The sequence below is a fragment of the Ligilactobacillus sp. JN-6 (Y).1 genome (assembly GCF_058111525.1).
In genome coordinates, this window is the sequence record NZ_CM176599.1 from 1,787,816 (window position 1) to 2,018,501 (window position 230,686).

Here is a 230,686-nt window from a genome sequence, read left to right on the forward strand (position 1 = left end):
AATGCCGCTGTTGTTAAGTCGATTGTTTCCAGTGAATTTGCAACGAAGATCGCTAAAAAACATCACGCTAAAATGATCAATGTGTTGACTGGGTTCAAATTTATCGCAGAACAGATCAAAGATTTTCAGGTAAATAATAACCATACATTTATGTTTGGCTTTGAAGAAAGTTATGGTTATTTGATCAAGCCTTTTGTCCGTGACAAGGATGCTATTCAGTCTTTGGTTATGTTAGCTGAGGTAGCAGCCTTTTATCGTGAACAAGGCAAGAATCTCTACGATGGTTTGCAAGACCTATTTAAAGAATATGGCTACTTTGCGGAAAAAACTATTTCACATACGTTCAACGGGATCGAAGGTGCCACTCAGATCGAAAATTTAATGGCTAAGTTTCGTAATGAATCACCAACTTCCTTTGCTGGGTATTCTGTCACTGCTATGGAAGATTTTGATAAGTCAGAAAAAACATTTGCTGATCAGACTATGGAAACGATCGACCTTCCAAAAGCTAACGTATTGAAGTACCTGTTGGAAGATGGAACTTGGATCGCTATCCGTCCTTCGGGTACAGAACCAAAAATTAAATTTTACATTGGTACTCAAGCTGATACAAATAAAAGGGCACAACAAAAACGAGACGCATTCGAACAAGCGATCGATCAATTTGTCAATGAATAAGTAGATAGTTAAAAAATGTGGTGGTTGACAACCTGAAGGAAAAATAATTTTAGAGGTGAAGTGACTGCTTCATCTCTATTTTTTTGAACATTAAAGATAATCAAAAAAATCGCGAAAACATGTTCGGTATGCTACAATATACATTGCTGGCTTCGGCCTGAAACGGATAATGATCGGGGGGATCTATGGTGATCGAAAGACAAGATGGGCGTGAATTTGAACTTGTTTCGAATTATCAGCCAACTGGTGATCAACCTCAAGCAATCGACGAATTGACCACTGGGATCGAAGATGGTGAAAAAGCTCAAATTTTGTTGGGTGCTACAGGGACAGGTAAAACTTTCACCATCTCGAATGTAATTAAAAATGTTAATAAGCCTACATTGGTATTAGCTCATAATAAAACGTTGGCTGGGCAATTATATGGAGAGTTTAAAGAGTTTTTCCCTAATAATGCTGTTGAATACTTTGTTAGTTACTATGATTATTATCAACCGGAGGCGTATGTGCCATCTAGTGATACCTATATCGAAAAAGATTCGAGTATCAACGATGAGATCGATAAATTGCGCCATTCAGCGACAAGTTCACTGTTAGAGCGAAATGATGTGATCGTTGTCGCTTCTGTTTCTTCTATTTTTGGGTTAGGTGATCCATCAGAATATAAGGCGCACACTATTTCTTTACGTGTTGGCCAAGAGATAGAACGTGACCGTTTATTGGGAGAACTAGTAGACATTCAATTTGAACGCAATGATATCGATTTTCAACGGGGGCGCTTCCGTGTACGTGGAGATGTGGTGGAGATCTTTCCTGCTTCTCACGACGAACGCGCCTTGAGAGTCGAGTTTTTTGGTGATGAGATCGATCGGATCCGTGAAGTTGATCCCTTGACTGGTGAAATATTAGGTGATCGTGACCATGTCGCGATTTTTCCGGCAACTCACTTTATGACAAACGAAGAACGGATGGAAGAAGCCGTCAATGGTATCGAGGAAGAGTTAAAAGATCGGACTAATGAGTTAAAAGCAGACAATAAGTTGTTGGAAGAGCAACGCTTGGAACAGCGGACGACTTATGACGTTGAAATGCTAAAAGAAATGGGCTATTGTTCAGGTATTGAAAATTATTCTCGCCATATGGATGGAAGAAAGCCTGGAGAGCCGCCGTTTACGTTACTTGATTTCTTCCCTAAAGATTTTTTGATAGTGGTTGATGAATCACACGTTACCATGCCTCAAGTACGCGGTATGTATAATGGGGATCGCTCAAGGAAACAGATGTTGGTTAATTATGGATTTAGATTGCCAAGCGCGCTTGACAATCGACCATTAAGATTGGCAGAATTTGAGAAACATGTCAATCAGATCGTATATATGTCTGCTACTCCTGGCCCGTACGAACGTGAGCAGACTGATCATGTCGTAGAACAGATCATCCGACCGACTGGGCTGCTTGATCCTGAAGTTGAAGTTAGAAAAACTGAGGGGCAAATGGAAGATTTGGTCAGTGAGATCAATAAACGAGTTGAAAAAAAAGAGCGTGTTTTTGTTACAACTTTGACTAAAAAAATGGCTGAGGACCTGACTGATTACTTCAAAGAATTAGGGATCAAGGTCAAGTACCTGCATTCAGATATTAAGACTTTAGAAAGAACGGAGATCATACGTGATTTGCGTTTAGGCAAGTTTGATGTTTTGGTAGGAATAAACTTGTTACGTGAAGGGATCGATGTACCTGAAGTTTCCTTGATCGCTATTTTAGATGCGGATAAAGAAGGTTTTTTGCGTAATGAAAGATCTCTAGTCCAAACGATCGGACGTGCTGCTAGAAATGAGCATGGTCATGTTATTTTGTATGCAGACGCGGTCACGGATTCAATGCAAAAAGCGATGGATGAAACGCAAAGACGGCGTGCGATCCAACAAGAATATAATAAAGAGCATGGTATTGTACCGCAAACGATCAAAAAAGATATTCGTGCTTCCATTTCCGGTGTTTTACCTGTTTCTGACAAAAAGAACGATTCTGAAGGTGTTGATTTCTCAAACATGAAGAAGTCAGAACAAAAAGAAATGATCGCAAGCTTAGAAGAGCAAATGAAACAAGCTTCAAAACGACTTGACTTTGAAGATGCGGCAACTTTACGTGATACGATTTTAGAGTTGAAAGCACAGATCAGTTAGCGGTCTATACTGCCTGTAGTTGAATTGACAAATGTTTGAAAGAGGGAAAGAAGTTGGCACAAGACAAAATTGTGATCCATGGTGCGCGTGCGCATAATCTGAAAAATATTGATGTTGCTATCCCTAAAAATAAGTTAGTGGTAATGACGGGGCTTTCCGGGTCGGGTAAAAGTTCATTAGCTTTTGATACTTTATACGCGGAGGGACAGCGCCGTTATGTTGAAAGTCTTTCGGCCTATGCTAGGCAATTTTTAGGGCAAATGGATAAACCGGATGTCGATTCGATCGATGGTTTGTCACCTGCAATTTCGATCGATCAAAAAACCACTTCCAAAAACCCGCGGTCGACGGTCGGTACTGTGACCGAGATCAATGATTATTTGCGTTTGCTGTGGGGACGCGTAGGAACACCGATCTGTCCTAATGATGGGCACAAGATCACCAGTCAAGCACCTGAGCAAATGGTGGATCGTGTTTTATCTTTACCTGAAAGAACTAAGCTCCAGATCTTGGCACCGGTCGTCCGGGCTAAAAAAGGACAACACAAAAAGATTTTTGAAAAAATAAAGCGTGAAGGTTTTGTCAGATTGATAGTTGACGGTGAGACTCATGATGTTGAAGAAACATTCGATTTGGATAAAAACATCAAACATTCGATCTCAGTCGTTGTTGATAGGATCGTTGTCAAGCCAAGTGTTAGGTCACGTCTTTTTGATTCTTTTGAATCAGCTTTACGTTTATCTGGCGGTTACGCCTACGCTGATGTGATCGATGGTGAGACTATTCAATTTTCGGAGAACTTCGCTTGTCCTTACTGTGGATTTACGATCGGCGAATTGGAACCGCGGTTGTTTTCTTTTAATGCTCCGTTTGGTGCATGTCCTGACTGTGATGGTTTAGGAGTTAAGCTTGAAGTAGATGTGGACTTGGTAGTTCCAGATAAAGATAAAACTTTAAGAGAAGGGGCATTAGCACCCTGGAATCCGATCAGTTCCCAGTACTACCCGACCTTGTTAACTGAAGCGTGTGAAACATTTGGGATCGACTTGGACACTCCGTTTAAAAAACTTTCAAAAAAGCAGCAAAACATTGTTTTATATGGTGCAGGGGATAAAACTTTCCACTTTGTATTTGAAAATGATTTTGGTGGTAAACGTGACCTAGATATGCAGTTCGAAGGTGTAGTCAATAATGTTTCACGTCGTTATCGGGAAACAAACAGCGATTTTACCCGTGATGTTATGAGAAAATATATGACGAGCCTGACTTGTCAAACCTGTCATGGCTATCGTTTAAACCGCAAGGCTTTGGCAGTCAAGATAAACGGAAAGCACATTGGAGAAGTCTCTGATTATGCGATCGGTGACTCATTAGGTTTTTTTGCTGGTTTAACATTTTCTGAGCAAGATCAACAGATCGCAAAGCCAATTTTAAAAGAGATCAAAGACAGGCTTTCGTTTTTACAGAATGTTGGTTTGGATTATTTAACATTGAGTCGCTCCGCCCGGACACTTTCTGGTGGTGAGGCTCAGCGGATCCGATTGGCGACCCAGATCGGTTCTAATCTTTCAGGAGTCATGTATATTTTAGACGAACCCTCGATCGGTCTGCATCAAAGAGATAATGATCGGTTGATAGCATCATTGAAGAAGATGCGTGACTTGGGAAACACCTTAATAGTGGTCGAACACGATGAAGATACCATGCGTGCCGCGGACTACATTGTAGATATCGGCCCTGGGGCAGGAGTCAATGGTGGTCAGGTCATGGCTAGTGGGACACCTAAGCAAGTTGAGCGTACTGCTAAATCAATTACCGGACAGTATTTGGCGGGCAAGCGTTATATCCCTGTTCCTAAAAAGAGACGTCCTGGCAATGGAAAGGCTGTTAGAGTCACCGGTGCCAGTGAAAATAATTTAAAAGATATTACAGTCGACTTTCCGTTAGGCAAGTTCATTACGGTTACTGGAGTGTCTGGTTCAGGAAAATCAACTTTGGTTAACATGATCTTAAAGCGTGCCTTAGCTCAGAAGTTAACGCATAATTCTGAAAAGCCAGGTAAATACAAAAAGATTTCTGGTTTTGATTCACTAGAAAAAGTGATCGATATCGACCAATCACCGATCGGTAGGACTCCGCGGAGTAATCCAGCTACTTATACTGGTGTTTTTGACGATGTGCGGTCTTTATTTGCTCAAACAAATGAAGCGAAAATGCGTGGTTATTCTAAGGGAAGGTTTAGTTTTAATGTTAAAGGTGGACGTTGTGAGGCATGTAAGGGGGATGGGATCATCAAAATCGCCATGAATTTCTTGCCAGATGTCTATGTTCCTTGCGAAGTTTGCCACGGTAGCCGCTTTAATTCAGAAACTTTAGAGATCGAATATAAAGGTAAAAATATTTCTCAGGTCTTGGACATGACTGTAGAAGAAGCACTAGACTTCTTCGATCCTATTCCAAAGATCAAGCGTAAGTTGCAAACTATTATGGATGTTGGTTTAGGGTATGTGAAATTAGGACAGCCTGCCACGACCTTATCTGGTGGGGAAGCCCAAAGAATGAAGTTGGCTTCTGAATTACACCGCAAGTCAAATGGCAAAACTTTTTATATTTTAGATGAACCGACAACAGGTTTGCATAATGAGGATGTCAAGAATTTATTAACCGTTTTACAACGGCTGGTCGATAACGGCAATACAGTTTTAGTGATCGAACACAATTTAGATGTTATCAAAACTTCCGACCATCTGATTGACCTGGGGCCAGAAGGCGGTGAAGGCGGCGGTCAAGTCGTCGTCACTGGTACTCCCGAAGAGATAGCTGATTGCTCGCAAAGTTATACGGGACAGTATTTGAAAGAAGCTTTAAAAAGATAACGGGGCAAAGAAAGACGGAAGCCAATGAGCATTATCGGACTTGGGACTTATAGTGTGGTTTTTGCACTGTGAGTCTCAAGTTGGATAAGCGGAGTTGTCTGGGTTTTGAAGCTCGACTAAAAACACAGGGCGGAGTGTGGCGTTTAGAAGGTGAGCACTAGCAGATTTCCCCGCCATATTGCGTTTTTGGCAATGTGGCGGGGAAATTAGCTAGGCGGAACCTTCTGCTACACGTAGCCTGACTATGAAAACAAGATGAAGTAAGATAGATGGAACTTCTTACTTGCTGTAACCCGACTAACAAGTAGATGACTTGCATTTTATAGTGAAACTGCTACAGTTAAGCTATACTTAATTTGAAGATTGGAGAGATCATTTTGGCAAAAGTTGAAAGTTTTACATTGGATCACACAGCCGTTAAAGCTCCCTATGTTCGTTTGATCGCTAGTGAAGAGGGCGCTAAAGGAGATAAAATCGCAAATTACGATCTACGTTTGGTTCAACCTAATGAAAATGCGATTCCTACCGCAGGCTTGCATACTATCGAGCATATGTTGGCTGGTTATTTGCGTGATTACATGGATGGTGTGATCGACTGCTCTCCGTTTGGTTGCCGGACAGGGTTCCACTTGATCACTTGGGGTGAACATGACACTGTTGAAGTAGCTAAGGCTTTAAAAAAATCATTAGAAGATATTACCAAAGCATCATGGGATGACGTTCAGGGAACTGATATCAAGAGCTGTGGTAATTATCGGGATCATTCTTTGTTCTCAGCTCAAGAGTGGGCTAAAAAGATTTTGTCCGAAGGCATTTCTTCAGAACCATATGAACGCAAAGTTGTTGAATAGATGAAACCTGACTCAGGAAATTTCCTGAGTCTTTTTTTATTGGATATTTATTCTTGAAGAATGGTTTTCTAATAAGACTAAAAAATATATAATTAAGAGAGATATTGAGTGATGTACATGGCTCACTTTATGGTCAACTTGTTCATTCATTCTGGTGAATATACAATATGAGTTTCCCTAATGTTAGAGGTGGAAAACATGCATGAAAAATACCGCAGCATTTTTGATATAGTGGGTCCAGTAATGGTTGGGCCATCAAGTTCACATACTGCTGGAGCTGCTCAGATCGGCAGGAAAGCCGGCCAGCTTTTAAGGACAAGTCCGGAGAAAATAAAAATTGATTATTATGAGTCTTTTGCCAAAACACATTTGGGCCATGGTACGGATCTTGCTATAGTTGGGGGAACCTTGGGAATGGGACCCGAAGACCCATCACTTGCCTGTTCATTAGAAATAATCAAGAAGCAAGGTATTCCTTTACAAATTAATGAATCACCAAAGCCAAGTCCAAGCGGGCACCCTAATACAGCCATGGTCACACTGTGGAGCGGTAAATACAAAGTTGCTCTTTGTGGCTGTTCTATTGGTGGCGGAAAGATCGAGATCAAACAGGTACAGATCAATGGACATAGCGTTGAATTACCTGGTCCGCTTCCGGTAGTTTTGTTGACTAGTACACCTGAAGCGTTCGTTAAGATCTTAGAGGAGTTTGCTCGATCTGAATCAGTCATAACGGCTCAAAACTTTTGTCCTTTGGATAGCGGTGAAAATTTATATGCTCTTAATTTAAAGAAAGTACCTGTCAAAGGTTGGGAAGATAATATTTTAAAATATTGTCGCAATTTGATTTGTTTATAAGGAGAAATAAGAATGTATCAAAGTATCGCTGAAATGGTTCAAACTGCTCACCAGCGACAGATCACGATCTCAGAGTTGATGCTCGAGCAGGAAAGTACATATTCTGGACAAACTGATGAGGAAATAATCACACAGATGAACAAACAATTAGTGGTCATGCATTCTGCAGCCACTAAAGGCTTAGCTACTGATAGATCGACTTCGAAGACTGGTTTGACAGGAGACCAGGCAGCAAAATTAGCGGCTTATCATCGTCAAGGTAAGTCTCTTTCAGGAGACATCGTAATGACAGCAATGGAAAATGCGGTAGCCACTAATGAAGTTAATGCTGCGATGGGGGTCATTTGTGCAGCGCCTACTGCGGGTTCTTCAGGAACTTTACCTGGTGTTTTACTTGCTTTAGAAAAAAAGTTGCATTTGCGAACGAGAGATGAAGTTAATTTTTTGTTGTGCGCTAGTGGTTTTGGATTGATCGTAGCTAATAATGCAACAATTGCAGGAGCCGCAGGAGGATGTCAGGCTGAAGTTGGCAGTGCATCTGCAATGGCTGCTGCCGCGGCCGTTGAAGTGAGCGGGGGAACACCTCAGCAATCAGCTGAGGCATTTGCTTTTTCATTAAGTAATTTGTTGGGGTTAGTATGTGATCCGGTCGCAGGTTTAGTGGAAGTACCTTGTGTAGATAGAAATGTTGTTGGTACAGTGAATGCTTTAGCTGCTGCAGATATGGCTCTGGCGGGTTTGACTAACAAGATCCCAGCTGATGAAGTGATAATGGCAATGAAAGATGTTGGAAAAAGGATGCCGCGTGAATTACGTGAAACTGGGCTTGGAGGTCTCGCCGCAACCCCTACCGGTAATAAGATCAAGTTCAACATTTTTGGCAAAGAGTCCTAGCTGGGCGAGGCAAACGTTTGACTGGAAAATCAGACATTACTAAGAGTTTAAGAAGTGGTTATGTCTAATGACACGCCCGGGCTGTTGTGGTATATTTATTGATGGCGTTTAAAATTGGAGGGTCGATAATGAGTGAACAACTTGAACTTGTAATTTTAACTGGGATGAGCGGGGCAGGTAAAACTGTCGCTATGCAAAGCTTTGAAGACTTAGGCTATTTTTGTATCGATAACATGCCACCGACATTGATCCCTAAATTTTATGAATTATTGCAAGATACCGGTAAGATTCAAAAAGTTGCTTTAGGGATCGATTTACGTTCACGGGCCTTTTATGATCAGATCATTGAGATCTTGCATAATGTTGAAGATCAAAGAGCAGTCAATGTGAAAATTGTTTTTCTTGATGCGTCTAACAGTGAACTAGTTTCTCGGTATAAAGAAACAAGAAGAGCGCATCCGTTGGCGCGTGAAGGCCGTTTATTAGATGGAATCATAAAAGAACGAGAACTGTTGGCGGAAATCAGGACACAAGCGCAGTTGGTCATCGACACAACTAACTTATCGCCACGTCAGTTGCGGGAAGAAATATTTCATACGTTTGAAAGTGGCAAAGACACTCCCTTTCATATTGAAGTTTTGTCATTCGGATTTAAGTATGGGCTGCCGATCGATGCAGATATCGTAATGGATGTTCGTTTCTTGCCTAATCCTTATTATGTTTCGGAGTTGAAAGACAAGACTGGTCTGGATAAACCCGTTGAAGATTATGTTATGAATTCAAGTGGAGCCCAAAGCTTTTATGAACAGTTTGCTCATTTGCTTGAATCGATCATCCCTGGTTATGTGAAAGAAGGAAAATCAAGTGTGGTTATTGCGATCGGCTGTACTGGCGGTCAGCACCGGTCAGTGGCTTTGACTAATTTGATCGGTCAAAGATTAAAGAAAAAATATCCGGTGCGTATCTCACACCGCGACATGAATAAGCGGAAGGAGACTGTTAACCGATCATGAGTAATTGCAATAGAAACAGTCAAAGTCCCAAAATAGTTGTGATCGGTGGAGGGACAGGCTTACCTGTGGTCTTACGCGGATTACGTAAAAGAAATGCTGATATTACCGCAGTTGTTACAGTAGCAGATGACGGAGGTTCTTCCGGTCAGATAAGGGACTACATCAATGTCGTGCCTCCTGGTGACATTAGAAACGTTCTAGTGTCTTTATCTGACATCCCTCAGATCTATAAAGATATTTTTCAGTATCGCTTTGATACTAAGGATCAGTTTTTCTCTGGTCATGCGATCGGGAATTTGATCATCGCGGCGCTATCTGAGATGAATGACAATGATATTTTTTCTGCGGTTCAAAAACTTTCAGAGATAATGAGGATCGATGGCAATGTCTATCCCGCAGCTAGTGTTCCTTTGGTGCTCAATGCGGAGTTTTATGATGGGACCCAGTTGTCCGGAGAAGCAGAGATCACAGCTGCTGAGAAACATGTCAAAAAAGTTTGGGTCACTAGCAATGATGGTACTAAACCTGAAGCTCGTTCGGAAGTGATCAATGCTATTATGCAGGCAGATCAGATCGTGTTAGGCCCAGGGAGCTTATTCACTAGTATTTTGCCCAATTTAATGATTGAAAATGTAGGGCGAGCTGTTTGCGACACTAAAGCAGAAGTTGTATACATCTGCAATATCATGACACAAAAAGGTGAGACCGAAAAGTTTACGGATGCTGATCATGTGAGAGTATTAAATCATCATTTGCATAAAAATTTTATTGACACTGTATTGGTAAACACGGAAAAAGTTCCCCAGAATTATCTGGATTATCAAAAGTATAATGAAATTTTAGATCAAGTTAGCTATGATTTTAACGGTTTGCGTGAACAAAATTGTCGTGTGATCTCTGATGATTTTTTGGAATTAAGAGATCGTGGCGTTTTTCATAATGAAAGAAAAGTCGTTGATGAATTGATACGACTAACAGGACGTCCAAATTCCTGGGCAGTCGACGGGTTTAATTGAGTTAAATAAAAGTAGAAGTTAGATGGTTCGCTTTTAATTTTGACGAAAGGAGGTTCCAAGGTATTGTCTTATGCCAGTGATGTAAAAAAAGAGTTGACCACCTTAGAAGTCAACCGTGATAAAAACGGGAAGGCTGAGTTGACTGCTTTGATCCGGATGAACGGTGCTTTAAGTTTGATCGATCACCAATTTGTATTGAGTATTCAAACAGAAAACCCTGCAACAGCTCGTAGGATATATTGGTTGTTAGAAAGATTTTATGGGATCAAAAGTGAATTGATAGTCAGACGTAAAATGAAATTAAAGAAAAATAACCTTTATATCGTTCGTCTGCGTTCTGGAAGCAGTGAAGTTTTACATGATTTGGATATTATTGATGGTTTGCAGATCAAGCAGACTGTGAATAAAGACTTCTTAACAACTGATGGGCCAGTTCGTTCTTATTTACGGGGAGCCTTTTTAGCAACAGGTTCGGTGAACAATCCTGAAAAGAGTCGTTACCACCTAGAAATTTATTCATTGTATGAGGAGCATAACGATTCTATTTGCGAAATGATGAACCATTATCATTTGAATGCACGCAAAACAGAGCGTCGAAGTGGCTACATCACCTATTTGAAGGAGGGTGAAAAGATTGCTGATTTCTTGTCCTTGATAGGCGCCACAAGTTCAATGTTGAAGTTTGAAGATATTCGTATCATGCGTGATATGCGTAACTCGGTCAATCGGATCGTGAACTGTGAGAATGCAAATTTAAACAAAGTTGCCGATGCAGCGACTAGGCAGATCGAAAATATTAAACTGATCGATGACATAGTTGGTTTAAATAAATTGCCGGTAAAATTACAACAGGTTGCCATTACACGGGTCGCCCATCCTGAAGTAAGTTTAAAAGAGTTGGGTGACTTGGTAGAAGGTGGCCCGATATCTAAGTCCGGTGTAAATCATCGTTTGCGCAAAATAAATGAGTATGCTGGTAAAATAAAAGACGGGACTTACGCTGATCAGAATGTTTGATGGTACAAAAAAGAGGTATGACTCAATGTGAGCTATACCTCTTTTTTGTATGAACTTATTCAGCTTTCTTTTTATTTGTCATAATGCCATCGATCAAACCATAGTCAACAGCCTCTTGAGCTGTCATAAAGTTATCCCGTTCGGTATCACGATTGATAGTTTCGATATCTTGACCAGTTCTTTCTGCTAAAATCTTGTTGATCAATTTACGTGTCTTCAAGATATGCTCAGCAGCGATCTGAATTTCAGTTGATTGACCTTGAGCACCGCCTAATGGCTGATGGATCAAGATCTCAGAATTTGGCAATGCAAAACGTTTGCCATCGGCGCCTGCAGTTGACAGCATCGATGCCATTGAAGCAGCCATCCCTAGCACGATAGTTTGAACATCGGAATTTACGAAGTTCATTGTATCATAGATAGCCAGCCCAGCTGAAACAGAACCACCAGGTGAATTGATGTACATGTAGATATCTTTTTCAGAATCTTGTGCATCTAAGAAAAGTAATTGCGCGATAACGGCATTAGCCATATCATCGGTAACTTCACCTGAAACCATAATGATCCTATCTTTTAAAAGACGTGAATAAATGTCATAAGCACGTTCCCCTTGTGGAGACTGTTCAATAACTGTGGGTACTAAATTCATAGTAATAAATACCTCCTGCTTCTTATATTGATTGCATGGAATTCTCTCCCATGACCTTGATTTACAGTTTACCTTATAGGTCAAAAAAGGTCAAACTTTAAGCATTATTTTTTTGACCGGTCTAATATGCTACAATGTAGAATAATGAAATAAAAGGCTTTTGTTAGTCTTTTTATTTGGTTACTGGTGTGTTTTGTGGCTCACATATGGCTCACTTTTTTTAAAAACACGTGATATTCAGTAAAAATGCAAAAAGAAAAAGCCTTTGAAATCAAGGCTTACAATGTTCAATGATATATTATGTATAGTATATATGCGCCAGCAGGGAGTCGAACCCTGATTACAAGAACCGGAATCTTGTGTGCGATCCATTACACTACCGGCGCGTACTTATATATATTAACTTAAATGGTGTTAAATTACAAGATGAATTTATGGAAAACAATTTAATAAATTTTAAAAGGAGAAGTTACCATGGCACTGCGACAAGATCTGGGTCAACAACAAAATCAAATTCAAAAATTGGCAATGACTCAAAAAATGCAGCAGTCGATCCGAATGCTTAAGTTTAGCGCAGACGAGCTGCAAAACTTTTTAAAGCAGCAAGAATTAGAAAACCCATTTATGATAGTGAATCCGAGAAAAGGCAACGTTAGTTCTAGTGTGATCAGCGCGTCTCAAGCGGCAAACAGTGAAACTGACTGGACAGAATATACTGCTTCCAGACAAGGGCAGTCTTTGTTTGATTACTTATTAGATCAAATACACCTGACAATGAGAAAAACTCCTCTGCGGGGTTGGGTCATCTTTCTGGTGGATCATTTAGATTCTAACGGTTATTTGGACTTAGACCTCGATCATCTTTTGCAAAGTGAACTGCTAGATAAGATCACATTGATCGATGCCTTGACGCTTTTGCAAAGTTTGGATCCTCCTGGTGTGGGAGCGAGAAATTTGCAGGAATGTTTGATACTGCAAACTAGAAATGACGATTTCGCCCCAGAGTTCACCGAAGAGATTTTACAAAATGACTTTCATGAATTTGTCGATCGCAAATGGAAAGAGTTGGCAAAAAAATATGAAATCAGCTTGGCGCAGGTCCAGGCAATTCTGGATTATGTCCAAACCCTCTCGCCGGCTCCAGGATCGGAATATAATCAAGATGAGATCGGTTATATTCAACCAGACTTAATTTTGAAAAAGATTAGTGCCACTGAGATGGACGTCAAAGCTACTAAGCAAACATTGCCTAAAGTTATTTTCAGAGATGGTTATTTTAATGAAATGATAAGCTCTGATGATCCGCAAGTGAAAAAATATGCAGAAAATAAGAAAAGGGAATTTGCGACAATTTACCGCGATGTTGAACAAAGAGGTTCGACCTTATTAAGGGTAGGGCGTGAGATAATAAAACGACAGAAGGAGTTTTTGCTTGACCCTACACAGCCTATGGTTCCCTTACTTTTGCGTGATGTAGCTAATTCCTTACAATTACATGAGTCAACGATCAGTCGGACCGTAAACGGTAAATATCTGCAAACGGATCATGGTGTTTATGAATTGAAGTACTTCTTTACACAGGCTGTAAATTATAGCACAGAGGGCGCTGTCTTGACCGCAAATGATGTGAAAGCCAGGATCAAAGCAGAAATAATGACTGAAAATAAGTTAAAACCACTGTCGGACCAAAAGATCAGTCGGCTGTTGTCGGATGAGGGACTGGAATTGTCCCGCAGGACGGTGGCAAAGTATCGTGAGCAATTAAATATTCCGAGCTCTTCAAAAAGAAAAAAATATTAGAAAAGAAGTAAAGTTCACAAATTTCATAAATGTATGACCTTTTTCACAATAATAATTCGCCTTTTCACAAACATCCCTACTATGCTTGTCGTAATTGAATGCAAAAGCAACAATTTCATGAAAAGTTTCCTAAGGTAGTTTCAAAAAGTTGCTTTTCAAAACTTGCAATAGCTTTATTTTGTTGTTATAATTCACTTGTAAATAAGGAAATGATTTAGCCGATTTTCAGGTTAACTTTCTTCTTTATTTAAATAGATTGTTGGACATTATCAGTCCCAAGGGAGAGACGACCGATGAACCGTGAGCTTGAGTGGATTCAAACTGTCGTTCCCGATATGATCGATGTCTTAAGTCGTAGGTTTTTGATCTTGAAGAATATTAAGACTGATAGGCCAGTAGGACGTAGAACTCTAGCTGCTCAACTTAGGTTAGGTGAAAGGGCTCTTCGTACCGATACAGACTTTCTGAAAGAGCATGGTTTGATTGATTCTAGTAAGTCAGGCATGACTTTAACAGAAAGTGGGTCGTTGGCCGTTCGTGGTCTTAGTGAGTTTATGGATCAGATGCTTAGCTTGCGAGCAACTGAAAAGAAGCTGACTGACTTGTTCGGTGGCATTCGTTGCTTGGTAGTACCTGGTGATAGTGATGAAGACAACACAGTAACGTGTTTGATGGGGCAGACTGTAAATGAAATTTTGCAGAGTTTATTACCGCAAGGAAACAATATCATTGCGGTAATGGGGGGCACCACAATGGCTGCTGTCGCTCAGTCACTTGATTCAGAGCTAACGGCTGGACGTGATCTGATGTTCGTTCCTGCCAGAGGTGGGATCGGAGAAAGAGTTGATGTTCAGGCTAACAATATTTGTGCTCAGATGGCTGAACGAACCAATGGCCAACATAGGGCACTCTATGTGCCTGAACATGTTAGCGAGAAAACTTATGAACCGTTATTACGTGAACCTGCTGTTAAGAGGGTCATTGAGATGATCAAGCAGAGTAATGCGGTGATCCATAGCGTCGGTGAAGCGATCCCGATGGCAAAGAGAAGATCGATGTCTCAGAGTGCCATTGATTCACTTACACGAAAAGGTGCTGTCGGTGAAGCATTCGGTTATTTCTTCAATGAAAAAGGAGAGGTGATCCAGAAACTTTCCCGAATTGGGTTGCAACTAGAGGATCTCGCTTCGATGAAGTGTGTTGTTGCCGTGGCTGGCGGAGCATCTAAAGGCCGCGCGATCGCAGCATACATGAAACTTGCTCCTAGGCAGACATATTTGATTACTGACCAGGGAGCTGCTAACATGATTTTAAAAGGGTAGTGTTTAGCCGCATTACTTTTTAAAATAATTTTTTTATTTCCTAAAGGAGGGAAATTTTAATATGACTACTAAAGTAGGTATTAATGGCTTTGGCCGTATCGGCCGTTTGGCTTTCCGTCGTATTGCTGCAACATCAAAGGACTTGGAAGTTGTTGCGATCAATGATTTAACTTCACCAGCAATGCTCGCTCATTTGTTGAAGTACGATACAGCTCATGGTCAATTTGACGCTGAAGTTTCTGCAACAGATAATGCACTTGTTGTTGATGGCAAGACTATCCCTGTATATGCTGAAGCAGATGCACACAACATTCCTTGGGTTAAGAATGACGGCGTAGAATTAGTGCTTGAATCAACAGGTTTCTATACTTCTACAGAAAAAGCAACTGCTCATTTGGATGCAGGCGCAAAACGTGTTCTTGTTTCAGCACCAGCTGGCGACATGAAGACGATCGTTTATGGCGTTAACGATGACACCATGACACCTGAAGATAAGATGGTTTCAGCTGCATCATGTACAACGAACTGCTTGGCACCTCTTGCAAAGGCTGTTAACGATGCATTTGGTATCAAAGCAGGTACGATGACAACTGTTCATGCTTACACAGCTACACAGTTATTACAAGATGGTCCTGACAAGAAGGGCAACGTTCGTAACGCACGTGCTGCTGCTGAAAATACAATTCCTCATTCAACTGGTGCCGCTAAAGCTCTTGGTTTGGTTGTTCCTGATTTGAATGGTAAATTGGATGGTCATGCACAGCGTGTTCCAGTTATTACAGGTTCATTGACAGAATTGGTAACAACTTTGGATAAAGAAGTTTCTGCTGACGAAGTTAACGAAGCTGTTAAGAAGGTTACTGACGGCAACGAATCATTTGGTTATAACAATGATAGCATCGTTTCTTCAGACGTTATCGGTACAACATTTGGTTCAATCTTTGACCCAACACAAACACAGGTTGTTGGTAGTGGTGAAGGACAAGTTGTTAAGACAGTTGCTTGGTATGACAACGAATCTGGCTTTACAGCTCAAATGATCCGTACACTTGAAAAATTTGCTAGCATGCTTTAATATTCGATTTTAAATCGAATATTACGCCTGTGTGGCGCTAATTAAGGCGGGGGGAGGCAAAACTCCTTCCGCTTTTTCTTTGAATAAGCAAGGGTTGTTAGAAGTTGGGTGTTATTTTGTAAAACTTAATTTTTAAACCTGGAAAAAATCAATGGAGGGTTTTCAATGGCTAAATTAACAGTTTCAGATCTTAAAGATCTTAAAGGGAAAAAAGTCTTGATCCGTGTTGACTTTAATGTTCCTTTGAAAGACGGCAAAATCGGTGATGATAATCGGATGGTCGCTGCACTTCCAACCATTAAATATGTTACTGAAAATGGTGGTAAGGCTATCTTGTTCTCACATCTCGGCCGTGTTAAAAAGGAAGAAGATAAGAAGGAATTAACATTGCGTCCAGTTGCTCAGCACTTGGCTGAATTGCTCGACAAACCTGTTACTTTCGTTCCCGTAACACGTGGACCTCAATTAGAAGAAGCAATCGACAAATTATCTGATGGCGATGTATTGTTAGTTGAAAATACTCGTTTTGAAGATCTTGACGGCAAAAAAGAATCAGGTAATGACCCTGAGCTCGGCAAATACTGGGCTTCATTAGGTGACGTTTATGTCAACGACGCCTTCGGTACTGCTCACCGTTCACATGCTTCAAACGTTGGTATTGCAAGTAATATGGATCAAGCTGCTGCTGGTTTCTTATTAAGCAAAGAAATCGAGTTCTTGGGCAATGCTGTGGATGATCCTAAGCATCCTTTCGTTGCTATCCTTGGTGGCGCAAAGGTTTCTGACAAGATCGGCGTTATTGATTATTTATTATCTAAAGCTGATAAAGTTATTATCGGCGGTGGAATGACATATACATTCTATGCTGCAAAAGGGATCAAAATCGGTAATTCGTTGGTTGAAGAAGACAAGGTCGACCTTGCAAAGCAAATTATCGACAAAGCTGGAGATAAGTTAGTTCTGCCAGTTGATAATGTTGTTGCTCCTGAATTCAAGAACGATGCTCCTAGTGAGGTTGTTGAAGGAGATATTCCTGAAGGAGAAATGGCTTTGGATATTGGTCCTAAATCGGTCGACTTGTTCAAGGATACATTGAAGGATGCTCAGACAGTTGTTTGGAATGGACCAATGGGTGTCTTTGAAATGAGCAACTTTGCTAAAGGTACTCTTGAAATAGGTAAATTCTTAGGTACTTTGACTGATGCATCAACTATTGTTGGTGGTGGCGATTCAACTGCTGCTGTCAAGGAACTTGGTGTGGGTGACAAACTTAGCCATATTTCTACTGGTGGCGGTGCTTCACTTGAATATCTTGAAGGGAAAGAATTACCTGGGATCGCTGCAGTTTCCGATAAATAGTTTAGGGAAATAAAAAATTTATTATAATTGCGAGTATCAGTTTTACCCGCAATTATTTTTTTGAAGGAGAGGTATATTTTATGCGTACACCAATTATTGCAGGTAACTGGAAATTAAACATGAATCCAGAACAAACTGCAGAATTTGTTAAAGCTGTTAAGGATCAATTACCAACTGACGGCAGTGTTGAAGCTGTGGTCGGTGCCCCAGCCGTTGACTTACCTGCATTGCTTGAAAATGCTAAGGGTTCAAGTCTCAAAGTAGCTGCGGAAAACAGTTACTTTGAAGATGAAGGTGCCTTTACCGGTGAAACTTCACCTAAAGTTTTGGCTGAAATGGGCGTTGATTATGTGATCATTGGTCACTCCGAACGCCGCAAATATTTCCATGAAACAGATGAAGATATCAACAAAAAAGCACATGCGATCTTCAGAAATGGTATCACACCGATCATTTGCTGTGGTGAAACTCTTGAAACTCGTGAAGCCGGCAAAGCACAAGAATGGGTAGAAGGGCAAGTTACTGCTGCTTTGAAGGATTTGACAGCTGACCAAGTTTCTTCACTTGTGATTGCGTATGAACCAATTTGGGCAATTGGGACTGGTAAGACAGCTACGTCTGATCAAGCGCAAGAAATTTGTGCGATAGTTCGCCAAACAGTTGCTAAATTGTATGATCAAACAGTTGCTGATAAGGTTCGCATTCAATATGGCGGATCAGTTAAGCCTGCAAATGTTAAGGAGTTAATGTCTAAAGACGACATCGATGGCGGTTTGGTCGGTGGAGCTTCCTTAGTTCCAGAATCATACTTGCAATTGGTAAACTTTAACAAATAATCAGTACTCTAGTACTCTCTTTAAAAGATCTGTACCTAAAAATCGTTGTTGGTTTAAGACCGACCGTTTTGTGGGTACGGTCTTTTTTATTACCATGATTGACATTAAAACGTGCTGATTGGTGGTATCTGGTTGTTTTATCGGGCATTTTATGCTAAATTAGAGTGGATATAGGTTATAACTAGATAGGTAAGGAGGAAACTTATTTGTACAATACATTATTGACCCTATTGCTGATCGTTTCAGTTTTGATCATTATTGCTGTTTTGATGCAACCAGCAAAAAATGATAATGCTGCGTCGGCATTGTCTGGTGGAGCAACAGACCTATTTAGTAAACAAAAGCCGCGTGGTTTTGAAGCTTTTATGCAGAAAGTTACAGTCGTTCTCGGGGCATTATTTTTTGCCCTAGCGCTGGCTTTAGTATATATTTCTTCACACTAACTTTGAAGTAAACCTCCTGCTCAATATAAAACAGGAGGGTTTTTGTTTGTTAAAAGTAAAAATTGTTATGATACGGGGATTTAAATGAATAAAGAAAAGATTATTGAAAAACTAACAGAGTTTTTTCAAGCTGAACCAACAAAAAGGTTTACGGTTGGTGAGATGGACAAAAAGCTTGATATGGAAGGTGCAGGACAATTTAAGTTTGTTGTTCAGGCACTGACACAGATGGAACATGATAAAAAAATAACATTAGATAATGATGGGAATTTTTCCTGGGCGCAAAATGCTGCTGAAGAAAATCTAACGGGGATTTTTCATGCCAATGACCGGGGTTACGGTTTTGTAACGGTCGATCCTGAACAGCCTGATTTTTTTATCAATCCAACTGCAACATTGTCGGCTTTAAATGGCGATGAAGTTAAGATCGAAAAAACCGGTGATGGAGATCCTGCGACTAATAAGGGCCCTGAAGGAAAAATTGTTGAGATTTTAAATCATTCCTTGTCTCAGGTCGTAGGTGAGTTTCAAGTAGATGAAGATGAAAACTTGCCATCAGGTATTATTGGGACAGTGCGCCTAAAGGATAAAAAACTATCAAACTTTAAGTTTCTGGTAGAAGATAGTGGACTGCATCCGGTTGCTGGTGAAGTTATTTTAGCTGATATTTCGGCTTACCCTAGTGCAGCCTTACCAGGTTTGCTAAAGGGTGTTGCCGTTAAGATCCTGGGAAATGTCAATGATCCCGGAATGGATATTTTACAAGTTGTTTATGAGCATGACATTCCACATGAATTTCCAGATGATGTGATGGCTCAGGCGCAAAGTATTCCAGACCATGTCACAGAAGAAGAAAAAGTGGGACGAGAAGACTTGACTGACCAAAACTTGGTCACGATCGATAGCATTGAGTCAAAAGATTTGGATGACGCGGTCAACGTTTGGAAGTTAGATAATGGTAATTTTCATTTAGGGGTTCATATCGCTGATGTTTCTCATTATGTTGTTCCTCAGACACCCTTAGATCGTGAAGCTTTTGAACGTGGGACATCTGTTTATTTAACGGATAGGGTGATCCCGATGTTACCGCCAAAACTTTCCAATGGTATTTGCTCGTTAAATCCACACGTTGAAAGATGTGCAATGTCTTGTGAGATGGAGATCGATCCTGAAGGTCAAGTTGTTAACCATCGGATCTTTCCGAGTGTTATCAAGTCCACTGAACGGATGACTTATGTTGCGATCAATAAGATCGTAGAATCGCGTGACGAGAAAACAATGGAACGCTATTCTGACTTGGTACCAATGTTTGAGGATATGGCTCAGTTGCATAAGATCTTATTGAAAATGCGTAAACGTCGTGGCGCAATTGAATTTGACGATACTGAAGCAAAAATTATCGTTGATGAACAAGGCCACCCGACAGACATCCAGTTACGTGAACGTGGGACAAGTGAAAGAATGGTCGAATCCTTTATGTTGGCAGCTAACGAGACTGTTGCTGCGCATTTTCATAAGTTAAAGGTCCCATTTGTCTACCGGATCCACGAGAGTCCAAAACCCGAAAAAATCGATACGTTTTTCGAGATGCTTGGTGGCTTAGGCATTGAAGTTACTGGTAAAAAGACAGAGATCAAGCCTAAAATGCTGCAGAATATTTTGAAAAAAGTAGCCGGAAAACCGGAAGAAGCCATGGTCTCGACAATGCTGCTTCGTTCAATGCAACAAGCTAAGTATTCACCACAACCGTTAGGACACTTTGGGATCGCCGCACAAGACTATACGCATTTCACTTCTCCGATCCGTCGTTACCCTGATTTGATGGTTCACCGGTTGATCCATTTTTATTTGGAAAACGGGATCGGTAACGAGGCTTCCGAAAAATATGCGGGTCAATTAGATGAGATCACTACCCATAGTTCTGATGCCGAAAGACGCGGTATTTCTGCGGAACGGGATACAGATGCGATGAAGAAGGCTGAATTCATGTCAGATCGAGTAGGCGAGACATTTGATGCTGTAGTTAGTTCAGTTACCAAATTTGGTATGTTTATAGCTTTGCCTAACACTGTTGAAGGTTTGATCCACATCAGTCAGATCAAAGACGATTATTATGAATATTTAGAAAAGCAGATGGCTTTGGTTGGACGACGGACTAAACAGACTTATCGAATCGGTCAGCCTGTTAAAGTTAAGTTGATCAATGTTAATGTCGAACAAAAAGAAGTCGATTTCACCTTGGCAGATCCAGGACGAGCACCAAAAACAGATTTGCTAGATGGAGTTGAATTGCCTGATCGCCGCCCGCAGCGAGACAACGATCATCGGAAGCGAAATAATAATTTCCATAAAAAAGGTACGAATAAGTACCAAGGTAAGAGACATCATGGAAATAACGGATCACGGAATAACAACAGTCATGGCCAACATTCCCATGGGTCGCGACAAAACTTTAAAGGAAATAAGCAACGTAATCGAAATAGATGATCAATGATGTTTGTCTTGACAATTATGAGCAGGAAAACTAGGATAATTGCTATGTTTGTACAAAACGGAGGATGATTTGAATGGCAAAACAAAAACAACATTCACGTCCCTTGGCTCAGAATCGTAAAGCCAGTCATGATTATTATATTTTGGATACCATTGAGGCAGGCATGTCGTTGACTGGGACTGAGATCAAATCGGTTCGTGCTGCTCGGATCAATCTAAAGGATGGTTTTGCTCAAGTCAGAAATGGTGAAGCATGGCTGCAAAATGTCCATATTTCACCTTATGATCAAGGAAATCAATTTAATCATGATCCATTGCGGAACCGGAAGCTTTTGTTGCATAAAAAAGAAATTAAACGTTTAGAACAGGAGACTTCCAAAAAAGGCGTGACTCTAGTCCCTCTGAAGGTATATATCAAGCATGGTGTTGCCAAAGTCTTGATCGGTATTGCCCAAGGTAAGCATGATTATGATAAACGTGAATCTATCAAGCGCCGAGATCAGGAACGTGAGTTCTCGCGGGCACTTAAGAATTATTAAGTTGCGGGATACGATTTTTGCTAAAGAAAAGGAAAAGCATCATTCATTTCACTACTGTAAAAGCAGTAGAAAATGGATGATGCTTTTTTAATCAAAAGTGGGCCGAGTATGAGTCTGCAGGTTGAAATTACGCTGTTTATTTTTAGCTTTTTTTGTAGTAGAAGCCCAATAGTCTAAAATTGCTGCAATACATAAACAAAGTGCTTCGTCTTTTTTATGACGAAACTCAAATTTGATAGAAGGTTGGCCATTTTTTTGGACGGTTCCCGTTTTCATGACCCACTCGTGACCGGAATAGATCTTGTAACGAAAGTTAGCTAAATTACCTATTAAAAACCAATTAACTCCCTTTACAAAAAGCATCTCAGTGCTAACACCATAATAGCGACGGAGTGAACCAACTTTCTTGCGTTTGGAATATAGGTCAAATTTTGGAAACACACCAAGGCTACTTTGTTTGATCTCGGCTAAGAGGTTACCCGCAACATCATAGACGGATATGGCATCGTGTACGAGTCCAAAACGGCCCGTGATAAAATATACGATATTGTCTGCTTCATCTTTGATCGTTGTGATCCCTTTTTTCGTAAAACCGATCCTTTGAGCGTATAATGCCCGCATTTCTGGTTCACTTCCTATCTAGTAAATAGTTCGTGATAGTTAAATCATAGTCCTAATTCCTCAAGTTGTTCTTCAATAGCTTTTCCTGCTCCATTGGCGGTATTTTTGTCAGTTAAGTGATTAGCAGCCATTTTAATTTCTTTAGTTGCGTTTTCCATGGCATAGCTGACACCAGTGATTTTGATCATCGAAAGGTCGTTATTATTATCTCCCATTGACATGACATTATCCATGGGGACATTTAACCGATCGGCATATGTTTGGAGTGCTAATCCTTTTTGAGCCTTGATATGGTTGATCTCAATATTTGCAGAACCTGAGGAGGTTACGACCAAGGAATCATATTTGGAGATCTCTTGCCTGACATTTTTGAGGCCCGCTTGGCGATCAGGACTGAAAGCAACTATTTTGAAAATTTGGATGTGTGGATCTTTTATTAGTTGATAATAGTCATCAACGTAATTGATGTCCATTAATTCCATTCTTGCAGAAGCTAAGCTAACTGCTAGTTTAAATGGTGTAGTTGCGTCAATACTAGATAGTAGTTCAGCAAAGTTTTCGATCCGTGCTGCTTTATCATCGGAACAGACACCTTTTGAAGTGATGACCTCAAAATATAAACCCGCTTTTTTAAGCAGAATGATAAGTTTTTGAGCAAGTTGGTCCGGAATTGAGGCTGAGCTTAGAGTTTTTCCAGCTTCGTCTAAGACCAATGCACCATTCATGGTGATCAGTGGACAGGAAACACCTGCCTGGTCGAGCAATGGTTTAACCTCTTTAAAAGCTCGTCCTGTTGAAACAATGAAATATATTCCCTTTTCTTGGGCATGTTTGATCGCTGCCACATTGTAATCGGGGATGACCATGTGATCATTGAGCATCGTTCCATCCATATCAGAAGCAATTAATTGTAGCATATCCGTATGACCTCACTTTTCTTTTTCTCCTATATATTCTAGCATGAATCGAGATGTTAGTCAGAAAGTTTTAATTTGCTGGAGTTAGCTAAAGTTTCGTTTAGCCAAATAAAAGAAGGATCGGCCAGATCAATTTAATGTTTTTTTATTCTTACTTAATTAAAGCGTTTCACTATGGTAGAATAAGAAAGAGGTGTTTTTATGAAAACGTTGATCAATAATGATTGGCAAGAAATATTAGGTCCAGAGTTTGAAAAAGCATACTACCTTGAATTACATAATTTTCTAAAAGAAGAATATCGAAATTATACGATTCACCCTGATATGTATCACATTTTTCAAGCATTTGAATGGACTTCTTTTTCAGATGTAAAAGTTGTGATCTTGGGTCAGGATCCCTACCATGGGTATCGCCAAGCACACGGTTGCAGTTTTTCAGTTTTACCTGGAGTCGCGATCCCGCCTTCGCTTAAAAATATTTATCAAGAATTGCAGAGTGATCTCGGAATTAAACCTGTTGACCATGGTTATTTGGAAAAATGGGCCAAGCAAGGTGTCTTGTTGCTGAATTCTGTCTTGACGGTCCGCGATGGTCAAGCATATTCCCATCGAGGCAAAGGATGGGAACGACTGACTGATGTTGCGATCGAAAAATTATCTGAGCGTGAAAAACCAGTAATTTTTATTTTATGGGGCAAGGCTGCGCAGGATAAAAGTAAACTGATCGATCAGAGTAAAAACGTGATCATTAAATCACCACATCCAAGTCCTTTATCAGCGCATCGTGGTTTTTTTGGTTCAAAGCCTTTCTCTAAAACTAATGCTGCGCTTGAGGCAATGGGGGAAAAACCAATTGACTGGCAATTACCTGAAACGGTTGAAAATGTTCCTTCATAAAAGAGCTTTGGCTTTTTGGTCAACCTTCCAGGATAAGAATGTATAACAACAGAGAGGAGTTTTATTATGGATCTATTTACAAGTTTAAAAGGGAAAATTAAAGGAAAAGATAAGGCGATCGTATTTCCTGAAGGAGAAGACGGCAGAGTCTTGGGTGCGGCACTACGTTTGGCACAAGAAGGTATCTTACGTCCGATCGTTTTGGGAAATGAAAGCAAAATTAAGGAATTGGCACATGATTTAGGTAAAGATGTGCTAGCCAATGTTACGCTGATCGACCCAGAAAAATACCCACAAAGTAATTTTGATGAAATGGTCGCTAAGTTTGTTGAGCGTCGAAATGGAAAAAACACTGAAGATCAAGCACGTGAATGGTTGAAAGACGTTAACTATTTTGGTACTATGCTGGTTTATATGAATAAAGCGGATGGTCTGGTATCTGGTGCAATGCATGCGACCAGTGACACTGTTCGTCCTGCCTTACAGATCATTAAGACTAAGCCGGGCTTGAAACGAACAAGCGGTGCGTTTATTATGACTCGTGATGATGGTGCGGAAACTTATGTTTTTGCCGATTGTGCGATCAACATTGACCCATCTGCAGAGGATCTAGCTGAGATCGCTGTTACTAGTGCGTCGACTGCGCGGTTGTTTGACATTGACCCTAAAGTTGCCATGCTGAGTTTTTCATCTAAAGGTTCGGCTAAAGGTGAACAAGTGGATAAAATGGTTCAGGCGACTGAATTAGCACATAAAAAAGCACCTTCCTTACCCCTTGATGGTGAATTGCAATTTGATGCTTCTTTCGTCCCAACAGTTGCTAAGCAAAAAGCACCAGGTTCTTCTGTAGCTGGACATGCTAATGTTTTTGTGTTCCCAGAACTGCAATCTGGTAATATTGGCTATAAGATCGCACAACGTTTTGGTGGGTTTGAAGCAATTGGTCCTATTTTGCAAGGCTTGAATGAACCTGTATCAGATTTGTCGCGTGGTTGCAATGAACAAGATGTATACAATGTTGCTGTCATGACAGCCGCTCAAGCTGTGATGGAATAATAAGCAACACAGGAAGAAGAATAAGATGGACTTTATTGCTCATAACGCAGATGATACACAAAAAATTGCTTTAAAAGTCGCACAGCAGTTGCAACCTGGAGATGTGATATTATTGCAAGGAGAGCTTGGTGCAGGTAAAACGACCTTTACCAAAGGACTTGCTTTAGGTTTAGGGATCCAGCGCAACATTAAGAGCCCAACTTTTACGTTGATCAGAGAGTATACCGAAGGATGTTTACCTTTATATCATATGGATGTGTATCGATTAGAAAACACAGGTGCTGCAGATCTTGGATTGGAAGAGTATTTCGACGGTAACGGAGTGTCAGTTGTTGAATGGCCGCAATTTGCAGCTGCCGATCTGCCGGCAGAGTATTTGACGATCATTTTTACCAAAAACAAAATCAACGACAATGAGCGGATTTTGACCTTTGAAGCGCATGGTTCAAGATATGATGAATTGTTAAGTGGTCTTAACGAAAATGAATAAATAAAAGCAGCAATTGAAAGTCGCGAGGTTCTTAGCACGTGGCGTTCAAATTGCTGCTTCTTTGTATTTAAGGATCAGTAAGATCTGACCAGTGGTTTTAAAACATCTGAGCCGAATTGTTGTGCTTCAGAAAGTAAGATCTGTGCACACGCTTGGCTATCAGCTAAGGCATTATGGTGATGCTCTAAAGAAATTGACAAGAAATCACAGACAGTGTTTAACTTGTAATTTGGTAGGTCATTTAAAAGTTGGCGGCTTGTTTTCAAAGTATCTAAGACCATAAAATTAGGAACGGGCAGTTGATAAAAAGTTAGTGTCTTTCTTAGAACGCTCACATCAAAGGAAGCGTTATGTGCAACTACCAATTTTTGCGGGCTGAAGAAAGATGAAATATGCGGCCAAAGTTGCGGAAAAGTCGGCGAATCTACCACATCTTGTGGAGTGATCCCGTGGACACGGATGTTATTAGGCGAAAATTCTGTTGCCGGTTTTATCAAAGAATACATTTCATCGATCACTTGATCATTGCGTACCACTGTAAGCGCAAGTGAACAAGCACTATAACGCTTGGGACTAGCTGTTTCAAAATCAAATGCTATAAAATCCATAAAAAACTCCTTAATCATAATACAGAGCGGGGACGAGCGGGTAGAAGCTCGCTAGACGAAACTTCTTGCTTGTTGTGACTCGACGATAAAAACAGAGCACAACATGGCGTCCAGAATATGTGCACTAACTTGCATACGATAATAATGTGTCCTTGAGCAGTATAGTGTGCAAGTTGGTTAGACACGGCCTTCTGTTATGTTTAGCTCGACTAGCATAATGAAAAAATAAAAATAATTATTTGGAACGCACATTTATTATATGCTGTAAAAAGAAAAACTTTTATAATGCACCTATTATAGCAGAAAAATGTTAAAATAAACGATAGTATAATCATTAAGTGAGGAAAAATAAATGTTTGCAACAAACAAAATAACAGAGAAGGAACCGCAAAACGTCGAAATTTTAAGGCAAGAGTCGTTATCACACTATACCAATACTTGTACTGGTGGTCCTGCCGATCTTTTGGCTTTCCCTGAAAAGCTGGAAGAATTACAATTTTTATGTCGTTGGGCAAAAAATCAAGGTATTCCGGTTACTATTTTAGGTAATGCTAGTAATTTGATAGTTAAAGATGGTGGTATTCGTGGTTTGGTGATCATCTTGACTAGTATGTCTAACATAACCGTTGATGGTGATCAGGTTATCGCGCAAGCAGGGGTGCCAATGATCAAAACAACACAAACAGCATGTAAGGCGGGATTAAGCGGACTTGAATTTGCCGCTGGTATACCGGGCAGTGTCGGTGGCGCAATTTTTATGAATGCAGGTGCATATGGCGGTGAGATCAAAGACGCGGTTAAAGAAGTTTTAATAGTTGATTATGATGGTAATGAAAAGAAGTATTCCAACGAAGAAATGGATTTTAGCTATCGTCATAGTCGGATCCAGGAAGAAAAGTCGATCGTGGTTCAAGCAACTTTTGCTTTGGAGGCAAAAGATAAAGACCAGATCCAAGAACAAATGTATCAGTTGAATTTTTTGCGCGCCTCTAAGCAGCCGTTGGAATATCCATCATGTGGGAGTGTTTTCAAACGTCCGCGAGGCTATTATACGGGCAAGTTGATCCATGATGCAGGTTTACAAGGGTATAGCGCTGGTGGAGCCCAGATCTCTACTAAACATGCAGGCTTCATCGTCAATAAGGGTGGAGCCACGGCTACAGACTATCTACAAGTCATTCATCATGTTCAAGCGGTGATCAAACAGGAATTTGGGGTCAATTTAGAAACTGAGGTCAGGATCTTAGGTGAAGAACAATAGTTGATATTTGTTTAAAAAAAACAGACAAAAAGGAGCTTTTCGGAGAAGAGCTCCTTTTTGTCTACACTTGGCTTTTATTATTTTCAATTTTTTTAGCGGGCTGTTCTTCTATTTTTGAGTTTGCCTTTAAATAGCAACGTAATGTGATCCAGACGACCATCTGGATGATGGTCATGAAAACGACAAAAATCAACATACGTGGGCTCCACATTTTTACTAATTCGTTAATGACCCAATCAGGGATGAAAAATAGATAGGCGGTGTGGAGACGCAAGAATCGGCCAACATAAACCCCTACGGAAGAAGCTAAGATAAAAATAACAACTAGAACGTTTCGTAACCACGTCACGTGTAATTTAGCTTTCAACATAATTTGATCTGCCACGTATTCTAAGCTCCATGTCCCTAAAATCGTACAGGATAATGCACTGACTATCAGATTAGTAAATGTTAACCACATGTGTAAATTAAATGCCATCAGTCCTGTCGTATGGTTATATGGATCTATACTTGATAAATGAAACAGATCGGTCAGTAAATAAGGGGCATTTGGGAAGAATAGCAACCACAGAATTATCAATATCAAAAAAATGATCGTCGGTTGTTTGTGGTCAATATGCATTGCTGCTTCTATGGTCAAATAGCCTAAAAATGTGTTCAAGAGAAGAAAACTAAAGTATCCTCCCTGACGAAAAACAGTTAGATAGATGTATATCATATAAGCTAAAAAAGAAAGCCTGATCAACCATTTAATTTTTCGTGACATAATGTGCACCTTATTTCCAAAGTTATTAAGATATAGAAATATCTTACCAGCTATTAGATGAAAAAGTTGGAAAATAAGAAGATATTTAGATGATTTTAAAAAATGACAGTTAAAATAAGGTATAACGCAAAGCAATCTAAACAGAAGAAGACAGGTATTTTTTAGAGAAAATTTGTTAGATTTGGTTTTATTCGATACTGGCCGTTGGCTGTGCTATAATAAAAAGGTAAATTTTTTCAAAGGAGGGAATTCTGAGTGTCCTTTGACTGGAGCAATTTAATTACATGGCGTAACTTAACCGATCTATTGGATATATTAGTTGTTTGGTATGTTTTGTACAAACTTTTGATGTTGATCCGCGGGACTAAGGCTGTTCAGTTGTTTAAGGGTGTCGTGATCATTATCTTGATTAAAGTTCTCAGTGCTTGGCTAGGACTGCATACTGTTTCATGGATCATGGATCAGATCATTAACTGGGGAGTTATTGGGGCGATCGTTGTTTTTCAGCCAGAGATCCGTCGCGGATTAGAACATCTGGGGCGCGGCTGGCTTTTTGCGCCGAATCGTGGACAAAATGAGAATGAGAAGAATTTAGTGGCAGCTTTAGACAAAGCCATCCAGTATATGTCCAAAAGAAGGATCGGGGCGTTGATCTCAATTCAAATGAATACAGGGTTGGAAGACTACATTGAAACGGGGATCGATTTAGATGCCGAAGTCACCGGTGAGCTATTGATCAATATTTTCATTCCTAACACACCTTTACATGATGGGGCTGTTATTATCAGAAACAATAAGGTCGCTGTTGCGGCGGCTTATCTGCCACTATCTGAAAGTAACTTGATCCCCAAAGAGTTAGGCACGAGGCATCGTGCTGCGGTCGGGATCAGTGAAGTTACGGATGCTTTAACTATTGTTGTATCGGAAGAAACTGGTGGAGTTACGATCACTAAGAATAGTGAATTGATCCGTGACTTGTCACGAGAAGATTATTTGAAATTTTTGAAGAATGAACTGATCCCTAAAGAAGATGAGAAAAAGAGTAACCCCATTGCTCAGTTCTTTGAAGGTTTGTTCAAGGGGGGAGCTAAACATTGAAAATAGCTCAAATTTTTACTTCTAAAATTGCGTATAGTTTGATTGCTTTATTGCTGACTGTCTTTTTGTTTGTATATGTTAATTCTGAGCATCTAAATGGCGATGACAATCAATCACAGGTCAGTACTTCATTAATGAAGAATACTAGAGCGACTGTCAAGAAAGAACCGAATTTAAGGTATAACAGTAACAAGTATTATGTATCGGGTGTTCCAGAAAATGTGAAGGTTTCTTTGATCGGTCCGAGTGGCTTGGTGAAGGCAGCTAAAAACACGGGAAACTTTCAGTTAGTTGCAGATTTAAGCGACCTAAAACCAGGAACACATATGGTCAAATTAAAAACTTCAGGTTTAAGTTCTGAGGTCAGTGCGCGGACTGACCCTGAAAAAATCAAGGTGAAGATCAGTAAAAAAGGCCAGGATTCTTTTCCTGTTCAAGTCCGCTATAATTCAAGCAAGATCGCTAAAGGCTATGCGGCGGGTGTAGCTAATTCAAATCGGCAGTCTGTAAAAGTCACTGGTGCTAGCAGCGACATTAAAAAAATCGAAAGCATCGTCGCAGATGTTAACCTAAGCGCTAACGTAAAAAGTTCAGTTTCACGTAACGTATTGTTGCGTGCGATCGATCGGAGCGGCAAGCAGCTTGATGTCACGATCTCTCCGCAAACTGCAAGGGTAAATGTTCCGATCTATTTAGCTTCTTCACACAAGAGCGTCCCAATTAGTTTAGTTTCCGGGGGGCAAGGCGCAGATGGGAAGGACTATGACTTTACAACTGATACCAAACATGTCACTTTAACTGGGACCAAAGATGCCTTAAAAAAGATCGACAGGCTCAAAGTCCCTGTGTCCATAGCTGGGGTAAGTTCTGATGAAGATCGTACCATATCTTTAGTTTCAAATCGTTCGGGGGTCACTGCAGTTTCTCCGGAGACGATCCAGGTGCATATTAATGTGAAAGATAATGAAGAAAAAGCAAGCGGCTCTAGCTCTTCATCGGCAGATACTACAAGCAGTAGTAGCACTAGCAGCACAAGCAGCAATGTTGGTGGCAGTAGCAATGGCAGCAGTACTAGCTATGAGCCAAACGCAGATTATGGTGAAAGTGAGTCCGAGCCTGAAGAGAGTTCTGATCAGCAAAATGACAGTTCTGCGCAAAAGCCAAGTGAAGAGAGCAGTTCATCGATGGATTCCATTTCTACAAGTAGTTCTGTGCAGTCTGCTGCTGGAGTCTAGTTTTTAAAAACAGATATTATTATAAGCATAAGGAGAAATTAAAGATGAAATATTTTGGAACAGATGGTGTTAGAGGTATAGCAAATGAGACATTAAGTCCTGAACTAGCATTTAAGCTGGGTCGTTGTGGTGGATATATTTTAACTAAGCACAAAAAGGATCCGGATAAGCCGGCCCGTGTATTAGTGGCACGAGACACACGGATCTCTGGTGAAATGTTGCAAGAGGCTTTGATCGCTGGCTTGCTTTCTGTTGGGATCGAAGTTTTCCCATTAGGTGTTATTACTACTCCTGGGGTGGCATATTTAGTTAGGTTGCAAGACGCTGATGCTGGTGTCATGATATCTGCTTCTCATAATCCGGTACCAGACAATGGGATCAAATTCTTCGGTGGAGATGGGTATAAACTCTCTGATGGTAAGGAAGAGGAAATCGAAGAGTTGTTAGTTAAAGAGACTGATGATCTTCCTCGCCCGTCTGCACAAGGTTTGGGAATGGTCAGTGAGTATCATGAAGGTGCCCTGAAATACATTCAATTTTTGGAACAAACGATCCCGGATGATTTAGAAGACATGCATGTCGCCATTGATGGAGCAAATGGTGCAACAAGTTCGATCGTTTCAAACTTATTTGCTGATTTGGGTGCTGACTTTGAAACAATGGCAACTAGCCCTGACGGTTTGAATATTAACGATAATGTTGGTTCAACGCATCCTGATGCCTTGAGTAAATTTGTAGTTGATCAAGGAGCCGAGGTCGGTGTGGCTTTTGATGGTGACGGAGACCGGTGTATTGCTGTCGATGAAAATGGTCAAATCGTTGATGGTGACAAGATCATGTATATTTGCGGTAAATACATGGATGAACGTGGACGTTTAAAAAAAGATACGATCGTCACAACTGTTATGAGTAATCTTGGTTTGTATAAGGCAATAGAAAAAAATGGTTTGGTTTCAGTAAAAACCAAAGTTGGAGACCGTTATGTTGTCGAAGAAATGCTCAAAAATGGGTATAATGTTGGTGGAGAACAGTCTGGTCACGTTGTTTTCTTAGATTTTAATACCACTGGAGATGGTATGTTAACGTCTTTACAATTACTAAATGTTATGAAACAGACTGGCAAAAAACTGTCTGAGTTAGCAGCCGAAGTGCAAACATATCCACAGGAATTAGTTAATGTCCGTGTGCAGGACAAAAAAGAAGCTTTAAGCAACCAAAAGATCAAAGACAAAATTGAAGAAGTCGAAACTAAGATGGGTGGAGAAGGTCGCATACTCGTTCGCCCAAGTGGTACAGAAGACTTGCTGCGTGTGATGGCTGAAGCAGCGACACCTGAATTAGTTCATGATTATGTCATGGAGATCGTTAATGTCGTTAAAGCTGAAGTTGGAGTAGAGGAATAAATTTTATATAAGAGAGCTCTGAACACAAAATGTTCAGAGCTCTCTTTAAGTTAACAGAAGCAAGAATAGTAATTTTGTTAAGATAATATATTGTTGTCCGCATCTAATTTATGAATTGAATGTACAAGAATATAATATAACGAAGCGAGCCATTAGCGATAGAGTAAATTGAAAGTATAGTTTAAAATGCGGAAACCAAGATAGAAAATACTGGTCAATAATAGATGGTAAAGACATACACCTAATAGGATCAGCAAAAGCGTCCACAAATGAAATATGGCAAATAAAGTGCTGATCCCTGCTAACAATGATGAGAAGTGTATCAGCTCAAGAACAAAGTGAACAAGAATGAATGCCAGTGCGAGTTTTTGGCTAATAACCAATTGTTTTTTGTTGATCATATGTATCCTCCTAGCACCTGTCAATTTGATACATTCATTATATTATGAGATAGTTGGAGAATTCAAAGAAAATGAGGGGATTTTTCCAATAAAAAAATTTAAAGCATGCAGTTTTTAGCGCATAAAAATATTTTTTTATTTTTATTGACAACGTTTTCATCATGGTCTATACTTTGATAGTAAGGTATTTAGTAATTTACCTTCTAATCAATTCTCTTTCTCTCTTATGCCGCCCCCGACAGATTTTCTGCCGGTGGTTTTTTTGACAGTATAGAGAAGCCCCGTATATAATTTAACGGAGGGAAAGGATGTCAATATATTGAGTAATGAAGTTTTAACGCTGATCGAAGAGATCACAAGAAATGATGGTTCTCGTTATTATGAAATTTCCAATATGGTTCAAAATGGGAGAGCTGAATTAGCGGTAACTAGAAATTTTATCAAGAGTGTTAGGATCGTGCAGTTAAACATCCCACGCTCTTCAAACGTTATTAAGTACGAAAAATATATCAACGATAATTTTACAATGCCAACTGAGCAAATGGATCACTTTGAAGAATGGACTAAGACTCCCGAAATGGAAGAAGTAGTCCAGGCTATTTTACATGAAAATCATATTGCATAAAGCTATGATAGAGAGTCATAAAATAAAAACAAATACGAAAATTGTGCTGTAACGAGGTATTTTATCTCAAGTTATGGCACAATTTTTATTTTGTCTTTTTTTAAAACATAATCTTTACACGTTCTTTACATAAAACAGGAATGGTCTTTACATAAGGTAGATAAAATAATCATGAAAGGAAAGAATAGCTATGAAAAAAATTTATTTACTTTGGGCTTTTGTAGCCATGTTCTTCGTTTTAACAGGTTGTTCTTCTGGAAAGTCAACTCAATCATCTCCTATGATCCAAGTAGTTGGTTCTAGTGCAATGCAACCCATTGTTGAAATGGGTGCACACGAATATCAGAAAGAAAACCTTGAACAAAAAATCACTGTACAAGGAGGAGGCTCAGGGACTGGACTTAGTCAAGTACAAAGTGGGGCTGTTGATATTGGGAACTCTGATATTTTCGCTGCACAACAAAAGGGGATCAATGAAAAGAAATTGAAAGATCATAAATTAGCCGTCATTGGTGTGGCCCCGATAGTTAATAAAGACGTCGGTGTTACAAATATAACTATGGCGCAGTTGCAGAAAATTTTTACGGGTCAATATACTAACTGGAAACAACTTGGCGGCAAAAATATGGAGATCGTGGTGATTGATCGAGCTAGTGGGAGTGGAACACGTGCAATTTTTGATGAAGGAGTCATCAAAGAAAGTAAAAAAATGAAAGCACAGGAACAAGATTCTAACGGGTCTGTGCAGCATATGGTAGCTGATACCCCAGGAGCAATCAGCTATGTATCGTTTCCTTATCTAAAAAATACATTTGTTGCTTTAAAGATAGATGGTGTGGCTCCGACAGCAAAAAATGTCACCACCAATAAATGGAAGCTGTGGGGATATGAACATATGTATACTAAAAAGGATCCTTCAAAACAAACGAGTGCTTTCATCAAATATTTAGTTACTTCTGATCGCATCCAAGAAAAATTACTTTCAAGGTTAGATTATATTTCGATCAGAGACATGACGGTAACTAAAAATCAAAACGGGCATGTTATGCCTAAGTAAAAAAGGGGGGCTGAATATGGATCCTATCAAAAAGAAGATTCAGAATCGATCAAAAGAAACTAGACAAGAGTTAACAGGAAAAATTTTAACTTATTCGGCGATGACGCTGATCGTAGCAGTGGTTTTATCGATCTTTGTTTTCGTTGCTTCAAAGGGGGTCGCAACTTTTAGCCAGAACCACGCTAGTTTAAAAGACTTTCTCTTTACGACTGATTGGTCGCCGACTGCAAAAGGAAGTGACGGTCGTCCTTTAGTCGGAGCTTTGCCAATGATAGTAGGCTCATTTGGAGTAACTTTCTTGGCCGTTTTATTTGCAACTCCGTTTGCAGTTGGTACTGCCTTATACATGACAGAAATTGCTAGCAAAAAAGGACGCAGCTTCTTGCAGATCGTCACAGAGCTGCTGGTCGGGATCCCATCGGTCGTTTACGGCTTTATTGGTTTAAATGTTGTGGTACCATTTGTCAGGAGCCATCTTGGTGGTTCAGGATACGGTATTTTGTCGGGCGCCTTTGTTTTGTTTGTGATGGTTTTACCGACAGTTACTTCTTTAACGGTCGATAGTCTTCGGGCAGTACCTGCGTACTATAAGTCTGCGTCTCTGGCTTTGGGGGCAACTGAGTGGCAAACTATTTATAAAGTAATTCTACGTGCTGCGTTGCCTGGTATCTTAACGGCTGTAATTTTTGGCATGGCGCGGGCGTTTGGTGAAGCCTTAGCTGTTCAAATGGTTATTGGTAATGCTACTTTAATGCCAAAGGGATTGTTGTCTGCCTCTTCAACTTTAACGAGTGTCTTGACGATGGGGATCGGCAACACGGTTATGGGTACCGTTGGAAACAATGCTTTGTGGTCATTAGCGTTAGTCTTGTTACTAATGTCGCTAGTTTTCAATTTGTTAGTCAAATGGATCGGTAGAAAGGGGCGCTTTTAATGGATCCTAAAACAATGAATAAGGTAGCTTTGACTACTATTAAAATTATTGCTGGCTTAGTTGTTTTGATCTTAGCGTTTCTGCTAGGTCGGATCTTGCTTCAAGGTGTCCCACATATTTCTTGGCACTTTTTGACTTCACCTTCGCAAGAATTTGTTTCAGGCGGGGGGATCTCTTATCAACTGTTTAATTCGTTTTATCTATTAGTTTTGACTCTTTTGATTTCTTTTCCGATCTCATTGGGTGCAGGCATCTTTTTATCAGAGTATGCTCCAAAAAACTGGTTGACTGAAGTTTTGAGAATGTCGATCGAAATATTGAGTTCGCTTCCTTCAGTTGTTGTTGGACTATTTGGTTTTCTGTTATTTGTGGTTCAATTTAAAATGGGCTTTTCGATCATTGCCGGGGCTATCGCCTTAACATTTTTCAATTTACCCTTGCTGACTAGTAATGTCGAGCAAGCACTTAACAGTGTCTCTGATCTGCAAAGAGAAGAGGGGATGGCTTTAGGCCTTTCCAAGTGGAAGACGGTTATTAAAGTGATCATTCCTGAAGCATTGCCAGGGATCGTAACAGGGATCGTTTTGGGTGCTGGTCGGGTCTTTGGTGAAGCTGCTGCTTTGATCTATACTGCTGGCCAAAGCGCATCTACGATCGACTTTACAAACTGGAATCCGTTTAACGCTGCTAGTCCGTTAAATTGGTCGCGTCCTGCAGAGACACTAGCAGTTCATATTTGGAAAATTAATTCCGAAGGTATTATGCCGGATGCCGCAGCAGTTTCGGCGGGTACCTCAGCCGTACTGATCATTGTAGTTTTGATTTTCAACTTGTCGGCGAGGTATCTGGGAAATAAAATATATCGTAGATATACGGCGAGTGAAAAATAAAGAAAGCGAAACAAGCCGGTTAAGCCTCGAGCATTATCGGAGACCGACTATAAAACGGAATGGTTCGGGCCAACTTGTCTTGTGTAGTTCAACTAAAACTAAGTAAATAAGTTGGCTAGGCTTTGATAAAGGTCAGGTTCGCTAAAAATGATTTAAGAAAGTGGAGGGTCAAAATGGACGTTGGAAAATATGATTTAAATGATACTGCTATCATGCAGTTTGACCCACAAGAAAAAGAAATGGCATTAACCACCAAAAATTTACAAGTTTATTATGGTGATAACCATGCGTTTTACGATGGTTCACTACAATTTGAAAGATATAAGATCACGGCCTTGATCGGTGCTTCAGGTTCTGGAAAATCGACATTTTTGCGTTCATTGAATCGGATGAATGATGGGATCGCTAGGGTCGATGGTAATATCTGGTATAGAAACTTGGATATTAATTCTTCAGCGATCAATGTCTATGAAATGAGAAAACATATTGGGATGGTTTTTCAGAGGCCTAATCCGTTTTCCAAATCTATCAGAGAAAATATCACCTTTGCAGTTAAAGAAAACGGGGTCAAGGGTAAGAAAAAGTTAGAAGAAATAGTTGAAAGCAGCTTAAAACGAGCAGCTTTATGGGATGAGGTCAAAGATCAGCTTGATTCTAGTGCATTAGCATTATCCGGCGGGCAGCAACAGCGTTTGTGTATTGCCCGAGCGATCGCAATGCAACCGGATATTTTATTAATGGATGAACCTGCTAGTGCGCTTGATCCGATCTCGACTTTAAAGGTTGAGGAAACGATGACGGAATTGAAGAAACATTATACGATCATCATCGTGACTCATAATATGCAACAGGCTTCCCGGGTTAGTGATTATACAGCTTTTTTCCATCTGGGACATATTATTGAGTATGATAAAACGAAAAATATCTTTACATTTCCGCAAAAAAGGGCAACTGACGATTATGTTTCTGGCAATTTTGGTTAATGATACGAGGGGGTAATGTGGTGAATGATTATATTGCCACACACAATGTTCACTTATATTACGGTGAAAATGAAGCGTTGAAAGGAATTGACTTGGTTTTTCCTGATAATGGGATCCATGCTTTGATCGGGCCATCAGGTTGTGGGAAGTCAACGTATTTACGATGTTTAAATAGGATGAATGATTTGATACCGAATGTTAAAATTACTGGTAATGTAGAAATTGGCGGTTCAAATATTTATAGTCCAAAAACTGACACAGTTGAATTAAGACGCCAAGTCGGTATGGTTTTTCAACAACCAAACCCATTCCCGTTTTCGATCTATGATAATGTTTCTTATGGGCTAAAGTTAAGTGGGAAAAAGGATAAAGAGTTGATCGATGAACGTGTTGAAACTGCTTTAAAACAAGCCGCGGTGTGGGATGAAGTCAAAGATGACTTAGGTAAAAGCGCTCTGTCCTTATCTGGTGGGCAACAGCAACGTGTTTGTATCGCAAGAGTTTTAGCGGTTCAGCCGTCAGTAATTTTGCTGGATGAACCCACAAGTGCGCTTGACCCGGTTTCTAGTAATTTGATCGAAGAAATGTTACTGACACTCCGGGAAGATTATACGTGTATTATGGTAACTCATAATTTGCAACAGGCGTCGCGTATTTCAGATACCACTTCTTTTTTTCTGACGGGTGATTTAATTGAAACTGGTCGTACCAAAGATATTTTTGTTGAGCCGAAAAAACAACAAACAGATGATTATCTGAGCGGTAGGTTCGGATAGGAGGAGTGAAATCAATGAGTAGACTACTTGATGAACAGATCAAAAATCTCAAGCTCAGTTTTATCACAATGGGCCTAAATGTTTCGACGGCCTTGAGCGATGCAGTAGATGCTTGGTCCGATCATGATGCTGTATTGGCACAAACTGTGATCGATGGAGATGAAAAAATCAATGAACAAGAGATACATTTAGAAGGAAAATCTGCCCAAATAATTGCTTTACAGCAACCCGTGGCCGGCGATCTGTGGAAGATCGTTGCTATCTTAAAAGCAAGTTCAGACTTAGAACGTCTCGCTGACCATGCGATCCACGTTGCGAAAAAAGCAGCAAGACAACAACTGGGGCCGAGTGATACTGAGTTAAACGAATTATTGATAAAGATGGCCGAAAATGACAAACAAATGTTAACTGAGATCTTACAGGCTTATTCTGATCTTGATGATGACACGGCTGTGAAAATTTCTGAAAAAGATCACTTAACTGACGGATATTTGCAGCAAGTTAATCAAATTATTATTCAGCGAATCAAAGACGAACCCAACTTTGCGATCGAGGCTATCGACTATATAAAATTAGGCAATCACTTTGAAAGGATCGGAGACTATGTCACAAACATTGCCGAATGGATAGTCTATACTAAGCGTGGGAGGATCACCGAGCTGGGGAGCAGCGATTATTAGCCTGGAAAAAAGATTGAACGTGTTTATTTTCGTGTTGTTTGCATAGAGTTATGTAAATAACGTGAAAAAAACCACAAAATGAGTTCGCTTTTTGCTAAAAATGTGGTAGAATTACTGTGTGCTCACGAAGAGTAATTTTAAACGTAAACTTTTATAGGAGGCTATTTTATGTCATTCGTTAATGGTAATAAAATCTTTGCAGACGCTCGTAAGGGACATTATGCTGTAGGTGCTTTTAACACTAACAACCTTGAATGGACACGCGCTATTTTGAAGGGTGCTCAGGAGAAAAATGTGCCAGTATTGATCCAATCATCAATGGGTGCTGCTAAGTACATGGGCGACTACGAATTAGTTAGAAATTTGGTTGAACAAGAAATGCGTGTTATGGGTATTACAGTTCCTGTTATCATGCACTTGGATCATGGTAACTATGAAGCAGCCAAGGAAGCTATTGCTGCTGGTTATACTTCAGTTATGTTTGACGGACATGACTTACCATTTGATGAAAACTACGCTAAGACTAAGGAAATCGTTGAATTAGCACACTCAAAGAACATCTCTGTTGAAGCAGAAGTTGGTTCGATCGGTGGCGAAGAAGATGGAATTATCGGCGAAGGCGAATTAGCTGATGTTGAAGAAGCCAAGAAAATCGCTGACTTAGGTGTTGATTATCTTGCTTGTGGTATTGGTAATATTCATGGTCAGTATCCCGCAAACTGGAAAGGCTTGAACTTCGATCGTTTGCAAGAATTAGCTGACATTATCAAGACACCACTTGTTTTGCATGGTGGTTCTGGTATTCCTCAAGAACAAGTTGTTAAAGCTATCAAGATGGGTGTTGCTAAACTTAACATCAACACTGAATGTCAATTGGCATTTGCTGCTGCAACACGTAAATACATCCAAGCAGGTAAAGATCAAGAAGGCAAGGGCTTTGACCCACGTAAACTTCTTGCTCCTGGGACAGATGCTATTACTGATACAGTTGAAGAAATTATTGACTGGATGGGTACACCATCGATCAAATAGTTTGTTGAATAAAATAAGGTTGAGACAAAATGTCGTAGCCTGACAAAGAGAGCGTCAAATTTTCAAGTTTTTGGAAATTTGACGCTCTCTTTGTTAACCAGTGATAATTTATACTTTGCTGCTCAAAAGTGAAAGCGATCTTTCAGAAAGTATAAACTAAGAGGAAATTTCAAAAGCGTGTATTTAAGGTGCTCGCTTTCTCACTCAAAAAGGAGTAAGGGATGTTCACGAAATACTGTCGCACAATCATGTTTTTCCTTGTAATTTTGACGATCAATGGTCTGTTTCTTTTCTGCTGCTTTTGACAAATGGATCCAAGAAAACTGTTTTCTAAAGTCTACAGATACTTATTATTTTTTTGTTCCTTCGTCGCTCAGCGGGGTTTGTTTTAATATTTCTCTTTGTCCAAGCATTTGGTAAATCGAAGCTCTGATCGTATACTCTTCAATTTTTTTGAGCAACGGTTCAGTATTGGCAACTTTTGTTACGTCAGGAATATCTTGACCATCGAGCAAACGTAGATCGTAGTTAAAAAGATCAGCAAAGGTATCGTAGGCACTTTGGGCATCTTCATTATCGAAAATCTTGCGGATCACTTGTTTAACTACGTCTAAAGAATAAATGGATTTAAAAAGAGAAACCATGATCAGTTCGGCAAGATGCTGTCTTTGGTATTTCTTTTTAACCGGTCGAGTGATCAAACCTTTTTTGACATAACTGTTGACCATTGAGGGTGTAACTTGATTGGCAGATAATTCTGTTAAATAGCGGTTACTTAGGCTGACTAGTTGATCCATGTATAAATCAATGTCAGGAAAATTATCCCACAGTGGTAATTCCAGCTTTTTTGTAGTTTTCATTTTTAAGCACCTCAAATTTGGGTTTTAACCGATGGATCTTAGTTTCTTTTATTTATTTTAACATTTATTAACTAGATTTAAAGTCTAGATTTCATTGAAAAAGAATACTGATATGCTATACTATTAAATGATAAAGGAGCTGACCAAGATGGATAAAAGAAGTCAGGTAATTAATGAGATTTGGAGTGCGGTCACGCATGGTGTGGGCATCTTGTTGAGTGTTATTGCTTTAGTGGCCTTGATCATTAAAGGAGTATCTGAAGAAAACACATTAAATTTTTTTGCTTACTTGATCTATTGTGTTTCCTTGCTGACTCTTTACTTGTTTTCAACTTTGTTTCATTGTTTTTATTTCACCAAAGCGAGTCGTGTCTTTCAAATATTTGATCATTGTGGTATTTACTTTCTGATCGCTGGTACATATACTCCATATTGTTTATTAGTGATCAATGGAAAATTTGGCCTGTTAATTTTGTCTGTGATCTGGGGTGCTGCGATATTTGGAACTTTGTATCATGTTTTAGCCAAAAATCGTCGGCAAAATGTTGAGACATTGGTGTATGTTTTAATGGGTTGGACCTGTCTTTTAGGACTTAAGCAACTTTTAGTCGGCTTGGGTGATATCGGAATGGGATTACTTTTTTGCGGAGGATTGGCATTTACATTCGGTGCGTTGCTTTATAGTATTAAGGGGTTAAAATACACACATATTTATTGGCATTTAACAGTTATGTTAGGTACCTTTTTGATGTTCTTATCGATTTATTTCTATATTTAAATAAATGATTTATTTGTACAGCACCAATGAAAACGCTTGCTAAAAATCTTCATTCATGTTATTCTATATGCGTAGTCAGATATATAGTCCGTGGAAGGAGAGTGAAAGTGATGCCAACAGTTCAACTAACCTCATCACAAAACAGGGCAATTGAAAATTTTGTTGATGATTTTGAAGTCGTTAATGCTCTTGCAGACCGAAATAGACAGAAGATCATTGTTTTACTATGTGACCACTTAACTGAAGGATTGACTGTAACTGATATGACAGAAAAAATGTCTATCACACAGCCTGCGGTTTCTCATCATTTGAAGATCCTACGTGAGGCAGGTTTAGTGGCGTTTCGTAAAAATGGTTTACAAAGCTTATATTATTTGACCCTTTCTGAACCGTTAATTCACTTAGAAGGTGTGATCCATGATCTGCGGGTCGAAGTGGGGGATAATAAGTGATGATAACTAGTTAGGACCATTCGTTTTATGTAAAAAATAAAATGAATGGTTTTTTTCTTTTCTTTATTTTTTAGATAGTTTAAAATTAATAAATCGACCCTGCAAATTAAGGAGATGACTATTATTTCGACTAAGTATTATGCGGTCAAAAAGGGAAGAAAAACAGGGGTATTTAATTCCTGGCGTGAATGCGAACAGCAGGTCTCAGGTTTTTCAGGTGCCAAATACAAAAGTTTTAAAACGTTGGCAGATGCCAAAATCTGGCTGAGCGAGGGCGAGACCAGTAATTTTGTTCCGGCAAAAAAAAACACAGCAAAAAATGAATCATCTTCGTTAAAATCAGCTCCCATCAAACTTTGGACAGATGGCGGCTCTAGAAATCATGGTAATAAAAAAGGACAGCACGTTATGAAAAATGATCCAGCTGCCTGGGCTTTTTGCGTCATCAAGGACGGTAAAAAGTATACAGCTAGTGATGGAGAGTATGGTAGTACTAATAACCGGATGGAAGTTATGGCTTTAGTCAAAGCTTTGAAATTTTTGGGACGTCAGGGTTGGCAAAATGAGCAGATCGTTGCTACACTTGATTCGAAGTATGTATTGGACGCAATAACTAAAAAGTGGATCAGTGGGTGGCAAAGACGAGGCTGGCGCACCTCTGCTGAAACTCCAGTGGCCAACAAAGAATTATGGCAAGAAGTAAGTACATTACTTCCTTATTTTTCTCATTTAGATTTTCAGTGGACAAAGGGACACGCTAAGAATGCCGGCAATATTTTAGTTGACCAGCTTTTGAATAATACAATGGATACGATGTAATATGAGAGGAGGGTCTTAGTGGGAACATTAATTTTAGTAGCACATCCAGAAGAACAAGATTCTGGGACACAAGCCTTTTTGACACAGGCTCTACGTTTTGCGAGTCAAGAAATCACACGGCGCGTGTTGCCGGAAGGTCAGTTTTCGCCACAAAAGGAAATGAAAGATGTTTTGAGTGCAAACCGGATCATTTTTCAGTTTCCTCTTTATTGGTATAGTGCACCGGCAATCTTGCACCAGTGGTTAGCAGATTGTTTGATCACACCATACAAAGAAAAATTAAAGGGAAAAGAACTAGGATTGGTGGTATCAACTGGAAGGCCTGAAAGCGAGTTTGGTTTAGGCAAAAAACAAGGGTACTCTTTGAGCGAACTTTTGCGGCCGTTTGTGGCTGTAGCTGATACGTTAGGAATGCAGATGCTCCCATATTTTTTAATTGCCCAATTTGAATATATGACGGACCAACAACGCCAAAAATTATTGATCGATTACATTCAGTACTTGGAATTGTCCCGTGATAGTTCATTTTCGGAACGTGAACATTGGTTTGTCCAAAGATTGGCGGATATGACAGAAAATGCGACTGATACTAAATCACAGCAAACTTTAGCTGCCCTTGATCAGCAGATAACTGATCGCAGCGATCGTCTAGCTGAATTAAAAGATGAGATCGCTATGATCAAAAATATTGAGGAGGGAGATTTATGACACAGGATAGTCAATGGCTACTTGAACGTTGCGATGAGCTGATCTCGAATTCTGTGAGGTATGAGGAACGTGCTTTTTTTCAACGACTAAAAGCAATGATCAGTGAGCAGGATACCCGATTGGCCCAAGCAGAGGGAGAATTAGACGGACGGATCTGGAATCCGGGAAAATGGTGAGCTCAATTCAGTAGATTGGATTTTGTCGATTTTTCTTTTCAAACATGAAATTTTACGCCTGCGTTCCATTATGCTATACTGTATACGTATTTGGGGATGTTATGGATTCGACAGGTATAGGTCGAGCTTAGATTGCGTTTGGTAGGTTGCGGCTACCATAAAACGCTCAGTTAAAATATAACTGCAAAAAATAACAATAACTCTTACGCTTTAGCTGCCTAGTCAGCTTTAACGTAGATCCGGCCGGTATCGCCTATGTACCGATATCCGGGTCTTATAATCAGTAGGCTACGTCTTATGTTTCCACCTGTAATGTAAGAAAGAGATCATCAGGCTGGCCGTTAGTGCTTTGCCCTGACATGCGGCGTGACTAACAGCGAGAATCAAATAGCATGAATATGAACGTAGATATCTAAGCGGCGATATGCTTGGACGCGGGTTCGACCCCCGCCATCTCCATAATTGTGAGTTTCGAATTATTCGGAGCTCATTTTTTTTACAAAAAATTGGTCCAAATGTTGATATTTTTCTAATTTGACCAAGCTAAATTGACGGTCGACTTGAAAATAGTATAGACTGTTAAAGTACATAGAGACTTTGAAAGGATTTCGATCTGATTTGAACTTAAAAAAAATTCGTGAGTTTATCAATACTAGGATAGGTTTTTTGAGCCTACTAGTTGTTTTGTTTTGGATAAAAACTGTCCTTGTTTATTTGATCGACTTTCATCTGGGGGTCAAAGGATTTTATCAGTACCTTGTGATGCTGGTCAACCCTTTTGCGACTACTCTTTTATTATTTAGTATCGGCTTGTATGTGAAGCGTACTTTGCCTTCATATATCACGATGTTTTTGATCTATATTGCAAATACCGCCTTACTATTATTTAGTGTAATATATTACCGTGAATTTACTGATTTTATGACGATCAACGTCATTTTCGGTTATTCAGCCGTGTCCCAAGGGTTAAGTGGGAGTTCATTTGCACTTCTAAAACCACAAGATATCATCATTATTGGTGATGTAGTCTTGGTTTTACTTAGTTTATTGACTAGATTTATTAAATTGGATCAACGATCTATAAAAAAGAAATCTGCAGCTGCAGTCAGCTCTTTTGCTGTTTTCGCATTGATGTTCAATATAGTTTTGGGTGAGATAGATCGTCCGCAATTGTTGACAAGGACGTTTGACAGGAATTACCTTGTTAAGTACTTGGGGATCGATACTTTTACTGTCTACGACGGTTTGAAGACTGCAAAGAACAATCAAGCCCGTAATCGTGCAGATGGTGCTGATTTGAACAAGATCTTGCAGTATACTTCAAATCATTATGCTAAACCTGATCCGAAAATGTTTGGTGCTGGGAAAGGCAAAAATATCATCGTTGTGCATTTAGAGAGTTTTCAACAGTTTTTGATCAATTATAAATTGGACGGTAAAGAAGTTACTCCATTTTTAAATAGTTTATATAGAAGCAAGGATATGTATAGCTTTGAAAATTTCTTTCATCAGGTCGGTCAAGGAAAGACTTCCGACGCCGAAAATATGTTGGAAACTGGTACGTTTGGTCTGCCGCAAGGCTCACTATTTTCCGCTTTAGGGACCGATAATACTTTTGAAGGCGCACCTGCTATCTTAAATCAGGAAGGTGGTTATTCATCAGCCGTTTTCCATGGTAACAATGGCTCATTTTGGAATCGGAATAGTGTTTACCCTAATTTAGGTTATCAGAATTTCTTCGACGCCAGTTATTATAATCAAAATTCTAACAATTTAAGTGAATATGGCCTAAAGGATAAACTATTGTTCCATGATTCGGTCAAGTATCTTGAACGGATGCAACAACCGTTTTATGCTAAGTTTATTACAGTCTCTAACCACTTCCCTTATAATTTGGACAAGGACAATACTGATTTTCCTAAGGCAGATACTTCTGATAATTCAATAAATAATTACTTTGTGACTGCTCATTATTTAGATCAAGCTGTACAAGAGTTTTTCAATTATTTGAAGAAATCTGGTCTATACGATAATTCTGTGATCGTATTGTATGGCGATCACTATGGCATTTCTGATACGAGAAACGTTAAATTAGCTAAATTGTTAGGCAAATCTTCCGCAACTTGGAGCGACTATGATAATGCTTCGCTTCAACGTGTGCCTTTCATGGTCCATGTCCCTGGCAAACATGATGGCGGTGTGCAAAAACAGTACGGCGGAGAAATCGATGTCTTACCAACTTTATTACACTTAGTTGGGATAGATTCGAAGAAATATCTGCAGTTCGGAACAGATCTGTTTTCACCTGATCACGACCAAACTGTTGCCTTTAGGAATGACAATTTTGTAACACCAAATTATACGGTGGTCGGCAATACGATCTATGAAAATAGTTCGGGAGACGTTGTTACGCATCCTTCTGCGGCTGTGAAAAAAGAATTAAAAGAAAAATCCAGTCAAGTTACCCACGAATTGAGTTTGTCGGATTCGCTAAATAACAAAAATTTGCTGCGATTTTATGTACCAAATGGTTTTACACCTGTGAATCCAAAAGAATATGATTATAAAAATGATTTTGACAAATTGATTCAAACTGAGAAGAAGTTACAACAACGTTCAACTAGTTTGTGGTCAAAAAATCATGACCAGTCGACTATCGGTGATTATGACTCTGACGCACCAGAATTGAAGCGAACTGATGATGATGCGGCTAATGTTTCAAGTGCAAAGAAGAGGATCGAAAAAAATAAGGATAAAGATCTTGAAAAAGCTAAGGGTTCAAGTCAAGTAAAATCGTCCGCAAGTGAGATTGATGCTTCGGAATGATGCTCTTGTTATCTTTAAGTGATTTCAATGACAAATCTTAATTTATCGTTTTTTCACTTTAAATTATGTGAAAGTGTTGTATAATGAAAAAGTAAACAATATCAAAAGTTAGGAGATTTCATAATGGCTCATATTACATTTGACAGCTCTAATTTAGACAAGTTTGTTCATGAAAACGAATTGGAAGAAATGCAAGCACTAGTTACCGCCGCTGATCAAACATTACGTGAAGGTACAGGTGCAGGTAATGATTTCCGAGGTTTCTTAGACCTGCCTAAAGATTTTGACAAAGAGGAATTTGAACGTATCAAAAAGGCAGCTCGGAAGATCCAATCAGATTCTGAAGTTTTGATCGTGATCGGTATCGGGGGGTCATATTTGGGTGCGCGTGCAGCAATCGAATTTTTGCATAATTCATTCTTCAATTTACTTCCCGCTGAAAAAAGAAATGCACCGCAGATCTTTTTCGCTGGTAATTCTATTTCAGGCTCCTATCTTAAACAATTGGTAGAGTTTATCGGAGACCGTGATTTTTCTGTGAATGTTATTTCTAAGTCAGGAACTACGACCGAACCTTCGATCGCTTTCCGTGTCTTTAAAGAAAAATTGATCAAAAAATATGGCGCAAAAGCAGCCAGTGAACGTATTTATGCAACAACAGATCGTGCTCGCGGAGCTTTGAAAACCGAAGCCGACGCAGCTGGTTATGAATCTTTTGTTATTCCAGATGATGTTGGTGGTCGTTTCTCTGTCTTGAGTGCTGTAGGTCTATTACCAATTGCGGTCTCTGGCGCAGATATCGATAAATTGATGCAGGGTGCTGCAGATGCACGTGAAGAATATTCAAACGCTGATCTGAACCAGAATGAAGCTTATCAGTATGCAGCTTTACGTAACATTTTGTATCGTAAGGGCTATACAACTGAGATCCTTGAAAACTATGAACCATCCTTGCAATATTTCTCAGAATGGTGGAAGCAATTAATGGGTGAATCAGAAGGAAAAAATGAGAAGGGAATCTATCCTTCATCGGCTAACTTTTCAACTGATCTTCATTCATTAGGTCAATATATTCAAGAAGGCCGTCGTAACCTGATGGAAACGATCATTAGCGTTGCTTCTCCTCAGGATGATACAAAGGTCCCGGAAGATGAAGAAAACCTAGATGGTTTAGAATATCTGAGCGGCAAGTCAATGAACTATGTAAATGGCAAGGCCATGGAAGGCGTTGTTTTAGCTCATACTGACGGCAATGTTCCTGACATGATCGTTAATATTCCTGACCAAACTGAATATACTTTGGGATATTTAATTTATTTCTTCGAAGCTGCTGTTGCAGTTTCTGGATATTTGAATGGTATCAATCCGTTCAACCAGCCGGGTGTTGAGGCATATAAGAAGAACATGTTTGCTTTATTGGGTCGTCCTGGATATGAAGAACTTACAAAAGAATTAAATGCTCGTTTGAAATAGTAAATGAGTTTAAGCTTCGGTTTTAATTGTGTTAAGACCGGGGCTTTTTTATTGGTTATTTTTTGAAGTTTTACTCAAATTAACTCAAAATTTATTGTAATTTTTTTTGGATCTAATAAAATATACGTAGCGATCGTAGTTCAAGGAGGTAATTTGAATGATAGCGAAAGCTGTTGAACAATTAATGGAACAGCGCAAGGAAAAATTTATGATCCCTGCTGAATTGGTTGCTAATGTACAGGAAAATAATAATTTAGAACATGCTTTTCTTGTTTTGACTAAGGTTCAATACGCTAAGATCCCGGTGTTAGATAGTAAGCAACGTTTTAAAGGATTATTGTCGCTTTCAATGATAACTGAGACGATGCTAGGTTTAAATGGTATCGACCCTAGTAATTTAGCTAAACGTACAGTTGCTGATGTCATGGAAAAAGACGCACAGACTATTCAAATCCCCTTCAAACTAGAAGACGTTTTGCATATTTTAGTGGATGAGAATTTTGTTGTAGTAGTCGACTCGACAGGAGTTTTTACAGGGATAGTTACTCGGCGTGAGTTACTAAAAAGTGTTAACCATATGGCACATGAAATTAGTAATGAGTATGAGATCAAACCGCTCCCGGAAAAATTGAATAGTCCACGATCGAACTAAAGAAACGTGTTTTCACAATGTTGGTCGGCCACAATGATTGCTAGATCAGTAAATAGGCAGTATATTAGTTTCAACACGAAACTGTGTAGTTCGGAATTGAAATGAGTTGGACAAAATAATAGTTAGTTGTTTTCTATTAGCAGATATAGTTTTAATTGGAGGAAATTTGATGGCAAAATTAGACGCACAAGAAATCATTGCAACAATTGCTAATTCGAAAAAAAAGACACCAGTCAAGGCATATATTAAAGGAAATTTAACTGATTTGGATTTTCCTAGTGATATCGATGCTTATGTAGGAGATAAAGCGGGTGTTATTTTTGGAGACTGGAATGACGTAAAAAGATTTTTAGATGGTAAGTCTGTGATCACTAACACACGAATAGAAACTATTGGAAGAAATACTGGCGTCCCACTGGCGGATGAGAAGAAATACAATGCTCGGATCGAGCCAGGTGCTATCATTCGTGATCAAGTCGAGATCGGTGACCAGGCAGTAATAATGATGGGAGCAGTGATCAATATCGGAGCGGAGATCGGTGCTGGGACAATGATCGATATGGGTGCTATTTTAGGCGGGCGTGCTTTAGTCGGAAAGAATTGCCATATTGGTGCTGGAACAGTGCTAGCTGGGGTCGTAGAACCCGCTTCCGCAAAGCCCGTTACGATCGAAGATGGTGTTTTGATCGGAGCGAATGCCGTTATTTTGGAAGGCGTGACTGTTGGCAAAGGAGCCGTTGTAGGAGCCGGATCAGTTGTTACCAAAGACGTTGCAGCGGGCAGTGTTGTCACCGGAGTTCCGGCAAAGAAGATCAAAGACGTTGGAGATATACAGAATTCCAAGGTCGATTTGGTTGATGATTTGAGAAAACTTTAGGAAAAACTGATACTTTGTCGAATTTTGCAAGCTAAAATTCGACTTTTTTCTTTTTGTTAGACATGATAATGATTTTTTAGGCAGGGGGATATGAGCGATATGGATAGTGAAAAATTAGTACAGATCTATCGTGAGTTACACCAAATTCCGGAGATCGGAATGGAAGAATTTGAAACACAACAAAAATTGTTAGCGATCATTCAGAAAATGCCACAAGATTTTTTGGAGGTCAGAACTTGGAAAACAGGGATCTTGATCCATGTGATAGGCAGAGATACGAAGCATACGTTAGGGTATCGGACAGATATCGATGGGTTACCGGTCGAAGAACAAACAGGTTTGCCTTTTGCCTCAAAACATCCAGGTAAAATGCATGCTTGCGGACATGATATACATATGGCCGTTGCTTTAGGCGTTTTAAGTGAATTTGCCAAGGACCAGCCTCCAGTTTCACTGACCTTTGTTTTTCAACCGGCAGAGGAGAACGCTAGCGGGGGAAAGCAGATGTTCGAGAATGATGCCTTTGGTAATTGGTTACCTGAGGAAATTTATGCTATCCATGATGATCCAAGTTTGCCGGTTGGAGCTATCGGGTGCCGACAAGGGACGTTATTTGCAGGAACATGTGAGATCCACATCAAGTTCTATGGGAAAAGCGGGCATGCGGCTTTTCCCCACCAGGCTAACGATATGGTAGTTTGTGGAGCAAATTTTGTTTCTCAGATCCAGACGATCGTCAGCCGCAAAATAGACCCGATCAAATCTGGGGTAGTAACCTTGGGACATTTGAATGCTGGGACGACAGGTAATGTTATTGCTGGTAAATGTCAGGTCGATGGAACGATCCGTGCTTTAACACAAGATATTAATCTGGAGATCCAACAACAAGTAGAAAGGATCGCTAAAGGTGTGGCTTATTCATTTGATTGTGATGTAGATATCGACTTGCACCAAGGCGGGTATTTCCCGGTAGAAAACAATGCTGAAACTACGTCCGATTTGATCAAATATTTCCAAAAAAGTTCATTACAGTTTATCCAGACAGCTCCTGCGATGACAGGTGAAGATTTTGGTTTCTTATTGTCACAGATGCCTGGAACGATGTGTTGGTTGGGAGTGGGATCGCCTTATTCCTTACACTCTGATAAAATGGCCCCTAATACTGATGCTATCAAAGCTGGGGTGACTGGTTTTAGCGGCTTTTTGAAACATCGGGCGCTTGAATTATCGAAGTAAAAAAGACTCCTCGCTCAAAAGTGGGGAGCCTTTTTATCAGCAGTATAAAAAATAATAGACTAAGTATCTGTTAAGTTGTGTTACGAAGTGTATTGGCCGTATAAAACAAGCCGTTACGTTCCGCAAAGCCAAGGACACAAATTTGATAAATTGTTAGTTGAATGGTGATAACTTATTCTAGATTGATCGGCGCAGTTGGGATCTCAAACCCGGCATTGCTGAGAGCCTCTAAGTAAGCTGATAAGAAATCACGCTGGATGGCACCTTGTGCACCGTTTTTAGTGTAGAGCGTAACTCTCACAACTAATGTTCCGTTGCCTAGATCCACAGTGCCTAAGACTTGTGGCTGTACTGTGATCTCACTATATTTTGGTGTTAGTTTTTCGTTGACTTGTTCAATGATTTTTTCCATTTGGCTGATATCTTTATTAGGATCAACACGGATATCTATCAAAGCTCGCATATCGTTTCTGGAAAAATTGCTGACAATAGTAATACTGCGATTAGGAACGAAATGAAGTGTACCATCATCACCTAAGATCTGTGTCGTTCTTAGGCCGATCGCATGGATCGTCCCTTGAACATCTCCCAGTTTAACGTATTCCCCTACAGAAAACTGCTCTTCAAGCAAAATGAAGAAACCTGTGACAATATCGGTCACGAAGCCCTGAGCACCTAGTCCTAGAGCAACACTTAGTATCCCGGCACCTGTGATCAGGGTACCTACAGGAATACCCAAAATAGAAAGTACTGCATAAAGGTAAAAGAACAACATAGCATAATGGAAAATATTTTGAGATAAAGTAAAGATCGTTGCTTTACGATTTTCTGAAAGATGCTGTTTACCAGATTTTTTTTGTGATTCAAAGCCTCGTCTGATCAATCTTTTCCCTACAAAATTTACGATAAAGAATAAGATGGTCACCAGAATTAATGAGCTTACAGACTGTAAGAGGGAACTGATTGCCTTGTCCCAATCAAAATTTTCAATATAGTGTTGAAAAACATTGAGTTTAAGAGCTTTTTTACTATTAGCAGCGAATAAAAGATTACTTTGAACGAAATGCAAATGTGCCACTTCCTTTTTTGACTTATACATGTATGATAACAAAAAATACGCAGTGTTTTAAAATAATTTAGAGTTAAAATCACTTTAAGTGTAATAAAGAGGAATTTTAATTTAGAAAAGAACAAATGCGGGATAAAAGAGACTTTGGAAAAGTTTGCTTGAAGTTTTATTGTTGTAATGATATTCTTATAAATAATAAGAATCATTTAAAAGAATAGTTTTTTGTTGAACAAGCTTTTAAAAGGTCAGTTTTGACCTGAAAGGTTGGATGATCTGGCTATTGTTTTATGACTTGTTTTTATTTAGGAGGAAATGAACATGGAGATAACTTTTGGACAAATCGCAGGCCTGATCGCTGCGGTAGCTTTTTTGGTTTTGGTGATTTATCTTTGTCGCGTCTTGGTCCGTTTAGTTCAAACTTTGAATGAAGTTAATGAGACGGTCAACACCTTGACTAAAGATGCAGATTCGATGTTGGGGCAGGTCAATGATTTATTGGATAAGAGCAATGACCTACTTGAAGACGTGAATGGCAAAGTCAAGACTATTGATCCTTTATTTACCGCTGTGGCTGATTTAAGTCAAAGTATCTCTGACTTGAATAGTGCTGGTCAGGGAGCAGCTAAAAAGGTTGCTGACTCGAGGCGTAAAATAAGCAATGCCTCGAAACTTTCTTCAATTGCTGCTGCTGGTTCGAAGGTGTTCAGTAAAATTAAAAACAGGAAGGGTAAAACTTCTAAGGAGGAAATCTAATTATGAAAAAAGCATTTCTAATTGGATTTGGTGTTGGAGTATCTGCTTTAGCTGGTGTTTATATCTACTGGCAAAGGCTTACAGCTTCTCAGCAAGATCAATTGGCCGTTAAATTCGACGATACATTGGCTAGTGGCCGTAATAAGGCAGCAGACATTCAAGAAAAAGCAGTTGATTTTGCTGGTTCTAATGTTCAATCTGCTTTATCGTCTTTGAAAGATTCAACATCAAAATTAAAAGGACATTTAGATTCAGCCCGTCAAAAAGTTACTGACGGCTCTGAAGTTATGCAAGATGATATCGTGATCGACCATAGTTCGGCATTCAGTAAAGCAAAACAAACTGCCGAACAAGAAGATCGTCCGACAGAAAAATTTTACCCACATAATAATTAAACTTGAATAGTTTGGTAACTAGGCTTCCGTTCATTTAAGAGCGGGAGTTTTTTTGCGAAGAGAGTTCAGTGAGAGCCAGAAAGTGGTCACTGGACCGTCCGCTTTTTCAAGTTCGACTATACAATTGTATCGGGGGTAGGCTTTGCTAACTAGATTCATCATTTATGTACTAGTTCACAAGCTAACTGGGAAATTTCTGTCGCGAACTGGGTAGAACTTTAGTGATTTTCTCTCGGGTCTGCAGGTCACTGGAGAAAGCTTCTCTGGTCTCTGGGTAATTGGATAGAACTTCTATGAACTTCTTCCTGGTTAGCTTCAAATAATAGACAACTTCCGATTTTTCCTCCGCTTTGAGTGCAATAAAAAAATGAGATGCATTTTCGCACCTCATTTTGCTTCAATATATTTTACAGTGTTATTTAAGCGGTAATACCTGTAGTTCTTTAGGTGTATGTGTGAAGGGTTTTGCGCCATCTTCTGTAATGTGAACACAATCTTCGATACGTACACCAACGTCTCCAGGAATGTAGATGCCAGGTTCGATAGAGAAGCACATTCCCGGCTGTAGTTCTAAGTCGTTTCCGGCCATGATCGAAGGGAATTCATGTTCACTTTGCCCGATCCCATGACCAAGACGATGATTAAAGTACTCACCATAACCAGCTTTTTCAATAATGTCACGAGCAATTTTGTCTAATTCTGCTGCAGTAATTCCAGGTTTGGCAGCTTCTTGAGCTGTTAATTGAGCCTCTAAGCAGACTTTATAGACATCCTGGGCATGTTGGCTAACATCACCAAAGGCAACGGTCCTTGTGGCATCGGAGATATAGCCATTATATACTACACCAAGGTCAAAAAGACAAAGTTCATTAGGGCCAATGTTGACCTTTCGTGGCGCACCATGAGCTTCAGCGGCATTTGCACCACTTTGGATCAATGTGTCAAAACTCATGTGCATGATGCCTTGCAGTTTAAGTTGATATTCGATCTCAGCAACAATATCTTGTTCGGTCTTTCCTTTAGCAAGTGCATTAAAACCAATTTCAAAGGCTTTGTCAGCCCATTTCCCGGCGATTTCTAAGTCTTTTAACTCTTCTGGTGTTTTAAAGAGTTTTAATTGTTCAACAAATGGAGTCAAATTACCAGTAAATTCGGCCTGCGGAAATTGTTTCTTCAGGGCAGCGTATTTTTCCACTGTCAAATTGTTCTTTTCGATTGCCCATTTTTGTGGTGAGCCTACTAATTCAGTGATGTGATCATGTATTTTTTCGAAAGGATCTTCGTGGTCTAAATAACCGTAGACTGGGTATTTCCATCCGGTTTCCTTAACGGCTTCGACCTCTAAAGCCGGCGCAAAGATAAATGGGTCTTTATCGGGAAAGATAAAGAGAGCAAGGATGCGCTCGATCGGGTCGCTTGAAAAGCCTGTAAAATATTGAATGTTCATAAAATCGCTCACGTAGGCAATATCATAATCATTGTCAGCTAACCATTTTTGAACAGAACTGATATGAGACATATAATCGCTCCTTTTTTAAAATTAACAGTGCCATTATAACACAAAGGTTTTTAACTCTTTGAAAAAAAGTGATGAAAACTTTTTGAAAATATTTGGCGGTTTTTCTTGAAACGCTTGCATTTTTAATGAAACTCTGGTAAATTAGATAATGTTGATTGAAAGTGAAATGAAAATTTAAAAATGACGAGTAAGAAAGGGATAACAATTATGGATTCAAGAGAAGACAAAACGGTTACTATTTCCACGGTTGCTAAGGAAGCGGGAGTTTCTATGGCGACAGTTTCTCGTGTGGTAAATGGTAACCCAAATGTTAAACCAGCTACACGCAATAAAGTTTTAGAGGTTATCGATCGTTTGGATTATCGCCCAAATGCGGTTGCGCAGGGCCTGGCAAGTAAAAAAACTACAACGGTTGGGGTTATTATCCCAGATGTAACTAATGTTTACTTTTCGTCTTTGGCACGTGGTATCGATGATGTGGCTACTATGTACAAATACAACATTATTTTAGCTAATTCAGATGGCAACCCTCAAAAAGAGATTCAGGTCTTAAATACTTTATTAGCTAAACAAGTAGATGGGATTATTTTCATGGGACATAACTTGACGGATGAATTGCGGGCTCAGTTCAAACGAGCTAAAACGCCGATTGTCTTGGCAGGTTCTGTTGATCAAAAAGACGAGGTTGAAAGTGTACACATAGACTACGTTGAAGCAGTTGAAAGTGCGATCACTAATCTGATCAATCATGGTAATAAGCGGCTCGCTTTTGTTTCGGGACCTTTATCTGATCCGATCAATGGTGAATACCGTTTGAAGGGCTATAAGAACGTTTTAGCTAAAAATGGAATAGATTATGATCCTAATTTAGTTTTTGAGACAGACTATCGTTATCGCTCTGGTGAGGTATTGTGGCCAGCATTGGCTTCGGCAAATGCTACAGCAGCGTTTGTTGCCGATGATGAATTGGCTGCTGGGGTATTGAATGGTGCTCGTGATGCTGGAGCTGAAGTCCCAGATGACTTTGAAGTTATTACAAGCAATAATTCAAAACTAACGGAGATCGTTCGTCCGCAACTTTCTTCGATCACTCAACCATTGTATGATATCGGTGCAGTTTCAATGCGTTTCTTGACTAAGATGATGAATAAAGAAGAGTCTACAGAAAAGACCATCAATTTACCATATGGTTTTATCAAGCGTGGATCAAGTAAATAATTTATTGGACGTTTGCACTAGTTTGAAATGAGCTATTATTTCAACTAAGTCCAAGCGTCTTTATTTTGCAAAAAGTTTGCGTTACCACCCATGATTTGGTAATATTTAATATGGCTATTGACACAATAGAAATAAATTTTCGGAAAGAGGTATATGAAATGTCAGGACATTCAAAATGGCATAACATCCAAGGGCGTAAAAACGCTCAGGATGCAAAACGTGGGAAAATTTTCCAAAAAATATCACGAGAACTTTATATGGCTGCAAAGAGTGGCGGTCCTGACCCAGACTCGAACCCACAATTGCGCCTAATGATGGATAAAGCTCGTTCTGCTAACATGCCAAAAGATAATATTAAACGTGCACTCGATAAAGCTAGCGGTGACAATGGAGCGGATTATGAAGAAATCACTTATGAGGGTTATGGACCTGCTGGTGTTGCCTTCTTGATCCACACATTGACTGATAACCGTAATCGGACTGCTTCAGCGGTTCGTGCAGATTTTAACCATAACGGTGGGAGTATGGGTGAATCTGGCTCGGTCAGTTTCATGTTTGATCGTAAGGGGTATATCGCGATTGCTCGCGAAGACCTTGATGCTGACGAGGACCAGATGTTTGAAGATGTGATCGACGCAGGTGCGGATGATCTACAAACAGACGACGATGTTTTTGAAATCTATACAGATCCAAAGGCATTTCCAGAAGTTCGTGATGCATTACAAAAGAAGTATGAATTGGCAAACGCTGAACTAACGATGGTCCCAAAGACGACTATCGATGTCCCAGATGACAAGATGGAAAAAGTTCAACGGTTGATCGATCATTTGGAAGACGAAGATGACGTTTCTGAAGTTTACACGTCTGCTGAATTTTAAAGTAAATCAATTAATAGGTCAAGTTTTTATAACTGGGTCTGAAGTCCAGGATCACCTTATTATTAGGGTGGTCCTGGGCTTTTTTGTGTCTTTTTTTCAGAAAAGTCGCCTAAGATAATTTATTCTGGATATAAAAACTTGCAGAGAAATTAAGAGCGCTTGATCCCGACTCACATAAATTTAATTTGATAAACATAGAATTGCACTTTTTGCGTATATGTTTATGATTCAAAAATAAAGGAGGTCAAAAATGAATGAAGAAATAGTAGAAATTTTTGAAAAAGCAATTAGTCAGCATGTTAGTGGTGTCTATATTTTACCTAAAGCAGATGGCTATGAGATCAGTTTTGGTAATGCAATAAGGTTCATATTGTATAAAAAGATCTCGCAAGTTCAGGCAAATCGACTGATCAATTTTTTTAAGTTTAAAGCAGACATGAGTTTAAGTGAACGACGCAGACCGCAATTAGGAGCATGGACTTACGAAACAAAAGGTCAGAAAATATTTTGTCGTTTTTCCAGCGTTGGGACTTTCTTGGATAAAGAATCGTTGGTCATTAGATTCATTTATCCAAATGACCTTAAGAATAGTAGTTATTTTCAGCGAAAACAGTTTGATCAGATATTGCAGACTTGTCAGAAAAGGGGGTTGATTTTGTTTTCTGGCCCAATGGGTTCGGGAAAAACAACTGCGATGTACACCTTCGCCCGCTGTTTACGATCAAAGCTCATTATGACGATCGAAGATCCTGTCGAAATATATGAGCCCAGTTTTTTACAACTTCAAGTTAACGATAAAGCACAAATGACTTATGAGAGATTATTGACGGCTGCTTTGAGATTACATCCGGATGTTTTCGTGATCGGTGAGATAAGAAACGAACAAACAGCTGCAATAGCTATTAAAGCAGCTTTAAGTGGTCATTTGGTGCTAAGTACTGTCCATGCGCAAAATGTTTATGGAGTTTTTTCACGTTTACTAAATTTAGGTATTTCTAAATATGATCTGGAACAGACTGTTCAATTAGTTTCCTATCAACGACTGATAGAAACTACTAGTGGGTCGGCTAAAGTTTTATTTGATCTTTTATCGTTAGAACAAACTTCATGGGGCGAGATCAGAAGCAAAAAACGGGGTGTTATGACTGATGAATGGAGTAAGAATCTTAACTCGTGTGTCCAAAAGGGAGAAATCACAGCTGATACAAAAGAAAAGTATTCATTTGGATAAGAAAATGACCTTAAAAGAACAAGCGGACTTTTTCACTTCTTTAGCAGATATGCTTCGAGCCGGTTTTTCTCTCAAGAAAAGTTTGCTTAACGTTAAATTGCTTGATCGCAAATGGCAGATCGAGATAGATGAAATGATCCTGCAATTAAATCTAGGTGCTACTTTTAGTCAAGCGGTCGAGCCGTGGATCTCAAAACAGTCTTACTTTCAGCTTAAAATGTCAGAGCAGCATGGTAATTTGGAACGGGCAATCCAAGAATTAGGAAAATTTTTGTACAGTTTTAATGAACAGGTACAGAAATTAAGAGGTCTATTATTGTATCCAGTTATGTTATTTATTTTACTTGCTGGCTTATGCGTTTCGATCAAAGTCTGGCTATTGCCTAAATTGGCAACTTTTTCTGATCCGGTAGGTGGCGCTAAGCAAGTTCCATTTTTTGAGGATCCGGTACGAGTAGTTAAAGGGATAGTATTCATTTTTCTAATAGTAATCCTTATTTATTTCAGCAGGGTACTCCACTGGTGGTTCAACGCCATGTATGGTATGCACAATTACCTGTAGTTGGTAAACTTTATCGTTTGTATTGTGCGTATTTGATAACGTTTGATCTTTCACTGTTGTTTCAATGCGGACTTGATATTCAACAAATATGTGTGTATTTGCAAGATTTTAAGAAGAATTCTATCTATCATCAACTAGGACACGAATTGAATATTGTGTTAAATGAAGGGCAAGAGGTCAATGATTTTATCCTGCGCTATTCGTTTATTCCACAAGAATTGCTTTTTTTCTTAAACAATGGAGATACTAAAGAAGAGATGAGTAGGGAACTAGCATTGTTTGCTGAGAATGCCTACCGGAACTTGATCAGAGGATCTGAGCGCGTACTGACTTGGGTCCAACCATTGTTGTTTCTAATAATCGCGGCAATAATTATTGGCACATACTTGGCAATTTTGCTGCCTTTGTATTCAAGTATTGGGGGGATCTACGAATGAAGAAAAAAACTACACAAGGCTTTACTCTAGTAGAAATGGCAGTTGTTTTATTCATTATCAGCTTGCTGATCTTAATAGTAATTCCAAATGTTGGTAAGCAAAGAGGGCGGGCGGTCAGCATTAATAATAGCGCCTTACAAACGGAGCTGAATTCACAAGTTGAACTATACAAAGATGAACATAATTTAAGTAATTCTAGTTCGATCACATTAAGTGATTTGAAAAAAGGGGGCTATCTCAGTAATGCTCAGATCAAGCAGATCCAAAAAGAAGGATTGCAAATAGGAAAAACCGATGAATAAGTATTTGCATGCAAGTAAAACTGGCTTTTCGTTACTTGAAATGAGTATTGTTTTATTCTTATTTGCATTAATTTGTATATCGCAATTTACTCCAAGTTCATACACTACAAAGAAGATGGCAGAAGAAGGATTCTGGCTTAGTTTCAGACAAAATTGGACAAGTCTGGTTGTTACAAGCCATCGCCAAAAGACAGCCGGGTTAGTGATTTTTCTTAATAATTCTATTCAATTTACAAATCATAATTCTACTGAAAAAAAGCAAATACAATTACCAAAAACAATGCATGTTCAAGGTGGTAAGAAAGAAGAAAAATTGTATAGCAATGGAGGCACACAACCACAAACCGTCAGGTTGTATTCAGACCTAAATGGGGCATCTTATGATATTGTTTTTGAGTTAGGTTTTGGAGGACAGTATCGTGTGCAAAAAAATAAAAATTGACCAGGGGTTTATATTAGCAGATGCATTAGTGACTCTTTGGATCGTGTCGTTATTTATTATAATGTATTGTTCAATCGATTCACGAGTCATTCGTCAAGAAAATAGCTTGATTCAGAAAGTGGAATTGTCAAGCCGCTTGCTGAGTAAAAGTAACGAGCTTATCACAGCAGAAGAGAACATTAATAAAAAAAGTATTGAGGCCAAAAATGGAGAGCAAACACTGTCTGTCGAAATCAAAAAGTAAAATACCAGCTTTTACACTGGTAGAAACGATTATCTCATTGAGCGTTAGTTTGGTGGCTGTTTTTTTGTTGACCGGTTTTCTAGAAAACAGGCACAAAGAAAATTCCTTCAGCCACAGGACTGACCATTTTCAAGTGATCGCTGCAGTTGTCGGCTTGCAATCTGATCAGTTAAATTTGCAATACCGTAAAACAAAAGATGATCAAGTAGTTTTTTATAGTCCAGACAAACAAATGGAGTATTCCTTAAAAATCACTGGAGATCGGTTGGTGATGCGTGGAAAAAAAGAGGGCTATATGCCATTGTTATTTGGATTGGATGACGGAAAAATTTCTTTTCGCGAACCGTATCTGACCTTGGATCTTAGTTTAAATGGGGTAAAATACCATGAAAAAATTTCTTTTCCGCCGGCAAAAAATCAAAAGCAACCTTAATAAAAAAGTACCAGGAGATATCTTTTTTCTGCCTTGGTTTTTTTAATGTTCGCCGCTTCTATGATCACAGGAAAAATTGTTTACTATCATACTAGTGCAATGGCATATACTGAGCTTATTCAGCAAAATGAAGCGCAGGCTATGAAAAATATGGCTGTTGCGAATGAATTGCATGATAAACAAGAACTTAAATTTAATATAGGTGAGGCTAAGCGTAGCAAAGATAAATGTATTGTTTGGCTCAATAATCAGAAAAAATTTGAATTTTCTATTGCTAGTTGGAAAGATGAGGACAATTAGCAAGAAAATTGTGAGTCGTTGCTACGAAAGATAGTGAAAGCTTGAAATTATTACCCCCTGTCTGTACACTGAAGTATTAGAAGATAATTGAGGTGAACGTGTTGGAATTAGAAGATATAAAGAAGACATATGATCTGCTGGAACAAGCGATCGACTTGATGCAAAAAAACGAAGATCTTTCGTATTTAGATGCTTTCATCCAGGTCGCTGATGATCTGCTTGAGGGTGGAGAGGTTTATAATGAAAACGATGAATTGGATAAAGATGTAGTCACAGAGTTAGAAGGAATCTATCGAAAACTTGATTTTAAATATTTTAAATCAGAAGAGATCCGTCAGGTGATCCAGCTTGTTTTATTGCGCTCCTATAGACAAGAAAGAATCCAAGCTAATCACCAAATGACACCTGATTCGATCGGCGTTTTGATTGAATATTTCATCGAAAAATTAAGTCGTCCTGACCAAGAACTCGAATTACTTGACTTAGTCGTTGGTACAGGTAATTTGCTTGGGGCGGTCATGAACCGTTTGCAGTCGAGTGGATGGAAAAAGTTACACGGCGTAGGCGTCGATAATGATGATACCTTATTGGCCATTGCAAGTATTGCAGCTCAACTCGAAGAACAAAATATTGACTTGATCCACCAAGACGCGATCGGGGATCTTCCGCTTAAGCCTGCAAATGTAGTTTTGAGTGATCTGCCTGTGGGCTATTATCCTCTGGACGATAGAGTGCAAAGATTTGAAACACACGCAAAAACTGGTCATTCATACGTGCATCATATTTTGATCGAGCGTTCGTTAGAAATCTTGCAACCAGGAGGAGTCGGTATTTTTGCGATCCCGCGGGGTCTGTTCGAAACAAAAGAAGCTCAGACCTTGCTAAAATATATTCAAAAAACTGGTTATTTGCAGGCGCTATTAAACTTACCTGCTGAGTTGTTTGCTTCAGAAAAATCACAAAAATCTTTATTGCTGTTACAAAAAAAGGGTAATGGTGCTCATCAGGCACAACAAGTATTATTGGGAGATTTTCCTTCATTCAAAGAAAAGAAAGAATTTAGTGATTTTCTTGTGCAGATCGATCAGTGGATCTCGAATGAAAAATTGAGTATCGCGAACTAATGATATTTTAAATAGCTGATAGACAGGGGGCGACCTCGCGTTTATTAGCTGTTTTTAGTTTGGGCTTGAGAGCAGAATCTTTTTTTGTAGCAAAATTCAGTGTAAAATTGACAGTGAGAGAGCGACGAGGGGCGAGATAATGATTTTTTTTACAGCAGATACACATTTTTTTGACGAACATTTAAAGCATGACCAACATTTTGCTGCACGTGATTTTTTAACTGTGGCCGAAATGAACCAAACGATTATCGACCATTGGAATGATGTTGTCGGGCCTGAGGATACGGTTTATCACTTAGGAGATGTGGCACAGACGAGATCCAATCAGGCAGGTCATGAAAAGGTACTGGATGTATTGTCTCAACTTAACGGACAGATCGTTTTTATTAAAGGAAATCATGATCCGCGCTCGCAGATCAAATATTTAAGTCGCAATCAATTGCAAACGCCTGGAGGTAAGGATAAGTTCCTTTTTTATGATGTGGGACTAATACTAAAATTTGACCATTATCAGTTCTTTTTGACACATTATCCATTGATTATTGGTGTCTCAGTCAATAGTATCAATTTGCACGGACATATTCATCACTTTTCTGTTAATTCGGATTCTAACATTAATGTTGGTGTTGATACTCCAGAAGTAGATTATTTGGCGCAAAGCAAGCGACCGTTTGGCCGACCATTCTCTCAAAAAGAAGTGGTTGAAATAGTTAAAAATAAAAAGATGGATTTTCAGAAAAGGAAATAGGTTTAATGCGATGAATGAAAAAATTACGATTTTACACACCAATGATTTTCATTCTCATTTTGAAAATTGGCCAAAAGTGAGAAGATATCTCCAAAGAACAAAAAAGTCTTTGGAAGATCAGGGCCAAACAGTAATCACAGTTGACTTAGGGGATGCGATGGACCGAGTTCATCCGTTGACTGAAGCTACAGATGGCAAGTTCAATGTTGAGTTGTTAAACACAGTTGACTATGATGCACTAACGATTGGAAATAATGAAGGTATCGGTAATTCGCATGAACAACTGGCAGCTCTCTACACAAAAAGCAAAGCACCAGTTGTTTTAGATAATTTGATCGATCTGCGTACAAAAAAAAGACCTTCTTGGGTCAAAGTTTCGAAAATAATCAAAACTAAAAATAATACTAAAGTTGGTTTGTTGGCTTGTACTGCTCCTTTTGGTCCAACTTATGCGATGAATGATTGGTTAGCCCTAGATGTCGATCAGGTTTTGCCGGACATGGTAAAGATGTTGCGGCCGCGGGTGGATGTTTTAGTCTTACTGTCTCATCTTGGAATTGATATGGATCGTTATATTTCCGAGAAATATCCGGAGTTTGATGTGATCTTGGGTAGCCACACGCATCACTTACTGGAAAACGGTGAGTTTGACGGTGATACCTTAGTCTGTGCCGCCGGTAAATGGGGCCAGTATATCGGTCGAGTTTCTTTGAGTTACTCTAGTGACAAGCAGCAAGTTATCAGTAAAAAAGCTCAAACGATCGCTACCTCAGATTTACCAGAGGCAATGGGTGATGAAAATGAAGTCTCGAATTATACTAAAAGAGGAAAACATATCTTAAACATGCAAAAGGTAGCTGTTTTGCCTCATGATTATCTTGGGTCGCGCGTTCGTGATTCTTCATTGATGCATGAAGGCTTGCAAGCGGTAGAAGAAATTACAGGTACTTCCACATCTATTTTAAACGCGGGTTTATTTTTGGGAGATCTGAAACAAGGCACATTGACTAAAAACAACTTGCACCAGCTATTGCCTCATCCAATGAGAATGGTGCGTGCAAACTTATCAGGCTATAATATCTGGCGTTTGATCCGTGAAATGGAAAAAAATCGTAAGCATTTGCGTCGCTCTATCGTTAAGGGAAATGGTTTCCGTGGGACGGTTTTTGGAGAACTCGTATACGATGGTATTGAGTATAAGGCTGCTGACAAACAAGTTTTATGGCATGGGCATCCGCTTGATCCGGAAAAAACGTACACGTTTGGTACGGTGGATAATTTTATCTATGGACCTTTTTTCCCGACACTTGAAATTGCAGGAGATATTTCATATATTGGTGATCGCTTTTTGCGCGATGCCCTAGGAGATCACTTTGCGCAGAAATATCCGGTATAGTATAATTATTCGTGTTTTAAATTTTGGAGGAAACTTTAGTGAATACTGAAAAGAAAGAACGAAGGGAAGCTCAGCTTGCAAAAAAAGCAGAAGCTATCAAGGCATATGCGAGTGAAGTGGTAATGACTGACAAAATTCATTTAACGATAGATGGGCGCCCTTATGAGCTTTTAGTTGATTTTCATGAGGGGTTTGACGTTGAAAAATTAGAAGAACGTTTTAGTGAGATCTTGACTAAATATGATTATATCGTTGGTGATATGGGCTTTGATCAGTTGCGTCTGCATGGCTTTTACAAGAATGGCAGCAAGAAAGGGCTTCCTTCACAAAATATTGACCGTTTGCAAGATTATTTATTTGAATATTGTAATTTTGGCTGTCCCTATTTTGTATTGCGTAATATAGAGGTCCAAAAGCAAAAGCCAAGGTCCACATTGGATAAAGAGCTTTATGATAATGAGCGACCAAATAAAGGACATAAGACAGGAAATAACAAGAATCGAAAACGGCGTCAAAAAAAGAGAAGAGCAAAAAATAACCCTTATACTTCGGAGAAAAGTTATGCTGTTCATGAAAGAAAGAAAAAACAGCCTGCCAAGACGGCGAAACAAAATAAACATGCAAATAAGAGGCATTTTGTGATCCGACAGAAATAGGTTTTTTTGAAAATGGTTGTTTAAATTTAGTGCAGAAAGAGAGAATTTTGATGAAAAATTACCAGGGCTATATGATCGACTTAGATGGGACAATATATCGGGGTAAAGAAAAAATACCAGCAGCTAAGAGGTTTATTGAACGGTTACAGGCTGAGAATGTTCCCTTTTTGTTTGTGACCAATAATAGTACTCAAGAACCTGAAAAGGTAGTACAAAACTTAGCAAACAATTTCGACATCCATGTTGGAGTGAACAATGTTTTTACGTCCGCTTTAGCAACGGCGGACTATTTGGCTGATTTGGATATTAACCAACGCTCTGTCTATGCGATTGGCGAGATCGGCTTAAAGAAAGCTTTATTAGGTCGAGGATTTGCGTTTGAGGAAGATGATCCTGCTTCTGTGGTAGTGGGCCTGGATTATGATGTCACGTATCACAAATTTGAATTAGCGACTTTAGCGATCAAAAACGGAGCACGTTTTATAGGAACAAATGCAGATACAAACTTGCCGAATGAACGAGGGTTAGTTCCTGGTGCTGGTTCATTGATCGCTTTAGTGGAAAAAGCGACTCAGCAAAAAGCTACTTTTATAGGAAAACCTGAAACTATCATTATGGAAAAGGCCTTGGCACAGATGGGGCTAGAGAAAAAACAAGTTGTCATGGTCGGTGATAATTATATGACTGACATTACTGCTGGGATCAACTTTGGAGTAGACACCTTGTTAGTTTATACTGGTGTTTCTACCAAAGCCCAGGTACAACGAAAAGAGATCAAACCGACCTATGAGCTCGATTCACTTGATGATTGGGAGATAATCCATGGTAAATAGAATAAAGAACCAATGGTTATTGAATATCGTCTTATTTTTGACGATATTTTCTTTATGTATTGCATTGGTCATTAATTTTCGGCCTTTGTATTATCTATTTGTGGATCAGCAGCATCTTGCTGATACGGTTAGCTTAACAAGAAATGGCCTGATCAAGGATTATCAGCACTTGCTGAACTATTTAAATTTTCCGTGGGTGACTTCTTTAAACATGACTTTACCCAGTTCGGCAAATGGTTTGCAGCATTTTGCGGATGTTAAGCGTTTATTTTTGTTGGACTATGTTGTATTGATCATTGGTACACCGATCAGTATTTATTATTTAAGGAACTTAAAGAAGCGTCAAATGCTTTGGAGTTTGATTGCGCCCGCGCAGATCACGCTAATGGGCCTGGCTGTTTTGGTGTTCATGCTGATCGTCTCATTTCAGCAATTTTTTGTGGCATTTCACAAGATCTTGTTTAGAAATAACGACTGGATCTTTGACCCAACTAAAGATCCGATCATAGAGGCGTTGCCGGATGAATTTTTCTTGGCTTGCTTTGTCTTATTCTTTATCTTATTTATATTTATCATGGTAGTGTTGATCATTATTGGTAAAAAAAGCTTGAAGGCCAAATAAAAAGATCTTGCGATTAGGGATCACCCTAACAACGAGATCTTTTTTGTTATTCGTCGGTTTTTGTATTTGAGCTTTCGGAGCTGCCTTTGATAACACCAACTATAGCAGGAATCAACGAGACAATGACGATCCCAATGATTATCATCGAAAAATGCTCTTTAACGAAAGATAAGTTGCCAAAAAAGTAACCTGCTCCACAGCACAACGCTACCCAAATTGTTGCTCCGATAACATTGTGTTTAATGAAGCTATTATACTTGAGTCCTGATCCGGCTGCGATAAAAGGTGCAAATGTTCGAATAATGGGCATGAAGCGTGCCAGTGTAATCGACATCGCACCATGCTTTTCAAAGAACTTTTCTGTTCGCTCTAAGTATTCCGGTTTGACTGCCTTTTGAAACCATTTTGCAGACTTTAACTTATTGCCAAGAAAATGGCCGATCATAAAGTTGGTACTATCTCCAAGAATAGGGGCTAGCAAGAATAATGCTAAGAAGATCCAGATGTTTAAATCATAATCTGGGTTTGCTGCTAGAGCAGCCGCGGCAAATAATAAAGAATCGCCGGGTAGAAAGGGTAAGATCACCGCACCGGTCTCCACGAATATGATAAGAAACAAGATCAAATATGTCCAACCGCCGAAGTTGTTCACAATATTAATTAGGTGACCGTCGATGTGTAATACGAAATCGATTAAATTTGCCAAATCTTTTTTCTCCTTATGTTATTGATTAGATCATTATACTTTTTTGAAGCTAACAGTTCAAAGCTTTTCGCTGGCTTTAAGCAAATTTTACTTGTTGTATTTAAGCATTAATTCTGTACTGTGAGCTGGCTGTCGCCGGTCAGGAAAGACGTAAAGTAAAGCATTATTTATTGCCGTAGGGGCTTCTCCCATGCCGGATGCGATCAAAGCAGGGCGTCCTTCTTTATAAGCAATATCTCCGATCGCATAAATGCCCGGGACAGAGGTTTCTTGTTTTTCGCTGACTTTAATGGCATGACGTTGCATTTCTAGACCCCAGGATTCTATGATCGTGTTGCTGGAAGAAAAACCGTAATTGACGATCAAGTCATCGAAGATAACACTTTTTCTTTCTTTATCACGCGCTTTTTGCAAAATAATATCCAGCCGCATTTTTGAGGTTTCTTTAAGGCCTTTGATCGTGTAGGGAGTCAAGAAACTGACATTTTCTCTTTGCTGTAAGGTATTTATACTACTTTCTAATGCTCTGAACTTATCTCGACGGTGGATCACCGTGACGGATTCAGCAATAGGTGCTAATTCAAGAGCCCAGTCGATTGCTGAATCTCCTCCGCCGGCTAGAGCAATGTTTTTATTTTTAAATTTCGAAGGATCAGAAATAAAATAGTGTAATTGGCGGCCTTCGAAATCCGCTGCATTATCAACTCTTAGCTTACGTGGTTCAAACGACCCTATACCGGCTGCGATAATGATCGCTCTACTATAGGTAGTACGCTTGGTAGTTTTGATTTCAAAGCCCTTATCTGTCTTCGTAAAGGATTCAACCGTTTCTTTTAAGAAAACGTCAGGCTCAAACGCATGAGTTTGCTCGTTCAAATTTTTGATCAAGTCTTTACCGGATGTTTGATAATAAGCTGGGATATCATATAAAGTTTTTGCAGGGAATAAGGCAGTTACCTGACCGCCTAGATTATCAAGGCTTTCAATTATTTGAGTTTTGGCCATGTGCATACGTGCATACGTAGCTGCGAACATGCCAACTGGACCGCCACCGATGATGGTCAAGTCATAGTATTCATTGTTATCATTCATTATGAGAAAAATGCTCCCTTCGATGCTGGGCAAAGGATAGACTTGATTTTGGCTCTCTTTGATCAATAAGGATCTTGAGGATCCTTTTTACCATCACTAAACCCAAGTTAAATAAAACATTCATTTTATAGACTAGCATTAATAAGTAGTAAAATAAATTGGTAAATTTAGCGGATTTTTTGTATTATTGATGGAGTATAAAAAACCTAAGGAGCTTATTATGAATTATCCACAATCAGATTTAAAGAACGTTAACGGACCACATGCAAAAATTTCCACTACGATGGGTGAAATAAAAGTTCAGTTGTTTCCAGAGCAGGCACCTAAAACAGTTAAGAATTTTGTCAGCTTAGCACAAAATCATTATTATGATGGCACTATTTTTCATCGCGTAATCCCTGAATTTATGGTACAAGGCGGCGATCCGACTGGTACAGGAATGGGCGGTCAAAGTGTTTATGGCTCTCCCTTCGAGGACGAATTTTCGCTGGAGTTGTTTAACATTCGTGGCGCATTATCTATGGCGAATGCTGGTCCAAATACTAACGGTAGCCAATTTTTCATTGTGCAAAGCACTCAAGTTCCCGCAGATTTGGTCGAACAAATGAAAGCTGCTAATTATCCGCAAGAGGTCATTGATATGTATCAAAATGGAGGAACACCTTGGTTGGATCATAGACATACTGTTTTCGGGCAGGTGATCACTGGACTTGATGTTGTTGATCAGATGGCGGCAGTTCAAACTGGTGCCCAGGATAAGCCGGTCGATGATATAAAAATTAAAAGTGTGGTTATTGAATAAAGTCCAATATTACATTGTAAGGGGGTAAGACATAATGGCGGAATATCGTATAGGACAAGTTATTACTGGACATGTCACCGGCATTCAGCCATATGGTGCTTTTGTTGCTTTAGATGAACATACGCAAGGATTGATCCATATATCAGAATGTCATCACGGTTTTGTTGATGATGTTTCTAAGTTTTTAAAGGTAGGGCAAGAGGTTTCTGTAATGATAATAGATATTGATTTGTATACGGAAAAAATCTCTTTGTCAATTCGTTGTTTGGAAAAGCCGTTTGATTTTTCTCGATCGCGTAAACGTGCTAGATTTCAGCATAAGAATTACTGGACAGATCGTGGTGTTTCTACTGGCTTTAAACCAATTCGCGATAGGCTTGAAGGTTGGATCTCTCAAGCATTGGATGATATTGATGCAGGTAAATAAAAAAAGTACTTGACCGCTGGCAGTATATGCTGGTATTATATTTCTTGTCGCTTGCGGCGATATAGAATAATTTAAATAAGAATTTTTTAAGTTTCTTTTGACATTTAATTATTTTAATGATATTCTATTTTTGGTTGATGTTGTTGGCTTTTAGCTTTAAAAAAAACTTCATCAGTTATAAAAAAGTTCTTTACAACTAATTCTGTTATTGATATAATAAATGTCGTTGTGATTGAACTTTTAATAGTTTGAATCATGCGAGTAGATCTTTGAAAACTGAACAAAGTTTCGACAAATCAAATGTGTGAGGTCGCTTATCCTAGTGATAAGTGCAAACAACATTTGCGAAGTCAATTCGCTAGTAAAATTTATGAGTCACAAACTTTAAAATGAGAGTTTGATCCTGGCTCAGGACGAACGCTGGCGGCGTGCCTAATACATGCAAGTCGAACGCAAACTGTCGACACTGAATGCTTGCATTCAGCGTTGGCAGGGCGAGTGGCGAACGGGTGAGTAACACGTGGGCAATCTGCCCAAAAGTGGGGGATAACACTTGGAAACAGGTGCTAATACCGCATCGACCGGCTGACCGCATGGTCGGCCGGGTAAAGACGGCTTTTAGCTGTCGCTTTTGGATGAGCCCGCGGCGTATTAACTAGTTGGTAAGGTAACGGCTTACCAAGGTGATGATACGTAGCCGAACTGAGAGGTTGATCGGCCACATTGGGACTGAGACACGGCCCAAACTCCTACGGGAGGCAGCAGTAGGGAATCTTCCACAATGGACGCAAGTCTGATGGAGCAACGCCGCGTGTATGAAGAAGGTCTTCGGATCGTAAAATACTGTTGTCAGAGAAGAACACGGGATAAAGTAACTGTTGTCCCGCTGACGGTATCTGACCAGCAAGTCACGGCTAACTACGTGCCAGCAGCCGCGGTAATACGTAGGTGGCAAGCGTTGTCCGGATTTATTGGGCGTAAAGGGAACGCAGGCGGTCTTTTAAGTCTGATGTGAAAGCCTTCGGCTTAACCGGAGAAGTGCATTGGAAACTGGGAGACTTGAGTGCAGAAGAGGAGAGTGGAACTCCATGTGTAGCGGTGAAATGCGTAGATATATGGAAGAACACCAGTGGCGAAAGCGGCTCTCTGGTCTGTAACTGACGCTGAGGTTCGAAAGCGTGGGGAGCGAACAGGATTAGATACCCTGGTAGTCCACGCTGTAAACGCTGAATGCTAGGTGTTGGAGGGTTTCCGCCCTTCGGTGCCGCAGCTAACGCACTAAGCATTCCGCCTGGGGAGTACGATCGCAAGATTGAAACTCAAAGGAATTGACGGGGGCCCGCACAAGCGGTGGAGCATGTGGTTTAATTCGAAGCAACGCGAAGAACCTTACCAGGTCTTGACATCTTTTGACCATCTGAGAGATCAGCATTTCCCTTCGGGGACAAAATGACAGGTGGTGCATGGCTGTCGTCAGCTCGTGTCGTGAGATGTTGGGTTAAGTCCCGCAACGAGCGCAACCCTTATTGTCAGTTGCCAGCATTCAGTTGGGCACTCTGGCGAGACTGCCGGTGACAAACCGGAGGAAGGTGGGGATGACGTCAAGTCATCATGCCCCTTATGACCTGGGCTACACACGTGCTACAATGGACGATACAACGAGTCGCGAGACCGCGAGGTTCAGCTAATCTCTGAAAGTCGTTCTCAGTTCGGATCGTAGGCTGCAACTCGCCTACGTGAAGTCGGAATCGCTAGTAATCGCGGATCAGCATGCCGCGGTGAATACGTTCCCGGGCCTTGTACACACCGCCCGTCACACCATGAGAGTTTGTAACACCCAAAGCCGGTGCGGTAACCAGTTGGAGCCAGCCGTCTAAGGTGGGACAGATGATTGGGGTGAAGTCGTAACAAGGTAGCCGTAGGAGAACCTGCGGCTGGATCACCTCCTTTCTAAGGAAAAATTACGGAAACTCACACGATTTGTACAGAAACTTTGTTTGGTTTTGAGAGGTCTACTCTCAGATCCGTTCTTTGAAAACTGAATAACATTTATTTCTTGATCAATAATTTTATTAAACCGAGAACACCGCGTTTGAAAGAGTTTCAAACAAGAATTCAAAATGAAGTAGTAAACGCAAACTCATGACCCATTTATCTACGATAAATGTCAGGTCAAGTTAGGAAGGGCGCATGGTGGATGCCTTGGCACTAGGAGTCGATGAAGGACGTGACTAACTGCGATATGCTTCGGGAAGCTGTAAGTAAGCAATGACCCGGAGATCTCCGAATGGGGCAACCCGATGACTGTAACGAGTCATGATCGCTGGCTGAATACATAGGTCAGGCGAGGACAGACGCAGGGAACTGAAACATCTAAGTACCTGCAGGAACAGAAAGAAAGATCGATCCCCTTAGTAGCGGCGAGCGAACGGGGGACAGCCCAAACCAAGAAGCTTGCTTCTTGGGGTTGTAGGACTGGACATTTGAGTTAGCAAGAAGCACTGTAGCTGAACGGCTTGGGAAAGCCGGCGAGACAGGGTGACAGCCCCGTAAGCGAAACAGTCCTTCCTCAGTCCAGGATCCTGAGTACGGCGGAGCACGTGAAACTCCGTCGGAATCCGGGAGGACCATCTCCCAAGGCTAAATACTGCCTAGTGACCGATAGTGGACCAGTACCGTGAGGGAAAGGTGAAAAGTACCCCGGGAGGGGAGTGAAACAGTTCCTGAAACCATGTGCCTACAATTAGTCAGAGCCCGTTAAGGGGTGATGGCGTGCCTTTTGTAGAATGAACCGGCGAGTTACGTTAACGTGCCAGGTTAAGGTGGAAAGACCGGAGCCGCAGCGAAAGCGAGTCTGAACAGGGCGACTGAGTACGTTGACGTAGACCCGAAACCAAGTGACCTACCCATGTCCAGGTTGAAAGTGCGGTAAAACGCACCGGAGGACCGAACCCGTGTATGTTGAAAAATGCTGGGATGAGGTGTGGGTAGCGGTGAAATTCCAAACGAACTTGGAGATAGCTGGTTCTCTCCGAAATAGCTTTAGGGCTAGCCTCGGGAGTTAAGGATCGTGGAGGTAGAGCACTGTTTGGACTAGGGGCCCGTCTGGGGTTACTGAATTCAGATAAACTCCGAATGCCACTGATCTTGTCCCGGGAGTCAGACTGCGAGTGATAAGATCCGTAGTCGAAAGGGAAACAGCCCAGACCACCAATCAAGGTCCCTAAATATGTGTTAAGTGGAAAAGGATGTGGGATCGCACAGACAACTAGGATGTTGGCTCAGAAGCAGCCACCATTCAAAGAGTGCGTAATAGCTCACTAGTCGAGTGATCCTGCGCCGAAAATGTAACGGGGCTAAACACATTACCGAAATTGTGGATCCGACCGTCAGGTCGGGTGATAGGAGAGCGTTCTAAGGGCGCAGAAGCCGGACCGTGAGGACCGGTGGAGCGCTTAGAAGTGAGAATGCCGGTATGAGTAGCGCAAGGTCAGTGAGAATCTGACCCACCGTAAGACTAAGGTTTCCTGGAGAAGGCTCGTCCTCCCAGGGTCAGTCGGGACCTAAGCCGAGGCCGCAAGGCGTAGGCGATGGGCAACAGGTGGAGATTCCTGTACTGGACCGGTCTGTTTGAGCGATGGAGGGACGCAGGAGGCTAACGGAGCGTGCAGCTGGAAGTGCACGTCCAAGCAGCGAGTTGCAGGACGAGTCAAATGCTTTTCCTGGCGGAAGATGAGCTGTGATGGGGAGCGAAATTTAAGTAGCGAAGGAAGTCAGGTCACACTGCCGAGAAAAGCTCCTAGCAAGGATCGGTCCACCCGTACCGCAAACCGACACAGGTAGTCGAGGAGAGTATCCTCAGGTGAGCGAGTGAACTCTCGTTAAGGAACTCGGCAAAATGACCCCGTAACTTCGGGAGAAGGGGTGCTGGTCTGACGACCAGCCGCAGTGAATAGGCCCAGGCGACTGTTTATCAAAAACACAGGTTTCTGCAAAATCGTAAGATGATGTATAGGGGCTGACGCCTGCCCGGTGCTGGAAGGTTAAGAGGATGAGTCAGCGTGAGCGAAGCTCAGAATCGAAGCCCCAGTAAACGGCGGCCGTAACTATAACGGTCCTAAGGTAGCGAAATTCCTTGTCGGGTAAGTTCCGACCCGCACGAAAGGCGTAACGATCTGGGCACTGTCTCAACGAGAGACTCGGTGAAATTATAATACCCGTGAAGATGCGGGTTACCCGCGACAGGACGGAAAGACCCCATGGAGCTTTACTGTAGCTTGATATTGGGTGTTGGTGCAACTTGTACAGGATAGGTAGGAGCCGTAGAACACGGGACGCTAGTCTCGTGGGAGGCAGTGGTGGGATACTACCCTCGTTGTATGAACACTCTAACCCGCGCCGGTTGATCCCGGCGGGAGACAGTGTCTGGTAGGCAGTTTGACTGGGGCGGTCGCCTCCCAAAAGGTAACGGAGGCGCCCAAAGGTTCCCTCAGAATGGTTGGAAATCATTCGCAGAGTGTAAAGGCAGAAGGGAGCTTGACTGTGAGACTGACAAGTCGAGCAGGGACGAAAGTCGGGCTTAGTGATCCGGTGGTCCCGCATGGAAGGGCCATCGCTCAACGGATAAAAGCTACCCTGGGGATAACAGGCTTATCTCCCCCAAGAGTCCACATCGACGGGGAGGTTTGGCACCTCGATGTCGGCTCATCGCATCCTGGGGCTGTAGTCGGTCCCAAGGGTTGGGCTGTTCGCCCATTAAAGCGGTACGCGAGCTGGGTTCAGAACGTCGTGAGACAGTTCGGTCCCTATCCGTCGCGGGCGTAGGAAATTTGCGAGGATCTGTCCTTAGTACGAGAGGACCGGGATGGACACACCGCTGGTGTACCAGTTGTCTTGCCCAAGGCAGCGCTGGGTAGCTAAGTGTGGTCGAGATAAACGCTGAAAGCATCTAAGTGCGAAACTCACCTCAAGATCAGATTTCCCATTCCTTTCTGGAAGTAAGACCCCTGAGAGATGATCAGGTAGATAGGATGGCAGTGGAAGTGCCGCGAGGCATGGAGCGGACCATTACTAATCGGTCGAGGACTTGACCACAGAGTGGCGCAGGACTCGGTGAAAGCAGCGAGCAAGGATGAATGTTAGTCAGTTTTGAGGGAGCGGATCTCTCAAAGAAAGAAATACGAGTGCGGTGGTGAGGGCACGAAGGCTACACCTGTTCCCATGCCGAACACAGCAGTTAAGCTTCGTTACGCCGAGAGTAGTTGGGGGATCGCCCCCTGTGAGGGTAGGTAGCTGCCGCGCTTGTTTTTTGGAGGATTAGCTCAGTTGGGAGAGCGTCTGCCTTACAAGCAGAGGGTCACAGGTTCGAGCCCTGTATCCTCCATTTTCTTGAGTCGTTAGCTCAGTTGGTAGAGCATCTGACTTTTAATCAGAGGGTCGACAGTTCGAGCCTGTCACGACTCATTATTATCCCATGATAATCTTGACAAGCGGTTATCTGTTTGGTAAACTGATAAAGTTGTCTTTACAAGTTTGCCGACTTAGCTCAGTTGGTAGAGCATCTGATTTGTAATCAGAGGGTCGGGCGTTCGAATCGTCTAGTCGGCATATGCGGAAGTAGTTCAGTGGTAGAACATCACCTTGCCATGGTGGGGGTCGCGGGTTCGAATCCCGTCTTCCGCTTGTCAAAATACTGCCGGGGTGGCGGAACAGGCAGACGCACAGGACTTAAAATCCTGCGGTGAGTGATCACCGTACCGGTTCGATTCCGGTCCTCGGCATTTTGATTATATGCACCCATAGCGCAATTGGATAGAGTGTCTGACTACGAATCAGAAGGTTGTAGGTTCGACTCCTACTGGGTGCATTGATCGGGAAGTAGCTCAGCTTGGTAGAGCACCTGGTTTGGGACCAGGGGGTCGCAGGTTCGAATCCTGTCTTCCCGATTAATATGTTTTTTTATCGCGGTGTAGCTCAGCTGGCTAGAGCGTCCGGTTCATACCCGGGAGGTCGAGGGTTCGATCCCCCCTGCCGCGATTTTTCATACCAGAGCTTGGACCTTTAGCTCAGTTGGTTAGAGCAGACGGCTCATAACCGTCCTGTCGTAGGTTCGAGTCCTACAAGGTCCATAGTTTCAATGGATTTTTATCGTATGAAACTATTTATGGAGGATTACCCAAGTCTGGCTGAAGGGAACGGTCTTGAAAACCGTCAGGTGGGTCATACCACGCAAGAGTTCGAATCTCTTATCCTCCTTTTATATTATCGCGGGATGGAGCAGTCTGGTAGCTCGTCGGGCTCATAACCCGAAGGTCGCAAGTTCAAATCTTGCTCCCGCAATTCGGTCCTATGGTGTAGGGGTTTATCACGCCTGCCTGTCACGCAGGAGATCACCGGTTCAAATCCGGTTAGGACCGCTTAATTTTGAGTCCTATTGACTCAGGTTAAACATTGATGGCTCGGTAGCTCAGTCGGTAGAGCAACGGATTGAAGCTCCGTGTGTCGGCGGTTCGATTCCGTCCCGCGCCATTCATTCTAAAATGCGGGTATAGTTTAGTGGTAAAACCACAGCCTTCCAAGCTGTTGTCGCGAGTTCGATTCTCGTTACCCGCTTACGACTACATGTCGTTATGGGCCTATAGCTCAGCTGGTTTAGAGCGCACGCCTGATAAGCGTGAGGTCGATGGTTCGAGTCCATTTAGGCCCATTTGGAGAAGTACTCAAGTGGCTGAAGAGGCGCCCCTGCTAAGGGTGTAGGTCGGTAAAACGGCGCGAGAGTTCGAATCTCTCCTTCTCCGTATTTGTTATGACCCGTTGGTCAAGTGGTTAAGACACCGCCCTTTCACGGCGGTAACACGGGTTCAAATCCCGTACGGGTCACTTTAATATTTATATTATCGCGGGATGGAGCAGTCTGGTAGCTCGTCGGGCTCATAACCCGAAGGTCGCAAGTTCAAATCTTGCTCCCGCAATTTTTTGGTCCTATGGTGTAGGGGTTTATCACGCCTGCCTGTCACGCAGGAGATCACCGGTTCAAATCCGGTTAGGACCGTTGTGACTATATAAATTTGCCATTCCTTCTGGGAATGGTTTTTTTGTGTAGGAATTGAAAACTACATAGTTGCCTCATCGAATTCGAGTGAATTGACTCTGTCCGTAAAATAGTTTGGTAAGCGTAATAAAGTATACGCCTCAATTTTTTTGTGTTAAGATATTAACGTTACAACTCATTCCCGAAAGGATTCATGTTTTATGAAGATGCCTTGTAACCAATTATTAAAAAGATAGTGGGGGAATTACATTGTCAGAAAGACATTTATTTACTTCAGAGTCAGTCTCTGAAGGACATCCAGATAAGATCGCTGATCAGATCAGTGACGGCATTTTAGATGCCATGCTTGAACAAGATCCAAATGCTCGTGTCGCAGTCGAGACTACTGTTACGACGGGGTTGGTTGTAGTTGTTGGTGAAGTATCGACTTCAGCTTATGTCGATATTCAAAAAGTTACCCGTCAGACGATCAAAGACATTGGTTATGTTGACAATGAATTTGGTTTCGACGGTGATAATTGTGCAGTCATGACAGCTATTGATGAACAGTCACCTGATATTGCTCTCGGTGTAGATACATCGCTCGAGAGCAAAGAAGGGAATTCTGATGCACTTGATTCGATCGGCGCTGGTGACCAAGGAATGATGTTTGGCTATGCAAACAGCGAAACATCAGAATTAATGCCACTGCCTATCATCTTAAGTCATAAGCTCATGCGTAAGATCGCCGATGTGCGGAAGTCTGGTCAGTTAACATATTTAGGGCCGGATGCAAAGGCTCAAGTAACTGTCGAATATGACGACGAAAATCACCCGTATAGGGTCGATACGATCGTTATCTCAACACAACACAAGCCTGATGTTACTCTAGACCAGATCCGTGCTGATGTGTTAGAACACGTGATCAAACAAGTAATCCCAGCTGAATTATTGGATGACGAGACTAAGTATTTTGTTAATCCAACAGGCCGCTTTGTTATTGGTGGACCACAAGGTGATGCTGGTTTGACTGGTAGAAAGATCATCGTAGATACATACGGTGGCTATGCTCATCACGGTGGTGGTGCATTTTCAGGTAAGGATGCTACGAAAGTTGACCGTTCTGCAAGTTATGCAGCACGCTACATCGCTAAAAATATCGTTGCCGCTGGGTTGGCAACTGAGATCGAAGTCCAGTTGGCTTATGCAATCGGTGTTGCTCAGCCCGTATCTGTGTCGGTCAATACATTTGACACAGGCAAAGTTAAGAGCCAAGAATTAGTCGATGCGATTCGTGATGTGTTTGATCTTCGCCCAGAAGGTATCATACAAATGCTTGATCTTCGTCGCCCAATTTACAAACAGACTGCTGCTTATGGTCACTTTGGACGGACAGATATTGACCTGCCTTGGGAACAGACTGATAAAGTTGCAGATCTACAGGCGAAATTTGGTAAGTAATGTTAAAAGAGTAAGTTCAAACAGTCCTTTATGGGCTGTTTTTTAGTGCGAACAATTTTAGTGCATTTTTAACTGGTTCAATGATATAATGTAAGCTGACATAATCATTTTAGAGGGTTGTAATGCATATTAAGAACTTTTTTAGGGAGTTCAGGTTGTGTGGATTTAGGGGGTTAAAAAATTGAAAAAGAGAAAAGACAGAATTGAACAGGAAAAGACACTTCAACTGACCGAAAATTTTAGGTCGGTCAAGAAAGCTACTACATATCTTGGCACCACTGTCATAATGGGGACGGCTGGCATCGGTTTAAGTCGTACCAAAGCTTTGGCTGATTCAACGGTCCAGGTTACAAACGATCAAGCTAATAACAACAATAATAATTCGCAAGAAATAGCGAATAGCTCGGCGTCAACTCAAGGGTCAGCAGCGACCCCACAAAATAATGATCGTAATTCGTCATCTGCCACTACAAATAATACAGCACAGGCAAATCCTACTTATGGTCAAAATAGTGAAAGTGAGAAGTCAAATCAGACTCAGGATACTACTCAAGAGCAGCCTAAAAAGCAGACTGTGTCTGCCCAGGATGCACCAGTTATTTCAGGAAACAATAATGATCTTTTGCGCAGCTCTGTGACGGTTTATCGAAGTCCACAATCTTTTATTTCTGAAATTGCGCCTTCGGCAATGCGAGTAGCACGTCAACGCGGTCTTTATGCTTCAATGATGATCGCGCAGGCGGGTTTAGAAAGTGGTTGGGGTAGCAGTACTTTAGCGACTCAAGCGCATAATTTATTTGGTGTAAAGTGGACTGGAGCCGGCTCTTATGTCCAAATGAAGACTAATGAATTTTATGGCGGTAAAAATCATACGGTTTTGGCTAAATTTCAGAAGTATGGTAGTTACGCCGAAAGTATGAATACTTACGCTAATTTGATAGTAGGGCGTTTTCCTAACTCAACAGCAAAGGCCGCTACTGTAGAACAAGCAGCCGTAAATTTGGCAAATGGCCGTTATGGTACATATGCAACTGATCCAAATTATGCTGCGACATTGAAGAGGATCATCAATACGTACGGCCTTAAACAATATGATAGTAAGTCCAGCTCAGCAGGAAATAATCCATCAACACTGCCTAATTCTAATTCAGGCCAGGATCATCGCCCAAGTAATACAAGTACAGGACAAACCAGTGGACAATATACGGTTAAAGCTGGCGATAATTTATACCGGATCGCTAAAGCTCACGGTATGAGTGTTGCAACTTTGAAGCGGATAAATAACTTGAGCAGTGATAATATTTCTGTTGGCCAAAAGTTGAAACTTAGTGGTTCAGCTTCAAATAATAATGGTAATTCAGGTTCGCAACCTACGAAGCCGAAGCCAACGAAACCCGCACCGTCTAAACCGTCGGCTTCAAACTCGAAGACACATAAGGTTCAAAAACGAGATAGTTTGTGGTCGATCGCACAAAAATATCAAACTAGTGTTGCCAATTTAAGAAGTTGGAATAAATTAAAATCAGATATTATTTACGTTGGCCAAACGCTAAAAGTCGCAGCTCCTGGGAAAAGCAAGCAGTCAAGCCACAGTTCAAAGCCGACTTCCACTAATAAGCCAACTAATAATTCTAACAAGTCCCAAAAGGGCAGTTATACTGTCAAGGCACATGATTCTTTGTGGTCGATCGCTCATTCTCACGGTTTGAGTGTCGCTCAGATCAAAGCGATCAATAAAATGAGTTCTGATCTGATCTATGTTGGCCAAAAGTTAAACTTGAGTAAGCCACAGACAAGTAAGACAAACGCAAATCATGCTTCATCGACTAACAAAGGCAATAAAGGGCAACAACAAACAAACAAGAATAACTCTCGGGGCAGTTATACCGTCAAATCTGGTGATTCCCTATGGTCGATTGCACAGAAACATAATATGTCAATTACGGCCTTAAAGGCGGCAAACAAGTTAACTAGTGACTTGATCAGAGTTGGTCAGAAATTACAAGTCAAAGGTGGCCAGTCTAATGCTGGCAAAAACAAACAGAGTTCTAAGCCAGCATCTACTAGCAAACAAAACAGTGGCACTTACGTCGTAAAGAGCAATGATAGTTTGTGGTCGATCGCTAATGCGCATAATATTACGATTTCTAAGTTACGGCAGTTGAATCATTTGACAGGCAGCGTGATCTATATCGGCCAAACTTTGAAAGTCCAAGGACGTTCTTCGGTCAATAAGACACATTCTACAAAAAATGCTACTACGAAAAAGAGCGCATATATAGTACAGTCCCATGATTCTTTGTGGCGGATCGCAACCAGAAATAAGATGACAGTTAACCAGCTGAAGTCCTTGAACCATCTCGTTTCTGATACGATCTATGTGGGACAGAAATTAAAATTAAAATAACACAAGTTGATTCGGCTATTGCATTAAAAAATTTGATTTGCTATAGTTATAGTTAATATTAACGTTGAGAAGGATCAGTAAAGCTGAGCGGTGTAACAGAGAGTGTGCGGTTGGTGTGAGCACAATGCTTATCAGTTTGAACTCACCTTTGAGTTTCTTGTTGAATGAAGTAAACAAGGACGGTATTTCCCGTTATGAAATCGAGTGTCGGCAATTTGTCGAAAATTAGGTGGTACCGCGAGTGATTCGTCCTATACATTTCTCCTTTGGAGAAGTATGTATAGGACTTTTTTTATTTTAACAAATAGGAAAGGAAGTCTTTGATCAATGGCTTACGATCATAAACAAATTGAAAAAAAGTGGCAGAATTATTGGGCTGAACACGAGACCTTCAAAACAACAGAAGATCCGAAAAAGAAAAACTATTATGCATTGGATATGTTTCCCTATCCATCTGGGCAAGGTTTGCATGTGGGTCATCCGGAAGGTTATACAGCAACAGATATCGTTGCTCGGATGAAACGGATGCAAGGTTACAATGTTTTGCACCCAATGGGCTGGGATGCTTTTGGTTTACCAGCAGAACAGTATGCTTTGAATACTGGTCATTCTCCACGTGAATTTACTAAAGCTAATATCGAGAATTTTCGGCGACAGATCAAGTCGCTTGGACTTTCTTATGATTGGAGCCGTGAGATCAACACAACAGATCCTAGTTATTATAAGTGGACGCAGTGGATCTTTGAACAATTGTATAAAAAGGGCTTGGCTTACGAAGCAGAAGTTCCCGTGAACTGGAGTCCAGATCTGGGTACAGTTGTCGCTAACGAAGAAGTTATCGACGGCAAGACAGAACGTGGGGGCTTTCCTGTCGTTCATAAGCCAATGCGTCAGTGGGTCTTGAAGATCACTGCTTATGCAGACCGGCTGATCGATGATCTTGATGACCTTGACTGGCCAGAAGCGATCAAGGAACAGCAACGCAACTGGATCGGTCGTTCGATCGGAGCTTCGATCCGTTTCAGGGTTGCTGGTCATGAGGATGAGATCGAAGTTTTCACTACCCGTCCCGATACGATTTTTGGTGCAGCATGTATGGTCTTGGCACCGGAACATGAACTTGTCAAAAAGTTGACGACTCCAGAACAAAAAGAAGCCGTTGAGAGTTATGTGGCCGAAGTTTCACATAAGTCTGATTTGGAACGGACTGACTTAGCTAAGAATAAAACTGGTGTCTTTACCGGGAGTTACGTGATCAATCCTGCTAACGGGCAGAAGGTCCAGATCTGGATCGCCGACTATGTTTTGGCTTCTTACGGAACTGGTGCTATCATGGTCGTACCAGCACACGACGAACGTGATTACGAATTCGCAAAGAAGTTTGACTTACCGATCACGCCAGTCATCGAAGGCGGAGACATTACTAAAGAAGCATATGTAGGCGACGGGAAACATATTAACTCAGATTTTTTGAATGGTCTGGGTAAACAAGAAGCTATCGATAAAATGATCGATTGGCTCAATGAAAAGAAGATCGGTGAGAAGAAGGTCAATTATCGTTTACGTGACTGGTTGTTTTCTCGTCAAAGATACTGGGGTGAGCCTATTCCTGTGATCCATTGGGAAGATGGGGAAACTTCCTTAGTGCCAGAAGATCAATTACCATTGCTTTTGCCAAGAACTAAAGATATCAAACCTTCCGGTACGGGTGAAAGCCCGTTGGCTAACTTGACTGATTGGGTCAATGTCGTTGAAAATGGGCGTAGAGGTAAACGTGAAACTAACACTATGCCGCAATGGGCTGGCAGTTCATGGTACTTCTTACGTTATGTTGATCCAACCAACGAAGATGCCTTGGCAGATTATGACAAATTAAAGCAGTGGATGTCGGTCGACCTCTACGTTGGTGGCGCTGAACACGCAGTTTTGCATCTGCTTTATGCTCGCTTCTGGCATAAATTCTTGTATGATATCGGAGTCGTTCCAACCAAGGAACCATTCCAGAAGCTGGTCAACCAGGGAATGATCTTGGGAAATAACCATGAAAAGATGTCCAAGTCCAAAGGTAATGTCGTCAATCCAGATGATATCGTTGATCAGTATGGTGCCGATACTTTACGTTTGTATGAAATGTTCATGGGCCCGCTTGACGCCTCGATCGCATGGAGTGAAGATGGCTTGAATGGGGCACATAAGTTTATCAAACGTGTCTGGAACTTATTGATCGATGACGAAGGTGAACTGCGTGATCGTGTAACTACGATCAATGATCATAAGCTAGACAAGGTCTATAATCAGACTGTTAAGAAAGTTACTGAAGACTTTACGGAATTGCATTTCAACACTGCAATTTCTTCTCTGATGGTGTTTGTTAATGAATGCTATAAGCAAGATTCTTTGCCATTGGAATATATGGAAGGCTTTGTCAAAATGATGGCGCCGGTCACACCGCATATTGCTGAAGAGTTGTGGTCCAGACTGGGACGTGTCGGAACTATCACTTATGCTCAATGGCCAACATATGATGACAGCCTGTTAGTTGATAATTCAGTGCAGATCGTGGTTCAGGTCAACGGAAAGATCCGCCAGCATCTTGAAATTGAACGTGATACTTCAAGGGATAAAATGCAAGAACTGGCTTTGGCTGACGACAAGGTCAAGGAAGAATTGGCTGATAAAGAGGTCAAGAAAGTTATCGCTGTACCAAACAAACTTGTTAATATCGTAATTGGAAAATAGAAAGTTTGCACAAAAATAAGCATGAAATGGAAGTACTTGCGGGTGCTTCCATTTTTTTGGACGAATTTTCTTTATTATTTCATAATCTTTGCCGGAAACAATTGCTAATGACCGGCAATTTCTATAAAATGGTTGTGAATATAAATTTAATGTTATTTATAAAAAGTCAGCATTGCTTTTGTGAAGGTAATGTCAAAATACCAAAAAGAAAGCAGGTTTATTTTGATGAGTGAACGCAAGGTCCAGTCAAGTGAAGAGCAGCTCAAACCAGCTGGATCTGAACCTACTGCTAAAGAAAAGATGTTAAAAGGGTCCGCGTGGATGACGGCGGGCAGTATTTTTTCAAGAATTTTAGGAGCAATTTATATCATTCCTTGGTATGGTTGGTTTGGCAGTGACAAACTGCAAGCCAACGCTTTGTATACAAAAGGATATACTGTTTATAGTTTGTTTATTATGATCGCTACGGCTGGGATCCCATCCGCAGTGGCAAAGCAAGTTTCGCATTACAATTCGTTAAATGAATATCAAGTCGGTCGTCGCCTGTTTAAAAAGACGTTGCTCTTGATGCTAGGTCTAGGTGTTTTTTCGGCGGGGCTTTTATGGATCATTTCCCCCTGGATCTCACAGGGAGATCCGAGAATGGTACCGATCTATCGCTCGTTGTCTTTGGCATTGATCTTGATACCAGTCATGAGCTTGGCACGGGGATTCTTTCAAGGTTACCAAGACATGGCCCCTTCAGCGATCTCCCAGCTGATCGAACAAGTCGTACGCATTGTTTATATGTTAGCCGCTACATATTTGATCATGAAGGTTTTAAATGGTCATTATGAATTAGGTGTTGTTCATTCAACTCTCGGTGCCTTTTTCGGGGCGATCGGCGGGATCGTCTTGCTAGTTTTTTACTATTTAAAACAGCGGACAAAGTTTGATAACTTAGCAAATAGTAGTGCGAATGTGATCGATGTTTCGGATGGTGAATTGATCAAAGAGATCATCTATCAATCCATCCCGTTTATTTTTATCAGTATTTCAATGACTTTGTATAATTTGTTTGACCAGTATACTTTCCAGCCGATCATGCAGAAGGTCACGAATTTTACCCTAGATAGTATCAATGCTCAGTATGCCTTGTTCGCAGGGAATGCTAATAAGCTGGTAATGATCATCGTTTCACTGGCGATCGCGATGGCGTCCACTGCGATCCCACTTTTATCAGAGTTTGTCACAAAAGGCGACCAACAAGGTACTCGCGATCAGGTTACCGATACTTTAGAGCTGTTTTTCTTTATTATGTTACCAGCATCACTGGGAATGGCCGCTGTTGCCCGTCCGCTATATGTTTTGTTTTATTCCTACGAGCATATGGGAGTTTACATCATGAGCGTTTCGGCCTACACTGCATTAGCGCTTGGCTTGTTTTCATTGATGGCCTCTGTTTTGCAAGGGGTCTATCGCAATAAAATAGCGATCAAATATACGATCGTGGGTCTGGTGATCAAGTTGATCTTGCAAGTGCCGATGACAGTCTGGCTGCATGGTTATGGTCCGGTGCTCGCTACGGGGATCGGGACTGCTGTTTCAGGTATTTTGATGATTCGGTATCTTTACTATGAATTTGGTTTAGATCTCGAGCGTTTAATGAAGAGATTCAATCAGGTCATGACCTTTTCCTTGATCATGTTTGTGGTCGTTTTAGCGATCGTCTTTGGTTTAGGGTTATTTCTCAGTAAGTATAGCCGTTTCATGGCCGTGGTTGTACTGATCTTCGCCGTCGGTGGCGGTGCTTATGTTTATGCCTGGTTAACTTTGAAGACAAGAGTTGCTGACAAGGTGCTAGGTTCAAAAGCTGGGTCACTGAGAAGATTGTTGCATGTTAAATAATATGATAATAGAAATAAAGCGAGTCTTGCTGATGAAGTGAGACTCGCTTTTTTAGTAGTATCCAACGTTTTATATGTAAATAAAGTAAAGGCAACCCTTTTTTTGTCGCAAAATAATGAGCAGAATACTTAGAAAAAGTTAATCATGTTAACAAAAGGGAGGATGAAAAGATTTCGTTATGCAAACGGATTATTTCTTATAACCACCCTAGTTAATGGCTTTGAAACTAAAAAATCATTTCGCTAGAAAATAAATATCTAATTAAAATAATTAAAAAAACGTAAAAATATAGATTGACTTATTTAATTTACTGTGTAGAATTTTATAAAAAAGGGGGGAGTTTTATGTTAAAAAGAACAAAATTAGCCGCATCTATTTTTACCCTTGCTTCATTAGCTTTATTGATCAGCGGTTGTGGTTCTAAAAAGAATGATTCACAAGGAAAAACACTTAATGTTGCCACTAACGCCGAACTTTCTACGATCGACATGTCACTTGCGATGGATAATACTTCTTCGGACGTCGCGGAACAGGTCGGTGAAGGGTTGTATGATTTTACATCTAAGGGCGATATCAAGCCAGCACTAGCCACCAACCAGCCAAAAGCTACTGACAACGGGAAAAAATATGTCTTTAACTTACGTAAAAATGCAAAATGGAGTAATGGTAAGCCGGTTACAGCCAAAGACTTTGTGTATTCTTGGCGAAGAACGGTCGATCCAAAAACCAAATCTCCCCAAAGTTATTATTTTGATGGGGTCAAAAACTATCAAAAGATCTCTAACGGCAAACTTGCGCCTTCTACGTTAGGGATCAAGGCTGTTGGTAGATATAAACTAGTCGTGACCTTAGACAGGGCTATGCCATATTTTCCATCAATTTTAGCTGTTTCTGCTTCATTTCCACTGTATCAACCGTATGTTGAAAAACAAGGGAAAAAATACGGAACAGATGCAAAGCATACCCTTTATAATGGCGCATTTACTTTGAAGGGTTGGACAGGATCTAACGACACATGGTCTTATGTTAAAAACAAGCATTATTGGAATGCCAAAAATGTTAAGTTGAATAAGGTCAACGTGAAAGTATATAAGACTGAGCAGACGGCGATCCAGCAATACCAAGCTAAAAAGATCCAATTTGCACAGATATCCGGTTCGACAGTTAAGAATATGAAGAAAAATAAGGATCTATTTGTCCGTAAAATTCCAGGCACACAATATTTAGAGTTTAATACCAAGAATAAATTATTTGCTAATCAAAAAATTCGCCAGGCCCTAGCCATGGCAGTTGATTCACCAAGGCTGACTAACCACGTTTTACAAGATAAGTCGTTACCGGCAACAGGCTACGTTCCCTTTGGCTTCAAGAATGAAAAAACTGGCCAGGACTTCGCTAAAAAAGCAGGGCAACTTGTGAAAAATGACAAGAAACAAGCACAAAAGCTGTGGGCGGAAGGACTGCAGGAGCTTGGTATGACTTCTGCCAAATTTACTATACTGTCAAGCAACACAGAAACCGGTAAACAAGTCGATGAATATCTGCAGTCGCAGTATGAAACAACTTTTAAGAATTTATCCGTTTCTATTTCCGCTGTTCCATTTAACAGTCGTTTAAGTAAGCAAAAGAGCGGTGACTTTGATGTTGTTCAGAGCGGTTGGACTCCAGTTTATGCAGACCCAACTGATTTCTTAAACCTCTTTACCACTCATAATAATAACAATGATGGTAAATGGTCCAATAGTCGATACGATCAGTTGATCAAAGATGCTAATGATAAATATGCTTTAAAACCGCAAGAACGGTGGAACAACTTACAAGAAGCAAATAAGATCGTAGTTCAAGAGGCACCTGTGGCTCCTCTAAATTATCTTTCACAAGTGTATTTGATCGATCCACATGTCAAAGGCATGATGATGGGCCCATTGGGACAACCGTATTATAAAGATGTTTCATATCAGTAAGGGTACGGTTTGAAAGCAGAAACTTAGTTTTATGAATGGAGGATCTATTTAATGAAAATTTTTATTTCAACAGATATTGAGGGTATTGCAGGTATTGTAGATTTCGATATGGAACATGACGACTCTGAAATTTTCCGTGATCTCTATAACCAACAAGTAGAATGGGTCTTAGAAGGGATCCAACAGTCTAGTAAAAATGATGAAATTGATGAAATAGTCATTGCAGACTCGCATGCCAAAGGCAATAACCTTTCCTATAACCGTTTGTCTAACTGTGATGAACGCATCAGTTTAATTAATGGTTGGCCTCGTCCAGAGTATATGATGAGCACACTGGACAAAAGTTTTGATCAGATCTTTTTTGTAGGCTATCACTCTGGGATCGGCAAACAAGCAGGTAATATGGACCACGGTTATAGCGCTAGAGTAGCGTATAAAATTTGGATCAATGAATTGTACCAAAACGAAACTACGATCAATGCCGCTTATGCAGCTGAGATCGGTGTTCCCGTTACTTTAATAGTCGGCGACTCTGGCTTGCGTGAACAATTGATCGAAGAGAAAATGTTCCCTCAGGTCAAATTCGTAGAAACTAAAAAGTCTCTTTCACGTTATGCTGCATGGAGTTATTCAAGAAAAAAAGTTAGAGAGGATACAATTTCAGCTGTAAAAGAAGTATTAGCTGATACTGAAGAAGAAACTAAACTGTTGAAATACAAAACTCCAACTGAACTAAAAATGCAAGTTTACACTACTGCTCAGGCAGATACGATTGCCCAATTACCTGCCGTTAAAAGGTTAGATGGGCGGACGATCTCGGCTCACGTAGATAGTATGCACGATGCGCTTAATACCATTTTAGCCATGGTTGCCTTAGGTGGGACTCAGAATTGATCTGCTAACTTGTAAATATAATTTATATAAAGTTTTGACCTTTACAAATATATAAAACGAAGGAAGAAGCATATGATCGAACCTGAAGTTAAAATATTGACCCTCAACAATGGATATCACTTGTGGACGCAGAAGTTAGGACAAGGCAAGCACAAGATACTTTGTTTGCATGGTGGACCTGGCTCAGATCACGAGTTATTTGACGGTTTCGGCCAAGGCTTGGCTGATTATGATGTCGAAGTTTATATGTACGATCAGCTAGGCTCCTATTATTCTGAACACCCGGATTTTTCACAGCAAGACAACGTAGAAAAATATGCGAACATAGGCTATTTTGTCGATGAAGTCGAGGAAGTTCGCAAGTTACTCGGATTAGAAAACTTTTTCTTGTTAGGTCATTCCTGGGGCGGGGTCCTTGTTCAAGAGTATGCTCTGAAGTACGGAGAAGCTTTGCAAGGAATAATTATTAGTGACATGACTGATGACATTGGGAGTTATGTAAAAAATATCAATCGTGAACGTGAAGAACTACTAGGCTCGAAGGAAGTTGCCTTCATGGGAGATTGCGAGGCTCGTCAAGATTACACTGACCCTCGTTATCGTAATAATATAGAGTTGCTTAACCGAAAATATATTATGAAACGCCCAGAGAATGCATCTAAACATGTGATCAGTACAAAAAATAATTTTCTCTACAACTATTTCCAAGGAGATAACGAGTTTGTTGTAAAAGGTGCTCTTTTTGGTTGGAGTGTTCAAGACAGGATCAAAGACATCACGGTCCCTTGTTGTTTGATTTTTGGAGATGACGATTCAATGGATCTTGGAGAAGTAGCTCGCATGGAAGAACGTATCCCTGACAGCAAATTGCACATTATTTCTGATGCTGCGCATTGTTCAATGATCGACAACCCAGATGAATATTTTGCTGTGCTGGGAGAGTTTCTTAGATCACATTAATTTCAATTTAGACATAAAATGTTACTGTTTTGAAATTGTAGACAATTACAACCTATAGAAATATTATAAAAACTTGATTTACATACTGTGTGGAAATCAAGTTTTTATTTGAATTTTTGCTAGAAATGCTAGAATAGAAAATAGTTACATTACATAAAAATGTTTTCAAACTAACTATTGGAGGAACTACAGTGATAACTTCAGAAGAAATAAAACGCCGTTTATGGAATGGGGCCAATGATCTCCGAGGCTCGATGGATGCTAGCCGTTACAAGGATTACATGTTAGGACTAATGTTTTACAAGTTTTTAAGTGATAAAACTTTGGAAACCTTTCGAACATCAGCGGGTTTATCTAAAGATGTCGATCTTGTTAAAGAATATGAACAGAATTATGAACAATTAGGCGATACTTTAACTGGTATGATCCAAGACGTGCTAGGCTACTATGTTTTACCTGATCACTTGTATCAATCATGGGTCAAAGATATTCGCAATGGTGATTTTGAGCTACAAAAGGTGATGGATAGTCTTAATTCATTTGAACGCAATATTGCTATTAAAGGCGATGCAGATGACTTTAAGGGTCTTTTTTCGACCTCTATCATTGATTTAACTGATTCTGCTTTAGGTAGTGACCTTAACAAACGTAGTAGAAATATTAAAGACTTGATCCTTCTTTTTGCTGACCTCAATATGGTCGATCTGCAAGATGGCGATGTTTTAGGTGACGCCTATGAATACTTGATCGGTCAATTTGCATCCAACGCTGGTAAAAAGGCGGGAGAATTTTATACGCCAAGCCAGGTCAGCGAAGTTTTGGCACAGATCGTGACCAAGTCATCTAAAATCAAGTCGATCTATGACCCAACTGTTGGTTCTGGTTCTTTACTATTAACAGTCGGCAAACATTTATCTAAGAATGAGCAACGTGATCTGCACTATTATGGTCAAGAATACATCACAGAAACATATAATTTAACAAGAATGAACCTCTTACTGCACGGCGTTCGTCCTGAAAAAATGGATATTAGAAACGCCAATACTTTAGCGCAAGATTGGCCTGAAGATCCGGAACGGCCTGATGAAGGCGTGCAGTTTGATGCTGTAGTTATGAATCCACCGTATTCTGATCAAAAGTGGAATAAACGGGAAGATAAACCTTTAAAAGTCAGCGATCCTCGTTTTGCTGATTTTGGGGTCTTGCCACCGGATTCTAAAGGTGATTTTGCATATTTGATGCATGGTTTATATCATTTGGGGCAAAAAGGAACGATGGGGATCGTTTTACCTCATGGCGTTTTGTTTCGTGGCGGAACTGAAGGAGAGATCCGAAAACGCTTGCTAGATAAAAATTACATCGATGCAGTAATTGGCCTACCAAGTAACATGTTTACTAATAAGGGTATCCCTGTTTGTGTCATGATCTTGAAGAAGGACCGCGATTTATCAGCACCCGTATTGCTGATCGATTCTTCAGAAAATTTTGTCAAAATGAACAAGCAAAACGTTTTGCGTGAAAAAGATATTGCTCAGATAGTTGATACTTTCGTGAATAAGACTGAAACTAAAGGCTATAGTCATTTAGCCAGTCGTGACGAAATCATTGCTAATGAATATAATTTGAATATTCCCCGCTATGTGGAAACGTTAGATACTGAGATCCCACAGGATGTTGATGCTCATCTATTGGGTGGCATTCCGACTAAAAATATTGCTGATTTAAAAGTCCTAAACTCAATTGTGAAAGACGTTTTGGATGAAGCATTAACGCCGATTAGAGACGGATACGTCAAATTAAATAAATCAGTGGCGGATTTAACTGATGATGTTTTGGCAGATCAACGTGTCAAAAACAAATCAGCTGAACTTGAAGCTAAAGTTAAAGAATATTTGGATGAATATTGGCAAAAGTTGACCACGGTAGATAGTGAAACGGAATTGGAAGACCTTCGCGAAGCAATGTTAGCCGATATGAAACGTATTTTAACTGAGTTTGATAGTCTGGACATTTACAGTGGTTACCAAATTATTGCGGAAATATGGAAGGATACTCTGTCGCATGATTTAGAATTGATTGCTGGACTTGGTTTTTATAACGCCGGCAGGACTCGTGAGCCTAATATGGTGACCAGGGGTTCCGGAGCAAACAAACATGAAGAACAATCTGGCTGGGTCGGTGCGATCGTTCCTAATGATTTAATTGCACAGAATTTATATACAGACCAAGTTCAGGCAATCGAAGACCATAAAAACCAATTAACTGAAACTGAAGGAAACTTAAGTGAGTTAGTCGAAGCTGCCAAAGTAGAAGACAGCGACGAAAACAATATATTGTATGAATCGGTCAAGAAAAATAAAGATGATGAACCACAAGATTCCTTTGATAACAAGAAAATAAAGGCTGAACTTAAAGCAGCAGCTAAAGGTTCAACAGAATATGACTTACTACACAAAGTTTCTGATTTGATCAGTCAAAAGTCCAAATTTAACACTGCAATCAAAAAAGAGCAGAAAGAACTTGATGAGGCAGTTTACGAGCGTATCGAACAGTTAACTGATGAAGAGGTCGATAGTTTGGTTTATGAAAAATGGTTTGGTGGACTAAAAGAATCAATGGTCAACCTAGTGCAGGAACCTTTGAAAGCTGACTTGCAAACTTTAGACACCTTAAATTCACGATACGCTACGACTTTGTCTGACTTGGAAGATGAAACCAAGAAGGTTGAAAATGAATTTGAGAGCTTGTTAAGTGAATTGGTGGTGAAATAATGACCGATAAACAAAAAAATGTACCATATCGACGCTTTAAAGAGTTCGAAAATGCGGATGCTTGGGAACGGCGAAAGCTTGGAGAACTTGGTTCAGTTGCAATGAACAAACGTATTTTCAAAAATCAAACTTCTAAATTTGGGGAGGTTCCATTTTACAAAATTGGTACATTTGGTAAAAAAGCAGATTCATATATTACTCAAAAATTATTTAAAGAGTACAAGCAAAAATATCCTTTTCCTGAAGTAGGTGATGTTTTAATTTCGGCTTCGGGAAGTATAGGGCGAACTATAACTTATAAAGGACAAGACGAATATTTTCAAGATAGCAACATCGTATGGCTTAATCATGACGGAAAATTGAATAATAAGTTTTTAAAGCAATTCTATTTAATTGTCAAATGGCAAGGACTTGAAGGGAGTACAATAAAACGACTATATAACAAAAATATTTTAAATACTAAAATCCGTGTTCCCACTCCCAAAGAACAGCAAGCAATTGGAGATTTTTTTGATCAATTAGACCACCTTATCGCCCTTCATCAACGTAAGTATGATAAGTTAAAAAAATTAAAGTCGGCTTATTTGTCAGAAATGTTTCCTGCTAAAGGAGAGCGTAAGCCTAAACGAAGATTTCCTGGATTTGCTGATGCTTGGGAACAGCGAAAGTTCTCTGAAATATTTGATTACAATGTCTCTAATAATACAATTTCACGTAGTGGGTTAAATTATGAAACAGGTAAAGTTAAAAATATTCATTATGGTGATATTTTAGTCAAATTTGGACCAATCTTAAATATCAGCAACAACGATATTCCGTTTCTAACAAATGTTGAACCTGAAGAATACAAGTCTCAATTGCTACGTAACGGTGACATAGTAATAGCAGATACTGCCGAAGATGAAACTGCTGGTAAAGCACTTGAGCTGACAGGAATTCAAGAAGATTATGTAGTTTCAGGACTTCACACAATAGTAGCCAGACCAAATAAAAAGTTCGCCAGAAATTATTTGGGTTATTACTTAAATTCACCTAGCTATCATAAAAAGTTGCTTCCCTTAATGCAGGGAATAAAGGTATTATCATTAAATAAAGCAAATATTGCTAAAACGAAGGTTATATTCCCCAAAGAATTAGAAGAACAAAAAAGAATAGGATACTTTTTCGACCAACTAGACCACTTTATCACTCTTCATCAGCAACAGTTAGAAAAATTGAAAAGTTTGAAGCAAGCATACTTAAATGAGATGTTCGTCTAAATTTAGCGTACGTATTTTTGAAGATGTAACGTTCAATATTTGTAAAAGGGGGCAATTTAAGTGAGTGGTGTAGCTAAAGATGCTTCGGAAAGGTCGTTTCAACAAAATTTTTGTTGATGCACTTGCCAGCTATAAATGGGATGCTGCTGAAGAATTGAATGGTAATACACATAGTGTGACGGTTGATGATTTGATCAACAATTGGAGGCAACAATTAAATCGTATTAATGCGGATCAGTTGGAAGGAATTCCATTGACCGATGATGAATTCGACCAGATACTGGCTAAAGTTAGTCAGATCAGTAATAGTTATGAGGCTGCCAAATTACTTTCCATTGAGGAATCGACAGGAAAAATCGATGGGATTTATCGTGATGAAAACTTAGATGTTACTCGAAGGCAAATTACGGTGACTATTTTCAAAAAGGCAGAGGTGCGTGGTGGGGATTCTTCTTATCAAATCGCACGTGAGGTTCAAACTCCAAATAATAATCGCTTTGATATTATCCTTTTGATCAATGGTTTGCCGCTGATCAATATTGAGCAGAAAAGAACAGATAAGCCTTTGGACGAGGCCTTTGGTCAGTTTAAACGTTATTATCGTGACGGTGAGTACAGCAATAATTTCATGGCGTTTTCTCAAATGATGGTCATTACTTCTGAGATCGAAACTCGTTATTTTGCTACGCCGAAATCGATCGCTGATTTTAACCCTAGCTTTGTTTTTCACTGGGCGGATGAAGACAATAGGCCAATCAATGATTGGAAAGAGATCACTAAGACGCTGTTGAAGATCCCGATGGCTCATCAGATGGTCGGCGATTACTTGGTGATCGACGAAGCACGCGAACCCGAAAATCAAAGGCATATGTTGATGCGTCCTTATCAGGTCTATGCTTTACGTGCAATCGAGGGAGCTGCATTTGGCTGGGATAATGATCAAAAGACTCCACATGGTGGGTTTGTTTGGCATACTACTGGTTCTGGTAAGACCATTACTAGTTTTAAAACGGCACTGTTTCTTTCAACACGTGCCGGATTCGATAAGGTAGTTTTCTTAGTGGATCGTAGGGAACTTGATAGTAATACCTCTGAAAGTTTTAGGGCTTATTCAGCTTATGAATCCGTTGATGTTGACGACACGAATTCTACTTATCAGTTGAAGAAGCAATTAAGGTCCGTTAAGTCGGGGATCGTGGTTACGACTACCTTTAAACTAAACTCGTTAGTAAAAGAGTTGAATGAAAACCATGATCAAAGTTTAGCTGATAAAAAAATGGTATTTATTATTGACGAGGCTCACAGAACGACAATGGGGCAAATGATGGGCGACATCAAATACTACTTTAGAAAGTATGGCTTATTCTATGGTTTTACTGGGACACCTTTATTTGAAGAAAATGGGGTAAAGGGGAAGGTCAATAAGAAAAGCGAAGTCATCAATACAACGACTAAGCTTTTTGGACCGGAACTCCACCGCTATACCATCGAAGAGGCGATTGCTGACGGTAATGTTTTAGGATTTCATGTGGACTATATTAATACGGGCGAGTTCGATAGTTATGATGATTTACGAGATCAGATCATTGAACACCAGAAATTGAAGCATCCTGAAGTAGGAGACCGTGAGATCGAACGGTCCGTTCAAGGTTTGTCTGATTTGGAAGTTGAACAGGAAGCACTTGAAGAGGGGATATTAGTCTACCAAGATGAAACGCATATTCCTAGAGTTGTTACCGAGATACTGGACGGCTGGGAGAGTCAATCTCAAGCCAGGCAATTCAATGGTATTTTAACGGTCGCCTATAAAGAAGAGTTATTGCTTACTATAAGGAATTTAAAAAACAGCTAGCTAAGTGCGATGAAAAAATCAATGTTGCGATGACCTTTAGTTTTGGAAATGAAAATGATCCTGATAATCTCGCTTCTCAAACAATTGATGAAATGTTTTCTGATTATGGTGCATATACAGGCCTTCATTTTGAAGCTGGTAATCAAATGCACGGTGAAGATGCTTATTTTGAGGACCTAACAGAACGTGCAAAGCGGGGCGGTAGTGGCAGAAATCAAAAGAACATTGACCTTATTATCGTTGCAGATCAACTATTGACGGGGTACGATTCAAAACGTTTAAACACACTCTATGTTGATCGTTTTCTGGCATTACAGGGACTGATCCAAGCATATTCAAGGACCAACCGAGTTTTTGGTTCTACCAAAGAATTTGGTACGATCATCAACTTCCAATTTCCTAAAATGACTGAAAAAATAGTAAACACCGCTTTGGAATTGTATGGAAGTGGGGGAACTAGTACTAAAGCGATCGTTGATGTGTATGAAAATGCTGTTAAAAAGCTTAAGTTAGCAATCGAGCAAATGAGACCGACCTTGGAAGACCCGACAGGATGGCAAGATTTAGTAGATGATAAAGCGGCAAAGCAAGCATTTGGAGTAAGTTTTAAAGATGCAGCTGACCAAGCTAATACGGTCAAACAGTATTACGAGTTTAAGTGGGACGATGATGCCTTTGGAATTTCTGAACATGAATGGCTGCAATATGTCGGTGCTTATAAAAATATTTTTGGAACTGGGCCTGATCCAGTCGACCCATCGCCGGAGATCAAAGCTCCTGCGGGGAAAACCAAGTTGACAGGCACACAGGTGATCGACGCAGCTCACATTTTGAATTTGATCGGGGAAAGAGTCAAAACAAAAGATGGGGTCCAAACAGTAGACGATGAAACATTGCGGATCATCTCTGAACAGATCCAAGAGTTAAGTAATATGGGACAAGATGTTCAGTCGCGTTTGTTGAGAGCTTTTGTAGATCAGGAATTGATTCCAGGAAACTTATCAAGTGATGTTAATTTTGACGATGCCTACGAAGAGTGGAAAAAAGGATTAGAACAAGATCAAGTCCACGAATTTGCGGAAGAAAAGGGCATTGATTTTGCTTTGCTTGATAGGTCTGTATCTGCCTTTTCAATCTCTGAGCCTGAAATTGTGCCATACATTGATGAAATTACCAAAAATGTAAATTTTGAGAAAGCGACAGATAAATCTGCGGGGAATAAGTTGCTGCACAATGTGAAATTGACGAAAGATCTACCGCAATGGATGTTAGAGCTTAAAAACAAATTTAACTAAGTAATTGAGTTGAGGCTAAGGGTCTCGGCTCTTTTTGTTTATATAACAATTTAAAAGAATTTGTTTGTAGTGGGCCGTAGTTGCTAAAATCAAAGTAGTACCTTTAGTTTCTCTATCATCCTTTACCAGCGTCAGCCAATACACTAGGAGGATAATATCATGGCAGATCCAGTTGGAAAAAATGAACTATTTCATGTTTATTATGAGCGATGGATTACTGTGTATAAGGAAGGGGCAATACGTAAAGTTACTATGGCGAAATATTTGATGACTCATCAATGGTTGGTCAAGCTAGTACCGGAACTTGAAATCGCTGAACTGACGCGTATTAATTATCAAAGGTTACTCAATAAATACGCAGAACAGCACGAAAGACAAACAACGATGGATTTTCACCACCAATTAAAGGGGGCAATACTAGATGCTGTTGATGAAGGGTTGATCGAACGTGACCCCACACGTAAAGCAATTATCAAAGGGAAGACTCCCAGACCTAAAAAGCAAAAATATCTGAACCAATACGAATTGCATACATTGCTTGTGAATTTAAAGTTGGGAAACGAATTAGATTGGAACTGGTTCATTTTGTTGGTCGCAAAAACCGGCATGCGTTTTTCAGAAGCTTTAGCGCTAACTCCGGCAGATTTTGAATTTTCTCGCCAAGTGGTCGTTGTTGATAAAACTTGGGATTATAAAGGGGAGGGCGGCTTTTTACCAACGAAAAATAGATCTTCTGCTAGAAAAGTCGAACTTGATTGGCAAACAGTCATTCAGTTTTCACAGTTGATCAAAGGACTACCAGAAAATAAACCAATATTTGTGCATGAAAACGGCAAGGTATATAATTCAACGGTCAATGGGATATTAGAAAGGACTTGTAAGAAGGCCAGAGTTCCTGTTATCACAATTCATGGATTGAGACATACACATGCATCATTATTATTGTTCGCAGGGGTGTCTATCGCTAGTGTTGCCCGAAGGTTAGGACATGCAAGTATGACCACTACTCAGAAAACATACTTGCATATTATTCAAGAGTTAGAAAATCAAGATGTTGATTTAGTAATGAGATCACTTTCCGGTTTAAGTTAACTATTCAGCGAAAATGGCTGACGCTGATGAAGGGCGATAAGGTGGTCTAACTGTTGTAAAAATGCACCTAATTTTACTTGTTCCTCTTTTTTGGGGACAATAACCCGCCATTGTTTGATTTCAGACATTGGAACAAGATTTACCATCGCGGATCCTGGATTAGATTGGGTTAATTTATTTTGCATATCTTCTGATCTGATCCATTGTAGAAAAAATTGTGGATCTGTGAACATTGGATTTATTTTTATACGAATCAAAGCTTGGTTAAAAACGCCTTTTTTTATTCCTGTAGGAACCCTTGAAATGCGCCCAATGGTTCCCGCACCACTCATAATAAAATCACCAGGACACACTTCAAAACGTTTTAGTTCAGTAAACTTGTCCTCAGTAATGTTGTATCTAGTTGTATATTTATCATAAATGGCATTGTATTGTTCATAGACTACGTACTTACTTTTTGGAACAAAGAATTCTTTTTTTAAAGCACTTCCAAAAGGACCACGTCTAATGCCGTCTGAGCTATCAAGTAGGTCACTAAACTTTCGCTGTTCCCAAGCGTTAGTTTTTTCTCTAAACATAAAGCATTTTAAGGATGTTATACTTACTTTACATATAAAACAAGTGTTTAAAAAGGAGGATGATCAATTTGGAATTTTACACTTATAAAGCTTTTACCGAAAACTCAAATGCTTTGACATTTGAAGCAGCAGGAAAAATCTATGAAGAGATCACTGGATTGGTGGAAGTAGCTGACAAAGATACAAAAAAATTATGGCAGGATTTTATCAAATGTTCTGTGGTCTATAGCTCCACCAGGTCACAATGGCTGCTTCTGTCGTCTGAAGAAAGGGCAGCTGTTGATAGAAAGCGGACTGCGCAACATGATGAAGTTATTAATACTTTAACCAAAGTTGCACAGCGTTTTGAAAAGCAAGATCTTCCAACTGACTGGTATGATGAAATTTCTTTTAATCGTGTTCAAGCTCGTAAAAGATTTGGAGATTTTGCATGTTATGTTTCTTATGTATACTCAGTTAATGCAAGATGATGAGATAAGTTATTTTTTAAAAAGAACTCGTTCGGTACTTAAAATATTAGAGCAAAAATAAATTAAAAAACGTGGTCGAGAAACCAAATTTGATTTCCCGACCGCGTCTTTTGTATTCTCTACACAATTAATGTTTTACCGAGCTTGCTTTTTCATAAATTCCTGCATCTGGCCAATGATATCTGTTGGTAAAACGACATAAGAGTTCTCCGCTAATTCATCGGCGATAGCGCTGTGAATGTAAAGAGCAGCAGCCAGAGCTTTTTGTGGGTCTTGGGTGGCAAATTGTCCCATAAATCCTGCGATGATCCCTGTCAGCGTATCTCCCATGCCGCCAGTAGACATGTAAGGGCCGCCGATCGGCAAACGTAGAGTTTCTTTATTAGGCGCATAAATTTCTGTATGGTGCTTCTTTAAGACGACCGTTGCACCTAACTTTTCTTGGGCTTGGCGGTTGTTTTCTTCGGTTTGGTCTGCGATTTTGATACCTGAAAGTCTTTGCCATTCCATTTCATGCGGCGTGAAAATAATGTGAGCGTCAGGTAAGTTGTCTTGCAGTTCCTTTTCTTGAGAAAGCAAAGTGACCGCTGAACCATCAATGATCAAATACTGTTCAGGTGTGACATTTGCAAAAACATTCTTGATGATCGCCAATGATGTTTTATCTGTGCCTAAGCCAGGACCGACTACGATCGCATTCGCTCCTGAGAGGACAGAGTTGACCGTTTCTTCGTCCGTGAAGTCAACAAACATGGCTTCAGGTACAACAGCGTGTAAGGCGGTCAAATTTTCCGGAGACGTGGTACAGGTCACTAAGCCTGCTCCTGCATGTACCGCGGCTGAAGTTGACATTAAGATGGCACCGCCATATTGTTTGGCTCCGCCGACTGTGACGATTCGCCCATAATTACCCTTGTGACTATTGGCTGGACGTTTTTCAATTACTGTGAGTATTTCGTTAGTTAAGTCTTTCAAAATATTACCTCCAATTTTAACTTAACAAAAATTTCTTCACTGTGGTGATCGTTTCTTGTTGGATCTGCTGCCTGTCCACTCCAGGAGCGTCTTGATACCAAAATGAATCAGCTGCAGCGTATTTTTTCTTAGCTGGTAAGAAGATAAAGTGTCCCACACTTGCCGGGAGTTCTTGATAGATGGCTTGGGGCAAAAAATGATGGTACACGCGACCGTTTTGCTCGATTGGGGCGATCTTGTCCCCGCCTGGAGCGATGATCAAGGCAGGAATATCAACATTCTTAGTTTGCAGCATGGAATTGATGCCTGTTCCCAATGCAGGGGAGAGGGCCACAACTTTTTTAAAACGTTCATCTTTTAGGTCGGCCGGTACTTCAGATGGTTCAGCTTCGACAACTTTTTTGGTAAGTTTGCCAAATTCCGGCATCTGTGCAACCACATCAGTTGGTAAAGTTTCGTCTTCTTGTTGTTTGATCAAATTTTGATCGACATTGACTCCGGCGATCGCCATTACCGAGTAGGCCCCGAGTGAAAAGCCAATACCGTAAATCTTTTCTTGGTCGATCAGTGGATTATACTCTTGCAATAGTTGTGACAAGAGATAAGATAAATCCCGTGGTCGTTCCCAATAACGTTTGAATTGTTCAGGAAGCGGCTCACTAAATGTATTGCCATAGTGATCTGGTGATGCCACGATATAGCCTTCCTGCGCAAGCGGGATCGCCAACCACGCAAGACTGATCCGATTACTGCCGGAACCATGTGACATCAAGATCAAGGGGTGTTTTTTACCAGTATAGGTAGATGCATGATCTAAATCAAGGTTTTCTGGATACCAGATCGTTGTTTTTAGCGGACGATCATCACGTGAATGGTCAATATATGTGATAGTTTGTGCAGTGACTTTAGACATATTTTCTCTTCTTTCTGATAATACTTCAATTTCAGTATATCAAAAATAACGATTTCAAACACGTACAAACGCCTAAGTAGATCCCGTTGAAAATTTGATGCGGCAGATTTGGCCCATGCTAGTGGCAGTGAATATCACTTTTAAAGCGCTGATATAACAACATTCCTAAAATACCATTGCAACAAAATTGCAACAACTTTGGCTTTTGTTGGTCGTTAACTAGAAACTTGATAAAAGCTCTTTTATTTTGAAACAAATTATTGTATGATAGTTAGGTACTGATTTATAGGTATTTGCCACTGTGGCGGAATTGGCAGACGCGCAGCGTTCAGGTCGCTGTTTGGGTTATCCAAGTACAGGTTCGACTCCTGCCAGTGGCACTATGATAGTTAATGAAAGCCTTCGTTCATATCTGAATGACGGGCTTTTTTAAAACTCAAATAAAAGCAAGTAAGTGGTAAGTTCATTTGTTATACTGCATAACACTTATATTTACTTTAAAAACAATAATTGCTATAATTAAGCGGTAATTATTGTATATTTTTTCTGATATATAATTTTTCAGGGCAGTTTAAAGGCAACACTGTGCGAAGCATGTAGTCTTAAAATTAGCTAGTAAAATCAGGGTCTGAAAAGTTGTACGAGTGAATAAGAGAAAATTTTTTAAAGCAAGTCTTTAAATTTGATTAATTAAAGGAAAACAGTTAGCATTTTATGAAAACGTAACCATCTGTGAGAGAGAAAGGGAGCTTTTGTTATGGGAAAAGTAAATGCAATGTATTTGGTGGGTCGTGCTAAAATTTACCGCGATGAGGCTCAGCGTGGGATCGAGTTAGAGTCACAGGGCGACCCCCAGCGTGCTTTGTTGGTGTGGAAGAGTTTGAAACGGGCTTGTGAGGCTGAATTGGACAATTATGATGGTAAAGATGGTAATTATGCAAAGTTCCTACATACAATGGCAGACCATCTAAAAAATGAGGGCGAAGTAATGTCTAGTTTAGAATCGATCAGGGTTTGCAGCCGTAATTATCTCAAGGTAAACAGTGATAAATAGTAAGACATTTCATCAGTTTTATGTTATACTTTCGTTAGTATCATGAGTATCAATTAGATAATTTTTGTATGAAAAAGGGAGTGGCAACTGTGACAGAACAAGAGTATAAAACCATCCTTGTACCAGTTGATGGTTCTGAAGCAGCTGAGAAAGCTTTGAAGAAAGCGGTAGAGGTTGCCAAAAGAAACCACGCGCACTTAGATATTTTGAACGTGATCGATCTTAAACAATTTTCAGTTAGTTTTGCCGGTATGTTGAATGCTAGCGGAGACGTTGTTTATAAGACTTTTGAAGATGTCGACAAATATTTAACTGAATTGCAAAAGAGAGTTAAGGACCAGGGACTCGAGGATGTAGATGTTCACGCACGTTTCGGTTCTCCAAGAACTGACATTGCCAAGGATTTCCCAGAAGATCACCAGACTGACCTGATCATTATGGGGCCAACAGGATTAAATGCGGTTGAACGTGTTTTTGTCGGTGCAGTTACAGATTATGTGATCCGTGCGGCTAGTTGTGATGTGATCATTGCACGTTAAATGTTTAGAAATTTGACAAAATTTTTGGGTAATACTGGACACGAAAGGAGACACATTTACAATTGAACATTGGGACAGCGATAGTTTATATAGCGTTGTTTGTTCTCACGATTTATAATGTGCGGCGTAATTATCATTTGGTGAAGCTTCGTTCTAAAGCCACTATTCGTGAACCAGAAAAGTTATCACAAGATGAGCAGGGTAAACTTAAAGAATTCACTTCAGATAAGCGCAAATGGTCCGTTTTAAGCCAGTTGTTTTTCCTTATTTCGGTGTTTATCGCTTTTAAGGGAACATTAGTACAATTGGTGTTTTTCATGGATCTTTATACAGTGTCTGTGATCAGTATCAATAATATCGATATTGATATTATTAAATTGTTAGGCGAACCTACGAATTAATATTGAGTATGTAATCAAAAGGTTTTCTCCTTTAGCGTGAGAAAACTTTTTTTATTTAGGCAGAACAAATCAGTCGGAAACTTTAAGTTCCGGCCAGCGTGCTGTCCATGCCTTGCTGGTAAGGCGTTGTTCGTAGCGCTGATGTCCTGCCTGACCAACAGCATAGTTGGGTGTTGGGGTGACACGTAGTTTAAAAAGATCGTCTAAATCATAGGGGGCAATAATAAGATGTTCATCTGTGTTCTTTTTTTGTACGCCGACACTAGTAGCCGTCTCTGGAAAATCAGCGATCGTTTTTTCAATAGAATCATAAAAACGTCTATGACTTTTATGGCGGGCTGGTAATGAAATGTTTTTGATATTCCATAAATAAAACGAATGATTTTGAGTTAAAATTTCTTGTGTCGTTAAAAAGTCTTCGTAAGTTTGACTACTGTCTTTGTAGTAAACATCGATGTCGCCTAACTTGAGCGAGGATTCGCGACCAGTTAGTTTATTCCAAATTAAATTACGGATCGTACCGCCACAAATGGTTGCTTCTGGCAAATGCATTTCCTCGAGGATCTCGAAAATCTCGCTGATTTCTGAGTCATGGGAAATAATATCTAGAAATTTTTCCTTATACACATTGAATTCCTCCTGTTAGAAATATGTCCAGTTAACATTGTATTGCGTTTTTAGAGATCACGCTATCTATTTTTTGGGCACTTTCCCTTGTGAAAATTTGTAAGCGTTGTATAATTTTATGGTAAGCGCTTTAGCTAGAGAAGTTTAGAGGAGATAATTTATGATGGAAATTTTAGCCGTTAATTCAGGAAGTTCAAGTTTTAAGTTTAAATTGTTTGTTATGCCGGAAGAAAAAGTGATCGCTTCTGGTCAGATCGAGCGGATCGGACAAACTGCTTCTGTTGTGACCATTAAGCATCACGCTGGTGAAAAGTATGAACGAAAAGATAATATAAAAAATCATAAACAGGCCGTTCAGGAATTGATGGACCTGTTGTTAGAACTGCATATCATTAAAGATTATTCGGAGATCGAAGGTGTTGGTCACCGTGTCGTCGCTGGTGGAGAATATTTTGATCATTCTGTTATTGTTGATGATGCTGTGATCGCTAAGATCCATGAGATCGCTGATCTGGCACCTTTACATAATCCGGCGAACTTAGTGGGTATTGAAGCTTTTAGGAAGATCCTACCTACTGCAACATCAGTCGTTGTTTTTGACACTGCTTTTCATCAAACGATCCCAGAAGAAAACTTCATTTATAGTGTGCCTTATGAATGGTACGAAAAATATGGCGTTAGAAGGTATGGTGCGCACGGTACGAGTCATCGTTATGTGGCCACCGAAGCGGCTAAATTATTGAACAAACCTTTGAGAGATCTTAAGCTGGTCAGTTGTCATATAGGTGCAGGTGCTTCGATCTGTGCCGTTAAAGGAGGAAGATCTTTTGATACATCAATGGGGTTCACACCGTTGACCGGTATTACAATGGCAACTCGTTCTGGTGATGTAGATGTCGCTATGATATCTTACATGATGGAAAAACTAAATATCGATTCAATGTCTGAGATGATATATATGTTGAATAAAGAATCTGGCTTGTTAGGCATTTCTGGGATCTCACAGGATAGCAGAGATATTATGCAGGTTGCTCATGCTAACCATCGTGCGCAGTTGTCGCTTGACATTTTGGTCAAAGACGTAGTGAAATACATTGGCCAGTATACATTTGAAATGGGTGGTTTGGACGGCATTATTTTCACAGCCGGAATCGGCGAAAATTCTGATGAGATCAGAGCTGCTATTATGGAGCGGCTTGGATTTTTGGGGATCACTATCGATCAAGAAGAAAATCAAAAACGAGGGGTGACTGATATTGTCTCTGGGCCTGATTCGCAAGTTACTGTAATGAGGATCCAAACAGACGAGGAAGTAATGATCGCACGTGATGTGATGGATCTTAGCCAAGAATAAGTTGCAACTTAGAACCGGCTTAACAGTCTTCTTAAACAAGTTAGTTTTTTCTTAAAAATGTAATGTTTTTGTAAAATAAAAGTGTTAACATCCTTCTTCAAAAGTGGTAAATTATTCTGGATCGTTAATTACAATTTATTTTAGGAGGCTTTGTCATGGGCAATAAGCTTGATATTTTGCGCGACTATCAAGTTGCAGAAGCAGAAGCTATGGAATTGGATAATGTGTGTGATGAAATTGGCAATTCTACCTTAGCTTCTGAATTTCTGAAGGTTTATGATGAAAAACGCAAGAGCGTACAAAACGAATGCCGTAATTTGCAGAACATTTTGGAAGCAATTGAAGCGGCTGAAGATTGATCAAACCAGCAAAAAAGAAAACAATAAAAAACTATGAGAGCAACATGATCCTGATTATTTGGCCATGTTGCTCTCATAGTTTTATTTATCTAAGAACGGTTTTGTTTGAGCTGTTGGAACTTCGCTGGAGTTATTTTATTTAAATCGACTAATTTTTCTTCGATTTGATTTAAAACGTGGTCGCGGTCGGCAAGATTTTCGACAAAATCATATTTGTCACCATCGATCATTAAGAACGGGGAGATATTATAGGAACTTGCCCAGCTGCTATAATAATCTAAGAGGTTATGATAGTAACTAACTAAACTGGGGTCAGTTTCTACCTGCTCAAATTCACGCCCACGTTTCTTGATCCGCTTGATCATTGTATCGTATGAAACATTGATCATGACCATTAAGTCTTCAGTAGGATCGTCTGTAACATATTGGAGCTCTGAGAGCATATTGGCTAATAATTCTTTATAGATCGAATATTCAATTTCAGTCGCGTTTCCCATTGCCGTGTTCATCTTCATGAACATCGCGTCTTCATATATTGAACGATCTAGGATATTGTTACTACCTTGCTTCGCTTCTTTTATCATTTTGAAACGACGATTTAAGAAGAAAGTTTGCAACAAGTAGGCATAGGGATTCGAAACATTTTTTTCGCCGGCAGCGCGACGTTTAGCAGCGAGCTCATTGCCTTGGTAAAATAATGGTAAGACAGGATTGTCTTCTACTGGTTCATAAAATGGCTGTGTCCCCAGTTCTTGTGCTAATAATGCAGTCAGGCTGGATTTACCAGACCCGATGATTCCGGCTAAAGTGATCAAGCTGGACAACTCCTTTTATACAAAGTGCGGAGGAACAACTACCAGTTGATCTGTTGATAATGAAAAATAATTTTCATTTTGTTCTCCCGTTTATACGATAATTCACACGCATATCTATTTTACATTGACCACAAGAGCTTTTCAATCTCAAAGATAGAATTGAAATCTAACTGTTATTTATAGTTGCAAAAAGAATTTGGAAAAATTGAATTAGAACTGGTACGATTTAAGATTGAAATGTATAATTGACCCTGTAAAGCTTAACAAAACAAAGAAATTTTCATAAAAAAGAGGAGAAAAAGCGAATGATTTCAAGATATACTCGCCCAGAAATGGCTGCCATTTGGAATGATCACACTAAATATGATTGTTGGTTAGCTGTTGAGATCGCGGCCGATGAAGGTTGGTCTAAGTTAGGGATGATCCCCGAAGACGATTTAAAAATGATCCAGCAAAATGCGAAATTTGACGTTGACCGCATTGCAGAGATCGAATCAGAAACTCATCATGACGTGATCGCTTTTACTCGTTGTGTTTCTGAGTCATTGGGTGCTGAAAAAAAGTGGGTCCATTATGGTTTGACTAGTACGGACGTTGTTGATACTGCTTATGGGTACCAACTCAAACAAGTTAATGACATTTTGCGTGCTGATCTGCAAGAATTTAAACAGATCATCGCTGATAAGGCACAAGAATATAAATATACTGTCATGATGGGAAGAACCCATGGTGTTCACGCTGAACCAACGACTTTTGGCTTAAAGTTGGCGCGGTGGTATTCCGAAATAAAGCGAGACATCGAACGTTTTGAACACGCTGCTAAGGGTGTTGAAGCTGGCAAGATCAGTGGGGCAGTCGGTAGTTTTGCCAACATTGATCCTTATATCGAAAAGTATGTTTGTAAAAAACTTGGGATCCGTCCGCAAGAGATCTCGAGCCAAGTTTTGCCTCGTGACCTACATGCAGAATATGTTTCAGTTATGGGATTGATCGCTACAAGTTTAGAAGAATTTGCGACAGAGATCCGTGGCTTGCAAAAAACTGAAACACGAGAAGTTGAAGAACATTTCAGTAAGGGACAAAAGGGCTCTTCAGCCATGCCACATAAGCGTAATCCGATCGGTTCGGAAAATATTTGTGGCTTAGCTAGAGTAGTTCGTGGACATGTAGTTACGGCCTATGAAGATGTTTCTTTATGGCATGAACGTGATATTTCACATTCATCGGCTGAACGGATCATTTTGCCGGATACTACGATCTTATTAGATTACATGTTGCACAGGTTTGGTGGGATCGTCAAAAATCTGACTGTTTTCCCTGATAATATGAAAAAGAATATGGATAAGACTTTCGGTCTGATTTACAGTGGCCGTGTCTTATTAAAATTGATCGATGCGGGCATGAGCCGGGAAGAAGCTTATGACCTGATCCAACCTAAGACCGCGCGTTCTTGGGATGAGCAAATTCCATTTAGACAATTGTTGGAGGAAGATCCCCAAGTTACCAATAGGTTAGACTCCGAAACTTTGGATGATGCTTTTGATTATCATTGGCATCTAAGACGAGTTGATGAGATCTTTGAGCGGGTAGGTTTAAAATAGTTTCTCAAAGTACACCTATATAGAAAATATAGTTAGACAAAAAATATTGTTTTAGCGGGGTTATTGTTTGACTAGTCTATTGAATGGGTGTACTTTATCTTTTAACGCTGAAAGGAGCAATTTTTCATGACAGAGTTTGCCTACCAAGCGTTTAGTGAAGTTGCGCAGCAAAAAACCTTTGTCTCTGCCGCTAAAACGCTGAATGTTACACCATCCGCAATCAGCCATTCAATTGCTGGTTTTGAAAATGAATTGGATTTTCCGTTATTCATTCGTAACCGGACCGGTGTGACCTTGACTCCTGATGGTGAAAGGATCTTGCCGATCGTGCAAGAGATCTTAAATACTGAAACAAAGCTTCATGAAGAGGCGGACCGGATCAAAGGACTTAGTTCCGGCAAGATACGTTTGGGAGCTTTTAGTAGTGTTTGTATCAATTGGCTGCCTGATATTATTCGCAAGTTTAAACAAGATTATCCCCAAATTGATATTAGTATTGAACAAGGGAACTTTAATCGGGTCACAGAATTGGTACGATTAGGACGTCTGGATATAGGTTTTTCGGCTTTGCCGATCAATGAGAATTTGAACGTTGTTCCATTGCATGAAGATATGATCTATTGTATTGCTCCCAGTGATTTTGTTCCGCAAAATGGTCAGAGTATCACTAAGGAAGATGTCAAAAACGAACGTTTTATTTTGCAGCAGATCGACTATGACCGAGAAACAAAACGAGCCCTAGATGCATACAATGTCTCTGTAAATTCTATTCAGTACAGTATTGATGATGCTTCGATCGTTGCAATGGTTGAAAGTGGTCTTGGCCTTGGGATCTTACCCGAGTTAGCATTGCAAAATTTATCAGGCAATGTGAAAGTTTATCCTTTTTCTCAACCATTTAAACGGATAATTGCTGTTGTTACTCAAAATGAGAGCAAGCAAACTCCCTCCACCCATGCTTTTTTGGAATTAGTACAGCAGTGGATCCACGATAATTATGCTAAATAATTAAAAATATTTCTGGATCTGCTTTAATAAGTTGGGGGACTTTGTTTGATGTTTTTAGATGTTAGAATGCTATACAAACCGGGCTCTTTTGTTTGTTCAGGTCAGGTATTACATAGCTAGAAAGCGCGCTGCGGTACTCGGTCATGATAATGGTCGGTTGGGCTATGGTTGCGATGCTTTGTGTTTAGTCGAGCTACACAAGACAAGAGATTCCGCTTATCCGACTTGTACCTCACAGTGCCAAAACCGTACTATAATGTATAAGCCCGATAATGCTCGTCTCTTAAGCGTCTCGTTTCACTCTGTATTTTTAGTCGAGCTATGGCAAGTAAGAAGTTCCGTCCATCAAACTTCAAGGCGACACCGCCAAAAACGCACTATCGTCTTGAGGTCCGATGGTACTCGCTTCTTCCCGCTTGCCTTCACTCTGTTTTATTAGTCGAGCTGCGTGTGGCAGAAGGTTCCGCCTAGCTAGTTTCCCCACCACATTGCTAAAAACGCAATGAGGCGGAGAAACCTGCTAGTGTTCACCTTCTGACCGCCACACTTCGCTCTGTGTTTAGTCGAGCTGCGTGAGACAGAAAATTCCGCTTATCCAGCTTCCCCACCACATTGCCAAGAACGCAATATGGTGTGAAAACTCGATAATGCTCATTTTCTCCCGTCTCACTTCGCTCTGTTTTCATAGTCGAGCTGCGTGTGGCAGAAGGTTCCGCCTAGCTAATTTCCCCACCACATTGCTAAAAACGCAATGAGGCGGAGAAACCTGCTAGTGCTCACCTTCTGACCGCCACACTTCGCTCTGTGCTTGTATTGGGGGATTTAGTTTGAAAGAATTAACCAAAGGCAGTCCAATTAAATTAATTTTAATGTTTGCCGTTCCACTCTTGATAGGGAATCTTTTCCAGCAGTTGTATAGCCTGTCAGATACGATCATCGTTGGGCAAACTTTAGGCGTAAACGCATTGGCGGCCGTTGGTTCAACTGGGAGTATTCAGTTTTTGATCATTGGTTTTGCCCAAGGGATGACTGCTGGTTTGTCGATCATGACGGCTCAGTTTTTTGGGGCACATGATTATCGTAAAGTGCGTGAAAGTTTTGCAACGAGCATTGTGATCAGTTTGATAGTTACAGCCATTTTAACTTTTTTAAGTGTTTATTTTATTCATGACATTTTGATGTTAATGAACACTCCAGCAGAGATTGAAAAGAATGCCCAGACTTTTAGTACGATCATCTTTGGTGGGATCGGTATTCAGATGGCGTACAATTTGCTTGCCAACATTATTCGTAGTTTAGGTGATAGTCGGACTCCGCTATACTTTTTGATCATTGCTGCTGTCTTGAATGTTTTACTTGAATTACTTTTCATTATCGTTTTTCATTGGGGAGTTGCTGGTGCCGGTTTTGCGACTTTAACCGCGCAGCTATTCTCGGTGCTTTTATGTGTGTTGTATATTATTAAAAGGATCCCATTACTTCAGATCCACTGGGCCGATTTTAAAAAAGTTGACCACAAAATGATCACTAGTCATTTGAATGTTGGTTTGCCAATGGCTTTCCAGTCTTCGATTATCGCTATTGGTTCGATCATGATCCAGTCAGCTTTGAACTCTTTGGGAACGACCGCTGTTGCCGCTACTACAGCTTCAAGTAAGATCGACCAGATCGCTACACTTCCAATGAGCTCTTTCGGTGTTGCTATGGCCACTTATACAGCACAAAACTACGGCGCTGCAGAATATGGACGCATCTTAAAGGGTGTGAAGTCTGCTGTGACGATGTCAGTTGGCTTTAGTGTTGTTGCAGCCTTATTAATGATCGTTTTTGGCCAAAACATGGTCACTGTTTTCGTTGGAAATGCAGATAAGGGTGTTTTATCTTTGTCGCAGATCTATTTTAATGTTAACGCATCATTCTATCCACTTTTGGCTGTTTTGTTTATCTTTCGGAATACTCTACAAGGTCTGGGAAAAAGTATCGTGCCAACACTTGCCGGCATGGCGGAGTTAACAATGCGGATCGGTGCCGCTTTGCTTTTAGCAACACGTTTTGGATATGCGGGTGCTTGTTTTGCCAGCCCATTGGCTTGGATCGGATCATGCTTAGTTTTGATCACTTCTTATGTTCAAGCAGTAAAAATGTTAAAAAGACGGCAACAGGAAAAAGACGAACATGCTGATATCTTAGCAGATAGTTAAAACTGCTTGCTTTTTTGGCAAAGTTTTGTTACTATGCACTTCGTGTTTACAGGACTAGCGGAATTTTGTTTGCAAACAGACTTTTCGCTTTGTTCGACTAATAGTGCAGTTTTGCATTGGATAGTTGATAAGGGGTGAAACAATGGAAACTACGTTAAAAGTAGGGGATCAAGTTAATTGTAAGAAATTTGGTTCATTAAAGCATGATTTTGTCGGTACTATTGAGAAGATCTATGATAATTCTGCGATGGTTTCGATCGATAAACATGATAAAAGTGATAATATTACGGTAACAGATTTTCATAATCGTGCGATCGTTCGTTTGAGTAATATGAAGAAAGTTTCTGCATAAAGATAGTGACAAGCTTGGGAACCTGTGCTATACTAGTTTTTGTTGTTGCGGGTATAGTTTAGTGGTAAAATTCCAGCTTCCCAAGCTGATGTCGCGAGTTCGATTCTCGTTACCCGCTTGACGATGACATCTTCAGCAATGAAGATGTTTTTTAGTTTATTTTTTAAATCAATATAAAATCTTTGCTGGTCTGCGATTATGAAGACTAGTAGATAAGGGCAGCACACAGCGAGTCTGGGTTGATGAAAGCCAGATTACTTAACTTATTGAATCGTACCTTTTAGGGTCCAGTTAAGATAACTATGAGTGGATCATCAATCAATTAGAGTGGTACCGCGGGTCATCTCGTCTCTTGCAGTTTATTTGCAGGGGGCTTTTTTTATGACTAAATTGGAGCACAGACTATTGTAGAGTAGACGTTTGTTAAATAAAATGTAATTAAAGATATGTGGGAGGAAACTTTAATGAAACAAAAACAGCTAGTGGCACAGGCAGTTGTAGATGCGACGCAAGGACAGCTATCGTTGGATGACGTTTTAGCCAAGGTCGAAATTCCCAAGTCCTATGACCTAGGGGACTATGCCTTTCCAACTTTTATTTTGGCTAAACTATATCACAAGGCACCTCAACAGATTGCACAGGAATTAGTAGAAAAAATTTCAAATGAAGGCTTTGATAAAATTGAAGCTGTTGGTCCATATATCAACTTCTTCATCGACAAAAAAGCATTTAGTCACAGTATTTTAAATCAGATCCTTGAGCAAAAAGATTCATTTGGGCAACAAGATATTGGCCAGGGTGGGAACGTTCCGATCGACATGTCTTCACCTAATATTGCCAAACCGATGTCAATGGGACATTTGCGCTCGACTGTGATCGGTAATTCTTTGGCAGAACTATTGAAGAAAGCTAATTATCAACCGATCAAAATTAACCACTTAGGTGATTGGGGCACTCAGTTTGGTAAGCTGATCGAAGCTTACAAGTTGTGGGGTAGTGAGGAAGAAGTTCGTCAAGATCCTATCAATACGTTATTGAAGTATTATGTCCATTTCCATGAGGTCGATGGCGATCATCCTGAATTGGATGATGAAGCTCGCGCTTGGTTTAAAAAGTTGGAAGATGGTGATCAAGAAGCTACAGAACTATGGCAATGGTTTAGAGATGAATCTTTGAAGTTCTTTAAGTCGATCTATGCAAAACTAGGGATCAGTTTTGATTCATATACAGGTGAATCATTTTACAATGATAAAATGGCTGAGATCGTCCAAATTTTGGAAGACAAAGATCTCTTGCAAGAAAGTCGTGGTGCCGAGATCGTTGATCTAGAGAAGTATGGTTTAAACCCGGCTTTGATCAAGAAGACGGATGGGACAACTCTTTACATTACGCGTGACCTAGCTGCTGCCCTCTACAGATTCCGGACGTATAATTTTGTGCAATCTTTGTATGTCGTTGGCAATGAACAAACTAACCACTTTAAACAGTTGAAAGCTGTTTTAAAAGAAATGGGTTGTGACTGGTCAGATGACATTCATCATATTCAGTTTGGTTTGATAACTTCTGGCGGTAAGAAACTTTCAACACGTAAGGGTAATATTATCTTACTTGAAGATGTGTTAAATGATGCAGTCGATTTGGCTAAAAAACAAATTGCTGAGAAAAATCCCGACCTGCCCAATAAAGACCAGGTAGCTGAAGATGTCGGTGTTGGTGCTGTGATCTTCCACGACTTGAAGACGGACCGTTTGAATAGCTTTGATTTCAACTTGGAAGAAGTCGTTCGTTTTGAAGGCGAAACAGGCCCATACGTTCAGTATTCACACGCGCGTGCAATGAGCATTTTGCGTAAAGCTGGTGACGTTGATCTTGACCAGGCTGACATTGCAGGTCTACAAGACGAAGAATCATGGGAAGTTGTTCGTCAACTAGCGAACTTCCCAGCAATGGTAAAACGCGCCGTTGAGGAATATGAACCATCTGTAATGGCTAAGTATGCGATCCATCTTTCTAAGTCATTTAACAAGTATTATGCACATACTAAGGTCTTGACAGATGACGGGGAAAAAGACTCTCGTTTAGCGATGGTCGCTAGTGTTGCCACAGTTCTCAAAGAGTCACTGCGGTTGTTAGGTGTTAATGCTCCTAATGAGATGTAATTAATTTTCTGATATCACAAAATAAGGGGTTCACATAACTGTAAAAGTCTACGTGAGCCCTTTTTGCTTAAAAATTATAGTTATTTATCAGCGTTTGACAAGCGACAAATTAAAATTTGCACATTATAATGTCCTCGTGGTATAATATATAATATTAAACTATTGTTAATAGACAAACATAAATAAAGTTTAATTATATTCGCATCATAGATAGTCAGGAGGATTATAGTCCAGTGCAGGTGCACTATGCATGTCTTGTGATTATAGAATAGAGATGAAAACAACCACAAACTCATTCTTAGAAAATGAAGCCGGCGATATTCTAGAAAAGGCTAAAGAATTTGACCTCAGTGAAAAAAGGATCTTAGAAGAGTATACAGAGGTTTTAAAATTTAATGCTGGCAGTAAATTTGAGCTTACATCTGTGCCTCGTCAGCCGCAGATCTTTTGGTTAGAGCAAGGATCCTTGTTACTAGAGGATTTTTGTGCAAATGGGCAATCTGCTTTTACTTTTATGAAAGAAGGGATGTATTTTCCTTCTGATTTAGAATTACCAGAACAGCAGGCACCTTTTGGTGTAATACATGCTTGCGAAAATTTAGTAGTTTTGGCAATTCCTATTAATAAATTTGAACATTTAAAAAATACACATACGCACTTTATTAGGTCTGCTCACCACAGTTTACTAAAAAAATATTTTTTGCAAAAAACCCTGCAACAACTTTGCCTTGAAGGTAAGATCGCAGAACGTGTTAAAAATATTTTAGTTTACTTTGCCAATGAATGTGGGACTACACTTAATAACGGTGATGTTTTGTTGCCAGCTGTTTTGACCTACAGGATAATAGCCTCATTTGCCAACACGAGCGTAGCGACAGTCACTCAAACGATCAAACGTTTTAGGCAAGAGGGGTTATTAAACTCCGGTTCACGAAAGTTGATCATTAGTCAAACGTCCTTAAATCGATTGTTGAGTGTGGGATAAGCTGTTGAAATGGACTAAGTCTGGTATAATATTTATTTGAGGAAACCAATGATTTATGCTAAATAAATTATTGGTTCTTTTGGGTGTTATCTTTAAACCAAAACCATGAATGGGAGGCTCATATGACAAAAGAAGATAGACAACGAAAAATCGAACAGTTGATCACGCGCCAGAAAATTTCCGATCAAGATAGTTTGATCCAGGCTTTAGCAGACGCAGGGATCCATTCTACTCAAGCAACGATCTCACGAGATATTCGGGAAATGAAGGTCGTCAAACAAACAGGCACAGATGGCTATTCTTATTATACCTTACTTAAAAAGGATCATTTGGATCCCAAGCAAAGGATCAAAGAAACTATTAGCGATATTGTTATAAGTGTGACTAATGTTCAGTTTGTTAGCATTGTCAAGACCACGCCCAGAGACGCTAATGTATTGGCCGCATTGATCGACGATGCTGAGTTTCCTGGGGTACTGGGTACCTTGGCTGGATATGATACTTTAGTCTTGTTTAGCCCAGATAATGAGGCGGCCCAACAAGTAACGAAATTTTTCCTAGAAAGTATCGGTGAATAATTTTTGCTGGATACGCTCGCCTTTTATTAAGGGGTTCAAAGTGCATGATTCAAGTTTTTAAAGTACTAAATCTTTTGTTAAGAAGGTCTGCAGTCGCTGAAATCTTGTTTAAGTATGATAGTATGGAAAAGACTAAAAATATTGTATAAGAGGAAAAATAGTTATGAATGATTCTTCATTTTGGGATAATTTTAAAGAGCGAGTCAAAAAAATTTTTGGAGTTTTCTGGCTGTGGCTAAGCACAAAATGGCGTCGTTTCCAAATTTGGCGTTGGTTGATCATTGCGTTTTTAAGTATCTTTCTGGTAACTAGTATTTATTTAGTTTATGTTGCTAAAACGACGGATGTTTCAGGATTAAGGTCAGCATTACAGCAATCTACTGAGGTTTATGATGATAAAAACCAGAAGGCAGGTTTTTTGTATTCACAAAAGGGGACATGGGTCTCAAAGGATGCCATGTCAAAAAATGTTTCTAATGCGGTCTTATCTAGCGAGGACAGAAACTTCTACCATGAATATGGTTTTTCATTTAAAGGATTAGCACGCGCAGCTTGGTTGTTGCTTAAAAACAAGATAACGGGGGCCAATTATATTAGCGGTGGTGGAAGCACATTGACACAGCAGTTGGTCAAGAATGCTTTTTTATCCCAGGAACAAACATTTAGTCGGAAGGCTAAGGAAATTTTTATCGCGATGCAAGTCGAAAATGATTACAGCAAAAGTGATATTTTAACGATGTACCTTAATAATGCTTATTTTGGCAATGGTGTTTGGGGCGTAGAAGATGCTGCCCAAAAATATTTTGGGGTTAATGCCAGTCAGCTTACGGTTCCGCAGTCTGCGACACTTGCTGCAATGCTGTCTAATCCGGGCCAAAACAATCCAATAGATAATCCACAACAAGCAAGACAAAAACGTAACGTTGTCTTACAAACGATGGTGGAAAATAATAAGATTTCTAGTGCTAAGGCTAAGCAGTATCAACAAACAAGGATAGTTTTAAATGATACTTATCAATATAAGTCCGGTTATAAGTACCCTTATTATTTCGATGCAGTTATCAGTGAGGCTGTCAAGGATTATGGCTTATCCGAATCAGAAATTATGAATAAAGGGTATAAGATCTACACATCCTTAGATCAAAATCAGCAGTCTAAAATGCAATCGTCTTTCGCTGATCCTGATCTTTTCCCAAGTGCTGCTAGCGATGGTACTAAAGCGCAATCGGGTTCGGTCGCTATCGATCCAAAAACTGGCGGAGTTAATGCCGTAGTGGGCGGTCGCTCCGGCAGTCATGTCTTTCGGGGATATAACCGTGGAACTGGTTTGATCCGTTCACCTGGCTCGACCATCAAGCCTTTGGCAGTCTATACTCCAGCGATCGAAAATGGCTATCATTATGATTCAAAGGTTAACGATAAGTTACAGTCTTATGGGAAAAATGGTTACACACCACATAATTGGGACGATCAATATACCGATGAAATGCGCATGTACCAAGCACTTGCCCTCAGTAAAAACACATCAGCGGTTTGGTTATTGAATAAGATCGGTGTGCAAAAAGGCTTTCGGTCAGTTAAGAAATTTGGTATTCCATTGGATAAATCGGATGAGAATTTGAGCTTAGCTTTAGGTGGACTGAAGAAGGGCGTTTCGCCCTATCAGATGGCGAGTGCGTATACGGCTTTCGCTAATTCTGGGGTGCGCAAGGATCCGCATTTTATCACTAAGATCGTTGATTCTGAAGGAAAAACCGTGGTCGATAATACTCGAGCCAAGTCCAAACGTGTGCTGTCCAAGAAAGTCGCGGATCAAATGACCAGTATGATGATGGATGTCTATAACAATGGTACTGGTAGTTCAGCTAAGCCGTCTGGTTATACCATTGCTGGTAAGACAGGCTCAACCGAAAGTACCAGTGCAGAAAATGGCAGTGGCGACGACAATGATAAGTGGTATATCGGCTATACGCCGGATGTTGTTGTTGCTACCTGGGTCGGGTTCGATTCTACAAAATATTCGATTTCCAATGTCGGAGCTAATGCCGGCTCTTCTTTATTTAAGTCTGAGATGGAAGGTATCTTACCATATACACCGCAAACATCCTTTGGTATTAAGTCGGCTTCTGCTAGATACAATGAAAGTGTTTCTGGACAAGGGGAAAGTGGTTCTGATTCTTGGGATTCAGTTAAAAAAGCAGGCCGCAATTTTAGAGATAAATTTAAAGAAGGTACATCTGGCCTAAAAGACAAGGCTAGCAGCGCAGCGGAGAAGGGCAAACGGTATTTGGAAAGTATTTTGGGTCGTTAAGGACTTTTTAAATATTCTCCGTAAAAGTCTTTGGTACTTTAGTAATAAATGTTACAATGTTGACTAGCATATGCAAGGAGGACACTTACGTGATCAATATTTATGATTCAGCAAACAAGCTTGAACAAGACTTACGTCAGACTCAAGAATATCTTGACCTTTCGGCAGCAATGGCAAAACTTAAAGCAGAACCTGAAGCTTATGATTGTTTCAAGCGTGTGCAAGATGCACAAAAGAATTTGCAAACTAAGCAAATGCAAGGCGACTTGTCAGATGAAGATGTTGACAAAATAAAGGCACTTGCCGAAGAAGCTCAAGGTTATGACAGCTTGTCTGACTTGATGGAAAAGGAACAGGCTTTAAATGCTGTTTTTGAAGAGATCAATAAGATCATCTTTAAGCCGGTCAGTGAATTGTACGACTTCTAAAGAGCGCTTCTAGAGGAACTGTTAATTTAATGCAGTTCCTTTTTTCAATTAATGGTATAGGCTGGTAGAATAGATAGTAGACAAAAATCTGTAGCATGAGCTTATTCTTAAACGGGTAGGTCAGTACTGCAAAGCAGGAGGCAAATTTTGGAAGCAAAGAAGATCTTTGACTATAAAGTTGATGATAATATGGCATTGTTTGTTTTGATCAAGGGTGCCGAAGTTAGGATCGCTAAAAATGGTAAAAAGTTTATCGCTTTTACTTTTGCGGACCGTTCTGGGGAGATCAGTGCAAAGTTCTGGGACGCCTCGGAAGAAGATATTGCTCAGTTTCAAGCGGGAAAAGTTGTTGCACTGCAGGGGAAACGCGAAACTTATCAACAAAATCCTCAAATCAAAATATATAAGATGCGGCTAGCAAAGGAAAACGAGCCTGCTGATCCGCACCTTTATCTCCAAAGTGCACCTGAATCAACACAGGATATGGAAAAAGAAATTGATGAGATAATTTTTGAGATCATTGATCCGACCTGGAATCGTATCGTACGTTATTTATTGAAGAAGTATCATGATCAATTTTTCAGTTATCCAGCTGCAAAGAAAAACCATCACGATTTTGCTGGCGGTTTAGCCTTTCATACTTTATCCATTCTTCGCATGGCACATGCAGCGGTCAAGGAATATCCGGGTATTAATGCCTCTCTGTTATATGCAGGGGCAATATTGCATGACCTAGGTAAATCTTTGGAATTATCAGGACCAGTGGCTACTGTTTATACTGTTCCTGGTAATTTATTGGGACACATTGTGTTGGTCGATGAAGAGATCGCTAATGCGTGCGATAAATTGGGTATCGATAAAATGTCCGAGGATGCTGTTTTATTACGACATATGATTATTTCTCACCACGGTTTATTGGAATATGGTTCGCCAGTTCAACCCCATGTTATGGAAGCAGAAATTTTACATCACCTTGATGACTTAGATGCATCGATCCAGATGATGCGTAAGTCTCTTGAGCATACTGAACCTGGAGATTATACTGAGAGGATCTTTGGTATGGATCGGCGGAATTTCTATCGCCCACAGGAAAATGAACAGCCAAAACCAAGCTCACCATTTTAAAAACACCGCACTCACTTCATTTTAATGCTGAAGTGAGTGCGGTGTTTTTGTTACTTATTATTGTGCGTTGTTAGCGTTTTTTGAAGCAGAACTAGGATTGATGTAATCGGCTAAAATATCTTTAAGGTCGTCGTCTTTAATATTGACCTTACCATTCTTCAACTCCTTAGAAATGATCTTTTGCATGTACGACTGATCTTGCATCTTGTCGTTTAAGACCTGTTTCTTCAGTGCTGCCTTATGATCAGACATCTTCCCCTTGCCTGGATTCTTGATTGAATAGATCACGTGGTAACCGTAACTTGTTTTAACAGGTTCAGTCGTGAATTTGCCTTGATCTAACTTGAAGGCTGCCTTCTTGAACCCGCCAACTAAGCTGGTGTCGGTGTTGTCAAATGCCGGCAACTTGCCACCGTTGTTTTTAGTTTGATCATCAGTGGAATATTTCTTGGCTAAGGATTTGAAATTCTTATAGCTGCCATCTTTATTTAAGCTGTCGATAACGGTCTGTGCTTGTTTCTTACCGTTAGCGTCATTCTTTAATAAGATGTGAGCTACAGTGACCTTAGGTTGATAAGATTTCCATTGCTTTTTGAGGTCTTTGTTGGAGATCTTGGTATTGGCTTTAACGGCCTCTTGTAATAAGAGAGACGAACGTAACTGATCTTTGTATGAAGATTTAGTAAAGCCGCTCTGTTGCAAAACAGAATTAAACTGTGAACCATACTGTTTCTTTGCGGCATTATACTGCGCGTCTACTTTTTTGTCCGACACTTTTTTTCCATAATTGCCTTCGAGGACCTTATTTAAGATCATTTGTTGCAATTGCTGCTTACCTGAAGAAGTTTTCTTCATACTGTCATAATATTCACTTTCAGTGATTTTACCACCAGAAGTAGTCGCAACGGTTTTTGAACATGCTGCCAAAGTAAAGGTCATCATGAGCGCGGCTAATCCAGTTAACAATTTTTTCATTCCCTGAACACATCCGTTTCTATAAGGTTTACGCCTTATTATTACAAGACTAACGTTTACTACTATAACATAATTTGTTTTTAGTTAGTATGCACACAAATAAATTTAGACTAATTTAATTACCTTGGAAAAAGTCTTATTTTTGCATCTTTTTGATGTCTTTCGTTAGTTTCTTGATTTGCGGTTCAACGCCTCGCATAAAAGATTCAACTTCATTAGTTATTTCTTGCACCGTTTGTGAAGAAGTTTTAAGTTCGGAAACTAGGTTTTTGGCTGAAACTGTGGCATTTTTAACCGCTGATTTTAGTGTAGGATCCGTTGTTAGGGAATTGTCTGAAACTTGTTTTTTGTGCTGTTTATGGTACATTAGCAACCCCAAGAGGGCGCTGCCTCCCACAATTGAAAAGACTTGCGTTTTTTTCATGCTAGTTACTCCTCGTATTATTAATATTAGTCGAAATGGATGCAGCGATTTGATTTAATTCCTCTGCACTGTGTTTATCTGAATTATCTGTAAAGCTCATGCTGAATCCGTCATCTTCACTATAGCGCGGAACTAAATGAATGTGTGAATGGAAAACAGATTGATATGCGACTTTACCATTATTGTTCAAAATGTTGAGGCCCTTAATGTCCTTATTTGACGCACGAACAGCACGAGCGATTTCGGGGATTCTTGAAAAGACCGCAGAAGCAAGGTCTGTATCATAGGCGAAAATATCTTTGACATGTTTGTTAGGCACAACAAGAGTATGTCCGGGAGTTGTCTGTGAAAGGTCTAAGAAAGCTGTTACTACCTCGTCTTGGTATATTTTAGTACTAGGGATCTCACCATCGATAATTTTACAAAACACACAATCTTCCATGTATTGGAACCTTCTTTCTATCTATAGTTAATTTCTGATATATCCAGTATACACTACATCAGAAAATTTTTAAGACTTTGGCGGTCTAAAAATCTAATGTTATAATTCAAGAAGTCTATTAATTGGATTTTTTGTAAGCGCAGAAGGAAATTTCTTATTCCGTATTTTCAGGAATATGGAATGCTTACAAAAAGACAGTTGGCGAATCGGCCGTGGGCTGTTTGAAAAATGACAAAATAAGAATGACTGGCACAATTTGTGTTGGTCAGCGGAAGGAAGAAAATTATGACTTTAAAAGTTGAGGACTTAGTGGGAGGTTATTCGTCGATCCCAGTTTTAAAAGATATTTCTTTTGAAGTTCCGAGCGGTTCTTTGGTTGGTTTGATCGGTTTAAATGGGGCTGGTAAGTCGACAACGATCAATCACGTTATCGGTTTGTTACGACCGATGAAGGGCTCGATAACTTTAAATGGGGTGTCTTTGCAAAAAGATGCAGCTCAATATAAACAGCAGATCGCATATATACCAGAGATCCCTGTTTTGTATGAGGAGTTGACTTTAAAAGAGCACATAGAACTAACGATGATGGCATATCAGTTAGATAAAGAAAGTGCTTGGGCAAAAGCAAAAAAATTTTTAAAAATTTTTAGGTTGGATAATAAATTAGACTGGTTTCCGATCAATTTCTCTAAAGGTATGAAGCAAAAAGTAATGATCGTGTGCGCGCTTTTGCCGAAAGTTGATTTGTTATTAGTAGATGAGCCGTTCTTGGGGTTAGATCCATTAGCTACCAGAGATCTGTTGCGTTTATTGGATGAAGAAAAACAAGCAGGAACGTCTATTTTAATGTCAACTCATGTTTTGACCACTGCGCAGGAAGTGTGTGACAGTTTTGTGATGATCGATGAGGGCCAATTATTAGCATCTGGGACATTGACGGACCTGCAAGATCAAAGCCAAATGCCTGATGCTTCGTTGTCTGATATTTATTTAGGTATGACGGATAAGTGAGGCAGTAATTATGAATGAGATTTGGAAAAAGAGACGTACTACTTACCAAAAAATGCTGTTAAAATATCTGCGTTACGTTTTTAATGACCATTTTGTGATCGCACTATTATTTTTGTTTGGTGCCTTTGGATTATCATATTCAAACTTTTTAAAAAGTTTGTCTGGTAATGAAGATATTTGGTGGGCTCGCCCAGCGACTCTGGTTATTTTAGTCATCATATTGCATCTTAATCAAATAGCAACTTTTATCCAGGAACCGGACAAAGTTTTTTTATTACCGCAAGAAAAGGAGATCCGGCAATACGTAAAAAGTTCGTGGAGATATAGTACTGTTGTTGTTGTGCTCGTTCAATTGGTATTTTTCATATTGTTGACTCCATTTTTGTTATTTGCAGTTAAATTAAATGGAACGGCTATAGTTTTTCTGGTCATAACACAAGTGACCTTAGCCGTTGACCGCACAAGGCGGCAGGCACTTGCATTGTTTATTACTCAGCAGCATACACTGACCAATGAATTACTTTTTTCCTGGCTTATACCGGTCGTTATTTTGTTACTCGGAATATATTTGCCTGCCTATATTGCAACTATATTGGCATTGATAATGTTAATGGTCACCGATAGATACGGACAAAAACGTTTGCTGACTGAGATTTTTGATTGGCGTTATGCGATCGATCAGGAAGCTGCGCGGATGGCTCGATTATACCGTTTCTTTAATATGTTTACCGATGTAGGGTCAGCTAACCCTAAACCTAAGAGGAGACGCTATTTGGACCGTTTTTTGCCTGAATATAGTACAGATTCGGAGGGGCTCTTTAGATATTTGTTTTGGCGTGCCTTTGTTCGAAATGCTGAATACAGTAGTTTATATCTCAGATTGACTGTTTTGTGTTTGGTCGTTTTATTTTTTATCCCAAATTATTGGGTGGCATTGATCATAGCGGCGATATTTATCTATTTATTAGGCTTTCAGCTGATGCCGCTCTTTGTCGCTTATGATGAAATTGTATTTATGCACACTTACCCTATAAATATACAAAAAAAGTTTATTGCATTTTCTAAAATGTTATTTTCCCTGCTTTTTGTCAGTGCTATTTTGTTCTTTGTTCCGATAGCCATTCAAGGTCCAGGAACGATAAAAGTCATAGCTGCCTTGATTTTATTGGTGGTCGAAAGTGCCTTGATTGCAAGAATATACAGTAAAACGCGCATTAACAAAATGTCTTGACAGTGTAGAAGTGAATTTGTAGACTTGGTGTAGTAACTGATCTTGAGTGAGAAGGTCAGGTAATTCGAACTGAAAAAGGAGCGTTGCCAAAATGAATCTCGATTTAGAGAATGGCTGGCAAGTGCTCCCAATCGGCGGCGATACAGGGACAGCATTTATGGGGATCAAGCAAAAAGAAAAAGTCTTTTTAAAACGAAACCCATCACCATTTTTAGCAGCACTTTCACTAGAAGAGGTCACTCCAAAATTGATTTGGTCAAAAAGAATGCAGACAGGTGATACATTGACTGCGCAACAGTGGATGAATGGTCGTTGTCTGGAGCGTAGTGAAATGCGTTCAGACCAAGTTATTTCTTTACTTAGACGGGTACATCGTTCTGACCTTTTGAAACGGATGCTACGAAAAGTTGGCGGAGTGCATTACGAACCATGTGATTTTTTGACACTCTATTACCGGGAGGTCACTGCTGACTTGTTGGCACACCCATTATTACACAAATGCGCTAAGTTTCTTGAAGCTCATTTGCCCGAATGTTCAAAAAATGACTATGAGGTGTCACATGGCAATTTGAAATGTGAGAACTTTTTATTGTCGGATTCGGGGCAACTTTATCTAGTTGACTGGGAATCAGTAATGTTTGCTGATCCAGCAAAGGATCTTAGCATGTTAATGTGCCGCTATGTCCCACGCGCAGATTGGAAGCAATGGTTAGAAGGCTATTTTGGAAAGCAGTTATCAGAGGCAATGGAGTTTCGTATTCAGTGGTATGCACTGATGAATCTCCTTTTGGATATAGAGTTTAACTATCGGCGTGGTCGTTTCCATGAAATGAACCAAGACATAATAAAAATACAACAAACATTTGAAAGTTTTGAAAAGTTTATTAGTTAGTTTAAGGCATTTAATATAAAGTACGTGATTCAAGATCCCTTAGGGAGAGATACCCCAGGGGATTTTTTGCGGTATAATAGGATGTTGATCATTCTGAATAAACAGCTTTGAATTTGATTTGGAGGAAGAAATGAGATTAAAAAATAAGCCATGGGCCTTACCGTTGATCCAAGCTAATCCACAGTATGTTGTGACAGAGCCTGAAAAATGGCAGGGTAAATGGAACGATAGGTTTTCACAAGAACGTCCTTTAATGATCGAGATCGGTATGGGCAAAGGTCGTTTTATTACTGAAATGGCTAAACGTGATCCGGAACATAATTATATTGGCATCGAAGTACAGACGACTGCGACGGGTATCGCTTTGAAAAAGCAGCTTGAAGTTAATTTGCCTAATCTTCAGCTAGTTTGTGGTGATGGCAATGACCTAACAGAAATGTTTGCTCCGCATGAGGTAGCAGGGATCTTCTTGAATTTTTCAGATCCGTGGCCTAAAAAAAGACATGCTAAAAGACGTTTAACATACCGAACTTTTTTAAAGCAATACCAACAAGTCATTCAAAAGAATGGCATTTTGGAATTTAAGACAGATAATCGAGGATTATTTGAATATTCGCTGGAGTCAATGAACAACTACGGCGTGGTTTTTGACCAAGTTTGGTTAGACCTGCATGCTTCAGACGAAGTTTTGACTAACGTGATGACCGAATACGAGGAAAAATTTAGCAAAAAGGGACAACCAATTTATAAATTAGCCGCTCACTTTAAAGATTAGCCACCTTTTGACAGTAAAGGGCAGGCAAACATTTAAATATGAAATTTAACTCAAATATATTATAATTAAGTTTGTTGTGCTTATTTTGTGACAAAATGAAACGAATGTTTGAATTAAGAAAGATAAATTTTGACAACAATCAAAGTAATGTCGTTGTTTTGTAGTCGAGTTCTGTGAGGGTAAGAGATTGCTTTTGTCTAACTTAGGTTATCTTTGTCTCTTAAGTACTACACGACATTTTGTGAATAGGAGGAAATTATTATGGAAATGTTACCTAAAATGAATTTGACAGATTTAGAAGAGAAATTAGCTGACGGAAATTATGTCTTATTTTTTACTGCAGATTGGTGCCCAGACTGCCGTTTTATAAAACCTGCGATGCCAGAGATCGAAAAAGAATTTTCTGACTATACTTTTATCCAAGTTGACCGAGATGAAAACATCGATCTTTGCCAAGAAATGATGGTCATGGGGATCCCTAGTTTTATTGTTTATGAGAATGGTAAAGAAGCCGATCGATTCGTAAATAAAGATCGTAAGACTAAAAAAGAAGTTGAAGACTTCTTAACTGCTGTGAACTAATTTGTTGAAATAAGGGAGATAGTATTTAGCATATGTTGATCGCGAACTATAATTTTGCACAGACTGGTGATGTTTTGATGGTTGTTTTACGTCAGGACACTACTACACAGGTGTTTGAAAAGAAGAATAATATTGTACGGCTTTATGATGATAAAACCGGAGAGACTTTAGGCTATAACTTTTTTCAGGCGTCGGAGTATGTTTCTAACTTGGATAATGGTCTCGGCCAAGTAAAATTGACTACTGAACAAGTTGCTGAGTTAAATCAGCAACTTTCTGCCGCAGGTTTTGAACCTGAATTGGTTGTAGACGACGAGCCCCGTTTTGTAGTGGGTTATGTTGAAGAAATGTCTGAACACCCGGATTCAGATCACTTGCACGTCTTGAAAGTCTTAGTTAATAATGGCGAACACTTACAAATAGTTTGTGGGGCGCCAAATATTGCTGAAAAACAAAGGGTCGTCATTGCCAAGGTCGGAGCTATGATGCCTAACGGAACAATTATTTGGCCCGGAAAATTAAGGGGCAAGGAAAGTTTTGGCATGGTCTGTTCCGCTAGGGAATTAGGGCTGCCCAATGCGCCTAAAAAACGGGGGATCCTTGAGTTACCTGCTGCTGAGTATCACGTGGGACAAGCGTTTGACTTTAACAAAGCTGTTGGATGATTCTCCACAAAATAGATGTTTATATTAGCCGGGTAGAAAGCAATGTGTTTAAGTTGTCGTACTACCCGATTTTTTTTAATTGATTGGATGATAGTATGAAACATTATGATGGCCCAGCTTTTTATCGGCTCCATGGTCAGCCACAAAGTAAACGGGTCTCGCCGAAAAAAGTGAATAATACAAAAGTTAAGGGTGTTCATAAGCCGGCCCGAGAGCAAAGCTTTGCCCACGAAGATCAGAAAATAAGTAATAGTATGAGCTTTAGTTCGCGCCCGTTTCATCCGTCCTATGTGCCGCCTTCATTATTGAACACGGCTCATTCACATAGTCCGCGTGTCAAGATCTCCTATCAACGTTTGTGTCAAGAATTGCACAAAGATCCTAACACTTTTTATTGGATCGACCTTGATTCAAATGGCGAGCTTGAAGCTGTTGATTTGACCTTGCCAGAGACTGAGTCTGAGGGGGTCAGGGTTGAACAACCAGCTCTCCAAACTGAACACAATGTTCAACAAACAGCTAGCAGTGATGTGCAAAATGAGGATAATAAGGCGAAGACGGTATCAGAAACAGAAACTTTCTTTCCTGTTGAAAAGCGTGATGAGTCAAGCAATGAAAATGAAGTTGAAGAAGAGACTGCTGCTGAAAAGCAAGAAGCTCAATCAAATAAGGATGAGATAGTCACATCTTCAAGTCCGCTTGACTCTCAAACGATCGAACATGCCGATGTAACAGTTAGGCCTACACAAGGCAATGTTAAGCAGCAAGCAGACGCAAATAGTCATTTTATCGACCCTGACGAGTCGCAACGAGACTATGAGAGCCATGACGTCCAAAGTTTTGCTTCTTCTGTTAAAGAACAAAATGAAATTAGTCCAGCTGTCGATCAGCAGCCAGAAGATCCAAATTCGCGCAGTAAAAATGATGGTATCGATGGTGTGCAGGCAACTGAAGAAAAGGCAAAAGACAAGAAACAACCTCAAGAGCGTGCATTAAGTCGTTCCTTTGCTGATATCTTGAACTCGGAACAAAATGAGCAGCGAGATCTTTCACTTTTTAAGCATGAAAAAGAAAACAGCGGACAGGAAGTTCAGCAAAAAGAAAACATTCAGTATCAATTTCCTGACTTTTCTTTATTGTCTGAACCGGTGATCGAAGATGACCCGCAAATGGATGAGTGGGTCTTGCAAGAAGCTGATGTTTTAAATGAAACACTGCAAGCTTTCCATGTTAATGGCACCGTTAAAGACTGGACGATCGGGCCGACCGTTACTCAATTTGAGATCACCTTAGGTCGGGGAGTCAAGGTAAATAAAGTTACCAATTTAACGGATGACTTAAAGTTGTCCTTAGCTGCTAAAGACATTAGGATCGAAGCACCGATCCCCGGTAAAAGCAGTATAGGGATCGAGATCCCCAACAAAAAATCTCGACCGGTCATGCTACGTGAAGTTTTACAGTCTCAAGCCTTTCAAACGGCACGTTCTCCTTTGACAGTCGCCTTAGGTGTGGACCTATTTGGTAAACCGCAAGTTACTAACCTGAAAAAGATGCCTCATGGTTTGATAGCGGGAGCTACAGGTTCAGGTAAATCTGTTTTTATTAATAGTTTGTTGGTTTCTTTGTTGTACAAGGCAGATCCTTCAGACGTCAAATTACTGTTGATCGATCCGAAGGCTGTTGAGATGGCGCCATATCAAAATATCCCACACTTATTAGCTCCGGTGGTATCAGATCCAAAATCGGCGGCCGCAGCCTTGAAATGGGTCGTCAAAGAGATGGACGAGCGTTATGAACGTTTGGCTGCCAGCGGTGCTCGTAATATTGACAGCTTTAACGAAAAGGTCGCTGCCGCAGGTGATCATGGCTTGAAAATGCCGTACATCGTGATCGTGATCGATGAGTTGGCCGATCTAATGATGGCTGCAGCTTCAGAAGTGCAAGATTATATCGCAAGGATCACTGCTAAAGCGCGTGCTGCCGGGATCCATTTGCTGGTCGCAACTCAACGGCCAAGCGTCGATGTTGTTACGGGGACTATTAAAAATAATATTCCGACTCGAGTGGCATTTATGGTTGCTAGTCAGGTCGATTCACGAACGATCTTAGACTCCTCAGGGGCTGAACGTTTACTCGGTAAAGGAGACATGCTTTATTTGGGTAACGGCGCCAGCCAACCTATACGTTTGCAAGGAACTTTTATCGATGAGGAAGTCGACCGCATCACTGACTTTGTTAAAACCCAAGGGCGGCCAAGTTTTGCTTTTGACCCAGATGGACTCAAAGAAGAAGCTCTTCAGTCAGAGAACGAAGATGAGCTGATACCGCAAGTCTTGGATTACATTGTTAACGAGGATACAGTTTCAACTTCTAAAATACAGCGTGTATTTTCTGTAGGCTATAATCGTGCTGCAAGTATCGTAGAGGATCTTGAGGCAAAGAGATACATTTCTGGAGCCAAAGGTTCAAAGCCGCGTGATGTTTTCTTAACAGCGGAAGGACTAGCTAAATTAAGAGAAAGTTAATTAGTTTAACCTCCAGAATTTAGATACATTTCTTTGCGGATATGATAGACTAATGTAAGTGGAAAATAGAAAAGAGGATATTTGTAATGAATATGGATACTACCTATTTTTTCGTTGGTATTAAAGGGACGGGGATGAGTGCTTTAGCACTGATCTTACATGATAAGGGCTGTAAAGTAATGGGCTCAGATATTGATAAATATACGTTTACCCAACGGGGATTAGAACAAGAAGGGATCGATATCCTTCCTTTTGACAGCAAAAATATTAAACCTGGAATGACTGTCGTGGCTGGAAATGCCTTTGGTGATGATCAGGTTGAGATCGCAGAAGCTAAAAAGATCGGACTTGAAGTATTGACCTACCCAGAAGTCGTAGAAATGCTCGTTACGGAAACAACAGGGGTCGCTGTTGCAGGCGCTCATGGAAAGACGAGTACTACCGGACTTTTGGCGCACGTTTTAAGTAGTGTAGCTCCGACCAGTTATTTGGTTGGAGATGGAACTGGTAAGGGGACTCCTGACGCACGTTTTTTTGTGTTTGAGGCGGATGAGTACCGGCGTCATTTTGTTGCTTATCACCCAGATTATACGATCATGACTAATATTGATTTTGATCATCCAGATTACTTTACCGGTATTGACGATGTCTGTGCCGCTTTTCAAACTTTGGCTGATCAGACAAACAAAGCGATCTTTGCTTGGGGTGGAGACGATAATCTTCGTGCTCTGAGATCTGAGCTGCCAATTTATTACTATGGGATCGAAGATGGTAATGATTTTCAGGCTAAAAACATTAAACGTTCAACTAGTGGATCTACCTTTGATGTTTATTTTAGAGGTGACTCTTTAGGAACATATGAGATCCACATGTTTGGGGAACATAATATTTTAAACAGTTTAGCTGTGATCGCAGTTTCATACATTGAGTCTATCGATCAGCAAGAAGTCCAAGAGCATTTGTTAACTTTTGCGGGTGTCAAACGTCGTTTCACTGAAAAAAAGGTGGAAGATATGATCATTATTGACGATTATGCTCATCATCCGCATGAGATCAAGGCTACGATCGATGCTGCGCGGCAACAATATCCAAACAAAGAGATCATTGCTGTTTTCCAGCCGCATACTTTCAGTAGGACGATCGCATTGATGGACGAGTTTGCGGAAACTTTGAATTTGGCAGATAAGGTTTATTTAACAGAAATTTTTAGTTCGATCCGTGAAACTAGCGGGGATGTTTCAGCTGCTGACCTAGGTGAAAAGATCACTAAGGGTGGAGAAATATTAAGCGTTGAAAATGTGTCACCGCTTTTGGACTACCATGATGGCGTGGTTGTCTTCATGGGTGCTGGTGATATCCAGAAATATGAAATTGCGTATGAGCAATTGTTAAGTGAGGTCAAGTTGCGTAAGAATTAATTGTGTCTTGCGTCGCTTTTCTGCAAAACTTTGCTTAAAGAACTATTAATACTTAAGGTTGCTTACTGAGGCAACCTTTTTACTAGCAACAAAATTGCTTGTGATTTATTGGTATGGTATAATATTTTCACTGAATTGATTAAACGATTTCAATTGTTGAAATAAATAAGAGAGGACGATCAGATGAATAATTCGAATCAAACGTATGCTGCTGGACAAGGTGGCCTAAATCGTTTCTTTACTAAAATGTATGGTTTTATGGCTGGGGCTGTTGCTTTTTCTGCATTGATCGCATATCTATGTGCGACTACTTATCAGACAGAAGTTCTAAATTTCTTTGGAACACATCGGTTTGCATTTTTCGCACTGTTCGCGGTTCAGTTGGTCATGGTATTTGGTGTATCGTTCAAGCCGGGACGTTCTTCGCTTTCTAGTGTGATCATGTTGTTTGCTTTTGCAGGGATCGAAGGGCTGTTTTTAAGTACTCTTTTGATGGTTTACGACATTTCGCATGTCACAATGGCCTTTGTTTCTGCAGCAACTGAGTTTGTTGTCTTAGCTATTTTTGGGGCAACGACCAAGAAAGATTTGTCTGGCCTTGGAAGACAGGCATTGGCAGCTTTGATCGCTTTAATAGTAGTTACTTTTGTTAACATTTTCCTACAAAGCCCAATGATTAGTTATATCTTTTCATTTGTTGGAGTTGTTATTTTTACGATCTTAACTGCCTGGGATTCACAGAACTTCAAGAATATGTACCTCCAGTTCGGTGATCAAGTGAATACAACTTCCTTGGCTGTGTCAGGGGCCTTACAATTATATCTTGACTTTATCAATATCTTTATCCAACTATTGACTATCTTTTCAGGTGGCAGTAGTCGGGATTGAGCATTAAAATTATAATTTCAGAGATACCTAGCACTCTTGCAGGTATCTTTTTTATTGCTTTTGGGTCGAGATTTGGAATTAAAGATGCCCCATCTAAATTGAAGATAGTCACTTTCGAAAAAAAGAAGATTTTTTGGTAGAATAGTCATAGTAAAATAATTTAGAGGAGAAAATAATGGCCGAACAAAAAAATACACTTTTATTAGTTGATGGTAATAGCGTAGCATTCCGTGCTTTCTTTGCGTTACAAAATGTAGGCAGTTTTACAAATCACGCGGGCCTACACACGAATGCTATTTATGTTTTTAAAAAGATCCTTGATAATATTTTGAAAAAGTATTCTCCTACTAACGTTTTGGTGGCATTCGACGCAGGTAAAACAACGTTTCGTACCAAAAAGTATTCTGATTACAAAGCTGGACGTGCCAGAACGCCAGGAGAACTGAGTGAGCAGTTGCCATATTTGAGGAAAATGCTGACGGCGTATGGGATCAAAGATTATGAACTCACTGATTATGAAGCCGACGATATTATTGGGACACTATCTCGTCAAGGAGAAGATCAAGGGTATCGCGTCGTTGTAGTTACTGGCGATCGCGATCTAACACAGCTGACGACCAATGAGACAACTGTGGCGGTCACACAGAAGGGGTTTAGTGAAGTTGAAGAGTATACCCCTGCGCATGTTAAAGAAAAATACGGTTTGGAGCCGAAGCAAATCATCGATATGAAAGGTTTAGCTGGGGATAATTCCGATAATTACCCGGGTGTCACTAAAGTTGGCGAAAAAACTGCTATTAAGTTATTAAAACAATATGACAGTGTCGAAGGTGTTTATTCACATATTATTGAAATGAAACAGTCTAAGATGAAAGAACATCTGATAGAAGATAAAGACACTGCATTGCTTTGTAAAGAGCTAGCAACCATCAAAACAGATGCTCCGTTAACGATCAAGTTGACTGATACCAAGCGGCAAGAAGTAGACGGATCAGACTTACATTCACTATATGAAGAGTTAGATTTTAAGAGCTTTTTAAAAGAAATGTCCGGTGAAGATCCTGATGAACAAAAGGCGTTTGACAAAATAACTGTGACATTATTAAACGAAGAAAGTTTGGATAAGGTCCCAGCAAAGGCTAAGGGGTCGCTGACTTTTTATTTGGAAATGGATGGTAAAAATTACCATAACGCACCATTCGTGGGTTTTGTTCTTAAAGTCGATGGTCAATATTTTGGTGCTAGAAATGTCGAATTATTGAAACAGACACCACTTAAACATTTATTAACTGATCCGGCGAATAAACTGGATGTTTTTGACAGTAAAAGAACTTTTGTTGGCCTGAATCGTCTAGGGTTAACAATGACTAACGTAGATTTTGATCTCTTGTTGGTTTCTTACTTGTTAAACAATACCGAAAATAGTGATGATCTGGGTGAGCTGGCTGATCTTCATGGTTTTGATCAAGTAAAAACTGATGAGCAATTTTATGGCAAAGGCGCTAAACGCAAGATCCCTAGTGATGACGAAGAGTTGTTTGCCCATTTAAGTCATAAAGTTTCTGCAATTGCTACTTTAAAAGAAAAATTATTCTCAGAATTGAAGGATAATAAGCAACAAGACCTATACGATGAAATAGAGTTGCCATTAGCAAAAGTTTTAGCAAAAATGGAGATCGCTGGGATCACAGTGGACACCAAACGTTTAGAACAGATGAAAAGCGAATTTATTGAACGTTTGTCTGAGCTGAAGCAAGAGATCTATAATGAAGCAGGTGAAGAATTTAATATTAATTCACCTAAGCAATTAGGACATATCTTGTTTGAAAAATTGGAATTGCCGGTTATTAAGAAAACCAAAACGGGCTATTCTACAGCTGTAAGTGTCTTAGAAAAGCTGCGTGGAATGTCACCGATCGTCGATAATATCTTGACCTACCGTCAAATTTCTAAATTGCAATCGACATATATTGAAGGATTACTGAAGGTAGTTTTCAAAGAAGACCAAAAGGTTCATACGCGTTATACTCAGACTTTGACTGCGACAGGACGTCTATCGTCTGTTGATCCTAACTTGCAAAATATCCCAGTTCGGTTAGAAGAAGGACGCAAAATCAGACAGGCTTTTGTTCCGAGTCGTCCTGGTTGGCAAATTTTCTCGGCTGATTATTCACAGATAGAGTTACGTGTCTTAGCTCATATTGCTGATGATGAGCATATGCAAGAGGCTTTTAAAGCTGACCGTGATATTCACGCCAACACCGCAATGCAGATCTTTGGACTTGACAGTGAAGATGAAGTCACGCCTAACATCAGACGCCAAGCCAAGGCCGTTAATTTTGGAATAGTGTATGGGATCAGTGATTATGGTTTGTCACAAAATATCGGTATCACACGCAAACAAGCTAAGAAATTCATCGACACTTATTTTGAGAAGTTCCCCGGTGTTAAAAAGTATATGGATGACATCGTGAAAAATGCACGTGAACAAGGCTACGTTCAAACGATCTTCCATCGCCGTCGTTATTTGCCCGATATCAACAATAAAAATTATAATGTTCGTTCGTTTGCGGAACGAACGGCGATGAATAGTCCGATCCAAGGAAGTGCCGCTGATATTATCAAAGTTGCCATGATCAACATGGATAAACAATTAGCTGAAAAAAAGATGAAAACTAAGATGCTGCTACAAGTTCATGATGAATTGATATTTGAAGTTCCTGACGAAGAGGTGGCTGACTTTGAAAAAGCGGTCAAAGGTGTGATGGATTCAGCTGTTGATCTAAACGTTCCGCTTAAAGTAGAATGTGCTCATGGCAAAACTTGGTTTAATGCAAAATAGAAAAGTACGTGATTTACCGACAGACAAAAGATTTTTGTTGGCTGGTAAGTTGAGTTGACCGTGAGCCCGAACGAAACTTTTTGTCCGGTCTCACGGCTTTTAAAATGGTAGTATATCAATAAGGAATATTTATTTTTCCTGAGATAAATAAAAGAGAGTAGTTGGTGGAAAAATGCCTGAATTACCAGAAGTTGAAACAGTAAGGCGCGGTTTAAGCGCGTTGGTCACGGATAAAAAGATCACTGGGATCGAGTTGATCTACCCAAAGATCATTCTAGGAGATCCACAAGAATTTATTGAAAAGTTGACTGGGCAAAGGTTTAAAAAAATAGATCGAAGGGGCAAGTACTTACTTTTTCGTTTTTCTGGGGACTTGACTATGGTTTCTCATTTAAGAATGGAAGGCAAATACGCGGTTAAAAAAAGTGACGTCCCACTTGATAAGCATACGCACATTGTGTTTGAACTCGATGATGGTACACAGCTAAGGTATAACGATGTGCGCAAATTTGGTCGTATGCAATTAGTTAAGACTGGTACAGAAGATGAGTTAAGTTCTTTGAAAAAATTAGGACCGGAACCACGCCCAGATACATTTTTAGTTGATGATTTTTATGGCAAACTACAAAAAAAGAAGAAAAGTATCAAAACAGCTTTGCTAGATCAAACTATTGTAGCTGGTTTAGGAAATATTTATGTTGATGAAGTTCTATGGATGACCAAGATCCATCCTGAGACTAAATGTTTTCAAATCACATTTGAACAGGCACAACAGTTGCATGATAATATTATGCTAGAGTTGGAGCGTGCGATCAAAGCTCGTGGCACGACAGTTTTTACTTTTGCTGGTGCAGATGCCGAGATCGGCTCTTTTCAGGATCAATTGCATGTTTACGGCAAGAAGGATGAACCTTGTTCTAGGTGTCAAACCCCTATCGAGAAGATCGTCGTTGGTCAACGGGGCACTCATTATTGTCCGCATTGTCAAAAGTTAGCTCCTGAGTAGATGTAACTTCTTGTAATATTTACTAGCAGTTTAGTCCTTCAGTGAGAGCAAAAAGGACCTTCTTAATTAGCAGTGTTGCGATAGGAAAAGTTTGTTTGCTGTATCTTTTATGATAAAATCGTTTTGAGTGATAAGCTAAACAAGGCAGTCTAGAAACGAATAATTTGAATTTAATTGAGGTGGAAATTATGATGTGTCCACATTGTCATCATAACAGTTCACGTGTCGTTGACAGTCGACCTGCAGATAATGGTCATGCCATCAGACGGCGACGGGAATGTGAAAATTGCGGCTACCGTTTTACCACTTTTGAACGAATCGAAGTTACTCCTCTTTTGGTGATTAAAAAAAATGGAAACAGAGAAGAGTTTGACCGTGATAAGATCTTAAGAGGTATCATGAGAGCTGCTGAGAAAAGACCCGTCGGGATGGACAAAATCACGAGCATCGTCGATGATGTAGAGAATAAAGTTCGTGCTTTAGGGGGAACAGAAGTCTCCACTCAGTTGATCGGCAAGTATGTTATGGATGAATTAGTTGATGTTGACGATATTGCATATATCCGATTCGCTAGCGTTTACCGTGAATTTAAGGATATGGGTGCTTTTGTCAATGAATTGAATGAATTGATGGGTCGTGGTCAAGAAGACGAACATGGCCCAGAGGATAAGGATCATACAGATCAATAATTAAGTAAGAGGGAAAGATATGGCTACCGAAAATTTGAAAAATATTTCCCCAAAAGATGGTTTTGTCGTGGTACAAAGAAGTTGTCCGAGTGATGAAGACCTTAATGTTCTTCTTGACTTATATGTGCCGATCATGGGATCTAATGCATACGGAACTTATTTACTTTTTAGCCGTTATGGTAAGGTCCGTCCCGACCTGGTCAAAAGATCGATGAATAAAGAGCTATTGGTAGGATTGTCTTTTGGAATGAGAGATTTTTTGGAGGCGCGTGAGAAATTAGAGGCCCTAGGTTTGTTAAGGACCTTTGAAAAAAATGATCGCTTAGGTAAACTATCTCTGTATTTCATTTTGCGTCCGTTGGTAGGCGCTAACTTTTTCAACGACGACCTGCTTAGTACGTTGTTATTGGAGACCGTTGGACAAGGGGCATATCGGAAGCTGCAAGAGAAGTACTGTCCACCTGAATTTAACGTAGAGGGCGGTCAGGAAGTCACTAAGTCATTCTTGGACGTTTTCCCTGTCCGTCAGAGCACTTTGATGGAAAAAGCAGCCTCTAAAAAAGTGCAGCCTCTTGAAAAGCAACACCAGCAATTGATCGATCAAAATGAAACGGGCTTGGATCTCAAATTTTTTAAACAGTTGTTGGAAAGATCTTTCGTCCCTCAAGAAGAGGCCTTTAAAAACATGGACGCAATTCAGACGATCCATCTTTTGTATGGTCTAGATGAGATGCAACTAGTTCGTTTGTTGGAAGAAGCGATCGATATTAACAGCAATAAGTTGAATGTTGGTTATTTTAAAATGCTGGCGCATAATTCGTTTGATAACCAATTGAAAAAAACAAATGCTGCTAAAACTGACGATTTAACCGTTGAGGAGAATACTAGTAGTGGTAATTCTGAGTCTGCAGACTCAGAATTGATAGAATTTTGCAAATCTATGGCTCCGATGGAGTTTTTAAAAACTATCAAAAATGAGACTGGCGCATTGTTAACAAGTTCCGAAAAGTATATGGTTTCGAATGTAGTTCAACAGCGGATATTACCTAATGAGGTGATCAACGTGTTGATCCATTATATTTTAAGTGATCGAGGAAATGCCAGCATGCATCAAGGGTACTTTGAGACGACTGCGGCTACTTGGTCCAAGAATGGTGTGAAGACAGCGCAACAAGCCATGGCTGAAGCGCGTAAAGTCGTACAAGAGGGTGCGAAGAAGCATCAAAATAAAGGGAACTATCGCCGCAGTCGTCCGGTCGTTCAAAAAGAACAGTTGCCTGAGTGGGCCCAAAATGGCTACAAGCAACCTGAGAGTACAAAAGACCAAACCGACAAAAAAGCTGATCTTCAAGCGGAGATCAAACGACGTTTGGAAGAGATCAAAAATGATAATAAATGAAGTTTAATAGAAATGAGGTGAGAGTATGGAAAGTCTTAGTCAGATACTAGCAGAACAGTTGAAGGATAATAAATGGGGCCCTCGTTATCAGAAATTGATCACGGCAGTACAAAAAGATCCTGATGTAGTAGATTTTTTGAAGCAGCATCAAGGTGAGCTTACTAGAGATGAGATCATTAGAAGTGCCAGTAAATTGTACGAGTTCGTTAACTTTAAAAATCAATTAGCGGCTGGTGAAAAAACTTTTATGCCTGGGTATTATCCATCCTTGATATTAAGTGATCATCATATCGAGGTCACCTATACTCCTACCAAAGAATTCTTAGCTAGGCAAAGGCAAAAAGAAATTAAGCAGCGGGTCAAGGTCATCAGTTTGCCTAAATCGATCCGAGACGCTGAACTATCTGATTATTACCCTGAGGGAAGAGAAGAGATTTTCGATGCTGCATTACGTTTCTTTCAAGAATTTCTTCAAGCACCACATGAATTTCATAAAGGGATGTACTTGGAGGGAAGTTTTGGTGTTGGTAAGACATATTTGTTAGCTGCGTTAGCGAACGGGCTTGCTGAAAATGGCTATAGTACGACACTTGTTCATTTTCCTTCTTTTGCTGTAAAAATGAAAAGTTCGATCAGTAGTAATTCGACCGGCGATTTGATCGATTCCGTCAAGAAGGCGCCAATTTTAATGTTGGACGATATCGGGGCTGATCAGATGAGCAGTTGGTTTCGCGATGATGTTTTAGGCGTGATCTTACAGTACCGGATGCAAGAAGAACTACCAACTTTCTTTAGTTCTAACCTTTCTTTAAAACAATTAGAAGATGAATATTTAACGATCAACAGCAGGGGTGAAGCTGAACCCTTGAAAGCCAAACGTATTATGGAACGGATCCAGTTTTTAGCCGATGAGTATCATGTCGTTGGTCGAAATCGCAGAAAATGAAAAAATTTCTGAAAATCTCTTGTTAGTTTAATGCTTTAGTGTTTTAATATAATTAAATTGTGTGAAAGACATGAACCCAATTTTCAGGGAAAGAAGCCGTGACTGAAAGCTTCTTACATTAACGGTTTACCACTTTCATAAAAAGCTTAATGAAAAGTTGAGTCGGATGGTTGCCGTTAACGACCTTGAATAAGGAATTCGTACGTTTGTGCGAGTTTAAATATGGGTGGAACCACGTCATAAACGTCCCTGTCGTTATTGAACGGCAGGGCTTTTTTTATACAAAATTTAGGAGGAAAATTTTATGTCACAAATCAACCTTACTTTTCCAGATAACAGTGTTAAACAATTTGACAGTGGAGTAACTGTTAAAGATGTTGCTGATTCTATCAGCATCAGTTTGGGTAAAAAAGCTGTTGCTGGTAAGTTTAATGATACTGCTGTTGATCTTTTTCAAGAAATAAAAGAAGATGGACAAATCGAGATCACTACGAAAGATTCCGAAGAAGGGATCCATGTTTTATGGCAAACAGCTGCATTAATTTTGAATAAAGTATTGGCAGACAAGTATCCGGAAATGAACTTTGGTGAAGCACGAGTTGACGAGCATGGCTTTTATTTAGATACTGAAAAGCCAGGACAAACACAGGTCGCAGAAACTGACTTTGATGACTTATCTGCTGCAATGGATCAGATCTGTCTTGCTGATGATGCCATCGAGTTTTCTGCGATCAGCAAAGAAGAAGCCTTACAAAAAGCCGGTAACGATCCATATCAAAAGCAATTGGTCGAAGAATTAGCCAGAGACAGCCAAGTGTCGGTTTATCGGTTAGGTGACTTTGTTTCTTTGGCTTACGGTCCTGTTTTGCCATCAACAGGCAAAGTTAAGATCTTTAAGCTCTTAGCAGTCGCCGGGGCTTATTGGAAGGGTGCTTCAAGTAATCCAATGTTACAACGGATCTATGGTACGGCTTTTTATAAACAAAAAGACCTGGATGCCGAATTAGCTAGAAGACAAGAAGCTCATGAACGTGATCATCGTGTGATCGGCAACCAACTTGATATTTTCTTTGTTGATCCTAAAGTTGGCGCAGGCCTGCCATACTGGATGCCAAACGGTGCCACGATCAGACGGACGTTAGAGCGCTATATTATTGATAAGGAATTAGCTGCGGGGTACGAACATGTTTATACTCCAGTCTTGGCCAACGTCGACTTGTATAAGCAGTCTGGTCACTGGGATCATTACCGTGATGATATGTTTCCACCGATGGATATGGGGGACGGTGAATTCTTGGAGTTGCGTCCAATGAACTGTCCTTCTCACGTGCAAGTGTATAATCATCACAAGCGTTCATACCGTGAATTACCTTTGCGTTTAGCAGAGTTGGGTATGATGCACCGTTATGAAAAATCAGGTGCTTTGACTGGTTTGCAACGTGTGCGCGAAATGACTTTAAATGATGGTCATACTTTTGTGGCCCCAGACCAGATCGAAGATGAATTCAAGAAGATCTTGGACTTAATGATCGATGTATACAATGATTTTGATATTCATGACTATCGTTTCCGTTTGAGCTACCGCGACCCAGAAAACACCGAAAAATACTTCGATGATGATGAAATGTGGAACAGATCTCAAAAAATGCTTAAAGCTGCGATGGATGATATGGGATTGGATTACTATGAAGCCGAAGGTGAAGCGGCATTCTACGGCCCAAAACTTGACGTACAAACCAAGACAGCTTTGGGTGGAGAAGAAACATTGTCAACTATCCAATTGGACTTTTTGTTACCTGAGCGTTTTGACCTGAAATACGCTGGTGCCGATGGCGAAGATCACCGTCCAGTTATGATCCATCGTGGTGTCATCTCTACTATGGAAAGGTTTACTGCTTATTTGATCGAAATGTACAAAGGTGCTTTCCCAACATGGTTGGCTCCAAAACAAGTTGAGATCATTCCTGTTAAAAATGAACTACATTTAGATTATGCTAAGCAATTACAAAGTCGGTTACTTTCACATCATATCAGAGTCGATATTGATGATCGCAATGAAAAGATGGGCTATAAGATCCGTCAGGCTCAAGTCAATAAGATCCCGTATACTTTAGTTCTTGGTGACAACGAAGTTGCTGATCAGACTGCAACAGTTAGACAGTATGGACAAAAAGATACTTCAACGATGTCATTTGATGATTTTGTAACTTTGCTCAATCATGATATTGAAACATATAGTCGTAAAAACTAATTGACAAACTACAACAGAGTTGGTATTATAATATAGTTGAGAAAAAAGCAGAAGCACCCGCTTCTCGCCTAGGGGATAGAGATCCTCGGGCAGAATTACGAAATAACCTCACTGTAACGTGGGGAGTAGTGGGTGTGAGATAACACCCACTTTTTTTCTGCTTACTCTTCTGAATTTTTTTGGAGGTGAAACATCATAGCAGTAGACAAGATCGTTAACGATGGTATTCGTGCACGCGAAGTTCGTTTGATCGGCAAAGATGGTACCCAGTTGGGAGTTAAATCTAAAAAAGACGCTTTAGCTTTAGCTGAACAGTCCGAGTTAGATTTGGTCCTTGTTGCACCGAAGGCTAAACCGCCGGTTGCCAAAATCATGGATTATGGTAAGTATCGTTTCGAATTACAAAAGAAACAGCGTGAAGCTCGTAAAAAGCAAAAGGTCATTAATGTTAAAGAGGTTCGTTTGAGTCCTACGATCGATACGAATGACTTTAATACTAAGGTCAAAAATGCACGTAAGTTCTTAGGTAAAGGCGATAAGGTCAAGGTATCTATTCGTTTTAGAGGCCGTGCGATCACGCATAAAGATATTGGTCGTGAAGTCTTAAATAATTTTGCAAAAGAAACAGAAGATATTGCTTCTGTTCAATCAAGACCAAAAATGGATGGTCGCAGCATGTTCTTAATGCTTGCACCATTAGCCGAAAAATAGGCTAGTAATTTAGGAGGAGAATGTATTATGCCAAAACAAAAAACACATAGCGCATCCGCAAAGCGCTTTAAGAAAACAGGAAATGGTGGTTTAAAACGCGCACATGCTTTTACATCACACCGTTTTCACGGTAAGACTAAAAAACAACGTCGCCAATTAGCTAAGCCTGGTATAGTAGATTCCACAGATATGAGCCGTATCAAGCAAATGATATCGCAAATGAAATAGTCATTTGTTTGTTGAGATATACAAGTAGGTATTTTTACCTTTACTAGCAAGTTTATTTGCTCTCATACAAGAGAGATGATCCAAGGCTGAACTTGGATGATTAATTAAGGAGGAATTCACATGTCACGTGTTAAAGGCGGCGCAGTTACGCGTCAGCGTCGTAAAAGAATGTTAAAGTTAGCTAAGGGTTACCGTGGTTCGAAACATACTCAATTTAAGGTAGCCAAGCAACAGGTTATGAAAGGTCAGCAATATGCTTTCCGTGATCGTCGCAAGAACAAATCCAACTTCCGTAGATTATGGATCGCTCGTATCAACGCAGCAGCTCGTACAAATGACATTAGTTATAGTAAATTAATGCATGGCTTGAAGGTTGCTGAAATCGATGTAAACCGTAAAATGCTTGCTGATTTAGCAGTTAACGATCCTGCAGCTTTCTCTACAGTGGTTGATCAGGCTAAAACAGCTTTAGCAAAATAACCTTTTAGATAATATGAGCTGAGACAAAACATTGGTTTTGCTTCAGCTTTTTTTACATATTAGGCATATACGTTTTTCTTGCGCTTAAATTTTGTTGAAGAGCACGCATGATTTTTTAATTAACTGGATTATTTTTGGTAGTCTAATTTTTGCTAAAGATTGTGGAAATAATCTATAATTGAATTACTGATGAAATAGGAGAGTTGTAAGATGCTTGCAGATTTTAGACCGACGTGGATGTTGGAATCGATTTATGATCTAACTCCAAATGAGATTCGAGAACATAATATTCAGTTGATTTTGACTGATTTGGATAATACTTTGATCGCGTGGAATGATCCCAACGGATCGCCACGATTGCGGCAATGGCTAGCGATCATGAGCGAAGCCGAGATCCCTGTGGTTGTAGTGACTAACAATAGTTCAAAAAGAGCTGCTAGAGCTTTAAAAGAATTACAACTACCCTTTATTTCTAGGGCTTTAAAGCCATTTACGCGGGGCATTAATATTGCAAAAAAAGAATACCGGATCAGTTCTTCGCAGATCGTTTTAGTAGGGGATCAATTACTGACAGATGTTGCAGCTGCTAATAATGCTTCAATTAAAAGTATCTTAGTTAAACCACTGATCGAAACAGATGCGTGGAACACAAAGTTGAATCGAACTATTGAAAAGTCGTTGAAGAAGCGCCTTTTGAAAAAAGGATATTTAAAAAGAACATGGGGGCATTCGTTGAATGGATGAAAATAGTGAAGAGTTGTATTGTATTGGCTGTGGAGCAAAGATCCAGTCAGATGATCCTGCACAACCAGGGTATACACCAGCTTCTGCGATAAAAAAAGGGTTAGAAAATGATGAGCTTTACTGTCAACGTTGTTTTCGTTTACGCCACTATAATGAAGTTAGTGACGTATCTTTGACTGATGATGATTTTTTGGCCTTATTAAATCAAATTGGCAATGCAGATGCTTTGATAGTCAATGTTATTGATGTTTTTGACTTTAATGGTTCTTTGATACCGGGGATCCACCGTTTTGTTGGTAATAATCCGGTTTTGATGGTAGCTAATAAAGAAGATCTATTACCGCGTTCCTTGAAACGGCCTAAGTTAAAGGATTGGGTCCGACAACGAGCAAATGCAGAAGGTATTCATCCGGTGGATGTACTTTTAACTAGCGCGACTAAACAACATGCGTTGGAAGATTTGTTAAGAGCTATTGAAAAGTATCGTAAGGGTCGTGATGTCTATGTTGTCGGTGTCACCAATGTTGGTAAATCGACGTTGATCAACCAGATCATCAAGCGTAGTACGGGAATGCAAGACCTGATCACGACTTCTCGTTTCCCAGGAACGACCCTAGATAAGATCGAGATCCCTTTGGATGATGGTAAAATGAACGTAGATACACCCGGGATAATTCATAAAGACCAAATGGCTCATTACTTATCTGCTAAAGAACTCCGTTTGGCAACCCCGCAAAAAGAGATCAGGCCTAAAGTTTACCAATTAGCTGCGGGTCAAACCTTATTTTTCGGAGGTTTAGCACGCTTTGATCTGATTTCTGGTCCAGCACAACGTAATGGCGTTACCGTTTATATGGAAAATAATTTGCAGATCCATCGCACGAGGCTTGAAAAAGCAGATGATTTTTTTGCACGCCATCAGGGCGAGTTATTACAACCCCCGACAACTGATGAATTGGATACTTTTCCTTCTTTAGAACGATTCGAATTTAAGCTCCGTGAAAAAAGTGATATCGTGTTTGAAGGATTGGGCTGGGTGACTGTTAAGAGCGGAACGGTCGTAGCAGGTTATGCCCCCAAAGGCGTTGGTGTCTTACGCAGAAAAGCAATGGTTTAAGTGATCAATATCTTGCAAGCTAAAATTGCAGTTAAAGAATTAGTTTAGAATAAAAATAAGGAGTGAGTTAATAGCGTTACGCGGAAAGCAGAAACGTTTTTTAAGAAGTCGGGCACATAATCTGCGTCCACTATTTCAGATCGGTAAAGACGGACTAAGTGAAAATTGGCTGGTAAATGTTAATGCGGCTATTGAAAAACGTGAATTACTAAAGGTTTCTATTTTACAGAATTCTTTAGTCGACGAAGATGAAGTGAGTGAATTTATTGAGAAAAATAGCTCAATTCAAGTTGTGCAAAAGATCGGTCATACACTTGTCTTATACAAGAAAGCGGCAGATAAAGAGAACCGTGTTATTTCAACTGAGGTTGAAGCTATTTAGTTTTGGAGGTCAGTAGGTTGGAAATGAGTACAGTTGAGATCCCAAGGGTCAAAGTTATGCCAGAAGTTATGTTTGGCGCTCAAAGAAAACGGATAGGACTGATGGGAGGAACTTTCAATCCATTACACAATGGTCATTTGGTAGTAGCACAGCAAGTTTTAAGTCAATTGGGGTTGGATAAAATAGTTTTTTTGCCCGACAATTTTCCTCCTCATGTTGATAGGAAAGAAGCTATTTCTGCTAAAGATCGTGTGAATATGGTTCGTTTGGGGATCGCTGACAATGAAAATTTTGAACTGAATACACTTGAAGTTGACCGTGGTGGTGTAAGCTACACTTACGATACGATCAAGGAACTTCAGACACGTCATCCAGAAGCAGACTATTATTTCATTATCGGCGGGGATATGGTTGAATACTTGCCCAAGTGGAATAAGATCGAACAGTTAGTCAAAATGGTGAAATTTGTTGGAGTTAAACGAGCTGGTTCTAAAACAAGTAGCCAATATCCGATCTTATGGGTCGACACTCCAATGATCGATATTAGTTCAACTTTGATAAGAAGCAAAGTCAAGCAAGGTTGTTCGATCAAATATTTAGTACCAGATATCATTGCAGAGTATATTAAAAAAGAGGGGTTATATCGTGAGTGAAGTTGAATATTCTGGGGACTTTTTTGCTGGAACTCGGGAGCAATTAGTTACAGCTGTTAAACAAAGTTTAAGTGAGCATCGTTTTCAACACGTTTTACGGGTGGAGCAAGCTGCGCTTAAACTAGCTAAGTTGAATGATGTTTCATTAGAGAAAGCAAGCATTGCTGCTTTAACGCACGATTATTCAAAGGAACGTAGTGATAGAGAGTTTAAGGAAACGATCAAGAAGTATTCAATGGATCCTGATCTGTTAAATTGGGGAAACTTTATCTGGCATGGTGTTGTCGGCGCACAAATCGTTTCTCACGAACTAAAGATCACAGACCCTGAGATCTTAAACGCCATTTCTAGGCATACAGTTGGGGCACCTAAAATGACTAAACTCGATCGAATAATTTATGTGGCAGATTTTGTAGAAGATGGTCGTGAATTTCCAGATGCCAAATTGGCTAGAAGTTTGGCTTATGCTGATCTACAAGCTGCGGTCATATTTGAAACAAAACATACTTTGCAGTATTTAATGAGTTCAAATAAGACGATCTACCCAACAGCGATGTTGACGTATAACGCTTGGGTCGCAGGCAATTAAAAGCGATGATGAGTGTGTCAAAAAAGTTTAAAGGAGATTATTAATGGATAGTAAAGAGTTATTGAAGGTAATTGTTGAGGCTGCTGATAATAAAAGGGCAAATAACGTGACTGCTTTAGACGTTGAAGGTGTCAGCTTGTTAGCAGATTATTTTGTCATTATGGATGCCGGTTCACAACGACAAGTTAAGGCTATTGCAGAAAATATTGAAGAACAAGTTGAAAATGCTGGCTACGATGTGCGCGATATTGAAGGTAAAGGCGGATCCAGCTGGGTTTTGTTAGATTTCGGTGATGTTGTCGTTCATGTTTTCCAAAAGGAAACGCGTGAATTTTATAATTTGGAAAAATTATGGGCTGATGCCAAAAATGTAGATGTCTCTGACTGGGTCAAGGCCTAATGAACTATACTACTTTTGCTCAGTTATATGATCAGCTGATGGATCAAGAAGTTTATGCTTCTTGGGTGGACTACTTTAAGCAAAGAGTCGGTCCAGATCCTGGTACTATTTTAGATTTAGGGTGTGGTGCTGGAGCCTTAACTCTTCGCTTGAAACAAGCAGGTTACCAGATGGAGGGCTTGGATCTATCAGATGAAATGTTGAGTTTGGCTAGCGAAAGAATGAATGAAGCAGACGACTTTTTCCCGGTTTATCAGGGTGATATGACAGATCTTAGTGGCCTTGGTCAGTATCAGGCCGTGATCAGCACTCTAGACTCGTTGTGTTATCTAGCTGATCATGCTGAATTGTACCAAGTTTTTCACGAGGTCTATGTCCATTTGGAAAAACAAGGTAAGTTTTTATTTGATGTGCATAGCATTTACCAAATGGACCAGATTTTCCCTGACTATATGTATAATTATCAAGATGAAGAAAAAGCTTTCTTGTGGCATTCTTATCCGACTGACGTTACCCATGGGATCGAACATGAACTAACTTTTTTCGTTAAGGATAATTTGACGAAAAATTATCATCGCTTAAGTGAATACCATTATGAAAGGACATATGCTTTAGGAGAATATGTTAGTCTATTAAAAAAAGTCGGATTTAAAAACGTTGAAGTTAAAGCTGATTTTGGTCTTTCTGCTGTTCAAATGGAGTCGAGGCGCTGGTTTTTTTGTTGTGAAAAGTAAGGAGCGATGGATATGACAGGTGTTGTCGGTGTGGTAGCCGAATACAACCCGTTTCATAATGGTCATTTATATCAACTGCAACAAATCAAGCAGACTTTTCCTGATAATATAGTTGTTGTCGCTATGAGTGGTAACTTTTTACAACGAGGAGAGCCGGCATGCTTGGACAAATGGACTAGGACCCATGAAGCTCTCGAAAATGGCGCAGACCTGGTGATAGAGTTGCCAGTCATGGCATGCGTGCAACCGGCTGATCGGTTCGCATATGGGGCAGTTTCTTTGTTGGCAGCTCTAGGTGCAGATAAATTGGTATTTGGAGCAGAGCATAGTTCATACGATTTTATGTCCTTTGCACGCCAGGTCGCTGAAGTCCATGGTGACTTTCATAAGTACGACGAATCTTACGCTCGCTCATTCCAAGCCGCCATCACAAAAGAGCTAGGCCATGCTGTAGACCAACCTAATGATCTATTAGGCTTGGCCTATGCCAAAGCTAATTATCGGTTAGGTGAGCCATTAGATCTCTATCCACTGCAGCGGGTAGAAACAGAGTATCATGACCAAACACTGCACGAAGGCGCGAAAATAGCGAGTGCTTCAGCTATCCGGAAAAATTTTTCGTTTGCTGATCAAGCTCGAAAAAAACTCGTTTCGTATTTGCCAAAGGTTTCTTTAGACGATCTAGCTGAAGGTCCTTTCGTTTCATGGACTGATTTTTGGCCGTTTTTGCGTTATAAGATCGTGAGCAGTAAAATCGATGAGCTAAGCCGAATATATGGTATGACTGAGGGGATAGAATACCGGCTGCAAGAACAAACTCAGCGTTTGTCACTGGATATTAGCTTTGATGAGTGGGTCAAAGCAGTTAAGACAAAGCGTTTTACGTATACTCATCTTGCTCGGTTGTCGGTTGCAATATTACTCAATATTTCAGAGCAAGAAGTTCAGGCATATAACAAATGTCCATATATTCGGTTGCTCGGTTTTGGTAAAGAAGGTCGAAAACAACTAGCCAAAGTTAAAAAAGACTGTCCCTTTCCCATTTATTCGCGGGTCTCGCAAGAAGATAGGAAAAAGCAGTTAGCAGTTGATTATCGTGCAGGTAAAATTTATCAGCTTTTTAGCGGAAGTGAACAGGATGTAAAACGCGCGCCAATAGTATTTTAAAAAGGGTGTCAAGGAAAACACTTTGACAAAGGAATTTATGCACTGTATAATTACACGTGTTGCATTGGAGGAATATAGCATGAAGTGGTCGTATAAACAACTGCAACAGCTCGGTGATGAACCGCTCCAGATCAATGAAACATTTCATTTAGAAAAAAATTTAAAGGCTCGTAGACGTGAGATCATATCAGTTGCACCGATCTCCGTTAAGGGCGTCGTTGGAGCAGATCGTTTGGGGGCTTATAGTCAATTACAGGTGGAAACAAAGCTTGTTTTGCCTTCAACAAGATCGTTAGCTCCTGCGGACCTTGAACTTTCTTTTCTGATCAACGAAAATTATGTTGAGGCAAATCGGACTGATTTTTCAGAATTTTCCGAGGAAGATCTCGTTTTGATTTTAGATAATGATTTGCTTGATTTGGACAAAGTTATAACTGACAATATTTTGTTACAAATTCCCATGCAGGTTTTGACTGAGTCAGAGAAAAATGCCGCTGACCCCGCTTTAGCAGGTCGTGATTGGCAAGTTTTGTCGGAAGACCAGTTAAACAAACAGCAAGATGACAGTAGCCAAAAAGTCGACCCTAGGCTGGAGAAACTGGCTCATTTTTTTGATGATACTGAAGAATAGTTGCAAAAGTAGCGGGTAAAGGTTACAATCTTTCTTGTTGAATATTTTTAAACTTTGAAAAGGAGGTGCTTGTAAGATGGCTGTACCAGCAAGAAGAACTTCTAAGACAAAAAAGAGACTTCGTCGTACTAATTATAAGCTGCAAGTTCCTGGCATGACAGCATGCCCACATTGTGGTGAATTAAGACAAGCTCACCATGTATGTTCTAGTTGTGGTTACTACGGTGATAAAGAGGTTATCAACGTTAAGTAATAAATTCAAATAATCGTGTGGAGGGACCATGGCCCTCAAGGCGATTTAGCAAAGCATCTGAGGGTCAAACGGTCCAGGATGCTTTTTTAGTTGCAAAAATTTTAAGGGTTATTATTGTTACTGTCGAAATTAGTCCTTGATATGGTAAAATTAGAGATGATTCAGAAAGAGAGGCACATACTTCATGCAGGTTCATAATGTTGATCTGACTATTAGTGCAGTCAGCCCAAAACAGTATCCTACCGAAAATTACCCTGAGATCGCATTTGCAGGGCGCTCAAATGTCGGTAAATCATCTTTGATCAATGCTTTGATCAACCGAAAGAGTTTCGCACGCACGTCTAGCCAACCAGGAAAAACGCAGACTTTAAACTTTTACGATGTCGAATCACAGTTATTTTTTGTTGATGTTCCCGGTTATGGTTACGCCAAAGTCTCACAAAAAGAACGGGCGAAATGGGGTGCGATGATCGAAACCTATCTCTCATCTCGTGAGCAATTGCAAGGGGTAGTTTCTTTGGTAGATGCACGACATGCACCAACTAAATTAGACCAACAGATGGTGAATTTATTACATTATTACGATTTACCTATATTGGTAGTCGGTACTAAAATCGATAAAGTGAAGAAGAGTCAACGAAATCGTTCTTACTCTTTGATCAAAAAGACTTTGCAACTCGGAGAAAATGATGAGTTACTTTTGTTTTCGGCGTTAGATAAGACTGGCAAAGACCAGGTTTGGAATTGGATCGAGCAGAAAGTCAAATAGTATAGGCAAAAATAAACAATTTTTATTTATAAAGGACGGGAAATTCTATGGAATTCAATGACTATCAAGAAAAGGCAAATCGTACTCTTTATGGCAATGAGCAGGTTTTAACTAACTGTGCATTAGGTTTGGCGGGAGAAAGTGGTCAGTTGATCGACTTAGTCAAAGCTTATACTTTTAAAGGCCGAAAGCTTGACCGTCAAGAAATGATCCACGAAATGGGCGACGTTTTATGGTATCTTTCTCAAATCGCAGAGTGGGCCGATATCCCCTTTGATGAAGTCGCCCAAGATAACATTGAAACTTTGAACAAACGTTATCCTCATGGCTTTTCACCGATAAAATAAACATAAACAAACTTTGATTTGGAAAGATAGAAACGAGATCCTGTTAATATGGGGTCTCGTTTTTTAGGGTCTATTTGAAATTGAGCATAAAAATGTATTTTTTGATTTTTGCATGCTCATTTAGGAAATTTATTTTGAATAGTTATGGATCACTGCTAATAAATTTTTTGTCTTATTAGCAGCTAAACTTAAATTCTAACTAAAAGGAATACGATTAATTATTGAAAACGCTTACTTAAAGCAATATAATTAAGTATAGGGTTATTTAAAAAAGCATAAGTAGTTTGAATTTTTATGAAATCATAGGGCTTAAGGTCTGAGATTTAAGCTTAACTTTAATAATTTAAGGAGGTGAGTTGATGCGCGAAGCTGAATTTAATGAAAGAGCGTACCTTTTTAATACTGGCAGTTACTTTGAAAGTTATGATTTCTTAGGGTGTCATAAACTCACGAAAGGTTACTCTTTTACTGTGTGGGCCCCTCACGCCAAGGAAGTTTATTTAGTTGGTGACTTTAATGGTTGGCAACGTGATCTACCATTAAAACTTCAAGGACAGACCGGTTTATGGCGGGTCGAGACTGATCTTCCACGTAGAAATCAGTTGTATAAATATGGGATAGTTGACCAGCAAGGTAATTATCATTTGAAGATCGATCCCTTTGCATTGGGGTTCGAAAAAAAACCAGGGAATGGTGCGAAAGTAATGACATTGCCCGACAAAAAATGGCACGACTTTAGTTGGTTAAAAAAACGTCGCCAAAAAGAACTAACTGAGCAGCCGTTAAATATTTATGAAGTCCATGCGGGATCATGGAAGATCCATGGTCAAGAAGATTATTTATCTTATGGTGAATTGACCAGTGAATTGATCCCTTATGTTAAGAAAATGGGCTATACTCACGTTGAATTTATGCCTTTAATGGAACACCTTTTGGATGCTTCTTGGGGTTACCAGTTAATGGGGTATTTTGCTCCTTCGAGTCGTTTTGGCGACTTGATTGGATTTTTACGCATGGTCGACACTTTCCATCAAAATGACATCGGTGTCATTATGGACTGGGTCCCAGGTCACTTTATTAAAAACATTGATGCTTTGGCTTTATTTGACGGGACACCTTGCTTTGAATATGCAGATCCGACGCAAGCTAATAATGTCCGTTGGGGAAGTTGGAATTTTGATCTCGGGAAGACCCAGGTGCAAAGTTTTTTGATCTCTAGTGCTATGTTTTGGCTGAACTTTTGTCATTTAGACGGATTGCGGGTGGATGCTGTTTCGAATATCTTATATTTGGATTACGACGCAGGCAAGGGAGGGACAGTTAATGATGAAGGAACGAACATTAAAAAAGAGGGCGTTTCCTTTATTCAAAAACTTACCACTGCCGTTAAAGGCTATTTTCCCGATGTCATGTTGATCGCTGAAGAATCATCTGCGTTTCCTAAGGTAACTGGAGCAACATCAGATGGCGGCTTAGGTTTTACGTATAAATGGAATATGGGATGGATGCATGATGTCTTGGACTTTTTTGCAACGGACCCATTATTTCGTAAAGGTCAGCTTAATTTATTAAGTTTTTCATTTCTTTATATGTATGATGAACGTTTCATTTTGTCGCTATCTCATGATGAGGTGGTTCATGGGAAAAAATCACTTATGCATAAAATGGCTGGTGATCGGTATAATCAATTTGCCAACTTGAGGAGTTTATTAACCTATATGATCGGTCATCCCGGTAAAAAGTTACTATTTATGGGCAGCGAGTGGGGTCAATTTTTAGAGTGGCGTTATTGGAGTAGTCTCGAATGGGTCGACCTTGAAGATGAAATGAACCATAAGATGCAACACTTCACACAAACATTGAATGAATTTTATGAGCAAGAACCAGCTCTTTTCGAGCAAGATTATGATCCGCTAGGCATCGAGATCTTCGATGCAGATGACCCGAATGCAGAAACTTTGGGATTTACCAGACGGGGCTTTAAGGAAGACGATGTTGTAATATTTGAGTTGAATTTAGTTCCGACAGAAAAGCAGAATTTTATCTTACCTGTTCCTTATTCTGGAATATATGAAGAAGTGATCAATACAGAAATGCTGGAGTTTGGTGGAACTTGGACTAAAGGTCAAGGAGAATTTAAAACACGTGGGGAGCCGTACTTGGGCCAACCAGATAGTATTGAGGTGATCTTGCCAGCAGAGAGTGCGTTAGTTGTCAAGCTAAAAAAGAGAGCATAGTTATTTCGAGAATTGCAGTCAGAAACTAGCAGTAAATTTGACTAGCTAATATTCTGAAAGAAACAGAGCAGAAAATGGTGTGTCTTTATGGGTAAGGAAATGGTAGCAATGATCTTGGCCGGCGGGCAAGGCTCACGGTTAGGGAAGTTAACGAAAGCAACTGCTAAACCAGCAGTACCTTTTGGCGGACGGTATCGGATCATCGATTTTACTTTAAGTAATTGTTTTAATTCTGGCATCGATACAGTCGGTGTGGTCACCCAATATCAACCTTTAGAATTGAATGCACACATTCATAATGGTGCTAGTTGGGGATTGGATGGTAAAAATTCTGGGGCAACAGTGCTTCAACCATTTGCTTCGCGGGAAGGAGAAAAATGGTTCGAGGGGACTGCGCATGCAATCTACCAAAATATTGAATATATTGACCTGTATGACCCTGAATATGTACTGATCTTGTCTGGGGACCACATTTATAAAATGGATTATGAAAAGATGTTACAATTTCATAAATCGAAAAAAGCAGCTCTAACAGTTGGTGTGTTACCAGTTTCAATGGAAGAGGCCACGCGGTTCGGTATTATGAACACTGATGAAACTGAACGGATCATTGAATTTGAGGAGAAACCAGAACATCCTAAAAGTAATTTAGCTTCCATGGGGATCTATATTTTTAACTGGCAAACTTTGAAGAAATATTTGCTCGATAGTTATTCTAAGGATGGTAAGTTAGAAGACTTTGGTAAGGATGTTATCCCTGCATATTTATTTAATAATGAATCGACCTATGCTTATTCTTTCAATGGCTACTGGAAGGATGTCGGGACCATTTCAAGTTTGTGGAAAGCCAATATGGAGTTCTTGGATCCTAATAATGAATTGAATATTGGTGACCGCGAATGGCGGATCTATTCAAGAAATGAGACTCTCCCGCCAATGTTCTTAACAGAAAGTGCCAATGTTGTTAATTCGATGGTCGTTGACGGTTGCTATATTTCTGGTGATATCAAACATTCTATCTTGTCACAAAGAGTCACGGTCGGAACGGGGACGACGATCACAGATTCAATGGTCATGCCTAATGCAACAATTGGCAAGGATGTTAAAGTCGACCATGCGATCATTGGTGAGAGAGTTACGGTCGGCGACGGTGCGCATATAGTTGGAACTGAAGACGAGATTGCAGTTGTCGGCTATGGAGAGGTCGTGGGAAAGAAGGTTGAAAACTGATGAAAGAAAATAAGATCAGTACTATCATTGATCTGAGTGCAAAATATGATGCTCTAGAACCATTAACGAAAAATCGGACTGTTGCCAATTTACCTTTTGGCGGACGCTATCGTTTGATCGATTTTCCTCTTTCGGCAATTGCCAATGCGGGGATCAAAGAGGTTGGCATGTTGGTGCCTCAGAATGACCGTTCCTTACAAGACCATGTCCGCAGTGGGAACTCGTGGGGGCCTGACTCGATCGTCGGTGGAGTTTTCACATACCCTAGCATTGAGAGCGAAAACAGCAAGGACCCTGCCAGACAGCGGCAATACTACCAGGATTTGCTCACTTTCTTAAAAAAATCCGATTCAACCTATACGTTGTTAACAGGTGCTCATAGTATTTCTAATATCAATATTAAGGAAATCTTGCGTTATCACATTGGAAATAATAATCCGATCACTGTGGTTTATAAACGGCAAATGGTAAAGTATGTTACCCCTGAAGAAGAAGCGTTGAGTATCTCAGGCAATGGTGATGTTACTGCTATGCTTTCTGCAGGTAGTCTGATCAAGGGGCGGAGTCATGATGATAACTTGCCAATGGCAATGAACGTTGAAATGTTGCGGACAAGTCTGCTGATCGAGTTGCTTCAAGACGCTGCCAATCAATCCGAATTTAAAACACTTCCTCATATTATTCGTGAAGCTGTAGAAGTCTATAATGGTAACGCCTATGAATATACAGGTTTCTACGCTAATGTCAACACGATCAAACGTTTTTTTGATACTAACATGGCGATGCTTCATGATGATGATTTTCAAGCTGTGTTTTTTTCTTCAAAACCGGTTTATACCAGAAACAAGAATGAGATCCCAACATTTTTCTCAAAGGATTCACAGGTAAAGAAATCACTTTTGGGAACTGGGGGACGGATCGAAGGCGAAGTGCAAAATTCTATTATTTTCCGGCGTTCAGTGGTCAACCGCTATGCTAGTGTTGATCATTCGATTTTGATGCAAGACACTAAGGTCGGTTTAGGAAGTTCATTAAAATATGTCATTCTAGACAAAAATGTCGTTATTGGTTCTAATCTAAAAATTGAGGGTACTCCCGAAAAACCACTTGTTTTCTCTAAGGGTGCGTCGATTTTACGGCAGAGTGATATTACAAAAGGGGGACAAAAAAAGTGAAGAAAATATTATTTGCGGCAGCTGAAGGTGCCCCTTTTTATAAGACTGGCGGGTTAGGCGATGTGATCTATGCTTTGCCAAAAGCTTTAGCCAGTCAAAAAGAGCTGGATGTACGGATAGTTTTACCGTATTATGCTAAGTTAATGCCAGAAAAATACCGCAAGCAATTTAAGCATGTGATAGACTTTGAAATCACAGTAGGCTCCAAACAGCGATATGTGGGTATTGAGAGCTTACAGCTGGGCGGTGTTTCGTGCTATTTTGTAGACAATTTAGAATATTTTGGTAGAGATGCTTTATATGGTTTTGACGATGATGGCGAACGTTTTGGTTTCTACCAAATGGCAGTGATCGAGATGCTCGAAAAAATAGATTTTGTTCCAGATATCTTACACGTTAACGATTGGCACACGGCTTTTATCCCTGTTTTGTTAAAGGATAAGTATAGTTGGATCACTGGGCTAAGTAATATCAAAACTGTTTTGACTATCCATAACATCAAGTTCCAAGGAGTTTATGACCCCATCGTATTGGAAAGCATCTTCGGGATCGGACGGCAATTTTTTACTGAAGACGGTTTTAAGTATTATGATGCTATCAACTTCTTAAAGGGTGGCATTGAATTTGCAGATAAAGTTACGACTGTTTCTCCTTCTTATGCACAAGAGATCCAAACACCAGAGTTTGGTGAAGGCTTGGATGGAGTGTTGCGCGAAAACAACTATAAGCTGGCTGGGTTTTTGAATGGGATCGATACTGAAATTTATGATCCACAAACTGACCAAAATATTAGCGCCAATTACGGAGTGGCTGATTTTGCTTTACAGAAGGCTAAAAATAAAAAACAACTACAAAAAGATTTGAATCTCCCACAAGAAAATGTTCCGTTATTTATCATTATTTCACGACTAACTAGGCAAAAAGGCATGGACATTCTTTTGGGGATGATCGATGATTTTGTTGTCCGTCATCACGTTCAGTTTGCTTTACTCGGGACTGGTGATAATGATCTTGAGCGTGATTTTAGCCGGGTCCAAGATCGTTATCCCGGCCAGTTATCTGTAAATATCAAGTTTGATGAGCGATTAGCACAACAGATGTATGCTGCGGGTGATTTTATCCTTGTTCCTTCCGCTTTTGAGCCATGCGGGTTATCGCAAATGATGGGAATGAGATATGGTGTTGTTCCAGTAGTCCATGAAACTGGTGGCTTACGAGACACTGTTAGTCCGTATAATGAATTTACGGATGAAGGTTTAGGTTTCAGTTTTGCTTCCTTGGATCCGCAAACACTGGCTAAAATCCTTGCTTATGCCTATCAAATCTATGTCGAGCGGCCTGAAAACTTTAAAAACATCATCACTCGTGACATGCAAACTGATTTTTCATGGCAGAAATCAGCAGCGCTTTATTTAGGAATGTACAAGGAACTGTGGGGCTCTGTTAGCTAATGAATTGCTGGCAATATATGGTGTAAAGTAAAGATCACGTATATAAGCGAGATCATATTTCGTACAGGAGTAAGCTTAAATTTTTCAGGATCATTTAAGCTTACTCTTTTAGAATAAAGAATATCGTGGCATGTTTGGCTGATGGTCAACGATAAAAAATGATCATGGACAAGATTTGTTATAAAACAAATTTGAAGGGAAAAGAGTGGTTTGGGTGAAAGTAACAGAAAAAAAGTTTATTACCGACTTCAAACAAGAAGTCACAGAAATGTACACAGTTGATTTTTCTGAGGCTAATAAAAATCAGTTGTATCAAGCATTGGCTGCTTTGATCCGCAATTATTTTGCGTCGGATAGACAACAAACACGAAGCAAATATCGGACAGAAGAGAGAAAACAGGTCTATTATTTTTCCATCGAATTTTTGCCTGGACGATTTTTGGCGTTAAACATCTTAAATTTAGGCTTGACATCTATCGTGGAACAAGGCTTAGATAAGTTGGGTATCAACTACCGCGAACTAATTGAATGTGAGCCAGAACCTGGTTTAGGTAATGGTGGCTTAGGACGTTTAGGCTCTGATTTCTTGGATAGTGCAGCTGCTGAAGGTATTGCATTACAAGGAAATGGCATTAGATATAAGTATGGTTTGTTTGAACAAAGATTTATCAACGGCTATCAAGTTGAGATACCCGATGACTGGTTAAGAAATGGTGAGCGGTGGAGTACGCGACGTGAAGATCGTGCGTGTTTAGTCCGTTTTGGCGGTCACGTTTGGCTGCAAGAAGATAGCTTAGGGCGGCTACGTGCCAACTATGAAAATACTCAAGATGTGCTGGCCGTTCCTTATGATTATGTGATCACCGGTTATAAAAACCATGTCGGAAATCGGATGCGTTTATGGTCGGCTGAACTACCATTTGAACAGCACAAAGTCTATAATTTGTCACAAAAAGAGAGTGTTGATCAGATCACAGAGTTTTTGTATCCTGATGATTCTAATTGGGAAGGACAATTATTACGTCTCAAACAAGAATATTTTTTTGTATCTGCTGGAGTCCAGAGTATCGTTCGTTCATATAAACACGTTCACCACAGCTTAAGCAAGCTAGCTGAAAAAATTGCGATCCACATTAACGATACTCACCCGGCGGTTGCGATCCCCGAGTTAATGCGTGTTTTAATGGATGATGAATTTTTGAGTTGGGACCATGCTTGGGACCTAACTAAAAAAGTGATGTCTTATACCAACCATACATTAATGTCAGAAGCACTTGAGACTTGGCCTGAAGACATGCTAGCACAGACGTTGCCTCGTATATATCAGATCATACAAGAGATCGACCGCCGTTTTAAAGCCGACATGACCTCTTTGTATGGAGAAGAAGTTACCAATTCAGTTGCACCTTTAGGGGCTGGCACCGTTAGAATGGCTTACTTGGCAGTGATCGGCAGTCATAGTGTTAATGGTGTTGCTAAGATCCACACAGATCTATTGGAAGCTAGTGTTTTAAAAAACCTATATAAAATGTTCCCTGAAAGATTTAATAATAAAACAAATGGGATCAATTTAAAGCGTTGGCTGCAAGTGGCTGATCCTGAGCTAAGCCAGTTGCTAAACCAGACTATTGGTGAAGGATGGCAGCATCATCCGGATGAATTACAAAAGTTTATGGTCGCTGTTAATGATAAGAAAGTACTTACTGCTATGGGCGGGATCCGGCATGAAAAGAAAAAGCAATTGGCATCTTTGATCCAAGAAGAAATGGGGATCTCTATTGATCCTCACGCACTTTTTGATGTTCAGATCAAACGTTTGCATGCATATAAGCGTCAGTTAATGCATGCAATGTATATTATTGATGAATATTTACAGATCAAGAAGGGTCAAAAGTTGATGGTCCCACGGGTGCATATTTTCGGCGCCAAAGCGGCTCCCAGCTATCATTATGCTAAGCAGATCATTAAATTGATCAATACTATAGCTGACACTATTAATAATGATCCGGAAGTAGCTGACCAGTTAAAAGTAGTATTTATACCCAACTATGGTGTTTCATTAGCAGAAAAAGTCATTCCCGCTGCGGATGTCAGTGAACAGATATCATTGGCGGGTAAAGAAGCTTCGGGGACCAGTAATATGAAGTTGATGGCAAATGGAGCAGTGACTTTGGCAACACAAGATGGAGCTAACATTGAGATAGCTGAAGCAGTTGGAACAGATAATATTGTGACTTTTGGACTTAGCGTGTCTGACGTGGAAAAGTACCAAAATTATCGTGCACGCGCTTTCTATGAGTCTGACCCAGAGATCCACGAGATCCTAGATACCTTGACCGATGGAACATTTGCTGGTTGTGACACTGAAGGACACGAGATTTTTGATTCGCTGGTAACGTATAATGACCAATACTTTTTACTAGCTGATTATCAAAGCTACAAAGCAGCACAAAATAGGATCGATGAAATGTACCAGGATCGTTTATTATGGTATAACATTGCGGCTACTAACGTCGCTCAAAGCGGGAAGTTTTCTTCCGATTATACGATCGAACGGTACGCCGAGGAAATTTGGCAAGTTAAGGTCGAGCAAGGTGCACAATGAAGAAAAATGGCGGCTAAGAGAAATTTAGTGAATGGTAGGTAGATCGATGGTTAAATTTGATTCATTTGACAAGAACTTTAAAAGGCCATTTGGGCCAACTAAGATTTTAACTGAGCAGGATTTTCATATTCAAACAAACGAAAATGAGCATATCTCAAAGGTGGAGTTGATCGTATACCAAGATGAGCACTGGGACCACCCTGAAGAGATAATTTCAATGGCTAAACAAGAGCGGGGGTTTTTTCAGGGATCTTTTTATGCAGCTAGCGGCGGCTTGTATTTTTATTTTTTCCGTTTAGTTGGTGTAATGGGTGAGCGATATTACGGTTGCGTTGATGGAGGATATGGAGGTCAAGGACAGATCTATCTTGATCGAAAAGATGTGCAAATGTATCAGTTGACGGTTTTTACAGACGACTATGTTGTACCGAAATGGTACCAAAGTGCAGTTTTTTATCATATATTCGTTGATCGCTTTAATAATGGTAACTCTAATGGAGCGATCAATTCTCCTAAACCCAATAGTTTTATTTATGGTACAAAAGAAGACCTGCCGTATTATGTAAAAAATGACCAGGGAGAAATTGTCCGCTGGGATTTTTACGGAGGTAATTTTAAAGGTATCATTAAAAAATTGCCAGCTTTAAAACAACTAGGAATCACCGCTTTATATTTGAGCCCGATTTTTGAATCTCGCAGCAACCACCGCTATGATACAGGTGATTACTTAAAAGTGGATGGTGTATTGGGGACACTGGCTGACTTTGACGCTCTAATTGCCGCAGTTCATGCTGCAGGTATGCACATTATTTTGGATGGAGTTTTTAATCATGTGGGCGCAGACAGCCGCTACTTCAATGCCCTTGGAAAATATAGTACTGTCGGAGCAGCTCAGTCTCGTGAAAGTCCGTACTTCGACTGGTTTTCCTTTACAAATTATCCGCATAAATATGCCAGCTGGTGGGGAGTCGCAGATCTGCCAGCTATTAGAAAGGATTCAACATCATTTCAGGAATTTATCGCTGGCGACAAGCCGAATAGTGTGATCAATTATTGGACTGGCCGTGGTGTTGATGGTTGGCGATTAGATGTTGCCGATGAATTAACAGATGAGTTCATCTTCAAGATCAGGAAAAGACTGGAGCAGTTTGGAAATAAAGTTTTGATCGGTGAGGTTTGGGAAGATGCTTCACATAAAATTGCTTACGGGCGTCGTCGTCATTATTTGAAGGCGCGCGGTTTACAAGCAGTCATGAATTATCCTTTACGTGATTTATTGCTCCAGCTAATGCAGGGAAGTTTATCACCAAGACAGATGGCGCAACGTTATTTGACCTTGAAACAAAATTATCCGCCCACGGTTTTCTATTGTAATTTTAATAACATTGGTACTCATGATACTTCGCGTGTCTTAACTGAAGTTGGAGGAGATCTTCGAAAATTGAAACTGTTGTTTTTTATGTTGTTTACTTTACCTGGAGTACCGTGTATTTATTATGGTGATGAGGCTGGTTTGGAAGGCGGACCAGACCCTGATAATCGGCGTTTCTATCCGTGGGGCCATGAAAATAAAGAAATCAAAGAATGGGTGCAAAAATTGATCACAATGCGCAGGGATGACGCTTTGCTGCAAAATGACTCCGCGATCAATTTTTATGCGGGTGATAACTGGGTCGCATATCGCCGTAGTAAGAAAGGCAGTAGCGAAACTTTTGTGATCAATCCAACGGCTAGTCCGCAAAGTATCCGTTTGACGCCTAATAGTCAAGAAGTAATGGTGACGGCATACGGCTTTGAAAAAGTAGATTAGTTTTCGGTCTTTTAAGATGCTCTTTGGATAATTGAAGTAAAATAATACCCAACACGGCAACATTTTGAATGTTAGGCGTGTTGGGTATCCGCAGTCATTCTAAGATTAACAGCCAATAGTTATTTTTGGCTGTTATCATTGTCAACTGACTTTTTGTGAGCGTCTTTTTCTTTTGGTTCTTCTTTTTTAGGTTCCTTGCCGGGTTCAACGGCAAATTTACTGAATAATTCATCTAAATCAGATTGACGGTTGATTTTTAAACTCAATTTAATACAGTCCTTTCACCAAACAATGGCAAGTGAGATGAATAGTGAATCTTTTTAATCGTTCACTATACCTAGCACCTGATTTGTCAATTAGCATAGCAGTTTTTGTTGTTTTTTTCAAATTATTCATCTGCAAAGATGTAAAGCAAAGATTTACTGTTTAATTGTATAAAGCCAGCTATATTATTGAATAATATGCAATATAGGGCTTGAAAATGCATTGAAAATGTATTATAGTGCATAAATACACTAAAAATAGATAACAAGATATTACTGTATGATGCATATGAGCGCAATTTATTGTTTAGGCATAAAAATAGACGAATCTAACACGGCGATCCGCTTTGCTTATCGATTATGGTAACAAATAAAAAGTGTCTGCTTTGTATCGAAGTCCAATAGCGTTTGGACTAAAAATACTATGCTGTGTTACGTTTTAAGAGGGGAAGAGAAATAATGGGTGAGCTGCTGCAGATCCAAAGTTTAAAAAAGTCATTTGGTAAAAATGAGATATTAAAAGACATTAATGAAACTGTCGCAAAAGGAGAAGTTGTGTGTGTGGTCGGCCCTTCAGGAGCGGGCAAGAGTACTTTTTTAAGGTGCTTGAATGTTTTAGAAAAACCATCAGCTGGTAAGGTTGTCTTTGAAGGCAAGGACTTGACAAAAATCTCTGAAAAAAACCTCAGTACTCTTCGGCAAAAAATGGGCATGGTGTTTCAAAGTTTCAATCTTTTTCCGAATATGACAGTTCTTGGAAATATCACGGCTGCACCAATGAAGGTCAAAGGTCTCAGCCAGCAAGAAGCCGAAAAAAAAGCCCAAGAATTATTAGAACGTATCGGACTGGCTGATAAGGCTGAACAATATCCTGCTAGTCTCTCGGGTGGCCAAGCTCAGCGTGTAGCTATCGTACGTGCTTTAGCGATGGATCCAGAGGTAATGTTGTTCGACGAACCGACCTCAGCACTTGACCCAGAGATGGTAGGAGAAGTACTTGAAGTCATGAAAAATCTGGCTAATTCTGGGATGACTATGGTCGTTGTGACACATGAAATGGGATTTGCTAAGGAAGTTGCAGACCGGATCTGGTTGATGGCTGACGGGTATATTCAAGAATCCGGCAAACCAGCTGAAATTTTTGAAGATCCCCAAACAAAAAGGGGACAGGAATTTTTGTCCAAGGTTTTGTAAGGCGGAGTTTAAAAATATTCATTTAAATACCATTTTCGTATAATTCGACGAAAATGGTATTTTTTTGAAAATTTACTGCGATAGTGGTTTGAAATGCTGTGAAAAAGCCCCAGAACGCAGTATAATTTAGGTAACGTTATAAAGAAAGGAACGTTTGGATGGCAACTCAACATGTAGAAAATAAATTAAAGTTGTTGCCGGGTCTTCCAGGTTGTTACCTGATGAAAGATATCAATAGTAAAATTATTTACGTTGGTAAAGCAAAAAATTTAAAAAATCGAGTTCGTTCATATTTTAAAAGTGCTCATGAAGGAAAAACTGCCAAGTTGGTTTCTGAGATCCGCGATTTTGAGACGATCGTGACTTCGACCGACAAGGAAGCTTTTTTATTGGAAATTACTTTGATCCAAAAGCATAAACCGTATTACAATATTAAACTAAAACGTGGTACTGGTTATCCGTATATCAAAATTACGAATGAGAAGGATCCGACACTAAAAATCGTTAGCCAAATTAAAAACGACGGCGGGTCATATTTCGGACCATACCCTAATGTGTACGCTGCAACTGAAACTATGCAGCTGATCCAAAAAGTTTACCCCTTACGAAGGTGCAATGGATATCAGAAACGTCCGTGTTTATACTATCATATGGGTCAGTGTTTAGGTGCCTGTTTTAGAGAAGTACCGCAAAGCGAATATGATGCTCAAATTAAAAAGATCAAGTCTTTTTTAAGAGGTAATGTCTCAGGCATCAAACGTAAGTTGACTAGTCAGATGCAAACAGCTGCGAAAAATATGGAATATGAGCGTGCTGCGGAATTACGTGATCAGATCCATTACGTAGAAGTGACTGTGGAAAGGCAAAAAATCATTTCAAACGATAATACACCGCGTGATTTGTTTGCGTTTTATATGGATAAGGGCTGGCTATCGCTCCAAATATTTTTTATCCGTCAAGCTCGGCTAATGAAACGAGAAAAACGGCTTTTTCCATGTATCGACTCTCCTGAAAATGAGCTAGCATCATTTATTTTGCAGTTTTATAATCAGAAAAACCGGATCTTGCCTAAAGAGATCTTAGTTCCTAAAGAAATGGAGCATAACATTTTGGCTCAAATTTTAGGGATCCCTGTTCGAACGCCCCAGCGGGGACAAAAAAGAGATCTGTTGGAAATGGCACAAAAAAATGCCAGATTGGTTTTGGAAGAAAAGTTTCGTCTTTTGGAACTGGATGATCGCAAAACGGTTGGGGCTATGAATGAGATCACGGATTCATTGGCGTTACCTAATGGTCACCGGATAGAAGCCTTCGATCATTCGCATATTCAGGGACAAGATCCTGTTTCTGCGATGGTTAGTTTTTTAGATGGACGGCCTGATAAAAATGAATATCGGAAGTATAAGTTGAAGACTGTGACGAACGCAGATGAATTTGCAAGTACGCAAGAGGTCATTTATCGTCGGTATAGCCGTTTGTTGAAAGAACATGCGCAATTACCCGACTTGATATTAATGGATGGCGGAGTAGTTCAAATCAACGCTGCACGTGAGACTTTGCGTAATCAGTTAGGGCTGGAGATCCCCGTTGCAGGGATGGTAAAAAATAATCATCACAAAACGGCAGATTTGATGACTGAAAATGATGAAAAAATTGGATTGGATCCAAAAAGTGAGGGCTTTTATCTGCTGCAAAGGATCCAGGATGAAGTCCATCGTTTTGCTATTACTTTTCATCGACAGGTGCGTTCGAAGAATTCGCTTTCTTCTCGCTTGGAACAGATCCAAGGTGTTGGGCCAAAAACCAGGATCAAGCTCCTCAAAAACTTTAAATCACTGAAAAAAATTGGTGAAGCGTCTTTGGAAGAGCTGGAAGAATTAGGAATTTCGGAAAAAGTTGCGCAAACGATTAAATTAAGCTTAAAATAAGTGTTTTTAATGTTGATGGTTTTGCTTTTAAAAATAAAAACTGCTATAGTTGACGGAGTCAAGACTCATTTTTGAAATTAATAACATCTAAAAATTACTCAGTTTACCTGAGAAAGGTGATTAAAAATAATGTTTGTAGATCAAGTTAAAATTACAGTGAAAGCCGGTAAGGGCGGCAACGGTATGGTGGCTTTCAGACGTGAAAAGTTTGTGCCTAATGGCGGCCCTGCTGGTGGTGATGGTGGCCACGGCGGCAGTATAATCTTACGCGTTGATGAGGGTTTACGTACACTGATGGATTTTCGTTATCATCGTATTTTTAAGGCTAAAGCTGGCCAAAACGGTATGATAAAGGGGATGTACGGACGTAAAGCGGATGATCTTTATGTTTCAGTTCCAGAAGGGACAACAGTCCACGATGCTGATACTGGTGAAGTCTTAGGAGATTTGGTCGAAAATGGGCAAGAGCTTGTCGTTGCAGCCGGTGGTCGTGGTGGCCGCGGTAATATCAAGTTTGCTTCACCCAAGAATCCTGCACCAGAGATCGCTGAAAATGGCGAGCCTGGTGCCGAAAAAAATCTCCAGTTAGAATTAAAGGTTTTGGCCGATGTTGGGTTGGTAGGTTTTCCTTCGGTGGGAAAGTCGACGCTCTTATCTGTGTTAACGAGTGCAAAACCGAAAATTGCTGAGTATCATTTTACAACCTTGGTTCCTAATCTAGGGATGGTCCAGTTAGACGACGGTCGTGACTTTGCAATGGCTGATCTACCTGGGCTGATCGAAGGTGCATCAAATGGTGTCGGTTTAGGGATCCAGTTTTTACGCCATGTTGAGCGTACTCGTGTCATCATTCATGTCGTTGATATGTCTGGTTTAGAAGGACGTGATCCATTTTCTGATTTTGAAAAGATCAATCAAGAACTTGCCAAGTATGATCCGGCACTTTTGAAGAGACCACAGATCGTCGCTGCTAGTAAGATGGACTTACCAGATTCACAAAGCAATTTGGAAACTTTTAAACAAAAATTAGACTCTGAGACTACTTTAGCTTCGGTGCCAGTAGTGATCCCTGTGTCGGCGATCACACATGCTAACTTGCAGAAGTTAGTAACTCAGACAGCCGATCTTTTAGAAAAGACGCCACAGTTTGATTCTGAGTCGCAAGCTGAAAACAATGAACATGTTGTTTACACTTATAAGCCGGAAGAAAAACCATTTACTCTCAAGAAAGATTCTGATTCGACCTGGGTCTTAGGCGGTGAAAAACTCGAGCGTTTGTTTGAAATGACGAATCTTGAACATGATGAAAGCATTATGCGTTTTGCGCGTCAAATGCGTTCTATGGGTGTTGATGATGAGTTACGTGCACAAGGTGCCAAAAGTGGTGATGTTGTGCAGATAGGTGAATTTACGTTTGAGTTTGTAGAGTAATAATAAATGAACACTGATTTGAGAAGACGTTCAGCGACCGTTCTCTCAAATTATTGTACATATAGTCAGTTGTATATCCTTAGGATTTTTTACGGACGGGATTTTGATGGAAAAAGGATTAAAAAAGAGCAGATATATTACAGGTTTTGATGGTGTCAGGACCTTAGCAGTTATTGGTGTGATACTATACCATCTATTTCCGTATGGAATGACTGGTGGTTTCTTAGGAGTTCCGATCTTCTTTGTTGTTTCGGGTTATTTGATAACGGATCTATTGATCCAAGAATATGATCAAAACGATCGGATCGATATTAAGTCATTTTATGTTAGGCGAATGAAACGACTTTATCCAGCATTGATCACAATGGTGATGACGACTGCTGCTTTTGTTACTTTATTTGCCCGTGATTCTTTAGATAAATTGCGCGATGTGATAATCAGCAACGTTTTTTATGTCTACAATTGGTTTCAGGTTGCAAATCACGAGTCATACTTCGATAAGTTTGGCAACCAGTCGCCCTTTACTCACTTATGGTCGTTATCGATCGAGGGACAGTTTTATCTGATTTGGCCGATCGTAATTTTGTTATTATTACATTTTTTCCGTTCGCGGCAAACTAACTTTGACATTTTGCTGGTCGCAGCCTTTGTTTCAGCTTTATTGATGATCATCCTTTTCAGTCCCGGCCAAGACCCGTCACGGGTATATTATGGCACGGATACAAGGATGTTTTCGATCTTGTTAGGAGCAGCATTGGCATTTTTATGGCCAAGTACAAAACTAAAGGCGAACTTACAGAGTGGTCCGCGATTATTCTTAGACGGAGTTGGATTAAGTTCTTTACTTTTGATCGTGTTCATGTTTTTCAAAATGAACGGTGAAAGTGAGCTAGTTTATTTAGGTGGGATGTTTTTTTTCTCCTTGTTGTCAGTGATCTTAGTTGCGACGATCGCGCATCCTGGTGCTGATATGAATAGTTTGTTGACTAATCCAGTATTTACATGGGTGGGTAAAAGAAGTTATGGTATTTATTTATATCAGTACCCCGTAATGATTTTTTACGAGCAAAAAGTTGCTAATATTGCTGCTCATCCGTGGCTGCATGCGATGATCGAGATCGCCTTGATCTTGGTGATCAGTGATATTTCCTACCGTTTTCTTGAACGGCCTTTGCAACATTTTGATTATTCAAGAACTTTTGCGGTCGTCAAGGATGTTTTTTCAAAGAATTCTTCTTATGGTTGGAAAAGGATCTGGCCTGTGATCGCTACTTTGGTAGTGTTTACGGCAGGATGGGGGGCATTTGATAAGCCGCGTGCTAGTGTCTCAAACAGTGATTCTTCTGCTTTGCAAAAGGTTATTAAAAATAATAATAAACAAGCGAAAAAGCAAAATACAACTGCGGATGATGACAAGAAATCTGCAAGTCAACGTGCTGGAGAGACGACTTCTAACTCTAAACCAAAAAAGGATAATAAACCGGCAACAGGAGAACTGACTGCGTCTGAACGTGCTCAAGCTAAAAAAATGCCGATAACGGCGGTCGGTGATTCTGTCTTAGCGGATGCTTCATCAACTATGCAGGAAATTTTTCCGCAAATGTATGTAGACGCGAAAGTTGGCCGGCAAGTACATGATTCACTGCCTATCCTAAATTCGCTTGCACAAAAGGGAAAATTGTCGGATACAGTCTTGATCAGCTTAGGGACTAACGGACCATTTACTGAATCTGATATGAAACAGATCATGAATGTGGTTGGACCAAAACGGCAAGTATATTGGATCAATGTTAATGTTCCGACGCAAAGGTGGCAAGATCAAGTTAATGCCCAATTAAAAGATTCAGAAAAGAAATATTCTAATCTGACAGTGATCAATTGGTATTCATACAGCAAGGATCATCCTGATTGGTTTTACTCAGATAATGTGCACCCAAGTCCACATGGACTACCTTACTTTGGTAGGTTTGTGACAAGGGGGATATTGAAGTGAGTATTACGCTGGAACAAAATAAAAATGGGATGCAGAACAAAAGCTGCATCCCATTTTTAATGCTCAAGGATTTTTGAATAGTTTATATGAAATCACCGTAAGAAAAGTGAATTTTGCACTCTGCGAAAGCCAAATAGAGTTTGTAAAGCACCTTCATTTTCAATATTTAAGATAGAATCGGGAGAACAAAATTTTAAACCATATTGTAATTCATGTAGTTTAAGCGGCTTTTTGCCAACAGAAATCGTCGTTTTTGATTCAAAACGATGCAAATATGACAAAGGTAGCACTTTTGCTTCGTTTTCAAAAAAAATCTCTAAGTTTGCTTCCAAATCAAAAGTGCTACTTTGAAAGTCATTTACTCGCATAGGTCTCACACCGTCCTTCATAGTTACTTTATCATAACAAAAGCCAAAAAGTAGAGAAAGACACTATTTTTTAGAAATTTCAGTGGTGAAAATAATTTTTATTGGTGAAATTCGCGTCGCTTTTTAAAATTCTTAGATAAAGTTTAGTGTTTTTTGCGTAATATTAATAGTCACTAGGCAAGCTCGATCTGTGTGAATTTTATTTTAATCGGCAAGAGATAATGATAAAATGATAGGCGGTAGTTCAAATGACTTTAAAGAAGAGAATTGTATTTTAATACTTATGTAGGTGTTTTTGATACAAAAATCTTTTTTAATTCGGTAAAATTAAAATGAGATAGGATACTTTAGATATGGAAATTGAGTTTTTAGGAACTGGTGCTGGTTCACCAGGTAAATTTCGTAATGTAACAGCGACAGCACTTAAATTATTGCCAGAGATCAATGAAGTTTGGCTTTTTGATTGTGGCGAGGCAACTCAGCACCAAATTTTAAGAACAACGATCCGTCCTCGCAAGGTCACAAAAATTTTTATTACTCATCTGCATGGCGATCATATTTTTGGCTTACCAGGTTTTTTAAGCAGTCGTTCTTTTCAAAATGGCGATGAACCAACTCCGTTGACGATTTTTGGTCCTTCTGGTGTGGAAGACTTTGTCAAGACCAGTCTGCGTGTTTCTCGCACCAAACTTGCATATAAATTAGACTTTGTAGAGCTAGGGGAAGAAGGTCAAATTTTTGAAAATAAACGTTTCAAAGTGTTCTTTAAATATCTAGATCATCGCATACCTTGTGTCGGTTACAGGGTCGAAGAAAAAGATTACGCTGGCGAGCTGCAAGTTGAAAAATTAAAAGAACTTCAGATCCCAGCGGGGCCGCTTTATGGAAAGATCAAGGCCGGTAAGACCGTAACTTTACCCGACGGTAGACAAATAATTGGCACAGATTTCATAGGGCCAGCTAAAAAAGGTCGGATCGTGACTATCTTGGGAGATACACGTGTCACACCTAACATTGAGAAACTGGCATTCAATGCTGACGCATTAGTGCATGAGAGCACATATGGTAAGGATGATGCTAATTTAGCCCGTTCCTATTACCATTCAACTTGTGTCCAAGCGGCGCAGGTTGCAAAAAAAGCTGGTGTTAAACACTTGTTGTTGACACATATCTCTGCACGTTATGTCGGGCCAATGGTCAAAAGGCTACAACATGATGCGCAAGCTGCGTTTAAGAATACTAAAGTCGTTAAAGATTTCGATGTGATCCAAGTCCCTTTTTCAGATAAGTAGAGGTGAAGCGAAATGACAGGATATCAAGAGCTGAAAAGTTTACGCAATAGGATCGTTTTTGTTACGGGAGCTTCTTCCGGCTTAGGCGAACAGATAGCGTATCAGGCAGCTTTAAGAAAGGCCATCGTGATCGTTTGTGCACGACGTAAGGATAAACTCGAAAAGGTTGCTGATGTTTGTCGTAAGTTATCGGGGCGTTTGTCTTTGGCATATGAACTTGATGTTTCAGATCCAGTTCAAATCGAACAAGTGGTAAATGAGGTAGAAAGTTCAGTTGGCCCGATCGATGTTTTGGTCAATAACGCTGGGTTTGGTCTGATGGAAAATGCAGTAGATTTTTCGATGGAAGTTGCAGAAAAAATGTTTAGGGTCAATGTTTTAGGGCTGATGTATTTGACCAAATATACTGCCTTACAAATGGCTGAGCGTAAAAGAGGAGCAGTGATCAATGTTGCTTCGATCGCTGCTAAGATCCAAACTCCAAAGTCAGCTGTCTATTCGGCAAGTAAGGCGGCAGTCTTGGCCTACTCTAACGCTTTGCGATTAGAGCTAAAACCATTAGGGATCTCCGTTTTGACAGTTAATCCGGGGCCGATCAAAACTCATTTTTTTGATTTTGCCGATCAAACTGGCGATTACTTGGACAATGTCGGGATATTTGCATTAGAGCCTGAAAATTTAGCTGCTAAAATCGTTAATTCTATCGGGACTCGCAAACGTGAATTGAATAGACCATTAATTATGGAAGCAGCTTACCATGCTTATCAAATGTTTCCCAGGGTGGGCGACTTTTTAACCAGTACATTATTTGATAAAAAATAAGGAGGAGTCATGGCTCATGAAAAAACAATGGAGTATGATCGGAGCGATTATTTTGTTACTGATCGCAGTACTTTTTTCTTGGATGAACTCTCAAAGTGTAACTGTTAATTTTGGCTTTTCTAAAGTCACAATGCCTCTAGTCGTGATTTTAGTGATCTCACTTTTACTAGGTGCGTTGATAGCAGTCTTGATCTCAACAACAGCGTATTTTAGGCAGAAAAAGCAAATTAAGTCTCTCCAAAAGCAGTTAGCTGCCAATCAGACTATGCGACGTCAGCCAGAAACAACTGCTGAAGCTCAGATCGGGTCCCGATCGGAAGAAGAAAAACAAGAAAATAATTCAGAGCAATAATTTACAAACAAAATGAGGAGTGATTTTGTGTTCTCATCTCGTAATCAGTGGAAACTTGTTCAAGGTGACAATAACGAACAAATCGATGAGTTAGTCAAGCAAACAAATGCTCCAAGACTAGCAGTATCGATCTTATTTGATCGTGGGTACGATACTGCAGAAAAAATCAATAAGTTCTTAAATCCAGAACTGGATATGCTATACGACCCGTTTTTATTACATGATATGCAAAAAGCTTGTGACCGGATCAAAAAGGCGATCATGGCGGGAGAAAAAATTACTGTTTACGGTGATTATGATGCGGATGGACTTACAAGTACATCGATCATGTATGAAGCCCTTTTACAATTGGGTGGAGATGTTCAGTATTACATACCTGATCGATTTAAGGATGGTTATGGTTCAAATCTCGCTGTTTATAAAAAGCTGATCAGTGAAGGTACTGGTTTGATCGTTACCGTTGATAATGGTGTTTCTGGTGATGAAGCAGTCGACTACGCACAACAACAAGGTGTTGATGTGGTGATCACTGATCATCATGAAATGCCAGCTGAACTGCCACAGGCTTTTGCAGTGGTTCATCCTCGCCATCCGGCTGGCAAGTATCCTTTTTCAGATCTTTCTGGTGCGGGAGTAGCATTTAAGACGGCAACTGCGTTGTTAGAAGAAGTCCCGCCTGAAATGTTGGATCTTGTTGCAATCGGAACAGTAGCAGACATTGTTTCATTAACTGATGAAAATCGTGTCCTAGTCAGTGCAGGTTTGCAGGTCCTTCAGAATACTGAAAGGGTCGGGCTCATAAAACTTTATCATGAAGCGGGAGTCGTTCAAGACAAAATCACTGCCGAAACTATTGGATTTGGGATAGCTCCGCGTTTGAATGCACTTGGACGTATGGAAAATGGAACGTCAGGTGTTGAGTTATTGACGACTTTTGATGATCAACGAGCACAGGAGCTAGCACAGCATGTACAGCAGTTGAATGTCAAGCGCCAGGAGTTAGTTAATGAAATTACGGTCGCGGCATTGAAAAAAGTTGAAGATGAGCCTGCGTCTCATGCAGTTAATTTGATCGTTGGGTCGAATTGGCACGAGGGTGTTTTGGGCATTGTTGCTAGTCGGATAGTTGAAGCAACTAGTAAACCGACCCTAGTCTTGAATGCTGATGGAGATACGGGCCGTGCCAAAGGTTCAGGACGCTCGATCGAAGCATTTAATTTATTTGCAGCGCTTGACGGTCATCGAGATAAGTTACTTTCTTTTGGTGGTCATCATATGGCTTGCGGTTTAACTATCTCCATAGAAAAACAGGCCGAAGTTCAACAGATCCTGGATGAGGAAGCTGCTAAACAGAGTATAGGTGAAGCCCCACAACCGGCTTTAGAGATTGCAGAAAAGATCGATCTCGCCGACTTCCAAATGGAAGATATAGATACTATTCAGATGCTGGCCCCATTTGGACAAGATAATCAAAGACCGGTCTTTGGCTTTAGTAATTATAAAATAACGGCGGCAAAGCCAATGGGCAAGGCGAATAATCATTTACGTCTAAACTTGGAAAATAGTAAGGGTGACCAGATATCTGCTGTATATTTCGGAATAGATCCAGAAAAACTCGGACAGATCGTTCAAGATCCTACCCGTGTGGAATTTGTAGGGTACCCAGACAAAAATGTGTGGCGTGGCAACGTAACTTTGCAGGTCAAGATCGAGGATCTAAGATTACAACAGGCGCAAGAGTCAGATTTGCAGGTTTTTGATCAAAGAGCGAATAAACTGACCGTTAATATGTTTAAACAGCCGGGCGTCTATGCTTTTTTTGAAAAAAAGATCTTGGCACAAGTTCAAAAATATCTGCCAGTTGGTTCGAAGGCAATCGTTTTGTCAAAACAAGGCCCCAAGGTACAGGCTAAAGATCTCTACTTGATCGATTGCCCGAACGATCTGCGTGATCTACAAAGTTCATTGAGTAGTGTAGATGCTCAGAAGATCCATCTTGTCTTTTATCCTAGGAAAGACGTTTCTAAAGTGGGAATGCCCGACAGATCACAGTTTGGTGATCTTTATCGTTTTGTGTTGTCCCATCATGAGTTAAATCTCTCACAGGATGGTGATCAGATCGCGAAGCACCTTGGTTTGCCAAAAGAACTGGTGATTTTCATGTTGCAGGTGTTTTTTGAAGTAGGATTTGTTAAAATAGAGAATGGATTGGTTACAGGTGTCCCCGGTACTCAGCATGTTAATTTAAAGGAGACTTCCAGTTATCACTCCCGTAGACTGCAGATCAGGACCCAACAGATCCTCCTGCACAGTAAGAGCGCTGACTTAATTAACTGGGTCAAAGAACAAACGGTTTTGTGTTAGCGTATATTAAAGGAGAAGGTTTAATGGCTTTAGACTTAAATAACTATATTGCAAGTATTCCTGATTATCCAGAGAAGGGGATCGTTTTTCGTGATATCTCACCATTGATGGCTGATGGTGAGGCTTACCATCAAGCAACAGACCAAATCGTTCAGTTCGCAAGAGATAAAGGCGTTCAAATGATCGTTGGTCCGGAAGCTCGTGGTTTTATCGTGGGGTGTCCTGTTGCTTATGAATTGGGGGTTGGTTTTGCTCCAGCACGTAAGAAGGGGAAGCTTCCGCGTAAAACGGTCAAGGCTTCTTATCAATTAGAATATGGTGAGTCTGCACTTTACATGCATCAAGATGCTGTATTGCCTGGGCAAAAGGTACTAGTGGTCGACGATCTATTGGCTACAGGCGGAACGATCGGAGCAACAACTGATCTAGTAGAACAGCTCGGTGGCGAAGTCGTTGGTTGTGCCTTTTTGATCGAGCTTAGCGAACTGAAAGGCAGAGATAAAATCAAAGATTATGATATTTTGAGCTTAATGAAATATTAACAAGATCGTTGGCTCTTGGATTCGTGTGTCTGATCGGCATTCGGGTCCTTTTTTGTAAGCAAGTACTTTATCGGAAAAAATTTAATAAAAAGAATGGAGGTTTCACTGTGAGTTTAGGTTTTATTTACGGTAAGGCGGGCACTGACCGACAAAAAATTGTTTTAAAACAGCTAGAAGATTGGCAGAATTCTCCTGATATTACAGAAATTTTTTATATAGTACCAGATCATATTAAATTTGAGTCGGAAGTGACTGTTTTAGACTATTTGCGCCATCAAAAGGGAGCTACGGAGCAGATGTTTGCTTCCGCTAATGTTCAAACTTTTTCATTCAGCCGTTTGATGTGGTATTTTTTGAAAGAACAGCCAGCTTTAACTAAGACACGACTGACAGCAACGGGGTTAGCGATGATCGTTACACATATTTTGCATGGACTTGATGAAAAAGAATTTTATGTTTTCACGCGTGAGAGAAATAGCCCTGGCTTTAGTAAGAAATTAGCGGAACAAATCTTGGAACTTAAGTTAGGTGGCTTTTCACCGGCTGATTTGGAACAATACTCCAAAAATTTACAAGAACAAAACAGCGGTGAACAAGTTGATCTCGGACAAAGATTACATGATCTTTCACTGGTTTATACTAAGTTTGAAAAGTATATTGCTGGTCAATATTTGGATACAGCAGAGAGTTTGGATGAATTGATCAATTATTTGACGCATGTTGATCTAAGCCATGTTTGTTTTGTGATCGATGGTTTTACCAACTTTAATGCTAAAGAAAAGGAAGTTATTTCAGTACTGATGCAAAGGGCAGCTGAAATTAGAGTCAGCCTGGTTTTGAATCATAAATATGTAGATAGTAAACCCGAAATAGGCGACCTATTTTACCAGACCGGTAAGATCTATTATGAATTAACACAGCAAGCTAGGGAAGCTCACATTCCTTTAATGGTTGATAAAGTAGCCAATGAAGCTCGAGTTTCTGAGGATCTAACAAGTCTGGAAGACTTTTGGATCGATTCACAAATCTTGTCTCCTCAAGGGCGTTACTCCTTAAAAGAAAATAAAAGCTTGTCCGTAACCGAAACAACTGATCGTGTGCGTGAGATACGGTATGTAGCTGCAAAAATCAGACAACTCGTTTTTTCGGGTAAATACAAATATCATGATTTTCTGATTTTGACCCCGCAACAGGATAAATATCAAAATCAGTTGGAAAATGTTATGAACGAATATGACATCCCAATTTTTACAGATTTGAACAAAACGATGTTAAACCATCCGCTGGTTGAATTTGTAATTGCCTTATTTAACGTTGAGCAACAAAATTATTCTTATCGTTCGATGATGAGGTTATTAAAAACTGAGATCTTTGTGCCAAAAATCGATGAACCAAGTTGGTCTTTGGGAACATTTAGAAATACTCTAGATCTATTGGAAAATTGTGTATTACAAAATGGCTATTTCTCAGAGTTTTATTGGAAAGACCCAACAGATTGGATCGTTGAGACTTGCGGTATGCAACCTAATGAATCAACGGAGGAACATCAAGAGCGGCAAGCAAATTTACCTAATAATCGATTTGTTAATAAGTTAAGAAAAGAGGTCTATCGTCAAATAAGTTCATTCTTTAAAAAGATAAATAAAGTTACAACGGCACGAGAATTTGCTGTTGAATTGATCAATTTTTTAGAGAAGATCGGTGTCCCGCAAACTTTACAGGGCTGGCAAGTCAGTGCGGCGAAAGACCTTGAAAACGATCCAGCGCGTTTGACCGGTTCTGTTAGCAATGTTTCTCGTCATGAGGAAGTCTGGAATACCTTGTGTTCTTTACTCGATGAATATGTGACTGCCCTGGGGGATGAGCACTTGGACCGCGATGAATTTATTGCTATCATCCAGAATGGTTTTGAGAATGCTAATTACAGTCAAGTTCCTTCCACTTTAGATCAAGTTATCTTTTCAGAAAGTGGCGTTGTTCAGATGGGAAATCGCAAGGTATTGTTTTTTGTTGGTGTCAATGATTCAGTGATGCCGCGCACTTTTGAGAATAAAGCGCTGCTTTCTGATATAGATCGTAATGAGATCGAGCAATTGTCTGGTGAACAGTCTGATGAGAAATACTTAAGCGAAACTTCAGAGGTCCAAATGGCGCAAGAGCCGTTCGCAAATTATTTATCTTTTATGGCGGTCGATTCACAGATTTTCTTTACTTATTCATTGAGTGATAATGACGGTCAGACGTTGCGACTCTCACCTTATATCGAGCGAATAAAAAACGCTTTTTCTCTGCAGATCGCTCGCCCTGAAGAAGAGCTCGTGCCATCAGCAGATAATATTAGCGATATGATCGGAACGAAGGCGACCACCCTGGGAGAATTATTAGCAGTAAGCCGTGACGCCTTTCATAATGGACAAGACCTTAACGCGACTTGGCGTGGGCTATACCGTTATCTGCTTTCAACTTACGAGCAGCGGACAGCACGTCTTTTTAAAAGTTTGGGTTTTTCGAATGACATTTTGCCTGATCATCCACAAAAAGACGATGGGCATAAACATTTGGAGCCGGAAATAGTTAAAGGTCTATATGGAGATCAGATCAATACTTCGATCTCTAAGCTAGAAACGTTTTTTGCTGATCCGTATCAGTATTTTTTGCAGTATGGTTTAAAATTACGCCCCCGACAGGAGTTTTTACTTCAACCCGCTGATACTGGCGAATATTTTCATTTTATCATGGAGTATTTCTTTCAAAATGTTCTGGAACAAAATAAGACCCTGGCCGAGATCAGTAGTATTGAATTCGACGAGTTGATGACTAAAACATTACAGCAGGTCGATGAAGAGTTTGGTGGTAAGATCTTTTCTTCTACGGCGCGGTATCGTTATACGCAACGTCAATTAACACACACGGCCAGCCAAGTGTTGCATGCGATCGGTAGGCAACGAAAGAAAAGAAAAATTTTCACCGTTAAAACTGAAACATCATTTGGCGACCAAAGAGGTCTCAGTCCTTTAGTTTTTAGTGGAGCTGGTAGCGATAAAGATACCCAGCAAATGAATTTGCGCGGAAGGATCGATCGAATAGACTTGGTCGTTGGCGAAGATGGCAGGCTTTATTATAACGTGATAGATTATAAATCCGGCGATCCAGAACGAAAAATGGATCATTTCTTATTAAGGTCTTTTAATGGTTTGTCATTACAACTGTTGACGTATCTTCGTGTATTGCAGCAGGCTGCTGATAGTGGACGATTGACTAAAATGATGAGTGACTCTTCAAAACTTGCGAGTGAATTAGTTGTCAACAAGGATCAGCCGCAGTTGGGGAGCGCCTCTTATTTGCATTTATTTGAACCACTCATTAAAAAAGAGAATAAGGATCATGCAAGCGAGTTAGATAAAAGTTATATGTATAAAGGTATCTTTCGCAGGGGCAGCTCTGCTTCCAGTGAAGAAAATGGTTTTCTATTGGCTTTGGATGAAGATTTGGAAGCAGCCGCAAAGGCCGGTGGTTCAGCTTCATCTAATAATTATCCGGTTAAATATGTTAAGGGCAAAAAAGATTTTAGGACGGCAACGGCTAAGAGTCTGTTGTTAACGATCGATCAGATCAGAGAATTATTGCTTTATAATGACTTGAAGATAGAAGAGGCCAGACGAGGGATCTTTGCGGGTGTGATCGACCTAGCGCCTTATCGTTTGGATAATAGTACTGGCTTAGATTATTCGGACTATCAGGAGGTCATGATGTTTGATCCGTTACTTGACCAAAATAATTACCGTAAAATAAATAAAATACCTGAAGAAGAAATTTGGCGTGAAATAGAAAAGAAGATCAAAGAAGGGAGGGTCAATGATTGAGTAAGGAGCAAGGAACAGGGTTTAAACCAACGCCTGGGCAATTTAAAGCGATCGAGCATCGTGGACATAATATTTTAGTTGCAGCTTCAGCCGGTTCCGGTAAAACAAAAGTTTTGATAGAACGAGTTTTGAAACAAGTAGTCGACCAAAAAGTTGATCTGTCTTCGATGTTGATAGTAACTTTTACGGAGGCTGCTGCTAAAGAAATGCGAGAAAGGTTGACTAAGGAGTTACAGAAAAGAGTGAGTCTGCAATTAAGATCTAGTGGACTTGAACAGGCAAACTCTCTCAACTGGTTGCGTAAGCAATTGTTAGCAGTAAATGTGGCCGATATCAGTACGATCCACGCGTTTTGTTTACATTTGATCCAAAAATATTATTATACAGTTGATATTGAACCTGATTTTAGGTTGATCTCTGACGATACAGAACGAACTTTGATCAGAGACGATGTTTGGGATACAGTGCGTGAAAGATTTTATCAGCAATTAGAAGATTCTTATCAAGCCGATAGCTCAATGACAGAAAGTGAACGAAAAGACGCTCAATTATTTGAAAAACTACTTCAAATTTTCGCAAAAGATCGTGACGATGAAAATTTTTCTGACTTGGTAATGCGTGCGGATGAGTTCGCTAGTGCTACAAGTGATCCTGAAAAATGGCTCTTGGATCTTAGCGATTCGTATAAAATTGAAGAAGGGGAAGATATCGTTGTTAGCTCAATTTGGCAAAATTTTTTGAAAGACATTATCATTACACGACTGGATGAAATAATAACTAATGTTGAAAAGCGTAATGATTTGTATACAAATCAACTGCGACCAGAAATGGTCTCTTATTGGTCAAATGAAGTCAGTTCAGGGCTCAAAGATTATGAGAAAAAGAAACAAAGCCGTTTTGATAAATACGCAAAAAAAGCACAACAACAGGCAGAAGAATTAGCCGCTTTAAAACAACTGCGAGTTGCGGTTTTAAATGACCAGAAATATGATGATTTAAAGAGACTGGCTGAAAATTGCTCATTAAGTGGCCGACCTTCTTTGGTCAAGTGTGCAGGAGAAACGAAACCTAATGACCTTAATGAAAGAGCCGTACAGCTTAATGAGCAGATGAAAAAGTATCAAGCTGCTGCCAGTGATCAACTATCTAAGCATTTATTAGTTGATTATTTCGCTTTATCAAGTACAGAATTGATTTCATTATTGAACAGGTCTGAAAAACTATTGTCCAAATTTGGTAAGATCGTTATAGATTTTCGAAAAGAGTACCAAGTAGAAAAGAAAAGAAGACACTTGTTAGATTTTAATGACTTAGAGCACTATGCTTTGGCGATCGTGTCTTCACCAACTGATGAAAGCAATCAGATCCGTTCGATGCTACAAAAGCGTTATAGTGAGATCATGGTTGATGAGTATCAGGATACTAATGGTGTGCAAGAGGCTTTGTTAACGACTATTAAGAATCAAGATCAAGGTAATATGTTTATGGTAGGCGATGTTAAGCAATCGATCTATCGTTTTAGACAAGCAGACCCAGCTTTATTTAACCGTAAATATCATGATTTTGTTGAACTTAGCACTGGCGAAAATGTGAACTTGGATCACCCGGGGGAAAAAATTATTTTAGCCGAAAACTTTCGTTCGGTTCAAAATGTTGCTGATTTTACTAATCTTATTTTTACACAACTCATGGGCGAAAAGATCGGTGAGATCAATTATGATGAAAACGCCATGCTAAAGGCCGGCAACCTAAGCTATCCGGCGCAAACAGCACATTTATCGGCTGATATCCTGGTTTATGAATCACAAGAAGAAAGCGAAGATGAACCAGAAGATCAGGTTGAAACAGATTTTGAAATTGATAGTAAAGAACAAGGACAGATCTATTTGGTTGCAAATAAGATCAAACAACTGGTCAATGAAGAACATCGTGAAATTTTTGATCGTGATACTGGCGAAATGAGACCGCTAGAATACAGCGACATCGCTATTTTGGCCTCGACTCATGGCGATAGTCTGTTGATTGCCGAAGAATTCAAAAATTTAGGGATACCTGTTAATGTAGACAATACAAATAACTATTTTAAAACGGTCGAAGTCCAAATTATGATGTCTTTGTTGGAGGTTATCGATAATCCGCACCAAGATATACCTTTGGTTGCAGTTTTACGTTCGCCATTATATCAGTTTGATGAAAATGAACTCGCATATTTACGCATTCACTTGCAACAGGGAGATTTTTACCAAACATTAACTGACTTTCGTTATCAATTTGAGAAAAACCAGAACACACAAGAATATGATGGTCGAGCTAAAAAAATTTATCGTAAAGTTACGCATTTTTTGGATGATCTGACAAGCTTTCGGGTCCGTGGTCGTCGCAATGATCTAGCAACTTTGATCTGGTCGATTTATCTAAGGACGGGCTTCCTTGATTATGCAGGTGGGATGCCCGGTGGTCAACAACGACAAGCAAACTTGCATGTGTTGTATGAAAGGGCAGCAGAATACGAAAAGATGAGCTACAAAGGGATCTTTCAATTCGTACGTTTTATTAAAAGAATGCAAGAAAAAGATCATGATCTGGCGGAAATAAATGTCCAAGATGGCAATAATGCTGTTTCTTTTATGACGATCCATAAAAGTAAAGGTCTGGAATTCCCTGTGGTGTTTTTGATCAATGCCCATAAACAATTTAATCTGCGTTCTATTTCTGCTAAGCCGTATGTTCTAGATGATAAATTAGGAATGGGGATCGATTATGTTGAAACCGAAAGAGAAGATGGGCGTGATATTCAAGTTAAAACGCCCACGCCCGTTAAGGTCGCCATCAAAGAAAAAGCAACGCAAAAAGCCATTGCTGAAGAAATGCGTAAGTTATATGTTGCATTGACCAGAGCAGAACAAAAGATCTATATCGTCGGTGAAGCTAAGTCAGCGTTTGCAGCTTTAGATACTTGGGTCGGGTTGGTAGACACTGACCAAGTTGTTTTAAGTGATGCAGGTCGCAAGAAAACAGGCTCTAATTATTTAGATTGGATCGGAGCTGCGATCCTTCGTTCAAAAGAATTTTCCGCTGACAATGTAATAAGATATATGCTGACAGAAGATAATGAAGAGAAGACCCAAGACGGAAATGAAATTTTGGAAAGTTTTGAAGAATGCGCGGCAGAAATAGTTCAAAAAATCAGAGATATCAAGGAACAAGCGCCAGACTCGCTTAAAAATAGTCCAGCCAGGTTTAAAGTTGAGTTTTGGGATAAACAACGGTTGCAAAATGATATGGGAACGGATCAAGAGAAGATCAATGAAAAGGCTGATGAATGGGCTAAACGTCAAGCTCAAAGTGGGCAATTGCCTGCAGGTTATGCGGCTTTAATGGACTTTGATTATCCTGATAAACAGCTGACCGTAACAACTGCTTATCAATCTGTTACTGATATTAGGAGATTATTTGAAGATCCGGATACCGACTTGATGGGCCAGATCGATATTGATCAAGCAGGTAATTTTAATGAAAGTACTGACCATGAAGCCCAACGGACAGCTTATCTGCAGCATGGTTTTGAGCGCCCCTTATTCATGATGGAAGAAGCAAATGTTACACCTGCGCAAATTGGAACGGCTACACATTTGGTTTTTCAAAAGTTGCCTTTAAACGATAAGGTTACAAAAGAAACTGTAGATCAAGTGATAAGCGGTCTGATCACAGACGGTTTGCTCAGTAAACCGCTGGCTGCTAAGATCAATGTTGATGGAGTGGCTAGTTTATATCAAACAAAACTTGGACAACAAATTTTATTTAACCATGATCATTTGCAGCGAGAAGCACCGATCGCTATGTTGTATCCAGCCGGGAAACTGTTTGATGATTCACAGTTAAGAGATGTTGAGCAACCGGTTTTGATCCATGGTATTATCGATGGTTATTTCACAGATGAGAATAACAGAACGATCCTGTTTGACTATAAAACCGATCATGTTCCAATTAATGGTTCACGAAAGGTTGCCGAGTCTTACCGTGGTCAGCTGAACTTGTATGGTTTGGCATTGCAAAGCATTTTAGGAGAAGATGCTTTGATCGAGAAATATATTTACTTAGTAGATACTGGAGAAGTGATCAGCATCTGATCAGGTATGAAAATAAGCTGCTGTATACCCTGTTTTTTCAGGATATGCAGCAGCTTATTTAGTCAGCTCTTTTTATTGCGCCATTCGGTCAACCCTAAGATCACAAGAGAAAGCACCGATAATAATAATCCTTGGTAGAAGTAAGGAGGGGTGAATTTCATCGAGATAGTATGCTTACCTTTGGAGATGTTTGTTCCAATAAAGGTATTTTGCAATTTAAAAGTTGGGACTTTTTTACCATCGATTTTCACGGCCCAGCCTTGAGAGTACGGGATCGTCGTTGCAAAAATCTGGTCATTATTTTTGATATTGATCTTTCCGGTTAAATGACGATTATTAATTTTTTTAACTTGCCAAGGATGGTTCTGTACTTGCCGTAATTTTTCACTCGCAAGTTGACTATCCAACTTGTATAAAACGAAGTTCTCTAAAAACAAGGAGTTTTTCTTGAAGCGAGCTGTTATGGTGACTTCATTGTTTTTGGAGTGGTCGGCGACATTCAATATAACAGTATGGCGGAACGTACCGTAATGGTATAAAGAATGACTGCCGTTATAAGTCTCGACGTTTGCTTCTTCCATACCTGGTCCAAAAGTTAGATAATATGGATCGTTTGTATGAGGCTTAAACTTGAATACGACCTGAGCAGGTTCTTTGTTGTTCTTCTTTTTCAACAGTGAGCCCGTCAAGTTCACTGTTTTATCGGTATTTTGGGAAACCACCTCGTTAAAGTTCTTTGCAGTGAAATATTTAGTCGTTGGCCACGTACCTGTTGCGGCATTTAACCAATTAGTCTGGTAATTAACAGGATCATTAAACGGTAGCTTAACATTTCTTAGTGCTGAGTTGGCACTATAACCGATCGTTGCCGCCAGAGGATTTTTGTAAATTTTCGTGAGTTTTTGTTCCTTAGCTAACTGATAGCGTTGGACTTCTGGCTTGATCGTCAATGGAGTTAAAGCCTTTTTTTGTGCGCCTCGTTGAAGGATCTCGTTACTATCTTTAGGAGTCGTAAAATACTTCATTCCCAGTAGTGAATCGCTGATCATTGTTCCATTTGAATAACTCACGTAATTATCCCCGTCAGGGTCTCCTAGTTGGCCATAAAAGTCGGGGATGCTTTTTTCTAAGGCTGAACTAAAATAAGAACCTGTATTTAGATCATGGGCGATGCCATCATTTTTAGTGCGCGAATAAGTTTGTCCTGTTCGATAAAAGCCGGGATCCATCTTGTGCAAGAAATTGCTGTCACTTGTTAAGGCTAACGTCGGATCAGTGTATTCTTTTTGACTTAAATAACTAATGTTGTTTAATGAAAGAATAGCATTAGCAAATGTTTCGCCTCCGACAACTAAAAAGACCAGTAATATCTTATTAAGGCGAGTTAGCCGGCTAGTGCCCGGATGGATCAGGAGTAAAGTTAACGTTGCTGTTGCAAATAAAGTCGAACATATCAGGGTTTCTTTGGAAACAAAAGATAATTTTTTCATGTTTTGCCAAGATAAAAATATGACTGCCGCATACAACAAAACTAATACTAGGATCTTAGAAGCTGAAATATCAAGAGTCTCTCGGTAGTTGAGTGCTGCTAGATAAATCATCCAAAAGCTTACCAAAAAGGAAAAACGGTATGGATACCAAACAGGGAATTGCATGCCGTGCCACAATAAATCAAGCGGTTCAAAACATAGCGAAAGAACCAAGAAAGCTGAAATGAGAAATGAACATAGGCGTATTTGCCACTTGAACTTTTGGTTTAAGAAAAATAGTAAGAAGCCAAACAAGACTAAGGATCCAACAAAAATATTGGGTAATCCGGTTGACATCTGTTTAAAGTCAAAGGATCCTACAAGTAGTTTGGAAAGCATTTGTAACGGAGGATATTCTATTTTTGCATGAACAACACTAGTCGTGTATTCTCCTTTACTACTTTGCAATGAAAATAAAGTTGGTAATAATACTACACATGCCATGCCGGCAGCTAACAGCGATCTGCCAATGAATAGGACACTATCTTTGAGCGTTTGTTTGAATGACACAAAGTTATCAGTTTCGATCCAGATGAAGAAAAGGATCAAAAAAATCGCGATCATGTAACCCATGTAATAATTAGAAATCATCATTAAAGCCAACCATAATGAATAAGATGTACCACGACGGTTTTTAAGCAATTGGAATAACGAGTTGATGATCAATGGTAAGAAAACAACAGCATCCATCCAGAGTAGGTTTAGCTGGTTAGCAATTGACCAACCCATCAAAGCATAAACGGTGGAGAAAAGAGGGATCAAAACATTGGATTGGACCCGTTGCTTTTTAAGTAAACGCCCAAAAGTATATCCTGCGCAACCATATTTAAGTAAAGTAACCAACATGACGCCGGTAGTGATAGACTTTTCTGAAAAAAACAGAAAAAAAAGATTAAAGGGACTCAACAAATAGTATGCAAATTCTCCAAACATTTCGCCGCCGATCGCTTTATTGAATGAATAAAAAAGGTTGCTTGGATCATGTAGTACAGAGTTCTTAAAAAAAGAAAAGAAATCAATATATTGCTGACCTAGATCAACGGTCAACAAGGTATTATTGCCAAAGGGAGCCATTTTTCGATAAACAAAATATCCAAGCATAAGAACGACAGGAATACAAAAGCTAAGTATTAAAGAATAATGATTTTTCATGTAGTCAGTGATTTTGATCTTCATTAGAGTGTTACCTTCCAAATGTTAAATTGTTCGCTCAAAGATAATGTAAATATCAAGTATATTTAATGTTATCTATACTGTGTAACTTAACAAGAATAACACAGTTATTTTTGAATTTCAGTAAATGAAACCAGCTTAAGTATAATCTTAATCTGACTTTGAAGATATTAAAAAAGATTTGTGCTCAGCACAAACCTAGTAGTTAATTATTCAAATGTAGAATGCGGTTGCAAAAGCGATTACATTTATCAAACTAAGATCTCACGTTCAATGAAAGCACGCCGTTCTTTTTTTCAGTTTGACTTTTAAGTTCATTGATTTTCTTACATTCGAAGAGAAGTGTTTTCATATCTTGGGCACTTAATGTATATGCTTCACCGACTCCAGTAACTTCTGGATGATACTTCTTTAAAGCACATGCATTGGCCTCGTCAACATACACATCAAAATCACCAAAGTCTGCCAAATAATTCATTTTAGTCATAAATAAGGTCACTCTCTTTCTTTCAAATTCTGACTTCATTTTACAACTTTATTTTTTAGTGTAAAGGGTTTCACAAGCTTTTTGCTTTAGACTCAACCAGAAGTAGGGACGCGAGCCCACGAATAGGAAATGTACAAATATTAAGAAAAAGTAAAGTTCGGTTAGTTGTGGTAAACCTTTTATTTGGGATAATTATTGGGACGGTCTTATTTTTGAGGACTGGTATAATTTGTGAACGAAAAGTACTTAGAAACTAAATTACTTATATCCGCTAAAGTGTCTAAAATATTAACTTGCTGTCAAGGGAAAATACTTAACAAAAAATAAAAAATACTGGTAATCATAATTAAAAGATGGTATTATATTAACGTCGAAGACGCACGAGTGTCTTTTGAATACGATAAGTTAGTTTGGAGGGTCAAACAGATGCGTGTACACATTACATTAGAATGCACAGAGTGTCATGAGCGGACATACTTGTCAAGCAAAAATAAACGTAACGATCCTGATCGTTTGGAGCTTAAGAAATATTGCCCACGTGATCATAAAGTTACATTACATCGCGAAACAAAATAACAACAGGAAAAGTTCCTGTTGTTTTTTTCTATGATCATAAAGGAGTTTGTTAATGTTCTCTAAGGAATACATGCGCAAACAACAGTTAAATAAATTAAAGTTACAAGCCGGTCAATGGGAAAAAACAGCTGCTGAATTGCTGGTCTATCGGAAGTTGTTTGTGTCAAGTTTTTGGCGAGATTCTACTACAGTAGGTGTTACATTGAGTGAACCGCTTGAATTTGATACTAAACCGTTGCTTGTCGAAGCTATACGAAGTGAAAAAAAGATTGTAATACCGCGAACTTTACCAGGACGACATTTACAATTTTGTCGTTTTGATCCAAGCTTAAAAATTATTAGGTCTAAATTTGGTGTTTTCGAACCGCAAGAGGGAGCAGACATAATTGAAGCAAAAAACATCGATTTAATGGTGGTGCCGGGGCTCGCGTTTAGCTCTACAGGCGAAAGGTTAGGCTTTGGCGGAGGTTTTTATGATAAGTTTTTAACTGAATATAATGGACGGGTCGTTAGTTGTGCCGAGCCTGCTCGTTTTTATTTAAAGACTGGATGGGAAATAGACTCAACAGATCAAATTATTCCCAATGTTATTACTCCTTCGGGTTGGTTTTCTTTAGGGCAGAAAAGAGGGTAAGATATGACGCATAGAAGACGACCATCTGCGACCTATTTTTTGATCATTATTAATATTATTGTTTATTTGTTGATGACCGTAGCAGGTGGTAGTGAGAATACCGCAGTTTTAGTCGCTTTTGGTGCCAAAGTCAACCAGTTGATCGCTCAAGGAGATTGGTGGCGCTTATTTGCTCCAATGTTCATTCACATTGGATTGCAGCACATCGTTTTAAATATGGTAACTCTCTATTTTATTGGTTTGCAGATCGAAGCCATTTTCGGTAAGTGGCGCTTCGTACTGCTGTATTTGATAAGTGGTTTAGGAGGAAATATTGCCAGCTTTGTCTTTAGTCCAAGTATTTCCGCTGGGGCATCGACTTCTATTTTTGGTTTGTTTGGTGCTTTTTTAATGTTGGGCGAATCTTATAGACAGGACCCATATATTAGAGCCACTGCAAAACAATTTTTGATCCTAGTAATTTTAAACTTAGGATTAGGATTTACAGGTATCGATATTGCTGGTCACCTGGGGGGGTTGCTGGCAGGATTTTTGGCAGCTTATGTTCTAGGTACGCCAGGTCTGGGGAAAATTCCGCTGAACAAAAAAGTTTTTGCTGGTGCGGCCTTAATAATTATATTTGGAATACTTTCTGTAGCCGGTTTCAAACAGTATTAATTTCCGCTATAATAGAAAGGGTGATTCTTTTTGAAAACTCTTTATGATGTGCAACAATTGTTAAAACGTTTTGGAGTTTTTATCTATGTTGGCAAACGCTTGTGGGATATCGAGCTGATGGCTTTAGAATTGGATCATCTCCGCGAGTCTGATGTGATCGAGGAAGACGTTTTTGCTAGAGCTAAATTAGTATTAGAGCGTGAACATAGGATCGAAGAGAAACGAGAGCAAGAAAAAAAGAAAAATTAGCGGGAGGAACAGGCTGATGGACAAAAAGTTGATTGGGATCGATTTGGGAGGTACAACTATTAAGTTTGGGATCTTAACTAGTGAAGGTGAGGTCCAGCAAAAATGGAGTGTTGAAACTAATATCTTGGATGAGGGTTCGCATATCGTGCCAGATATTATCGAGTCGATCAATCATCATCTTGCATTATACAATATGAAAAAGGATCAATTTTTGGGGATCGGAATGGGTACACCCGGAACAGTTGATCTTGAAGCAGGTACGGTCGTTGGGGCGTACAATTTAAATTGGAAAACCACACAAAATGTAAAACAAGAGATCGAACGCGGAACTAAGATCAACTTTGCAGTTGATAATGATGCTAATGTTGCGGCTTTAGGTGAACGCTGGAAGGGTGCCGGAAACAATTCTGATGAAGTTGTTTTTGTTACTCTTGGTACCGGAGTTGGCGGCGGGATCATCAGTAATGGTCGTTTGATTCACGGTCAAGGGGCTGCCGGTGAGATCGGACATATGAATGTTCATCCTGGTGGGTATTTGTGTACATGTGGTGGCCATGGTTGTTTGGAGACATACACGTCTGCAACTGGCATCGTTCATATTGCTCGTGACGAGGCGGAAGAGTATGCAGGTGATTCTGAGTTAAAGAGTTCTTTAGATAATGGAGTAGATATTACTTCTAAGGATGTTTTTGATTTAGCAGAGCAAAGTGACCCTTTGGCTTTACGCGTGGTTGATACGGTGTGTTATTATCTTGGGTTCGCATGTGCCAATATCGCTGCTCTTGCTAATCCGAAATATATCGTGATCGGTGGCGGTGTATCAGCCGCAGGTGAATTCTTATTATCAAGAGTCACTAAAAACTTTGAAAATTTTGCTTTTCCAACTATTAGAAATTCGACTCATTTAAAATTAGCTGAACTAGGTAATGATGCTGGTTTGATCGGTGCGGCATCATTGGCTTTGCAATTTAAGGAAGACTAATATCAGTGTTATAAGAGTGAAGGGAGTTTTACGAGTGTTTGTTTTAGGTAAATTATCGGCTTGGTTTTGGATCAATTTAGTATTGATCTTAATTTTGGTTTGGCTGTTTGGCAGTCAAGTCTATACTTACTTTATTGGGAGAAGACATGCCACTATTTTAACTAATGAGGACTTTAGAGCGGGAATGCATCGTGCGCAGATCATTGATGTACGCGAACCTAAAGAATTTAAGCAAAAACATATTTTAGGTGCTAGGAATATGCCATTTTCACAATTTAAATTATTTAAAGATAGTCTGCGTAAAGATATGCCGATTTATTTATATGATGATACGAAGACGGTGGCCCCACGCGTTGCGTCTAAATTGCATAAGAGTGGTTATTCTGACCTCTATATTTTAAAATCTGGTTTTGATAAATGGGATGGAAAGACTAAGGGCAAAGGTAAATAATAAGTACCTGCTAAGGAAATGAGTTTAACAATAAAACTCATTTCCTTTTTAAGTCAAAAGAATACTTTTATGTAGAGACAAAGACAATAAGGGCAGGAGATGAACGATTTGGCACAAAAAGTGTTGGTAATAGTAGGGCCAACGGCCGTTGGAAAAACAGACCTTTCGTTGAAATTAGCACGGTTATTTAACGGTGAAATTATTTCTGGCGATTCGATGCAAGTATATCGAGGATTAAATATTGGGACAGCTAAGATAACTAAAAGTGAAATGAATGGTATTAAACACCATCTAATAAATATTTTAAATCCCGAACAACCTTTTTCTGTGGCAGATTTTGTCAGTATCAGCAAAGAAAAAGTCTCACAAATTAGTCAGGAGCAGCATTTACCCATTGTAGTAGGCGGTACAGGCTTATACATACAGGCTTTGTTAGATGGTTTTAATTTAGGCAGTACAAAGACTGTGACTGGGAAAAATACAAGGATAGAATTGGAAAAGTTTGCTGATGTTCATGGTAAAAAAGCACTATGGGAGCGGTTGGACCGGGTCGATCCTAAAGCAGCACAAAAAATACCATATAATAACGAACGACGTGTTGTTAGAGCTTTGGAAGTATACTTGGAAACGGACAGTTTGTTTTCGAGGCAAAATGATGATGGTAATGGGGAATTAGATCCATTAATAATTGGACTGAATACTGAGCGAAAATTATTGTATGGGCGGATCAATGATAGAGTCGATCAAATGATGGAAGCAGGCTTATTGCAGGAGGCAAACTTGTTATATCAAGCTGGCGGCGTGGATCTCCCGGCTGGTAAAGGTATTGGTTATAAAGAACTTTTTTCTTATTTTAAAGGGGAGAGCGGCTTAGACGAAACTGTAGATCTGATCAAAAAAAATTCACGACATTATGCCAAACGGCAATTGACCTGGTTTAGGAATCGAATGAATGTTTTATGGTTTGATTTAGTACAAGAGCCACAACAATTAACGCAAATCGAGCAGTTAGTCAATAAGTGGATCGATGAGTAAGGTCATTACATTTAAAAAAGTATCTCAAGATTCACTTTGGTATAGGTAGAAAAAACTATTAAAAAAAATACGAAATTATCTGATAAAGAATGTTGAGCTCTTATAAATCAAGAATTGTTTCTGTGTTATAAAATATAACATAAAAGATTGACAAGCTTTGGACTACTTGTTATTATTAGTAAGTAGTTTCGGGAGGGATTTTATGAAAGAAAAAGAGTTAAGGCGCTCCCTTTCAGTCTTACCGATCGGAACGGTAATGAAACTGACTGATTTGTCTGCACGGCAAATTAGGTATTATGAACAGCAGGGGTTGGTGATTCCCGAACGTAATGAAGGTAATCGGAGAATGTATTCACTTAACAATGTGGATCAACTGCTTGAGATCAAAGATTATTTAAGTGAAGGGATAAATATGGCCGGAATCAGACATATTTATGAACAGCAAAAAGAAAAAGAGCACGCAAAGCAAGAACGAATTCAAAAGTCATTGACTGATACTGATGTTCGTCGAATTTTGCGTGAAGAGATCAAGGCTGTTGGTGGATTAGGCGATCGGGCTGATAAACTTTCTGTTCATAAAAAGAAACTGTAGATCAACAAACAAAGGAGCATACAAATGGCAAAACCAACGTATACTAAAGATGATGTTCGACGGATCGTTAAGGACGAGAATGTTCAGTTTTTGCGGTTAATGTTTACGGATTTATATGGCACGATCAAGAACGTTGAAGTTCCAGTCAGCCAGTTAGATAAATTATTGGACAACAAAATAATGTTTGATGGTTCTTCTATAGACGGTTTTGTGCGGATTGAAGAAAGTGACATGTGGTTATATCCTGACTTGTCTACTTGGACGATTTTTCCTTGGGGCAGTGAATATGGTAAGATCGCTGGGGTGATCTGTGAAGTCTATAATTCTGATCGAACGCCTTTCATGGGTGATCCACGTAACAATTTGATCAGGGTTTTAAGTGAAATGAAAGAATTGGGTTATACAGATTTTAACATTGGTACTGAACCTGAATTTTTCTTATTTAAGTTAGATCCAAAGACGGACGATCCAACTACTAAGTTGAATGACCAAGGTAGTTATTTTGATTTAGCTCCCGTTGATTTAGGAGAGAACTGTCGTCGTGAGATCGTGCTTGAACTCGAGCGCTTGGGCTTTGATGTTGAAGCATCTCACCATGAGGTTGCTCCTGGTCAGCATGAAGTAGATTTTAAGTACGCTGATGCCTTACATGCCGCTGATAACATCCAATTGTTCAAGTTAGTGGTAAAAACGGTTGCTCGGAAACATGGTTTACATGCAACTTTTATGCCAAAGCCACTGACAAGTATCAATGGTTCAGGGATGCATGTTAATATGTCGTTGTTCAATGGAAATGGCAATATTTTTTATGATCCGTCTACGGGATCTGGTCTGTCTGAAGACGCTATGTACTTTTTAGGTGGATTATTAAAGCATGCTCGTAATTTTACTGCTATTACTAATCCGTTAGTTAATTCATACAAACGGTTGGTGCCCGGCTATGAAGCGCCAGTTTATGTTGCTTGGTCTGGACATAATCGTTCACCCTTGGTTCGTGTTCCGGCTGCACGGGAAGCTTCAACTCGTTTAGAATTACGCAGTGTTGATTCGACAGCCAATCCATACTTAGCCATTGCAACTATTCTTGAGGCAGGGTTAGATGGGTTACGTAATAAAATTGACCCTCCTAAGCCTGTAGACCGTAACATTTATGTGATGACTGAAGAAGAACGGCATTCCAATAATATCGTTGATCTACCTTCTACATTGCATAATGCATTAAAAGCATTGAAAAAAGACAAGGTTATTATAGACTCGTTGGGTGAACACCTAGCTTCTAGTTTCCTTGAAGGTAAGCGGATCGAATGGGAAGCATACCGGCAAGATGTTTCACAGTGGGAAAGAAAACAATATTTCGAGCAATATTAACGTTGACATATACGAAGGCTGGAATTAAATTTTTCCAGCAAATAAAAAAGCACGAAGACTGGAAGTTTTCGTGCTTTTTTACGTTCATCTTACTCATCGACGACCAAACCACTTAAAATTAAGTTTTTATTTTTGCTTACTTGATTGCATTTGGGTCAAAGAAAATTCGGTTAAAGAGTGGTCGTGACTAGCGTTGGTCAATCTGGCAGCTGCTGTTTTTTCGGGAGTTTTGAATAGGTTTGAAGCCTGTTTAATTATGTGTTGGATATTTGCTGGTAATTCATGACTTCTTACCCAATCCTGTAATTCATTTAATAGCTCATCAGCCTCAGAATAATACTGGCATTGCATGTTTGGGGCTTCTGTGGCGACTTTGTCATCTTCTTGTAATGCAGCCATCAATTTGGTAGTGGAAAGACTCGCGGTCATCTTCAGAGCTTGGTCTAAAAGAAACAAGAGCCAAACATTAAGGAAGCCAAGCATTGCAGATGAGACCCCAGTCTTTGACCATGGATCTAGATCAAACCCACGTAGTTCTATATATGCAACATTTTGTTCTCCACGTAGTCGAACAGGACCGTAATACTCTCTAGCGGTATCGATCAAGCCGGAATTGACTGCATCTTCCAAAGAATGGCTATATTTTTGAAAAGAACTATAATTTGCTAGAAATAGTGGATCGTTATAATAACCGTACTGGTGGCTATTATGCAAACTACGCATTATCTGGGTCGTCTGCCAGCCGAAATTCCGCTCAGCTAGAGGCGACGCCCCATTTAGATAAATCAATAACCACCTGTTATTGATAAATAATTGAGTTACTCGACAATATAGAAGATCGCAAAATTTAGGAAAAGACAAGCTGGTCTTTGAAGTGTCGAATAGTTCTGCCAGTAATGCGGGTGGAAAACTAACGTTCACGTGAACGCCAGTCATCATCTGCTTTATTCGTCCATAATGACGAGCAAGTCCTAAACGATAGCGATATTGTTGTTCATCTAAATACGCTATTGGGATCTGTTGTTCTTTTTCGGGTAAGTCCGGTGGCATACTCAAAGGCCATAAACCACTATCTTGCGGCAGCTTTGTGATCACCTGTTCTTGCAATGACGCTAAACGTTTTAAAGCCTGGTTTATAGTTGAGACAGGAGAAGTAGCTAATTCTAGCTGTGTTGCTGCAAAGTCCAGGCTAATTTTACCCCGTAAATTAGTCTCAAGTAAGTTGGAAGGTACTTTCACCAATTTGCCGCTGGTTAAATCGACCAAGTTTTTCTCAACTTCCAAACCAAAAGTACTCTGCAACCCTGTTTGTACTTGTTTTGTTGTTAAAATCCTACTCTTATTCACTTTTTCCACCACTTTAATTACTGATCAGTAATTTTTTCTTTTGCTGTTGTCAGTTTACCATATTACAAGTGTGAATAAGAGGCATTTTGTACGAAAGTTGTTAAAGAAAAACATGGGGTACAGAAAAGAATGAGCTAATTGCTATACCCTATGTTCTGGATAAAAAATAGTTTTATATTACTCCTATTTAGGAAGTTTTTCTCAACTTGAACGGACGAGCGAGCGAACTCGCAGTGTTGACCTTTGGTTTGAAGCTTTCACTGAGCGAGACTGCAGTGATTTGCTTTTTGAAAATAATACGAATTAATTTACGATTTCCTGGTGTTGTCATGAAAAAGGCATCCTGATGTCTAATGTCTTTGAATAGGTCTCCTTCGATGACCTCAGTGTGTGTACCAGCTTGTAAGTTGATTTTGACGGGCAGGTTATTTACGAGCGCTTTTTCGATGAATGAATCAATTTGAAATTCAGGCATTGAAGGTGCCTGTTCTTGTTCTACGACTTGTCTTGGGTCGAAGAAATCGTTCAATTTGCTTAGTAAAAGGTAAAAATAAAAATGGACCTTTGTTTGTAGTAGTGTGATGAAATGATATTTCATGGGCTTATCTCCTGGTTTTACTTGAACACTTGTTTGCTATATTTACTATTATAGAACAAAAGTTCCCGAACGCAAGTTCAAAAATTGGTTTTTTTAACTTACTTTTGTGTATTATTACTCGAAATATAGATCTATCAACTATTTCAGTGCACTATTTATCTTACAAATTAATTTCACTAATTATTTTCGGTATAATTTTATTATGTTTCTTGTTTCCTATACTTGAAAAAAGGGGCTAAAAAGTGCATGATAAAAGGTAAATATTTATTGGAGGAGTTTTAGTGCATGTCTAAAAGAGGAATGTTGATCGTGCTTTCTGGCCCATCAGGAGTGGGAAAGGGGACTGTTAGAAAAGAGATTTTTTCACAACCAGGAAATAATTTTGATTATTCAATTTCAATGACTACGAGAAAGATGCGTCCTGGAGAAGTAAATGGCAAGGATTATTATTTCGTCTCCAAAGAAGAATTTGAAAATGAGATCAAGACCGGCGGAATGCTTGAATATGCACAATATGTTGACAATTATTATGGAACACCTTTAAAATATGTTAATGAGATGTTGGACACCGGTAAGGATGTCTTTTTGGAGATCGAAGTTAAAGGTGCGATGCAGGTCAGAGATAAGGTGCCGGATGGTTTGTTTATTTTCCTAACTCCTCCAGATCTAATGGAATTACGCCAGAGGATCGTACATCGTGGCACAGATGATCTAGAAACTATTGACAAGCGGATGCATCAAGCTGTTGGTGAGATCGAAATGATGCAGAACTATGATTACGCAGTTGTTAATGATGAGGTCCCAAATGCGGCAGAAAAAATAAAGACCATAATTCGTGCGGAACGTTGGCGTGTAAAACGTTTCTTGCCGGATTATAAAAAACAATTAGGAGATGCTTTAAAATGATTTTATATCCTTCAGTAGATAAGTTATTAGATCAAGTAGATTCTCGTTACTCTTTAGTTATGCTGGCTGCTAAACGTGCACATGAACTTGATGAAGGTGCCATGCCTTTGCTGGGTGATTACACTTCACAAAAAAATGTTGGTCGGGCTCTAGAAGAGGTCGAAGCAGGAGATTTAAAGATCTCAGATACTAATAAACAATAGTTTTTCTTTTATTAAGTACTTATTACTTTAAGACCCGTTTTTTCAAACTCACTTAAAGTAATGGGTACTTTTTTATTGAGCTTAAAATTGGTACAATAAGTGTTAATATTGGTTCAGAAAGGAACGAAAAACGTGAGCAAGAAACATATTGCTGTATATATTGCTGGTGGCATCGCTGTTTATAAGACGGCACAGTTAGTGCGCTCTTTTATTAAAGCAGGTTTTGAGGTAAGGGTCGCAATGACAGACATGGCTCGCTGCTTCGTGACCCGCCAGACATTTGAAGTGTTAACTGATCATCAAGTTTATATTGATTTCGGAGAACAAGACGCTAAGGAATTCGTGCCGCATATCGCGCTCGCTGACTGGACGGATCTTGCTGTGATCGTGCCAGCTACAGCAAATATTGTATCTAAGATGGCGAACGGCCTGGCCGATGATTTTGTGTCTACTGCCCTGTTAGCTACAAATGCGCCTAAGTTTGTGATACCTGCTATGAATGAAAATATGTGGCGACAGGCAGCTACTCAAAGAAACATTGACATATTGAAAAATGATGGGGCGGCGATCATGTCACCGGCAACAGGCTTTCTTGCTGAAGGATATAGTGGGCAGGGTAGAATGCCAGAACCGGAAGAGATTTTTCAATGGGTGACAAAGCAAGCTATTGTTAAGCAAGACTTGGTTGGAGTCAATGTTTTGATCTCTGCTGGTCCAACAGTGGAAGAGATCGATCCTGTTAGATATTTAACGAATCATTCAAGCGGCAAGATGGGTTATGCTTTGGCTCAAAAAGCCGCGGATCGTGGTGCAAGTGTAACCTTAGTCAGTGGCCCGACAAATTTAGCTAAACCTACTAACGTACATGTGATAGATGTTGTATCTGCAAGGGAATTGCAACAACAAATCGAAGAAAACTTTGACCAGAATGATTTTGTTATTATGGCTGCAGCAGTGTCTGACTTTCATGTCAAACAGGTCGCAGATCAAAAAATCAAGAAGAACGGTCAAGAGTTGCAGTTGGAACTAGTTTCTAACCCAGATATTTTAGCAGGTTTGGGACGCAGTAAAACTCATCAACGACTAGTTGGTTTTGCTGCTGAAACGGAAAATTTATTGAAGAATGGGAATAAAAAATTGGTCGCCAAAAATCTAGATACGTTAGTTTTGAACGATGTTTCACGTAAGGATATAGGCTTTAATGCCTCAGACAATGAGGTTCGGCTGTTGAGACCGCAAAAAGAGCCGAAATTGCTTAAGAAAGCAAGTAAAGACAAGATCGCCAGTGAAATTTTAAATGAGCTGATCGATTTATAAAATGTAAAGAGGGGAAAGACGTGAGTGAGCAATTCGCCGAGGTAATAGTTGATGTACCATCAATGCAAACAAATCAACCATACACATACAAAATACCAACTGGTTTTATAGATCAAGTGTTTCCCGGAATGCGTGTGATCGTACCCTTTGGTCCCAGAAAAGTTTTAGGATACACTACAAAGGTTATTTTCAAACGGCCAGATGTTTCTTTTGAGATCAAAGAGATCGAAGAAATATTAGATCTTGCTCCCGTCTTAAATACTGAAATGCTAGAGATGGCCAGTTGGCTAGCAAGATGGACGTTTTCATTTAAAATCTCGTGTTTACAGGTGATGCTTCCAGCAGCAATGCGTGCTAGTTATCATAAGAAAATCAAACTCATAAGTTCTGATGTTTCCGCTGAAATTAAAAAGTTATTCGGTGAGCAAAACGAAGTGGGCTTTGATAATAAAGTGCTTTCAGCGGAGGTGTTTAAAAAACTTTCCAAGTTAAACCGTGAAAAAAAAGCAGAGGTCGTTTACGAAGTTCGTGACCGTGCGCACTCAAAAAAAATCACAGCTATAAAAAACCTTTTAACGGTTGAGGAAGCGGAGATCCAAAAGAGATCTTTACGTGCAAATGCGGTTAAATCTAAAGTATTGTTAGAGTTTTTGGAAAAATTAGGTACGAGAACACTGACACAAAAAGAAGCTATGAAACAGTCCGGTTTGTCTGCAGCTATTTTTACTCAAGGAGAGAAAAAGGGCTGGTTAAAAAAAGAACAGGTTGAAAGGTATCGCGACCCTTATCGAAATACTGCCATTAGAAACTCACAGCCCAAGCAATTAAAACCGGCTCAACAAAATGCAGTGACTCAAATAGAGCAAGCGGTGATCAAACAGCAAGATAAAGTTTTTTTGCTTCAAGGAGTAACTGGTAGTGGCAAAACAGAGGTTTATCTGTATGCTATCGCGTGTGCTTTGAAAAAACAGCAAACGGCTTTGATGCTAGTGCCTGAAATTTCATTAACTCCTCAGATGGTTCGCAGAGTAAAGTCGCGTTTTGGTTCAAATGTCGCTGTTTTGCATAGTGGCCTGTCAGAAGGTGAAAAATATGATGAGTGGCGCAGGGTCGAAAGAACTGAAGCTACTGTTGTGGTGGGTGCTCGTTCGGCAGTTTTTGCCCCACTAGAAAATATTGGCATTATCATTATGGATGAAGAACATGAAACCAGCTATAAACAAGAAGATATGCCTGAATATAATGCGCGTGACGTCGCAATAAAACGGGGACAGTGGCATCATTGTCCAGTTGTTTTGGGTAGTGCAACACCGTCCTTGGAAACGAGGGCTAGAGCTCAAAAAGGTGTTTATGAGTGGCTTCGGTTGGATGAGCGGATCAATGGACAGCCTTTACCCGAAGTTTCGTTGGTCGATATGAGGCAAGAATTAAAGCGTGCTCCAGTCGTCGATATTTCTACACCTTTATTAGATGCTATCAAGCAGAGGCTGAGTCGAAAAGAACAGATAGTCTTGATGCTAAATCGACGGGGATATTCTTCTTTTATTATGTGTCGGGAATGTGGCTTCGTGCTCAAGTGTCCTAATTGTGATATTTCATTAACACTGCATATGGATACACATTCTATGAAGTGTCACTATTGCGGACACGAAGAATCAATACCACAGGTTTGTCCAAGTTGTCAGAGTAAAAAGATCCGTTATTATGGAACTGGTACGGAGAAAGTTGAACAAGAACTACAACAATTGTTGCCGGATACGAAAATTTTGCGGATGGACGTTGATACGACTAAACGTAAGGGCTCACATGGGAAAATGCTGCGTCAGTTTGGAGAAAAGCAGGCTGATATATTGTTGGGGACGCAAATGATCGCCAAGGGCTTAGATTTTCCTGATGTGACGTTAGTCGGTGTTTTAAATGCTGACACTGCCTTGAGCTTGCCAAACTTTCGTTCAGCGGAAAGAACTTTTCAGTTATTGACGCAGGTCAGTGGTCGTGCGGGACGGGCAGATAAACTAGGACAGGTCATGATACAGACGTTTAACCCTGAACATTATGCCATCCAGCTTGCAAAAAAACAAAATTATGAGAAGCTTTTCAGTATAGAGATGCATATGCGTCATCGTGGTGGTTATCCACCGTATTTCTTTACTACACAAATAGTAACAAGTGGGCCCAATGAAGCTGATGTTGCTAAAAAAATGTTCGAGATCAACGAGCAGTTAAAGCAGATATTGTCAAAACAAGCCGTAATACTTGGACCGACCCCCAAACCTATTATGAGGATCAACAATAAATTTTATTATCAATTAGTCATTAAGTATAAAAAAGAAGCACATTTGGACGCATTTTTAGAGGAGCTACTGCTCAATAGTCAAAAAGATGCCAAACATAACCTCAAGTTAAAAATTGATCGTGATCCAGTCGATTTTATTTAAAATAAGCAATTATTATTTATAGAAATAAGGACGTGAAATTATGACTTCAATCGTTTTTATGGGTACGCCGGAATTTGCAGTCCCAATTTTAGAGGGGCTATTAGAAAAAAAATATGACGTTAAAGCAGTTGTCACGCAACCTGACCGTCCAGTTGGTAGAAAACATCGTTTGACTTCTTCACCAGTTAAAAATGTTGCGGTGCAAAATAATATTGAAGTGTTACAACCAGAAAAAATTAGCGGTAGTCAAGCAATGCAGCGAGTTATCGAACTGAGACCCGATTTGATAGTTACCGCTGCTTATGGGCAATTTTTACCGACGAAGTTGTTAGATAGTGCCCAGATCGCCGCTGTGAACGTTCACGGTTCTTTACTACCTAAGTATCGTGGTGGTGCTCCGGTCCAGTATTCATTGCTCAATGGTGATGATAAGACGGGGGTCACTTTGATTTACATGGTAAAGAAGATGGACGCTGGAGAAATGCTTGGACAAGCAGAATTACCGATCAAGCTATGTGACGATACAGGCAGTTTGTTTGAAAAATTAAGCTTTTTAGGTCGTGATCTCCTACTAGAAAAATTACCAGTATTGATAGCCGGGAAGTTAAGTTCCACTCCACAAGATGAAGCTAAAGTGGTGTTTGCACCAACGATCAAGCCTGAGCAAGAAACACTCTTGTTAACTATGACTGCAAGTCAGATCGATTGCAAAGTACGTGCATTACGCCCGGCCCCGGGTGCATTTTTTGAAAATTTTGCCGGCAAACGGACGAAATTATGGAATGTTGACTCCCTTGCTGAACAAACAAACCAAGCACCTGGAACGGTCGTTGAGGTCACTAAGCACCAGCTAAAAGTTGCAGCTGCAACTGGGACAGTATATCAGATCAACGAATTACAACCTGCAGGCAAACAGCGGTTATCAGTGACCGATTATTTAAACGGAATGAGCGACAAACTAGAAAAGGGACAGGTTTTGATCTCAGATGACAAGTAAAATAAAGAAAAGCGCTCGGTATCTCGCTGTCAGTGATTTGACTCGTATCGAAAAAGAAAGTTCTTATTCGAATAAGATCGTTGATCAAACTGTAGGTTCCGGACAACTTAATGGGCGCGATGTCAGCCTATACACGAATTTAGTATATGGAACTATACAGAATAAGCTGACTTTGGATTTTTTTCTAAAACCTTTTTTAAAAAAGCCGCAGAAACTTGATTTGTGGGTCAAGCAGTTATTAAGAGTTTCTCTATACCAGTTAGAATATTTGGACCGTATCCCGCAACATGCGATTTTTAATGACGCGATCGAAATTGCCAAACAAATGGGACATGAAGGAACCAGAAGGCTTGTCACAGGAGTTTTACATGCTATTTCTCGCCAAGGTTTGCCTAAGATAGCTGAGATCAAAGATCCGTATGAAAGGTTAAGCATACAGACAAGTACACCGCAGTGGCTGGTCGAAAAATTGGTAGCTGAGCTTGGCAGAGATAAGGCTAGTTCTTTATTAACTGCGACTTTACAAACCCCAGCTCAAAGTATTCGTATCAATAAGAAACTCACTGATACCAAGAAAGTTCAACAGTCTCTAAAAAGCGAAGGCTTCGATGTTTTTGAAAGCCAAGTTTCTCCCAGTTCTTTATTAGTAAAGGGAGGCTTTATTCCACAAAGTTCTGCTTATAAAAGCGGTCAAGTTACTGTGCAAGATGAAAGTACTAGTTTAAGCGTAGAGTCGATGGTTGTCCAAGCAAATGATCAGGTCTTAGATGCTTGCGCAGCTCCAGGCGGAAAAACGACACAAATTGCTGAATCTTTGAGCGGACAGGGAAAGGTCGAAGCTCTCGATATTCATAAAAACAAATTACGGTTGATCCAAAAAAATGTGGATCGGATGCATTTGAGTGAAAATGTGACAACGAGGGCTGTAGACGCTAGAAAAAGTGGGGCAGTTTATTCTGATGGTACATTTGACAAGGTATTAGTCGATGCTCCTTGTTCTGGCTTAGGTTTATTGAGACGCAAACCAGAGATCAAGTATGAAAAAAGCCTGGCAGACACGACCAAGTTAGCCCAGGTCCAGTTAGCTATCCTACAAGCAGTCGCTCCTTTAGTTACAAAAGGAGGATGCTTGACCTATAGTACCTGTACGATCATAAATACGGAAAATCAGGCAGTGATCAACAAGTTTCTGGCGGAAAACCAAGATTTTGTTCAAGTCAAAACACAAACTAAGTATCAATTAAAAGACGACCGTAAGTCTCTATCCTTAACAATTTACCCGGACGACTATGGTTCGGATGGCTTTTTTATTGCTACTCTTTTGAAACAAAAATGAGGTGTAAGAAGTGAAATATTCCTATTTAAGTGATGTTGGACGTGCCAGACAAAAGAATGAAGATTTTGTGGGCTTTTTTACAAATCAAGTTGGGGTATCTTTAGCGATCGTTGCCGATGGTTTGGGAGGCCATCAAGGAGGAGAAGTTGCATCGGAAATGGCTGTTTCTAATATTGGCTATGAATTTGGGAAAACTGATTTTAACATGCCAAAAGATGCGTATTCTTGGTTACAAAAACAGGCTAGGTCAGAAAATGAGAAGATCCTTCATTCAGCTGATCAAAATGATTCTTTGATGGGAATGGGGACTACATTGGTTTGTGTAGTTATTTTTGAAAAAAGACTTCTGATCTCAAATATTGGCGATAGCCGTTGTTATCTTTTCAGTGATGGTCTTCTTGTTCAATTAACAGAAGACCATTCCTTAGTCAATGAAATGGTAAAAAATGGACAAATCAGTAAAGAGCAGGCGCGGATCCACCCGCAAAAAAATATTATTACCAGAACACTTGGAGTTTCAGAAGATGCGCAGCTAGACCAGAAGTTATACGAGATCGTTTCAGGTGAGTTGCTATTATGTACTGATGGGCTTACCAATATGGTTGATGATGAACAGATCGCCGCGATCTTAAAGCAAGAACAGCTAACTATAGAAGAAAAATGCCAGCAATTGATCAAAACTGCCAATCAAGCTGGTGGTGCTGATAATATCACTGTTTTATTGATTTCCTTTGAGAATAAGGAGGTCAGTTAATGGAGAAAGGGTATATTTTAAATGGCCGCTACAAAATAGTTGATGGCTTGGGTGAGGGCGGGATGGCTAATGTTTACGTCGCATATGACCTGATACTTAAGCGTTATGTCGCAGTTAAGTTATTGCGTTTAGATATGCGTGATGATTTGAATGCGGTCAAAAGATTCCAGGGCGAAGCGATGTCTTTGACAGAACTGACCGATCCACATATCGTTACTATTTATGATATTGGTGAACAAGATGGCGACCAGTATCTAGTAATGGAATATGTGAAAGGGATGGACTTGAAGCAATATATCAAACAAGAATATCCTTTTTCACTGACTAGAGTCTTAGAGATCATGCAGCAGATATTGCAAGCTGTTGCTGAAGCCCACAAACATGGCATCATTCACCGAGATCTGAAGCCGCAAAACATTTTGATCGACCAAGAAGGAAATGTAAAAATTACTGATTTTGGGATCGCACTTGCTGTTTCTTCGTCAACTTTAACAAAAACAAATACTGTGATAGGCTCGGTACATTATATTTCTCCTGAGCAAGCTCGAGGTAGTATCGTCACAAAACAGACTGACGTTTATTCTTTAGGGATCATTTTGTTTGAGATGTTGACAGGGCATGTTCCTTATCGTGGTGAAAATGCGGTCTCGATCATTATGAAGCACTATAAAGAGGATATGTCGTCGGTTATGCAAGAAGACCCCAAGATCCCGCAAGCACTTGAAAATGTGGTCCTTCACGCGACTGCTAAGGATCTAAATGATCGCTATGCAACTGTTGAAGACATGGCAGCTGACCTCAAGACGTGCTTATCCCCTGATAGAGCAAAGGAAAGTAAGTGGCAGCCTGCTGGTGAGGATGATGAAACTAAGGTTTTGGTGTCTAAGTCAGATAACGGTCACTCTGAAAGTGATAGGCAACAAAGTAATGATGCTCTTACTCAAGAAAATAAAAGCAAGAAAGCTCAGAAAAAGTGGGGTAAAAAAAAGAAGTGGCTACTGATTTTAAGTTTCCTACTCGTTCTTTTGATCGGAACTGGGCTTTCTTATGCGATGATACCTAAAGAAACATCTGTTCCACAGTTAAAAGGTATGACAACTTCTGAAGCTACTGCTCGTTTACAAGACGCTAATTTAAAATTAGGAAAAACCACAAAAAAACATGACGATAATTATTATTTTGGCCAAATAATTAGTTCACGACCTAATGCCAAAACGGAGGTCAAGGAAGGTTCTACTGTGGATGTGGTAGTTTCCAAGGGAGCAAAGAAAGAAAAATTTGGTGACTACACCGGAAGAAATTATTCTCAAGTTAAAAAAGAGTTGAAAAAAAGAGGCGTCACTGTTCAGTCTGAAAAGATATTTTCTCAAAAGACCGCTAAAGGCGAGATCAAATCTCAAAGTATCTCTGCCAATAAAAAAGTTGTAATGGCTGAGACAGCAGTGACTTTTCAGGTCTCTCAAGGCGCAAAAAGTTTTGGGTTACGTGACCTGTTAAACTATACGTTAAAGAGTGCGCAAGATTACGCCGATGAAAAAGGACTGACATTAAACGTAACACACGATAATTCTGATAAATATGATAAAGGTATAGTTATGCGCCAAGAACCTGCTGCTGGGACCGAGTTAAATCAGGGAGCAGTTATCAATGTTACGATCTCTGACGGCGCGGAAAAGGAATCATCAAGTGAGAGTTCTTCTTCGACTTCGTCATCTTCATCAGAGCCAAAAACTGATAAGTTTGATTTGTCAGTCAAGATACCATTTGAAGAAAAAGATGATGACGAAAGTAACAAGGTTGAAATTTACGTTGAAGATAAGAATCATCAACTGAAGGATGTTTATCAAACGATAGACATTACTGATGATCGAGAAGTCAAGCTGCCCTTTGAGCTGGAAGAAGGTAAAAAGGGAGCCTACAAAATTGTACGCGATGGACAAGTGATCGAAGAAAAAGACGGAGTTACTCCAGAATGATATTTAAAGGGTAAATATAATGTGAAAGAGAAACTGTGTGTTTGATATTTGGACTTGCTAAGAAAGGCAGGTAGTAAAGTGGTTAAAGGACAGATAATTCAGTCCTTAAGTGGATATTTTGATGTACTGTCAGAGCAACGAGTATACCGTACGCGCGCTCGCGGAAATTTTCGCAAAAAAAAAGAGAGTCCCTACGTTGGTGACTGGGTAGAATTTAAAACGGATAACGAAAATGATGGTTATCTATTAAAAATATTGCCTCGTAAAAATAGCTTAGTCAGGCCGCCAGTAGCGAATGTTGACCGAGCGATCGTAGTTAATGCTTGTGTAGAACCAAAGTTATCGACTAACTTGTTAGATCGTCAACTGGCTGCTTTGATCAACAATAATATTTCTCCAATGCTTTATTTTTCAAAGGCAGATCTCTTGGGACAAGAAGATAAACAACGATTAGCCAAATTGGTCGATTATTACCAGCAGTTTTTTTCGTGTTTTGTTTATGATGGTGCTGACCCAAAAGTGATCAAAAACAATTTTTTAGGGTCACTTGAGTCAAAAATTGTTGTAGTCATGGGTCAAACGGGGGCTGGAAAATCCACTTTGTTAAATATGATCGCTCCTAAATTAAAGTTAGAAACAGCGGAAGTTTCAAAAGCACTAAGCAGAGGTAAGCACACTACTAGGCGTGTAACTTTGCATCAGGTTCAAAATAATTTGATTGCTGATACGCCCGGTTTTTCTTCTTTTGACATTGTAGACGTTACTAAGGAACAATTACCTTTGTTATATCCAGATTTCGTTGATTTACAAGATAATTGTAAGTTTCGCGGTTGTTTACATTTGAAAGAACCTAAATGTGCTGTTAAGGCAGCCTTTGAAAGCGGCACGATGTTGAGAAGTAGGTATGAAAATTATGTTCAATTTCAGGATGATATAGCGAAAAGGAAACCTAAATATAATTAAATAAGACAGAAGTTTAACTTTAAGCTTGGTGAAAGATATACTATAATATGCAGGTTGATTATTTTAATGAGGTGATAATATGAAGATAGCACCATCGATTTTAAGTGCCGATTTTTCCAATTTAGCAAATGATGTTAAAGTTGTTGAAAAAGCAGGTGTTGAGTACTTGCATATTGATATTATGGACGGCCATTTTGTGTCTAATTTGACTTTCGGTCCTAATGTGGTCAAAGCTTTGCGTCCACACTCAAATTTAGTATTTGACTGTCATATGATGGTTGAAGATCCTGAAAAATATGTAGCTGATTTTGCGCAAGCAGGGGCTGATATAATGGGGATCCACGTTGAAGCTACACCGCATCTCCATTCAGTATTGTCCTTGATAAAAAGTGCGGGAATGAAAGCTGAAGTCGTAATAAATCCGGGTACACCAGTAAACATGATCCGTGAAGTTTTACCAATGGTCGATCAGGTATTAGTGATGACTGTTGATCCAGGCATGGGTGGTCAGAAATTCTTGACAGAAACGATGGAAAAGGTCAAAGAATTAGCTGCTGCTAAGAAGAAGGAACACTGGGATTATGATATTGAAGTTGATGGGGGGTTAAATGACCAAACAGTCAAACAAGCTCTTTCTGCCGGTGCAAATGTTATAGTTGCAGGGTCATATATTTTTGGTGCTGATGTTCCTGCAGATAGTATCCAAGCGCTCCGAAAAGCGAGCGAAACACAGCTATGATCGTCAATTTGTTGGTCGGCGGTCCGACTTCTGATTGGCCAGACGATCTTGAAGACCATTTGAGGCATGTAGCAGATGCTGAAGTTTGGGTCGGTGCTGACTATGGAGCAGTCAGACTCGTTAAAAACGGGGTCGAGCCGGTCTTAGCGGTAGGTGATTTTGATTCTTCTACAGCTGAAGAGATCGAATTAATAAAAAAGAATTCGAGCAAAAGTGTAATACGACCAAAAAAAGAAGATGTTACAGATACAATGCTAGCCTTGCGCTATATCATCCAAGAGTTGCAGTTTGATAAAATTGTGATCTATGGGGCAACAGGTGCTAGGTTGGATCAGTTGCTGAGTAATCTTTTCTTCGTTTTGATGCCTGAATTTAAACCATATTGTGAAAAAATAGAGTTGGTCGATAAATGGAATATCGTTAATTTTTATTTACCGGGAAGTCATTGTCTGGCCAAATTACCACTGACCAGTTATTTGGCGTTTGTTTGTTTAAATTCGGTATCCAACTTACATCTATATGACGCTAAATATCAACTAGATGGCGTTGATTTTACAGAACCGATCTCATTATCAAGTAACGAATTTGTCGGCGATACAACTAACTTTTCTTTTCAAAGTGGTGTTGTATGTACTATCCAGTGCCATGATTGAATTATACAGTACTGCAAAAATACTATTTTGAGTAGACAAAAAAAGACAGGATCTGTCATAGACCTTACAGTGGGGTAAAGGCCAGTTTCTGTCTCTTTTTATGGCACAAAAAATAGGACAAGGTATAAAAAAAGGACACCGCTAATGGAGTCCATTTTTTGTGTTAAACACGCTTAACTTTACCAGATTTTAAGGCACGAGCGGAAACCCAAACTCTCTTAGGCTTACCGTCGACCATGATGCGAACTTTTTGCAAGTTTGGCTTCCAGCTACGGTTTGTTTGGTTTAAAGCATGAGAACGTTTCTTACCAAAAGTAGTTTTACGGCCAGTAATATAATCTTTTGCCATTATCAATGTTCCTCCTTAATCTCTTTACAGCGAATCAAGTCGCTTTACTCACTAAACTAAATTATCATAATAAGAGTGTAATTGCAAGATTTTTCTGTAAAGTAAAATCACTTGGCAGCTAATTGTTTCGCATGCTGGCTTTGTCTGGTCATAATAAATCCGCCTGGCGGGCCTGTATTTTTGGGGTCCGTTAATCTGGATGTGAGTTGAGACAAGGTAAATATCAGCGGGGGGTATTATACTTGCTAGTGAGTTTGGCTGTTTTTCAGACTAATATATGTTAGTTTGGCTTTAAGAAAGGTATATGATAAAATAATAAATGATTGTCTATTAATAGCAAGGAGGCTGTTATTATGGCTGTAAAAATTCAGAACCAATTAGGCAATATTGACATCAGTAATGATGTGATTGCAACAGTTGTTGGCGGAGCGGCTACTGAGATCTTTGGCATCGTTGGGATGGCAAGTAAAAATCAGATCCGTGATAATTTAAACGAGATATTAAAACGTGATAATTATTCAAAAGGTGTCGTAGTACGCCAAGAAGATGAAGGTATCGCGATCGATGTCTACATTATTGCCGGATACGGGACAAAGATCTCAGAGGTTTGTCGCAATGTTCAGGATAAAGTTAAATATAATTTACAATCAATGCTTGGATTGAAGGCTAGGTCCGTCAACGTTTTCGTCCAAGGCGTTAGAGTCATTGAAGACTAAACGTGTTCAAGGAGGAAGTAAGATTTGAAAGTTGTAACGATCACTGATAAAGAATTTCGTAAATTGATAACGGCAGCTTCTAACCGCTTAAACAGCAACGCTGAATTTATAAATTCTTTGAATGTTTTTCCTGTACCGGATGGAGATACCGGTACAAATATGAGTCTGTCATTTGCGAGCGGAGCTCAGTATGTCAAAGAGTCTACTGCAACTGAGGTTGGTGAATTATCATCCGCATTGGCAAAGGGTTTGTTAATGGGGGCTCGTGGGAATTCAGGAGTTATCCTTTCCCAGGTTTTTCGTGGTTTTTCAAAAAGCACTGCTAAAAAACAGACTTTGTCAGCACAAGACTTGGCTGATGCGATCTCCAGCGGCGTTGAAACTGCATATAAAGCGGTAATGAAGCCTACTGAAGGTACGATTTTGACTGTCGCACGAAAAGCTGCTGAAGCTGCGCGTCAACGTGCAAAAAATTCCGATGATTGTGTTCAGGTGCTTTCTGATGCATATGAAGCAGCAAAAAACGCATTGGCACAAACACCCGAACAGTTGCCGGTTTTAAAAGAAGTCGGTGTGGTCGACTCAGGCGGTCAAGGATTGACTTTTGTTTATGAAGCATTTTTCGACTCTTTAAGTGGAAATAAGAAGGTTGAAGCGGATAAATACCAACCTTCAGTTCAAGAAATGGATGAAATGGTCAATGCCGAGCATCATAAGAGTGTACAAAGTAAATTGGATACTGCTGATATCAAATACGGTTACTGTACGGAAATTATGGTTCGACTGGGCGCTGGACGTCTAGTCGATTCCAAATTTGATTATGATAAATTTCGTGAACATCTAGCCGAAATGGGTGATTCTCTACTGGTCATCGCTGATGATGAGGTAGTTAAGGTGCACGTTCATACTGAACATCCAGGGGAAGTTTTATCTTACGGTCAGAAGTTTGGCTCATTAGTTAAAGTCAAAGTTGACAATATGCGTTTACAACACGAGACCATTTTGGAGAAAGATGACTTGCAAGAAGGGCCGTCAGAAGAAGGAACACCAGAAGTTGATACTGGTGACTATGGTATTATTTCGGTTACCTCTGGTGCAGGCTTGGCGAAAATGTTTAAGAGTTTGGGCGTGACAGAAATCCTTGATGGGGGCCAGACAATGAATCCTAGCACAGAAGATATCATTGCAGCTGTCAAGAAGTCTGGCAAAAGGAAGGTTATCATCCTACCAAATAATAAGAATATTTTTATGGCGGCTCAGCAGGCTGCTGAAGTTAGTGATGTTTCCGTTGGAGTCGTCAAAACAAAATCAATTTCTCAAGGTTTAACAGCAATGTTGGCGTTTAATGCTAACTCGGGACTTGATGAAAATGTTGAGATGATGACTGAAGACCTTGACACGGTCATTTCTGGAGAAGTCACGCGAGCGATCAGAGATACAACTATCGATGGCCAACAGATCGATAATAAGGATTATATGGGAATTGTCGATGGAAATATCAGTGTCACAGGAAAAGACCTTTACCAAACAACTTTGTCGATGGTCAGGGCTATGCTTGAAGATGATAGTGAGATAATCACCATTATTATCGGTGAGGGTGGTGACCAAGAAGAAGCGCAGCAGGTCAAAGAGGCGATTTTGAGTGATCATGATGAACTGGAAATTGAAATTCATGAAGGCGATCAACCGCTATATCCGTATTTGATATCTGTTGAATAAAGTTTAACTGATTGGTCCGGACAGGGTCAGTCGGTTTTTACTGCTTAATAAAGATGATAGTTATTTTTGTCAGATGTGGTGAATGTTCTAGTCTTTGTTTTAAAAGATAATTTCAACTAAATAATCATTAAATAAAGCGGAAAGGGTGAGTGATGTGACTGAACGTAGTCTGTTGTCTTCTGTTTCGGTGTTAAATGGTGCCGGGCCTAAAAGGATCATCGCTTTAAACAAGTTAGGCATTAATACAATTGAAGATTTGTTGACTTTTTACCCTTTTCGTTATGATGACTTAAGTACCAAACAACTAGATGAGGTCGCAGACCAAGAAAAAGCTACGATCAAGGGAACAGTAGCTTCCCAACCTGTAGTGACAAGATTTGGCAGAAAAAAGAGCCGCTTAAATTTCCGTTTTCTTGTTGGACAGGATGTATTAATGGTTACCTTTTTTAATCAACCTTATTTAGCATCCCGACTTGAGACAGGGCGAGAGGTTGGTGTTTATGGTAAATATGATGTTAAAAGACAAAGAGTAACGGGAATGAAACTTTTTACAGCAAACTCTAACGATGATTTTGCTGGAGTCTACCGCTCTTCCAAAGAAATCAGGCCCAGTACGGTTCAAAAGCTGGTTAGTTTAGCATACGAGCAATATAGTGACCTAATTGTTGATATTGTTCCGAAAACCATACGTACTAAGTATCGCTTGGATTCTCGTTCACAGATGATCCATGACATGCATTTTCCAGCTAATAAGCGTGCTGCTGACTTAGCTCGAAGATCCGCTATCTTTGAAGAATTTTTCCGTTACCAGGCAGGCTTACAATTCATAAAAAATAAAAATAAACATGCGAGTGGGCAAATAATTGCGTACAATAATAGCCTCCTAAAAAAATTTATTGCTGGGTTACCTTTTGAGTTAACTGCGGCGCAAAAAAAAGTTGTCAATGAAATATGCAGTGATATGCATCATCCGCTTCATATGAATCGTTTGTTGCAAGGCGATGTTGGCTCAGGTAAGACTGTGGTCGCTGCAATAGCTATGTATGCAGCAGTGACTGCTGGGTTTCAGTGTGCGCTAATGGTTCCGACTGAAATATTAGCTGAACAGCATGCGGATAAATTATCTGATCTATTTGCTCGATTAAAAGTTAACGTTGCTTTACTGACAAGTTCTTCTACTGGTAGATTGGCGCAGAAAAGAGAGCTATTAAGTCATCTGGCTGATGGAGAAGTGCAGATCGTTGTTGGTACGCAAGCTTTGATCCAAAATGATGTCGTTTTTCATGATCTAGGTTTTGTCGTTGTTGATGAACAACATCGTTTTGGCGTTGAGCAACGGAAAATGCTGCGTATGAAGGGAAATGATCCGGACGTCTTAGCTATGACAGCAACGCCGATCCCACGGACGCTAGCCATTACAAGTTACGGAGAGATGGATGTTTCTATCATCGATGAATTACCTAAAGACCGTAAACCGATCAAAACTCAATGGTTTTCTAAGAAGCAAATTAACGAGGCACTTAATTTTTTGAGTCAGCAAATTACTGCTGGCGCACAGGCATTTGTTGTTTCTCCGCTAATAGAAGTGTCGGAAATGGTAGAGTTGCAAAATGCTCAAGAAGTTTACCAAAAAATGAGCTCATTTTTTGAACCAAAATTTAAAGTTGGTTTGCTGCATGGACAATTGAAAAGTCAAGAGAAAGATCAAGTCATGCGTGATTTCAAGGCTAAAAAATATTCAGTTTTAGTTGCGACTACGGTAGTTGAAGTGGGTATTGATATTCCTAATGCCACGGTTATGTTGATCTTGGACGCTGATCGTTTTGGCCTGGCTCAACTACATCAATTGCGTGGAAGAGTAGGACGAGGTGGCCATCAGTCTTATTGTATGTTGATCGCAGATCCAAAAAATGATTATGGAAAAGCACGAATGGAAACAATGGTTCAAAGTAATGATGGGTTTTTGATCGCACAAAAAGACTTGGAATTAAGAGGACCAGGCGAAGTTTTGGGGTCAAAACAAGCTGGGTTACCGGAGTTTAAGGTAGGAGATCCAGTTGAAAACCTCAACGTTTTGCAAGTTGCGCAGCAAGAAGCACACGCTGTGATCAGCGATCCAGATTTTGAACACAAAACGCAGAACACTGGATTGATAAGTTATTTGCGTAGAAAAGTTATCCAACCTTCGGGATTGGATTAATTTTTAGTGTTAGAACGGGCAGAAGAATAAAAAGTTTGCTATTATTAACTGACTAACAATTTTGCTACATAATTGTTGTTGAAAGGATGAGAAATTTGAAAATAGCTGTAGATGCAATGGGTGGAGATAATGCTCCACAGTCCATTGTTGAAGGTGTTGAAATGGCACGTGATAAGTTTTTAAACGTGGAATTTGTACTGTACGGAGATCGAGCTCAGATCGATCCTTTGATCCATAAGACCGAAAGGATCACGATCGTACAGGCTAGTGAGAAAATAGATATGAATGATGAGCCTGTGCGTGCGATCCGGCGTAAAAAGAATTCTTCGATGGTCATGGCTGCCACTGCAGTGAAAAATGGCGAGGCAGATGCATTGTTTTCATGTGGGAATACAGGTGCCTTATTAGCCGCTGGTCTCTTGTTGGTCGGGCGTATCAAAGGAATAGCTCGTCCTGGCTTGGTTTCCACTTTACCTGTTGTTAGTTCAGACGATGAATCATTTAACCTGCTTGATAGTGGGGCTAATGCTGATAGCAAGCCAGAGCAGCTTTATCAGTACGCTCTTTTAGGCAAGTACTACGCAACTAGTGTTCGTGGAATCAAAGAACCACGCATTGGCTTGTTGAACAATGGGACTGAACCACATAAAGGCAGCAGGTTAACTTTAGAAGCTCATGATTTGATCGCGGCTGATAAGTCGATCAATTTTGTCGGTAATGTTGAGTCGCGTGACCTTTTGGAAGGTGTTTGTGATGTTGTAGTTGCTGATGGATTCACTGGCAATGCAGTTTTGAAAGCAATTGAAGGAACGGCTTCATCTGTTATGCACTTGTTAAAAGATACGATCATGAAGTCTGGTATTTCAGGTAAACTAGGTGCTTTATTATTGAAGTCAAGTCTAGGACAGATCAAAGGCAAAATGGATCAGTCACAGTATGGTGGTGCGGTTTTGCTGGGTGTCAAGGCACCAGTCGTTAAGGCACATGGTGCCAGCGACGCTAAGACTGTCTATCATACGATCCAACAGATCAAAAGCATAATCGATGGGCAAATGCTGCCAAACTTTACCGAATATTTTTCTGTTCAACAACAAAAGCAAAAGGAAGCAAAACAAGAACCAGCAAGTAACATGTCTACCGATGAAAATTAGCTCTGGCTAGAAACACTAAAAGTCCATATATTTTTTAACTTCCTAGTTGATGATAGTTCTGATGTACTGGACAATTTATGTAGAAAAAGATAAAATTATACTACTGACTTATGAGTGAGGTAAATAACATGACAGAAAAAGAAGTTTTTGATAAAATCGCAAAAATCATTGAAGAACGTTTTAATTATCCGGCGCAGAAAGTTACTAATGAGTTGAGCTTTCAAGATGATTTGGATGCAGATTCGATCGACATCGTTGAGTTTGTATTAGAGTTAGAAGACACATTTGGCGCTGAGATCTCAGATGATGACGCTGAGAAGTTAGTCACGGTCGGTCAAGCAGTCTCGTATATCTCTACTCACCAAAAAAACTAAGCAAGATAATTGATTTTTGATGAACTGGCCTGATGTGCCAGTTTTTTTTATAGAAAGCCGTTAGCGAGCTGGTCCAGACTAATATTGGACTTAGGAGAAATATTTCAAAGCGAATGACCGATGTTTCTCCTAAATCAAATAATCCTAACTTGATCATTTGTTTGGACCCTTGAGTAGTTGAGTCATTAGAAAAGGAGTAATCATATTGATAATTGGCTTAAAAAAGCATTTGAAGGATAGTTTCGGGATAGATTTTAAAAATCAAGATTTATTGGATGAGGCGTTCACACACGCATCATATGTCAACGAACATCCGAAACAAGATCTAAAATTCTATGAGCGGATAGAATTTTTGGGAGACGCTGTAATGCAGCTCTGTGTTTCAGAATATTTATTCAAAAGGTATGATACTATGCCTGAAGGCAAGCTGTCTCGTTTGCGTGCGGCGATGGTTTGTGAGGATAGTTTTAGCAAATTTGCCAAGGAATGTCATTTTGATGAATACATTCGCTTAGGAAAAGGTGAAGAAAAAGCGGACGCCAGGCAACGCCCTTCGCTGCTGTGTGACATTTTTGAAGCATTTATCGGTGCTTTATATTTGGACCAGGGTAAGCAAGTCGTTGTAGATTTTATTTCACAAGTCGTTTTTCCTAAACTTGATATGGGTTGGTTCGATCATTTCTTTGATCATAAAACTGAGCTGCAAGAATATTTGCAAAAAGACGGTGAGTGTTCGATCGAATACAGGTTATTAAATCAAGAAGGTCCCGACAATGATCGCCTTTACCGGATGGCTGTTTATGCAAATAATGAGAAATTAGGTGAGGGTACTGGCTATTCTAAAAAAGCAGGCGAGCAAGCTGCTGCGGCCCAAGCGTTAAAGAAATTTGGCAAAACTGCCACCAAGTAATGTCATAAGGGGGGCGTGTTCATTGAAACTAAAGGCATTAACGCTGAATGGCTTTAAGTCTTTCGCAGATAAAACTAGAATTGAATTTACCGATGGATTGACAGGGGTCGTGGGTCCAAATGGTAGCGGTAAAAGTAATATTATTGATGCTTTACGATGGGTACTCGGTGAACAATCAGCCAAAAGCTTGCGTGGAGATAAAATGGCCGATATTATTTTTGGTGGTTCAGAAACAAGGACATCCTTGAATCGGGCAGAAGTGAGTATCGAATTTGACAATAGTGATCAAACATTAAAAAATCTACCCGAATCAGTCGTTATATGTCGCCGGCTTTATCGAAGCGGTGAAAGTGAATTTTTGATAAATAACAAAGACGTGAGATTGCGTGATATCAGTGAATTGTTCATGGACACCGGTGTTTCCCGTAACTCATTTTCAATCATTTCTCAGGGCAAGGTCGAATCGGTTTTTAACAGTAAACCCGAAGAGCGTAGGTATTTGATCGAAGAAGCCGCAGGGATCTCTAAGTATAAAAAAGAAAAGATAAAAGCAAGTTCCGAACTAATGGAAACAACTGACCATTTAGACCGCGTTGCTGACGTGATAGTCGAATTGGATAAACAAAGAGAGCCGCTTGAAAAACAAGCAAGTGCAGCCAAAGATTACCTCAAACAAAAAAAACAGTATGACCACTTTAAACTGAGTGACCTAGTCTTAGAAATTGAAGGGTTAAAAGGGCAGGTCGATACTGCAAATAGCGAGTTGAGGAAAATAAATGATTTAGTGGCAAAGTATGCTTCACAAAAAGAAAGACAACAAGAGCTCACTGATAGACTAACTAATAAAAATGAAAAGCTGGAGCAAAGATCAGCTGAGGTTTCTAAGCGGTTGTTGGAGCTTACTCGACAAAAGGAACGCATGTCCGGTAAGCAAGAAATGTCACAGCAAGAACGAACTTTTCAAAAAGAAAGATTGACTGAACTTGAAAGCCAGTTGGCTGAAAATAAAAATGATTTAGAGGAAAGCGAAAAACGTTTCACTGAATTGAAAAAACAAGTTCAAGATAAGGAAGATGGCCTAGAACAGCTTCAAAGACAACTCACGGACACAAAAAAACGTCAAGATGTTGATCCGGTTCAGTTGGCAAGTGAGATCGAAGATATTAGACAACAGATCTTGGATTTAGTGCAAAAACGTTCGTCGTTAGCAAGTAAAATAGAGTATCTACAGCAACAGCAAGAGGAGAATTCAAAAGACAATAAATCTCAAGATGATCACTTGCAAGCGCAAAAGACAGAACTTGACCAGTTTGTTTCTCAACGAGCTGCAATGGCAGATAAATTAGCTAAAAGTAAGCAAAAAGTCCTGCAGTTTAAAGAACAAACTACACAAACACAAAAAGAACTCGCTACAATTGAAAAATTATATAAACAAAAACAAGAGCAGTGGTATTCTGCGAGCGATATTATGCACAAAGCGCAAACGCAACTAGAGACTTTGGAGCGTGTTTTTGCCAACTATAGCGGATATTATCAAGGTGCTAAAAATGTTTTACAAGCAAGAAAGCAACTAACCGGGATCGTCGGATCCGTAGCAGAGTTGCTGGAGTTATCTCCTGAATACAGTAATGCTATCGAGACAGTATTAGGTGGCCAGTTGCAAAATATTGTGACTGTTGATGAAAAAGCGGCTAAACAGTCAATTGAGTATTTAAATAACAACCGTCTCGGACGAGCGACATTTTTACCAAGAAACACGATCAAACCGCGTCATCTAGCAGCAAATTTGTTAGATAAGTTGGCTCATATTACCGGAGTTCTTGGAGTTGCGAGTGATTTGGTCAAAATAGGACAAGCTGAGCAAAGTGTGTTGAATTATCTTTTAGGAATGACAGTGATCGTTTCTGACTTGGATGTGGCATTACAAGCTGCAAATGTTAGTAAGCATGCGGCGCGGATCGTGACATTGAAAGGTGAAGTGATAAATGCGGGAGGGTCAATGTCTGGTGGTGCTGGTAAGCAGAAACGTCTTGGACTTTTAGACCAAAAGCAGCAATATGCTCATTTACGGTCGGACATTCAGACCATGAAGCAGAAATTGACAAAACTTGAGATCTCAGGAAAAGAAACTGCTGACCAGCGTCAAGACTTGCTTGAAAAAGTTGATCAACTTGATGAGAAGACAAGTAAAGCTAAAGAGGAGTATGAAAATTATGCAAAAAAACATTCAGAAATATCTTATGTTGTTCAACATAAACAAGCAGAAATTGACAATGTGATCCAAAGTCATTCTCAAAGAGAGACACGAGAAAAAGAAATTTCTCAGCAGATGAGCGATACTAAACATCAGCAAGCTGAAATTGAAGCAAGAATTTCAAAACGGCAGACATTGCTTCAAGAAAAGCAAACAGCGAATACAGCTGCTTCTGATTTTCAGAAAAAATACGAAGCTCAAATGGTTGAGATCAAACAAAAAATTGCTGTAGAAAATGAGCGCTTAGATACACTAAAGATCCAATTAAAAGAAGCTGAAAATCAAAAGAAACGGCTTAAATCATTGATCCAAAAACAAATGGCTACAAGTGATGATCTTTTTGAGAAAAATCGTTCCCAGGATACGACTGAACAAGATCTTAAGGTTAAGCTCGCAGATGTTTCTAAACAGATCAAAGACACTAGTACTTTGCAAAACGAATTGACTAATAACAAAGCAGACCTTAAAGATAAATTAAACCAAGCAAATGAAAAATTGCAAAGAGTCAGCCAATTACAAGAAGCGGCTAAAGATGAGCAGCAACAAAAGCAGCTCCTATTAAGTCGAGTTAACACTTTACTTGATCGTAATCTTAATGACCTTTCAGAACAGTACGAGATGAGTTACGAGTATGCCGCTCGACAAAAAATAAACAGAGATCCCAAACAGGTCAAACATCAACTTAAACTCTTAAAATTAGGTTTGGATGATCTGGGAGATGTAAATTTAGGTTCGATCAAGGAATTTTCTAGGATCAATGAGCGATATGAGTTTTTATCGCAACAACAAAATGACCTCTTAACTGCTAAATCTCAGCTGGAAAGCAGTATGGCTGAAATGGATAATGAGGTCAAAACACGGTTTAAAGCAACCTTTGAAAAAGTTGCTGCGGCTTTTGCTCAAGTTTTTCCACAAATATTTGAAGGTGGGAATGCTTATTTAACACTGACTGACCCTAATGATCTGTTGCAAACTGGGATCGAGATCACGGCTCAACCGCCAGGCAAAAAAGCTCAGCAACTGACTTTATTATCTGGTGGTGAAAGAACGCTGACTGCGATCGCGTTACTATTTGCGATCTTACAAGTCAGCCCCGTACCGTTTGCGGTTCTAGATGAAGCAGAAGCTGCCCTTGACGAGGCCAATGTCGCACGCTATTCTCAGTATTTACGTCGACTTGACCATGAAACGCAGTTTATTATCATTACTCACCGTAAGGGAACGATGGTCCAAGCGGATGTTTTATACGGAGTAACTATGCAGGATTCTGGCGTTTCGCGAATGGTATCCGTTTCATTAGAAGATGTAATTTAATGATCACTTTGTTAAAATAGGTACTATACTAACTCGGGAGGATAATAAACATGGGACTTTTCGATAAACTAAAACGTGCTTTTTCCGGTTCTGAACAGGTTGAAGATGAGGAACAAAAACAACAGGAAGAACAAGAAGAACAAGATAATGGATCAGAGACTTCTTCAAATAATGAAGAGCATGATGAGACCCAGGAGCAAGATGTAGATGAACAAGAGCGGCAAGACGGAAGTGAAGTATCTTCTTTTGAGCAGGAAAGTCAGCCAAAAGAAGATAGAGCTGCGCAAGAAGATGAGCCTGAAAGTGATGATACCCAAAATGATGAACCACAAGAGCATGAATCAGAGGAAGAGCGTTATGATGAAGGCTTGAAAAAATCGCGTCAAGGTTTCGGGGCCAAGATCAATGCTTTATTAGCCAATTTTCGACATGTTGATGAAGAGTTCTTCGATGATCTGGAAGAAACTTTGATCGAATCTGATGTTGGTTTTGAAACAGCTGTCAAAATAAGTGATGAACTTCAAGATGAAGTTAAGCTACGTAATGCTAAGTCTAAAAGTGATGTTTCGGATGCGATAGTGGAAAAATTAGTTGATTTGTATGAAGAAGAAGGACAAGAAGAAGACAATTCATTACGTTTTGCTGATAACGGTCCAACCGTCTTTTTATTCGTTGGAGTCAATGGCGTTGGAAAAACAACTACGATCGGAAAACTAGCTCATAAATATCGGCAGGAAGGTAAGAAAGTCTTATTAGCTGCTTGTGATACATTCAGAGCGGGTGCGATCGAACAGTTAGATGAGTGGGCAAAAAGAGTAAATGTTGACATTGTCAAAAAGGAAGCCCAAAGTGATCCAGCCGCCGTAGTTTTCGATGCGGTCAAAAAAGCTCAAACTGAGAATTACGATGTTTTACTTGTTGACACTGCTGGTAGGCTGCAAAACAAAGTCAACCTGATGAATGAGTTAGCCAAGATCAAACGTGTGATAAAAAGGGAATTACCAGAAAGTCCACAGGAGGTTTTACTAGCTTTGGATGCTACAACAGGACAAAATGCGTTGACTCAGGCAAAGCAATTTAAAGATGTCACTGAAGTTAGTGGGATAGTTTTAACTAAACTGGATGGCACGGCTATGGGCGGAATAGTTCTAGCAATCAGAAACGAGCTGCATTTACCCGTTAAGCTAGTCGGTTTAGGTGAACAGATGGATGATTTGCGTGATTTTGATGCTGAAAAATTTGTTTATGGTTTGTTTAAGGATCTAGTCGCACAGCCGGCTAAATAGGTGAATAGTAATGGAATTAGAAAAAACTAATCGTATCAATGCCTTGTTTGATTTTTATGAAGAACTTTTGACAAATAAGCAGGTGCAATACATTGGTTCATACTATCGTGATGATTATTCTTTAGGTGAAATAGCCGAAAACTTTGATGTTTCACGTCAGGCTGTTTATGATAATATAAAGAGAACAGAACAAACTTTAGAAAAATATGAAAGAAAATTGCATTTATACAGCGATTTTCTAGCCAGAAATAAAAGGATAGATTCCCTGGTAGGTTATGTTGAGGAGCATTATTCCGGTGATAAAAAATTATTAAAGTTGGTCTCACTGGTAGAAGATACAGAAAATCAGAGATGAAAGTGAGGAAAAACAATGGCATTTGAAGGATTGACTGAAAGATTACAAAATGCGATCGGTAAATTACGCCGTAAGGGTAAACTCAGTGAGTCAGATGTGAAAGAAGTAATGCGTGAAATACGCTTGGCTTTATTAGAAGCCGACGTTAATTTTGGGGTGGTCAAAGACTTTATTAAAACTGTACGTGGCCGTGCAGTCGGAGCTGAAGTCCTTGAAAGTTTGACTCCTGCCCAACAGATAGTAAAAATCGTCAATGAAGAGCTTGTCAAGGTTATGGGTGAAAAAGCAGTACCTTTAAATAAGTCCCCTAAGATCCCAACTGTTATTATGATGGTCGGGTTGCAAGGTGCAGGTAAAACCACAACAGCAAGTAAACTTGCCTTGAAGTTAAAAAATGAACAGCATGCACGACCGTTGATGATCGCAGCCGATGTTTATCGTCCAGCTGCCATCGACCAGTTGAAAACTTTGGGGGCGGAAAATGATCTGCCGGTTTTTGATATGGGTACAGACGTTTCACCGGTGAAGATCGTAGAAGAGGGCTTAAAAGTCGCTGAAAAAAATAAGAACGACTATGTGTTTATTGATACTGCCGGGCGCTTACAGATCGATGAAAAATTAATGCAGGAATTGGCCGATATCCAAAAACTAGCAACTCCAGATGAAGTTTTATTGACTGTTGATTCAATGACAGGTCAAAATGCAACCGAAGTAGCTGAAGGTTTCAACGAACAATTAAATATTACTGGTGTCATCTTGACCAAGCTTGATGGTGATACTAGGGGCGGTGCAGCTCTTTCGATACGTGCGGTAACTGGTAAGCCGATCAAGTTTATCGGACAAGGTGAAAAAATGGCCGACCTAGATGTTTTTTATCCGGATCGAATGGCGTCCCGGATCTTAGGCATGGGCGATATGATGACATTGATCGAGAAAGCACAAAAGGATTACGACGAGCAAAAAGCTCAAGATCTTGAGGCAAAAATGAAGGCTAATACCTTCGATTTCAACGATTTTCTTGATCAATTAGACCAGGTGCAAAATATGGGCTCCATGGACGACATTATGAAAATGATCCCTGGGATGGCAAATAATCCAGCTTTAAAAAATGCTCAGATCGCTCCAAAAGACATGGACCATACCAAGGCTATCGTTTATTCAATGACACAACAGGAACGTGAAGATCCAGATATTCTAAAACCAAGTCGGAGGAGAAGGATCGCAGCTGGTTCAGGACGGCCGGTTCAAGAGGTCAATCGCCTGATCAAGCAGTTCAAGCAGATGCGCGATATGATGGCAAGGGTTTCGAATGGCAATCTTTCGGGGATGGAAAACTTGTTTGGCAATGGTATGCAAGGAAAGATGGCCAAGATGTCTATGAATAAGATGGCACGTAAAAATAAAAAGAAAAAAATGAAAAAGTTGAAAAAGGCGCGTAAACGCAGATAGTTTTAACTAAATGTAGATTATTTGCATGCAATGAGCAAAAAAAATCTATGTGTCAAGAAATTTCCCTTTACAGGCAGAAAAATAACTGTTATATTTATAAGCGTTGAGAAAATATGTAGGAGGTGTTAGAGCATGGCAGTTAAAATTCGTATGAAGCGGATGGGCTCCAAGAGACGTCCATTTTACCGTATCGTAGTTGCTGATTCACGTGCACCACGTGATGGCCGCCAAATCGAAACGGTCGGCACATATAATCCTTTAACTAAACCAGAAGAAGTTGTCTTGGAAGAAGACCGTATTTTGGAATGGTTAGGTAACGGGGCACAACCTTCAGATACAGTACGTAATATTCTTTCTAAGGAAGGTATCATGAAGCAGTTCCACGAAAGTAAGTTAGCCAAGAAATAAGGTAAATTAAATGAATGAAGCAGATGTGAAGCAATTAATTATTTCGATTGTTAAACCTCTTGTTGCAGATCCGGATAAAGTTTCTATAGCAACACAAAGAGATGCACACTTTTTAAATTTTAATTTATCCGTAGCACCGGCTGATGTTGGTCGTGTTATTGGTAAACATGGTCGGGTTGCGCAAGCTATTCGGACGATCGTTTATAGTGTCCACTTGAATGATTCAGCAAGAGTGCGGTTAAATATTGTGGACCAATAATAATCAAATAGTTTAAGGCCTCTTGTTCAGACAATTAGTTTTGGACAGGGGCTTTCTTTTTTAGGAGTGTGTTTATGACTTATTTTAATGTTGGAGAAATAATAAATACCCACGGAATACACGGTGAAGTCAAGGTTATGGCAACCACAGATTTTGCGGATGAACGATTTGCCCCTGGGGAAATACTATATGCGGCACGAAAAAACAGTGCTTTACAGAAATTAACGGTCAAGAAACACCGACAGCAAAAGCAGTTTGACATGTTGATGTTTGAAGAGATCGGTGATATTAATGAGGCCGAAAAATATAAGGGCGCTCAATTACAGATCACAGAAGAACAACAGGCGCCGCTTGAAGAGGGTACTTATTATTACCATGAAATAATCGGCCTGGAGGTTTATTCTTTAAAAAACGAGTTTCTGGGGACTATTACTGAGGTTATGGAAACTGGTGCCAATGACGTTTGGGTAGTTAAAAGACCAAATGGCAAAGAGATATTATTGCCAGTGATCAAAGATGTTATTCAAAAAGTGGAACTTGAACAACAACGTGTAATAGTCGACTGGCTTGAAGGATTGGATGAACAATGAAAATAGATATTTTAAGTTTGTTTCCCGAAATGTTTACAGGAACACTTTCTTCTTCCATTATAGGTAAAGCGATCGAGAAAAATATCTTAGATATTACGTTGACTAATTTTCGTGACTTTACTACAGATCGACAAAATCATGTGGATGATTATCCTTATGGTGGTGGTGCAGGAATGCTGTTACAACCTCAACCCATTTATGATGCTCTCGCTCATGTTAGCAAAGTGCGTGAGGGATTGGGTCGAGTGATATTATTGGATCCAGCAGGACGTAAATTTGATCAAAAGACGGCAGAACAACTTGCTAGTGAACCACAGTTGACTTTTATTTGTGGCCATTATGAAGGCTATGATGAAAGGATCAAAGAGCTTGTGACTGATGAATTTTCTATCGGGGATTTTGTTTTGACAGGCGGAGAGTTAGGTGCGATGGTCATGATCGATGCGACCGTTAGGCTTTTACCGGAAGTATTGGGTAACAGTGCCTCTGCTCCTGGAGATTCATTTTCCTCTGGTTTGCTGGAATATCCGCAATATACAAGGCCAGCTGACTTTCGCGGCATGCAAGTTCCATCTGTATTACTTTCTGGCAATCACCAAAAGATTGCTGAATGGCGACAAAAAGAAGCATTTCGCAAAACATATCTGCGACGCCCCGATATGCTGGAAGGGCGTCAGTTGTCGCAGCAAGAAAAAGATTGGTTACGTTTGCTAAAGCAGAAGAATAACTAATAGCGAAAAATTTATTTACACAAGCAACTTGTTATGCTACACTAATATCTGGTTATTAAGCCATATTAACGGTATTCCGCTGCAACTGGACATGAATACCGGTGAAAGGAAGAAAAAGTAATGTCAGTTGATCCATTAATTGAAAAGCTCACACAGTCACAACTGCGTGATGATATTCCAGATTTTCGCCCAGGAGATACGGTTCGTGTACATGCACGGATCGTTGAAGGTAAGCGTGAGCGTATTCAGATTTTTGAAGGTGTTGTTATTAAACGCCGTGGCGAAGGTATCTCTGCCACATACACTGTTCGTAAGATCAGTAGCGGTGTTGGCGTTGAACGTACTTTCCCGCTTCACTCACCACGTGTTGATAAAATCGAAGTAGTTCGTAACGGTCGTGTTCGTCGTGCTAAGTTGTATTACTTGCGTGCATTGCAAGGTAAGGCAGCTCGTATTCCAGAACGCCGTCGTAAATAGTAATTTGGGGTCCTTGTTGATGCAAGGACTTTTTTTGTGCATAATTTAAGGTAAAAGGTAAATTTACAAAGCTTTTTTAGATAAAGAGTTTAAGAGTAAATTAGTTTTTTATTTGCATTAGTTCAATAAAATATCAAATTGTGCTAAAATATCCAATGAATGTAAATTCATAATATATGAATGGATAAAACTAGGAGGAGAAGCATGTCAGTCAAGTACAAACGGATAGTTATCAAACTTAGTGGTGAAGCATTAGCCGGAAAGGAAGGGCATGGGATCAATCCCCCAGAGATCCGCAAGGTTGCAGAAGAATTAAAAGATGTTTATGATCTAGGCGTCGAGATCGCTATCGTTGTCGGCGGTGGTAATATGTGGCGTGGTGAGGCTGGCGCACAAATGGGCATGGAGCGTGCTCAGGCAGATTATATTGGAATGTTAGGAACGATCATGAATGCTCTTGCTTTGCAAGACAATCTTGAAAATGTTGGCGTTCCTACTCGGGTCCAAACATCGATCGAAATGCGCCAGATCGCGGAACCTTATATCCGTAGAAAAGCTACACGCCATCTTGAAAAACACCGGGTCGTTATTTTTGCTGGTGGCACTGGCTCACCGTACTTCTCTACCGACACCACAGCTGCGTTACGTGCTTCTGAGATCAACGCAGATGTCATTTTAATGGCTAAAAATGGTGTTGATGGTATTTATTCTGCGGATCCTAAAGTTGACCCACAAGCATATAAGTTTGAATCATTGACTCATTTAGATATTATTAACAAGGGTTTGCATGTGATGGATACAACAGCTTCTTCTCTATCAATGGATAATAATATTCAGTTAGTTGTGTTCAACATGAATGAACATGGGAACATTAAAGGGGTTGTTCTCGGCGAAAACATTGGAACTACAGTGGAGGGAAAATAGATCATGAAAATTAGTAATCCGATCATTAAAGACGCTCAAGCTAAAATGTCGAAATCCGAAGATGCGTTGTCACGTGAATTGGGCAATATTCGCGCAGGCCGTGCTAATGCCAGTTTGCTTAACCGTATCAATGTTCAATATTATGGGGTAGATACACCGTTAAACCAAATGGCACAGATCACCGTTTCAGAGGCACGAGTTTTGTTGGTCACGCCTTACGATAAGTCTTCTTTAAAAGAAGTTGAACGAGCAATTCTTGCATCTGACCTAGGGATCTCGCCAGCTAATGATGGTACTGCGATCAGATTAGTCATTCCTCAGTTAACTGAAGAGCGGCGTAAAGAGCTTGCCAAGCAAGTCAAGGCTAAAGCTGAAGACGGCAAGGTCGCTGTTCGTAACATTCGGCGGGATATGATGGATCAGCTCAAGAAGTCTGAGAAAGATGGCGACTTGAATGAAGACGAACTTCATAGTTTAGAAGATCAAGCACAACAGGTTACTGATGAGTCGGTCAAAAATCTTGAATCATTGGCTGACGACAAGGAAAAAGAAATACTTGAAGGATAGACCTTCAGTCAAACTAACATAAAAGAGAGGCAGAAGTTTTTAGAATATTAGTTTTTCCTAATTTTCTTGAAAGTTTTGTCTCTTTTGTATTTTTTTTGATACAATGTTTGTTGATACTCAGGAGGTGTACCCTTTGTTCAGTAATAAGGAAAAAAAAGAGTCACAAGAACAGGTAATAGAACCCGCGTTAGATTTGCAAAGGATCCCAAAACATGTGGCGATCATAATGGATGGGAATGGACGCTGGGCTCGTAAGAGATATTTGCCGCGCGTTGCCGGGCATAAACAGGGCATGGAAGTTGTTGAAACGATCACCAAGGCTGCCAGTAAGGTGGGGATAAAAGTCCTTACTTTATATGCTTTTTCAACGGAAAATTGGAAACGTCCTTTAGATGAGGTCAACTATCTGATGGACCTACCAGTCAAATTTTTTGATCGTTTTGTTCCCGAACTTATTAAACATAATGTTCGTGTGAACGTTATGGGCGACGAAGAGCAATTACCAGCAAAGACTCAGCAGGCCGTAAATAATGCTATAGAGCAAACTAAAAACTGTGATGGAATGACATTGAATTTTGCTTTAAATTATGGCTCTCGTACCGAGATCATTGAAGCAGTTAAAAATATTTCTTCTGATGTAAAAAGTGGTAAATTCAGCGAAGAACAGATCGATGAGAAGTTATTTGCCCAGTATTTATTGACTGATCAGCTGACGCCCTATAATGATCCGGATCTTTTGATCAGGACGAGCGGGGAAGAGAGGATCTCTAATTTCTTGTTGTGGCAAATTGCGTATAGCGAACTGTTATTTACAGATACTTATTGGCCAGATTATCAACCTGAAGATTTGTATCATGATATTGTGAAATTTCAACAACGTGACCGGCGTTTTGGCGGAATTAAAACACAAAAAAGGAGAAAGTAAGGATAAATGAAACAAAGAGTTATAACGGCCGTGATTGCCTTGGCTATTTTCATCCCCCTGATTTTTGTGGGCGGTACGGCGTTTAATATTTTAGTTATTGCTATGGGATTAGTAGGAACTTCGGAATTATTGATGATGAAGAAAAAATTATTGGTCTCTTTTGAAGCAATAATTTCATATTTACTGACTGCGGTATTTTTATTACCTAATTCCTGGCTGAGTTTTTTACCAGACAAGGTCACACAACTTGACCTAGCATATTTTTTGATTTTGTTCTTGTTACTTAATTGTGTCTTTACACGGAATAGATTCTCGTTTGATGATGCGGGGGCTTTGACGATCGGTTCGATATACATTGGTCTTGGCTTTCATTATATGATGAGTGCTAGACAAGAAAGTATCTGGCTGATCTTTTGCGCGCTTTTCATTGTATGGATCACGGACAGCGGTGCATACATGATAGGTCGCAAAATAGGCAAACATAAGTTAGCACCGAATATTAGTCCCAATAAAACCTGGGAAGGTTCTATCGGCGGCACGGTTGCAGCAGTTATTATCGTTGGTCTTTATATATTCTTTTTACAAGAACACTTTACATACAGCTTACCGCTTATGCTGTTATTGGTATTGCTTTTGTCTATTGCAGGTCAGTTTGGAGATTTGGCTGAATCTGCTTATAAACGTTATTTTGATGTAAAGGATTCGGGCAAGATCTTACCTGGACATGGTGGTATCTTAGATCGTTTTGACTCGATCTTGTTTGTTTTGCCATTAATGCATTTTTGTGGTTTACTGTAATTCATAAAATTTTCCCTGTGGGAAGGATGGTGGCCGATGTTCATTACGATCATCGCTTTTATAATTGTTTTTGGGATCATTGTGACTTCCCATGAATTTGGGCATTTTATAGTTGCAAAAAAATCAGGTATTTTAGTACGTGAATTTTCGATCGGAATGGGTCCTAAGCTATTTGCGACGCATAGAAATGGCACGACATATACGATTAGGATCTTACCTCTAGGCGGCTATGTGCGAATGGCCGGTTTAGAGGATGATGAAGAGACCTTGCAAAAAGGGATGCCTGTTAATTTGATCCTTGATCAGCAAGAAAAAGTTCAAAAGATCAATACTAGTAATAAAGTTAGTTTATTAAACGGCTTACCTATTGAGATGACTGGATGGGACTTGATCGATGAGCTTTATATCGAAGGATATGAAAATGGTGACGAAGAGAAATTACGTCGCTTTAATGTTAAGCCTGATGCCATGATCATTGAAGCTGACGGCACGGAAGTTCAAATCGCACCACGTAACGTTCAGTATCAATCAGCAAGTTTAGTCAAAAGGATCCTAACAAATATCGCAGGCCCGCTAAATAATTTTATTTTGGCAATCTTAGCATTTATTTTACTTGCTTTTATGCAAGGAGGATCCATTACGACTATCAATTCAGTTGGGGCAGTTCAAGAAAACTCTATCGCTCAAAAGGCAGGGTTGCAAAAAGGTGATAAGATCACTTCTGTTGCAGGTAAAAAGACAGATTCTTGGAACTCACTTTCTGCTGCGATCAATAAACGAGCTGGTAAAAAGACAGAACTGACGATCACCCGTGATCATAAGAAACGTAATGTGACGTTAACGCCAAAAGCGCAAGATTCTGGTGGGCAAAAAGTTGGCATGATCGGGATCCAGGCAGGTCAAAAAGTAGATCATTCTTTTGGTGGGATCATTAGTTATGGTTTTACGCAGACGTACTCTGTGATGAAGGCCGTCTGGGATGCGCTTGTTAATATGTTTCACGGGTTTAGTTTGAATGATCTGGGTGGGCCAGTGGCTATGTACTCGTTCACTCAACAAGCGGCTAAATATGGTGTCGTTAGTGTGATCAACCTATTGGCATTTTTGTCGATCAATTTGGGGATCGTAAATTTATTGCCGATACCGGCCTTAGATGGTGGTAAACTATTATTGAACATTATTGAAGCCATTCGTGGTAAGCCGCTTGATCCAAATAAAGAAACTTTGATCACATTGGTCGGCTTTGGATTTATGATGCTTTTGATGATATTAGTCACTTGGAATGATATTCAACGATATTTTTTCTAGGAATTATTTGTTTGAGAACTGAGAGGAGAAAGTTAGCACATGAAACAATCGCAATTGTTGATCCCGACTTTAAAGGAGGTACCTAGCGATGCTGAGGCTAAGAGTCACCAGTTGATGCTACGTGCTGGATATATTAAGCAGATCACCGCAGGGATGTATGCTTATTTACCATTAGCACATATAGTCCTTCAAAATATTGAAAAAATTATTCGCGAAGAAATGAAGAAGATCAACGCTGTTGAAATGTTAGTTCCAGCAGTTTTGCCAGCAGAACTTTGGAAAGAAACTGGACGTTATGAAGCATACGGTCCTGACCTTTATAGACTGCATGATCGTCATGAACGTGAGCTCATTTTAGGGCCGACTCATGAAGAAACTTTCACGTCTATAATTCGTGATACAATCAAATCATATAAAAAGTTACCGTTGTCACTATATCAAATACAAATGAAATATCGCGACGAGAGAAGACCTCGCTTTGGTTTACTGCGCGGTCGCGAATTTTTAATGAAAGATGGTTACTCTTTCCATGTTGATGATGAAAGTTTGAACCAAACTTTTCAAGATATGAACCAGGCCTATAATCGTATTTTTGAAAGAACAGGCCTTGACTTTCGTGGTATCCTAGCTGATTCAGGACAAATGGGCGGTAAGGACTCCAAGGAGTTTATGGCGATGGCTCCTATCGGTGAAGACATCGTTGTTCATTCTGATGCAAGTGATTATGCTGCTAATTTGGAAATGGCTAAGAATTTACGAGTCGCTAAAAAATCGCATGAAACACCACAAGAACTTGAAAAAGTAGCTACACCTGGTGCTAAAACGATCGACGAAGTTGCTGAATATTTACAGATCGAAGCAAGTAGTGAAGTTAAAACATTGTTGTATGTGATCGATGGGGAAGCCGTTGTCGTTTTGATGAGAGGCGACGACCAAGTTAATGAGACCAAGTTAAAGAATTATTTTGCCGGTTTGGATATTCGACCAGCTACTAGTGAAGAAGCGCAAGAATATTTTGGAGCTGGTTTTGGCTCATTAGGGCCGGTAGGGATCACCGGTTTAAAAGTAGTTGCTGACCTTGATGTGGAAGGAATGGTCAACGTTGGTATTGGTGCTAACGAAGATGGCTATCACTATTTAAATGCCAATATCGAGCGTGATTTTAAAGTCGATAAATATACTGATTTACGATTAGTTCAAGAAGGAGATATTTCTCCAGATGGTGAAGGTGTTTTGAAATTTCAGCGCGGGATCGAGATCGGTCACATCTTTAAACTTGGAGAGCGCTATTCCAAAGATATGGACGCTACCGTCTTAGATGAGAATGGACGTCAAGTGCCTGTTAAGATGGGCTGTTATGGTATTGGTGTTTCTCGGCTTTTGTCAGCTATCGTTGAACAACATAGTGATGATAATGGTATTATCTGGCCACGCTCCCTGGCTCCATTTGACGTGCATGTGGTCCCAGTCAACAGTAAGAAAGCTGAACAAGCTGATTTAGCGGATAATGTCACTGAGATGCTTGAACAGGCCGGTTATGAAGTTTTGTTAGATGACCGTAAAGAGCGGGCCGGTGTCAAATTCGCAGATGCAGATCTGATCGGTTTGCCTGTTCGGATAACCGTTGGTAAAAAAGCTGCTGATGGGATCGTCGAGATCAAATTGCGTAAAACAGGTGAAACACTAGAAGTTCAAACCGGAGAACTTTTGAGTTCACTTAGTATTTTGCTTAATGAAGACTAAGAATATTAGGAATTAAATTGACAGCTCGAAACGCATTTGATGTTTCGGCTGTCTTTATCTATAAGTGAATAAAATATAGAGATTAGAAGAGAGAAAATATAGAGGAGAGGAGAACAAACTTGGCATTAAGTAAAAAAGAAATGCTGACGAAGTTATTGGAACAGATCGACCTCCAATTGCAAGCCGAAGATGAGCAATATTTTGAAAATGGTAGTATCTCTCGAGTCGAGGTCCACCAGGTTTCTAAGCGGTGGGATTTTACTATTAATTTAGCCGATATTTTGCCATTCCATTTGTTCGTTCAGTTACAGCAACATTTAAGTTCTGCTTTTCAAGGAATAGCACAAACAACAGTGACGGTCAATGCAACGGCCCCTGAAGTAACTGACCGCAAGTTGGGTGATTACTGGCAGTGGGTCATAGCCAATAGTGGTTTACATTCTAATTTGACACAAAGCTTGTGTGAGGGAAAAGTACCTTACTTGCAAGATGGCCGAGTAATGCTGCTCGCGGATAATGAGATAATCAAGGATTTTCTAGTTAGTCAGGCTTTAGGACCGATCGAAGATACCTATCGTCAAGTTGGTTTTCCTGCACAAAACATTACTACTCTGGTGGATGCATCGGCTTCACAAGATAAAATAGCCGAGTATAAAGATAAAAAAGCCAAGAGTGATGCAGAGTTGGCACAAAAAGCAATTCAGGCTATCCAAAAACAAAATCAACAAAAAGAGGCGCGTAAGAGTAAAAAAGAGCTTCCTCAAATTGATGGTCCCGTTCAGCTGGGCAAAAAGATCTCAGGTGACATTGAGCCACGCCAAATGGCTGGTATTACGGAAGAAGAACGTTCAGTAGTCATTCAGGGTTATATCTTTGATAAAGAAGTCCGTGTTTTACGTTCCGAAAGACAATTATTGATCTTAAAGGTCACAGATTACAGTTCGTCATTTGTTGTAAAAAAATTCTCTCGCGACGAAAATGATGAGGCTATGTTTGCTGCAATAGAGGAAGGTCGTTGGATCAAGGTTCGAGGCAGTGTGCAAGAGGATACTTATATGCATGATTTGGTCGTGAATGCTTATGACCTGAATTCAGTTTCTCATCCTAGTCGTAAGGACCAAGCACCTGCTGACAAAAAAAGAGTTGAATTACACCTGCACACGAATATGAGTGCAATGGATGCGACCAACTCCATTTCAGCTTATGTCAAACAGGCTGCGAATTGGGGGCAAAAGGCAATAGCTGTGACCGATCATGGAACATTGCAAGCTTTCCCCGAAGCACATAGTGCTGGCGAACAAAACGGGGTCAAGATCTTATATGGCGTTGAAGCTAATATAGTTGATGATGGGTCTCCGATCGCTTACAATTTGCAGCATATTTTACTCAAAGACGCCACATACGTTGTTTTTGATACTGAAACAACAGGTTTGTCTGCCCGGTACGATAAAGTTATTGAGTTAGCGGCCGTCAAGATGAAAGATGGTAATGTGATCGATACATTTGAGCAATTTATTGATCCCGGACATCCGTTGTCCCAAACTACGATCAATTTGACTAGCATTACAGATGACATGGTCAAAGGGTCAAAGAGTGAAGAAGAAGTCTTTAAGATGTTTCAAGATTTCTGTAAAGACACCATTATAGTCGGACATAATGCTACCTTTGATGTTGATTTTATGAATACCGGTTATGTCCGTCATGGTTTGCCAGAGATCGCTGAACCTTGGGTCGATACTTTGCCATTTGCGAGGGTATTGTATCCCGAAATGAAAAGATTTCAGTTAAACAACTTGGCAAAAAAGCTTAATGTCAGCCTTGAACATCATCATCGTGCTATTTATGATGCACAAGCTACAGGCTTTATATATTTTGCGATGCTTAAAGATGCTGGCGAAAAGTTTGGAGTCGAATACCATGATCAATTGAATGACCATGTCGGTGAAAGTGAGTCCTATAAACATGAGCATCCTTTTCATGCTACAATACTCGCACAAACTCAAGAAGGTTTAAAGAATTTATTTAAAGCCGTGTCTGCAGGAATGACGGATTACTTTTACCGCGTCCCTCGGATACCTCGTTCAGTTTTAAATAAATACCGGGAAGGTTTATTGGTGGGCTCGGCTTGCTCGGATGGCGAGGTTTTTACCGCTATGATGCAAAAAGGCTACGAAAATGCTAAAGAAAAAGCCCGTTATTATGATTATCTTGAGATCCAACCAAAACCGTTATATGCACCATTACTTGAACAGGAATTAGTCAAGGATGTCGCACATTTGGAAGAGATCATTAAAAACATGGTCCAATTAGCTCATGAGTTAAACCTTCCTGTTGCTGCTACTGGTGATGTTCACTACATGAACAAAGAAGATGCGATCTATCGCAAGATCTTGATTCATTCACAAAGTGGTGCTAATCCTTTAAACAGATTACGTCAGTTGCCGGATGCACATTTTAGAACTACTGACGAAATGTTGGCGGAATTTTCATTTTTAGGTGAAGAATCCGCTGAAGAAGTAGTGGTGGATGCTCCAGCGCAAATCGCAGATATGTGTGATGAGATCTCGCCTGTTAAAGACAAGTTATATACACCAAAAATGCCGGGTGCTGAAGATGATATTAAAAACTTGACTATGAATAAGGCTCATGAATTATACGGTAAAAACTTGCCAGATGTTGTTGAAGATCGTTTAGCTAAGGAATTAAAATCTATCATCGGCAACGGTTTTTCAGTTATATACTTGATCTCACAAAAATTAGTGTATAAATCCAACAAAGATGGATATCTGGTTGGGTCTCGGGGGTCTGTCGGCTCTAGCTTGGTCGCCACGATGTCGGGGATCACTGAGGTAAATCCTTTACCACCACACTATCGTTGTCCTAAATGCCAGTGGAACCAGTTCTTTACGAACGGTGAGTATGGTTCGGGTTTTGATCTACCAGATAAGGATTGTCCTGAATGTGGAACTCACTTAGTAAAAGATGGACAAGACATTCCTTTTGAAACTTTCCTAGGTTTCAAGGGGAATAAGGTCCCTGATATAGATTTAAATTTTTCTGGTGATTATCAACCGATCGCCCATAACTATACTAAAGTTTTGTTTGGTGAAAATAATGTTTATCGCGCCGGAACGATCGGGACGGTTGCTGACAAAACTGCTTATGGTTATGTTAAGGCATATGAACGAGATACTGAACAAAATATTCGTGGAGCTGAGATCGATCGTTTAGCCAAGGGGGCTACTGGTGTCAAACGTACCACTGGCCAACATCCTGCCGGTATCCTGGTTGTTCCTGACTATATGGATATTTATGATTTTACCCCCATCCAGTATCCTGCGGATGATACGAGTGCGACTTGGAAGACTACACATTTTGATTTCCATTCGATCCACGATAATATTTTGAAGCTAGATATTTTAGGACATGATGATCCTACAATGATCCGGATGTTACAAGATCTTTCTGGAATTGAACCGAAGTCTATACCGACCGATGATCCAGGAGTAATGGACTTATTTTCAGGAACAGATATTCTTGGGGTAACTGAAGAGCAGATCCAGTCTAAAACGGGAACTTTAGGGATCCCTGAATTTGGGACACGTTTTGTACGGGGGATGTTAGACCAGACTCATCCAAAAACATTTGCTGAATTATTAAAGATCTCAGGACTTTCACATGGAACCGATGTTTGGTTAGGTAATGCCGATGAATTGATCAAAAACGGGACGGTGACGATGCCGGAAGTTATCGGTTGTCGTGATGATATCATGATGGACTTGATCCATATGGGTGTTGAATCTGACTTAGCATTCAAAATTATGGAGCATGTTAGAAAAGGCCGTGGGATCCCTGATGAATGGCAGGCCAAGATGCGTGAATCTAATGTTCCTGAATGGTATATCGGGGCATGCTTAAAGATCAAGTACATGTTTCCTAAGGCTCATGCTGCTGCATACGTTTTGATGGCTTTACGCATCGCATATTTTAAAGTCTATTTTCCGCTGGTTTATTATGCAGCATATTTTTCCGTCCGCGCTGATGATTTTGACTTAGTTTCTATGGTTCATGGTAAAGAATCAGTCAAATCAGCAATGGCAGAGATCACGTCTAAAGGAAATGATGCTTCGACTAAGGAAAAGAATTTGTTGACGGTCTTGGAGTTGGCAAATGAGATGATCGAGCGTGGCTTTAAGTTCAAAATGGTGGATCTCAACCATTCTGATGCACAAGATTGGTTAATTGTCGATGGGGATACCTTATTAGCACCATTTTCAGCCATTCCAGGTTTGGGCTTGAATGCTGCTAAACAAATCGTTGCCGCTCGTGAGGAACGGGAGTTTTTATCCAAAGAAGACCTGTCTAAGCGCGGCAAGGTTTCCAATACTTTGATCGAGTATATGACAGAGAATCACGTTTTAGACGATCTGCCGGATGAAAATCAACTTAGTTTGTTTGACAATCTTTTTTAAATTTTTCATGGAGAAGCGATCGTAAATCGTGCTGTAAAGGTGCTTATTTGCTTTTTTGAAAGAATCGTGCTAATATTTAAAGAGTAACTTGATAACTCGTAATGAGTGGGCAGAAATGCTCACTCTTTTTATTGGAAATGATCAGAGAAAAATTATATTAGTGTAAATTTTTAATGACAAGGAGGACAAGGCGTGAGCAGTGTCGTTGAAACGGTATCAGATCTAGTAACACCTATCTTGGAAAAACATCGCTTTGAATTAGTTGATGTTGAGTTTGTTAAGGAAGGTCAAAGTTGGTATTTACGTGTCTTTATCGATAAAGACGGCGGTATTACGATCGATGAATGCGCATTGGTCAGTGATGAACTTAGTGAAAAATTAGATGCCTGTGATCCAGACCCAATTCAACAAGCTTACTACTTAGAAGTTTCTTCTCCAGGGGCAGAGCGTCCTTTAAAAAAAGACAAAGATTTTGAGAAGGCGGCTGCGGAACAAGCAAATATTTTTGTGACCTTGTATGAAAAAATTGATGGCAATAAGCAATACGAGGGGCATCTGGTCAATTTAACATCCGAGGAACTAACAATAGAATATCGTGATAAAACTCGAAAAAAAGAAGTTGTGATCCCTCGAAAAAAAATTGCTAAAGCGCGCTTAGCGATCGAATTTTAATAAAGTTTAAAGCAAGGAGTAAAATAAAATGAGCAAGGAATTACTTGAAGCCTTAGATTCTCTGGAAACAGAAAAGGGTGTCAAAAAAGAAATTGTGATCGAGGCATTGGAAAATGCACTGGTTTCTGCCTATAAGAGAAATTACGGACAGGCCCAAAACGTTGAAGTTGAATTTGATAAGACTAAGGGCAATATTCATGTCTATGCAGTTAAGGAAGTAGTCAACGAAGTCTTTGACTCTCGTTTAGAAGTGAGCTTAAAAGATGCGCTTGATTTAAATAAAGCTTATGAAGTTGGCGATACGATCAGATTTGAAGTCACTCCTAAAGATTTTGGACGGATCGCAGCCCAGACTGCTAAGCAAGTGATCATGCAAAGAGTCCGTGAAGAAGAACATAATATCATTTACGACCAGTACATTCAGTATGAAAATG

The 230,686-nt window shown here is 39.8% G+C and carries 207 protein-coding genes, 22 tRNA genes, 3 rRNA genes, 1 other RNA gene, 1 riboswitch and 2 other annotated features (2 of these 236 cut by a window edge); of the genes, 206 read left to right on the forward strand and 27 right to left on the reverse strand.

The annotated features are described in order from the left end of the window. The 9 genes from AC3XNE_RS08240 to whiA all read left to right on the forward strand — a co-directional run. Positions 1 to 678, forward strand: partial view of a phospho-sugar mutase gene (locus tag AC3XNE_RS08240; protein WP_489831607.1) — the 3' portion only. 1,050 nt of this gene lie to the left of the window's left edge; only the last 678 of its 1,728 coding nucleotides appear in the window; its start codon lies beyond the left edge, outside the window; it ends in the stop codon at positions 676 to 678. Positions 679 to 866: 188 nt separating this feature from the next. Continuing rightward, a complete protein-coding gene (gene uvrB / locus AC3XNE_RS08245; protein WP_489831608.1) occupies positions 867 to 2,864 on the forward strand; it encodes an excinuclease ABC subunit UvrB in 1,998 nt (665 codons plus the stop codon). Between the two features lie 53 nt (positions 2,865 to 2,917). Further along, entirely contained in the window at positions 2,918 to 5,740 is a 2,823-nt protein-coding gene (gene uvrA, locus AC3XNE_RS08250; RefSeq protein ID WP_489831609.1) for an excinuclease ABC subunit UvrA, read from the forward strand. 377 nt (positions 5,741 to 6,117) lie between these two features. After that, a complete protein-coding gene (locus AC3XNE_RS08255) occupies positions 6,118 to 6,591 on the forward strand; it encodes an S-ribosylhomocysteine lyase (RefSeq protein WP_489831610.1) in 474 nt (157 codons plus the stop codon). 180 nt (positions 6,592 to 6,771) lie between these two features. Further along, the gene (locus tag AC3XNE_RS08260; RefSeq protein ID WP_489831611.1) at positions 6,772 to 7,449 is read left to right on the forward strand and encodes a serine dehydratase beta chain; all 678 of its coding nucleotides are present in this window, start codon (positions 6,772 to 6,774) and stop codon (positions 7,447 to 7,449) included. A 12-nt stretch (positions 7,450 to 7,461) separates the two neighbouring features. Further along, positions 7,462 to 8,343, forward strand: coding sequence for an L-serine ammonia-lyase, iron-sulfur-dependent, subunit alpha (gene sdaAA, locus AC3XNE_RS08265; protein WP_489831612.1), 882 nt, complete (start codon positions 7,462 to 7,464; stop codon positions 8,341 to 8,343). 128 nt (positions 8,344 to 8,471) lie between these two features. Next, entirely contained in the window at positions 8,472 to 9,356 is an 885-nt protein-coding gene (gene rapZ / locus AC3XNE_RS08270; protein WP_489831613.1) for an RNase adapter RapZ, read from the forward strand. Continuing rightward, positions 9,353 to 10,372: a gluconeogenesis factor YvcK family protein gene (locus tag AC3XNE_RS08275; RefSeq protein WP_489831614.1), complete on the forward strand. Its 1,020-nt coding sequence runs from the start codon at positions 9,353 to 9,355 to the stop codon at positions 10,370 to 10,372. Before rapZ ends, AC3XNE_RS08275 begins: the two co-directional genes overlap by 4 nt. A gap of 63 nt (positions 10,373 to 10,435) precedes the next feature. Continuing rightward, a complete protein-coding gene (gene whiA, locus AC3XNE_RS08280; RefSeq protein WP_489831615.1) occupies positions 10,436 to 11,389 on the forward strand; it encodes a DNA-binding protein WhiA in 954 nt (317 codons plus the stop codon). Positions 11,390 to 11,444: 55 nt separating this feature from the next. On the opposite strand, the gene clpP is transcribed toward whiA, so the two are convergent. Beyond that, positions 11,445 to 12,038 (reverse strand): ATP-dependent Clp endopeptidase proteolytic subunit ClpP, encoded by a 594-nt coding sequence (gene clpP, locus AC3XNE_RS08285; protein WP_489831616.1) that lies wholly within the window; start codon positions 12,036 to 12,038, stop codon positions 11,445 to 11,447. Positions 12,039 to 12,352: 314 nt separating this feature from the next. Then, positions 12,353 to 12,424 (reverse strand) — tRNA-Arg (locus AC3XNE_RS08290). Between the two features lie 88 nt (positions 12,425 to 12,512). On the opposite strand from AC3XNE_RS08290, the gene rpoN reads away from it, so the two are divergent. The 8 genes from rpoN (at position 12,513) to smpB (ending at position 21,905) form a co-directional block, all read left to right on the forward strand. Then, positions 12,513 to 13,838 carry an RNA polymerase factor sigma-54 gene (rpoN, locus tag AC3XNE_RS08295; RefSeq protein WP_489831617.1) on the forward strand — a complete coding sequence of 442 codons (1,326 nt, stop codon included), beginning with the start codon at positions 12,513 to 12,515 and terminating at the stop codon, positions 13,836 to 13,838. A 293-nt stretch (positions 13,839 to 14,131) separates the two neighbouring features. Continuing rightward, positions 14,132 to 15,160, forward strand: coding sequence for a sugar-binding transcriptional regulator (locus tag AC3XNE_RS08300; RefSeq protein WP_489831618.1), 1,029 nt, complete (start codon positions 14,132 to 14,134; stop codon positions 15,158 to 15,160). 61 nt (positions 15,161 to 15,221) lie between these two features. Beyond that, positions 15,222 to 16,235 (forward strand): type I glyceraldehyde-3-phosphate dehydrogenase, encoded by a 1,014-nt coding sequence (gap, locus tag AC3XNE_RS08305; RefSeq protein ID WP_489831619.1) that lies wholly within the window; start codon positions 15,222 to 15,224, stop codon positions 16,233 to 16,235. 165 nt (positions 16,236 to 16,400) lie between these two features. After that, positions 16,401 to 17,594 (forward strand): phosphoglycerate kinase, encoded by a 1,194-nt coding sequence (locus AC3XNE_RS08310; RefSeq protein WP_489831620.1) that lies wholly within the window; start codon positions 16,401 to 16,403, stop codon positions 17,592 to 17,594. An 80-nt stretch (positions 17,595 to 17,674) separates the two neighbouring features. Further along, positions 17,675 to 18,430: a triose-phosphate isomerase gene (gene tpiA / locus AC3XNE_RS08315; protein WP_489831621.1), complete on the forward strand. Its 756-nt coding sequence runs from the start codon at positions 17,675 to 17,677 to the stop codon at positions 18,428 to 18,430. Between the two features lie 206 nt (positions 18,431 to 18,636). Continuing rightward, complete coding sequence (gene secG / locus AC3XNE_RS08320; RefSeq protein WP_489831622.1) at positions 18,637 to 18,873, forward strand: preprotein translocase subunit SecG; 237 nt, start codon at positions 18,637 to 18,639, stop codon at positions 18,871 to 18,873. An 84-nt stretch (positions 18,874 to 18,957) separates the two neighbouring features. Then, a complete protein-coding gene (gene rnr / locus AC3XNE_RS08325; protein WP_489831623.1) occupies positions 18,958 to 21,360 on the forward strand; it encodes a ribonuclease R in 2,403 nt (800 codons plus the stop codon). 80 nt (positions 21,361 to 21,440) lie between these two features. Then, complete coding sequence (gene smpB, locus AC3XNE_RS08330; protein WP_489831624.1) at positions 21,441 to 21,905, forward strand: SsrA-binding protein SmpB; 465 nt, start codon at positions 21,441 to 21,443, stop codon at positions 21,903 to 21,905. An 87-nt stretch (positions 21,906 to 21,992) separates the two neighbouring features. Here smpB and AC3XNE_RS08335 read toward each other — a convergent pair whose 3' ends face one another. Together AC3XNE_RS08335 and AC3XNE_RS08340 are read right to left on the reverse strand one after the other, a co-directional pair. Beyond that, entirely contained in the window at positions 21,993 to 22,526 is a 534-nt protein-coding gene (locus tag AC3XNE_RS08335) for an LURP-one-related/scramblase family protein (protein WP_489831625.1), read from the reverse strand. Positions 22,527 to 22,570: 44 nt separating this feature from the next. After that, complete coding sequence (locus tag AC3XNE_RS08340) at positions 22,571 to 23,443, reverse strand: Cof-type HAD-IIB family hydrolase (RefSeq protein WP_489831626.1); 873 nt, start codon at positions 23,441 to 23,443, stop codon at positions 22,571 to 22,573. A 201-nt stretch (positions 23,444 to 23,644) separates the two neighbouring features. Here AC3XNE_RS08340 and AC3XNE_RS08345 point away from each other — a divergent pair, with 201 nt between their 5' ends. From AC3XNE_RS08345 to tsaE, 3 genes are all read left to right on the forward strand, one after another. Then, a complete protein-coding gene (locus AC3XNE_RS08345; protein ID WP_489831627.1) occupies positions 23,645 to 24,340 on the forward strand; it encodes a uracil-DNA glycosylase in 696 nt (231 codons plus the stop codon). A gap of 66 nt (positions 24,341 to 24,406) precedes the next feature. After that, complete coding sequence (gene pta, locus AC3XNE_RS08350) at positions 24,407 to 25,396, forward strand: phosphate acetyltransferase (RefSeq protein ID WP_489831628.1); 990 nt, start codon at positions 24,407 to 24,409, stop codon at positions 25,394 to 25,396. A 25-nt stretch (positions 25,397 to 25,421) separates the two neighbouring features. Next, positions 25,422 to 25,886: a tRNA (adenosine(37)-N6)-threonylcarbamoyltransferase complex ATPase subunit type 1 TsaE gene (gene tsaE / locus AC3XNE_RS08355; protein ID WP_489831629.1), complete on the forward strand. Its 465-nt coding sequence runs from the start codon at positions 25,422 to 25,424 to the stop codon at positions 25,884 to 25,886. 74 nt (positions 25,887 to 25,960) lie between these two features. Here tsaE and AC3XNE_RS08360 read toward each other — a convergent pair whose 3' ends face one another. Then, on the reverse strand, positions 25,961 to 26,494 hold the full coding sequence (locus AC3XNE_RS08360; RefSeq protein ID WP_489831630.1) for a 3'-5' exonuclease: 534 nt from the start codon (positions 26,492 to 26,494) through the stop codon (positions 25,961 to 25,963). A gap of 352 nt (positions 26,495 to 26,846) precedes the next feature. On the opposite strand from AC3XNE_RS08360, the gene murB reads away from it, so the two are divergent. Further along, a complete protein-coding gene (gene murB, locus AC3XNE_RS08365) occupies positions 26,847 to 27,755 on the forward strand; it encodes a UDP-N-acetylmuramate dehydrogenase (protein ID WP_489831631.1) in 909 nt (302 codons plus the stop codon). 61 nt (positions 27,756 to 27,816) lie between these two features. On the opposite strand, the gene AC3XNE_RS08370 is transcribed toward murB, so the two are convergent. After that, positions 27,817 to 28,521, reverse strand: a complete 705-nt coding sequence (locus AC3XNE_RS08370; RefSeq protein WP_489831632.1) for a DUF1361 domain-containing protein — start codon at positions 28,519 to 28,521, stop codon at positions 27,817 to 27,819. A gap of 255 nt (positions 28,522 to 28,776) precedes the next feature. Between AC3XNE_RS08370 and cdaA the strand changes: the two genes are divergently transcribed. Genes cdaA through glmM form a run of 3 tightly spaced genes read left to right on the forward strand, consistent with a single transcriptional unit; the run spans position 28,777 to position 32,257 of the window. Further along, positions 28,777 to 29,619, forward strand: coding sequence for a diadenylate cyclase CdaA (gene cdaA / locus AC3XNE_RS08375; protein WP_489831633.1), 843 nt, complete (start codon positions 28,777 to 28,779; stop codon positions 29,617 to 29,619). After that, the gene (locus AC3XNE_RS08380; protein ID WP_489831634.1) at positions 29,616 to 30,854 is read left to right on the forward strand and encodes a CdaR family protein; all 1,239 of its coding nucleotides are present in this window, start codon (positions 29,616 to 29,618) and stop codon (positions 30,852 to 30,854) included. The genes cdaA and AC3XNE_RS08380 overlap by 4 nt, the downstream gene beginning before the upstream one ends. A 44-nt stretch (positions 30,855 to 30,898) precedes the next feature. Next, the gene (glmM, locus tag AC3XNE_RS08385; protein WP_489831635.1) at positions 30,899 to 32,257 is read left to right on the forward strand and encodes a phosphoglucosamine mutase; all 1,359 of its coding nucleotides are present in this window, start codon (positions 30,899 to 30,901) and stop codon (positions 32,255 to 32,257) included. A 152-nt stretch (positions 32,258 to 32,409) separates the two neighbouring features. Here the strand turns inward: glmM and AC3XNE_RS08390 are convergent, their stop codons facing one another. Next, a complete protein-coding gene (locus AC3XNE_RS08390) occupies positions 32,410 to 32,658 on the reverse strand; it encodes a hypothetical protein (protein WP_489831636.1) in 249 nt (82 codons plus the stop codon). 316 nt (positions 32,659 to 32,974) lie between these two features. Between AC3XNE_RS08390 and AC3XNE_RS08395 the strand changes: the two genes are divergently transcribed. The 8 genes from AC3XNE_RS08395 (at position 32,975) to fba (ending at position 39,635) form a co-directional block, all read left to right on the forward strand. Beyond that, complete coding sequence (locus AC3XNE_RS08395) at positions 32,975 to 33,283, forward strand: hypothetical protein (protein WP_489833394.1); 309 nt, start codon at positions 32,975 to 32,977, stop codon at positions 33,281 to 33,283. A gap of 190 nt (positions 33,284 to 33,473) precedes the next feature. After that, positions 33,474 to 34,340 carry a phosphate ABC transporter substrate-binding protein PstS family protein gene (locus tag AC3XNE_RS08400; protein ID WP_489831637.1) on the forward strand — a complete coding sequence of 289 codons (867 nt, stop codon included), beginning with the start codon at positions 33,474 to 33,476 and terminating at the stop codon, positions 34,338 to 34,340. Between the two features lie 16 nt (positions 34,341 to 34,356). Then, entirely contained in the window at positions 34,357 to 35,274 is a 918-nt protein-coding gene (gene pstC, locus AC3XNE_RS08405; protein ID WP_489831638.1) for a phosphate ABC transporter permease subunit PstC, read from the forward strand. Continuing rightward, positions 35,274 to 36,164: a phosphate ABC transporter permease PstA gene (gene pstA, locus AC3XNE_RS08410; RefSeq protein WP_489831639.1), complete on the forward strand. Its 891-nt coding sequence runs from the start codon at positions 35,274 to 35,276 to the stop codon at positions 36,162 to 36,164. The genes pstC and pstA overlap by 1 nt, the downstream gene beginning before the upstream one ends. A gap of 173 nt (positions 36,165 to 36,337) precedes the next feature. Next, positions 36,338 to 37,147: a phosphate ABC transporter ATP-binding protein PstB gene (pstB, locus tag AC3XNE_RS08415; protein WP_489831640.1), complete on the forward strand. Its 810-nt coding sequence runs from the start codon at positions 36,338 to 36,340 to the stop codon at positions 37,145 to 37,147. Then, a complete protein-coding gene (gene pstB, locus AC3XNE_RS08420; protein WP_489831641.1) occupies positions 37,147 to 37,923 on the forward strand; it encodes a phosphate ABC transporter ATP-binding protein PstB in 777 nt (258 codons plus the stop codon). The genes pstB (AC3XNE_RS08415) and pstB (AC3XNE_RS08420) overlap by 1 nt, the downstream gene beginning before the upstream one ends. 14 nt (positions 37,924 to 37,937) lie before the next feature. Further along, on the forward strand, positions 37,938 to 38,603 hold the full coding sequence (phoU, locus tag AC3XNE_RS08425) for a phosphate signaling complex protein PhoU (protein WP_489831642.1): 666 nt from the start codon (positions 37,938 to 37,940) through the stop codon (positions 38,601 to 38,603). A 168-nt stretch (positions 38,604 to 38,771) separates the two neighbouring features. Further along, positions 38,772 to 39,635 carry a class II fructose-1,6-bisphosphate aldolase gene (gene fba / locus AC3XNE_RS08430; RefSeq protein WP_489831643.1) on the forward strand — a complete coding sequence of 288 codons (864 nt, stop codon included), beginning with the start codon at positions 38,772 to 38,774 and terminating at the stop codon, positions 39,633 to 39,635. Between the two features lie 350 nt (positions 39,636 to 39,985). Here the strand turns inward: fba and AC3XNE_RS08435 are convergent, their stop codons facing one another. Continuing rightward, positions 39,986 to 40,495: a DUF1836 domain-containing protein gene (locus AC3XNE_RS08435; protein ID WP_489831644.1), complete on the reverse strand. Its 510-nt coding sequence runs from the start codon at positions 40,493 to 40,495 to the stop codon at positions 39,986 to 39,988. Positions 40,496 to 40,643: 148 nt separating this feature from the next. Here AC3XNE_RS08435 and trhA point away from each other — a divergent pair, with 148 nt between their 5' ends. From trhA to AC3XNE_RS08490, 11 genes are all read left to right on the forward strand, one after another. Next, on the forward strand, positions 40,644 to 41,273 hold the full coding sequence (trhA, locus tag AC3XNE_RS08440) for a PAQR family membrane homeostasis protein TrhA (RefSeq protein ID WP_489831645.1): 630 nt from the start codon (positions 40,644 to 40,646) through the stop codon (positions 41,271 to 41,273). A gap of 110 nt (positions 41,274 to 41,383) precedes the next feature. After that, entirely contained in the window at positions 41,384 to 41,725 is a 342-nt protein-coding gene (locus AC3XNE_RS08445; protein ID WP_489831646.1) for an ArsR/SmtB family transcription factor, read from the forward strand. A gap of 114 nt (positions 41,726 to 41,839) precedes the next feature. Continuing rightward, entirely contained in the window at positions 41,840 to 42,544 is a 705-nt protein-coding gene (locus AC3XNE_RS08450) for a ribonuclease H family protein (protein ID WP_489831647.1), read from the forward strand. Positions 42,545 to 42,562: 18 nt separating this feature from the next. Next, positions 42,563 to 43,252: an NAD(P)H-dependent oxidoreductase gene (locus AC3XNE_RS08455; RefSeq protein ID WP_489831648.1), complete on the forward strand. Its 690-nt coding sequence runs from the start codon at positions 42,563 to 42,565 to the stop codon at positions 43,250 to 43,252. Beyond that, positions 43,249 to 43,428, forward strand: coding sequence for a hypothetical protein (locus AC3XNE_RS08460; RefSeq protein WP_489831649.1), 180 nt, complete (start codon positions 43,249 to 43,251; stop codon positions 43,426 to 43,428). Before AC3XNE_RS08455 ends, AC3XNE_RS08460 begins: the two co-directional genes overlap by 4 nt. A gap of 92 nt (positions 43,429 to 43,520) precedes the next feature. After that, positions 43,521 to 43,890: a transfer-messenger RNA gene (gene ssrA, locus AC3XNE_RS08465) on the forward strand. 156 nt (positions 43,891 to 44,046) lie between these two features. After that, positions 44,047 to 46,254, forward strand: a complete 2,208-nt coding sequence (locus AC3XNE_RS08470; RefSeq protein ID WP_489831650.1) for an LTA synthase family protein — start codon at positions 44,047 to 44,049, stop codon at positions 46,252 to 46,254. Positions 46,255 to 46,377: 123 nt separating this feature from the next. Then, complete coding sequence (locus tag AC3XNE_RS08475) at positions 46,378 to 47,727, forward strand: glucose-6-phosphate isomerase (RefSeq protein WP_489831651.1); 1,350 nt, start codon at positions 46,378 to 46,380, stop codon at positions 47,725 to 47,727. 157 nt (positions 47,728 to 47,884) lie between these two features. Further along, entirely contained in the window at positions 47,885 to 48,379 is a 495-nt protein-coding gene (cbpB, locus tag AC3XNE_RS08480) for a cyclic-di-AMP-binding protein CbpB (protein ID WP_489831652.1), read from the forward strand. A gap of 169 nt (positions 48,380 to 48,548) precedes the next feature. Continuing rightward, complete coding sequence (gene dapD, locus AC3XNE_RS08485; RefSeq protein WP_489831653.1) at positions 48,549 to 49,256, forward strand: 2,3,4,5-tetrahydropyridine-2,6-dicarboxylate N-acetyltransferase; 708 nt, start codon at positions 48,549 to 48,551, stop codon at positions 49,254 to 49,256. 99 nt (positions 49,257 to 49,355) lie between these two features. Next, positions 49,356 to 50,492, forward strand: a complete 1,137-nt coding sequence (locus AC3XNE_RS08490) for an N-acetyldiaminopimelate deacetylase (protein ID WP_489831654.1) — start codon at positions 49,356 to 49,358, stop codon at positions 50,490 to 50,492. Positions 50,493 to 50,664: 172 nt separating this feature from the next. Here AC3XNE_RS08490 and AC3XNE_RS08495 read toward each other — a convergent pair whose 3' ends face one another. Next, entirely contained in the window at positions 50,665 to 51,561 is an 897-nt protein-coding gene (locus AC3XNE_RS08495) for a mechanosensitive ion channel family protein (protein ID WP_489831656.1), read from the reverse strand. Positions 51,562 to 51,879: 318 nt separating this feature from the next. Here AC3XNE_RS08495 and AC3XNE_RS08500 point away from each other — a divergent pair, with 318 nt between their 5' ends. Both AC3XNE_RS08500 and AC3XNE_RS08505 read left to right on the forward strand, forming a co-directional pair. Continuing rightward, positions 51,880 to 52,314: a DUF948 domain-containing protein gene (locus AC3XNE_RS08500; protein ID WP_489831657.1), complete on the forward strand. Its 435-nt coding sequence runs from the start codon at positions 51,880 to 51,882 to the stop codon at positions 52,312 to 52,314. 2 nt (positions 52,315 to 52,316) lie between these two features. Beyond that, the gene (locus AC3XNE_RS08505) at positions 52,317 to 52,709 is read left to right on the forward strand and encodes a hypothetical protein (protein ID WP_489831658.1); all 393 of its coding nucleotides are present in this window, start codon (positions 52,317 to 52,319) and stop codon (positions 52,707 to 52,709) included. Positions 52,710 to 53,124: 415 nt separating this feature from the next. Here the strand turns inward: AC3XNE_RS08505 and AC3XNE_RS08510 are convergent, their stop codons facing one another. Continuing rightward, a complete protein-coding gene (locus AC3XNE_RS08510; RefSeq protein WP_489831659.1) occupies positions 53,125 to 54,228 on the reverse strand; it encodes a M24 family metallopeptidase in 1,104 nt (367 codons plus the stop codon). A 207-nt stretch (positions 54,229 to 54,435) separates the two neighbouring features. On the opposite strand from AC3XNE_RS08510, the gene ccpA reads away from it, so the two are divergent. The 16 genes from ccpA (at position 54,436) to AC3XNE_RS08590 (ending at position 65,654) form a co-directional block, all read left to right on the forward strand. Next, entirely contained in the window at positions 54,436 to 55,446 is a 1,011-nt protein-coding gene (ccpA, locus tag AC3XNE_RS08515) for a catabolite control protein A (RefSeq protein WP_489831660.1), read from the forward strand. A 158-nt stretch (positions 55,447 to 55,604) separates the two neighbouring features. Continuing rightward, complete coding sequence (locus AC3XNE_RS08520; protein ID WP_489831661.1) at positions 55,605 to 56,324, forward strand: YebC/PmpR family DNA-binding transcriptional regulator; 720 nt, start codon at positions 55,605 to 55,607, stop codon at positions 56,322 to 56,324. Positions 56,325 to 56,574: 250 nt separating this feature from the next. Next, positions 56,575 to 57,555, forward strand: a complete 981-nt coding sequence (gene comGA, locus AC3XNE_RS08525) for a competence type IV pilus ATPase ComGA (protein ID WP_489831662.1) — start codon at positions 56,575 to 56,577, stop codon at positions 57,553 to 57,555. After that, positions 57,548 to 58,117, forward strand: a complete 570-nt coding sequence (locus AC3XNE_RS08530) for a type II secretion system F family protein (RefSeq protein ID WP_489831663.1) — start codon at positions 57,548 to 57,550, stop codon at positions 58,115 to 58,117. The genes comGA and AC3XNE_RS08530 overlap by 8 nt, the downstream gene beginning before the upstream one ends. Further along, entirely contained in the window at positions 58,078 to 58,554 is a 477-nt protein-coding gene (locus tag AC3XNE_RS08535) for a type II secretion system F family protein (protein ID WP_489831664.1), read from the forward strand. Before AC3XNE_RS08530 ends, AC3XNE_RS08535 begins: the two co-directional genes overlap by 40 nt. Next, entirely contained in the window at positions 58,551 to 58,856 is a 306-nt protein-coding gene (locus AC3XNE_RS08540; RefSeq protein WP_489831665.1) for a prepilin-type N-terminal cleavage/methylation domain-containing protein, read from the forward strand. Before AC3XNE_RS08535 ends, AC3XNE_RS08540 begins: the two co-directional genes overlap by 4 nt. Further along, complete coding sequence (locus AC3XNE_RS08545; protein ID WP_489831666.1) at positions 58,849 to 59,298, forward strand: prepilin-type N-terminal cleavage/methylation domain-containing protein; 450 nt, start codon at positions 58,849 to 58,851, stop codon at positions 59,296 to 59,298. Before AC3XNE_RS08540 ends, AC3XNE_RS08545 begins: the two co-directional genes overlap by 8 nt. Continuing rightward, positions 59,276 to 59,542, forward strand: a complete 267-nt coding sequence (locus AC3XNE_RS08550; protein ID WP_489831667.1) for a hypothetical protein — start codon at positions 59,276 to 59,278, stop codon at positions 59,540 to 59,542. Before AC3XNE_RS08545 ends, AC3XNE_RS08550 begins: the two co-directional genes overlap by 23 nt. Continuing rightward, positions 59,505 to 59,975 carry a competence type IV pilus minor pilin ComGF gene (locus AC3XNE_RS08555; protein ID WP_489831668.1) on the forward strand — a complete coding sequence of 157 codons (471 nt, stop codon included), beginning with the start codon at positions 59,505 to 59,507 and terminating at the stop codon, positions 59,973 to 59,975. Before AC3XNE_RS08550 ends, AC3XNE_RS08555 begins: the two co-directional genes overlap by 38 nt. A gap of 60 nt (positions 59,976 to 60,035) precedes the next feature. Beyond that, positions 60,036 to 60,275 carry a hypothetical protein gene (locus tag AC3XNE_RS08560; protein WP_489831669.1) on the forward strand — a complete coding sequence of 80 codons (240 nt, stop codon included), beginning with the start codon at positions 60,036 to 60,038 and terminating at the stop codon, positions 60,273 to 60,275. 98 nt (positions 60,276 to 60,373) lie between these two features. Then, positions 60,374 to 61,399 carry a class I SAM-dependent methyltransferase gene (locus AC3XNE_RS08565; protein ID WP_489831670.1) on the forward strand — a complete coding sequence of 342 codons (1,026 nt, stop codon included), beginning with the start codon at positions 60,374 to 60,376 and terminating at the stop codon, positions 61,397 to 61,399. A 139-nt stretch (positions 61,400 to 61,538) separates the two neighbouring features. Further along, a complete protein-coding gene (locus AC3XNE_RS08570; RefSeq protein ID WP_489831671.1) occupies positions 61,539 to 62,147 on the forward strand; it encodes a metallophosphoesterase in 609 nt (202 codons plus the stop codon). A gap of 10 nt (positions 62,148 to 62,157) precedes the next feature. Next, positions 62,158 to 63,543, forward strand: coding sequence for a bifunctional metallophosphatase/5'-nucleotidase (locus AC3XNE_RS08575; protein ID WP_489831672.1), 1,386 nt, complete (start codon positions 62,158 to 62,160; stop codon positions 63,541 to 63,543). 38 nt (positions 63,544 to 63,581) lie between these two features. Next, positions 63,582 to 64,199 (forward strand): YutD family protein, encoded by a 618-nt coding sequence (locus AC3XNE_RS08580; protein WP_489831673.1) that lies wholly within the window; start codon positions 63,582 to 63,584, stop codon positions 64,197 to 64,199. Between the two features lie 50 nt (positions 64,200 to 64,249). Next, positions 64,250 to 65,032: a TIGR01457 family HAD-type hydrolase gene (locus tag AC3XNE_RS08585; RefSeq protein ID WP_489831674.1), complete on the forward strand. Its 783-nt coding sequence runs from the start codon at positions 64,250 to 64,252 to the stop codon at positions 65,030 to 65,032. After that, positions 65,022 to 65,654, forward strand: a complete 633-nt coding sequence (locus tag AC3XNE_RS08590) for a TIGR01906 family membrane protein (RefSeq protein ID WP_489831675.1) — start codon at positions 65,022 to 65,024, stop codon at positions 65,652 to 65,654. Before AC3XNE_RS08585 ends, AC3XNE_RS08590 begins: the two co-directional genes overlap by 11 nt. Positions 65,655 to 65,700: 46 nt before the next feature. Here the strand turns inward: AC3XNE_RS08590 and AC3XNE_RS08595 are convergent, their stop codons facing one another. Together AC3XNE_RS08595 and AC3XNE_RS08600 are read right to left on the reverse strand one after the other, a co-directional pair. Then, entirely contained in the window at positions 65,701 to 66,360 is a 660-nt protein-coding gene (locus AC3XNE_RS08595; protein WP_489831676.1) for a VTT domain-containing protein, read from the reverse strand. An 87-nt stretch (positions 66,361 to 66,447) separates the two neighbouring features. Further along, positions 66,448 to 67,452: an NAD(P)/FAD-dependent oxidoreductase gene (locus AC3XNE_RS08600; RefSeq protein ID WP_489831677.1), complete on the reverse strand. Its 1,005-nt coding sequence runs from the start codon at positions 67,450 to 67,452 to the stop codon at positions 66,448 to 66,450. A 220-nt stretch (positions 67,453 to 67,672) separates the two neighbouring features. On the opposite strand from AC3XNE_RS08600, the gene AC3XNE_RS08605 reads away from it, so the two are divergent. The 36 genes from AC3XNE_RS08605 to AC3XNE_RS08780 all read left to right on the forward strand — a co-directional run bounded on the left by AC3XNE_RS08605 (position 67,673) and on the right by AC3XNE_RS08780 (position 96,292). After that, complete coding sequence (locus AC3XNE_RS08605) at positions 67,673 to 68,254, forward strand: peptidylprolyl isomerase (protein ID WP_489831678.1); 582 nt, start codon at positions 67,673 to 67,675, stop codon at positions 68,252 to 68,254. Positions 68,255 to 68,288: 34 nt separating this feature from the next. Further along, entirely contained in the window at positions 68,289 to 68,681 is a 393-nt protein-coding gene (locus AC3XNE_RS08610; RefSeq protein WP_489831679.1) for a CvfD/Ygs/GSP13 family RNA-binding post-transcriptional regulator, read from the forward strand. A 385-nt stretch (positions 68,682 to 69,066) separates the two neighbouring features. Further along, a 16S ribosomal RNA gene (locus AC3XNE_RS08615) occupies positions 69,067 to 70,631 on the forward strand. 220 nt (positions 70,632 to 70,851) lie between these two features. Continuing rightward, positions 70,852 to 73,775, forward strand: a 23S ribosomal RNA gene (locus AC3XNE_RS08620). Between the two features lie 90 nt (positions 73,776 to 73,865). Further along, positions 73,866 to 73,982, forward strand: a 5S ribosomal RNA gene (gene rrf / locus AC3XNE_RS08625). The 16S, 23S and 5S rRNA genes sit together here with 19 tRNA genes alongside, the layout of an rRNA operon. A gap of 9 nt (positions 73,983 to 73,991) precedes the next feature. Then, positions 73,992 to 74,064, forward strand: a tRNA-Val gene (locus AC3XNE_RS08630). 7 nt (positions 74,065 to 74,071) lie between these two features. Further along, a tRNA-Lys gene (locus AC3XNE_RS08635) sits at positions 74,072 to 74,144 on the forward strand. Positions 74,145 to 74,215: 71 nt separating this feature from the next. Continuing rightward, positions 74,216 to 74,288, forward strand: a tRNA-Thr gene (locus AC3XNE_RS08640). 3 nt (positions 74,289 to 74,291) lie between these two features. Then, positions 74,292 to 74,363: transfer RNA gene (locus AC3XNE_RS08645), tRNA-Gly, on the forward strand. A 12-nt stretch (positions 74,364 to 74,375) separates the two neighbouring features. Continuing rightward, a tRNA-Leu gene (locus AC3XNE_RS08650) sits at positions 74,376 to 74,461 on the forward strand. Positions 74,462 to 74,473: 12 nt separating this feature from the next. Further along, positions 74,474 to 74,547: transfer RNA gene (locus AC3XNE_RS08655), tRNA-Arg, on the forward strand. Positions 74,548 to 74,552: 5 nt separating this feature from the next. After that, positions 74,553 to 74,626: transfer RNA gene (locus AC3XNE_RS08660), tRNA-Pro, on the forward strand. A 17-nt stretch (positions 74,627 to 74,643) separates the two neighbouring features. After that, positions 74,644 to 74,717, forward strand: a tRNA-Met gene (locus AC3XNE_RS08665). A gap of 18 nt (positions 74,718 to 74,735) precedes the next feature. After that, positions 74,736 to 74,809: transfer RNA gene (locus AC3XNE_RS08670), tRNA-Ile, on the forward strand. A gap of 37 nt (positions 74,810 to 74,846) precedes the next feature. Next, a tRNA-Ser gene (locus AC3XNE_RS08675) sits at positions 74,847 to 74,936 on the forward strand. 10 nt (positions 74,937 to 74,946) lie between these two features. Further along, positions 74,947 to 75,020 (forward strand) — tRNA-Met (locus AC3XNE_RS08680). Between the two features lie 3 nt (positions 75,021 to 75,023). Next, positions 75,024 to 75,097, forward strand: a tRNA-Asp gene (locus AC3XNE_RS08685). A 39-nt stretch (positions 75,098 to 75,136) separates the two neighbouring features. Beyond that, a tRNA-Phe gene (locus AC3XNE_RS08690) sits at positions 75,137 to 75,209 on the forward strand. Positions 75,210 to 75,222: 13 nt separating this feature from the next. Then, positions 75,223 to 75,293: transfer RNA gene (locus AC3XNE_RS08695), tRNA-Gly, on the forward strand. A 19-nt stretch (positions 75,294 to 75,312) separates the two neighbouring features. After that, positions 75,313 to 75,387: transfer RNA gene (locus AC3XNE_RS08700), tRNA-Ile, on the forward strand. 3 nt (positions 75,388 to 75,390) lie between these two features. Further along, positions 75,391 to 75,478 (forward strand) — tRNA-Ser (locus AC3XNE_RS08705). 10 nt (positions 75,479 to 75,488) lie between these two features. Continuing rightward, positions 75,489 to 75,560: transfer RNA gene (locus AC3XNE_RS08710), tRNA-Glu, on the forward strand. Between the two features lie 18 nt (positions 75,561 to 75,578). Beyond that, positions 75,579 to 75,652, forward strand: a tRNA-Met gene (locus tag AC3XNE_RS08715). A gap of 6 nt (positions 75,653 to 75,658) precedes the next feature. After that, positions 75,659 to 75,732, forward strand: a tRNA-Asp gene (locus AC3XNE_RS08720). Between the two features lie 163 nt (positions 75,733 to 75,895). Beyond that, positions 75,896 to 75,984, forward strand: a riboswitch (SMK box riboswitch). Continuing rightward, the gene (metK, locus tag AC3XNE_RS08725; RefSeq protein ID WP_489831680.1) at positions 75,982 to 77,172 is read left to right on the forward strand and encodes a methionine adenosyltransferase; all 1,191 of its coding nucleotides are present in this window, start codon (positions 75,982 to 75,984) and stop codon (positions 77,170 to 77,172) included. (Overlaps the previous riboswitch by 3 nt.) 181 nt (positions 77,173 to 77,353) lie before the next feature. After that, positions 77,354 to 79,579: a LysM peptidoglycan-binding domain-containing protein gene (locus AC3XNE_RS08730; RefSeq protein WP_489831681.1), complete on the forward strand. Its 2,226-nt coding sequence runs from the start codon at positions 77,354 to 77,356 to the stop codon at positions 79,577 to 79,579. A 55-nt stretch (positions 79,580 to 79,634) separates the two neighbouring features. Next, positions 79,635 to 79,836: a binding site (T-box leader), on the forward strand. Between the two features lie 70 nt (positions 79,837 to 79,906). Continuing rightward, positions 79,907 to 82,318 carry a leucine--tRNA ligase gene (leuS, locus tag AC3XNE_RS08735; protein ID WP_489831682.1) on the forward strand — a complete coding sequence of 804 codons (2,412 nt, stop codon included), beginning with the start codon at positions 79,907 to 79,909 and terminating at the stop codon, positions 82,316 to 82,318. Between the two features lie 225 nt (positions 82,319 to 82,543). Further along, the gene (locus AC3XNE_RS08740; protein ID WP_489831683.1) at positions 82,544 to 84,205 is read left to right on the forward strand and encodes a putative polysaccharide biosynthesis protein; all 1,662 of its coding nucleotides are present in this window, start codon (positions 82,544 to 82,546) and stop codon (positions 84,203 to 84,205) included. Between the two features lie 344 nt (positions 84,206 to 84,549). Next, entirely contained in the window at positions 84,550 to 86,169 is a 1,620-nt protein-coding gene (locus tag AC3XNE_RS08745) for a peptide ABC transporter substrate-binding protein (RefSeq protein ID WP_489831684.1), read from the forward strand. A gap of 51 nt (positions 86,170 to 86,220) precedes the next feature. Beyond that, positions 86,221 to 87,063, forward strand: a complete 843-nt coding sequence (locus AC3XNE_RS08750) for a M55 family metallopeptidase (protein ID WP_489831685.1) — start codon at positions 86,221 to 86,223, stop codon at positions 87,061 to 87,063. Between the two features lie 72 nt (positions 87,064 to 87,135). Next, a complete protein-coding gene (locus AC3XNE_RS08755; RefSeq protein WP_489831686.1) occupies positions 87,136 to 88,023 on the forward strand; it encodes a proline iminopeptidase-family hydrolase in 888 nt (295 codons plus the stop codon). A 191-nt stretch (positions 88,024 to 88,214) separates the two neighbouring features. Continuing rightward, entirely contained in the window at positions 88,215 to 90,794 is a 2,580-nt protein-coding gene (locus AC3XNE_RS08760; protein ID WP_489831687.1) for a type I restriction-modification system subunit M, read from the forward strand. Continuing rightward, positions 90,794 to 92,053, forward strand: coding sequence for a restriction endonuclease subunit S (locus AC3XNE_RS08765; RefSeq protein WP_489831688.1), 1,260 nt, complete (start codon positions 90,794 to 90,796; stop codon positions 92,051 to 92,053). Before AC3XNE_RS08760 ends, AC3XNE_RS08765 begins: the two co-directional genes overlap by 1 nt. A 79-nt stretch (positions 92,054 to 92,132) precedes the next feature. After that, the gene (locus tag AC3XNE_RS08770) at positions 92,133 to 93,905 is read left to right on the forward strand and encodes a DEAD/DEAH box helicase family protein (protein ID WP_489831689.1); all 1,773 of its coding nucleotides are present in this window, start codon (positions 92,133 to 92,135) and stop codon (positions 93,903 to 93,905) included. A 17-nt stretch (positions 93,906 to 93,922) separates the two neighbouring features. Next, the gene (locus AC3XNE_RS08775) at positions 93,923 to 95,200 is read left to right on the forward strand and encodes a type I restriction endonuclease subunit R, EcoR124 family (RefSeq protein ID WP_489833395.1); all 1,278 of its coding nucleotides are present in this window, start codon (positions 93,923 to 93,925) and stop codon (positions 95,198 to 95,200) included. A 159-nt stretch (positions 95,201 to 95,359) separates the two neighbouring features. After that, positions 95,360 to 96,292, forward strand: a complete 933-nt coding sequence (locus AC3XNE_RS08780; RefSeq protein WP_489831690.1) for a site-specific integrase — start codon at positions 95,360 to 95,362, stop codon at positions 96,290 to 96,292. On the opposite strand, the gene AC3XNE_RS08785 is transcribed toward AC3XNE_RS08780, so the two are convergent. Further along, complete coding sequence (locus tag AC3XNE_RS08785; protein ID WP_489831691.1) at positions 96,289 to 96,870, reverse strand: restriction endonuclease subunit S; 582 nt, start codon at positions 96,868 to 96,870, stop codon at positions 96,289 to 96,291. The genes AC3XNE_RS08780 and AC3XNE_RS08785 overlap by 4 nt on opposite strands. A gap of 59 nt (positions 96,871 to 96,929) precedes the next feature. Here AC3XNE_RS08785 and AC3XNE_RS08790 point away from each other — a divergent pair, with 59 nt between their 5' ends. Next, positions 96,930 to 97,340, forward strand: coding sequence for a hypothetical protein (locus AC3XNE_RS08790; RefSeq protein ID WP_489831692.1), 411 nt, complete (start codon positions 96,930 to 96,932; stop codon positions 97,338 to 97,340). A gap of 135 nt (positions 97,341 to 97,475) precedes the next feature. Here AC3XNE_RS08790 and AC3XNE_RS08795 read toward each other — a convergent pair whose 3' ends face one another. Next, positions 97,476 to 98,315, reverse strand: coding sequence for an NAD(P)H-hydrate dehydratase (locus AC3XNE_RS08795; RefSeq protein ID WP_489831693.1), 840 nt, complete (start codon positions 98,313 to 98,315; stop codon positions 97,476 to 97,478). A gap of 16 nt (positions 98,316 to 98,331) precedes the next feature. Continuing rightward, on the reverse strand, positions 98,332 to 99,228 hold the full coding sequence (locus tag AC3XNE_RS08800) for an alpha/beta hydrolase family protein (RefSeq protein ID WP_489831694.1): 897 nt from the start codon (positions 99,226 to 99,228) through the stop codon (positions 98,332 to 98,334). Between the two features lie 295 nt (positions 99,229 to 99,523). Here AC3XNE_RS08800 and AC3XNE_RS08805 point away from each other — a divergent pair. From AC3XNE_RS08805 to AC3XNE_RS08820, 4 genes are all read left to right on the forward strand, one after another. After that, a tRNA-Leu gene (locus AC3XNE_RS08805) sits at positions 99,524 to 99,608 on the forward strand. Positions 99,609 to 99,985: 377 nt separating this feature from the next. Beyond that, a complete protein-coding gene (locus AC3XNE_RS08810) occupies positions 99,986 to 100,282 on the forward strand; it encodes a hypothetical protein (protein WP_489831695.1) in 297 nt (98 codons plus the stop codon). Between the two features lie 68 nt (positions 100,283 to 100,350). Then, on the forward strand, positions 100,351 to 100,821 hold the full coding sequence (locus AC3XNE_RS08815) for a universal stress protein (protein WP_489831697.1): 471 nt from the start codon (positions 100,351 to 100,353) through the stop codon (positions 100,819 to 100,821). Between the two features lie 62 nt (positions 100,822 to 100,883). Next, a complete protein-coding gene (locus AC3XNE_RS08820) occupies positions 100,884 to 101,222 on the forward strand; it encodes a hypothetical protein (RefSeq protein ID WP_489831698.1) in 339 nt (112 codons plus the stop codon). 69 nt (positions 101,223 to 101,291) lie between these two features. On the opposite strand, the gene AC3XNE_RS08825 is transcribed toward AC3XNE_RS08820, so the two are convergent. After that, positions 101,292 to 101,849, reverse strand: a complete 558-nt coding sequence (locus AC3XNE_RS08825; protein ID WP_489831699.1) for a nucleotidyltransferase family protein — start codon at positions 101,847 to 101,849, stop codon at positions 101,292 to 101,294. Between the two features lie 160 nt (positions 101,850 to 102,009). Between AC3XNE_RS08825 and AC3XNE_RS08830 the strand changes: the two genes are divergently transcribed. After that, entirely contained in the window at positions 102,010 to 103,203 is a 1,194-nt protein-coding gene (locus AC3XNE_RS08830) for an acetate/propionate family kinase (RefSeq protein ID WP_489831700.1), read from the forward strand. Between the two features lie 155 nt (positions 103,204 to 103,358). After that, the gene (locus AC3XNE_RS08835) at positions 103,359 to 103,562 is read left to right on the forward strand and encodes a hypothetical protein (RefSeq protein ID WP_489831701.1); all 204 of its coding nucleotides are present in this window, start codon (positions 103,359 to 103,361) and stop codon (positions 103,560 to 103,562) included. Between the two features lie 89 nt (positions 103,563 to 103,651). Here AC3XNE_RS08835 and AC3XNE_RS08840 read toward each other — a convergent pair whose 3' ends face one another. After that, positions 103,652 to 104,377 carry a deoxynucleoside kinase gene (locus AC3XNE_RS08840; protein WP_489831702.1) on the reverse strand — a complete coding sequence of 242 codons (726 nt, stop codon included), beginning with the start codon at positions 104,375 to 104,377 and terminating at the stop codon, positions 103,652 to 103,654. A 305-nt stretch (positions 104,378 to 104,682) separates the two neighbouring features. Here AC3XNE_RS08840 and purB point away from each other — a divergent pair, with 305 nt between their 5' ends. From purB to AC3XNE_RS08895, 11 genes are all read left to right on the forward strand, one after another. Continuing rightward, entirely contained in the window at positions 104,683 to 105,978 is a 1,296-nt protein-coding gene (gene purB, locus AC3XNE_RS08845; protein WP_489831703.1) for an adenylosuccinate lyase, read from the forward strand. 126 nt (positions 105,979 to 106,104) lie between these two features. Beyond that, positions 106,105 to 106,986, forward strand: a complete 882-nt coding sequence (locus AC3XNE_RS08850; RefSeq protein ID WP_489831704.1) for a LysR family transcriptional regulator — start codon at positions 106,105 to 106,107, stop codon at positions 106,984 to 106,986. A gap of 827 nt (positions 106,987 to 107,813) precedes the next feature. Next, a complete protein-coding gene (locus tag AC3XNE_RS08855; protein ID WP_489831705.1) occupies positions 107,814 to 109,187 on the forward strand; it encodes an MATE family efflux transporter in 1,374 nt (457 codons plus the stop codon). Between the two features lie 142 nt (positions 109,188 to 109,329). Beyond that, on the forward strand, positions 109,330 to 109,539 hold the full coding sequence (locus tag AC3XNE_RS08860; RefSeq protein WP_489831706.1) for a DUF2187 domain-containing protein: 210 nt from the start codon (positions 109,330 to 109,332) through the stop codon (positions 109,537 to 109,539). Between the two features lie 47 nt (positions 109,540 to 109,586). After that, positions 109,587 to 109,657, forward strand: a tRNA-Gly gene (locus tag AC3XNE_RS08865). 346 nt (positions 109,658 to 110,003) lie between these two features. Then, positions 110,004 to 111,698 (forward strand): arginine--tRNA ligase, encoded by a 1,695-nt coding sequence (argS, locus tag AC3XNE_RS08870; RefSeq protein WP_489831708.1) that lies wholly within the window; start codon positions 110,004 to 110,006, stop codon positions 111,696 to 111,698. Positions 111,699 to 111,948: 250 nt separating this feature from the next. Further along, a complete protein-coding gene (locus AC3XNE_RS08875) occupies positions 111,949 to 112,683 on the forward strand; it encodes a Crp/Fnr family transcriptional regulator (RefSeq protein ID WP_489831710.1) in 735 nt (244 codons plus the stop codon). A 122-nt stretch (positions 112,684 to 112,805) separates the two neighbouring features. Then, the gene (locus AC3XNE_RS08880) at positions 112,806 to 113,261 is read left to right on the forward strand and encodes an arginine repressor (RefSeq protein WP_489831711.1); all 456 of its coding nucleotides are present in this window, start codon (positions 112,806 to 112,808) and stop codon (positions 113,259 to 113,261) included. A 163-nt stretch (positions 113,262 to 113,424) separates the two neighbouring features. Then, a complete protein-coding gene (locus AC3XNE_RS08885) occupies positions 113,425 to 115,572 on the forward strand; it encodes a PBP1A family penicillin-binding protein (protein ID WP_489831712.1) in 2,148 nt (715 codons plus the stop codon). Positions 115,573 to 115,661: 89 nt separating this feature from the next. Next, positions 115,662 to 116,000 carry a YlbF family regulator gene (locus AC3XNE_RS08890; protein WP_489831713.1) on the forward strand — a complete coding sequence of 113 codons (339 nt, stop codon included), beginning with the start codon at positions 115,662 to 115,664 and terminating at the stop codon, positions 115,998 to 116,000. 147 nt (positions 116,001 to 116,147) lie between these two features. Continuing rightward, positions 116,148 to 117,125, forward strand: a complete 978-nt coding sequence (locus tag AC3XNE_RS08895; RefSeq protein ID WP_489831714.1) for a 3'-5' exoribonuclease YhaM family protein — start codon at positions 116,148 to 116,150, stop codon at positions 117,123 to 117,125. A gap of 57 nt (positions 117,126 to 117,182) precedes the next feature. Here the strand turns inward: AC3XNE_RS08895 and AC3XNE_RS08900 are convergent, their stop codons facing one another. The 3 genes from AC3XNE_RS08900 to AC3XNE_RS08910 form a co-directional block, all read right to left on the reverse strand. Next, entirely contained in the window at positions 117,183 to 118,100 is a 918-nt protein-coding gene (locus AC3XNE_RS08900; protein WP_489831715.1) for a peptidylprolyl isomerase, read from the reverse strand. A gap of 136 nt (positions 118,101 to 118,236) precedes the next feature. After that, positions 118,237 to 118,524: a hypothetical protein gene (locus tag AC3XNE_RS08905; RefSeq protein WP_489831716.1), complete on the reverse strand. Its 288-nt coding sequence runs from the start codon at positions 118,522 to 118,524 to the stop codon at positions 118,237 to 118,239. Between the two features lies 1 nt (position 118,525). Then, entirely contained in the window at positions 118,526 to 118,966 is a 441-nt protein-coding gene (locus AC3XNE_RS08910) for an HIT family protein (protein WP_489831717.1), read from the reverse strand. A 285-nt stretch (positions 118,967 to 119,251) separates the two neighbouring features. On the opposite strand from AC3XNE_RS08910, the gene AC3XNE_RS08915 reads away from it, so the two are divergent. The 36 genes from AC3XNE_RS08915 (at position 119,252) to AC3XNE_RS09090 (ending at position 157,799) form a co-directional block, all read left to right on the forward strand. Beyond that, positions 119,252 to 119,977: an ABC transporter ATP-binding protein gene (locus AC3XNE_RS08915; RefSeq protein ID WP_489831718.1), complete on the forward strand. Its 726-nt coding sequence runs from the start codon at positions 119,252 to 119,254 to the stop codon at positions 119,975 to 119,977. A gap of 10 nt (positions 119,978 to 119,987) precedes the next feature. Continuing rightward, on the forward strand, positions 119,988 to 121,208 hold the full coding sequence (locus tag AC3XNE_RS08920; RefSeq protein WP_489831719.1) for an ABC transporter permease: 1,221 nt from the start codon (positions 119,988 to 119,990) through the stop codon (positions 121,206 to 121,208). Between the two features lie 91 nt (positions 121,209 to 121,299). Then, positions 121,300 to 122,100 (forward strand): phosphotransferase family protein, encoded by an 801-nt coding sequence (locus tag AC3XNE_RS08925; RefSeq protein WP_489831720.1) that lies wholly within the window; start codon positions 121,300 to 121,302, stop codon positions 122,098 to 122,100. 130 nt (positions 122,101 to 122,230) lie between these two features. Next, positions 122,231 to 122,875, forward strand: coding sequence for a tRNA (guanosine(46)-N7)-methyltransferase TrmB (trmB, locus tag AC3XNE_RS08930; RefSeq protein WP_489831721.1), 645 nt, complete (start codon positions 122,231 to 122,233; stop codon positions 122,873 to 122,875). A gap of 261 nt (positions 122,876 to 123,136) precedes the next feature. After that, positions 123,137 to 123,457, forward strand: a complete 321-nt coding sequence (locus AC3XNE_RS08935) for a thioredoxin family protein (protein WP_489831722.1) — start codon at positions 123,137 to 123,139, stop codon at positions 123,455 to 123,457. A gap of 32 nt (positions 123,458 to 123,489) precedes the next feature. Further along, on the forward strand, positions 123,490 to 124,122 hold the full coding sequence (ytpR, locus tag AC3XNE_RS08940) for a YtpR family tRNA-binding protein (RefSeq protein ID WP_489831723.1): 633 nt from the start codon (positions 123,490 to 123,492) through the stop codon (positions 124,120 to 124,122). A gap of 95 nt (positions 124,123 to 124,217) precedes the next feature. Then, positions 124,218 to 126,647: a DNA translocase FtsK gene (locus tag AC3XNE_RS08945; protein WP_489831725.1), complete on the forward strand. Its 2,430-nt coding sequence runs from the start codon at positions 124,218 to 124,220 to the stop codon at positions 126,645 to 126,647. Between the two features lie 86 nt (positions 126,648 to 126,733). After that, entirely contained in the window at positions 126,734 to 128,065 is a 1,332-nt protein-coding gene (gene murC / locus AC3XNE_RS08950; protein WP_489831726.1) for a UDP-N-acetylmuramate--L-alanine ligase, read from the forward strand. Positions 128,066 to 128,248: 183 nt separating this feature from the next. Then, positions 128,249 to 128,953 carry a Bax inhibitor-1/YccA family protein gene (locus AC3XNE_RS08955; protein ID WP_489831727.1) on the forward strand — a complete coding sequence of 235 codons (705 nt, stop codon included), beginning with the start codon at positions 128,249 to 128,251 and terminating at the stop codon, positions 128,951 to 128,953. Between the two features lie 175 nt (positions 128,954 to 129,128). After that, on the forward strand, positions 129,129 to 131,795 hold the full coding sequence (gene polA / locus AC3XNE_RS08960) for a DNA polymerase I (RefSeq protein WP_489831728.1): 2,667 nt from the start codon (positions 129,129 to 129,131) through the stop codon (positions 131,793 to 131,795). Between the two features lie 172 nt (positions 131,796 to 131,967). Further along, positions 131,968 to 132,801 (forward strand): DNA-formamidopyrimidine glycosylase, encoded by an 834-nt coding sequence (gene mutM / locus AC3XNE_RS08965; protein WP_489831729.1) that lies wholly within the window; start codon positions 131,968 to 131,970, stop codon positions 132,799 to 132,801. A 188-nt stretch (positions 132,802 to 132,989) separates the two neighbouring features. Next, positions 132,990 to 133,490 carry a transcriptional regulator NrdR gene (gene nrdR, locus AC3XNE_RS08970; RefSeq protein WP_489831730.1) on the forward strand — a complete coding sequence of 167 codons (501 nt, stop codon included), beginning with the start codon at positions 132,990 to 132,992 and terminating at the stop codon, positions 133,488 to 133,490. Between the two features lie 19 nt (positions 133,491 to 133,509). Next, a complete protein-coding gene (locus tag AC3XNE_RS08975; protein WP_489831731.1) occupies positions 133,510 to 134,889 on the forward strand; it encodes a replication initiation and membrane attachment family protein in 1,380 nt (459 codons plus the stop codon). Positions 134,890 to 134,914: 25 nt separating this feature from the next. Beyond that, positions 134,915 to 135,835, forward strand: a complete 921-nt coding sequence (dnaI, locus tag AC3XNE_RS08980) for a primosomal protein DnaI (RefSeq protein WP_489831732.1) — start codon at positions 134,915 to 134,917, stop codon at positions 135,833 to 135,835. Between the two features lie 304 nt (positions 135,836 to 136,139). Continuing rightward, positions 136,140 to 138,086, forward strand: coding sequence for a threonine--tRNA ligase (gene thrS, locus AC3XNE_RS08985; RefSeq protein ID WP_489831733.1), 1,947 nt, complete (start codon positions 136,140 to 136,142; stop codon positions 138,084 to 138,086). A 39-nt stretch (positions 138,087 to 138,125) separates the two neighbouring features. Next, positions 138,126 to 138,250 (forward strand) — a sequence feature (ribosomal protein L20 leader region). 46 nt (positions 138,251 to 138,296) lie between these two features. Next, entirely contained in the window at positions 138,297 to 138,797 is a 501-nt protein-coding gene (gene infC / locus AC3XNE_RS08990; RefSeq protein ID WP_489833396.1) for a translation initiation factor IF-3, read from the forward strand. 27 nt (positions 138,798 to 138,824) lie between these two features. After that, positions 138,825 to 139,025: a 50S ribosomal protein L35 gene (rpmI, locus tag AC3XNE_RS08995; RefSeq protein ID WP_489831734.1), complete on the forward strand. Its 201-nt coding sequence runs from the start codon at positions 138,825 to 138,827 to the stop codon at positions 139,023 to 139,025. A 120-nt stretch (positions 139,026 to 139,145) separates the two neighbouring features. Further along, a complete protein-coding gene (gene rplT / locus AC3XNE_RS09000) occupies positions 139,146 to 139,505 on the forward strand; it encodes a 50S ribosomal protein L20 (RefSeq protein WP_489831735.1) in 360 nt (119 codons plus the stop codon). A 210-nt stretch (positions 139,506 to 139,715) separates the two neighbouring features. After that, a complete protein-coding gene (locus AC3XNE_RS09005) occupies positions 139,716 to 140,249 on the forward strand; it encodes a YqeG family HAD IIIA-type phosphatase (RefSeq protein ID WP_489831736.1) in 534 nt (177 codons plus the stop codon). Next, the gene (yqeH, locus tag AC3XNE_RS09010) at positions 140,242 to 141,366 is read left to right on the forward strand and encodes a ribosome biogenesis GTPase YqeH (RefSeq protein WP_489831737.1); all 1,125 of its coding nucleotides are present in this window, start codon (positions 140,242 to 140,244) and stop codon (positions 141,364 to 141,366) included. The genes AC3XNE_RS09005 and yqeH overlap by 8 nt, the downstream gene beginning before the upstream one ends. Positions 141,367 to 141,436: 70 nt before the next feature. Further along, positions 141,437 to 141,748 (forward strand): ribosome assembly RNA-binding protein YhbY, encoded by a 312-nt coding sequence (gene yhbY, locus AC3XNE_RS09015; RefSeq protein ID WP_489833397.1) that lies wholly within the window; start codon positions 141,437 to 141,439, stop codon positions 141,746 to 141,748. A 23-nt stretch (positions 141,749 to 141,771) separates the two neighbouring features. After that, positions 141,772 to 142,401: a nicotinate-nucleotide adenylyltransferase gene (locus AC3XNE_RS09020; protein ID WP_489833398.1), complete on the forward strand. Its 630-nt coding sequence runs from the start codon at positions 141,772 to 141,774 to the stop codon at positions 142,399 to 142,401. Further along, the gene (gene yqeK / locus AC3XNE_RS09025; RefSeq protein WP_489831738.1) at positions 142,394 to 142,990 is read left to right on the forward strand and encodes a bis(5'-nucleosyl)-tetraphosphatase (symmetrical) YqeK; all 597 of its coding nucleotides are present in this window, start codon (positions 142,394 to 142,396) and stop codon (positions 142,988 to 142,990) included. Before AC3XNE_RS09020 ends, yqeK begins: the two co-directional genes overlap by 8 nt. A 43-nt stretch (positions 142,991 to 143,033) precedes the next feature. After that, complete coding sequence (rsfS, locus tag AC3XNE_RS09030; RefSeq protein WP_489831739.1) at positions 143,034 to 143,390, forward strand: ribosome silencing factor; 357 nt, start codon at positions 143,034 to 143,036, stop codon at positions 143,388 to 143,390. After that, entirely contained in the window at positions 143,390 to 144,124 is a 735-nt protein-coding gene (locus AC3XNE_RS09035) for a class I SAM-dependent DNA methyltransferase (protein WP_489831740.1), read from the forward strand. Before rsfS ends, AC3XNE_RS09035 begins: the two co-directional genes overlap by 1 nt. A gap of 12 nt (positions 144,125 to 144,136) precedes the next feature. After that, positions 144,137 to 145,291, forward strand: a complete 1,155-nt coding sequence (locus AC3XNE_RS09040; protein ID WP_489831741.1) for a nucleotidyltransferase — start codon at positions 144,137 to 144,139, stop codon at positions 145,289 to 145,291. A 79-nt stretch (positions 145,292 to 145,370) separates the two neighbouring features. After that, positions 145,371 to 145,922, forward strand: coding sequence for a DUF177 domain-containing protein (locus AC3XNE_RS09045; RefSeq protein ID WP_489831742.1), 552 nt, complete (start codon positions 145,371 to 145,373; stop codon positions 145,920 to 145,922). Positions 145,923 to 145,998: 76 nt separating this feature from the next. Further along, positions 145,999 to 146,175: a 50S ribosomal protein L32 gene (gene rpmF, locus AC3XNE_RS09050; RefSeq protein WP_489831743.1), complete on the forward strand. Its 177-nt coding sequence runs from the start codon at positions 145,999 to 146,001 to the stop codon at positions 146,173 to 146,175. A 184-nt stretch (positions 146,176 to 146,359) separates the two neighbouring features. After that, the gene (gene yihA / locus AC3XNE_RS09055; RefSeq protein WP_489831744.1) at positions 146,360 to 146,944 is read left to right on the forward strand and encodes a ribosome biogenesis GTP-binding protein YihA/YsxC; all 585 of its coding nucleotides are present in this window, start codon (positions 146,360 to 146,362) and stop codon (positions 146,942 to 146,944) included. A 47-nt stretch (positions 146,945 to 146,991) separates the two neighbouring features. After that, positions 146,992 to 147,291, forward strand: a complete 300-nt coding sequence (locus AC3XNE_RS09060; protein ID WP_489831745.1) for a nucleoside triphosphate pyrophosphohydrolase family protein — start codon at positions 146,992 to 146,994, stop codon at positions 147,289 to 147,291. Positions 147,292 to 147,650: 359 nt separating this feature from the next. Beyond that, the gene (gene glgB, locus AC3XNE_RS09065) at positions 147,651 to 149,528 is read left to right on the forward strand and encodes a 1,4-alpha-glucan branching protein GlgB (RefSeq protein ID WP_489831746.1); all 1,878 of its coding nucleotides are present in this window, start codon (positions 147,651 to 147,653) and stop codon (positions 149,526 to 149,528) included. A gap of 87 nt (positions 149,529 to 149,615) precedes the next feature. Continuing rightward, positions 149,616 to 150,758: a glucose-1-phosphate adenylyltransferase gene (locus AC3XNE_RS09070; RefSeq protein ID WP_489831747.1), complete on the forward strand. Its 1,143-nt coding sequence runs from the start codon at positions 149,616 to 149,618 to the stop codon at positions 150,756 to 150,758. After that, positions 150,758 to 151,933, forward strand: a complete 1,176-nt coding sequence (glgD, locus tag AC3XNE_RS09075; protein WP_489831748.1) for a glucose-1-phosphate adenylyltransferase subunit GlgD — start codon at positions 150,758 to 150,760, stop codon at positions 151,931 to 151,933. The genes AC3XNE_RS09070 and glgD overlap by 1 nt, the downstream gene beginning before the upstream one ends. After that, on the forward strand, positions 151,930 to 153,384 hold the full coding sequence (gene glgA / locus AC3XNE_RS09080; protein WP_489831749.1) for a glycogen synthase GlgA: 1,455 nt from the start codon (positions 151,930 to 151,932) through the stop codon (positions 153,382 to 153,384). The genes glgD and glgA overlap by 4 nt, the downstream gene beginning before the upstream one ends. A 214-nt stretch (positions 153,385 to 153,598) precedes the next feature. Then, positions 153,599 to 155,989: a glycogen/starch/alpha-glucan phosphorylase gene (locus AC3XNE_RS09085; protein WP_489831750.1), complete on the forward strand. Its 2,391-nt coding sequence runs from the start codon at positions 153,599 to 153,601 to the stop codon at positions 155,987 to 155,989. A gap of 46 nt (positions 155,990 to 156,035) precedes the next feature. Continuing rightward, on the forward strand, positions 156,036 to 157,799 hold the full coding sequence (locus AC3XNE_RS09090; RefSeq protein ID WP_489831751.1) for a glycoside hydrolase family 13 protein: 1,764 nt from the start codon (positions 156,036 to 156,038) through the stop codon (positions 157,797 to 157,799). A 119-nt stretch (positions 157,800 to 157,918) separates the two neighbouring features. Here the strand turns inward: AC3XNE_RS09090 and AC3XNE_RS09095 are convergent, their stop codons facing one another. Beyond that, positions 157,919 to 158,065, reverse strand: a complete 147-nt coding sequence (locus AC3XNE_RS09095; protein ID WP_489831752.1) for an SPJ_0845 family protein — start codon at positions 158,063 to 158,065, stop codon at positions 157,919 to 157,921. 456 nt (positions 158,066 to 158,521) lie between these two features. Here AC3XNE_RS09095 and AC3XNE_RS09100 point away from each other — a divergent pair, with 456 nt between their 5' ends. The 4 genes from AC3XNE_RS09100 to AC3XNE_RS09115 all read left to right on the forward strand — a co-directional run bounded on the left by AC3XNE_RS09100 (position 158,522) and on the right by AC3XNE_RS09115 (position 164,608). Then, positions 158,522 to 159,256, forward strand: a complete 735-nt coding sequence (locus AC3XNE_RS09100; protein ID WP_489831753.1) for an amino acid ABC transporter ATP-binding protein — start codon at positions 158,522 to 158,524, stop codon at positions 159,254 to 159,256. 158 nt (positions 159,257 to 159,414) lie between these two features. Further along, positions 159,415 to 161,184 carry an excinuclease ABC subunit UvrC gene (gene uvrC / locus AC3XNE_RS09105; protein WP_489831754.1) on the forward strand — a complete coding sequence of 590 codons (1,770 nt, stop codon included), beginning with the start codon at positions 159,415 to 159,417 and terminating at the stop codon, positions 161,182 to 161,184. Between the two features lie 129 nt (positions 161,185 to 161,313). Beyond that, positions 161,314 to 162,615: a GTPase ObgE gene (gene obgE, locus AC3XNE_RS09110; RefSeq protein WP_489831755.1), complete on the forward strand. Its 1,302-nt coding sequence runs from the start codon at positions 161,314 to 161,316 to the stop codon at positions 162,613 to 162,615. A gap of 106 nt (positions 162,616 to 162,721) precedes the next feature. After that, positions 162,722 to 164,608 (forward strand): acyltransferase family protein, encoded by a 1,887-nt coding sequence (locus AC3XNE_RS09115; protein WP_489831756.1) that lies wholly within the window; start codon positions 162,722 to 162,724, stop codon positions 164,606 to 164,608. Positions 164,609 to 164,700: 92 nt separating this feature from the next. On the opposite strand, the gene AC3XNE_RS09120 is transcribed toward AC3XNE_RS09115, so the two are convergent. After that, a complete protein-coding gene (locus AC3XNE_RS09120) occupies positions 164,701 to 164,976 on the reverse strand; it encodes a hypothetical protein (protein ID WP_489831757.1) in 276 nt (91 codons plus the stop codon). A gap of 353 nt (positions 164,977 to 165,329) precedes the next feature. Here AC3XNE_RS09120 and rnz point away from each other — a divergent pair, with 353 nt between their 5' ends. The 7 genes from rnz (at position 165,330) to addA (ending at position 178,341) form a co-directional block, all read left to right on the forward strand. Then, a complete protein-coding gene (rnz, locus tag AC3XNE_RS09125) occupies positions 165,330 to 166,268 on the forward strand; it encodes a ribonuclease Z (RefSeq protein WP_489831758.1) in 939 nt (312 codons plus the stop codon). A gap of 12 nt (positions 166,269 to 166,280) precedes the next feature. Next, positions 166,281 to 167,090: an SDR family NAD(P)-dependent oxidoreductase gene (locus tag AC3XNE_RS09130; protein ID WP_489831759.1), complete on the forward strand. Its 810-nt coding sequence runs from the start codon at positions 166,281 to 166,283 to the stop codon at positions 167,088 to 167,090. A 16-nt stretch (positions 167,091 to 167,106) separates the two neighbouring features. Continuing rightward, positions 167,107 to 167,442: a LapA family protein gene (locus AC3XNE_RS09135; RefSeq protein WP_489831760.1), complete on the forward strand. Its 336-nt coding sequence runs from the start codon at positions 167,107 to 167,109 to the stop codon at positions 167,440 to 167,442. A 27-nt stretch (positions 167,443 to 167,469) separates the two neighbouring features. Further along, positions 167,470 to 169,806 (forward strand): single-stranded-DNA-specific exonuclease RecJ, encoded by a 2,337-nt coding sequence (recJ, locus tag AC3XNE_RS09140; protein ID WP_489831761.1) that lies wholly within the window; start codon positions 167,470 to 167,472, stop codon positions 169,804 to 169,806. A gap of 23 nt (positions 169,807 to 169,829) precedes the next feature. Beyond that, positions 169,830 to 170,348, forward strand: a complete 519-nt coding sequence (locus AC3XNE_RS09145; RefSeq protein WP_489831762.1) for an adenine phosphoribosyltransferase — start codon at positions 169,830 to 169,832, stop codon at positions 170,346 to 170,348. A gap of 107 nt (positions 170,349 to 170,455) precedes the next feature. Next, positions 170,456 to 174,211, forward strand: a complete 3,756-nt coding sequence (locus AC3XNE_RS09150; RefSeq protein ID WP_489831763.1) for a PD-(D/E)XK nuclease family protein — start codon at positions 170,456 to 170,458, stop codon at positions 174,209 to 174,211. After that, positions 174,208 to 178,341: a helicase-exonuclease AddAB subunit AddA gene (addA, locus tag AC3XNE_RS09155; RefSeq protein ID WP_489831764.1), complete on the forward strand. Its 4,134-nt coding sequence runs from the start codon at positions 174,208 to 174,210 to the stop codon at positions 178,339 to 178,341. Before AC3XNE_RS09150 ends, addA begins: the two co-directional genes overlap by 4 nt. 62 nt (positions 178,342 to 178,403) lie before the next feature. Here addA and AC3XNE_RS09160 read toward each other — a convergent pair whose 3' ends face one another. Both AC3XNE_RS09160 and AC3XNE_RS09165 read right to left on the reverse strand, forming a co-directional pair. Next, the gene (locus AC3XNE_RS09160) at positions 178,404 to 181,046 is read right to left on the reverse strand and encodes a YfhO family protein (RefSeq protein ID WP_489831765.1); all 2,643 of its coding nucleotides are present in this window, start codon (positions 181,044 to 181,046) and stop codon (positions 178,404 to 178,406) included. A gap of 253 nt (positions 181,047 to 181,299) precedes the next feature. Continuing rightward, positions 181,300 to 181,530, reverse strand: coding sequence for a hypothetical protein (locus AC3XNE_RS09165; RefSeq protein ID WP_489831766.1), 231 nt, complete (start codon positions 181,528 to 181,530; stop codon positions 181,300 to 181,302). Positions 181,531 to 181,956: 426 nt separating this feature from the next. Between AC3XNE_RS09165 and rpmG the strand changes: the two genes are divergently transcribed. From rpmG to glnA, 9 genes are all read left to right on the forward strand, one after another. Further along, complete coding sequence (rpmG, locus tag AC3XNE_RS09170; protein ID WP_489831767.1) at positions 181,957 to 182,106, forward strand: 50S ribosomal protein L33; 150 nt, start codon at positions 181,957 to 181,959, stop codon at positions 182,104 to 182,106. A 52-nt stretch (positions 182,107 to 182,158) separates the two neighbouring features. Continuing rightward, entirely contained in the window at positions 182,159 to 182,740 is a 582-nt protein-coding gene (locus AC3XNE_RS09175) for a 5-formyltetrahydrofolate cyclo-ligase (protein WP_489831768.1), read from the forward strand. A 3-nt stretch (positions 182,741 to 182,743) separates the two neighbouring features. After that, on the forward strand, positions 182,744 to 183,397 hold the full coding sequence (locus tag AC3XNE_RS09180) for a rhomboid family intramembrane serine protease (protein WP_489831769.1): 654 nt from the start codon (positions 182,744 to 182,746) through the stop codon (positions 183,395 to 183,397). A 30-nt stretch (positions 183,398 to 183,427) separates the two neighbouring features. After that, positions 183,428 to 183,646: a YqgQ family protein gene (locus tag AC3XNE_RS09185; RefSeq protein ID WP_489831770.1), complete on the forward strand. Its 219-nt coding sequence runs from the start codon at positions 183,428 to 183,430 to the stop codon at positions 183,644 to 183,646. 16 nt (positions 183,647 to 183,662) lie between these two features. Then, positions 183,663 to 184,628 carry an ROK family glucokinase gene (locus tag AC3XNE_RS09190; protein WP_489831771.1) on the forward strand — a complete coding sequence of 322 codons (966 nt, stop codon included), beginning with the start codon at positions 183,663 to 183,665 and terminating at the stop codon, positions 184,626 to 184,628. Positions 184,629 to 184,662: 34 nt separating this feature from the next. Beyond that, positions 184,663 to 185,079 (forward strand): rhodanese-like domain-containing protein, encoded by a 417-nt coding sequence (locus AC3XNE_RS09195; protein ID WP_489831772.1) that lies wholly within the window; start codon positions 184,663 to 184,665, stop codon positions 185,077 to 185,079. A 108-nt stretch (positions 185,080 to 185,187) separates the two neighbouring features. Further along, positions 185,188 to 186,114: a tRNA (adenosine(37)-N6)-dimethylallyltransferase MiaA gene (miaA, locus tag AC3XNE_RS09200; protein ID WP_489831773.1), complete on the forward strand. Its 927-nt coding sequence runs from the start codon at positions 185,188 to 185,190 to the stop codon at positions 186,112 to 186,114. A gap of 202 nt (positions 186,115 to 186,316) precedes the next feature. Then, on the forward strand, positions 186,317 to 186,706 hold the full coding sequence (locus AC3XNE_RS09205; protein WP_489831774.1) for a MerR family transcriptional regulator: 390 nt from the start codon (positions 186,317 to 186,319) through the stop codon (positions 186,704 to 186,706). A 24-nt stretch (positions 186,707 to 186,730) separates the two neighbouring features. Continuing rightward, positions 186,731 to 188,074 carry a type I glutamate--ammonia ligase gene (gene glnA, locus AC3XNE_RS09210; protein WP_489831775.1) on the forward strand — a complete coding sequence of 448 codons (1,344 nt, stop codon included), beginning with the start codon at positions 186,731 to 186,733 and terminating at the stop codon, positions 188,072 to 188,074. A 126-nt stretch (positions 188,075 to 188,200) separates the two neighbouring features. Here the strand turns inward: glnA and AC3XNE_RS09215 are convergent, their stop codons facing one another. Together AC3XNE_RS09215 and AC3XNE_RS09220 are read right to left on the reverse strand one after the other, a co-directional pair. Next, positions 188,201 to 189,421, reverse strand: coding sequence for a glutamate-cysteine ligase family protein (locus AC3XNE_RS09215; RefSeq protein ID WP_489831776.1), 1,221 nt, complete (start codon positions 189,419 to 189,421; stop codon positions 188,201 to 188,203). A 187-nt stretch (positions 189,422 to 189,608) separates the two neighbouring features. Next, positions 189,609 to 190,019, reverse strand: a complete 411-nt coding sequence (locus AC3XNE_RS09220; RefSeq protein WP_489831777.1) for a hypothetical protein — start codon at positions 190,017 to 190,019, stop codon at positions 189,609 to 189,611. A gap of 285 nt (positions 190,020 to 190,304) precedes the next feature. On the opposite strand from AC3XNE_RS09220, the gene gmk reads away from it, so the two are divergent. The 11 genes from gmk to AC3XNE_RS09275 all read left to right on the forward strand — a co-directional run bounded on the left by gmk (position 190,305) and on the right by AC3XNE_RS09275 (position 202,301). Further along, positions 190,305 to 190,925 (forward strand): guanylate kinase, encoded by a 621-nt coding sequence (gene gmk / locus AC3XNE_RS09225; RefSeq protein ID WP_489831778.1) that lies wholly within the window; start codon positions 190,305 to 190,307, stop codon positions 190,923 to 190,925. Beyond that, positions 190,922 to 191,128 (forward strand): DNA-directed RNA polymerase subunit omega, encoded by a 207-nt coding sequence (gene rpoZ, locus AC3XNE_RS09230; RefSeq protein WP_489831779.1) that lies wholly within the window; start codon positions 190,922 to 190,924, stop codon positions 191,126 to 191,128. The genes gmk and rpoZ overlap by 4 nt, the downstream gene beginning before the upstream one ends. A gap of 132 nt (positions 191,129 to 191,260) precedes the next feature. Further along, on the forward strand, positions 191,261 to 192,445 hold the full coding sequence (coaBC, locus tag AC3XNE_RS09235; protein ID WP_489831780.1) for a bifunctional phosphopantothenoylcysteine decarboxylase/phosphopantothenate--cysteine ligase CoaBC: 1,185 nt from the start codon (positions 191,261 to 191,263) through the stop codon (positions 192,443 to 192,445). A gap of 20 nt (positions 192,446 to 192,465) precedes the next feature. After that, entirely contained in the window at positions 192,466 to 194,883 is a 2,418-nt protein-coding gene (gene priA / locus AC3XNE_RS09240) for a primosomal protein N' (protein ID WP_489831781.1), read from the forward strand. Positions 194,884 to 194,923: 40 nt separating this feature from the next. After that, entirely contained in the window at positions 194,924 to 195,880 is a 957-nt protein-coding gene (gene fmt / locus AC3XNE_RS09245) for a methionyl-tRNA formyltransferase (protein ID WP_489831782.1), read from the forward strand. Next, positions 195,870 to 197,216, forward strand: coding sequence for a 16S rRNA (cytosine(967)-C(5))-methyltransferase RsmB (rsmB, locus tag AC3XNE_RS09250; protein WP_489831783.1), 1,347 nt, complete (start codon positions 195,870 to 195,872; stop codon positions 197,214 to 197,216). Before fmt ends, rsmB begins: the two co-directional genes overlap by 11 nt. 10 nt (positions 197,217 to 197,226) lie before the next feature. Beyond that, complete coding sequence (locus AC3XNE_RS09255) at positions 197,227 to 197,970, forward strand: Stp1/IreP family PP2C-type Ser/Thr phosphatase (RefSeq protein WP_489831784.1); 744 nt, start codon at positions 197,227 to 197,229, stop codon at positions 197,968 to 197,970. Next, positions 197,970 to 199,946 (forward strand): Stk1 family PASTA domain-containing Ser/Thr kinase, encoded by a 1,977-nt coding sequence (pknB, locus tag AC3XNE_RS09260; protein ID WP_489831785.1) that lies wholly within the window; start codon positions 197,970 to 197,972, stop codon positions 199,944 to 199,946. Before AC3XNE_RS09255 ends, pknB begins: the two co-directional genes overlap by 1 nt. Before the next feature lie 78 nt (positions 199,947 to 200,024). Then, positions 200,025 to 200,909 (forward strand): ribosome small subunit-dependent GTPase A, encoded by an 885-nt coding sequence (gene rsgA / locus AC3XNE_RS09265; RefSeq protein WP_489831786.1) that lies wholly within the window; start codon positions 200,025 to 200,027, stop codon positions 200,907 to 200,909. 79 nt (positions 200,910 to 200,988) lie between these two features. Continuing rightward, positions 200,989 to 201,648, forward strand: coding sequence for a ribulose-phosphate 3-epimerase (gene rpe / locus AC3XNE_RS09270; RefSeq protein ID WP_489831787.1), 660 nt, complete (start codon positions 200,989 to 200,991; stop codon positions 201,646 to 201,648). After that, complete coding sequence (locus AC3XNE_RS09275) at positions 201,645 to 202,301, forward strand: thiamine diphosphokinase (RefSeq protein WP_489831788.1); 657 nt, start codon at positions 201,645 to 201,647, stop codon at positions 202,299 to 202,301. Before rpe ends, AC3XNE_RS09275 begins: the two co-directional genes overlap by 4 nt. A 163-nt stretch (positions 202,302 to 202,464) precedes the next feature. Here the strand turns inward: AC3XNE_RS09275 and rpmB are convergent, their stop codons facing one another. Then, positions 202,465 to 202,650 carry a 50S ribosomal protein L28 gene (rpmB, locus tag AC3XNE_RS09280; protein WP_010496223.1) on the reverse strand — a complete coding sequence of 62 codons (186 nt, stop codon included), beginning with the start codon at positions 202,648 to 202,650 and terminating at the stop codon, positions 202,465 to 202,467. Positions 202,651 to 203,003: 353 nt separating this feature from the next. Here rpmB and AC3XNE_RS09285 point away from each other — a divergent pair, with 353 nt between their 5' ends. From AC3XNE_RS09285 to nusA, 24 genes are all read left to right on the forward strand, one after another. Continuing rightward, on the forward strand, positions 203,004 to 203,366 hold the full coding sequence (locus tag AC3XNE_RS09285; RefSeq protein WP_489831789.1) for an Asp23/Gls24 family envelope stress response protein: 363 nt from the start codon (positions 203,004 to 203,006) through the stop codon (positions 203,364 to 203,366). 24 nt (positions 203,367 to 203,390) lie between these two features. Beyond that, a complete protein-coding gene (locus tag AC3XNE_RS09290) occupies positions 203,391 to 205,085 on the forward strand; it encodes a DAK2 domain-containing protein (protein ID WP_489831790.1) in 1,695 nt (564 codons plus the stop codon). A gap of 154 nt (positions 205,086 to 205,239) precedes the next feature. Then, positions 205,240 to 207,285, forward strand: coding sequence for an ATP-dependent DNA helicase RecG (recG, locus tag AC3XNE_RS09295; protein WP_489831791.1), 2,046 nt, complete (start codon positions 205,240 to 205,242; stop codon positions 207,283 to 207,285). Between the two features lie 95 nt (positions 207,286 to 207,380). Continuing rightward, positions 207,381 to 208,436, forward strand: coding sequence for a phosphate acyltransferase PlsX (plsX, locus tag AC3XNE_RS09300; protein WP_489831792.1), 1,056 nt, complete (start codon positions 207,381 to 207,383; stop codon positions 208,434 to 208,436). A 128-nt stretch (positions 208,437 to 208,564) separates the two neighbouring features. Beyond that, a complete protein-coding gene (acpP, locus tag AC3XNE_RS09305; RefSeq protein WP_489831793.1) occupies positions 208,565 to 208,810 on the forward strand; it encodes an acyl carrier protein in 246 nt (81 codons plus the stop codon). A 205-nt stretch (positions 208,811 to 209,015) separates the two neighbouring features. Further along, a complete protein-coding gene (rnc, locus tag AC3XNE_RS09310; RefSeq protein ID WP_489831794.1) occupies positions 209,016 to 209,720 on the forward strand; it encodes a ribonuclease III in 705 nt (234 codons plus the stop codon). 22 nt (positions 209,721 to 209,742) lie between these two features. Next, positions 209,743 to 213,288: a chromosome segregation protein SMC gene (smc, locus tag AC3XNE_RS09315; RefSeq protein ID WP_489831795.1), complete on the forward strand. Its 3,546-nt coding sequence runs from the start codon at positions 209,743 to 209,745 to the stop codon at positions 213,286 to 213,288. Between the two features lie 50 nt (positions 213,289 to 213,338). Next, positions 213,339 to 214,574, forward strand: a complete 1,236-nt coding sequence (gene ftsY, locus AC3XNE_RS09320; protein ID WP_489831796.1) for a signal recognition particle-docking protein FtsY — start codon at positions 213,339 to 213,341, stop codon at positions 214,572 to 214,574. 10 nt (positions 214,575 to 214,584) lie between these two features. Then, positions 214,585 to 214,929 (forward strand): putative DNA-binding protein, encoded by a 345-nt coding sequence (locus AC3XNE_RS09325; protein ID WP_489831797.1) that lies wholly within the window; start codon positions 214,585 to 214,587, stop codon positions 214,927 to 214,929. Positions 214,930 to 214,944: 15 nt separating this feature from the next. Next, positions 214,945 to 216,378 carry a signal recognition particle protein gene (gene ffh, locus AC3XNE_RS09330; RefSeq protein ID WP_489831798.1) on the forward strand — a complete coding sequence of 478 codons (1,434 nt, stop codon included), beginning with the start codon at positions 214,945 to 214,947 and terminating at the stop codon, positions 216,376 to 216,378. 132 nt (positions 216,379 to 216,510) lie between these two features. Then, positions 216,511 to 216,786: a 30S ribosomal protein S16 gene (rpsP, locus tag AC3XNE_RS09335; RefSeq protein WP_489831799.1), complete on the forward strand. Its 276-nt coding sequence runs from the start codon at positions 216,511 to 216,513 to the stop codon at positions 216,784 to 216,786. Between the two features lie 10 nt (positions 216,787 to 216,796). After that, positions 216,797 to 217,045 (forward strand): KH domain-containing protein, encoded by a 249-nt coding sequence (locus tag AC3XNE_RS09340; RefSeq protein ID WP_489831800.1) that lies wholly within the window; start codon positions 216,797 to 216,799, stop codon positions 217,043 to 217,045. 74 nt (positions 217,046 to 217,119) lie between these two features. After that, a complete protein-coding gene (gene rimM, locus AC3XNE_RS09345) occupies positions 217,120 to 217,635 on the forward strand; it encodes a ribosome maturation factor RimM (protein ID WP_489831801.1) in 516 nt (171 codons plus the stop codon). Next, positions 217,632 to 218,366: a tRNA (guanosine(37)-N1)-methyltransferase TrmD gene (trmD, locus tag AC3XNE_RS09350; protein ID WP_489831802.1), complete on the forward strand. Its 735-nt coding sequence runs from the start codon at positions 217,632 to 217,634 to the stop codon at positions 218,364 to 218,366. Before rimM ends, trmD begins: the two co-directional genes overlap by 4 nt. Before the next feature lie 120 nt (positions 218,367 to 218,486). Further along, the gene (gene rplS / locus AC3XNE_RS09355; RefSeq protein ID WP_489831803.1) at positions 218,487 to 218,843 is read left to right on the forward strand and encodes a 50S ribosomal protein L19; all 357 of its coding nucleotides are present in this window, start codon (positions 218,487 to 218,489) and stop codon (positions 218,841 to 218,843) included. 204 nt (positions 218,844 to 219,047) lie between these two features. Beyond that, entirely contained in the window at positions 219,048 to 219,767 is a 720-nt protein-coding gene (gene pyrH / locus AC3XNE_RS09360) for a UMP kinase (RefSeq protein WP_489831804.1), read from the forward strand. A gap of 3 nt (positions 219,768 to 219,770) precedes the next feature. Then, complete coding sequence (gene frr / locus AC3XNE_RS09365; RefSeq protein WP_489831805.1) at positions 219,771 to 220,334, forward strand: ribosome recycling factor; 564 nt, start codon at positions 219,771 to 219,773, stop codon at positions 220,332 to 220,334. A 133-nt stretch (positions 220,335 to 220,467) separates the two neighbouring features. Continuing rightward, positions 220,468 to 221,259: an undecaprenyl pyrophosphate synthase gene (gene uppS / locus AC3XNE_RS09370; RefSeq protein ID WP_489831806.1), complete on the forward strand. Its 792-nt coding sequence runs from the start codon at positions 220,468 to 220,470 to the stop codon at positions 221,257 to 221,259. A gap of 6 nt (positions 221,260 to 221,265) precedes the next feature. Next, positions 221,266 to 222,057: a phosphatidate cytidylyltransferase gene (locus AC3XNE_RS09375; RefSeq protein ID WP_489831807.1), complete on the forward strand. Its 792-nt coding sequence runs from the start codon at positions 221,266 to 221,268 to the stop codon at positions 222,055 to 222,057. A gap of 36 nt (positions 222,058 to 222,093) precedes the next feature. Next, the gene (rseP, locus tag AC3XNE_RS09380; RefSeq protein ID WP_489831808.1) at positions 222,094 to 223,365 is read left to right on the forward strand and encodes an RIP metalloprotease RseP; all 1,272 of its coding nucleotides are present in this window, start codon (positions 222,094 to 222,096) and stop codon (positions 223,363 to 223,365) included. Between the two features lie 39 nt (positions 223,366 to 223,404). Beyond that, entirely contained in the window at positions 223,405 to 225,108 is a 1,704-nt protein-coding gene (locus AC3XNE_RS09385) for a proline--tRNA ligase (protein WP_489831809.1), read from the forward strand. Positions 225,109 to 225,248: 140 nt separating this feature from the next. Further along, complete coding sequence (locus AC3XNE_RS09390; RefSeq protein ID WP_489833399.1) at positions 225,249 to 229,580, forward strand: PolC-type DNA polymerase III; 4,332 nt, start codon at positions 225,249 to 225,251, stop codon at positions 229,578 to 229,580. Between the two features lie 192 nt (positions 229,581 to 229,772). Further along, positions 229,773 to 230,252: a ribosome maturation factor RimP gene (gene rimP / locus AC3XNE_RS09395; RefSeq protein WP_489831810.1), complete on the forward strand. Its 480-nt coding sequence runs from the start codon at positions 229,773 to 229,775 to the stop codon at positions 230,250 to 230,252. A gap of 28 nt (positions 230,253 to 230,280) precedes the next feature. Further along, positions 230,281 to 230,686, forward strand: partial view of a transcription termination factor NusA gene (nusA, locus tag AC3XNE_RS09400; protein WP_489831811.1) — the start only. It continues 785 nt past the right edge of the window; 406 of the gene's 1,191 nt are visible here — the first part of the coding sequence; it begins with the start codon at positions 230,281 to 230,283; the stop codon falls past the right edge of the window.

Bases quoted from the DNA above. Each gene is read 5' to 3' on its own strand.
- fmt (WP_489831782.1), top strand. From the start codon at position 194,924: ATGACTTCAATCGTTTTTATGGGTACGCCGGAATTTGCAGTCCCAATT.
- AC3XNE_RS08770 (WP_489831689.1), top strand. From the start codon at position 92,133: ATGCTTCGGAAAGGTCGTTTCAACAAAATTTTTGTTGATGCACTTGCC.
- AC3XNE_RS09005 (WP_489831736.1), top strand. From the start codon at position 139,716: ATGCTTGCAGATTTTAGACCGACGTGGATGTTGGAATCGATTTATGAT.
- gmk (WP_489831778.1), top strand. From the start codon at position 190,305: ATGTCTAAAAGAGGAATGTTGATCGTGCTTTCTGGCCCATCAGGAGTG.
- AC3XNE_RS08400 (WP_489831637.1), top strand. From the start codon at position 33,474: ATGAAAAAAATTTATTTACTTTGGGCTTTTGTAGCCATGTTCTTCGTT.
- AC3XNE_RS08610 (WP_489831679.1), top strand. From the start codon at position 68,289: ATGGCGGAATATCGTATAGGACAAGTTATTACTGGACATGTCACCGGC.
- argS (WP_489831708.1), top strand. From the start codon at position 110,004: ATGAAACAAAAACAGCTAGTGGCACAGGCAGTTGTAGATGCGACGCAA.
- AC3XNE_RS08765 (WP_489831688.1), top strand. From the start codon at position 90,794: ATGACCGATAAACAAAAAAATGTACCATATCGACGCTTTAAAGAGTTC.
- murB (WP_489831631.1), top strand. From the start codon at position 26,847: ATGTTTGCAACAAACAAAATAACAGAGAAGGAACCGCAAAACGTCGAA.
- AC3XNE_RS08755 (WP_489831686.1), top strand. From the start codon at position 87,136: ATGATCGAACCTGAAGTTAAAATATTGACCCTCAACAATGGATATCAC.
- AC3XNE_RS08340 (WP_489831626.1), bottom strand. From the start codon at position 23,443: ATGCTACAATTAATTGCTTCTGATATGGATGGAACGATGCTCAATGAT.
- pstB (WP_489831641.1), top strand. From the start codon at position 37,147: ATGATACGAGGGGGTAATGTGGTGAATGATTATATTGCCACACACAAT.
- AC3XNE_RS08815 (WP_489831697.1), top strand. From the start codon at position 100,351: ATGAAAAAGGGAGTGGCAACTGTGACAGAACAAGAGTATAAAACCATC.
- AC3XNE_RS09060 (WP_489831745.1), top strand. From the start codon at position 146,992: ATGGAATTCAATGACTATCAAGAAAAGGCAAATCGTACTCTTTATGGC.
- AC3XNE_RS09180 (WP_489831769.1), top strand. From the start codon at position 182,744: ATGACGCATAGAAGACGACCATCTGCGACCTATTTTTTGATCATTATT.
- AC3XNE_RS09100 (WP_489831753.1), top strand. From the start codon at position 158,522: ATGGGTGAGCTGCTGCAGATCCAAAGTTTAAAAAAGTCATTTGGTAAA.
- AC3XNE_RS08560 (WP_489831669.1), top strand. From the start codon at position 60,036: ATGATCACAGGAAAAATTGTTTACTATCATACTAGTGCAATGGCATAT.
- frr (WP_489831805.1), top strand. From the start codon at position 219,771: ATGAAAATTAGTAATCCGATCATTAAAGACGCTCAAGCTAAAATGTCG.
- AC3XNE_RS09040 (WP_489831741.1), top strand. From the start codon at position 144,137: ATGACAGGTGTTGTCGGTGTGGTAGCCGAATACAACCCGTTTCATAAT.
- AC3XNE_RS08590 (WP_489831675.1), top strand. From the start codon at position 65,022: ATGGTAAATAGAATAAAGAACCAATGGTTATTGAATATCGTCTTATTT.
- AC3XNE_RS08800 (WP_489831694.1), bottom strand. From the start codon at position 99,228: ATGTCTAAAGTCACTGCACAAACTATCACATATATTGACCATTCACGT.
- glgD (WP_489831748.1), top strand. From the start codon at position 150,758: ATGAAAGAAAATAAGATCAGTACTATCATTGATCTGAGTGCAAAATAT.
- AC3XNE_RS08445 (WP_489831646.1), top strand. From the start codon at position 41,384: ATGCCAACAGTTCAACTAACCTCATCACAAAACAGGGCAATTGAAAAT.
- rnz (WP_489831758.1), top strand. From the start codon at position 165,330: ATGGAAATTGAGTTTTTAGGAACTGGTGCTGGTTCACCAGGTAAATTT.
- AC3XNE_RS09035 (WP_489831740.1), top strand. From the start codon at position 143,390: ATGAACTATACTACTTTTGCTCAGTTATATGATCAGCTGATGGATCAA.
- rpsP (WP_489831799.1), top strand. From the start codon at position 216,511: ATGGCAGTTAAAATTCGTATGAAGCGGATGGGCTCCAAGAGACGTCCA.
- rseP (WP_489831808.1), top strand. From the start codon at position 222,094: ATGTTCATTACGATCATCGCTTTTATAATTGTTTTTGGGATCATTGTG.
- AC3XNE_RS08860 (WP_489831706.1), top strand. From the start codon at position 109,330: ATGGAAACTACGTTAAAAGTAGGGGATCAAGTTAATTGTAAGAAATTT.
- dnaI (WP_489831732.1), top strand. From the start codon at position 134,915: ATGGAAAGTCTTAGTCAGATACTAGCAGAACAGTTGAAGGATAATAAA.
- yqeH (WP_489831737.1), top strand. From the start codon at position 140,242: ATGGATGAAAATAGTGAAGAGTTGTATTGTATTGGCTGTGGAGCAAAG.
- AC3XNE_RS08260 (WP_489831611.1), top strand. From the start codon at position 6,772: ATGTTAGAGGTGGAAAACATGCATGAAAAATACCGCAGCATTTTTGAT.
- AC3XNE_RS08810 (WP_489831695.1), top strand. From the start codon at position 99,986: ATGGGAAAAGTAAATGCAATGTATTTGGTGGGTCGTGCTAAAATTTAC.
- AC3XNE_RS08510 (WP_489831659.1), bottom strand. From the start codon at position 54,228: ATGTCTCATATCAGTTCTGTTCAAAAATGGTTAGCTGACAATGATTAT.
- trhA (WP_489831645.1), top strand. From the start codon at position 40,644: ATGGATAAAAGAAGTCAGGTAATTAATGAGATTTGGAGTGCGGTCACG.
- AC3XNE_RS08300 (WP_489831618.1), top strand. From the start codon at position 14,132: ATGAACCGTGAGCTTGAGTGGATTCAAACTGTCGTTCCCGATATGATC.
- AC3XNE_RS08575 (WP_489831672.1), top strand. From the start codon at position 62,158: ATGAATGAAAAAATTACGATTTTACACACCAATGATTTTCATTCTCAT.
- rpe (WP_489831787.1), top strand. From the start codon at position 200,989: ATGAAGATAGCACCATCGATTTTAAGTGCCGATTTTTCCAATTTAGCA.
- AC3XNE_RS09375 (WP_489831807.1), top strand. From the start codon at position 221,266: ATGAAACAAAGAGTTATAACGGCCGTGATTGCCTTGGCTATTTTCATC.
- AC3XNE_RS08915 (WP_489831718.1), top strand. From the start codon at position 119,252: ATGACTTTAAAAGTTGAGGACTTAGTGGGAGGTTATTCGTCGATCCCA.
- AC3XNE_RS08585 (WP_489831674.1), top strand. From the start codon at position 64,250: ATGAAAAATTACCAGGGCTATATGATCGACTTAGATGGGACAATATAT.
- AC3XNE_RS09285 (WP_489831789.1), top strand. From the start codon at position 203,004: ATGGCTGTAAAAATTCAGAACCAATTAGGCAATATTGACATCAGTAAT.
- rplS (WP_489831803.1), top strand. From the start codon at position 218,487: ATGTCAGTTGATCCATTAATTGAAAAGCTCACACAGTCACAACTGCGT.
- AC3XNE_RS08345 (WP_489831627.1), top strand. From the start codon at position 23,645: ATGAAAACGTTGATCAATAATGATTGGCAAGAAATATTAGGTCCAGAG.
- cbpB (WP_489831652.1), top strand. From the start codon at position 47,885: ATGATAGCGAAAGCTGTTGAACAATTAATGGAACAGCGCAAGGAAAAA.
- phoU (WP_489831642.1), top strand. From the start codon at position 37,938: ATGAGTAGACTACTTGATGAACAGATCAAAAATCTCAAGCTCAGTTTT.
- AC3XNE_RS08780 (WP_489831690.1), top strand. From the start codon at position 95,360: ATGGCAGATCCAGTTGGAAAAAATGAACTATTTCATGTTTATTATGAG.
- AC3XNE_RS08605 (WP_489831678.1), top strand. From the start codon at position 67,673: ATGAATTATCCACAATCAGATTTAAAGAACGTTAACGGACCACATGCA.
- AC3XNE_RS09340 (WP_489831800.1), top strand. From the start codon at position 216,797: ATGAATGAAGCAGATGTGAAGCAATTAATTATTTCGATTGTTAAACCT.
- AC3XNE_RS08955 (WP_489831727.1), top strand. From the start codon at position 128,249: ATGAATAATTCGAATCAAACGTATGCTGCTGGACAAGGTGGCCTAAAT.
- rplT (WP_489831735.1), top strand. From the start codon at position 139,146: ATGTCACGTGTTAAAGGCGGCGCAGTTACGCGTCAGCGTCGTAAAAGA.
- rsfS (WP_489831739.1), top strand. From the start codon at position 143,034: ATGGATAGTAAAGAGTTATTGAAGGTAATTGTTGAGGCTGCTGATAAT.
- murC (WP_489831726.1), top strand. From the start codon at position 126,734: ATGAATATGGATACTACCTATTTTTTCGTTGGTATTAAAGGGACGGGG.
- yihA (WP_489831744.1), top strand. From the start codon at position 146,360: ATGCAGGTTCATAATGTTGATCTGACTATTAGTGCAGTCAGCCCAAAA.
- dapD (WP_489831653.1), top strand. From the start codon at position 48,549: ATGGCAAAATTAGACGCACAAGAAATCATTGCAACAATTGCTAATTCG.
- AC3XNE_RS08390 (WP_489831636.1), bottom strand. From the start codon at position 32,658: ATGATCAACAAAAAACAATTGGTTATTAGCCAAAAACTCGCACTGGCA.
- AC3XNE_RS08460 (WP_489831649.1), top strand. From the start codon at position 43,249: ATGACACAGGATAGTCAATGGCTACTTGAACGTTGCGATGAGCTGATC.
- AC3XNE_RS09190 (WP_489831771.1), top strand. From the start codon at position 183,663: ATGGACAAAAAGTTGATTGGGATCGATTTGGGAGGTACAACTATTAAG.
- pstB (WP_489831640.1), top strand. From the start codon at position 36,338: ATGGACGTTGGAAAATATGATTTAAATGATACTGCTATCATGCAGTTT.
- AC3XNE_RS08885 (WP_489831712.1), top strand. From the start codon at position 113,425: ATGAATGATTCTTCATTTTGGGATAATTTTAAAGAGCGAGTCAAAAAA.
- rpmI (WP_489831734.1), top strand. From the start codon at position 138,825: ATGCCAAAACAAAAAACACATAGCGCATCCGCAAAGCGCTTTAAGAAA.
- AC3XNE_RS09045 (WP_489831742.1), top strand. From the start codon at position 145,371: ATGAAGTGGTCGTATAAACAACTGCAACAGCTCGGTGATGAACCGCTC.
- tpiA (WP_489831621.1), top strand. From the start codon at position 17,675: ATGCGTACACCAATTATTGCAGGTAACTGGAAATTAAACATGAATCCA.
- clpP (WP_489831616.1), bottom strand. From the start codon at position 12,038: ATGAATTTAGTACCCACAGTTATTGAACAGTCTCCACAAGGGGAACGT.
- AC3XNE_RS09390 (WP_489833399.1), top strand. From the start codon at position 225,249: ATGCTGACGAAGTTATTGGAACAGATCGACCTCCAATTGCAAGCCGAA.
- ytpR (WP_489831723.1), top strand. From the start codon at position 123,490: ATGTTGATCGCGAACTATAATTTTGCACAGACTGGTGATGTTTTGATG.
- polA (WP_489831728.1), top strand. From the start codon at position 129,129: ATGGCCGAACAAAAAAATACACTTTTATTAGTTGATGGTAATAGCGTA.
- AC3XNE_RS08905 (WP_489831716.1), bottom strand. From the start codon at position 118,524: ATGAAAAAAACGCAAGTCTTTTCAATTGTGGGAGGCAGCGCCCTCTTG.
- AC3XNE_RS08520 (WP_489831661.1), top strand. From the start codon at position 55,605: ATGTCAGGACATTCAAAATGGCATAACATCCAAGGGCGTAAAAACGCT.
- AC3XNE_RS08835 (WP_489831701.1), top strand. From the start codon at position 103,359: ATGGGCAATAAGCTTGATATTTTGCGCGACTATCAAGTTGCAGAAGCA.
- AC3XNE_RS08900 (WP_489831715.1), bottom strand. From the start codon at position 118,100: ATGAAAAAATTGTTAACTGGATTAGCCGCGCTCATGATGACCTTTACT.
- fba (WP_489831643.1), top strand. From the start codon at position 38,772: ATGTCATTCGTTAATGGTAATAAAATCTTTGCAGACGCTCGTAAGGGA.
- AC3XNE_RS08975 (WP_489831731.1), top strand. From the start codon at position 133,510: ATGGCTACCGAAAATTTGAAAAATATTTCCCCAAAAGATGGTTTTGTC.
- AC3XNE_RS08790 (WP_489831692.1), top strand. From the start codon at position 96,930: ATGATCAATTTGGAATTTTACACTTATAAAGCTTTTACCGAAAACTCA.
- glgB (WP_489831746.1), top strand. From the start codon at position 147,651: ATGCGCGAAGCTGAATTTAATGAAAGAGCGTACCTTTTTAATACTGGC.
- AC3XNE_RS09205 (WP_489831774.1), top strand. From the start codon at position 186,317: ATGAAAGAAAAAGAGTTAAGGCGCTCCCTTTCAGTCTTACCGATCGGA.
- AC3XNE_RS09090 (WP_489831751.1), top strand. From the start codon at position 156,036: ATGGTTAAATTTGATTCATTTGACAAGAACTTTAAAAGGCCATTTGGG.
- rapZ (WP_489831613.1), top strand. From the start codon at position 8,472: ATGAGTGAACAACTTGAACTTGTAATTTTAACTGGGATGAGCGGGGCA.
- rsmB (WP_489831783.1), top strand. From the start codon at position 195,870: ATGACAAGTAAAATAAAGAAAAGCGCTCGGTATCTCGCTGTCAGTGAT.
- ccpA (WP_489831660.1), top strand. From the start codon at position 54,436: ATGGATTCAAGAGAAGACAAAACGGTTACTATTTCCACGGTTGCTAAG.
- AC3XNE_RS09115 (WP_489831756.1), top strand. From the start codon at position 162,722: ATGGAAAAAGGATTAAAAAAGAGCAGATATATTACAGGTTTTGATGGT.
- smpB (WP_489831624.1), top strand. From the start codon at position 21,441: ATGGCAAAACAAAAACAACATTCACGTCCCTTGGCTCAGAATCGTAAA.
- rpoZ (WP_489831779.1), top strand. From the start codon at position 190,922: ATGATTTTATATCCTTCAGTAGATAAGTTATTAGATCAAGTAGATTCT.
- AC3XNE_RS08275 (WP_489831614.1), top strand. From the start codon at position 9,353: ATGAGTAATTGCAATAGAAACAGTCAAAGTCCCAAAATAGTTGTGATC.
- AC3XNE_RS09130 (WP_489831759.1), top strand. From the start codon at position 166,281: ATGACAGGATATCAAGAGCTGAAAAGTTTACGCAATAGGATCGTTTTT.
- AC3XNE_RS08570 (WP_489831671.1), top strand. From the start codon at position 61,539: ATGATTTTTTTTACAGCAGATACACATTTTTTTGACGAACATTTAAAG.
- purB (WP_489831703.1), top strand. From the start codon at position 104,683: ATGATTTCAAGATATACTCGCCCAGAAATGGCTGCCATTTGGAATGAT.
- trmB (WP_489831721.1), top strand. From the start codon at position 122,231: ATGAGATTAAAAAATAAGCCATGGGCCTTACCGTTGATCCAAGCTAAT.
- AC3XNE_RS08545 (WP_489831666.1), top strand. From the start codon at position 58,849: ATGAATAAGTATTTGCATGCAAGTAAAACTGGCTTTTCGTTACTTGAA.
- AC3XNE_RS08500 (WP_489831657.1), top strand. From the start codon at position 51,880: ATGGAGATAACTTTTGGACAAATCGCAGGCCTGATCGCTGCGGTAGCT.
- pknB (WP_489831785.1), top strand. From the start codon at position 197,970: ATGGAGAAAGGGTATATTTTAAATGGCCGCTACAAAATAGTTGATGGC.
- mutM (WP_489831729.1), top strand. From the start codon at position 131,968: ATGCCTGAATTACCAGAAGTTGAAACAGTAAGGCGCGGTTTAAGCGCG.
- AC3XNE_RS08830 (WP_489831700.1), top strand. From the start codon at position 102,010: ATGATGGAAATTTTAGCCGTTAATTCAGGAAGTTCAAGTTTTAAGTTT.
- AC3XNE_RS08750 (WP_489831685.1), top strand. From the start codon at position 86,221: ATGAAAATTTTTATTTCAACAGATATTGAGGGTATTGCAGGTATTGTA.
- AC3XNE_RS09160 (WP_489831765.1), bottom strand. From the start codon at position 181,046: ATGAAGATCAAAATCACTGACTACATGAAAAATCATTATTCTTTAATA.
- AC3XNE_RS08540 (WP_489831665.1), top strand. From the start codon at position 58,551: ATGAAGAAAAAAACTACACAAGGCTTTACTCTAGTAGAAATGGCAGTT.
- AC3XNE_RS09070 (WP_489831747.1), top strand. From the start codon at position 149,616: ATGGGTAAGGAAATGGTAGCAATGATCTTGGCCGGCGGGCAAGGCTCA.
- AC3XNE_RS09120 (WP_489831757.1), bottom strand. From the start codon at position 164,976: ATGCGAGTAAATGACTTTCAAAGTAGCACTTTTGATTTGGAAGCAAAC.
- AC3XNE_RS09135 (WP_489831760.1), top strand. From the start codon at position 167,107: ATGAAAAAACAATGGAGTATGATCGGAGCGATTATTTTGTTACTGATC.
- gap (WP_489831619.1), top strand. From the start codon at position 15,222: ATGACTACTAAAGTAGGTATTAATGGCTTTGGCCGTATCGGCCGTTTG.
- AC3XNE_RS09325 (WP_489831797.1), top strand. From the start codon at position 214,585: ATGGAATTAGAAAAAACTAATCGTATCAATGCCTTGTTTGATTTTTAT.
- AC3XNE_RS08945 (WP_489831725.1), top strand. From the start codon at position 124,218: ATGAAACATTATGATGGCCCAGCTTTTTATCGGCTCCATGGTCAGCCA.
- trmD (WP_489831802.1), top strand. From the start codon at position 217,632: ATGAAAATAGATATTTTAAGTTTGTTTCCCGAAATGTTTACAGGAACA.
- rimM (WP_489831801.1), top strand. From the start codon at position 217,120: ATGACTTATTTTAATGTTGGAGAAATAATAAATACCCACGGAATACAC.
- sdaAA (WP_489831612.1), top strand. From the start codon at position 7,462: ATGTATCAAAGTATCGCTGAAATGGTTCAAACTGCTCACCAGCGACAG.
- glnA (WP_489831775.1), top strand. From the start codon at position 186,731: ATGGCAAAACCAACGTATACTAAAGATGATGTTCGACGGATCGTTAAG.
- AC3XNE_RS08745 (WP_489831684.1), top strand. From the start codon at position 84,550: ATGTTAAAAAGAACAAAATTAGCCGCATCTATTTTTACCCTTGCTTCA.
- AC3XNE_RS08370 (WP_489831632.1), bottom strand. From the start codon at position 28,521: ATGTCACGAAAAATTAAATGGTTGATCAGGCTTTCTTTTTTAGCTTAT.
- uvrC (WP_489831754.1), top strand. From the start codon at position 159,415: ATGGCAACTCAACATGTAGAAAATAAATTAAAGTTGTTGCCGGGTCTT.
- AC3XNE_RS08880 (WP_489831711.1), top strand. From the start codon at position 112,806: ATGACAAAAGAAGATAGACAACGAAAAATCGAACAGTTGATCACGCGC.
- AC3XNE_RS09385 (WP_489831809.1), top strand. From the start codon at position 223,405: ATGAAACAATCGCAATTGTTGATCCCGACTTTAAAGGAGGTACCTAGC.
- AC3XNE_RS08740 (WP_489831683.1), top strand. From the start codon at position 82,544: ATGAGTGAACGCAAGGTCCAGTCAAGTGAAGAGCAGCTCAAACCAGCT.
- AC3XNE_RS08360 (WP_489831630.1), bottom strand. From the start codon at position 26,494: ATGGATTTTATAGCATTTGATTTTGAAACAGCTAGTCCCAAGCGTTAT.
- AC3XNE_RS08850 (WP_489831704.1), top strand. From the start codon at position 106,105: ATGACAGAGTTTGCCTACCAAGCGTTTAGTGAAGTTGCGCAGCAAAAA.
- pta (WP_489831628.1), top strand. From the start codon at position 24,407: ATGGATCTATTTACAAGTTTAAAAGGGAAAATTAAAGGAAAAGATAAG.
- AC3XNE_RS08910 (WP_489831717.1), bottom strand. From the start codon at position 118,966: ATGGAAGATTGTGTGTTTTGTAAAATTATCGATGGTGAGATCCCTAGT.
- nrdR (WP_489831730.1), top strand. From the start codon at position 132,990: ATGATGTGTCCACATTGTCATCATAACAGTTCACGTGTCGTTGACAGT.
- ftsY (WP_489831796.1), top strand. From the start codon at position 213,339: ATGGGACTTTTCGATAAACTAAAACGTGCTTTTTCCGGTTCTGAACAG.
- pyrH (WP_489831804.1), top strand. From the start codon at position 219,048: ATGTCAGTCAAGTACAAACGGATAGTTATCAAACTTAGTGGTGAAGCA.
- acpP (WP_489831793.1), top strand. From the start codon at position 208,565: ATGACAGAAAAAGAAGTTTTTGATAAAATCGCAAAAATCATTGAAGAA.
- AC3XNE_RS08785 (WP_489831691.1), bottom strand. From the start codon at position 96,870: ATGTTTAGAGAAAAAACTAACGCTTGGGAACAGCGAAAGTTTAGTGAC.
- AC3XNE_RS08435 (WP_489831644.1), bottom strand. From the start codon at position 40,495: ATGAAAACTACAAAAAAGCTGGAATTACCACTGTGGGATAATTTTCCT.
- pstC (WP_489831638.1), top strand. From the start codon at position 34,357: ATGGATCCTATCAAAAAGAAGATTCAGAATCGATCAAAAGAAACTAGA.
- AC3XNE_RS08505 (WP_489831658.1), top strand. From the start codon at position 52,317: ATGAAAAAAGCATTTCTAATTGGATTTGGTGTTGGAGTATCTGCTTTA.
- AC3XNE_RS08335 (WP_489831625.1), bottom strand. From the start codon at position 22,526: ATGCGGGCATTATACGCTCAAAGGATCGGTTTTACGAAAAAAGGGATC.
- AC3XNE_RS09175 (WP_489831768.1), top strand. From the start codon at position 182,159: ATGTTCTCTAAGGAATACATGCGCAAACAACAGTTAAATAAATTAAAG.
- AC3XNE_RS09275 (WP_489831788.1), top strand. From the start codon at position 201,645: ATGATCGTCAATTTGTTGGTCGGCGGTCCGACTTCTGATTGGCCAGAC.
- AC3XNE_RS08475 (WP_489831651.1), top strand. From the start codon at position 46,378: ATGGCTCATATTACATTTGACAGCTCTAATTTAGACAAGTTTGTTCAT.
- obgE (WP_489831755.1), top strand. From the start codon at position 161,314: ATGTTTGTAGATCAAGTTAAAATTACAGTGAAAGCCGGTAAGGGCGGC.
- rpmG (WP_489831767.1), top strand. From the start codon at position 181,957: ATGCGTGTACACATTACATTAGAATGCACAGAGTGTCATGAGCGGACA.
- comGA (WP_489831662.1), top strand. From the start codon at position 56,575: ATGAATGAAGAAATAGTAGAAATTTTTGAAAAAGCAATTAGTCAGCAT.
- AC3XNE_RS08875 (WP_489831710.1), top strand. From the start codon at position 111,949: ATGTCTTGTGATTATAGAATAGAGATGAAAACAACCACAAACTCATTC.
- AC3XNE_RS08490 (WP_489831654.1), top strand. From the start codon at position 49,356: ATGGATAGTGAAAAATTAGTACAGATCTATCGTGAGTTACACCAAATT.
- AC3XNE_RS09220 (WP_489831777.1), bottom strand. From the start codon at position 190,019: ATGAAATATCATTTCATCACACTACTACAAACAAAGGTCCATTTTTAT.
- tsaE (WP_489831629.1), top strand. From the start codon at position 25,422: ATGGACTTTATTGCTCATAACGCAGATGATACACAAAAAATTGCTTTA.
- AC3XNE_RS08935 (WP_489831722.1), top strand. From the start codon at position 123,137: ATGGAAATGTTACCTAAAATGAATTTGACAGATTTAGAAGAGAAATTA.
- AC3XNE_RS08310 (WP_489831620.1), top strand. From the start codon at position 16,401: ATGGCTAAATTAACAGTTTCAGATCTTAAAGATCTTAAAGGGAAAAAA.
- AC3XNE_RS08600 (WP_489831677.1), bottom strand. From the start codon at position 67,452: ATGAATGATAACAATGAATACTATGACTTGACCATCATCGGTGGCGGT.
- AC3XNE_RS09020 (WP_489833398.1), top strand. From the start codon at position 141,772: ATGAGTACAGTTGAGATCCCAAGGGTCAAAGTTATGCCAGAAGTTATG.
- ffh (WP_489831798.1), top strand. From the start codon at position 214,945: ATGGCATTTGAAGGATTGACTGAAAGATTACAAAATGCGATCGGTAAA.
- rpmF (WP_489831743.1), top strand. From the start codon at position 145,999: ATGGCTGTACCAGCAAGAAGAACTTCTAAGACAAAAAAGAGACTTCGT.
- AC3XNE_RS08925 (WP_489831720.1), top strand. From the start codon at position 121,300: ATGAATCTCGATTTAGAGAATGGCTGGCAAGTGCTCCCAATCGGCGGC.
- AC3XNE_RS08555 (WP_489831668.1), top strand. From the start codon at position 59,505: ATGGAGAGCAAACACTGTCTGTCGAAATCAAAAAGTAAAATACCAGCT.
- AC3XNE_RS09165 (WP_489831766.1), bottom strand. From the start codon at position 181,530: ATGACTAAAATGAATTATTTGGCAGACTTTGGTGATTTTGATGTGTAT.
- rnr (WP_489831623.1), top strand. From the start codon at position 18,958: ATGAATAAAGAAAAGATTATTGAAAAACTAACAGAGTTTTTTCAAGCT.
- rpmB (WP_010496223.1), bottom strand. From the start codon at position 202,650: ATGGCAAAAGATTATATTACTGGCCGTAAAACTACTTTTGGTAAGAAA.
- rpoN (WP_489831617.1), top strand. From the start codon at position 12,513: ATGGCACTGCGACAAGATCTGGGTCAACAACAAAATCAAATTCAAAAA.
- AC3XNE_RS08920 (WP_489831719.1), top strand. From the start codon at position 119,988: ATGAATGAGATTTGGAAAAAGAGACGTACTACTTACCAAAAAATGCTG.
- AC3XNE_RS08450 (WP_489831647.1), top strand. From the start codon at position 41,840: ATGACTATTATTTCGACTAAGTATTATGCGGTCAAAAAGGGAAGAAAA.
- thrS (WP_489831733.1), top strand. From the start codon at position 136,140: ATGTCACAAATCAACCTTACTTTTCCAGATAACAGTGTTAAACAATTT.
- leuS (WP_489831682.1), top strand. From the start codon at position 79,907: ATGGCTTACGATCATAAACAAATTGAAAAAAAGTGGCAGAATTATTGG.
- AC3XNE_RS09145 (WP_489831762.1), top strand. From the start codon at position 169,830: ATGGCTTTAGACTTAAATAACTATATTGCAAGTATTCCTGATTATCCA.
- pstA (WP_489831639.1), top strand. From the start codon at position 35,274: ATGGATCCTAAAACAATGAATAAGGTAGCTTTGACTACTATTAAAATT.
- glmM (WP_489831635.1), top strand. From the start codon at position 30,899: ATGAAATATTTTGGAACAGATGGTGTTAGAGGTATAGCAAATGAGACA.